Here is a 168,429-nt window from a genome sequence, read left to right as displayed (position 1 = left end):
CTTCAAAAACGGGCAAAAGAAACAACTAGAAACAAGAACGGACGTTTCAGCCGAAAGAAACGGTTTGGAAAATCTATAGCTAGGAAAGCGCCCTCTATGCTTATAACCATTTTAGAACAAAAGCTATCTATCTTCGGCATAGAACTGAAAAAGATCAACACCTCGAAGGTAAAAGCTAGTCAGTATCATCACGAGACGGACACCTTTCAAAAGAAATCCTTGTCTGAAAGATGGAATCTTATAAGAAATGAACGTGTCCAACGTGATTTGTACTCTGCTTATCTCATAAAAAATGTAACGGAATCTCTTGATAGCATTAATAGGTATTTATGTATGGATGAATATGATCATTTTAAGAAACTACATGACATAGAAATTATACGAATAAAATCAAGTAATCAAAACAAAATAAGTAGTTTTGGAATTTAAAGGAGTGTTGGGTTAGAAACGAGCCCATGCAGTCGATAAGCACCGCTGAGGTGTTTGGCTGTAGAAGTCTTGAGCAAACGCTTTGTAGTGTCTGTATGTTGTACCCTATTGTATATTAAAGCAGGGGAGAGTATAGAAGAAACAAGCTAGTCGCTCAAGAACCCCATTGCTTTAGCTATGGGAGTTTCAGCAATCATATTAATAGGAATTGGTTCAGTTGTTTCATTTCTCAAAATAGAAGGAAATATAGGATCTTTTCTAAGTTTCTTAGGTCAACCGGTCATTGCATTAATGGCTGGTGTTATTGCAGCTCTTACATTATTGCCAAAATTCAATGAAGAAACTTTAACAAAATGGGTGGCAGAAGCCTTGTTAGATGCAGCTCCTATTCTTCTTATTACTGGTGCTGGCGGTGCTTTTGGTACGGTGATCAAAAACACAGGCATTGCTGAAATGATTCAAGGATGGAATCTTGCCGATACATTTAGCGGTGCTTTATTCTTACTTATTCCTTTCATTATTGCAGCAGATTTAAAATCAGCACAAGGTTCGTCTACTGCAGCTCTTGTTATTACATCTTCTCTAATTGCTCCATTACTGCCAACAATGGGAATAGAAGGTGCTGTCCCTCTAGCTTTAGTAGTCATGGCAGTTGGTGCAGGTGCAATGACAGTCAGTCATGTGAATGATAGTTTCTTCTGGGTTGTGACCGAGTTTAGTGGTTTGAAAGTGAAAGACACATATAAAGCACAAACAATGGCTACATTGTTACAAGGTCTTGTAACGATAATTGTGACAATGATTCTGTGGGTAATCTTAGTTTAATAGATTAATAATAGACAGGGAGCTAAAGAAAAGTTCTCTGTCTTTTTTGTGTAAAGAATTATCGATAAACAAAAGGAGAATATTCATTAAGGTATCAGTGAATGCTTCACTAAGAAATCCGTTGCCAAAGTATGAGACTTTAGAGATCTTAGTCGTTCTATTGCGTGTTTTTTCTTTTTCTGTTGGAAATGATATATATGTCTAATTTAGAAAAAAATGATCGCTGTTGGGAAGGGTTTTTATGCTCCCAATCCTAATTTTAAGGAGTGTGACTAATGCAGTCATTCTTATCTGAGGAACGGTATTCACCTACGTATAATTGGTTAGTGCAATCCAAAAGCCCATATTTAAAACAACATGAAAAGAATCCAGTAAATTGGTTAGAATGGTCACCTGAAGCGTTTGAAAAAGCGAAGAGAGAGGAGAAGCCCGTTTTTGTTAGTATTGGCTATAGCACATGTCATTGGTGCCACGTCATGGGACGTGAATCCTTCGAAGATGAAGAAACAGCCAAGCTGCTAAATGAACGATTTATTTCAATTAAGGTAGACCGGGAAGAACGTCCAGATATCGATTCAATTTATATGAATGTTTGCGAGATGATGAATGGTCATGGCGGCTGGCCATTAAGTGTGTTTTTGACACCGGATCAGAAGCCTTTTTATGCCGGAACGTATTTTCCGAAAGAAAGCCGCTATGGAACTCCTGGATTAAAAGAAGTGATCATACAGCTCTATGATCAATTTACAAATAGTCGTGATCGAATTGAAACAATTGCTGAGGATGCAAAGAATGCTTTGAATCAAGCTGAAAGAGCTAGAGGAAAGGATCTTCCTTCAGTGAATTCGTTGAATAAAGCATATCAGCAGCTTGCAAATGGGTTCAACTCCATATACGGTGGGTTTAATGATGCACCGAAATTTCCAATTCCGCACAATTTAATGTTTTTATTGAAATACTATCATTGGAAAAAAAACAAACATGCCTTACATATGGTTGAGAAAACGCTAAATGGTCTGGCTAGTGGCGGAATTTATGATCATGTTGGTTTTGGATTTGCGCGCTATTCTACAGATGATATTTGGTTAGTTCCGCATTTTGAGAAAATGCTCTATGACAATGCTCTCCTTCTTTATGTTTACTCTGAAGCCCATCAAGTCACGAAAAATCAAAGATATAAGCAAATAGTTGAACAAATTGTCTCTTTTATAGATAGGGAAATGACAAATGAAGAAGGTGCATTTTTCTCAGCTATTGACGCAGACAGTGAGGGTGTTGAAGGAAAATACTATGTTTGGTCAAAAGAAGAAATCATGGACATTTTAGGCTTGGAGGATGGTTCACTTTATTGCAAGGTTTATAATATAACAGAAAACGGAAATTTTGAAGGTAAAAGCATTCCAAATTTAATCCATACAAATTTTGATAAGGTTTTTACTTCATTCAATCTTAGTCAAGAAGAGGGTTTGGTGAAATTAGAGGAATCCAGAGTAAAACTTTTGGAAAAGAGAGGCTGTCGAATCTATCCTCACCTAGATAATAAAATATTAACCTCTTGGAATGCTTTAATGATTGCAGGTCTTGCAAAAGCTGGCCAAGCATTACAGAACAATACCTTTATTAAAAAGGCAGAAAAAGCGATTCAATTTATTGAGCAGAAATTAATACAAGATGGGCAGTTACTAGCTCGGTTTCGGGAAGGCGAGGCTAAGTATCAGGCATATCTTGATGATTGGGCATTTTTACTATGGGCTTATATTGAGTTATTTGAAGCAACTTTTTCCTATACTTATTTAGAAAAAGCCAACATGACAGCGGAAAAAATGATGAAGTTATTTTGGGATGATGAAGCTGGGGGATTTTTCTTTACAAATATTAAAAGTGAGCAGCTTATTGTAAGGGAAAAGCAAATATATGACGGAGCTATTCCCTCAGGTAATAGTGTTGCGTCTTTACAAATGCTGCGGCTCGGGCATTTAACAGGTGAAGTAAAATGGATGGATATTGCGGATTCCATGTTGAAGCTTTATAAACAAGAAGTGGAGTCATACGGTGCAGGACATACATATTTATTGCAAAGCCTGCTTGTGAAAGAAATGTCGGTAAAAGAAGTTGTCATTTTAGGAAATAAGCAGGAGAAATTGATAAAAAAGCTTCATGCTAAATTCGTACCACATATCACGATACTAGCTGCATCCGATCAAAATGATGTCGAAAAGCTACGTTCTCGAGGCTATAAACAAATAAATGATGATTTAACTGTCTATGTTTGTGAAAACTTTACATGTCAAAATCCTGTATTCACTGTGGAAGAAGCACTTAAGTCAATTGAAATTAAATAAAAGATGTAAATAGGGACGCCTCTACGCCGAAAATCGACTTATGAGACTGTCCCTCTTTTCATGCAATTTAGCTTTTATGCCATTCAAAATTTATTTTAAAAAATCCGCTTAAGAAAGCGGATAAGATTAAAAGAATCTTGGATTGATTGGATATAAATCGCGAAGAACAACATATAGTATTAAAGTGATTAAAATAACACTATATGTTGTTGAGTTTGATTCTTGCATGTTTTAATACTAAGTGCAAATAGTTTTATTAGAATAATAGAAAATTAATTTTGAATAAAAACATTTTAATAATATAGAAAGTGAAAAAAAGAATCCATTAAAAAGCTTAGAATGAATTGAAAATGATGTATAGATTAGTTACTCTTAAAGTGAGGGTAGATTTATAGCGAAATAAAAAAAGATTTGTAGATTTATAGAGAAATATGACAACTTTTTTAACATCTAATTCGTCTAATTAATGAAAGCTCGAAAATCAAAAAATGCCTTATTCACTCTTTAATCCTCTTAATGAAAAAGGCAGGATAGCCCCAAAAATAAACTGCGATGCTTATCTAAACTTCTAAAATCAAGTTCAAATTTATTTTTTTACAATCAAGTATGATCAAGAAATGGTAAGGTGAACCCTAGTGAGAAGAAAACGGAAAAGAAAAAAAATCAAAACAAAACTAATTAAAACAAGTGTAAAATTAATGCTTTCTATGATGGTGTGTACTTCTTTAGTTTTAGTAAATTTTGAGTCTTGCAAGAAGAATGAAACATTAGCAGTTACTAGTTTGACACAGCCTATCCAAATTATGTATTCATTAATGACTGACAAGAATTTTCAACAAAATGATGAAATGAATGGTCTTATACATAACTATTTTCGTAGCATATATAAATATAAAACTCAAATAAAAGTTGAAAATGATAAAAAAATAAACGAGGGTAAAGAAACGAATAAAGAATCTCAAAATCAAGTAGTTAATAAGGAACCAAAAGATAAAACAGCTGGAGTTAGTATTATTAATAAGCCTGAGTCTTCAAATCAGGGAAATAAACAGCAGCAATCAATTAAGCAGCAAAATGAATCGAAAAAAGTTTACCTCACCTTTGATGATGGCCCTTCGGCATATACAAATAATATTCTAGAAACGCTTAGTTCTTATGGAATGAAAGCAACCTTTTTCATGCTTGAACCTAATATGAGAACCTATCCCGATGAAGTACAGAATATCATCAACAATGGACATATTCCTGCATTACACGGTGTTACACATGATGCTTCGAAAATTTATAGATCGGAAAAAACAGTAGTCGATGAGATGACAGAGGCACAATCAACATTGATGAATCTCACTGGCGAAGTTACACATCTAATTAGAACACCATATGGTTCTGCACCGTATATGAAGCCTTCCTATAAACAGGCTGTTGAAACAGCAGGGTTTCAATTATGGGATTGGACAGTAGATAGTGAGGATTGGAAATATAAAAATGGAGAATATGTTTCCAGAGTTATTTATCAAATAGAGAATTACCAATATCATGATAAGCCAATTATTATTTTATTGCATGATAGAAAAACAACAGCTGAACATCTGCCAACATTATTAGAATATCTAAAGTCTAAAGGATATGAAGCTGAGATTTTAAATGAACAGATGACTGCCATTAATTTTTAATCGATAGGACTCTAAGCTTCCGTTTAATAACGGAACCGGAGTTCTTTTTTTATGTCATAAAAGTTAGATGCAACCGATAAGCTTTAATGAGAAAAGGATATAGGGAGGAGATTTTTTGCCTGCTAGCTTTGAAAACGCTGCAAAAATGGAGCATAGATTTTGGCTGCAAGTGTTAGGAGATCATGCACGATTTATTTATGATTCACTCTCCCCAAAAGAAAAAGAATTAATAGATGAAGCGACCTATTTTATTCAGATGTTTGACTCTCTTCTAAACAGAGTTGAAGTGGAAAACCTAGTAGAGCTTAGTATTAAGGCAGATGAAGAAGCAAAGAAAATTAGGGATTTTAAGCTAAAAATACTTGAACGTCATCTTGTTGGAAAAATTAAGATTCATCTTGGTCCTACATTTATGAATCATATGGTTAATGAGGTGGAGGAATATTTACTCGTTTTAAAATATTTAAGGAAAGGTGTGACACCACCTGTATTTCATGAGCTCCATCATCATTTGATTTGGTTATTGGATGCGGCTGGACATGCAAGTGCAATTTCAAATAATATGGATCAAATTGAAATGAAAATTAAAAATAAGAGCGATAAATTTACAAAGGATTTTGAATCATTTTATATAAAAGCTGTTGAAATGGCAGGATTCCTTCGTTCGAATATTAAATCTTTCCCTGCTTTGGAAAGATTCAACAAAGATATTTCGATTGAAATGAAGCTTTTTATGAATTTTTTAGATGAAATTGAGGAATTAGAGCTTAGTAAAGAGGCATTAGGAACATTTGCAGCATTAATGGCTGATCATATGTTTAGAGAGGAATGCTATTATTTAACGAAGCTCGCCGAATCAACTAACTTAGAAAAACCCGATTGTGATCCAACAAAACAGAGGATAATGGAATAATTGTATTTCCACCTGAATAGTTGTTTTTTTCATTGGTTATGTTCATCTTCCCTGTGGATTCCTGTTGCTGGCACTTGCTTTTTTCTCCAATTAACAACAAATCAGCATGATCAGCACTGAACTTGAACACAGCCTTTTCATTAATGTAATAAAGAATTTTCAAATATTTATAATGCAAAAGCAATGGTCTAACAAGACAATATATAGGCTGGAAGGATCATTTTACCTAAAATGGAACGCACGTTCTTTCTTGTGGACAACGATATGGTATAATGAAGAAGCAATAGGGAGTTTTCGGTAAGGGTGGTCGGCTAACCCCGTTGAAAGGGGGTGATGCCTTTGACAGTATTCGAAACAATCATGATCATGATTTCATTTTCGAGCTTAATTATTGCTGTCTTGTCTTTTAACCACAAAAAATAGACCTCCCTTGACCTGTAATTGTGGAGAGGTCTAGTCTTTGTACTGGCCGATCCCCTAAAGGAACGACTATTGCAAGTGGCCGTGGGTGCGCCAACACCTACGGTCATTTTTTTTAGCTAATTATGAAAATTAATGTTTATAACGTATGAAAGTAGATGTGAAATTTTGATTAAGTCTCTTGTAAAACAAAGGCATACACCAAAAGAACTTGGCGATTGCAAAGGTTTTTCTAATAAAAGATTCTTCACCATTAGGATACCATATATTTGTTGGGAAGTCATCTAGAATTATACTATCACAATCAATCAGGTTTTATAGCCATAAATGTTGCAATGATCGCTATGGCTGTTAGGCCGCTTAGTATATAAAAAAGGGAATTTTCAGCATTCTTCATCAATATTGCTACAGTCGGCGGTCCTGCAGCGACACCGATAAATCTCATCGAACTATATATAGACGTTATGGTTCCTCTTTCTTCCTTTTCTATTCCACAAGTAATTAATGCATCTAAACAAGGTAAAGCAACACCAATACCGATTCCCCCAAAAATAAATAATATTATCATGAACCAGACACCGTCCGAAAAGCTTAGAATAGCAACGGCAGTAGATGTTAGAGCTGAACCTCCAAAAATGATCCATTTCATTAAAACCTTATTTTCTTTAATCACTTTTCCTGTAATAAAGGATGAAAGACACAATGCTCCAAGCGGAATAGCAAGAAGGAACCCTTTTTTTATAATTTTTATATCATACGTCTTTTCGAGTACATCAGATAAATAAAAAAGAACTCCAAAGAGGACAAACATCATAATAGCCCCAATAATAAAGATGGCATATAGCCATTTTCCATTATGGGTGAAGGTGTTTTTTATATTTTGCAAAAACTTCTTAAATGGAATGGGCACCTCTCGTTCTTTAGGTGTTTTGATTAAGAGGGATACAAGCAATATGGAGATTCCACAAAAAACAGGAAACGCAAAAAATGGTAAAAACCAATAAAATCCTGCTAGAAAGGCTCCAAGTATTGGACTTAATACTTTACCGAATGTATTAGAAGTTTCTATCATCCCAAGTGAACTGCTAATTTCGTCATCATTATTAAACATATCACCAATTAAAGGCATAACGATAGGTGCAGCTCCGGCTGCGCCTAAACCTTGTAATGCTCTTCCACAAAGAATAATCCAATAGGCGTCAGCCAATTTCCAAGAAGCCCATCCAGAGATAACGCCACCTATACCGGCAATTATGAGGCTAGGAATAATGATCTTTTTCCTTCCAAAATGATCGGATAAACACCCAGCAACAGGAATAAATATTATGGCAACTAATGAATAAACAGTTAATATCATACTTGTTTGAAATGGTGTGATATTTAAATATTTCTCCATTTCTGGCAAAACGGGAATAAGCATAGAGTTTCCAAGTGTCATGACGAGTGGTATGGAAGCGAGCGAAAGAATCGCCCATTTTTGCTTTTGAACATTATTTCCAGACCTTTTTTTATGTGCATTTTTGCTTCCGAATTTTAATTTCTCAACATGCTCCATTTAATGCTCCCATCCCTTAAATATAATCAAACTTAATAATAATATTTGTATTTAACGTGAAATTAGAACGAACTATTTATGGAAATTTTTTAAAAAGGAATTATTGACTACCTTCTCCTATAAAGGATAATATAGGGAATAATGTTTTTTCGAGGTGAAAGAGATGGAGAGGGGAATTATTACATTAAATATTGGAAGACCGAATTTACATAGATGGAATGGGATGACGGTTAATTCTGCTATTAGAAAAAAACGGGTAGAAGAAGTGATGCTTACAATGGAAGGATTCATTGGTGATGGAGTTGCAAATCGAGAGTTTCATGGCGGACCGGATCGAGCCGTTTGCTTATATCCTTATGAACATTACGAGCAATGGGAAAAAGAATTTAACAAACCATTAGAATCACCAGCATTTGGCGAGAATATTTGTGTAAAAAATATGTTAGAAAAAGATGTTTATATTGGAGATACTTTTTCATTAGGAAAGGCAATTGTACAAGTCACACAAGGTCGTATACCCTGCGCAACGATCTCAAAACATAATGATATGGATCAATTACTAAGAAGAGTTGTCGAGACTGGGTTTACTGGTTATTTCTTTAGAGTTATTGAAGAAGGCAACGTTGATATAAACTCAAGTTTTGAGATAATCGAACGGAAGCAGGAAAAATTTTCAGTCCTTACAGGGAATCAATTAATGTTCCATGATAGAAAAAATCGACAAGCAATTGAAGAGTTCATTCAATTTGAAGAGCTTGCAGAAGTATGGAAAAATAAATTCGCTAAATTGTTAAATAAGTAATTTATTTTTGTTGACTTATTATAAAATTTAGAATACTATAATTATCAATATTATGTTAGGCGTTGATGAAGAGGAGTAGCCTATACGAACTCTTAAGAGAGCTGATGGGTGGTGTAAATCAGTGTGTACGTATAAGTGAATGGACTTCGGAGCCCCAAACCGAAATTTATTGAGGTTTAAAGAAATGGGTAGAATCTTTCACTCGTCTAACCACTAACCTCTAAAATAGTAGGCTTTGGCGAACAGTCTCATCGTTACAAGAGACAGATATTCAAATGATTTTCATTTCGATATCTGTTAAGTGAGCTAATTTATTTAGCTAATGAAGGTGGCACCACGGGTTTCTCGTCCTTTTTTGACGGGAAACCCTTTTTGTTATTCAAAAATTTTAATAGTAAATCGTTGAGTAAGAGTAGTACATTGCTTCAAGTCGTTTTAGAGAGCCGGGAAAGGTGAGAGCCGGTACGATGAGGGCAAATGGAATGGACTTACGAGAGGCTTCTTGAAGGAAAGTAGGGAAGCACGGAATTCCGCCGTTATAAGGATAGGATATCGATTGCTACAATCCGTATCCGAAAAAGGGAGCAGACTCACTGCTCTAAATTTGAGGTGGCACCACGATCAGCGGATTCGTCCTCTATACACACTATTTATGTGTGTATAGAGGACTTTTTTATTTTAAGGAGGGTAAAAACTTGAAAACGAAAGAGCAAATTTTAATAAAAGAACTTGAAGGAGATACACTGACTCCAATCCTAATCTTTCAACGATTAAGTGGTAAGAAAAAATTCCTCCTCGAAAGCTCTTTAAAACATGAACGGTCTGGCAGATTTTCATTTATTGGTGCAGACCCAACTTTTGAGTTGATTGGAGAGGGGAATTCATCTTTCGTTATTTCGGGAGATGAAAAAGAATTGATTCATGAAAAACCATTGGAAGTATTAAAAAAATTATTGCCAGAAGACCATTTACAGGCATTAGATCAATTTCCGTTTTGCGGAGGAGCGGTTGGTTTTATTGGCTACGATGCCATTAGACAATATGAAAAAATCGGTGTGCTGCTAAAAGATGAATTAAAAATACCCGATATGCACCTTATGTTTTTTGAAGAGGCAGTTGTCTATGACCATCTTGAACAAAAGGTTTATTTAGTGGCTTTTCCGCTGAAAAGAAAAAGAATTGAACTCGAAAAGCAATTGGAAAAACGCAGTGCAGAGATTCTTAATGATTTCTCAAAAAGTAATTCTGAGATAGCTGCTGTTTCAGCCTTTCAAGCTTCAATGAGTAAAGAAAATTTTATTAAAAAGGTTAAAAAGGCAAAAGAGCACATCTTGGAGGGCGATATTTTTCAAGTAGTGCTATCTCAAAGGCTTCAAGCCACATTAGAAGGAGACCCATTCGAATTTTACAGAAAGCTAAGAGTCAAAAATCCATCACCATATATGTATTATTTAGATTTTGAAGACTACAAAATTGCTGGTGCATCCCCTGAAAGCCTAATAAAAGTGACTAGCAATAAAGTGGCCATTAACCCGATTGCCGGTACAAGGCAAAGAGGAAAAAGCGAAACGGAAGACAGCAACTTAGAGAAGGAATTACTAGAAGATGAAAAGGAGCTTGCTGAGCACAGAATGCTTCTAGATCTAGGCAGGAATGATATCGGGCGTGTATGTGAGTTTGGATCTATACAAATTGAAAAGGAAATGCAAATTGAAAAATATAAACATGTCATGCACTTAGTTTCTGAGGTAAGCGGCAAATTAAAAAAACCTCTTAGTGCCATCGATGCTTTAATCGCATGTTTACCCGCAGGTACTGTGTCAGGTGCTCCAAAAATTAGAGCAATGGAAATAATTAATGAATTGGAGGATGTGAAAAGAGGGGTTTACTCTGGGGCTATTGGATATTTTTCTGCAAATGGAAATATGGACTTTGCACTAGCGATTCGAACTATGGTAGTGAAGGATCAGAAAGCTTTTATTCAAGCAGGGGCGGGTATTGTGCATGATTCCATCCCAGAAAAAGAGTATGAAGAGACGATTCATAAACTAAAATCTTTTTTGGAGGATCAAGATGATATTACTTATTGATAACTATGATTCCTTTACATTTAATCTCTATCAATATTTAGGCGAGTTAGGTGAGGAAGTGAAAGTTGTTCGAAATGACATGATTTCTTTGGCTGAAATTACGAGCCTAAAGCCTGATGCGATCGTTTTATCGCCTGGACCAGGAAGACCTGAGCATGCTGGTCAATGTCTGGCGATAATTGAATCTTTCCATCAGACAATACCGATATTAGGAATTTGCCTAGGACATCAAGCAATTGGGTACGCATTTGGAGTAAAAATAGAGAAGGCAAGAAGGATTATGCATGGCAAAATCTCAAACATAAAGCATACAGGTTTGCATTTATTTGAATACATGCCTCAGCCTATCGCTGTTATGCGTTATCATTCGCTCGTTATTGCAAAAGGGACCATGCCAGCGAGTTTTAAAGTTCTCGCTAAATCAATGGATGATAACGAAATTATGGCAATTCGACACGAAACTTATCCCGTTTTCGGATTGCAATTCCATCCTGAATCAATTGGAACAGATCTAGGGAAGCGCATGTTAGCAAACTTTTTACACATAGCAAGGAGGGAAAGAAATCATGAAAAACATACTAAAGCGATTAGCAGGTCGTAAATCTTTATCAGAGTTAGAAATGAAGGAAGCAATGGATCATATTTTAGACAATGACGTTACTGATAGTGAAATTGCTGCAATTATGATGAGTCTTGTAATTAAGGGAGAAACCGTAGAGGAAATTGCAGGGATTGCGAAGGCCATGCAAGAGAAGTCCCTTAAATTCAGCAAAAGAATTCCGAATGTTTTGGACAATTGCGGGACAGGGGGGGATGGCTCTAAAAGCTTTAATATCAGTACAACATCTGCGTTTGTTATAGCAGGTGCCGGAATCACAGTGGCTAAACATGGAAACAGAAGCATAACAAGCAGGACGGGGAGTGCAGATGTTTTAGAGTATATCGGAATTAACTTGAATTTGTCGCCAGAAAGAACAGAAGAAATCCTTGAGGATATTGGGATCGCCTTTTTATTTGCTCCAAATGTTCATCCTCGAATCAAAAAAATTATGAAGGTAAGGAATGACTTAAGGATTCCGACAACCTTTAATTTAATCGGACCGCTTATAAATCCAGTCAAGCTGGAATCGCAGGTGCTGGGTATTTATCGCAGAGATATGATAGCGATATTTGCTGAAGTGTTAAAAAAACTGGGCAGAAAACGAGCAATCGTTTTGAATGGAGCTGGATATATGGATGAAGCATCTCTTCAAGGCGATAATCATCTTGCTATTCTTGAAAATGGAACAATCACAGAGAAAATTCTGCATCCTAATGAGGTTGGATTACCTATATACACAAATGATGTTATTAAAGGTGGAGATTCAAAAGATAACGCTGAAATTTTGCTGAAGGTTTTAAAGGGGGAAAAAGGCGCGTTTAGAGACACAGTCCTACTTAATGCAGGAATCGGGATTTTTGCAGGCGGGAAGGCACGAACCATCCAGCAAGGTGTAAAAATTGCTGAAGAGGTTATCGACTCTGGTGCGGCATTGGAAAAACTTGAACTGCTAATAAAATTAAGTCAATCCTCCCATCAAGAGGTGATATAAATGGCGACGATTCTTGACAAAATTTTAGAGCAAAAACGAAAGGAAATTAGATCTTTAGAAAAGGAAAAGTTGGAAGTGCCTGAATTCCCTTTAAGGAAAAAATGTTCTTTCTTGGAGATGCTCCAAACAGGCAAAGAAATAGCGATTATTGCAGAATTCAAAAGGGCGTCTCCGTCAAAAGGAGATATTAACACTGAATTAGATCCAGTTTCCCAAGCCCTCTCCTATATTAAATATGGCGCAAATGCAATTTCTGTATTAACAGATACGCTATTTTTTAAAGGAAGTTTCGCATATCTAAAATCTGTTAGAGAAGCGGTTAATGCCCCAGTTTTGTGTAAAGATTTTATCATTGATGAGGTACAGATTGTAAAGGCGAAATCTGCAGGAGCTAATTTGATCCTATTGATCGCAGCTGCATTAGATGAAGGAAGATTAAATGAGCTTTACACTTTTGCAATTAACAATGGGCTGGAAGTGCTAATGGAGGTTCATAACGAGGATGAGCTCTATAAAGCTTTACAGACTGGTGCAAGAATAATTGGAGTAAATAATCGAGATTTAAAGACATTTACAGTTGATTTGGCTGTGACTGAGAAACTTGGGCCTAAAATCAAAAGGGCTGGTGCCTTTCTTATTAGTGAGAGTGGCATTAGAACTAAGAAGGATGTCCAACGAGTAATAAATGCTGGTGCAAATGGGATTCTCGTTGGTGAGGCATTCATGCAAACGAGTAACTTAGAATCTTTAATAAGTGAAATGAAAAAGTATTGAACAGCATTTCAAAAGAGGTGTAGGAAAGATGAAAGTAAAAATTTGTGGGATTACAGATCTTGAAACGGCATTATTTGCCGTCCAATTTGGAGCGGATGCGATAGGTTTTGTATTTGCTGATAGCAAGAGAAGAATATCTCCCGAAATGGCAAAAAAAATCATCTTACAGCTTCCTAAAAAAGTACTAAAAGTTGGAGTGTTTGTGAATGAGGAAGTGGATGCTATTCAAAAGATTGTGAATGAAACAGGCATTAATGTCATTCAGCTCCATGGAGATGAAACACCTGAATTTTGCACACAGTTTACAAACCCAGTGATAAAAGCATTAAGCATTAAAACGGCCGCTGATTTACAGCAAATTAATCATTTCTCATGTGAATATTTTCTATTGGATAGTCCAAGAGGCAAATTCCATGGAGGCAACGGAATAGCCTTTGATTGGAGTATCCTTAACAATGTTCAATTAGAGGAGAAGAGAATCATACTTGCTGGCGGTTTAACGAGTGAAAATATTGAGAGAGCCATTGAATTAACCGGCCCACACATGGTCGATGTCAGCAGTGGGGTTGAAACAAATGGAAAAAAGGATATGGCAAAAATAAAAGGTTTTATAGAAAGAGTTAAAAGGAAAAAGGAGGAAGTTCTATGACGGCAATAACTTATACATTACCTGATGAGCGTGGGCATTTTGGTGCATATGGAGGCAGGTATGTCCCAGAGACATTAATGCAAGCTGTTCTTGAATTAGAGATGGAATATAAAAAAGCGATGGCAGATCCATCCTTTCAAAGGAGTCTTCAAGGACTCTTGAAAGACTATGTTGGTCGTGAAACCCCATTATATTTTGCCAAAAACCTAACGGAGCATTTGAAGGGGGCAAAAATTTATTTAAAGCGGGAGGATCTCAATCATACTGGTGCACATAAAATTAATAATTCATTAGGGCAAGCTCTATTAGCAGAAAGAATGGGAAAAAGGAAGGTCGTAGCGGAAACTGGAGCCGGACAGCATGGAGTTGCAACTGCCACTGCTTGTGCGCTTCTAGGCTTAGAATGCATGATTTATATGGGAGCTGAGGATATTCGTAGACAGCAGCTGAATGTTTTTCGAATGGAGCTCCTAGGTGCAAAGGTAATAAGTGTAAATTCAGGGAGTGCTACATTAAAAGATGCAGTAAATGAAGCTCTTCGTTACTGGGTAACAAATGTAGAAGATACTCATTATATTCTAGGATCAGTTATGGGCCCACATCCTTTTCCAATGATTGTTCGTGATTTTCAAAGTGTAATCGGATATGAAACAAGAAAGCAATTTATTGAGAAAGAAGGTAAGCTTCCTGAAGCGGTTGTTGCCTGTATTGGAGGCGGGAGTAATGCTATGGGAATGTTTTATCCATTTATTAAGGATGAAACAGTTCGATTATTTGGTGTAGAAGCAGCTGGATTAGGGATTGATACGTATAAGCATGCAGCTTCCATGACAAAGGGGAAACCAGGTATTCTACACGGAGCACTGATGTATTTACTTCAGGATGGGAACGGACAAATTCAAGAAGCACATTCTATTTCTGCTGGACTTGATTATCCTGGCGTAGGACCTGAACATAGTCATTTAAAGGATATTGGCCGAGTACAATATGAATCCATTAAAGATGAAGAAGCATTAGAAGCTTTAAAGCTGCTTTGTCAATTAGAAGGAATTATTCCTGCTTTGGAAAGCTCCCATGCGATTGCATATGCTTTAAAGCTAGCGCCTACAATGAATCGTGATGATGGAGTTGTGATTTGTTTATCTGGCAGAGGAGATAAGGATGTAGAAACAGTGAGAGCAAGATTAGGAGGTAATAAGTAATGACCCGAATTCATAAGGTTATGCAAGAATTGAAAAATAATAATGGGAAGGCGTTTGTTCCATATATTATGGCAGGTGATGGAGGATTACAAACTTTACCTGAGCGCATAACATTTTTAGAAAAAGCAGGTGCAACTGCGATTGAAATCGGCATACCCTTCTCAGATCCCGTTGCAGATGGACCCGTTATTCAGCAAGCTGGATTAAGAGCATTAGAAAATGACACAACATTAAAAGCAGTCATACAGACCATAGGAGAAATTCGCCCCATTGTTCATATTCCTTTAATCATCATGACCTATATGAATCCTATATTGGCTTATGGAATACCAAAATTCATTGAAGATAGCTTTCGAGCTGGAGTAGATGGATTGATTCTGCCCGATTTGCCAGTTGAAGAGGAGGATGTAATTGCTGGCCATGCGGATAAAGCGGGTATTGAGATAATTAGACTTGTTTCTTTAACAAGCCCGCTAGAGAGGATTCACAAAATCGCTAACAGAGGTAATGGATTTTTATATGCAGTTACAGTGAATGGGATTACAGGAGTAAGACAAGGATTTAATGATCAACTCCTTCAGCACTTGAAAAAAGTAAAACACATTAGTAATCTGCCTGTTTTAGCGGGATTTGGTATTTCTTCTTCAACTCATGTTCAGGAAATAATTCAATACTGTGACGGTGTTATTGTTGGCAGCAAAATTATAGAGCTTTTTAACCAAGGAGATTTAGAAGGGATTGTAGAATTAATTAGTGCTGTGAAAACAGTATAAAAGTTTGATAGATGTTTGATAGAAGAAGAATAACGGACTTGCTTTATTGAACTGCATCTCCTGTTTGATGTGGTGAAGTTCATATTAGGCAAGTCCGTTCCAACCATTTTTATTTTACTCTCATATATAGTGGAAGCTCAGTGTGCCCCAATTCCCGTACATATACAAACAAGTTGCCTTTATGATGTATTTCGTGTTCAATTGCTGTTTGCACCATTTGGTGTCCTGTTACATTGATTCCAAATATTTTTGTCATATCGATATCACGATTCAACTCATCCTCTGTCAAGGATTCGAGAAGCTCTTTTGACAATTCTGTGTAATGCTCACCTAATTGGGAAAGATTAAATTCTGGATGCTCTAATTTCTCCATAAAAGGGGATCCATTTCCGACCTTCACCGTTTTAATAAATTTATAAAAAGAAGTATACATATGTGTAACTAGTTTTTCAGTGCTCATTGAAGTTTCAGTTGGTTTATAGGAGTAATTAGACTCTTCGATTTTTTTGACTAATTCATTTGTAACGATACGGTGTGATAAAAAATGCTTTAAAAGCTGACTCATGTAAACGCCTCCTCAAAAAATAAGTTTCTATGATAAATTCCATCACAGATTATATTAATCCTGCAAGGGAAAATATTCAATATTCCAAAATGACTAAATATTTTAATTCCCAAAGATCAATAGGTTTTGTATAATAATGGATATAAAAATGGATTTTGAAGAATGTCAATACGCCTCTAGTCTTATAAAAATTTAAATCTCAAGTGTCTTTATGAATGGAAATTAGTTTGATTAAATGGAAGCAGATGGATATAACACAGGCAAAAAAATCCAATCCGAGAAGTATTTTGCAGGAGGGTTATGTATGGGAGATAGAAAGGTATATCTTCTGCTTACCGATACCGGAACATTGTTTACTAGAATGATAAAATTATATACGAAAGAATGCCTCAATCATGCTTCAATTAGCTTTGATAGCGATTTAACAGAGGTATACAGCTTTGGAAGAAAGCGTCCAAGAAACCCCTTTGTTGGCGGCTTTGTGAAGGAAGATATTCGTTCAGAGCTTTTTAGAAATGCATCTTGCGCGCTTTACGTATTTACAGTTAAGGATAATCAATATAATCAAATGATGAAAACGATAAAAGAAATAGACGATAATCAGCAAATGTATAGATATAACTTAATCGGATTATTTGCTATCGCATTAAATAAACAAATTCCTAGAAAGCATGCATTTTTTTGCTCTCATTTTGTTGCGATGGTTTTAAAGGAAGGAAGGCTCCTTGAAACGAATAAGCATCTATGCATGATAACCCCGCAAGACCTTAAAGAAGCATCCTCTCACAGCCTAATTTACCAAGGAAATTTACACAACTATTTATCATATCGTGAAAAATACCTTGAAGCTCAATAAGGTAAAAAAAAGAACCATCACTGTTTTGATTGAGTGAATGGTTCTTATATTTTTTACAATATAGATAATCTTTTTTAGTCTTCGTTTTTCTTGTCCGCATATCTGCAAAAATAAAGGGGCTTCGGTTTGCTTCAGGATTTCTTTTCCCCTCACGAACAGATTTTTTACGTATTTTTTTAGCTTTGGATTTAGCCAAAGGTATCACTCCTTATTATCGATTTCCTTATCATCATATATCTGGTGAATATAATCGTCAATCTCTATTCATTAAGCGGGAGGGATGACATTCGTTAATAATAAAATGAAAAAGATCAAACCGATAATTAGGAATAGGATGGATGCGAAGACAACATAATTAGGTTGTAATTTAAATTCTTTTCTTTCCGTTTTCAAACCAGTTCTTGCACTTGTCTCACTATCAATAAATTTTGTTATTGTTCCACCGCTGCTGGAAAACCAAATCGTGACTGCAGAAAATGCGACCCCAGCGAAAAACATGATCTCAATAAAGCGGATAGAAAGCAGTGAGGCGAGTAGAAATGTTAACCCGCTTTCGATGATTAATGTAAAAAGGACAATGATCATATTCTTTTTCATAATAAATCCCCCTTTTACTTGTATACGAATCTCTTTCGAATAGGTTTCGGAAAATTTGGTATTTTAATGCTAAAGCACCGTTTTGTAGTGCTATTTCTGCTTTTGGCTATGTTAAACTTCCCTATTGATTTCCGCTGCAAGCACTAATAAATGAAAGAACAGCTAGATTCAAGAGAATCATACATGAAAGCCCAACAAATATACGCAAATATGCAGAAATTGATGAGGCGGCTGTTACCATTCGAAATAGACGATGTCATTCGCGTGATGATTGAAGATAAGGGCAAAGGGTTTGAACTTAATGATGTTGAACGAGGGGTCGGACTTTTTAGTATCGAAGAAAGAGTACGTGCAGCTGGAGGAATCCTTTCCATTCAATCTATAAAAGGGAGAGGAGCAAAAATCATCCTCGAAATTCCATAATAAATACAAATGATTTCAAAAAGCTGCAATAAAATTTGCAGCTTTTTGATTTATTATAGCATTCCAATAAAAACTCCTCCCACTGCTCCTGTTAGAACAATGATCCAAGGTGGCAGCTTCCAGTGAACGAGCATACTGAACAATAAAGAAGCAAATGCAAAATCAACTGGTTCGAAAATTGAACTTGTCCAAATTGGGTGGTAAAAGGCAGCAATTAATATCCCGACTACAGCTGCATTAACCCCCATCAAAGCTCCATTAATCTTTGGATTTTTTCGAAGAATATTCCAAAAAGGTAATGTACCAATTATTAATAAAAAAGCAGGTAAAAAAATAGCAAAAGTTGCTAGTAATCCTCCTTGCCAGCCATTTATGACTGCCCCAATATAAGCTGCAAAGGTAAAGAGAGGTCCTGGCACTGCCTGTGCAGCACCATAGCCAGCTAGGAAGGCTTCCTCACTTATCAAGCCTGATGGAACAAATTCACGTTCAAGCAATGGTAGGACAACATGACCTCCTCCAAATACTAGAGAGCCAGAGCGATAGAAACTGTCAAACATGGCGAGCCAATCAAAGGACAAGCTTCGACTTAAGATTGGCAAAGCAAAAAGCAAGGCGAAGAATAGGATTAAGTTTCCTGCAGCAAAACGCTTTGAAATAGGAAAATGAATTTGATTCTCTTCTTGATCTTTACTATCTTTATAAAGAATAAACCCAATGATTCCAGACAATAAAATGATGCCCACTTGTATAAAAGCCGTTTGCCATAATAAAGCTGCAATAATCGCAAAAAGAGCGATAGCTTTCCTTTTTAAATCTGGTGCGAGCTTTTGTGCCATTCCTAAAATAGCATGTGCAACCACTGCTACAGCAACGATCTTCAATCCATGGATCCAACCTGCATTTGTTATATCCATGCCATCTAAAAGCTGAGCAAATAAAATCAATGCGATGACAGAAGGCATCGTAAAGCCTAGAAAAGCCAATACTCCCCCTATAAAACCACCACGTATGACTCCAATGCCAATCCCGACTTGACTGCTAGCTGGACCAGGCAGAAATTGGCATAAAGCAACTAAATCAGCATAACTTTTTTCATCCAGCCAATTTCGTTTTCGTACATACTCATTGTGAAAATAGCCAAGATGGGCAACGGGTCCTCCAAATGAAGTAAGGCCAAGCCTCATTGAAACAAACAATATTTCTAACAATGATGAAAATTTATTCGTTCGATGCCTATGAATCATTTATCTTCTCCTTTTTTATTTCCCTTTGAATATACTAAGAATAACAAAGATTCTTAGTAATATACGTTAATAAATCTTAAAAATTTCTTTACATTGTAAATTGTATAAATGGTTGCAAATCTTTCCTTTTGGTCTTATAGTAATTAGGCATTTCGTAGAATTCGATTTCAATATTAACTATAATTTTTATAAAGTGGAGTTTGTGATCAATATATGGATTATATAGGAGGGACAAATATGGAAAATAAACTTCCTCAAACAATTGAAGTGATCGATTTATGCCTGCTTGCAGGAAAAATCATGCTTCAATGTGGTGCAGAGACATATCGGGTTGAAGATACTATGACTAGGATTGCTTCTTCATTAGGCATTCCTTCATCACATAGCTATGTAACACCAACAGGAATCATTTTTTCAATTGATGGAACAGAGCCTGCTAAGCTAATTAGAATTTATGAACGTACAACCGATTTATACAAGGTTACAGTAGTTAATGGCATATCGAGGAAAATTAGCAGTGGAGCATTAACTTCTGATGAAGCTTTTAAGAAATTAATGGATATCGAAAAAGCTAACTTCACCTTCCCGTTATACCAACAAATTCTCGCTGCAGCCATTTCTAGCGGCTGCTTCCTAATGATGTTTTTAGGACAATGGAAAGACTTTATTCCTGCTATCATTACAGGTGGAGTGGGATTTATATGCTTCGTATATATTCATAATTTGGTAAAGATCAAATTTTTCGCTGAATTTATGGCATCTGTCGTCATAGGTTTAAGTGCCTATCTATTAGTGTATTTAGGGATAGGGGTTCAACTGGATAAAATTATTATCGGATCAGTCATGCCACTTGTGCCTGGACTTTTAATCACAAACGCGGTAAGAGATCTGATGGCTGGACATTTAGTAGCTGGATTATCAAAAGGGGCGGAGGCATTTTTGACAGCCTGTGCGATTGGGACAGGAATAGCTATTGTTTTTGCTTTCTATTAAAAACTGCATGTTCGTAATTGAATAATGGAGGCTATCGTAAAATGATTGTACATTTAATAACTAGCTTTGTCGCCACAGCCGCTTTTGCCATCCTTTTCAATGCACCTAAAAAAACACTATTTCAATGTGGATTTGTCGGCATGGCAGGGTGGTTTGTCTATATAAGTCTTGTGGAATATGATTATGATGCTGTCTTGGCATCATTTATCGCCGCTTTTTTTATTGCAATAATCAGTCAAATCTTTGCCAAAATGTATAAAACACCTATAATTATTTTCAGTATATCGGGAATTATTCCACTAGTACCGGGTGGGACCGCGTATGATGCTATGCGTCATTTTGTTGAAAATGATTATAATACGGCTATACAGCTTGCTGCAAAGGCATTCATGATATCTGGTGCGATTGCAGTAGGACTTGTTATTTCTGAAGTGTTAAACCAACTCATACTAAAAATAAGACTTAAATAGAATAGAAGAACTTTTCCTAAAGGCTTTGTTAACCAAGAAAAGCAAATCCTTCTTGGTTTTTAAAATTGAAATATTTTTTTATTGAATATTGTTATTTAAGAAGAAATATTTATAATCAATATTGATTGAGTTTACAACTCATCTCTGATGTTTATTAGAAAAGGGGGATGACATTGAAATTACGTGTTTCTGCAGTGCAGTATCATCTGCATACAATTCATTCTTTTGAGGATTTTGCCAAGCAGTGTGAACATTATATTAAAACTGCACAAGAATTTGGTTCAGAATTCGTTTTGTTTCCTGAATTTTTTACGACTCAGCTTTTATCTATAGGAAGTCATCAAGGAAAAAATCTTATCATTAATGAACTTCCTGGTTTTACTGAACAATATCGAAATTTATTTTCTCAATTAGCGAAAGAAACAAATATGCATATTATAGGCGGCACACATGTGATAAATAATAATGGCCGCTTGAATAATGTTGCGCATCTTTTTTATCCAGATGGAAGAATCGCTGAACAGGCGAAATTGCATATGACACCAACAGAGGTTGAAGAATGGAATATGTCACCTGGAGAAGGGCTAGAGGTTTTCGATACTGACAAAGGTCGAATTGCCATTCTCACCTGTTATGATATAGAATTTCCGGAAATCGTTCGGATGGCCAAGGCTAAGGGAGCAGATGTCATTTTCTGTCCATCGTGTACAGATGACCGCCATGGATTTCATCGTGTTCGTTATACTAGCCATGCGCGTGCCATCGAAAATCAAGTGTATGTTGTTGTCACAGGTACAGTTGGCTCCTTGCCGACTGTGGACTTCATGCGAGGCAACTTTGGTCAGGCAGCTGTTATTACGCCAAATGATGTTCCATTCCCACCAAAAGGAATTATGGTGGAAGGGGAGATTAATGATGATATGATCATTACGGCTGACCTTGATTTAAGTCTTTTATACGAAGTTCGGGAAAAAGGATCCGTCACAACTTGGAGAGATCGCCGTGTTGACTTATATTCAGATTGGTCAAATCAGAATACTGAAGAGGTATAACAATGGCTTATAAAAGCGAGTTTTATGCCTATGATCAGGAGAAGCCAATCCCTATTGTCATTCGCAATTATTTGCAATCTGATTTTGATGAGCTGATTCAAATTCAGACTGAATGCTTTCCTCCGCCTTTTCCAGCTGAATTATGGTGGAATAAGAATCAGCTGAAGAATTATGTTACATTATTTCCAGAAGGGGCACTTTGTGTTGAGGTAGAAGGTCAATTAGCAGGCTCCATTACAGGAGTTTGTGTTGATTTTGATCCAGCACTTCCTTCACATAAGTGGGAAGAGATGACGGATAGCGGTTATATTAGAAATCATAATTCACAAGGTAATACTCTGTATATCGTTGATATTAGTGTAAGGCCGAAGTTTCGTAAGCTTGGTCTTGGTCACTATCTGATGCAAGCGATGTATCAGGTTGTCGTTCAGCTTGGACTAGAAAGATTGCTTGGTGGAGGAAGAATGCCAGGGTATGCACAAAAATCAGATAAAATGGCCCCAGTTCAATATGTTGAGTCCGTTATCAAGGGAGTAAGTAAGGACCCTGTTATTACTTTTCTACTTAAATGTGGCAGAACGCCGTTATCCATCATTGAAGACTATATAGACGATGAGGAATCTCATAATTATGCTGTATTGATGGAATGGAAAAATCCATTTAAATAGAGGAAGAGGAGCGAAGAAGCATATGGATTATAGGAGAATAACAAGTATAGAAGATCCATTATTCGTGAAAATGCATGATTTGATGAAAGAAGTTTTTCCTCCGGAAGAAGTTCTAGAATTTGAACTATGGAAGGAGCCATTAGAAGATCCAGGAATTCGCGTTTTTGTTGCTATTCATGATGATGAGGTTGTTGGAGCAACTGAATATAGATATTATCCGGATTGGAATATTGCTATGACAGATTTTACAATCATTGGACGTTCAGGATTGAGCATTGGCCGTTTTTTAGCACAAAATCGTCAAAAGGATTTAGAGGAATTGGCCATTGCTAATGGAAATCAGCTTTTTGGCATGTTCGCCGAAATTTATGATCCATATCAGTTAGACGATCACGAGTTTGGCGGAGTTAAGCCAATGAATCCTTTTGTTCGCCGTGAAGTTCTATCACATCTTGGCTATAAGCGCATTGAATTATCGTATTTACACCCATCTTGGAAAAATGATGGAGAGGGTGTAAAAGGACTTGATTTATGCTTTATGCCAACAGAAGAGAATGTATTAGAAATCCCAGCATCTTTAGTAGCGGAGTTTTTAACTGCCTATTATTCAGTGCTATCTAACAAGCCTCAGGAATGGGTTCAAATGATTGAAGAAATTAATAGTAAAGAAAATATCAGCTTGTTGCCATTATAAAATGGTTCACCCCCGTTAAAATACGGGGGTGAACCAACGTTGCTTTAATTATTTTGCACATATCTTCATCAGATTTTTTATTTAACAAAACAAATAAATTTATCTTTTCATTCCCGTTATTTTTAAAGGCAAACACCTCATAACTGTCCTCACGGATCATCCTTTGATTGATTTTATCACCCAATATTACTCCATCTGATAATTAATTCATTAAAAAATACTGTCTCAATTTTATTTGTTGCCCTGTTTTCTACTTAAATTACCAATAATTATAATCATAATCCTAAGTAAAAAAGAAATAATAGCTATTGTAAGTTATTTTTCAAAAGGAAAGAGGGAAGAGTAATGACAGTAAGTACAGAAATCCAACAGACGATTGCCGGGTTGAAAAATGCACAGGCCAGCTTTGAAACATTTGCATTGGCTACTGATAATCAACAGGCAAAGCAATTATATAACAATGCTGCACAGCAAACGCAATCGATTATTGACAGTGTAGAACCACGTTTGCAGCAAATCCAACAAGAGGAACCACAATACAAACAATAGCTTTAATTTGGTTGGCTTTTAGCCAACCTTTTCAACATTTTTAGATTGGAGTAAAAATCATGACTGTTATTTCTAATGTAAAACAAAGCTTATCTACGATCAAAGGAATTGAATCTCAACTTTCAATTTTGGCGTTAAATTCACAAGATCCTGAGGCACAAAAAACCTTTCATGAAATAATGAATATGATGAATGATATTAAAAAAGATCTTCAAGTTCGCGTGAATGAAATGATGTTAGAAGAACCGCAATATAAGGGATCTTAAGAATAAGAGGTGATAAAATGTCCGATTGGAGCCAGATTATTGTCCGTTCGTTTATATTCCTTTTTGTTTTATTTATAATGACTAAAATATTAGGAAAGAAGCAAATTTCTCAAATTTCCTTTTTTGAATATGTTTCTGGAATCACAATTGGCAGTATTGCAGGCGAAGTAATTATGGGGCTAGATGGAAATATCGGGCATGGTATTCTGGCGATTGGTATTTTTGGTTTAGTCACTCTTTCCGTTGGTTTCATTTCATTAAAAAGCAATTCATTTCGTGATTTTGTTGAAGGAAAAGGGACAATTTTTATAAAAGACGGAAAAATTATGGAAGACAATTTAAAAAAGGAAAAATACTCTACTGATGAGCTTACGACATTGCTTAGGCAGAAAGATGTTTTTAATTTAGCTGATGTCGAATTTGCTGTTTTAGAACCTACTGGTGATATAAGTATTTTGTTAAAAAAGGAGAATAGACCAATAACGCCTAAAGATCTAAACGTTAAGGTCGCGAATGATAAAGTTCCGCAAACCGTTATTCGTGACGGACAGATTGTATACGATTCTCTTGCATCCGCTGGGAAATCGCTTAAATGGCTGACAGATGAAATAGATAAGCTAGAGGTTACAATGGATAATGTGTTTTATGGGCAAGTGGATTCATATGGAGATTTAACGGTTGATCTTTACGATGATAAAATGAAGCAGCCAACACCTCAAACAAGGCCGCTTTTAATGGCAATGCTCAAAAAATGCCAAGCAGATATGGAAATCTTTGAATTAGAAACTGAATCTGAAAGTGCAAAGAATATGTATAAAAAGAATGCAAAAAAGCTTAATGATGCAATCAATACTTTGAGTCCATATTTAAGTAATTAATAACTACATAAATCAAAAACGAAAAGGTGAGAGGTCCTAACCGTAAAAAAATGATAAAAACCCCAGCCATTACTGGCTAGGGGTTCACAGAAGGAGATTTTAATATAACGAATTTTGGTCATCAACCATCCATTGCCATAGTTGGTCATTGGTTACTTGTAACAGTGTGAATAGTAATTGGCTATTGGTTTGCCAATTGCCATTTTGATAGTACTTACAATGTGCTCCTTGGTTCTCCTTCTATGCCTTGAAGGGGAGTCTCACCACTTCAAGGTTTAGAAATATTTCTCACTGTCGAAATCTAATTCGACACTATAATTTTTTGCATTAATTAAATTAGACAAGCGGTTTGCTAATAATAAAATGTTAAAAGGCAATCGCTAATACACTTTTACTTCTAAAAGTAAAAGTTCCCTTGACAAATTATAACAGTAAAAATATAATGTAAATATGACAGTCAGTACTGACAACCAATTGGGAAGGGTGAGGGAGTATAAGTATTAATAATAATTTAAGCAACGATGATAAACTGTTGCTAGCAGCGATTGATCTAATGGCAGAGAAAGGCTACAATGGTGTGTCTACCCAAGAAATCGCTAACACAGCAGGTTTGAGTGAAAAAACGCTGTTTCGCCGATTTGGAAGCAAACAAAACCTTCTTGAAAAGGCATTTGATCGTTTTCATTATGCAGAAGAGTTTACAAAACTTTTTAACGAGAAAATCGTATGGGATTTGCAAACGGATTTACTTCTTATTAGTCGAACATACCATGATATTATGAATCGTAACAGGAAAATGATTATGATCAGCATTAAAGAGGAAGGTAATTTACCCGGGTTTAGAGAAAGAACGCAAAAACACCCTCGACAGTTAATGGATATTCTGATCAATTATTTTAAAGCTATGTACGAAAAAGGAAAGCTGATTCGAACAGACCCTAAGGTACAGGCATTATCATTCATGATGATGAATTACGGAGCCTTTATGAACAATTTGGATTCCCATGATAACTTTCTTAACGTGTCTTTAGACACATTTATAATAGAGAGTGTGCAAACATTTACTAGGGCTTTAGCTCCCTAGTATTTTAAAAAGGGAGGGTTCAGTCAGTACCGACACCCACTAATAAATTTCATTGAATACACAAATGAAATGGTAACTTTGCTTTTTCATTTAATACAATACAGGAGGAATAAATAATGGAAAAATTAAACATTGGCATTATTTTAGGGAGTACACGTCAGGGACGTGTAAGTCCACAAGTTGGAAAATGGGTGAAAGAAATTGCTGATAAACGAGGAGATGCAAATTATGAAATTGTGGATATAGCAGAATTTAAATTACCATTTTTTGGTGAAGGTACTGGTAAAGAGTTTGGATTAATTGCTTGGTCTGAAAAAATTTCAAGTTTAGATGGATTCGTGTTTATTGTACAAGAATATAATCATAGTATTACAGGTTCGTTAAAAAATGCACTTGATTCCGTTCGAGATGAATGGAACAACAAGGCAGCGGGTATCGTAAGTTATGGTTCAACTGGTGGGGCTCGTGCAGCTGAACATTTGCGTGGAATCTTAGGCGAATTACTAGTTGCAGACGTTCGCGTACATCCAACATTATCAATATTTACAGATTTTAAAAATTTTACAACATTTAAGCCGGCTGATTTACACCTTATTAATGTCAATGCTATGTTAGATCAAACAATTGCATGGAGTGGTGCATTAAAAAATTTACGATAGATTTGATTGATTTGTTTCTTAAACTTCCCAGGGTTTTTAATGAAATTTGGTCAGTCAGTGCTGACACCCCGTCCAAACGGTACCATCCGTTTGGTCTTAGCTTTCCTTCTAAAAAAGCACTGTACGGCTCCCATATTGGAATCATGGTTCAAGGGGTGGAGTTTAATGGAAAAAAATATTCAGATGCACGCAGGCAAGAAATTAATCCGTGTACTAATGTTCACACTTGTCATTTCATCGATGAGTGTATTGATGTTTAACTTTGTACTGCCAGAGATCAGTAAAGAGTTTGAGCTTACCACCTCACAAGTAAGCTGGGTTACTTCATCGTATTCCTTGATTTATGGGATAGGGACGGTTATTTATGGGAAACTCGCTGATCGTTTCCAGCTTAAAAATTTGCTAACTATTGGATTACTATTTTTTGCTTTTGGTTCATTAATTGGTCTCGCTTCCAACACATTCTGGATGGTTCTTGTTGCAAGGTGCTTGCAGTCAGTAGGTGCTGCTGCTATTCCAGCAACGGCTATGCTTATCCCATTACGTTATTTTCCTCCTGAGCAGAGAGGTTCTGCCATGGGTACGGTGTTTGTAGGATTGGCTATAGGGAGTGCCCTAGGTCCAGTCATTTCAGCATTAATTGTAAGTGTTGCAAATTGGCGCTGGTTATTTTGTATCCCTCTCTTTAGCTTACTCACGTTACCTTTTTACCGTCAATATTTACAGAATGAAGAGGGTCAGCGGTCAGGACAATTTGATTGGATAGGAGGTATTTTACTAGCTACTACAATAACCTTTCTACTTCTGGGGATTACAAATGAATCGTGGTTGTTTTCTATTTTCGGATTGCTTGCCCTAGTACTTTTCCTAATACGAATTCGTTCCGTTTCTGAACCGTTTGTTCAACCGGAACTCTTTAAGAATAATAACTATACCTTAGGTCTATTAATCGCTTTTCTTATAAGTGGAATTGGTTTTTCCCTTCAGTTTTTAAGTCCCTTGCTTTTGGCTCAAGTACAACAGTTGCAGCCTGGCTGGGTAGGTTTTGCAATGGTTCCTGCTGCAGTAGCTTCAGCAGTTCTTGGAAGAATGGGTGGTAAGCTAGCAGACTTTAGAGGAAATTCGTATTTATTTTTTGTTGCATCTGGATTGCTATTGGCATGTTTTATTTTGCTATCAACCTTTACTGGAGTATCCCCTGTACTTATTGCTATCTTTTTGATCTTCGGTAATGTAGGGCAAACCTTTATAATGATAGCTTTGTCAAATTCAGTTTCCATAACTTTAAAAAAGGAACAGCAAGGAGTTGGGATGGGACTATTCTCTATGGTGAATTTCATAGCAGGAGGGGTTGCTTCAGGTGTTTATGGTAAGTTGGTTGATCTTGGCTCTAATGTGCTTTGGAATCCATTAAATGTTACTCCTAATGGTTCCATTTATAGCAATATATATTTAGTTCTTATTGCTTTGCTTATAGGTATTCTGCTGTTTTCCTATTTTCAGCTTGCGAGATCAAAAGAAAAAAGCAAAATAAAAATATGACGTTTTCAGAAGGAGTTGTTTATGAAAACATGGGAAGAATACTTTAATAATAATCAAGAAATTACTATTAAGAGCCTAGTAAATAAACCAATTTATACAACAGCAATAGAGGTTAGCATTTAAAGGATAATCATGTCCGTCGATATTTAAATAAGTTAACATTAAACTGCCAATTATTTTATGCTTAAACTGGCTGTTTTTCTTTTTAAATTATCTTAACTTACAAAATATGCTTTTTTTGCTTAGGGCCCCTTTCTAAAAAAATGTATGAAATTAGCGTTTTTGTTCCGAATCCAACATAATAAATTAAAAAAGTCGATTCCTTATCGTACAGAGGAAACGGCTTTTTTAGGTTGAAATCGACTTAGCGTATAATATCTGCGTTTTATAGTGAAGTTTATACATGCCTTATCAATTTTTGCTGTGTAAATATTATTCACTTTTGAGAGAGATCATGATTAACTTGTCTGAAAAATTCCGATTATGTATTTTTATTGTGAAATTGGAAGTGGATGGAACTAATTGAAATGCTTTTGTAATATAACTAAAATAGTCCTGTTAAATTAGGATGTTATAATTCTCGTTGAAGGAAACTAGATAAAGTGTTTCTATATACATAATCATAACTTAAGACAGAAAAGTTTATTCGAGATAAATATGCCAAAGATCATCTAGATCTATTCACATTCGGAAGGTAGGAAATGGAATGAAAAAGAAACTTGTAATCTTAAACACAACATTAATAATGGGTCTTAGTAGTGCATTTGTAATTCCGTCAGTTGATGCAGCATCTTTACATAATCAAAATGCAGAATTACAGAATCAAAGATCAGATGTTCAAACTAATCTTTCAAAAGCAGATCAAGAATTGTCAGCTGTGCTTGAAGAATTAGTTACATTACAAGCACAAAAAGATCGAGTAAATCAAGCTATTGCTGATAATAACAATTTGATAGCAAAAACAGAAAAAGATATCGTTAGCACAAAAGCAGAAGTTGAACAATTAAAAGCAGAGTTGGCCGAAATTCAAGAGAGAATTGATAAACGTAATGAAATTTTGAAAGAACGTGCTATTTCTTACCAACAGAATGGAAATAGTTCAATTGGGTATGTAGAAGTACTCCTTGGGTCAACTAGCTTCAGTGATTTCATTGAGAGAGCTGGGGCCGTAACAAAAATTGCTGAAGCTGACCGAGACATTTTAGCTCAGCATGATGCTGATAAAAAAACATTAGAAGAAAAGAAGACAACTATTGAAAAGAAGCTTTCAGATTTAGAAAATATGAAAACTGAATTAGTTGGCATGAGTTCTCTAATGGAAGAGCAAAAGCAAAAAAATAATGAGCTAGAAAATGAGCTTAAACAAAAAGAAAAAGAGGTAACAGATTTAAAGGCAAATCTAAAAATTCAAGATAGTGAACTAGCATCTAAACAAAATGAAATCCAAAAAGGAATGGAAGCTAGTAAAAATATTCCAGTAAGTCAGGATTCATCAACTCCTTCTGTTTCTAATTCATCAGCAGGAAACAAGGATTCAAATAATAATAATAATAATAATAATAATAATAATAATAATAATAATAAACCAATTAAAGAAAACAATAAACCAATTAAAGAAAACAATAAACCAATTAAAGAAAACAATAAACCTGCAACAGGAAACGTTAATACAGTTATTTCAGCAGGTTACAAATACATTGGTAATTCAGTATATGTTTTTGGCGGAGGAAGGACTCAAAGTGACATTGATAATGGCAGATTTGACTGCTCAGGCTTCGTTTCATGGGCTTATTCCCAAGCTGGAGTTACTTTACCAGCGTATACAGAGTCATTAAAAAATGCTGGACGACAAGTTCCTTCGAGTGATATGCAACCAGGCGATCTTGTATTCTTTGACACGTATAAAAAGGATGGACATGTTGGAATATACATTGGCGGTGGAAAATTCATCGGCTCTCAAAGCTCAACTGGTGTAGCGATCGCTAATATGAGTAGTGGATATTGGAAAGATAAATTTAATGGACGTGTAGTAAGGATCTTCTAAATAAATTAGAAACTTATCGTATGAAGTTTAAATATACTCACTGCTAGGAAGAACACATATGAAAATCATGGTGTTTTCCTGAAGGACGTTGAGAACGCTAAGTTATTCTATTATACAGCTGGCCACAAAAATTCTGTGGTCAGTTTTTTTATTTATAATTTTATCTAATAATTTTGATTTTTTCATAAATTCTAAATATTAATTGAAGTTTCATTGTTGGAGTGGTTTAATAATTAATAATAGAAGGGATTAGGATTGCGAAATATTAAAAACGATGTTTCTTAATAAGAAACATCAAGGGGAGCTGGTTATGAATACTTTAGAACTATTAAATGATTTAACTTCGTATTTAGCAGAAAGGAATTTACGTGTAGAAAATGGTTCAAACCATTCGTTAGGAAATAGTGGCATTGTGAATGTATATCCTAAAACAGAAGAAGGCATCTCATTAGTGTTAAAGTATGCAACTGATCATAAATTAACCATTTCAATTATGGGGAGAGGCACAAAAAGAGGATTCGGAGGTTTAAATGAAACAAGTGATATATTACTGTCCTTAGAAGATTATAAAGGAGTGGTAGAGCATACGGTTGGTGACATGACGCTAACCGTTAAAGCAGGGACGACTTTTCAGGAGATTCAAGATTATTTGGATGATACAAATCAAAGGATTGCCCTTGACCCGTTTAATCCATTTGAAGCAACAATTGGGGGGATTCTCGGTGCAAATGATAGCGGTCCAAAAAGATTTAAATATGGTTCAAGCAGAGATTCAGTCATTGGCCTACGTATTTTGTATCCTGATGGCTCAGTCATTCGTACTGGAGGAAAGGTAGTAAAAAATGTTGCTGGCTATGATATGAACAAGCTCTTCATCGGTTCCATGGGCACACTCGGTGTGATATCTGAAGTGACGTTTAAGCTTCGTCCACTTGCCAAGTATGAATCTCTTGTTCTCCTATCTTTTCCAGAAGGAAACATGGATAACATCAAATTATGTGCAAAAAAGGTTCTAGATTCTGTACTCGAGCCGGTTTGCATGGAATTGCTAAGTCCTTCATTATCAGATAGGCTCTTCCATCGAAATGATTATATATTAGCCGTTAGTTTTGAGGATGTGGAAAGCTCAGTTCATTATCAAATAAAGCTCTTAAAGGATATTATGCCAGCAAATACAGTGTGTAATATTCTTTCAAAGGAGGATGCTCAAGTCTTTTGGGAAAAGTTCTATCAGATTACTCCAGCTAGCACAAGTTCTGGGAATAATGCTGAAACGATTGCGGCATTAAAAATTGGTGTCGTGAATTTTGATGTTTTGAAGGTCATAAAGAAGGCTGACTTACTTCAAGATGTAAATAATATTAAAATTGAAGCACATGGCGGTTTAGGTCACGGCCTATGTCAGTTGATTATTACAGGAGCAAAAGAAGATATCCTATCCGCAATTGAAAAAATTAGAAAAATTGTGCTGGGATTAGAAGGCTATGTGATTGTGAAACATTTGCCATTTACCATACGCAAGGACATAAATGTATGGGGAGAAAAACCGCCCCATTTTTTCTTGCTGGAAGGTATTAAATCAAAGATAGATCCTAATAGAATTTTGAACCCGAGCCGTTTTGTAGGAGGGATATAAGGTTGAGTGTTACAGGAACAGAATTTAGCGAAAGCCGGCCTTGTCAAACCAGACTGGGAAATTATTTATGGAAAGAGCTGCCTGATGAGAATAAATGGGCTGATTGTGTTCACTGTGGCATGTGTTTGGAATCATGTCCAACATATGAACAAACTGGTCAAGAGCAGCATTCTCCACGAGGGCGAGTTTACTTAATTAAAGCAGTAGCTGAGGGTAAGCTTGAAGTAAATGAACAATTCATGGATCCTGTATTTGCTTGCTTAGATTGTCGTGCTTGTACGACAGCTTGTCCTGCAGACGTTGATGTTGGCGGACTGATTGAAGAGGCGAGGGGACAAATCCGTCAGGCCATCCCGCTTAAAGGATGGCAGGGAAGTCTAAGCAAATTTTTCTTGCATTGGCTATTTCCACATCCTTCGCGTTTACAATCTCTAGGCGGATTGTTGGAATTTTACCAAAAGAGCGGATTGCAGAAGGTAGTAAGGAAAACTAAGCTTATTCATGTTATGCCCGAGCACCTGGTTGAAATGGAAGGAATTATGCCAGAAGTAAAAACATCTATGCGCAAAAAGTATAAAGATCAACAGGTGATCAAGGCGCGAGGAGAAACCAAGCGGGAAGTCGCCATGTTAACAGGCTGTATTATGGATGTCATGTTCAGTGATATTAATGAATCGACTATAAATGTGTTAACAAGGAATGGAAATGATGTAAGGATACCAGAGGGGCAAACATGCTGTGGGGCTTTACATGTGCATGCAGGGGATCGTGAAATGGGTAGAAAGCTTGCAAAGCAAAATATTCAAGCATTTGAAAACTTTGAAACGGTAATTGTTAATGCTGCTGGCTGTGGTTGTATGATGAAGGAATACGCACAATTATTTCGTAATGAACAAGAGTGGCTTGAAAGAGCAGAGATATTTTCCAACAAGGTTGTTGATATATCAAAACATCTCCATGAAACAGGTTATGAGAAACCAAAAGCTGAACTAAAAACAAGAATTACCTACCATGATGCCTGTCATCTTTCACACGGTCAAGGAGTGCGTATAGAGCCCCGTGAAATATTACTTGATATTCCTGGCGTGGAAATGGTTCACATGCCGAATGCAGATCGCTGCTGTGGAAGTGCGGGAATATATAATATAACGAATCCAGAAATGGCTCAAGCCGTTCTTCAAAGTAAAATGGAGAATGTGCCAGAGGATGTTGATATGATTTCAATGGGGAATCCAGGATGTATGCTACAAATGGCAATAGGCGTACAAAAATATGGAAGAAATCAAAGGATTGTTCATACTGTCCAGCTTCTTGATTGGGCCTATCAAAAAGAGTCGGAAGTCAGGGAGGGTTAAGTAAATTGAAAGTGAAGATAAAATCAAATGACGGACACATACAAAAATTAGCAGAAATAGTTGGCGGTACACGTTCCATTCTTTATAACAAAGAAGACTTAATCGCTTATGATTGCGATGGCTTTACGCTTCATAATCATTTACCCAAAGCTGTGGTCTTTCCAAATGATACAAATGAAGTCGCGCAGATCGTTAAATATTGTTCCGAAAATAAACTGCCATTTCTTGCACGCGGTGCAGGAACAGGTTTGAGCGGTGGGGCAATCCCGATAAATGGTGAAGTGATTATTAGCCTTGTACGCATGAAGCGTTTAATAAGCGTTGACTTTGAAAACAGAAGAGCGGTAGTAGAACCTGGTTTTGTGAATTTAAAATTGACAAATGCTATTTCTGATAAAGGCTATTATTATGCACCAGATCCTTCAAGCCAGTATTGCTGTACAATAGGTGGAAATGTTGCCGAAAATGCTGGTGGTGCACACTGTTTAAAATATGGTGTTACGACCAACCATATTCTCGGTCTTGAGGTCGTTTTGCCAAATGGTGACATCATTGAAATTGGGAAAAATGGGATACTAGATGAGCCAGGCTATGACCTCCTTGGTTTATTAACAGGATCAGAGGGTACGTTAGGAATCGTAACAAAGATAACAGTCCGAATATTAAAGAATCCTGAAGGAAAACAAACAGTTCTTGCGTATTTTGATAAAGTTGAGGAAGGAAGCAGGGCTGTTTCTGAAATTATTTCTTCTGGTATTGTACCTGCAGCCCTAGAAATGATGGATAAGGTTGCGATTGAAGGAGTGGAAGCGGCAGCCTTTCCGGTTGGACATCCAAAAGATATTGAAGCCGTTTTGCTTATTGAGGTAGATGGAATTGCTGCTGGTATTGATGAACAAATCAATCAAATACTTGAAGTATGCAGGAAGTGCCATGTACGCAAAGTTCGTGCTGCAAAGGATGAACATGAAAGAGAACAATGGTGGGCTAATCGAAAAACGGGCTTTGGAGCAATGGGTGCGATATCACCTGATTATTTAGTTCAAGACGGTGTCATACCTAGGAGTACGCTCCCAGAAGTATTGGAAAGAATTAAGCAAATCAGTGAGGAATCAGGGTTAAGAATTGCAAATATTTTTCATGCTGGAGATGGCAATCTCCACCCGCTAGTCCTTTTTGATGCCAGGAAGCAAGGTGAAATTGAAAAGGCACTTGAAGCAGGAAGTGCGTGTTTAAAGGTATGTGCAGATGTAGGTGGAACGATTACAGGTGAACATGGAGTTGGCATAGAGAAAAGGGAAGAAATGCGTTTCGTATTCAATGATGAAGAAATTATCGCACAGACAAATATACGTGAAGTCTTCAATCCTCATAATCTATTAAATGCAGGGAAGCTATTTCCGACACCAGGAAGATGCGTTGAAATAAAGAAAGAAATAAAGGATGCATTATTGAAGTCATAATTGTTTTATTAATTTTTTGAATATTATTGAAATATAAGATTGATTATGTTACCCTTTTTTTAACGATAGAATGAAACAGTGTTTTGTAATACCAAACAAAGAGATAAAGAAGATATAAGAAATATTTCAAAGGAGGCTACAAAATGTCGGCATATAAACAAGTAGGGAATTTGAAAGTATCTAGTGAGCTTTATGAGTTTATTAATCATGAGGTTCTTCCAGGAAGTGAAGTAAGCCAAGAGAAGTTTTGGAATGGTTTTGAGGAAATTATTCATGATTTATCACCGAAAAATAAAGAATTACTTGCTGTAAGGGATGAGCTCCAAAGAAAAATTAATACATGGCATCTAGAGAATAAAAATTTTGATCATGCGAGCTATAAAGCATTTTTGATGGAAATCGGCTATCTTGAAAATGAAGTCGAGGATTTTAGCATATTAACTGAAAATGTAGATGATGAAATTGCGATTCAGGCTGGTCCACAGCTCGTTGTGCCTGTTAATAATGCTCGTTATGCTCTAAATGCTGCGAATGCTCGCTGGGGTAGCCTCTATGACGCTTTATATGGAACGGATGTAATCAGTGAAGAAGATGGTGCCCATAGGAAAGGAGCCTATAATCCTGTTCGTGGTGACAAGGTCATTGCCTTTGCAAGAACTTTTCTAGATGAAGCAATGCCATTAATGAAAGGGTCGCATAAAGATGCAAAAATGTACCGAATTAAAGACGGAAAATTATCTGTTACTCTCGACAATGACTATGAGATTGGATTGGTTGATGAAGATAAATTAGCAGGATACCAGGGAGAACAAGATCATCCATATGCCATTTTGTTAAAAAACAATGGACTTCATTTTGAAATTCAAATTGATCGTACACATCCAATTGGGCAAACAGATGAAGCGGGAGTGAAGGATATTCTTGTTGAGGCAGCGCTGACAACGATCATGGATTGTGAAGACTCAGTTGCTGCCGTCGATGCAGAAGATAAAGTTTTTGTTTATCGTAATTGGCTAGGCTTAATGAAAGGGGATTTAACAGCCTCATTCAATAAAGGAAATAAAACGATTACTCGAACGCTCGATGCCGACCGAAGCTATTTATCGCCTAAAGGTGAGCCTTTTACTCTTTCAGGGAGATCGTTAATGTTTGTCAGAAATGTTGGACATTTAATGTCAAACAATGCGATTCTAGATAAGAATGGAGAAGAAATCCAAGAAGGAATATTGGATACAGTTGTTACTAGTTTAATTGCAAAGCATTCTTTACTTGGAAATACAGCCTTTCGGAATTCAACAAAAGGGTCCATTTATATCGTCAAACCAAAAATGCATGGATCAAAGGAAGTTGCATTTGCTAACGGATTATTTAATCGTGTGGAAGATTTAATTGAATTAAAGAGAAATACAATAAAAATTGGCGTAATGGATGAAGAACGCCGTACCTCTTTGAATTTAAAGGGATGCATTCGTGAGGTAAAGGAGCGGATTGCCTTTATAAATACAGGTTTCCTAGATCGCACAGGAGATGAAATCCACACATCAATGGAAGCAGGATCTATGATTCGCAAGAACGATATGAAGGCAACTGCGTGGCTTTCTGCATATGAAAGATCAAATGTCAATAACGGTTTAGCGACTGGATTTCAAGGTCGAGCACAAATTGGAAAAGGAATGTGGGCAATGCCTGACATGATGGCAGAAATGGTAAAGCAAAAAATTGGCCACCTTCAGGCTGGTGCAAATACAGCATGGGTTCCATCACCTACTGCAGCAACACTTCATGCTCTTCATTATCATAAGGTTGAAGTGAAAAATGTCCAATTTCAACTGCTTGAAGGCATAAAAGATTTAAGAGATGAGATTTTAGAAGTACCAGTAGCTGTTCAGCCAGAATGGAAGCAAGAGGAAATCCAGCAGGAGCTTGATAATAATGCGCAAGGTATTCTTGGCTACGTTGTTCGTTGGGTAGATCAAGGAATAGGCTGTTCAAAAGTTCCAGACATCAATAATATAGGTCTAATGGAGGACCGTGCTACATTAAGAATTTCAAGTCAGCATGTAGCAAACTGGCTGCATCATGGAATTTGTACGAAGGAACAAGTAGAAGAGACATTGAAGCGAATGGCAAAAGTAGTTGATGAGCAAAATGCTAACGATCCTGCTTACCATCCAATGGCCAAAGACTTCAATAACTCTGTTGCTTTTCAAGCTGCATGTGACCTCATTTTTAAAGGCTATAATCAGCCAAATGGCTATACGGAGCCAATATTGCACCGCAGACGATTAGAAGCAAAAGCGAAGTTTGCTGTTAAACAATAATCGTTTTAAAGATACAATATTCAACAATTTATGTGTAATATCGCAAGAAGATTGCTTCATGAATGAAAATATTAGTCAGATTTCACCTTGGGAGAGAAAAATGTGGATAGAGAGAATATGGTCAAATCTGTAGGCAGGGCTCTCGATATTATTATGCTAGTAAGCATGAAAAAGGGAGGACTTGGTGTTACAGAGATCGCTAATCAAATTGATATTAATAAAAGCTCTGTTTATCGAATACTTTCAACACTTGTCCAATATGGATATGTTGAGCAGGATAAAGAAACGGGGCGCTATAAGCTCGGATATAAATTTCTAGAAGTAAGCTCAAGACTGCTGGAATTTATTGATTTAAGGGAAGAAGCAAAGCCGTTTTTGAAAGAGCTTGAAAATGAAACGAATGAAGTCATTCATCTGGTCGTATATGACCAAGGAGAAGTCGTCTATATAGAAAAATTAGATGGCAGTGAAACGCTCAGAATGCATTCTAAGGTAGGAAAGAGAGCCCCAATGCATTGCACATCCGTTGGTAAAGCAATCCTTGCACATCTACCTACAATTGTAGTGACAGAAATTCTTGAACGGAAGGGATTGCCTGTTCATACCGACAAAACGATTACAGATAAAGAAATGTTTATTCAAGAGTTAAATCATGTACGAAAAAATGGCTATGCTTTGGATTTAGAAGAAAATGAGTATGGTATAACATGCATTGCTGTTCCAATATTTGATCATTTAGGAAAGGTGGTCGCAGCTGTCAGTATTTCGGGACCGACGATAAGAATGACGGCCGATCGATTAGAAAAGCTGCATCCAAGAATGATTAACATTGGACGCGATATTTCGGCAAGGCTCGGGCATGTAATAATATAGGGTTAATTTAATATGCTTGATTTACCTCATAAAATGTATAGGTAAATTAGGCATTTTTTTTGATCAAAATGATCCTTTGTAATATTATAAATTTTCAGAATATTATTGATATTCAAACAAATGATTGTATAATAGTACGTAGGCGAAACATTGTGGAAAACGTTGTTTCTTCATAAGCAACAATAGGAATTTTAAGTCTGTCATTATGAAACTGAAAGGGGAAAATGTGTCATGAGTACGGGGATGCTTTCTTTATTATCGCTTTTGCCGATCATAGCAGTTGGAATTTTTCTAGTTGGATTACGATGGCCAGCGAGTAAAGCGATGCCGATTTCTTATTTAATAGCGGTCGGATTAGCTATATTTGTATGGAAGGTACCAGGGGCAAATGTCGCCGCTGCATCGATTAATGGTTTAGTCGTAGCATTTACACTTTTATACATAATTTTCGGTGCAATTCTTCTATTAAATACATTACAGGAAAGCGGCGGTTTGAGTGCTATTCGTCAAGGTTTTACCGATATTTCCAAAGATCGTAGAATCCAAGTGATTATTGTTGCGTGGTTGTTTGGTTCCTTTATTGAAGGTGCATCAGGTTTTGGTACACCAGCAGCAGTGGCAGTTCCGCTTTTGGTAGGACTAGGCTTTCCAGCGATGGCAGCAGTGGTAGCTGGAATGGTTATTCAAAGTACACCGGTTTCATTTGGGGCAGTTGGAACACCCATTTTGGTAGGTGTAGGCACTGGTTTATCAGCAGATGAAACCATTGCAGAGAATGTGGCAGCTCTACTTCCGGTGATAGGAAGCAAGGTGGCATTATTGCATATGATTGCGGGTACACTTGTACCTCTATTTGTAGTCGCCTTAATGACAAGATTTTTTGGGAAAAATAAATCATTTACGGAAGGAATTAAAGTTTGGAAATTTGCCTTATTCGCTTCTTTTGCTATGACAGTACCGTATTTGATTGTGGCAAATACACTTGGACCTGAATTTCCATCTATGATAGGAGGATTAGTTGGTCTTGCAATTGTTGTTTTTGCTGCAAAAAAAGGCTTTCTTATGCCCCCGAAAGAGGAAGCTTGGGATTTTGATGAGAAATCAAAATGGGATCCTGAATGGACTGGTAAGCTAGAAATAAATATTATTCCACATAAAAATGGAAGCATGAGTATGATTCGGGCATGGTTGCCATATATTTTAGTGGGTATATTTTTAGTACTAACTAGATTAAAAACCTTGCCTATAATGGCTTGGTTAAAATCAGTCGTGTTAAAAATTGAGAATATTTTTGGCTCAGGGATAACGGCTAGCTTTGAAATCTTATATTCTCCTGGTACGATCTTTATTCTTGTATCGGCTCTTGCATTTTTTATACACGGCATGGGAGGAAGCGCTTACAAAAGAGCATGGTCACAATCGGCAAAAACAACAGTGGCTGCGTCAACAGCTTTAATTTTTACTGTTCCAATGGTTCAAGTCTTCCTTAATTCTGGGGGTGGGGCTGCAGGGTATGAAAGAATGCCGATTGAATTAGCGAATGGAATTGCAGCTCTCGTAGGGGAATTCTGGCCTATTTTCTCTACCTTCATCGGAGGACTTGGTGCTTTCATCGCTGGCAGTAATACAGTTAGTAATATGATGTTCGCTCTATTCCAATACGATGTCGGTTCACAAATTGGAGTTGATGCAACTTGGATTGTTGCTCTTCAGGCAGTGGGCGGTGCAGCAGGGAATATGATTTGTGTTCATAATGTTGTCGCAGCATCTGCTGTTGTAGGCCTTTATGGCAAAGAAGGAGTTGTTATACGAAAAACATTATTCCCATTTACTTACTATGCCTTATTAGCAGGTTCTGTCGGGTATTCAATTGTTTGGTATTCTCAAAAAGGTATCCTCAATATTGGCTCATTCATTGCAGTTGCCATCGCAGTTTCCGCAGTTTATATTATCGCTACGAATAATAGACGAGGTGAATTTACTTCTCAGTCAAAAATCCTCAAAAGATATAAAAGGTTAAAATCATTTAATCAGTATTAGAAAAACTGTGTGGTCGTCAAGTCCTTTTGGCGAATGCTCAGTTTTTCTTTTGCGGTTTCCTTAGAAACATTTGGGCAGTTATTTCTCATAATATTCTTACTCTGCGTATTAACTGCCAATAATATATATAGTATAATAAGGATATATTTAGAAAATTCAAATGTGTAACCGTTTCCTTTGCATCTTTTTGGAAACCAAGATTGTAATAAGCTCTCTAATTTCTGTTTAGAAATGATTGGACGATATAAATAGGAGGCTAGAAAATGGAAGAGAATGCAAAGGTTAAAACAGTTTGTGGATATTGCGGAACAGGCTGTGGACTTATTCTAGAGGTTGACCAAAATAAAATTGTAAAGATTCGCGGCGACAAAGATGCTCCAGTTAATAAAGGTCAGACTTGTGTAAAAGGATCTTTTGCCTATGAATATGTCCATGCGAATAGCCGATTAACATCACCACTAATCCGTAAAGCTGGTAAGCTTGTGGAAACAACCTGGAATGAGGCATATCAATTTATTGTTGAAAAGCTTAAAGACATTAAGTCTCAGTTTGGTCCTGACGCCATTACTATGTTTGCCACCGCTAGAAGTACGAATGAAGTTAATTATGTGACTCAGAAATTTATGAGAACGGTCATTGGGAGTAATAATATCGATGGCTGTAATCGAACCTGACATGCTCCGAGTGTTGCCGGTCTGGCAACTGTGTTTGGAAGTGGATTTCCTACAAATACTTTAGAAGATTTTGATAAGGCTGAAGTGCTGTTATTAATGGGCTCTAATACAACCGAAGCCCACCCAATTATAGCAAACCGCATGAAAAAAGCTGTAAAATCTGGATTGAAAATTATTGTAATAGACCCTAGAAAGATTGATATGGTAAAGAGCTCTCATCGACATTTACAAATAAATGTCGGCTCGGATATTGCTTTAATGAATGCCATGATCCATGTCATTATTGAAGAGGAATTATATAAACCTAGTTTTATTAATAAATTCACTGTAGATTTTGATACATTAAAAGAGCAAGTGAAAATGTATACTCCAGAATTTGCTGCGAAAATTACTGGGGTAGCTGCTCAAGATATAATTGACACAGCCCGGGAATATGCAAAAGCAGATAAAGCAATGATTGCTTATACTTTAGGTATTACAGAACACCATTGTGGTGTAAACAATGTATTCGATATTGCTAATCTGGCACTTTTAACTGGACATATTGGAAAAGAAGGAAGCGGAATCATGCCATTACGCGGTCAAAATAATGTACAAGGTGCTGGCGATATGGGATGCTTGCCAAATCAGCTTCCTGGTGCAGTTAGCCTGACGAATGACGAATACCGTGGCCGTTTTGAAAAGGCATGGAATGTAAAAATTAATCCTGAATCTGGTGATACGCAAACGAGAGCATTTGAAAATATGGAAAACGGTTCTGTGAAAGCACTTTATTGTATTGGTGAAAATCCGCTTGTCGCTGATGTCCATATGCATCATACAAGGCAATTACTCGAGAAATTAGATCTTTTAATTGTTCAGGATATTTTTCTAACAGAAACTGCTAAACTAGCAGATGTTGTGCTGCCTGCAAGATCCTGGGGTGAGGTTGAAGGGACTTATACAAATACGGACCGGCGAATTCAGCGAGTTCGTAAGGCAGTAGAAGCACATCCAAATACAAAAGATGATTGGGAAATTCTTTGCGACATTTCAACGAGGCTTGGTTACAATATGCACTATAATAGCAGTGAAGAAATTTGGGATGAACTACGTTCGTTAGCTTGGGAAATGTATGGAGGGATGCCTTATTCAAGACTAGAGAAAGAATATAGTCTACATTATCCTTGCCCAGACGAATCCCATCCGGGAACCTTTATACTTCATCAGCGATATCATGATGAAGATGAAACAAGCACTAGACAATCACCATTTGTACCTGTAATGTACACCGAGCCAATCGAGCTCCCGGATGAAGAGTATCCATTCACACTTACAACCGGAAGACGCTATGAATCTTATAATACACATACACAAACAAAGTTCTATGCAAGTGGTGTGAAGATAAAACAGACAGAGGAAACGGCTGATATACATCCTGAGGATGCGACTCGATTAGGTATTGAATCAGGTGATTTAGTTGAAGTAAGTTCGAGAAGGGGTGCTGTAACAGTTAAAGCGAAAGTGACTGATCAGGTTGCTCCTGGCCTTGTATTTATGAGCTTCCATTTTAGTGAGGTTCCAACAAATGTGTTAACCATTAATGAATTCGATCCAATTTCCGGTACTGCAGAATTTAAAGCATGCGCGGTTAAAATAAGAGCACTTCAATAGCAATATAGAAAAAGGAAAAGCGGCTGCCGCTTTTCCTTTTTTCAATATATCCGCCACTTAAAATTATTTTACATACCCTATTCCCATTTCTAAATTTATGTAATATAATCAAACTGTATTAACTGTACTATGAGTCGTAGTACACTGTATACAGATTGGAGGGTTGGTATGTTTGAACTGGATATCAGAAGTCGAAAACCGATATATGAGCAATTGGTTGAACGGCTTAAAGAGCTGATAATAACAGAGGTATTAAAGTCAGATGAACAGCTACCTTCAGTAAGAACGCTGGCCCAACAGCTGACAATTAATCCCAATACGATTCAAAAGGCTTATCGGGAGCTGGAGATACAAGGATATATTTATTCCATTAAAGGAAAAGGAAGTTTTGTCAGCCCTGCCAGTCCTAAGCCAGATACTGAAAAACTATTAAAGGTGAAAAATGAACTAATTAAGCTGCTTTCAGAAGCTATGTACTTAGGAATGACAGTAGATGAATTATTTAAAATCATCAAAGATCTTGAAGCTTCAGTTGGAGGTGGGATGGAAAATGATCAAAATTAGTAATGTTCGGAAGTCATTTGATGAGCTAGAAGCGGTTGAAAATGTAAGCATTAACGTAAATAAAGGTTCTATATATGGACTGCTTGGTTCGAATGGTGCAGGAAAAACAACACTTTTAAAGCTAATAACTGGAATTTACGTTCAAGACGAAGGATTAATTACCATCGAGGACCAACAAGTGTATGAGAATCCAGAAATAAAGAATAAGTTATTTTTTATTCAGGATATACCTTTTTTCCTGCCTCAATATACTGTTAAGCAAATGGCGCAGTTCTATGAAAATATTTATCCGAACTGGGATCAAAAGCGGTATGAAGAGTTGGTGAGGGTATTTGAAATGAATGTTCAAAAGAAAATACATAAATTTTCGAAGGGTATACAAAGACAGGCTGCTTTTATTCTAGGGTTATCAACTAAACCTGATGTGCTAATCCTTGATGAACCGATGGATGGGCTTGATCCAGTAATGCGAAAAAAAGTAAAAAGCCTGTTAATTGAGGATGTAGCTGACCGTGAAATGACAGTTTTAATATCTTCCCATAATTTAAGAGAAGTTGAGGACATATGTGATTTCGTCTGTATTATGCATAAAGGCCGAACGATCATTGAAAAAGAACTGGACGATCTTAAATCAGATACACATAAAATTCAACTTGCATTTAATGGTCCTATCCCTCAAGGAATCTTTGAAAATATTAAAGTTCTGCATAAGGAAAAAAGGGGAAGTATCCTTCTATTCATTTTGAATGGAAAAGAAGAAGAAATTATTGCTGATGTAAAAAAATATAATCCTGTCATATTCGATATCCTTCCTCTTACATTAGATGAAATTTTTATTTATGAAATGGGGGATGTTGGCTATGCAGTCCAAAATATCCTTGGGTAATAGAGAAATTTGGAAGACACTAACAAGAAGTGTCGGCTGGGTCTCTATCATATTTTTTCTTGGTCAATTTATTGCAGTCCCTTTAGAAATATTAATGACATCTTCCTCAGAAGAACATAGGAAATATGTGTATGAAGAAAGTTTATTCCAATTTAATTCTGAAATACAGGTAGCATTAAATATTGCCATTCCTGTTCTGTTAGCAGTATTTTTATTTCGATTTTTACAAGTAAGATCATATAGCGATTTTATGCACAGTCTTCCTATAAAAAGAGAGAGTATTTTTCATCAGTATACGTTAGCGGGTTGTGTTTTTTTAATCCTGCCTAATATTATCAATGCGATCATCATATTTGCCCTATATTTACCTTTGAATTTAGCAGATTTTTTTACGATATCTGAAATTTTTAAATGGTTTGGCATTACGATTATGTTCAATTTGCTTATATATATGGCAGGGGTATTTATAGCGATGATCACGGGGCTTTCTGCTGTTCAAGGTGCTTTAACGTATATTATTCTTTTGCTTCCGATTGGTCTCTTAGTTTTATTAGGATTTAATTTGCCATTTTATCTTTACGGATTTCCTGATCAATATTTCTTGGCAAACAAGATTGAATCGATTTCACCACTTGTCGCACTTACTTATTTAGATCATAGCCCTTTAGGGACAGTTGAAATCATCATTTATATTATACTTATTTTTACTTTCTATGGAATTTCCTTATGGGTGTATAAAAGAAGAAAGCAAGAGGCCGTTTCACAAGCGCTTATTTTTCCACTTCTAAAGCCTGTTTTTAAATATGGAGCAACCTTTTGTACGATGCTGCTAGGTGGCATGTACTTTGGAAAAATGGAAGGAGGCACCTTTTGGCTAATTGCAGGCTATTTATTCGGAGCTATTCTTGGTTATTTTGTCGCGGAAATGGTGCTGCAAAAATCTTGGAGAATCGTAATTCATATAAAAGGGCTCATTAGATACGCTGGTGTAATGGTAATCCTAGTGATTTTATTTCAGTTTGACTTTACACAATATGAAAAAAATGTCCCTTATACGAGTGAAATTGAAAGTGTTCACCTTAGTGATAATTACTATTTTTTTAGCGACAAGAAATCGCCTTATTCTCTTAAGGAACCGGAAAATATTGATTTAGTTAGAAGACTCCATAAGGAGATAGTTTCGAATAAAACCGATAATAAAATGAATAGAGATAATGCCTTTTTTGCCTATGAATTGAAAAATGGTAAGACGCTTGTAAGAAGTTATCAGATCGATAAAAAGGAATATGCTCATTTTTATAAGCTTATTCATGAATCAGATGAATATAAGAGAACGACGAATGAGATTTTCAATGTTAATGTCGATCAGATCGAAAAAATAACCATTCGCCCAGTTGAACCGATTAGCAAAAAAGCAGTCATTGTTGATCCAGAAGATTTGAAGGAAATGCTCTCTATTCTAAAAGAAGAAATAAATCGTGCTACATATGAAGAAACTCAGGATTTTAATGGTCCTAATTCCATTATTGAAATTATGCAAAGGAATGACAAAAACATATCAATGGAATGGCGAGTTTCATATAAGCAGCTCGAACAATGGCTCAGCGAAAAAGGATTGTTGGAGAATGCTAGAGTAAATGCTTCAGATATTTCAAAAATCTATGTTGCTCGGAAGGATGATCTTGAGCTCAATTTTGCTGGAGGATACTCGTATGAAGAGGTATTCGATGAAATGGAAAGTCATTCAAACACATTGAAAATAACGGATAAAAATAAGATTGAAACGATCTTGCAAAATGCTAACAGCTATATCGATGGATCATATGTGGTCGGGTTTTACTATAAAGAGGAAGGTACGATAGAAATAAAAAGCTTTACCGATAAGAATATACCAGATTTCGTAAAACAATATTTTCAATAAGAAATAGAGAGGGAGGAGGATGGGAGTGGAAAATACTTCAGTTGATATGAAGGAAATTTGTGATCTTTATAATAAGCGCCTTTTCCATGTAGCTTACGGTATTACTAGAGATTATTATTTAGCTCAGGATGTTGTACAGGAGACACTAATTAAGGCTTATCTTAAAATTGACACAATCCAAGAAAAAGAGAAAATCGGTGCCTGGCTTTCTGCAATTGCAACAAGAACAGCGATTGACTTTATCCGAAAGGAAAGGAAAACGAATGAAAATCTTGAAGCTTATACGGATTTAGACAATGCCCAGGTAAGAATGAATCAGAATGTAGAGGAGGAAGTGGAGATAAATCTCCTAAATGAAAAAATCAACGATTGTATCAACTCCCTCTCCACTGATCAAAAAAAGGTTTTCATGCTAAAAATTAGACATGGTTTGAAGGAAAGAGAGATCGCAGAATTGCTAGAATTAAATCAAAATACCGTTAAAACTAAATTATACCGAGTCCGTAAGTATTTGAAGGAAATGCTATTGGAAAAGGACTTGGCATAGAAGGATTAAAAGGGTTCAATCGGAATTATGATATTCCAATTGAACCCTTTGTCAGCTAATAAGCCAGAAAGTTTAAGTTTTAATGATTTTATTATCTTTCACAAGCGATGAAGTCACCATCACGGTCTTTTGTTTGATTTGCATCATACAGTTCTTTTGAAATATGTGGCTTATACTTTGTTTTTCCCCCTTTATTTTTAGCTGAAGCTGTTCTTGCGACTCCTCCTGCATAATCTTTATTCAGCTCTTTACAATTTTGATATTTTTTTGCCATTGTTGAAGATTTTGCATCAACAGTACTTGTATTGGCACTGTAAGAAAAACCAATAGCTAATAAAGCTGAAAGGGAAATTGTACCTATTTTTTTCATAAATATTCTCCCGTTATATTATATTTTTACCAATACATCATACTTTATATAGTCGGAATATTCAATAAGAAATAAACTTTTCGTTTTTTAGCCTTATTCTTTTCAGTTTAAGCAGGAGAATATGTTAAGGGAATTGAAATAATTTGAAACAAGTGAAAAAGGGGGAGGCACTTAAATGATTAAACAGGATTGTCGGGCGATTGTTACAGGTGGTGCTTCAGGACTTGGAGAAGCAACAGTAAGAAATATTGTAAAAAATGGAGGAATAGCCTTAATTTTAGATTTATGTATAGAACGTGCACATAGGCTTCAGGAGGAGTTAGGTGAAAGAGTGTTTTTCATGAAAGCGGATGTAACAAATGAAGCTGAGATAAGGTCTGCTATTCAATATGGAATTGAACAGTTTGAGGAAATCAATACGGTCGTTAATTGTGCAGGTATTGGAATTGCTGCTAAGCTTCTTGGTCGCAAAGGAGTGCATGAGCTAGAAAAGTTTTCAAAGGTGATATCGATCAATTTAATTGGAACCTTCAATGTTATTAGATTAGCTTCAGAAGTCATGGTCAAGAATGTACCGAATGAGAATGGAGAAAGAGGAGTCATTATCAATACAGCCTCCGTAGCTGCCTTTGAAGGACAAATTGGCCAGGCAGCCTATAGTGCATCAAAAGGCGGAGTTGTTAGTATGACTTTACCATTGGCAAGGGAGCTAGCAATGTATGGGATTCGGGTAATGACGATTGCACCAGGTTTATTTCATACACCAATGTTTGATTCCTTGCCAGAAGAAGCAAGAATTTCACTGGGAAAAATGACTCCATTTCCGCAAAGACTTGGGAATCCAGAAGAGTATGCCATCCTAGTAGAAAGCATCATTCAAAATCCAATGCTGAATGGTGAAACGATTCGTCTAGATGGTGCAATTCGAATGCAGCCAAAATAAAAAATATTAAAAATGAAAGTTTTTAATTGTTTAAGCAAATCATTTCTTGCAATCAGATTGTGTCTAAAAAATGAATTCTGAATGTTCTGTATATAATTAATAGATGTTTTAGAAATATTTTTTTAACCAATTTATCTATTGAAAGGGGAAGCCAATGATCGCACCATATTTAAATGAAGAGCATGATATATTTCGCAAATCACTGCGTAAATTTTCTATGTCCTGATATTGATGAGAAATATGGCGGTAGCGTAGTGGATTGGGGATTTTCTGTAGTGATTAATGAAGAGCTTGAGAATTGCAGCGGAGGAAATGCTGAAAATGACAGTGGAATATGTTAAAAGCAGGCAGGCATTTGGAAAAACGATTAGTCAATTTCAAAACAGTCAATTCAAAATAGCCGAAATGGCAACAGATATTGAAATGGGAAGAGCCTTTCTCGATCAATTGATAATGGAGCATACGAAAGGAAGGGATATCGTTACCAAAGTATCGATGGCGAAATGGAAGCTAACGGATCAAGCGAAGCGAATTGTCGCAGAATCCCTTCAGCTTCATGGAGGGTATGGATATATGGAAGAATACGAGATTGCAAGAAGGTATCGCGATATCCCTGTTGCAAGTATTTATGCAGGTACAAATGAAATCATGAAAAGCATTATTGCTAAAAACTTAGGACTATAGAGAGGAGAAAGATCATGCGTGAGGCTGTCATTATTGAAGGGGTACGTACACCGGTAGGACGAAGAAATGGATTATTAAAGGATTATCGGGCAGATGATCTTGCAGCTTATATTTTGAGGGTTATAGTAAATCGGGTGGGTATCGATCCAGTTATTGTAGATGATGTGATTCTCGGTTGTGTATCTCAAATTGGGGAACAGAGTGGAGATATTGCTAGAGTTGCTGCCTTAATAGCAGGATTTCCAATTGAAGTTCCAGGAACGACGATTGACAGGCAATGCGGATCAAGCCAGCAGGCAGTCCATTTTGCCGCTCAAGCAATCCTTTCAGGAGATATGGATGTCGTCATTGCTGGTGGTGTGGAAAATATGTCACGGGTACCAATCGGATCAAGTTATCAAGGGGTTCCATTTAGTGAGAAATTAATGAGCCAGCATGAAATTATTCATCAAGGCTTATCCGCAGAAAGAATAGCTGAAAAATACGGCTTTACCCGCAAGGAATTAGATCAATATTCATTTGAAAGCCATGAAAAAGCTTTGAAGGCACAGGCTGAAGGGTATTTTTCAAAGGAAATTGCTCTTATTGAATTTACGTTGCCGGATGGTGAAAAAATTACCGTCTCTGAAGATTCGGGACCGAGAATAGGATCCACAGTAGAAGCTCTTGCGGGATTAAAAACGGTTTTTAAAGAAGACGGAGTGATTCATGCAGGAAATTCTAGTCAAATCAGTGATGGTGCAGCAGCCATATTAATAATGTCCCATGATAAAGCCAAAGAGCTTGGGCTAAAGCCAAGGTTTCGCATAATAGCAAGAACGGTTGTCGGCTCAGATCCAACACTCATGCTCACCGGACCAATTCCAGCAACTGAAAAGGTACTTAAGAAGGCTGGATTATCGATTGAGGATATTGATATCTTCGAAGTGAATGAGGCTTTTGCGCCAGTACCGCTAGCTTGGCTAAAGGAAACAGGAGCTGATCCTGCCAAGCTAAATCCAAATGGAGGAGCAATCGCACTTGGCCATCCCCTTGGTGCCAGTGGTGCAAGGCTGATGGTAACGATGATGCATGAGCTAGAACGGACAGGTGGAAGATATGGGCTTCAAACGATGTGTGAGGGTCACGGGATGGCAAATGCAACCATTATTGAGCGCTTAGATTAATCTATTTAGAATTTCCATAATAAATAATATTGAAGGAGGAAAACTGGATGACAATAACAATCGGAAAAATATTTGACTTAACAGTAGCTAAATTTCCTAACAAGGAAGCTTTATATGATGTGAAAAAGAATTTAAGGTTCACGTTTAAAGAATGGAGTCTTGAAGTGAATAAGCTAGCCAATGCATTTTTGCAAGAAGGTGTTAAAAAAGGAGATATCGTATCCACCTATTTATTCAACACTGAGGAATTAGCAACTGTATTTTTTGCCTGTGCAAAAATGGGAGCCATATTTAATCCGATTAATTTCCGATTGATGTCTGAAGAAGTCGCGTATATTCTTTCAGATGCACAACCAAAAATTGTCATTTATGAAAAAATGCTTGAATCAGGTATTAGTCCAATTACTAAACGTTTTCCGCAAACATCCTTCTGGGCGATAGATGGTGATGTTTCTTCATATGCTGTAAGTTATAAAGAGAAAGTATCTGCTGCTCCAAGTACTGAAATAATGACAGAAATACATGAAAATGATGTCTATGCCATTATGTATACGAGCGGCACAACCGGCAGGCCAAAAGGAGTCGTTCACCGTCACCGCGAAATGGTTGAGCACAGCTTAATTTGTATTAGTGCGACAAAACTAGATAAAAATGATAATGGGCTCGTTATCGCACCGATGTTTCATTGTGCTGAATTACACTGTGCGTTTTTACCGCGTGTACATGTCGGTGCAAAAAGTACAATCCTCCATCATTTTGACCCTAAAGAAGTGCTTCAATTAATTAATGATGAGAAAATTACAAAGTTCTTTGCCGCACCGACAATGTGGAATATGCTTCTGCAAGAAGATCTTGAGGAATATCAGCTAGAAAGCTTAAAGCTAGGACTTTATGGAGCTGCTCCAATGGCGCCAACTCTCGTCAAGGCATGTAGAGAAAAATTAGGAATTCAACTCGTGCAGGCTTATGGTATGACGGAAATGGGTCCAGCTATTTCATTTCTGACTGAAGATGATCAGATTAGGAAAGCTGGATCGGCCGGTCAAGCTTGCCTTAATCATGAAATTAGAATTGTTCGGCCAAGTGAGGATGGTCCTTCAGATCCAAATGATACTGTCCCGATTGGTGAGTCAGGAGAAATAATTGTAAAAGGTCCATGCATGATGGGCGGATATTATAATAGAAAAGAAACTACCGAGAACGCCTTATATAGTGGCTGGTATCATTCTGGAGACATTGGCTACCTTGATGATGAAGGTTATTTATGGGTGAAAGATCGGGTAGATGACATGATTATTAGCGGGGGAGAGAATATTTACCCACGAGAAGTTGAAGATGTTCTATACACACTTAGTGGTGTATTGGATGTAGCAGTCATTGGTCAGCCAGACGATCGCTGGGGCGAGACAGTAACGGCATTCGTGGTGAAAAAAGATCCAAGTCTTTCGGAGAAGGATCTCGACGATTGCTGTAAAAATAGTATGGAGCTGGCTAATTACAAGAGACCGCGAAAATATATTTTTTGCGATGTTCTGCCTAGAAATGCGAGCGGAAAAATTCAGAAGTTCATGCTTAGAAAGCAACTTGAGGAATTATTTTTAAATGAACAACAATAGTATAGGCACCGATTTATTACAGGGTGTAAGAATCATTCATTTTCAATTTATCCGAGTCTTAATAGGTGCTCCATTATAAGACGAACATAAAAATGAAATTTTAACATGACTGCTGTAAGAGTAATCATACAAAAAGGAATCAATTTAATCTAGAAAGTATCGGATATTCCGATGCTTTTTTAATAATTTATGTATTGTTTAATCAAGTAAAGAAAAAAGTGTTATAATCTTTATTGGCTAGTAAGAAAGTTAAAGTTTTTTTAACGTACTAAAGTGAATGAGTGGTTATAATGAAATTATTGATGTAAGATCGCATAAGAAAACTAAGGCATACGCCAAAAAGGACTTGGCATTCGCCAAGTTTTTCTAAGCTAAAATGAAGGTTTAAGTTTATTAACGTACTAAAGTAAAATGTGTGTTCAATTAAAAATCTGCTAAAAAGATCGCATAAGAAAAACTAAGGCATATGCCAAAAAGGACTTGGCATTCGCCAAGTTTTTCTAATAGTAAATTGATATTGGGTGAAAATAACATAATTAGATATGATTAAGAAAATTAATTAGGAGAGAAAAAATGCCAGTGCGAATAAAAAAAGCAATCCCAAACATGCTTACACTTGGAAATTTATATTGTGGTTTTTTATCAATTGGATTTGCGGCAAATGGCCAGTTTAACAATGCAGCTATATTAATTTTAATAGGTATGATGCTGGACAGTATGGACGGTAGACTTGCTAGAATGTTAAATGCTGACAGTCAATTAGGGAAAGAACTGGATTCTTTAGCAGATATCGTTACTTTTGGAGTGGCTCCATCATTTTTAATTTTTTATACATATTTTTATCAATTTGGGATGATAGGATTTTTCATCGCAGGGTTATTCCCATTATTCGGGGCATTCCGTTTGGCAAGGTTTAACATTAGTTCAACTAAATCCTCGATGAACTATTTTGTTGGTGTACCTATAACCGCGGCTGGTGGAATTTTAGCCATTCTTACTTTATTTGGAGATAAAATACCTCAAATAATCACAACAGTTGTTTTTACAGGAATGTGTTTTTTAATGGTAAGCAAAATTAGAATCCCAAGCCTAAAAGAAATTCCTTTACCAAAGTACGGTACAATCGTAACAATCTTTCTCGGCTGTCTGCTTTATATTATTTACGAAACAGGTACACATGGTCAGTTTCCATATTTAATTTATATTGCTGCTCCGCTTTATATTGCTTATTTAGCTTATCGATTTGTAAAAGGCAAGAATAAAAAACATGAATAACCTATTAATTAACAGAAAAAATCATTTTAAACAGTAATTAATAATGAACTGAATCGTAGAGAGTGAGACATTTTTGTCTCGCTCTTATTTTATTTTGATAAAAATTTCTATGATCTATTTCCACAAAATTATTTGTAAAAATAATTTACAGAAAATTAAATTATTGACTAATAAAATAATTCGTATTATTCTAATAAATATGTTATGCATACTGTATACCGTCGACGAAAAGAGGAATATATGACAAAGAAAATTATTAGAAGAGATACTTTATTAGATCAGGTTTATGAATATTTACGAGATCAAATTGTTTCAGGTGGTATTGAACCAGGTCAGAGATTGATAGAAGAGAAAATTGCTGAAGAACTAGGGGTCAGCCGCAGTCCGGTTCGTGAGGCTATTCGGAGGTTAGAGAAGGATGGACTAGTTGTTGAACAGGTTCAAGGTGGAGTCACTGTATATAATCCAACAATGAAAGATTATCAATTCTTATTCGAATGTAGAATCGAGCTTGAGCCACTAGCTGCCATGTATGCTGCCGAAAGAAGGACTGAAAAACATATAGAAGAGATGGAATACATATTAAATATTTCAACAGTTGAGGTAAAAGAAAACAATATGAAAAAAATTCACGAATTAAATCAAAGATTTCACCAAATTATTGTGGAATCGAGCGAAAATCCTTTCTTAATTAAAATGATTACTGAGTTGAGGGGAGTTATAAGTTTTTATAGAAGCTCCATTTTAGAAATTAATCCTATGAGAAAGGAGACGGCCCTTAGGGACCATTACAATATTTTTCTTGCGATTAAAGAACAAAACAAGGAAAAAGCCAAACAAAATATGAGGAAGCATCTTGAAGCAGATTATCAGCTTTACTTAGGATAAACGGGGGTAAATGCAAGTATTCCCTCAGATTTATGCCCAATTATGTAAAACGGAAAAGTAGCAGCTAGGAGGGAGAAGATCAAATTGGCAAAAAAAATGCCTCTTGAAGGTATAAGAGTATTAGAGTTAGGCAATTTAGTTGCCGCGCCTTTTGCAGGTAAAATATTCGCAGAATTTGGCGCAGAAGTTATAAAAGTGGAAGAGCCAAAAAAAGGAGACCCACTCAGAAATTGGAGAATCATGCATGGAGATAATTCAGTTTGGTGGTATGTCCAAGCAAGAAATAAAAAATCAATTACCATTAATTTACGGGATCAACAAGGGCAGGAAATAGTTAAAAAGCTTGCTGGTGAAGTAGATGTTGTTCTAGAAAATTTTCGCCCAGGTACGTTGGAGAAATGGGGGATTGGCTACGAACATTTAAGTGAAATTAACCCAAGTCTGATAATGACAAGAATATCTGGTTATGGCCAAACGGGACCTTATAGCCACAAGCCTGGTTTCGGAAGTGTCGCTGAAGCGTTTGGAGGTTTAAGATTTTTAACTGGTTATCCTGATAGACCACCCGTAAGAGTAGGAATTGCAATAGGAGATTTAGTAGCAGGACTTTATGCTGTTATCGGAACAATTATGGCGGTAAGAGCACGTGACAATGATCCTGAGAAGAAAGGTCAGCTAATTGATGTTGCGCTATATGAGGCTGTCTTTAGTTTACTAGAAGGAATCCTTCCGGAATACGATTTAACAGGATTAATCCGTGAAAGAACTGGCAGTACTTTACCTGGAATAGCACCATCGAATACTTATGAATGCGCTGACGGTAGGTATTTAGTCATTGGGGCTAATGGAGATAGCATTTTTCAGCGTTTAATGAAAACGATGGGGAGAGAAGATTTAGCAAATGATCCTAAGTTAGCAAACAATCAAGGGCGTGCTGACAATGTTGAGTTCATTGACAAAACAATTGAAGAATGGACTAAACAACGTCCTCTTAAAGAAGTTCAAAAATTACTAGATGATGCTTCAGTACCAGTAGGCCCGATTTATAGTATTAAGGATATTGTTAAAGATGAACAATATAAGTCTAGAAAAATGCTGGAACCAATCGAGCTTCCGACTGGCGAAACAGTACTAGCACCTGGCGTAGTGCCTAAATTATCAGAAACTCCTGGTAATCTGAAATGGATCGGCCCTACGCTAGGTGAGCATAACGAAGAAATTTTTAAAGATTTAATTAATATGGATGCTAATGAAATTGCGAAATTAAAGCAGTCGGGGGTTATATAAATGGGGGAGATTTCCATTATCGAAGTTAGTCCTCGCGATGGTTTGCAAAATGATGCGGTATTTATACCAACCGTTAAAAAGATTAAATTGATCTATTTATTAGCTGAAGCTGGTATTAATCATATCGAAGCAAGCTCATTTGTTCATCCTAAGAAGGTTCCTCAAATGGCAGATGCTGAAGAAGTGATTAAATCATGTTCTGTATTAAATGATACTGAAATCACTGCCCTTATTCCGAATGTAAAAGGCTTTGAGCGTGCAACCAAATTCCCAATTAACGAAGTGAATTGGGTAACTGCTGCGACCGAAACATTCAATCAGCGCAATATTGGGATAAGCATTGAAGATAATTTTAAAGAGTTTACTAAATTAAAAGATAAAACGGATCAGACCAAAATAAAAATGTGCTTTTCAATCGCAGTTAGCTTTGGCTGTCCATATGAAGGTAAAGTGAATCCGGATGTAGTCCTAAAATTAGTAGAGCGAGCAGTAGAAGCAGGTGCTGATCGGATTGGTATTGCAGATACGATTGGTATCGCTGATCCAGAGCAAACATATCAATTGCTTTCCCGTGTATTAGAAGTAACTGGGAAGACACCTGTTGCTATTCATCTTCACGATACGAGAGGTCTTGGTCTTACAAACGCATACGCAGCATTCAATGCAGGCGTTAGAATTTTCGAAACGTCAGCTAGTGGTATTGGCGGCTGCCCTTTTGCACCTGGAGCAGCAGGGAATCTCGCTACAGAGGATTTAGTTTATATGTTTAATAGAATGTCGATAGATACGGGTATAAATTTTGAACGTTTATTGGATGCAGCTGACTATGCAGCAAGTTTATCTAGTAATGCCCCGCTTGGAAGAATACGCCAAGTAGTAAGAATAAAATAATATAAGGGTTGGGATTAGGATGAAGAAATTAACAGCAAGTATTTTAGCTTTGTTTCTTGTAATGGGAATCTTAGCAGCTTGTGGAGGACAAGCGTCAAAAGAACCTGCATCATCTTCAGGGGAAAGCGGAGCAGAAAATGGTGAAGATGGATATGAAAAAGCAACAATCAGATTAGCATATAATCTGCCACAGGATCACCATATTGCAGTTGGTATTGAAGAATTCGCAAAGAAAGTGACTGAAAAATCTGGCGGTAATGTAAATGTCCAAGTTTATCCAGCTGGACAGCTTTTAAGTGATAAGGAAATGAACCAATCTATTTTAACAGGCGGAGTTGAAATGGGTGTGAACTCTTCAACTTTATGGGCTTCTACAGTTCCTGCAATGGGAATTTTTGATGTTCCTTATATTTTTCCTAACTATGAAGCAGCCGGTAAAGCACTTTCTGGAGAAATGGGAAACAAGCTTAAAGAAGCAATGGAAGAAAAAGGTGCAAAAGTTTTATTGTTTGCAGACTATGGTTATGCACAGTTTGTTAATAATGTTAGACCGCTAAAAAAGCCAGAGGATTTCGAAGGACTAAAAATTAGAAGTATTGGTGATATCCCTTCAGAATTAATTAAAGCTTACGGTGGATCACCAGTATTTATGGGTGGCGGAGAAGTATACATGGCATTACAGCGTAATACAGTTGATGGTGCTACATCTGGAACAACTGCCATGGTGCAAAGAAAATACGATGAAGTTGTAAAATATTTAACTATTAATAATTATTCATACTTAGAATTTATATTAGCTGTCAATAAAAAATACTGGGATAATCTTCCGGAAAAAACTCAAAAGCTAATAGAGGAAACTGCCTCAGAAACAGAACAATGGATTCGTGAACAGGCAAAAGCAGAAGATGCAAAAACAGCAAAAGAATTAGAAGAAAAAGGCATGGAAGTTTATGTCGTCCCTGAATCAGAGCTTCAAGTATGGAAAGATGCTGCAAAACCTGTTTATGATATTTTCCTAGAACAATCAGGTGATCTCGGAAAAGAACTACTTGATCTTGTGGAAACAGGTAATTGATGAAAAAAATGGATGAAGATTTAAAAACGAACATCAACTGTAGGGGGATTCGCTCCCCTAAGGTTGAAGTTTAAATTCAATATGGTGTGATGTCTTAAGTTGGAGGCAATAATGAGTTTTTTTAAAATGCTTTATAAAAACATAGACAGGCTGATTCATTTAGGAGGATTCATTTCTGGAATTTTTATTGTACTGATCACAGGAATGATCTTTTATGAGGTGCTTTCCCGTGCATTTTTTAATTCTCCAACTGTATTTGCTACAGAATTATCAATTTATTCACTTATTGGGAGCTGTTTTATCGGGAGTGGTTATGCGTTAAGAACATTTTCCCATATTACAGTAGATTTAGTTATAAATATAGTATCAGACAAAGTGAAAACTATTTTGGCGATATTATCAAATTTTCTAGGATTGCTTTTCAGTGTCATTTTCACATGGTACGGAATTCATCATGTCCAGGGTACTTACACATTAGGTGTTACGTCTTCATCTTTGTTAAGGGTTCCTATGTATTTGCCTGAAATGCTGCTTCCAATCGGTGGGATTTTACTTTGTTTCGCTTTTGTATTACAGATAGTAGATTGTTTTAACAAGAAAGGAGAGTCTCAGGCATGAATCTATTTTTTCTTGGTGGAATGGGAACTCTCCTATTAATTGGTTTACCAGTTGCGTTTACTCTTGGACTTTTGGCGATCGGAGGAATGTACTTTTTTAATGGTGGTACATTTGCCTTCATGCAGATTCCTATTATCTCATATAAAGCATTAGATTCCTTTGAACTGACTGCCTTACCATTGTACGTATTGATGAGTCAGGTTTTATTAGTCTGTGGTGTTGGAAAAGACTTATATGAAATGGCTAGCAGATGGTTCAGACATTTACCTGGGGGACTCGCAATTGCTACCATTTTCTGCTGTACAATATTTTCAGCCATCTCTGGCTCGAGTGTCGCAACCGCAGTAACGGTAGGTTCAGTTGCTCTTCCTGAAATGGAGAAGCGCGGTTATACAAAGAAATATGTTCTCGGTCTTCTTGCAGCGGGTGGTACTTTAGGAATTTTAATTCCTCCAAGTGTACCGATGATTCTTTATGGAAATATAACAGGGGAATCTGTAGGAAAGCTTTTTATTGCGGGGATCGTTCCTGGTATATTACTAACATTATTATTTACTATATTTGCTTCATGGCAAACACGACATATCAAAGATAAACCAGCAACTTGGCCTGAAAGATTTGAAGCTTCAAAGAAGGCAATATGGGGTCTGATTTTACCAATTATTATAATCGGCGGTATTTATACTGGAATATTTACTCCGACAGAGGCTGCTGCAGTTGGTGTAGTTATAAGTTTATTAATTGGTGGACTTGCCTACCGAAATTTAACGATTAAAAATATGAAGGAAATATTATTTTCGACTGTACAAACGAATGCTATGATCCTTTTCATAATCGTTGGTGCGATGCTGCTTGGATTTATTTTAACAGTCCTTAGAATTCCACAATCGATTACAGAATTTACTACCTCTTGGGATGTCTCACCATGGATTATCTTTATTTTAATTAACATCGTTTTACTCATATTAGGATGTTTCTTAGAAACGGTATCAATTATTGTAATAACAGTACCAATTCTGTATCCAATTATCACAGCTCTTGGCTTTGATCCAATATGGTTTGCTATTATTTTGGTAATCAATATGGAATTAGCACTTATTACACCTCCAGTCGGATTAAATTTATTCGTACTAAAAGGAGTCGATCGAACAACCTCGATTTCGGAAATTGTAAAAGGTGTTTATCCATATGCGATTATCATGATATTATTTATCATTGTTCTAGCATTTTTCCCGGAAATTGCAACGTATTTGATAGATACAAGTAAAGTGAAATAATGGTAAGTTAATTGATCAAAGGCTGTTTTTATTTGCAAAAGGGATAAAAAAAGAAAGAATGAGGGGATTATGCTTCTCATTCTTTCTTATTTAGTGATTGAGTAAATGACTTGTGTTCAAATTATTTTTCAAACATCTCCTTTAATCTTTCATATGTTTCTGGATACATTACTGTACCAGCTACCTTTTTTAGGTATTCAAATTATCGAGTGGAAAGAGGGTTTAAGATTCCCGCGAAAAGGGTGATTTCGTAATATTCCATTTAGTTATCGTATCTATCGTTCAATGAAGCAGAAAGGGCGCTTCCTTATTCCACCAAAAGCGCCAATTTGTGAAAATATTCCAATTTTATTTTTGGTCACAATTAGAGCCCCTTTCTATAACCAAAAAACACGTATCCACCCAGACATAACTGAATAACGCTCAAAGCTAAAAACGGATTAGTTACTATATATGATTCCTCTAAAATAATGCGCTGAAAAATCAAACTAAAAAAGAAAATTGCTCCCATAATGGCAGATACATTCCACGAACTGTTATGCCTTGTTTTTAAAGTAAACACCGCCGCTATAATATTACCCAGTCCAAATATGACAATTGCGAGAACCCCAGGCATAACCCAACTATCAAAAGGAAGCCTAGATGCCCAACTATCAGGATATTCTTCGGCAAAGATCTCACTACTTGACTTCACCATTTTAGCTCCTATCCAAATTGCACCTGTCGCCAAAAACAAATCATAAATGCCCAGCATCCTTGCTCTTATTGTTTGCTTCATCTTTTTTACCTCCCATAGATTTCTTACAAACCTCCTGCGCTATGCAACAATATGGCCCGATTAAGAAAAGGCGCACTGTCTATCAATAAGTGCCCCCGATAATGGAATAACAGGCGCTACCCTATGTTCTTGGGATAATCCACGTTAAGAGATAAAATATATCCGCAGTAATTGCAATATTCTGCTGAAATGGAGGATTTTCCTCTTTCATTTTCAGGAAACATCTGCACCTATCCGAAAGAAGCTCCGAGTACTCCTTTTTTATAGATATAAAAAAGATGCTGACTGTGCCTAGTGGGGCCTTGTCGGCGGCAAGTTATACTACATAATTCCGTATTCATATTATATTTTTCTGAACTAGGGTCTGCTAACTCTTTAGAATTCAAATAATCATAGGCATTAATACCTTTAAAAACATGGGTACATGTATGATGAGTTTGCATTAATTTTTATAATTTTTAATAATCGCTTGTAATATTTCGCGACAGGTATTATACCCTTGTATAATACCACTATACAATAACACTATAAGTGAAAGGAGGACGACATGAAGTCAGTTCTGGACAGTAACCGTCCCATTTATATACAAATCAAAGAGACAATTGAGGAGGATATTCTCAATGGGCGGCTGTTACCTGATGAACAAATCCCCTCAAACAGCCAGCTTGTCAGCCATTACAACATAAATCCCGTCACAGTACTGAAAGGAATCAATCTTCTTGTAGATGAGGGCATAATTTATAAGAAGCGCGGACTTGGAATGTATGTGAGCCCCGATGCCCCTGAGAAGCTTAAAAAGCGCTTTTCACAGGCATTTTTTCAGGAACAAATAGAGCCTCTGACAGCTCTGGCAAAACCCCTGGGTTTTTCCCTCCAGGAGATTCATGAAATGATCGATAGTGCTTGGAAAGGAGAAAAAAATGATTAATCTTGAAAATGTATCACTTAAATATGGAAATACCGTTGCGCTCAATAATGTAAGTTTAAAACTTCCCGATCAGGCAATCTGCGGGCTGCTTGGCAGGAACGGAGCAGGTAAGACCTCACTTTTGTCTCTGCTCTGCGCCTTTCGCAGGCCAACCTCAGGTACAATAACCATATCTGGCGAAAATCCTTATGAAAGCAGGAATATAATGCCACAAATTGCTCTTATAGATGACGATCAGAGTGAAATAGAAAATGCCTTTCAGGCAAAGGAACTTATTAAAATAACAGCTGCACTCCGTCCAAACTGGGATGCTGCCTATGCAGAAAAACTTATAAAGCTGTTTGAAATACCTGTAAAGAAGAAAATGAGAGACTTAAGTCACGGTATGCGTTCGGCAGTACGTGTAATTATCGGTCTAGCAGGACAGACGCCGATTACCCTATATGACGAGGCATATCTCGGCATGGATGCTGCCATGCGCAAACTGTTTATCAGCGAACTTTTATCAGACTATACGCAGAGGCCAAAGCTTATTTTGTTTTCAACACATTTTGTCAATGAGATGGAGGGGCTTTTCAGCGAAACCATAATTATTAACAAGGGGCAGGTAATAGCCCACGACGACTATGATAACCTGCGCTCAAAAGGAACAGTCGTGACAGGATTTAGCGAAGTTGTAAATAGCTTCACAAATGGTCGTGAAATCCTGTCCCAGCGGGTCTTAGGCCGACAGAAAGAGGTTGTATTGTTCGGGGAGTTGTCAGAAAATGATCGCCTTGCTGCGGAAAAAAAAGGCCTTGAATTCTCTCACCCCTCACTGCAGGATTTATTCATCTATATGACCGAAAGAGGAGGGAAAGAGGAATGACGAAAACAGCTTTGAAACTTCTACTATCAATACAGGCTAAGGGCATATGTTGGTTTATAGGTATCTATGCCTTTATAATGGCAATACTTCTTATAGTATTTTCCTATGTAACAATAGATGATACTTCATGGATACCAATTTCTATTATATATTCCCCTAAAATATACCTTTTGGTAATAGGGATTGTATATCCGTTGGTTGCAACAAAGCTATTTGTGTCAAAGGGCCTGACCAGAAAACAGTTCTTTTGGGCATATACAGGAGCCATAAGCATTATATCATTGTTTCTGCTCATACCGCTTTTAGGTTCAGTAATTTACTATGATAGCATTTCACTACCTTCTGCAATTACACATTATCTGCAAATGCCCCTATTTTTTTTCATAGGCTGGACTTCTGTGGTGGGTTTTCAAATGAGGAAATGGTACATGGCAATACTTGGGGTATTAGGTGCTATAGCGATGTTTCACACTATAACTACAGTACCTAGAATTCTTGCTTTATCAGACATGGCCGTAATAGGGTCGATATTATTGCTATTAGCTGCATTGTTACTAATTCTACCACGGATAATTTCTCAAATTCCTTTGAAAAGCTGAGTGGTCTTATGCCCACCATTTTCAAATGTTCTGGTATCACGATTTCATGTGATATAAGTTTTGCATATACCAACAAAATTAAAAGCTGAAAATTTACATTCATTTTATCTCCACAACTCTACTCAATTTTTTACCACAAAAATATACCCTCGATATGTTCCCATGAAAGCATATCGAGGGCTTATGTCGAGTAGATAGAATTACTTTTACTTTTCACACGCTCCGGAAGTTAGTGTTTTCAAGCCTTTCAGAACTTCACTATTTAGAAATCAAGAATATTTTAAGCATACACAAATCTGTTATAATTCCACACGATAATCCGAATACCCCTTTTTATAGCGCTAAGAACACCCGCCTCAGTAATCGCCCCTTATCACAAGTTTTTGTGTACACTTTCCTTTCTATTTATTAATCGTAAGGTATCTTGCATGAATATTCATTGTTAATGTGTAAATAGTGTAAAAATGACATGATATTGTAATAAACGACAAAATGTGATAAAAAGGTATTAAATTACTAAAAAATACCTTTCTTTTAGAAAGATATTACATTTTTTTAATAGAATTTCCCTAGTTTTTTTGCATAGGCATTCGTTATTAATTATTTTCTTAAGTTACTTAAATTGTATTTTTATTCGATAGTGTTAATAAAAATAACAGCGAGGTAAAGGAGTGAAATGATGGCTGATATGTTTGAAGATAAGCAAGTGCAGCCATGGATAGATTCTTTAAAAGAGTTGATTAGGAATGGTCATAAGAATTACAAAAATCTTTTAGAAATGGAACAGGATATTCTTCAAATAGGACATTTCCTAGAGGATTTCTCCAATTTAAAATATGCACTTGATGTTTCTGCGATTGTTGCTGCTACAGACACAAATGGGAAAATTATTTATGCGAATGATAAATTTTGTGAACTTTCAAAGTTTAGCCGTAAGGAACTGATAGGAAATGATCATCGCATTTTAAATTCAGGTCATCATGATAAACAATTTTTTGGGGAAATGTGGAATCAAATTAGACAGGGTGAAGTATGGGAAGGTGAGGTGAAGAATAAAGCAAAAGATGGTTCGTATTACTGGGTAAAGACAACCATTGTCCCATTAAAGGATCTTACTGGAAATACGATTATGTATATAGCTATTCGTACAGACATCTCTGAGGGAAAGAATGCACAGGAAAAATTAATAACCGCCTTACAAAATGATTACCGCCATGTTGTCACTTCCATGCAAAATCTAATTTTTAAAGTCGTCAAAGATAAGAATGGACAATTCGTTTATACCCTTAATGAGGGAAAATTAGCTTATGAATTAGGCTTGGAAAAGGAAAAAATGCTGAATAAAAGTCCGAAAGACATTTTTTCAGAGGAACTGCAATTAATGTTAGAAAAATATTATTGCGAAGCCTTTTTAGGACGACAGGTCTCGTATAATTATTCCTTTCGAGGTCGACAGCTATTAACCTATCTTTCTCCCATTATTAGTAATGGAAAGGTTGTAGAAGTCATAGGTTGTATGAGTGATATTACTGAACTTCACGAAGCTAAGCAGGAAGTAGAATTTTTAGCCTATCACGATTCATTAACTAGCTTACCAAATCGTCGTAAGCTGAACGAGGATTTAAATCACATTATTGAGGAATTTCTAATTACTAATGATAGATTTGCTTTATTTTACATTGATTTAGATCGCTTTAAGCATATTAATGATTCTTTTGGTCATAGTGTTGGGGATTGTTTAATTACAAAAGTTTCTTCCCTGTTTAAAAAAGCTATATGTGAAAATTCACGTCTATATCGTTTTGCTGGAGATGAATTTATTATCATTTTTCCGCAAATTAAAAATCATGAAGAAGCAATGATGAAAGCAAAGCAAATACTTTTACTTTTAGAACAATCAATAAATTTACCTAACCAACTAGAGATAAATGCTACATGCAGCATTGGGATTAGTCTGTTTCCAGAGCATGGTGAGACAAGTGAAGAGTTAATTAGAAATGCAGATGCCGCTATGTATACGGCCAAAACATATGGTCGAAGTACGTATAAAATCTATGAAGAAGAAATTTGTCAATCACAGGAAAAGGCATTACTCATAGAATACCATTTACGTAAAGCAATCGATCAGCATGAGTTTGAATTATATTTCCAACCTAAGATCGACTTAATTACAAAAGAAATGAATGGTATGGAGGCTTTATTACGCTGGAATAATGAGGAGATTGGAAGTATTCCCCCAGATACGTTTATCCCGATTGCAGAGGAAACGGGGTTAATTCTTAAAATTGATCGATGGGTGTTAGAAAAGGCTTGTGAACAAAATAAGAAATGGAATGATACGCAATTTTCCAAACCTATGAAGGTGTCTGTTAATATTTCACCACTCCATTTTCGTACTCCTAATTTTCAACATGTGGTTCAGCAGGTTTTAGAGCAGACTGGGCTAGACCCGAATCTTCTAGAAATTGAAATTACAGAAAATAGCTTCATAAATCAAACTGAAGAATGTATTGAATGTTTAAATGAACTGAGAAAAATGGGTATTACAGTGGCTATTGATGATTTTGGAAAAGGCTATTCATCTTTAAATTATCTGCGGAAGTTTCCAATCCATGCATTAAAAATTGATCGAACATTTATTCATGAGGTTTCACGAAATATGGATGACATTGCCATAGTGAAAGCGATTACACTTCTTGCCCATGAGTTAAATTTAAAGGTTGTAGCAGAAGGCATCGAAACTAAGGAAGTGATTAACGTATTAGAAGAAATAGGGTGCGATGAAATTCAAGGATTTTATGTAAGCAAACCTCTTCCGAAAAATGAATTCGAAAATTTGATTAAACAAAAAACAAATCAATCTTTCTTAATATAGATATTATTAAGCTCGTAGACAATAGATCAATCGATAATGGAATTGTTATAGGGGTTCCACCAACAAAACGCGTTTTGTTGGTTGGATCCCTTATTTAAGTTGATTGATTACATACGGGGTAAAAAAGCAAACTTAAAATCTCTTAAGGATACATGGCTCGATTTGGCAGAAGAGAATCCGTACAGCCAATTCTTGATTACAGTGATGGCCGGTGTGAGCCAGCTAGAACGGGATCTAATCAAGATGCGACAACATGAAGGGATTGAACTTGCAAAAAAGGAAGGCAAGATCAATGGCCATGCTGAAAAAAATATCATAAAAATCACGCAGGAATGAATTATGCAGTACAGCTATATAAAGAGGGAGGTATAACTGTAAATCAAATTTGTGAAATTACAGATTTCCCGAACGAGAAAGCCCACACCGGGCATAGCCCGTCTTTAGACGTGGGATGAAAGTGAGGTCAGATACAGAGTACCGCTAAAAGGTCAAAATCGTTAGCGGTACTTAAAATATCTGAAGATTTATATAGAAACATATGTTCTTTAATCTGTAAATCTGATATACTATGTTAGAAATGGTCTTTAGGTTCCAACTGCGGTGAATAATCAATAAAATCCATTAAACGATTTTCATATAATAATAGGCAAGAGAAGGAAAGGAGGCTGCTTCATGGCTTCTTCTACGTCCAGTTATGTATTAACACTTCCTCTTCAAACTCGACATCATGAGGCCAATATTCTTGAAAAAAGGTTTGAGATTGCTCGAAAAATCTATAACGCATGTTTAGCAGAAGCGGATAAACGATTGCGAGTCATGCAAGAATCTAAGGATTATCAGAAAGCCCGTAAACTTCCTTCATCGACCCCATCAGAACGCAAACTACGATCCACTACATTCCGTCAATTGAACAAACGATTTAAATTAGAGGAATACGCACTCCATACATATGTAAAGTCTATGCAAACTAGATTTAAACATTTAATTGATTCTCATACAGCTCAAAAACTCGCATCTCGTGCACACCATGCAGTTAAAAAGAAACAAATAGGGATGGCGACAAAAGTGTCTTTTAAAGGATTCGGAAAGTTGAATTCTGTAGAGGGAAAAACGAACGCCGCTGGGATTCGTTATAAAGACAGAAAGATTTATTGGCTGGGATTAGAGCTGCCTGTTCGAATAAAACCAAAGGATGACTATGTGTTTCTTGCTCTAGAAAGTAGAGTAAAATATTCACGGATTCTGCGAACCTTTATGAAAGGAACCATTCGATATCAAATTCAACTGATCTTGGAAGGTACACCTCCTCAAAAATATAATCAAGTTGGAATAAAGGGCAAACTTGGAAAAGGCAGAGTTGGCATTGACATTGGTACACAAACAGCCGCGATTGTGTCAGATTCTAAAGCATCTTTAGTTGAACTAGCCCCCAGTGTCATACATATTCAAAAAGAAATCCGACTAATTCAACGGGCCATGGACCGAAGCCGAAGGGCCATGAATCCAGAGAAGTTTAATAAAGACGGAACCATTAATCGCTCCTCAAAGAGATGGGTGCAATCCAAACGATACGGAAAGCTAAAGGCAGCATTTCAAGAAATAAATCGACTTCATTCCGTCTATCGAAAACAGGACCATTGTTGTTTAGCGAATCAAATAATAGAACAAGGTGATGAATTCTTCATTGAAACCATGAATTTTCAAGCCCTTCAAAAACGGGCAAAAGAAACTACTAGAAACAAGAACGGACGTTTCAACCGAAAGAAACGGTTTGGGAAATCTATAGCTAGGAAAGCTCCCTCTATGCTTATAACCATCTTAGAACAAAAGCGATCTATCTTTGGCATAGAACTGAAAAAGATCAACACCTCGAAGGCAAAAGCTAGTCAGTATCATCACGAGACGAACACCTTTCAAAAGAAATCATTGTCTGAAAGATGGAATCTTATAAGAAATGAACGTGTCCAACGTGATTTGTACTCTGCTTATCTCATTAAAAATGTAACGGAATCTCTTGATAGCATTAATAGGTATTTATGTGTAGATGCATATGATCATTTTAAGAAACTACATGACATAGAAATCATACGAATAAAATCAAGTAATCAAAACAAAATAAGTAGTTTTGGAATTTAAAGGAATGTTGGGTTAGAAACGAGCCCATGCAGTCGATAAGCACCGCTGAGGTGTTTGGCTGTAGAAGTCTTGAGCAAACGCTTTGTAGTGTCTGTATGTTGTACCCTATTGTATATTAAGGCAGGGGAGAGTATAGAAGAAACAAGCTAGTCGCTCAAGAACCCCATTGCTTTAGCTATGGGAGTTTCAGATCGAGGGCTTCATTGTACAGAAAGCTGTCGGAAGGGAACAAATAATAGTTCCTTATACCATTAAAGGGCCATTTTCCGGGATAACGAAAAATGTTCAATTTCCCGATTTTATACTGAGAAATTCGATTTTTTATTAATATTTCTTAGTATTGTCCCAAAATTCCTGAAGCGACCTCTTAACATAAAATTAAAAATGCTTATATTAACAATCAAACATATTAGTAAGTGGGTACATATCGTCATAAGGTGTTCAGTAACTCCAGATATTTTTGAACATAGTTTGCGTATGTTTTCCGGATTTTGAATTGCAGGGACCCATTATAGGAATAATGATCATTTCAGTTAACCCTTTTATTTGTCGTTACATATTTTTAAAAGTTAATTAAGTAAAACAAAAACCCGAAATACAGACACTCTTTTTGAGTGTCCATATCCCGAGTAGCAGTTCAATATTGAAAAGGTGCTTTTTTGATTCAATTTATTTTTTTCTTTGTTCTGTTTTCCACCATAATGAATCCTTTGGATTTTCAACAGCTTCTTTATACTCAGACTTTGAAGCAACTGTTGGGTAAGAACCTTTTAGAGATTTTCCTGAGGTGTTACTGAAAAAGAATGATATCACTAGAAATCCGATAATACTAACGATTGTTAAATAGAAACCAGGTGCTAAGTTATTCCCAGTTTGGTGGACTAGCCATGTTGAAAATAATGGGGTAGTCCCACCAAATAATGAAACAGAGACATTAAAGGTAACAGCTAATGTTCTATATCGAATATCTGTGTAGAACATAGTTGGTAACGATCCAGGCATTGTGCCTTCATAAGTTGAAAGAAAAACACCCAGAATTAAAATTCCTAAAGAAATAAATATTATCGTATTCAAGTTTATTAAATAGAAAGCAAGGACAGATAATAGGGTTAATCCCCCTAAACCAATTAAGAAAACAGTCTTGTTTCCAATTTTATCACTGAGCTTACCAAACATGAAAGCAAGTGGCACCATAATAACCATCATAATAGTAATTAATACGGTTCCTATCGTACTAGATAATCCAATTATCTGATTTAAATAAGAAGGCATGTATGATAATAGCATATAGTTTGTAATATTAAAAAATGCGACAGCTACAAAGCATACAAGAACATCCCTTTTGTGATTTCTTAAAATAGTTAGGAAGCCTTCCTCTTGGACTTCGTCATCAGAAAGTTCATTTTCAAAAATCGGTGATTCATCTAAGCTGCCTCTTAAGTAAAACCCAATAAGCCCTAATGGTAAACCGAGTAGAAACGGTATTCTCCAACCCCACGAGGCCATCTGCTGATCAGATAAAGTGATAAAGAGTATGCTGGCAAGTAGTGAAGCTAATATATAACCAGTGAGCGTACCAATTTCTAAACCACTTCCAAGCATATTACGTTTATTGTCTGGAGAAGATTCTGCAATGTAGACCATTGCACCAGCGTATTCGCCACCAGTCGAAAAACCCTGAATAATTCTTGCTATTAATAGGAGTATAGGTGCCCATATACCTATTTGATTATATGTAGGTAATAAACCGATAAGTAATGTGGAAATAGCCATTAAAATAATCGTAGTTGTTAAAACGATTTTTCTACCTAATTTATCTCCGATTTTACCAAATATAATACCGCCTAATGGGCGCATTAAAAAGGCAATCGCAAATGTGGCAAATGTGAAAACTAATTTTATCTCATCATTCTTAACAGCACTAAAAAAGTTTTGACTAATAATAACAGCTAAATATGAATATAATCCAAAATCAAACCATTCCATAGCGTTTCCTACTGCTGTAGCAAACACGCTTTTCTTTGTTTGTTTCATATTTACAACGTTGATTTTTTTCTTGTTAAATTTCATATATCATGTCAGCCCCTTAACATGATATATTATTATCTAAAAATGAAAATAAATTCTAAAAACTATATTGTATTATCTGAAACTTTACAACATTTTTCACCTTACCAATGGGTGGCTTTACATAATAACTGAGAAACTATTTTTGTAGCCTTTTCATGATTTTCAATATTCCGCATTCAACAAAAAAGCGCGATTATGGAAGATGATGGCTAACGGGATTCCAAAATGCCTTCATTATTGTTTTGGATTCTGGCTTTTTTTGTCTTCACTTCAAGTATACAATTAGTAAATTTAATACTATTTCACTATAATTATTATGTTCAATCCCTAAATTCATTTTCGTTTTACCTTATCTGTATAATGAATTCATTAATATGGAATCATAAGAAAGAAGTGTGATATTCGGTTCGATAATAGAAAAATGAATGAGGAAAAAAACATTAATAATGAAACCTTAACTTAAAGGAGTCTTTTTTGTGGAAATTCTTAATCATTTACTAGACACGTATGCTTCATTTTTTGATTGGGAGATGTGGGTAAAGGTTTTATCAGACCCTGTTTCTTGGGGATATATTGGCACACTGGTCATTCTGGAAGGTTTATTATCTGCAGATAATGCTCTTGTTCTTGCAGTAATGGTGAAGCATCTCCCAAAAAAACAGCAAAAAAAAGCTTTAACATATGGCTTGTTTGGAGCATATTTCTTCAGATTCATATTCATAGGATTAGGGACGCTGCTCATAAAATTTTGGTGGATAAAGGTACTGGGAGCTGCTTACTTAGCTTGGATTGTCATTAAGCATTTCTGGATTGGGGAAAATGATGAAGAAACGAACGGCATGAAGAAGGACAGCTGGCTAGTTCGTACATTTGGTATATTTTGGGCAACCGTTATTTCAGTAGAAATAATGGACTTAGCATTCTCTGTAGACAGTATTTTAGCAGCATTTGCTGTATCAGAGGAAGTTTGGATTTTATTAATTGGTGGGATGCTTGGTATTTTGATGATGCGGACGGTTGCAAAGTTTTTTCTCGTTCTCATTGAAAAAGTGCCTGAATTAGAAAATACTGCATTTATTTTAATTGCAATCATCGCTGCAAAAATGTTTGCAAGTGTCTTCGGATACGAACTTGATCCTTTAGTGTTTTTTGGAATACTAATCCTGGCATTCCTGCTGACATTTGTTATTCACTTTATTAATAAAAGAAAAAATGAACAGAATGAAATCCCAGTAACAAATAAAAAATAAGTGGCTATGTAAACTTCCCTGTTGATTTCCGCTGCAGGCACTAAAGCGTAGCGGGCGGTCCGGAAGCCTCCTCGTCGCTATCGCTCCCGCAGGATATTGAATAAGCTTCCTAGAATAATCACCGCACGAAGGAAATGCGTTAGCATTTTCGAGGAGCTCGCGCCTGCGGCGAAAACCAACAACAAAATAGCATTATCAACACAGAGCTCTAACACAGCCAAATAAATAATTAGCTATAGAGAAGGGGTCAATTCTATGAATTGACCCCTAGTTTTTTTTCGGGAACATGCCAAGGATATTTGTTTAATACTGGTTCAGGATAACTGTAGTTTTATAAAAAAGATGGATCATTTAAAATAAGTATTGATAATTTATTATAATGTTTGATTAAAAATCCAGTGTTGACATGCAAGATTTTTTCTTGTTCCACAATCGGGCCGTTTGTGAAGGATTTTAACAAGTTTTTTTAGAGTTATTATCTAAAAAAGGATTTTGAAGTCTTTTGGAGAAAACTTAGATATTAAATATATAAAAGATGGAGGTTGTTGTGATGTTGAAACTGTTTCAATATAACTGGCAAGTTCGTGATGATTGGTTTACATGGTGCGAAGACATATCGGATGAAGAACTATTAAAGAAACGGGTCGGTGGGTTCGAAAGTATCCTACATACCCTGTTTCACATTATAGATGTGGAATATATGTGGATCTTAGGTTTGCGAAGTGAACCAGTGCCTGAGGAGCCATTGTTTGAGGATTATGCTAGTTTACAAAAAGTGAAAAATCTTTCAGCTCAATACGATGAGAAAGTGAAGCCATTTGTGACATCTTGGACAAATGAAATGGAATCTCGGAAACTTTCAGAATCTGATTTCAATGAAGAACCGATTAGCTCTAGAGACGCACCAATCAGGCGCCGAGTCATTGAATGTACACACGGAGAGATCATACGTCATGTCATTGTCCACGAAATTCACCATATTGGCCAGTTATCTATATGGGCACGTGAAATAGGAAAGGAGCCTGTTTCCGCAAATCTGAGAGGACGAGGGCTATTCGACAATTAGACTGCCTTTGCCAATTTCACAAACGGGCGCACTTCTTAAAAAGAAAAAAGTGAAAAAGAGATCAATTTATGATCTCCTTTCCATTTTATTTCTTTTTAATCTCAATAAAGACCATTTTGTTATTGGAAAATGCACTTTTTACGCATGTTTATTAGCTCATATTGTCATTATTTCCTTTTGAAAAACAAATAGTTGTGAACTAACATGAAATCGTTATTAATTACTTACAAAAGGAGAAATAATAGGAACATTGAACATGACGATGTAAAAGTGATTTTCCGAATGAATTATTGGATTCAAAAGGGTTGATGGGAGTAATTACTAATCCAAAAGAGAAAATAATAGGATTTGCTGTACTATCGGATTCTAATAAGAATTTAGAAAATCCTTGTTTGGCTTCAGTTTATTTATTGGGATGGAATCATGGATTAGATAGTTATCAAGTAATAGAGGAATTATATTAATTCGACTTTCCGACAAGAATGGCAACGAGAGCAACAATGTCCGCGCTCGAACTTATGAGTATATTGAAACCACAATCAGGTGATGGATACAGTTGCCTCGATGAATTGTAGTTTTAAATGGGAGTTTGCTACTTACTACAACTTTTCGCAACATGACTTAGAAATAATTTAAAATGGGCAGTCAGTACAAAATATGACTACCCATTTTGAATGTAATTTAGCGTTTAAACATTGTTTTTAATTCGATCATTTAAAATCGAATTATTTATTATCTTTTAAAACTTCATCCCATACTTCATTAATTTTAGTTGTATGAAATCTTCTAAAGATTGTAGAAATCGATATAGTTGATACTTCTTTTAGTTTACGAAAAGATACACGTCCATGTTTATTATAAATTGCTTTTAATTCTCGCTTACTATCATCCTTTGTCGACACTCTGAAAGGTCTGTATCTAAACAGATCTTTTCATATAGAACCTTATTTTCCTGGGTTGAATTTAATTTTCATTGCTTCGGCCATTAATACAGGTAGGTCTGTGTTTTCATGTAATCCGTTAAATAAGTGAGACCCTGGTCCGAATGCATATAAAGGAACGTCTGTACCAGTGTGACCTGTGCTTGTCCAGCCAACGATTGCACGTTCAGAAACGACTTGATTGATAGCCATCGATGGGGTTTTAGCAGTTTTGATTCTCTCAGCTTCAGCATCTGTTAAATCAAGGTTTGTATACTGCTTAACAATTTCCTTTACATTACTGCGGTCAGCGTTCAATTTGCTTTCCATGAAATCACCAGTTGCTGAAACATTACGCAATACTTCAAGATTTGCGTCTCCTTTACCATAACCACCGACTGACATTCCGCCAGTATCATGGTCACCAGCAACAACTACTAATGTGTTGCCATCCTTCTTTGCAAATTCTACTGCTTCCTCAACAGCAAGTTCAAATGCTTCACTATCTTTCATTGCCCATGCAGCATCATTATCATGGCCAGCCCAATCAATTTGGCTACCTTCAACCATTAAAAAGAAACCGTCTTTATCCTTTTTAAGAATATCTAATGCAGATTCTGTCATTTCTGCAAGGCTTGGTTGATTGGTTTCGTCGCGATCCAATTCAGGTGCCATGCCATCTTCAGCGAATAGTCCGATAAGCTTATCCGCTTTTTTTACATTTTTAAGCTCTTCTTGATTTGTAACATATTGATAACCATTTTCTGATGCCTCATTCAATAAGGATTCAGGGAAGTATTGTTTACCTCCTCCAAGAAGAACATCGACACCATTTTCAAGTAATTGTGGTGCAATATCTGCTTCATTTGAACGTGAAGCAACATGAGAAGCAAATACAGCTGGTGTTGCATGTGTAATCGTTGAAGTAGCGACTAAACCTGACGATTTCCCATTTTCTTCTGCAGCTTCAAGAATGGTTTTTAATTCTTTACCATCCGGAGATGTACTAATCATCCCATTATTTGTTTTGACTCCAGTCGCCATCGCAGTACCTGCAGCAGCTGAGTCTGTTATCTCTGTGTTAGCAGAATAGGTACGATGCATCCCAACTAGCATAGAATCTAACACAGTTTCCTCACCTTTATACCATCTGTAGTTCGTTGCATAAGAAGCAGAGTAGCCATCTGGAACCATGAAAATAACATTTTTAGCTTTACCATTATTGCTATTTTGATTATTTGATTTCGCATCTGCCGTTGGAACTGAAAAACTTCCTACAAGGGCTCCAAGCGCGAGTGAAGACACAACAGCAAACGGGATTAGTTTCTTTTTAATAGATTTCTTTTTCATTATAACTCCTCCTAAGGTATTTATAGGATAAGTATAGATTTTGAGTGTAGACATAGTGTTACTTGAAAGTAAATTAAAGGTTAAATGGAGAAAATGGGACAAATATCATTTTACTAACAAGTCCAAAAGAAATTGTATAGGTGTTTAAACATAATCCATCTACATATTTTTCGGAAAATAGGTACTTTTGATATAAAGTTAATTGTAATTTTTGAAATGAAAAATCCGGGTTAGCCCTAAGGATCTGGACAATTCTAAATATTCCATTCATAATCACTAAACAATATTTACTATCATGAAATAATATTTACTATTTTGGAAGTAATAGGATTTCTTTTATTGAAGTTAAGGCTTCTGTAAATCTATTCATTTTGATGGCATGTCTCATACTCGCCTCACATTAACCAGCTTTGACAAGCGAAGCCAGTTACGTGAATCTCTTTCCCAATTTCCAATTCAATACTTCGATTTGAATTGGGGAATTCGGGTTCCTTGTTTATGATATAAGGAGCCCTACCACATGTCCATCAAGCTAAGTTAAAAATAAATGCTTCATGCAGATTTGAAATAAAGTCACGATGTTTTCAAAAAAGTTGCGACGTTTCACCCCTTTGGATATTTATCTAAAGGGGTGTTTTTATAGTAAAAGGAAAGAACATTTGAATTAAAAGGAGCATTAATGAACTGTTAATTGAAAATAGAGTTGTTCCGTTAAAGGGCCATTTTCTTGAACAAAAGTTGTAAAGAAAATTGGCTAAATATAGGTTCAATCTTTAAAGAAAGATCTATAATTCATAAGTCTGATAAAAATAAATAGGTAATTTTTATCTTCCATTCCATTTTTTATACTGTAAACTCTTAGTTAATATAGGGAGGAAAGGAGAAAAATGGATTTATCCCTCAAGGAACTATAAGAAATAGCTGTTACTGTTTATTTTATGCTTTTCAATGTTTTTTGCATTTTCGCCACAGTCTAAGGACCAAAATGCATCATCCCCCAACAAGTTTCGTATAAACGGCTGAGGAACGAAACGAGATTTAGCCATTGGTTTACAACCCAAAATTGGCTGTTCCGTCAAGATTTTACGCGAGGGCTATCAATATCGGTTCACTTTTTACGCAAAAGTATCTAAAGTAAAATAATAGGGAGTGGAAAATTTTGCGAATAAAAAAACTTTGTCTTTCCGTAATATGTTCTCTTTTCGTTTTGATGGTAATGGTACCAGCGACATATGCAGCAGAAAAAGATTATACGATTGAATCGTTCCACTATTTAACTGTGGATGAAAAAGATGTGAATTCGCTGGCCGAAGTAAATATCAATTCCAACGAAGAAATACAAATAACCCTAGTTCTGCCAGAACAGAATCAAGATGGCGATTGGTTGGCGTATGGATTTACGAGCGAGGAAACATTCGAAGCATTTATTGAAAAAGATAAAGAGAGACTTGAAAATAAAGTCGAGGAAAACGAAATCGGTATCATGGCCAGCGGCGCTTGTTGTACTGATTTCTATGAGCATAAAAATAAAGGTGGACAGTATATTTATTGGAGATCTGGGTTTAAAAACTTGCCTTCCAGCTGGAATGACAGAATTTCCTCTTTAAGTACAGCGTCACCTTCTTATAGCTATATGACGATTCTGTGGGAGCATACGTCAACTCAAGGAAAAGGCAAAGGAGTCTCATTTAGACATTCCGATTGGTATGGTACAACTGCTAATATGGCCTCGGATTGGAATGACAGGGCTTCGGCAATCGAAATCAAATAGTTCCTAGAGTTTTAAAAATCGCTATTCTCTCATCGATTTAAAAAGAATGGGAGAATAGTGCTGTTTTTGTAAGTTTCATCGCATCTGTCACCTGTGCACAAGTCTTTAGTAAATCTATATTATTCAAGAAACGGGCGCTTTTCTGAAATAAGGAAAGCGTCTTTCTTCATGAAAAGGGCAAGATTGTGGAACAATTCCGAGTCCTATTTTGGCATTATTTCATTTATGTTAAGGTAATGAAATTGGATAAAAAAGGTTGTGGTTATCTAATTATACCAAGAATCGAAATAATGGTTTATGCAGTGGGGGGATGTTATGAAAAAGGTTCCATTTTATAGTTTCCTAGTGACAAAGACGAGTTTAGCACTTGCTGAAGTAATTTACATTATGGTGATTACCACATTTATATATCAAAAAACGGAATCTGCATTAATAGCCTCAATGTTCCCTTTATTCCAAGCAATAGCAAATTTAGTAGCAGGTTTACTGTCACCATTAATATATATAAAGTTCCCTTTCTCAAAGTTATTTATGAGTCTTCCAGGATTTAGAGCTATATTACTCACATTATTGCTCATAGGTTTTGAAGCAATTATAACTCATATATATGTGTTACTCATACACGTTTTAATCATTTCCTTTGTCGGTGGATTAGAGAAGCCGATTCTATGTTCGCTCATACCTAAAATAGTGTTGAAAGATGACCTTGTGAAGGCGAACGGTTCAATATCTGTCACATCACAATCAGCTCAAATAGCAGGGTATAGTTTTACGGGTTTGTCGGTATTAAAATTTGGACATTACCCTACTTTGTTTTTTAATATAGTATTAGTATGGATAGCTGTATTGTGTATTTTCATTACATCAAAATATATCATTGAGAATGATGAAAAAGTAACTGAAAATCAATCTAGATGGGAATTGATGAAAGAGGGCTGGATTTTCCTTTGGAAAAACAGCACGCTAAGAATGGTTACATTAATGGATGTAATAGAAGGGGTAGCAGGTTCTATTTGGATTGGGGCTATTACATTGGTTTATGTGAAAGAAGCATTGAATCAAGGTGAACAATGGTGGGGTTTTATTAATGCAAGCTATTATATCGGTTCCATTATTGGTGGTTTGCTTACCTTACTCTTAGCAAAACTCATTCAGAAACACTTAATAGTTAGTATGGCAGTCGGTTCGTTATTATTTAGTCTTTTCACCTTAATCTACGGGCTTACAAGTATCCCTATCCTTGCACTCTTGCTTTGTGTTGCAATGGGACCTGCATACCAAATTAGAGATGTCGCCCAACAAACTGCATTCCAAATAAATATTGAATCACAACATTTGCCGAAGGTGTATGCTTCACAAGGAATACTATTATCACTTGTCACGGGATTCTCTATTTTTCTGATGGGCTTTATTTCAGACATGATAGGAGTGCGTGCAGTCTATATTTTAGGTTCAATCCTTATCTTTATTTCTGCGGTCTTATCTTTGTCCTTAATTCAGGTTGGGAAAAGAAAATCCTTTGATGGGGATTTAAATTTATAATATTTCAAATTTTTCGTGTATCAATTGATTCAGAAACCGAGTTCCTCTGTTTAACCTTGTTCCACAACCGGGCGCAATTCTCGAATAAGGATAAGCGCCTGTTTTATCTAATAAGGATTTAGAATCTTTTAATGAAGAAAAAGTACGATTAACTAATGAGATTTTAGAATTAAAGAAACTTATATCTGAATTTAACTTAGAAATAGCTGAGGATAAAACCAAAATTATTCCCTTTGGGCGGTTTGCGGAGCAAAATGCAAATCAACAGGGAAGAAGTAAACCAGCAACTTTTGATTTCCTTGGTTTTACACACTATTGTGGGAAAAGTAAACAAGGGAAATTTCGAGTAAAACGGAAATCAAGCAGGAAGAAAGTACAAGGTAAACTAAAAGAAACGAAAGAATGGCTGAAGAGTAATAGAAGTAAAGATATTCATATGATTATGGATAGATTTAAACGCTCACTAATAGGTTATTACAACTATTAATGCATCACTGATAATACCCAAAATGTTTACAACTTCAAAGACAAAATCGAAAAGTTATTGTTTAAATGGCTCAATAGAAGAAGCCAAAGGAAATCCTTTACATGGGATAAATTCAGTCTATTTCTTAATAAATACCCACTTCGATCACCAAGAATTAAAGTGAATATTTATGATTTAAGAAAAGAGATTAGCTACATTCTGTAAATGATAACTAGGAGGAGCTGTGTGCGTTGGAGCAGCCGTCAAGGCTGAGAATCTAATGGAGTGAAAGTCTCCTGTTGTCAATTGACCGATTCAGACAACTAGCATATCCGATGCGTGAGGAGGTAACAAATCACGTTCTGCTCGGACGTAAAAGCCGTAGCTGCCTATATTACTCAGAGAATATAAGGTAGGAACAGTCAGTATGGCAAGCAAACCTAGAGGCCAGAAGGATTTAACGAATACTGCAGTCTCGAAATGGCTCCCCCTTCAGAAACTGTTGAAGGGAATGTTGCGATTCGCCGACCCATTGACGCATTGGGAAAGGCCGAAGCCCTATAGGAAGAAACGGTTATATGCACTATAGGGGAAGCCGGGATATGGGCTCTAGCATCTAGGGAAAGATTTTCAGAGATAACGACGGGAAGGTCCTACTTCCAGCTGGACGACAACAACCAGCAAAGACCCGTCATATAAGGTATCACCGAAAATGACAGGAGGATTTAGGACTGACGAATGAGGTCGTAGTAGCTAAGAGGAAAAGGTAATGCTTTTCTAAATATGTAGAAACATATTTCAACAATGGTAACACCAAAGTTGAGCAAAGGACCTCTGGGCACTTGGATGCCATGGGATTGTAAAATAGGACACAGAGCCTTAATAATAACAGTTATTATCCCGAGCATGGCTAATTATGTAGTAAACCTTGTTATTGATTGGGGAATATGCGTGTCGGCATTTAATCCTAGGATAATAAGGGAAGGCCCATTTATTAAATATTCAAGGTCAGAACCGGATTCGGGAAATCCGACCGTCCGGGATCGCAGGGGGGTTTCAGGAAACGTGGCTTTAATTAGTGCGCGCGCCTGAATTCTATCCAGACAATAGCGCAAGCACGGTTCTGTGAGGGGGGTGGAGTCCAATTTACCGCAAGGTAGAAAGGCTCCCTTCTACTCGACTAGTGAAAAAAGAAAAAATTGAATTTATTTTTGAAATCGTATTATATTTATTCCATTAAAGGGCGCGAATGTTGAACAACATAGGTGGAAAATGATCAAACTTTTTTATAAAAATCAAACTTAAATCTGCTGAAGAAGAATCCATTTTGTTCAATCTTTTTTTTAATGGATTCTTCTTATTTACCATAAAAAACAGGTTTGTAAGGTGTTTTTGATCAAACTTTATTACAAAGCAACGATAACGATAAGTTTATCGTAAATGTAATCTCACAGTAAAGAATTAGAAATTAATTAAATATCAATACTGTTTTTAACAAAGTGTTAATTAATAGTATTTTATTTAACCTTTATTTTTTCAACCTGAACCTTTCCCGAGAAAAAGGTTGCTCCGCCGCCCATATCGGATAGGCGATCTGGTGTAAGAGCGTTAACATGCTGCTTTTTTCTTTTCGCGTCAGCCCATAATCCTTGTGAAACGACAACTCCTTGCAGAACGAGTTCACCCACTTTTACTGTTAGCTCACATTCTCCTCGATCATTCCAAACACGAACTAGTTCTCCATCCTCAATCCTTAATGACATGGCATCATTTTGGTTCATATGAAGCCGTGGCTCTTTTTCTAGTGAAACATGTTTCTCATTATTCGAGAATGTTGAATTTAAGAAATTATGAGTAGGTGCTGGAATAAATATAAACGGAAAATCCCCATCTTCAACGATTGGAATATAGGTTGGAAGGGGAGGATAGCCATCCTCTTTCATTCTTTCCGAATATAATTCAATTTTTCCGCTTGGTGTTGGAAGAGTACCTGGAAATAACGGCTTTATCTTCGCTTTTATATAATGATTCTCAGCTAAATGATCATAATTAATTCCTTCTAAATACGGGTTGCTCGGATTATCAAGCGCTTTTGCAATCATTTCTGCCTCTGTTTCTTGAAAGGCAGGTTCATGGAAGCCCATTTCATCAGCGAGCAATCGGAAAACTTCTACATTCGATTTAGAATCACCAACAGCTTCAATAACTGGCTGTTGCAGCTGCAAATAATGATGCCAGTAAGAGGTATAGAAGTCAGTCATTTCAAAGGAAGATTTCGCTGGTAAAATAATATCGGCATACTTTGCCGTTTCGGTCAAAAATAGATCATGTACCACAAGAAATAAGTCTTCTCTCATTAGTCCTTTTCTGACTAAATTTCCCTCTGGTGCGACAACTGCAGGGTTGCTGTTATACACATACATCGATTTTACAGGAGGGTCTATCTCAAGTAATGCTTTCCCAAGCAAGTTCATATTGATGATACGTGTATTTTTATTTACAAGTAAATCCGGCCGCTGCAATTGTTTTGTATTGTGGGCTAAATAGCCAGAGTTACCTTTGATTGCACCGCCTCCTTTTTCAAGCCATTGTCCAGTTAATGCAGGCAGACAGGAGATGGATCGAATCGTCATTCCTCCATTATCATGATGTTGAAGTCCGTTTCCAATTCGAATGAAGGATGGAGAGATGTTTCCGTACATTCTTGCAAGCTTATAAATATCTGCAACTGCAACACCTGTAATCTCTGAAACTGTTACAGGGTCATATTGAATTACATGTTCACGCAGCTCATCGGCACCAATTGTATATTTTTGTAAAAATGATGCGTCAACTAGATTTTCTGCAAATAATATGTGCATGATCCCAAGCGCTAGAGCTCCATCCGTTCCAGGTAAAATTGGAATGAACCAATCAGCAAGTTTTCCAGTTTGATTTTTATGAACATCAATAACAACAATTGTTGCACCATTTTTTCGTGCTTTCTGTGCTAATGCTACTTGGTGCATATTTGTACTGACGGCATTGATACCCCAAAAAATGATTAATTTTGAATGTATTGTATCTTCTGGATCGATTCCATAGCTGCCACCCATTGTATAAGAATAGCCAGCTGTACCAGCAGCTTGACAAATTGTTCTTTCGAGCTGAGAAGCACCTAATCTATGAAAAAAACGGCGGTCCATACCCTCGGCGCTAAGATTCCCCATGTTTCCATAAAAGCCATAAGGAAGAATGCTTTCTGGCCCGTCTGTATGAATTAGTTCATTCCATCGAGAAGTAATTGTCCCTATTGCTTCCTCCCAGCTGATTCGTTCAAATTTCCCTTTTCCTTTGGCACCGATACGCTTCATTGGGTATTTTAAACGTTTATCATCATATATTCTCGCTGTCATATTCCTAACTTTGTTGCAAATATTTCCTTTTGTGACGGGATGATTCGGATCCCCGTCAACTTTAACAATTTTTCCGTCAACTTTATGGAGGAGAAGTCCACACTGATCTGGGCAGTCAAGCGGACAAACAGAGGGAAAAATCCCATTGTGTTCATTTACAAAAGTGTGCATACGAGAAACTCCTTTTTTGTAAGATTAATTTTTTGCTAAATGTTGATTAAGCATGTATGGAATTCTAATTATTTTGAAGTTTTTTATAGTATAAATAAAAAACGATTAAAAATCATCTCGAAATTTTTAATAGACAACGAAATTTATTTGCTTCAATTCTACTATAAAGTCACATTATTCGATTTTATTCGACAAAAACACTTAGGGAATTATCCTTATTTTGGCATAGATTTTCAGTAAAAGAATTCTTAGTGCATGTAAAATAGATCTTTTTTCAGATCATTTCGAAAAGTATATATTAAATTAGTATACCATTTCATGACTTACTAACTAAATACTTATTAAAATTTCCCTAAAACATACGCTAAATGACTTTTTTCGATAGGCGAAATTTGTCTAATGATTAGGTATGTGATTCTATTAACACAATTTATTTCAAAAAGTACAATAATAAATGAATGCATACAAAAATGGAGGAATGAATGAATGGGCTTAAAAAAGAAAGTTTTATCTGTTTCTTTATCTAGTTTAATGGCGCTGGGAGCTGTCACAACTGTTTCGATTCCTGCAAGTGCTGTTGGAAACGGTCCGAGTGCTGGAAATGGAGCTATCCAAACTTCAATCCTGCATACATATGAGAGTCTTGTAGACTATCTCAAAACGCAAGATGCAAAACAAGCAGCTATGGAGCTTGAAGTAATTGGTCAAACAGTAAAAGGCCGCGATATTTACATGGCCAAGTATATTTCTAATCCTAGCAATCCGACAATTCTATTTTTAACACAGCAGCATGGAAATGAGCAGCTTACAACAGAAGGTGCACTTGAATTTATCAAGCATTTAGGAACAGGAAAAATGAAAGGTGTTCTTGATAATGTAAACGTTCTCATTATTCCAATGCTAAATGCAGACGGCGCAATGGGGGATGTTGATTTCTCTCTTGATGATTACTTAGCTGATGGGGATCGCCATCTTACTCGTTATAATGCTAATTATGTGGATTTAAACCGCGAACATGATAAGCCAACGAGTAAAATGCAGCCTGAAGCAAAGGCATTGCATGAAAATGTTTTACAAAAATATGATATTGATTACATGATTGATCTTCATCATCAAGGAACTTTAAGCGAGACAGAAGGAGAGCTTGTCTCTGGTTCAATTCTGTACCCTACAAGCTCTAATGTTAAGCCGGAAGTATTAGAAGGCTCTAAAAAACTTGGTTCTGTTGTTTATAATGCGATAGAACCAACTGGTTGGGGACATCTTGGGAAATATGATGGAGGATCAGGAAATAATATTGGTCGAAATGGTATCGCTGTTAGTTATGATATTTCAACACTCCTATTTGAAATGCGCGGCATGTCTGATCACTATATCAAATCATATGCTATTGGACAAAAGAGTAACGGTTATTTAATTAAGCAAACGATCACCACTTTAGATGCGACTGTAAGAGCGATTTCTGATGGTTCTATCGATACTGCAGATACAAGCTTCTGGGATACTCTTCCTACACAGAATAATAGACAAAACGAAGAATCCGACGAATAATAGATATAAAAAGTATCCCCGTTTTAATGAGACGGGGATACTTTTTATTTTTAAATAGTTTCATGCCTCTCCGTTTTTATTCATTTAATGACGTTTCATCCTCGTTAATTCATCTCAACTACTTTTTTCCATGTATTTTTAGAAAGGTGTAATCGATACAAGTTTTGATCAGTGATTGCCTATGAGATTGCTTTTAAATATTTATACTATGAATCCGTGACAATATCATTTGTCAAATAGGTAATCTTGCAGTCATTTTTTTCTTATTTTTTGCAACTGCAAAATGGGCCTTAGAACAATAAAAATAGGCATTCACTTCAGTAACAATACCCAATCAGTGTTCATATTTTGTTGGGGAGAGGTATAGGTGGCTTCATCTATAAAATATGGCAAATCTGTAATCTCTCATGTTGCTCGACATCTTTATAAAAAATTATTATGGAGGCTATGCATATGTATGATTTTCAAAGAGATCTTCAAGGCCTGAATCTTGGAGATTTCCAAGCGTATGATGCAGTTCCTTGGGATCAAAGTCAGTACTATGTTGATTCTGAGAGAAGGTGCTTTGGAGGATTTGGAAGGTGCTTTGGTGGATTTGGAAGATGCTTTGGAGGATTTGGAAGATGCTTTGGCTTAGGTTTAGGCTTAGGCTTAGGTTTTGGAAGTTGCTTTGGTTTTGGAAGTTGCTTTGGTTTTGGAAGCTGTTTTGGCTTAGGTTTTGGAAGTTGCTTTGGATGTGGAGGTTGCTTTGGCTTTGGAGGTTGCTTTGGTTTCCGCTGCGGCAGCTGTTTTGGTTGCGGTGGTCGTTGTGGTCGTTGTGGTCGTTGTTTCCGCTCTGACGGTTGATTGTTTTAGTTTTCTAAGAAAAAGCTGTACCCCTGCAAGGAATTTTGCAGGGGGCTTTTTAAGCTAATAAGATCGCATACAAAAAACTAAGGCATTCACCAAAAAGACTTGGCGAATGCCAAGTTTTTCTAATAAGTATAGACATATGAGACAAATTTCCTTACATAGGATAAGAGTGAGAATTATGATACAGAATTGAGCACAGCTCACGAGTAAGGAGGAGCGGAATGACAAAGATAACCCCTACTATGCGTCTGAAAGTGAAAAGGGACACGTTTTTTTTTCCAGATTCAAACAATGGCGTATATTTTCGGAACAACTTATGTTCGTTTCGTATGGAAGGCAGTACGATCGATCAGTGGGTTGAAAAGCTGATGCCTATGTTCAATGGGGAATACACGATAGGGGATTTAACCGATGGACTGCCGAATCAATACCAGAATAGGGTCTATGAAATTGCAGAAGCTCTTTATAGAAACGGGTTTGTTCAAGATTTTAGTAATGATCGTTCGCATCAATTGTCGGATCAAATACTTAAGAAGTATGCCTCTCAAATTGAATTTTTGAATAATTTTGGTGATTCGGGTGCGTACCGTTTTCAAACTTATCGTCAGACTAAAGTATTGGCAGTTGGTTCTGGGCCTTTTCTAGTTTCGTTGGTTTCTTCATTAATCGAATCAGGGTTGCCTAAGTTTCATTTCCTCATCAAGGATTCTAATCAAACCAGTAGACGACGTATGATGGAAATCGTTTCACATGCACGACTTACAGATTCCGATGTTGCTGTAGAGGAGGTCATCCTACAGAATGACGGGATGGATTCATGGCGTGAAATTGTGCAGGGTTATGATTCAATTATGTATGTGTCCCAGGATGATGATATCGAAGAACTAAGGGCTCTCCAAGCGATTTGTAGGGAAGAGGGTAAGATGTTTATACCAGCAATTCGCTTGCAGCAGGTGGGTCTTGCAGGTCCTTTAGTGAATCCAGAATCAAAGGGATGTTGGGAGTCTGCCTGGCGTCGAATACACCAATCAGTGCTTTCCAAAGACGAGGAGTTCTCCGCTTTTTCATCTACAGCAGGAGCAATGCTGGCCAATGTGATTGTGTTTGAATTATTTAAAGAGATTACAAGAGAAGAGAAATCGGAACAGGAATATCAATTCTTCCTGCTTAGTCTGGATACATTGGAAGGAAACTGGCATTCGTTCATTCCTCATCCTTTGGTGGATGGAAGTGTGTCTGCGGAGTGGGTTCAAGATTTGGATTTGCAAATTGAAGAGAGCAAGCGTAAAAGTGAGGAAAATGTATTACTCCTTTTCTTCAGCCTTTTGACATCTTCTGAATCAGGTATCTTTCATATTTGGGAAGAAGGGGATTTAAATCAGTTACCGTTGGCACAGTGTCGTGTTCAAGCAGTCGATTTGTTATCTGAAGGGCCGGCTGAGCTGTTGCCAGAGATTATTCGTTCAGGCTTGACTTCTGAAGAGGCACGGAGGGAGTCAGGGCTAGCCGGATTAGAAGCGTATGTATCGCGTATCGCCAATCTGCTCGATGCGACTCATTCTCCACAACAGGAAGTAAATGGTAGTATTAGCGAAGAAAAGGTATATATAGGTTTTGGAGCGGGTGAAACGATTGCGGAATGTGTAGCACGTGGATTGCAAAGGTGTTTAGAAGAGGAATTGAACGAACAATTATTTGATCAGAAATATTCAGTCTCTCGGGTGCTTTTGAGTGAGATAGAAGATGAGCGATGTCGTTATTATTTACAAGCATTGACGACATTGCAAGGAGAACCAGTAATAGGCCTTGGGGAGGAAGTGTCCGGCTTCCCTGTTATATGGGTTGGCACGAATGATAGCTGGTATAGAAATACGGGTTTGAATATCTCTTTGGCGTTAAGAAATTCACTGCAGCAAGCACTAACGGATGCCCAAAATAAAGTGAATTCGAACACGATGCAACAAGTGGAAGCTTCGTCCGTTTTTCTTGAAGAAAAGGCACAACACAACATCATAATTCCTGCATGTGAAGACATTGCGCAACCAGAGGTCTTAAAATACGCTTTGCAGACATTGGAACAGAATCACAAGCGTCTCTCCGTCTTTGAACTGGCGTTGGAACCTTTTATGCAAGAGGGCCTAGCAAGAGTGTATGGTGTATTGTTGCGAAAGGAGGAATCCTGTTGAGTGCTGTCGTGGCAGTTATCGGAGAAGGAGTGTTGGCGGACCAAGTGACACAAGCATTGTCCACTCAATACAAGATAGTTTGTCATACTGATTTCGAGGCAGGAGTACCGGATGATGCTATTTTAGTTCTTGTATTGCATGATGCTTGGCATCCCTCCATTCATCAAAAGGCAGAAGAGGTGCTGCAACATACCAGTATCCCTTGGCTTAGAGGATTCGTTTCATTTGGCGAAGGAGTCGTCGGTCCATTGGTTCGCCCAAGGAAGCCTGGATGCTCATCGTGTGCTAACATGCGACGACTCATGGCAGGAAGAGACCGTAAAGAGATGTGGGAGATAGAGCAGATTCTAGCGGAAAGTGAAGATAGTTCGCCTGATCCTTGGGCATCGCGAATAGGACTTTTGCAGATCGCCCATTTGCTTGAATCTGAGGTGCAGAGGATATTACAAGGTGAGCAGGCGCGATCGGAAGGTCAGGTATTTATTATCAAATTAAATACATTGAATAGTTCATGGCATTTCTTTCTGCCCGACCAACTATGCCCTGTTTGTGGTCAGATACCCGACGATTCAGCGGCCGCGGCCCGAATCTCGTTGCAGCCTAGTCCAAAAATCAATGCTGATAGCTTCCGCTGCCGTTCAATCGATGATCTGAAAAAGGTTCTAATCAAAGACTATCTGGATCATCGAACAGGCTTTTTAAATGGTAAAATGATTGACCTTAAGACTCCATTTGCAGACGTAGGTGTCAATCTGCCACTGTTAACTGGGGATGAGGGAGTAGGAGGCCGAACGCATTCATATGCCATTAGTGAGTTGACGGCCATTATGGAGGGGTTGGAAAGATATTGTGGTCTGTCACCACGTGGAAAACGAACAATGATCTATGACAGTTACAGCAATCTGAAGGACCATGCCCTTAATCCGTTAGATGTAGGTGTGCACGCAAATGAACAATATGCTCGTCCTAATTTTCCTTTCGAGAAGTTTAATCCAGAAAAGAACATTAATTGGGTTTGGGGTTATTCATTTTTACAAGAGCGGCCAATTTTAGTACCAGAGTTACTTGCATATTACAGCTTGGGCTGCGGTCAAGGCTTTGTCTATGAAACTTCTAACGGATGTGCTTTAGGAGGTAGCTTGGAGGAGGCCATTTTCTACGGGATCTTAGAAGTAGTGGAACGTGATTCATTCCTTCTGACTTGGTATGCGCAGTTGCCACTCCCGCGTCTTGATCCTTATTCTGCAAAAGACCAAGAATTGCAGTTGATGATAGATCGTGTACGCGTGGTAGCTGGCTATGATATTTATTTATATAATGCAACGATGGAGAATGGAATTCCAAGTATTATGGCGATAGCAAAAAACAGGAAAGATAAGGGAGTCAATATCATCTGTGCAGCTGGAGCTCATTTGGACCCAATACGAGCTGCGAAAAGTGCGGTGCACGAGCTTTCAGCCATGATGCTGAACCTTGATAATCATTTTGAAGCGAATCAAGAGGAGTATTTACGAATGTTGCAGGATCCGTTCCTGGTACAGAAGATGGATCATCATGGTATGCTGTATGGATTGCCGCAAGCTGAGGAGCGACTGCAGTTTTTGCTGGATGATCATCGCCCAGTGCGACAGTTTGATGAGGAATTCAATTGGATATCAAAGCATTCAGATTTGACGGATGATTTGAAGGACGTTTTACAGGTGTTTCGCCGATTAAACCTCGATGTGATTGTGGTGGAGCAGACGACATCAGAAACGATACGAAACGGACTACATTGCGTGAAAGTGTTAATTCCGGGGATGCTGCCGATGACTTTTGGACATCACCTTACCCGATTAACAGGACTGGAGAGGGTGCTGCGGATACCAATGGAACTTGGGTATACGGAACAACCTTTAACTCCTGAACAACTCAATCCACATCCGCATCCGTTTCCATAAGCATGATTAGGAGGAACGAGGATGAGTCTAGATGCATTTTTGCACAATCTACATTTTGATATTGACAAACTAAGCCCGCCGGATTGGGAAGTGGATTGGGGTGATGCCCCTTACCCTTATAAGATTTATCGTGATCTGCCAGTAATTCCGTTATCTCTAGAAGTACCGCTTTCGCTTGAAGGATTGGAAACACCATCGACACCTGATCTTTATAGGTTCGGTCATTTTCTATGGTATGTATTCGGCCTAACCCAATTTAGCCAGTCAGTTTATACGTTAGAGGATAGCATTGAGCTTGTGCAGTCTTATAGACGGTTTGTTCCTTCTGGCGGGGCATTGTATCCAAATGAAATATATGTATATTTGAAGCTGAAGGATTTGCCTGAAGGGGTATATCATTACGATGTGGCACATCATGGTTTAGTGCTTCTGCGAGAAGGAAATTTCGATTCATTTATAACCAGGGCTCTTGGAAATAGCTGTGATGTGTCGTCTTGTTTTGGTACGGTGTTTGTATCAACAATGTTTTGGAAAAATTATTTTAAATACAATAATTTTTCCTATCGTCTGCAAGGGCTTGATGCTGGTGTAGTGATTGGACAATTACTGGAAGTATCGAAACGATATGGCTTCGAATCGGGTGTGTACTTCCAATATCTTGATCGGGCAATTAACCATCTTCTTGGTCTTTCCGAAGAGCAGGAAAGCGTGTATGCAGTTATCCCGCTGTCTGTGGAACTTACAAACTGGTCACCTAACATAGGTGACAGGGAGGGAATTATCACTGACGCAGAATTGAGCAATGAGTTGACAGTCATTCAGTATAATCATAAAGAGCGGTCACAGAAGGTTGAAGAGTGTTTGATGTTAGTTAAGATGAACGAAGCGTCTATGCTAGAATCAACACAATCGTTTCAAAATATTCATGTCAATAGGAATTTGAATTGTGACGGTCATGTAGTAGAGTTGCCTCGTGTGAAGAGGTTGTCGTATGATTTGGCATCATTTTGTAAAGAGAGATTTTCACCGGACATGGATTTCGTGTTGGGCAAGGTAAGTGCATCTCAATTGGCCACTCTTTTACAAGAGGCGACGGCTTCTTTTTCGTATCGAAATGATTTAGATGAAGCTTATTTTAGAAAAGAGCCCCGTGTCTCACTATATTGCTGTTTGTATAATGTTGAAGGAATTGCAAACGGAGCTTATTATTATGATCCCTTCGATCATTCCTTGCGAGAGATAAATCTTGGAGACCAGCGATTTCAGCTGCAAAGCGGGATGACTGGCCCTAATGTAAATTTGATTCAAGTTCCAATCTCTATACATGTGGTTGGAGAAAAAGATTACAATAAATCGACTCTTGGATACAGAGGATATCGCATACAGCAAATAGAAGCAGGTATGCTTGTGCAGCGATTACTAATAGCGGCGTCATCCATTGGAATGGGGGGACACCCACTCCTCGGATTTGATGCGAAAATATGTGATGAGATTTATAAGATCGATTCCCAAGAAAAAACCAGCCTCATCCAAATCCCGATTGGCCCTTATCGAGATCGACCATGGTTAAGGGGAACGCTGCTTAGTTAATAAAGTTAACAGCGAAAAAATATTTTAAGATAGACCAATTGATAAGAGAGGAAATTACTTTGTCTCTTTTAATTGGTCTTTTTATTTGTTTAACTTAAAGTAGTGAGCAACTGTGTTTTAGAAAAGTATATAACTATTTGAGATAATTAAAATCATTTATAATTAATATTGTAAAGATAAACAATATAAGTCATTTTCAATACTTTTCATTTATTTAACGAAATTTTCAACTCGATTTATTTTAAAAAATGAAAGTATTCAGTTTAACGCTAAAATGAGGACAAGATGGAGGTATGTATGCAAAAAAATAAAAAAATTAGAGATAGGGGTATCTCAATTGGGGCACTTAAAACAGGCAGGAATAACTGTATTACCGATGTAGCAGGGGTAAAAGTTGGTCATGTTACACTTGCTCATCCATTAGAGGGAGATGAATATTCTTGTACAGGAGTAACAGCGATTCTTCCTCATGGTGGAAACTTGTTTAGAGAAAAAGTGGTTGCAGCTAGTTATGTATTGAACGGATTTGGAAAAACAACGGGATTAGTACAGGTAAATGAATTAGGTGTGATCGAGTCTCCTATTATGCTTACAAATACTTTTGGTGTTCCAGCCGTTACTCAAGGGACGTTAGAGTATATGCTTGATATCACTCCAGAGATCGGAGAAACAACAGGGACAATTAATATTGTAGTTGGGGAATGTAATGATAGCCATTTGAATTCAATTCGGCATTTTCCTGTAAAGCCAAATCATGCGAAGGAAGCGATTTCTAAAGCCTCCACAAACGTATCTTCAGAAGGGGCTGTTGGAGCAGGTAAAGGAATGGTCTGCTTCGGATATAAAGGCGGAATTGGAAGCTCCTCACGAATGATTATTGATGAAATTGAAGGTAAGGAATACACAGTAGGATGTATGGTATTAAGTAATTTTGGATCAAAAGAAGAGTTTCCATCCAATCGGTTTTCAGGACTTGAAACTCATGAAACTGCAATATCCAAAACGACAGATGGCTCGATTATCATTGTTCTTGCCACAGATGTGCCTCTCAGTGATAGGCAGCTGCTAAGAGTCGCCAAGCGCTGTGGAATTGGATTAGGCAGATCAGGCAGCCATTTTAACCATGGCAGCGGAGATATCGTTATCGCATTTTCGACAGCTCAAAAGGTTTTTCATCATAATGAACAAGTTTTTGAAGCCACTCAGCATATAAGAGATGATCATTCAATGATGAATCAACTATTTGCCGCTGCAGCTGAATCAACAGAAGAGGCTATTTTTAATTCACTTTCCCAAGCAGTAACAACACGAGGGAGAAAAGGGAACATTGTCGAGTCATTGTTTCCTGAGTGAAAGTTGCCATTCTTTTAATTAATCTGTAAGACGAGCAGGATGTCCTATTTTCTAGAATCCCTAGATTATGTTATAATTTTTCTGCTTTGATAAAAGAAAATGAATAATTGTACATATGTTATGATCGAAAGTAGGAGCGCAACATGAGACTGATAAACATAGACGAATACGATCCGAATCTTATGCAGCTTGCTCGTCCTGTTTTTGATAGGCAAAGAAGAGTATTGCTTGCTGCTGGGAGAACGATTCACCCGGTATATTTGGAAAGGCTTGAATCAATAGGTGTACGCTATTTATTAGTTGAAGATGCTCTATCTGAAGGGATTTCCATGGATGAAATTGTTGATGCAACGACTTGGATAGCGGCTATTGAAATTATTCAAAAAGCATTTCAGGATGTTGCGCAATTTGGCAAGCTGCCCATACTAACTTTACAAAAGCTTGTTTCGAATCTAGTGGAAGAGGTTACAAAGCGGAAAGCAATCGTTTTAATCCCGACAACCTCACTTGCCGAGGATTTACGAGAATATGCTCATGTGGTAAATGTTGCACTCTTATCCTTGCATCTTGCGAACAAAAAGCAGATTCCTCCTAATCAATTAAGGGATGTTGGTCTTGGAGCATTGCTTCATGATATAGGGAATGCTATCAAGGTTAGTGAAGAGGGGCATCCATTAATGGGATTTAACTTCTTACGGAAAATCAGAGAAATAAGCTTACTATCTTCTCATATGGCATATCAACATCATGAAAAGGTAGATGGAACTGGTTTTCCACGCGGCATAACAGAAGATCAAATTCATGAATATGCCCAAATTTGTTCCATTGCTAATATGTATGATAATCTCTTATCCAGTCAAGAGATGCCACCGCATGAAGTGATGGAATGTATTATGACGAAAGCAGGCACAAATTTTAGTATGGATTTTGTTCAACTATTTGTGGAAGTGGTTCCTTCTTATATACCAGGCACAAGGGTGATGATGAATAATGGAAGAGAAGCGATCATCACAAAGATAATAGGAAGTATGCAGAGACCATACATTCGTTTTATCGAATCTGGGGAAGAAGTATCGTTAGTATCCAACCCTACTTTATTAATAAAGGAAGTTCTTCAAAAAAAGATACGAGAAGATTCTAGGATTTGAGTGCCAGTTCTCAAGATGCTAACAATTTAACTCAATCAATTATGGATAAATTGGCTGCCTTTCATGTTAGGCAGCCAATTTAATTATATGGTTTATGAAGAATTCTCTTAAGTCACAGGTCAATTTCCTTTATCATCCTTTTTTTTGAAAATGAATTGACGATGGTATAAAAGAACTATATGATTAAAATATAAATTATAGGATAATTCAGAAAAACTTAATACTGTATAGTAGAAAAGGCAAATTCATTGAAAAATGAAGACGCAAAGCTATAGGGGCTAAAGTTGATTGACAATGCCAGCCAGTTACCGAAATCACTAACCATGTAATGGATTAATCGGTACAGATTAATCTTTTTTTGTTTAAGGAATTAATGAATATATTTCATTTCCGTTGAACAGGCTAATTTAGCCTGTTGAAAATCTATTTTTGGAAGTGTTTAAAATGGCAAATATGAAAGGTATTCGCTATATAGTAAGAATCATTGACCAGTTACTAAAAAAAATCGGTACAGAAAAGGATATCCTTTCTAATGAAAATTATTTGGAGATTGAAAGGAATATTGAATATCCAGAGGATAGAGAGGTCATAGATTCATTACTTTTGGAACTTCAGGTTATAAATGATCAAATAGAAAACATGAGATGGCTGAATCAGCATTATAAAATTCTTCATGAATTTGCCCAGGTTTGCAGCAAGACGCTGAATGAGGAGATCCTGCTTAAAAAGGCTTACGATATGGTCTCTCAAGTAATGTCTACTGATTCCTTTTATATGGCATTATATAATGAAGAAAAGCAGAAAATTCATTTTTTGATTATGGTAGAAAATGGTCAGATCTATCCGAATAGAATTGTAGACATGGGTGATAATTATACTTCGAAGGTTATTGAAACAAGAGAAATAATTCATTTAAAAAAAGAAGCGCAAGCCTATGAATCGAAAGCAAAATTTGGAGTAAAGGAAACAAGGTCTTGTATTTTTGTACCTGTAATTATCGATGATCATGTAAGAGGGGTTATATCAGCCCAAAGCTTCTCGGATTTTGCCTATCGTAAAGAACATGAGGAGCTTTTGCAAATAATTGGATCTCAAGTAATCAATTCAATTGGAACAGCTAGGCTATATGAAAAGATTTTTTTAATGTCAAGGACAGATGAATTAACAGGATTGAAAAATCACCGTGCTTTTCACGAAGATTTAGCTAAGCTTATGAATGAAAAAGTTCAAGAAAAAATGACTCTCATGATGATTGATTCTGATCATTTGAAGCGGATTAATGACAACTTTGGGCATGATACAGGTGATTTGTATTTAAAAATATTAGCAAATGGGATTAAAAGTGTTTGTCATGATCAAATTGTTGGCTATCGATATGCAGGAGATGAATTTATGCTGATTATCCAATCTCCATCGGATGTAGAGTCAATCTATGAAAAACTCTTCGAATTTTATAGAAAAAACCCAATCAAAGTATCTAATAATGAAATTCCTATTTCAGTCAGTGTTGGCGTAGCAATGTATCCAGAACATGGCAGGACTGTTGATGAATTGAAGAAGTCAGTTGATCAAGTGTTATACAAAGCAAAGCAACAAGGTGGAAATCAAATCGTGATTGTGAATAAATAGTTTAGGTCAAGCGGGAAGACAGAAGTCTTTTCGCTTGGCTAATTGGAAAGTAAAGGTTTATTAGTGTACTAAAGTGAAAATGAAGTTTCGAAAATATATCTATTAAAAACATTGAAAAAAAACTAAGGCATTCACCAAAAGGCTTGGCGAGCACCAAGTTTTTTTAAGCTGACACTTTAGTTTGTTCATTTTCAAAACATATAGAAGTTTACAGATAAGGAAGATTAGTTAAGCTCCTCCCAATCGGAAAAATGGCCGCTTCCGTTACAGCCAGGACAATCAAATGAATTTCCATAAAAGGCAAATTCATTAACAGGATATGACATGAAGCCCCTGCCATAGCATTCCGGACATTTATCTGCTTCTTTCATTTGAGAGACATGGTTTTCATATCTTGCTGCTCTCCAATCGTTAAAAGCTTTTACTAGCCCCATATTTTTCACCTCCAAATTTTTTTCTTATTTTTTGTAAAAATGAAGATTTTTATTCATTGGATAGATTAATCACATAAGTTTTCAAGACAAAACTTGATTACTTTAACACAACTTCTATGCTAAAAATATTTAGTTGTGAGACAAGAAAAAAGAAATCTCTTATGAGTAGTAGTATAATGTAGGGTGAATCAGGATAATTTTAGATTAATAAGGGTTAAATATTCCTGACGGAGTGAAGTGAAGGGAGATTTCGATTAATGAAAATATTAGGTATTTCAGGGACAATTTTGGGAGCAAAGACAGCGATTTTAGTAGAGGCTGTTCTGAAAGAAATCAAAGAGAAACACCCTGAAATTGAAACTGAGCTGCTTGACTTAAGAAATATACAAATGGAATTCTGTGATGGCAGGAAACCGGAATTATATAATGATGATACAAAGAATATGATTAAAGCCGTATCTGATGCAGACTTTTATCTAGTGGGATTCCCAATATTCAATGGATCATTCCCAGCGCCGTTGAAAAATTTATTTGATATCGTTCCACCTTCCGTTTTTCGCCATAAAGTAATGGGGTTCGTAGCAAATGGAGGGACTTATCAGCATTATTTAGTCGTCGAAAATCAAATGAAGCCGATTGCAGGTTATTTCAGGTCCTTTGTAGCGCCAAGCTATGTGTATGTTAATGGAAGCCACTTTAATGAGGCGAATGAGATCGTTGATGAAGATGTATTAAAACGCATTGAGGATTTAGCGGATGAATTAGTTTATATGCAAAACGGTTTAGGCCGCAATAAGTAGTTTTTATTATCAAGTTAATCCTTTTTCAAGGCAGTCTAGTTTATCACTAAGCTGCCTGATTTTTTGGTTAACAGAAAAGGTGAATATTAATGAATTTAAAGGAAATCACACTCCGTCATTTAAAAATGCGAATGAAATCTCCATTTTCAACAAGCTTTGGAACTATTCAAGATAAAGAGTTTATTTTACTAGAAGCAAAGGATGAAAGCGGAAATATCGGATGGGGTGAATCTGTTGCTTTCTATTCACCTTGGTATACGGAAGAAACTCTAAAAACAAATTGGCATATGCTTGAGGATTTCCTCATTCCGGCAATATTAAATAAAGAAATTCAACATCCTGATGAGGTTTCTGACATTTTTTCATCTATTCGCAAAAATAATATGGCGAAGTCAACGATTGAGGGAGCCATTTGGGACTTATATTCTCAAGAAAAAGGAATTTCCCTTGCAAAAGCACTTGGGGGAGAGAAAAACAAAATTGAAGTAGGCATCAGCATTGGCATTCAGAATACAGTTGATGATTTATTGAATTTAATTGATGAGTATGTCGCTGAAGGCTATAAGCGGATGAAGGTAAAGATCAAGCCAGGCTGGGATATAGAGGTTTTGAGAGAAATAAGAAAACACTTCCCGAATGTGCCGCTAATGGCAGATGCCAACTCAGCTTACCGACTTAAAGATATTGATCATTTAAGAAAACTGGATGAGTTTGAATTAATGATGATTGAGCAGCCATTAGCCTCTGATGATTTCATTGATCACGCAAAGCTTCAAAAAGAAATCAGCACTCCTGTTTGTTTAGATGAGAGTATTCATTCATATGTGGATACTCGAATGGCTATTGAAATGGGAAGCTGTAAAATTATTAATATTAAAATCGGACGTATCGGCGGATTAACCGAATCCAAAAGAATCCATGACCTTTGTCAAAAGCACAATATTCCTGTCTGGTGCGGGGGAATGCTTGAAGCTGGCATTGGAAGGACACATAATATCGCACTCACATCATTAAGTAATTTTGTTTTACCCGGAGATACGGCAGGCTCTTCACGTTATTGGGAACGGGATATTATTGACCCAGAAGTTATTGTAGAGGATGGTTATATCAACGTTCCAGATGTACCTGGTATTGGGTATGAACCGAATACAGAAACGATTAAAACATTTACTGTTTTCGAAAAAACTTTTTCTTAAAGGAGTATAAAAGGAGAACTGAAAAATCAAACAAAACAGCCCTTCTCAATTGAGAAGGGCTGTTTTGTTGTAAGAACAATTAATCCTCTAAACGAGTTATTCATTACCACTGTACCACCATTTTAACACCTATGAATCAAGGTTTTCAACCATATTTTGTAAAGTTTTTATTGGGAAGTTTTTCGATTTAGATATTTAGAAGTAATATCAGAATACTAACAACTCTATTTTTCTTGCTTATTTACCTTTTCTTCATTTTATTAATTGAATTATTTCCACCCAGGAGGCTGGAAATAGCAGTGCAGAGAACAGCCAGCAAGCTAGGAATTATAGTGGAGCGGGAGCGGATAAAAATCCACAAAACCCTAAATCTGCAAAATCGCTAGCAGGGAACAACGGGCAAGGTGGGAATACTAGTGGATCCGGTGGAGGTATAAATCCGCAAAACCCCAAATCACCACTATCACATCCAGGGAACAGCCTGAATATGGGGCAGTCGAAGCCGGCCGCAAAAACCGAAGCACTGCAACCAAAAAAACAAGAAATTGAGCCGACACCATCACAGTTAACTAGCAGAAGAAGTGGACCAGTCATTGAGGAGCAGACAGGTCAGATAGGTGAACCAACTGTTACACAGTCTTCAGGCAGGATAAGTGAATCAACAGGTACTGAGTCAACAGGTACTGAGTCAACAGACAGGATGAATAAATCAGTTTCTGCACGGCCGGAAGAGCAAAAAAAGGAATCCGTGGCTGAACATTCAACAGACTGGGGGCAGACACCGGATGAACCAAAGTCGACAGGTTCTGGTAAGCCAACTGGGATTAGGGGCTTCTTGAAAAAAGCTATAACATCACTGAAACAGGCAGTGAACCCAAATATTCATGATGACAACATATCTGCAATTTTGGAGGAAATAGAAAGAGAGTCAAAAAGAGAGTCAAATAAATTAAAAAATTCTATGCAAAAACTGAACAAACAACAGGAAGTTGCTTTGCAGGATAAGATAATGCAGATCAATAAAGTAAAAAAACCATTAAACAAGCACCGTTTAGATTCTGATTCTAAAGTCCATGAACATACCTCCATTTCAAAAAAAGACATGAGAGGTGAAATTACAAAGCAACAAACATTGAGAAAATCGACAATAGAGACTGAACATGCATTAGGAAAAGACAGTGTCACAGCAACAAATCAGCATGCTAAACCGGATGAGAGAAGAATTGAAAATGCCAGCGCAACAAATATAAAAGGATTATTAAAGAAAGACCTTGCTAGCCCCGACTCAAAAAATAATAAGAAATTTACTGAATTATATAGAAGATTAAGTAAAATGGAAGAAGGACTAAATAAACACGAAACACATCAAAGGAAACATGAAACACCTAAGAATGAAAATCATCATGGATCAGGACGCTCAATTATTTCTAATCAAAAGCCTAATAATAGTCAAACGCCTCGGAAGAAACAGCAAGGACACTCGAATGGCACTGGTGGAACTAGCTCTAAGGGCTCCTATACACTCAAACCAGGGAAGAGAATCACTGTCTCCTACAAAGGTAACTCAGGGAGAAGTGGAGGCAGCAGTTCCGGAAGAAAACATCGATAGACACACATCAGATAGGAAGAGAGTTTCACAGTCCCGCTTTTCCAACTTTTGTGTATTTGTTCAAGGAGACACTACAGCTTATTCATTAGCAGTGGTCAAAAGAAAATCAAAACGCTCACCGACGACAGTAATTGGGATATGATTTTGAACCAAACATCATAATTGGTGACTCTGTCCCAAAACCCTGAAGTTTATCGCTTTTGTTTACCCTAAAACTGCTTGGGTTGCACTTTTACATTGTTCTATCCTGTTTTATGGTAAAAGGCAATTATAGTTTTGCCATATTGTATTTTTTTCATACCTATTATTTTTTGCCTAGCGAAGATTGTCGAATATTACTTACACAATATTTTACGAAGACCCCGACTGTCGAAATTTTATATTTTTATTAAAGAGTCCCATACGTAGGGCGCCTTTATAATATACATTTATTCCATCAATGATTTAAGGTGTAATTACATCTGTTTCAATCAAACGTGGATGAATCATTTTCGCTTTTTCATATGTTTCAGCTGTGTTAACAGAGTATACATGTAATTTTAGGCCTGCTTTTCTAATTTCCTTAGCTGTTTCTTCATCTACATTTTTAATCGATGTTGTATAAATGGCATTTTCATATTGCTTTAACTTTTCGATATCGCTCTCTAGATTTGTTAATGCATTTCCAAGGAATGTTACAGTTGCTTCTGGGTACCATTCGTTAAATTGATCTCTAATGTCATCATTACTTAAAACAAAAAATGAATGATTTAATACTTTAGCTTCTTCAGCTTCTTCCATAAGACCGTCTACGAATTCTTTGTCATCCCAATCACCTTTTGAGCCATCAAAATTGATACCAAGATTGTATTTATGTGCTTCGTCTAATACATCTTCCAATGTTGGTACTTTATATTCTGTTACATTTCCTGCTTTGTCTTCTATCTCAAAACTTTGAATTTCTTCTAATGTCAAATCTTTAACATTTCCAGTGCCAGTAGTGGTACGATCGATAGTTTTATCGTGCATTAAGATATAGTGACCGTCCCTCGTTTTTTGGACATCAATTTCAACAAAGCCATATCCTAATAGTCCAGCCTGAGTTATCGCCTCTAATGTGTTTTCAGGCGCTGCTACTTGAGCACCACGGTGAGCACTTAACTCCGTTTTACTGCTATTTAACCAGTTATCATTCGGTGCTGCACTTGCAGCATTTCCAAATAGAGATGTTGCTAATACAATTGGTGCAGCTAATGATAAGATTTTTTTCTTCTTCATTTTTACACTTCCCATTCTTTAAAAATTATGTACATCTTTACACTACACATATGGTGTAAATAGGAGATTAATTTTTATTATTTGTCTGTAAAATGATTAGTTTCTTTTTCTGTCAATTATTTCTCCTCCTTTAATTATTTAACTAAAATTATAAGAAACAATTATTAAGAATTGATTCGAATGTTATTAATATTTAGTTAATATGTCGAATTAAGTATATTTGTAGCAATAATATTGGAATTAAAAGAAAAGAGTAACAATAAGACTAAGTTGCTAATATGAAAAAGTCTTTATAGGAATATCAAAAGAGGACACATATGATCACTTATAATTGATGATTGACCTGGGAGGCTAGGATATCTTCTTGGTGCAGGTGTAAATGCTAAACTATATGTGGAGATGCAGCTGACAAATGCCAGATGACACCACCACATGTAAAGCGTGAACATTGGGGATTCGATGACCCAGCCGGTAAAGAGTGGTCCGAGTTCCAACGTGTTCGCGACGAAATTGGTGAACGGATTAAGCAATTTCGTGAAACAGGGAAATAAGAAACACCTTACATAAATAAATAACGGGTACAGGCAGGGTAAATAACAAAAATATAAATGGCTGGTTCATTGGTTATGTGGAGACCAAGGATAACGCTTATTTCTTCGCAACTAATTGCAGACATCGCAACACTCTTTCTTTTAAAATGAATGGACCGAAAATATCGTATTTCAAAATAATGTTTAATGTAAGTTTTTGGTTTTGGTTCGTCATAAATAATTGGGTAATCTTTTAACCATTTCTGGGGGATATGCCAAATGTGATAAGATGACAAATGTTGCTAAAAGTGATGGATCTGGCAGCATTTTTTTCTCTCATATCATTCAATACCGAAGTTTTGTAGAAAGCTATAGACTATCATTTAAATATTATCTGCCTATTAATCCGTTTTAAAGAGGGAACTGAAAAAGACTAATACACAATAAAAAGAAGCTGATTATCTACTATATGTAGAAAATCAGCTTTTTTTATTTTCTGTATATTGACATGTTCTGTGAATTTTTAATCCTCTATACGAGACTTTTATATTTCTATCGTCTGGCACGGCATTGGAACAGGAACATTGAAATTTTAATCCTCTAAACAAGGTTTTTTTCTAAGAAGATAGAGTCAAAACAGTCCCCTTTACGTTGCAAAAGTGTTAATCCTCTAAACGAGTTTTTTCAATTCTACCTAACTCAACCAAGGGTTTCAAGAGCCAAATTACACAACTTATTTTATATTAGTAGAAACATTATGTAAACTATGGCTTGTTGGAACATCATTTCTTTATACTGATATACACAACACCAGCTGAAATAAAGCTTAATCGATTAAAATATTTCACGAAAATGACATGCTATTATAGCTTTTGGACATCTTTTATGGGCGTGCATTTCTTGGTCTGAGGAAAAAAACAATCAAGCAACTAAAATTTCGAAAGAAAAGCTTTATTAGCCTCTCCGTTACATTAAACATTAGTTAGCGGAAACCTTTAGAATCGAACGGGGCTTCTATCTTGGTTAATTGGAATATCCTTCCTGTTAAGGTTAGGTTATATTACCTAGGAAAACAATTAAAATATTATTTAGACACCTCCATTAGACATTTATATTTTTCATAAACATAAGACTAATGATCTGTTTTTTTGTTTTAAATAGAATTCTCGTTTACTTCCTGTATAATAATAAAATGTATGTTAATAGATTTAGTAAAGGGGGCATAGAATGATGGAATGGGCGTTAGCCATTTTGTTCATTGCAGCAGTTTCACTGCTCATTTTGTCGTTTTATAAAACAGGGCAATCATCAACGAGATTAGAGCAACAGTTAGATCAGCTTACCTTTTCTTTTAAAGATGATATAGATCAGCTACAACAGCAAATTAGGAACTTCGAGCTAGATGCTGAAATTGCAGCCCGAGAAGCAGGTATTCAAGCTGATAGCAAAGAGCAAAGGCTCTTATTGCGAGAGATGCTTGATATGCATAGACGCGGATACTCATTTGAAAGTATTTCTACTAAAAACCAGCTGACTAAAGAAGAAGTTGAGCACATACTGGCTCCATACATAAAAACGAAGGATGAAAGGAGCAAAGTTGCCAATGAAAGCTAATTGGATGCGCAGCTTTGCCGCAGGACTCATTGTTTCAGCAAGTGTATGTGGTGCTGTCTATTTCGCTGGCCCTAATAAAGCAGCGAGCACTCAAAAAATAGTTGAAAAACCTACAGTTGACGAGATGAAAAACATGCTAACTTCGGAAGGCTATGTTATCCACACGGATGAAGAGTGGAATGAACAGCTTGCAGCTGCGAAAAAAGAAAAAAATGATGTGAAAGAAAAACCAAATGAGAATAAAGATGAAAATACAAACGAAAAAATAGTATACCGGACAATGCTGACAGTGACATCAGGAATGACTAGCATAGATGTCGGGAGAGCTCTTGAACAGGCACACATCATTAAAAGTGCTAAAGAATTTTTTAATGAAGTTGAAAAGAGAGGATTGTCCAATGATCTGCGTCCAGGTACTTTTGAAGTAGAAAGCGGAAAGTCGATGGACGAAATAATTGCTATCATCTTCAAAAAATAATGTCATGCAATAAAGGTATGAATATTAGCCGAAAAGCCACGAGCTTTTTATGCCTGATCTCCACTACGCTTAATCATCGGAGATCAGGCATTATTTATTATCGTTTTATGGCGCTTTCATATTATGATGTTTTCTTTTCATTTTCATTAATTGGAATAAGTGATCCTTTTCTAATCCAATATTGAAAGGTGTCTGAAGGAAAAACTCCCCTGCAATCCGGATTATTCATTTGGATGACAACACTGCAATCTGTAACATCTAAAACCTTTAATGATTCTGAATTGCTTATGTTGGGCATAAAACAGCTTTTCATTTCAAACTCCATGTTGATGTAGGACTTAATCATAAAAACCCCCAATTATGTAGACTGTTTACTTATAGTATCACCGTTTTTTTGTTTGCTAACCAATTATTGGTTAACATGGCAGAAACGTATCCAACTTTTTTTGATTCATAAAGATGATCTTTCGTAATAAATAATGCTTGAATCAAAGTATATACATATTAATAGAAACAGGTGAAATTCATTGAACGGCACATCACATACAGTCATCGGAGCAGCAACAGGCTTAGTAACAGCAAACCTGTTACAAACAAATCCAACCGAAACAATGATTCTAGTAGGCTTAGGTGCTATATCAGGTTTGATTCCTGATCTGGACATCAATGGAAAGCTAAGTAACAAAGTTACGGTATCCCACAAGTTAATACGATCCGTCGTTCAGTTTATTGCAGTACTAATGATCTTGTATAGCTATTTTACTAGAGTTGGAATGGATAAATGGTTTGGAATTGGACTTGGTATTGGTATTATCATTATTTCTACATTTTTAACACAAAGGAGAATGCTAACAATTACAGGGATTGGGGTGGTTGTTGGAGGCTTGTCATTTCATGAAAGTTGGATATGGCTGCTAGGAATTTATATAATCATAGCTTCCTTTGTCTCACATAGAAGTTATACCCATTCCATAATTGGAATTCTCTTTTTCGGATACATAGCTTTTCAGTTCGAAAAATCAGTTCAGCTTGATGGGGTATCTATGACTTGTCTTCTGGGGTATGCCAGTCACTTGATTGCAGACATGAAGCTCCTTCCATTTAACAAGAGAGGGGTAAAATTGTTTTTGCCGTTTTCGAAAAAGGAGTTATAAGAGATATCGATATTTTTAATAATGGTCGAATATGGCGGGAATATGAAAAAAAATACCTGTTCCACGATGATTCGGTGGGCAGGTATTTTTTTGATAAAACTTCACTGATTATGTTGACATATTAAGTTGCATATTTATAACAAACCCAATGAACCTTGTTGGGAGTGGAGAAATGGTTCATTTAACCGATTAGTGGTAACGAATAAGTGATAAACGTGCCCTTCCCTTTTTGAAGTAATGCTGAGGGTTATTTAACCCACTTTCCGCACTTATTTCCGATAAGCCGATTTAATAACCATATGGTAATCTCTCTAATATTTTTTCGATTGGAATCGCAAATCCGGATTGATCTGTCGTTGATTTTGCGTAGACAACCCCAATGACATCCCCGTTTACACTGATAACAGGACTTCCACTGTTTCCTTTGTAAATTGGAGCACTCAGCTTTAGAACACCGTTTTTCTCTGAGCCAGCTAATATCTTTCCTTCGTTCGCAATTTGATTGTGAAAAAGTGGATTTCCTATCACATAAATTTGGTCGTTAACTTGCCATAGATTAGGTTTGCTTAAAGAAAGAGACGGCAAATTTTCCCCCTCAATCTGTAAGAAGGCAAGATCTAATTCAGATTCAGAGTGAATAATATTCGCATTAAATATTTCCCCGTTTGGAAATACAACCGTTATTGGATACATGTCGTCAACAACATGATGATTTGTTATGATTAATCCGCTTTCAGAGATGTTAAACCCAGTTCCTTTTGAATATGTATCTTGTATCGTAACAACCGCCTCTTTATATTTTTGAATGTCATCTTGTTTTGAAAGCTCAGCTGACTTTTGTAAAAAATGGATAGAGGAAATATTGAAGATTTGTGGCCATATTTGAATCATACTGATAACCAAAGAAAAGGCTAGAACGATAATAACCACTTTTTTCACGAAGGAATTTCGTTTTTTCTGCTGTTCTTTTAATAACTCATCTTCTTCATTTGGTAAAAAATCTTCCAAAGCTGGTTCATCGAAATGACCTTCATTTTCCTTTTTTTCATGAGGATCCATATGAGATATCCCCCTATATATGTATTTTCCTTAGTCTTTCTAATAGCTAAGACAGTAGGTGAGTGATATAACCTACTATACTATTGGTGCGTTAAGATTACCATGGGAAGAGGAGAGTATTTGATACAGGAAAGGGGGGTTTTCGGAAAATTCAGCATTTGAAAAATGTGTAGCATTGTATTTGCTAAGGGGGAATGGGCATTGAAAAAGGAGCATTCTTTTAATTAGCTGACTTGGTCGGGATTGGCGCACGGTGAAAGTGAGCAACAAAAAGCAGCACATTTTATTGAAGCAATAAAAAAATTAAATGAAAGCATGGAAATTCCAAAGAAAGTGAGTGGTATAAAAGATAAAGATATTCCTTTAATGATTGAACGAGCATTGAAGGAAGCGAATCCGCTTTTTCCTGTACCTAAGATATTGGGGAGAGAGGATATGAAGAAATTATATGAGGTTATTAAAGAGTAGAGGGATCATAAAAGCCGTAAAGTCTAAGTGATATTAAGACTTTACGGCTTTTTATTACGTATATATTTTCTGATTCAATCATAGGTTGTCATAAAACACAAAAAACAGCCGCTGTAAGCCTATTAAATTTAAAAGTTTTGACAATACGAAATTTCTAAGGGGGGAAAAATAATGAAAAAGCATATGAGCACCATTGCAATACTATTTGCAGTCATCTTTTTGTTAGCAGCCTGTGGGTCTCAGCAAAGCGGGAATCAGTCGAAGGGTGACAATGCTGGTTCAAATTACGAATTAATAAGACCTGGAACCTTAACACTTGTTTCCACAGGGGGATATAAACCATTTAACTATATGGAAAATGGAGAAATGGTAGGATATGACATTGCGGTTGGAAAAGAAATTGCGAAGATCTTAGGATTGGAGCTAAAGCTGGAAAAAGCTGAATTTCAGGGTCACATCATAGGTATCCAAGAAGGGCGATATGATATTGCTATTGCGAGTCATACAATTACTCAAGAACGAAAAAAACAAGTTAACTTCTCTCAGCCATACTATTATTCAGGACCAATGATTTTTTCTAGACCAGATACTGGTATTAAAAGTGCTGAGGATTTGAAGGGTAAAAAAGTTGCGTTTGATAGAAGCACTGTTTATAGAGAATACGCTAAAATGTATACAGATAAATTTGACTTCTATGATGATGATTTAAGAGCATTACAGGCTGTTGCTGATGGACATGGAGATGCAGGAATTACGGATGAAATCATGGGGAAGACGTCTATTGAAAATGGACTAAAGCTAATAGCCGGCGACAGATTAGATACAACAGAGCAAGCTATCGTAATAAAAAAGGGAAATGATAAATTATTGGAAGCGATCAATGATGCTTTAGCTCAATTAAAATCAAGCGGGAAATTAAAAGAGCTTTCATTAGAATGGCTTGGAATAGATATTACCCAACCTGAGTAGTGCTGCCATTTAATAACTTGAGGAGTGAAAAGTTTGAGCTCGTTACTGCATTTCTTTGATGTATTAATAGGAACATTTGACCTGTTTATAAAAGCACTGGTATTGACTCTAGAAATTTCTATACTTGCATTTGTCATTGGTCTTGCATTTGGTTTATTTTTTGCCTTTTTAAAAGTTACAAAGATAAAACCATTAGTAATGATAGTTGACTTTTATGTATGGATTGTACGGGGCACCCCACTCGTTGTGCAGATATTTATATTGTTTTATGGATTAACTAGCCTTATTCTCATACCAAATTTTTTGGCAGTCACATTGGCTCTTGCATTTCATTTAGGTGCATACTTGACAGAAATTATTCGTGGAGCAATTGAGTCAATAGATAAAGGACAAATGGAAGCTGGAAAATCCCTGGGCATGGGACATTGGTTAACAATGAGAAGAATTATTTTGCCTCAGGCGTTTAGACGGGCTATTCCGTCATTTGGCAACCAGTTTATCATTGGTTTGAAAGATTCTTCTTTGGCTTCATTTATAGGGATGCAGGAATTATTTGGTGTTGCTAAACTTGAAGGCTCCGTTCATTTTGACTTCATGACTTATTTATTGGTTGTAGGTGTTTACTACCTATTAATTGTCTATATATTTACTAAATTGGTTAATAGGATTGAATGGAGATTGGCTGTAAGTGATTAGGAGGCTACCATGGACAATAAGAAAGAAATCATAAAAGTTGTAAAACTTAATAAATCATTTGGGAATTTACATGTGTTAAAAGATATTGATATGACGGTTAAAGAGAGTGAAGTAGTAGTTTTAATAGGTGCAAGCGGATCAGGAAAAAGTACTCTTTTAAGATGTATGAATTTTTTGGAAATAAAAGATGAAGGTGATATTATCTTTGATGGCAACAAAATTGATCCGAAAACACATAACTTGAATAAAGTGAGGGAACGGGTTGGTATGGTTTTTCAACATTTTAACCTTTTCCCACATAAAACCGTTCTAGAAAATGTGATAGAAGCTCCTGTTAAGGTTAAAAAGATACAGAAAAGTCAAGCGGTTGAAGAAGCAATGGAATTGCTAAATAAGGTAGGTTTAGTTGATAAGCGTGATGAATACCCTTCTAAGCTTTCTGGGGGGCAGAAACAAAGGGTTGCAATTGCACGTTCTTTGGCTATGAAGCCAGATGTAATGTTATTTGATGAGCCAACATCAGCTCTTGATCCTGAACTTGTTGGTGAGGTGCTTATAACAATGAAGCAGTTAGCAAGTGAAGGAATGACAATGGTTGTTGTTACGCATGAGATGGGCTTTGCACGGGAAGTTGGAGATGAACTGATTTATATGCATGATGGAAAAATTGTTGAAAGAGGCAATCCGAAAGACATTTTTAGCAATCCAAAGATGGATCGGACAAGAGAGTTTTTAAGCAAAGTTTTATAAAATTAAACATTCCTCTTATCCTTAAAAGTATGGGGGATTTTTTTCGACATTTTTTAATCATCGATGTAAAAAAGAAGATTTCTAGATTCGGAGGAAACAGATGAAGATATATATTGTAGCAGATGGAGAGGGAATATCCGGGGTTGTTAATTCGGAGGAGATGCATCATTCAGGGAAGTATTTTGACCAATTTAGAAAACTAATGACGATGGATGTTAATGCCGCAATTGAAGGAGCATTTGAAGCGGGAGCAACAGAGGTGGTTGTAAATGACGCTCATTGGTCAATGCTAAATATTCTTTATGAGGAACTAGATCCAAGGGCGGAATTAATTAGAGGCTCTAATAAAAATTTATGTATGATGGAGCAGGTAGAGGGATTTGATGCCGCACTTTTTATCGGTCTTCATGCAAAAGTCGGTCATTCTCACGGTGTAGCAAATGAAACAATGGTTGGCCCAGAAATGTATGAAACGAGATTGAATGGAGTTTCAGTAGGAGAGCTAGAGCTTAACGCAGCCATTGCTGGCCATTTTGGAGTTCCTGTAATTATGGTTTCCGGTGATGACTGTCTTGCTAGTGAGGCTAAGCATTGCTTAGGAGATATTGAGACAGCCATTGTAAAAAAATCAATAGATCGTTGGGCAGCAAGATGTTTGCCTATGGTCAAAGCACATGAAGAAATTCGCACTAAGTCATTTAATGCTGTAAAAAGAATCAACGATTTTAAACCATATCAAGTGATGGGGCCGGTTGAAATGGAAATTGAATGGACTTCAACTGCAGAATGTAAAAAGGCAAGCCTTGTTCCAGGATCGTATTTAAAGTCTCCAAGAATAATTGCTTATAAGGGGAGAACGTTCTTGGAAGCCTGGAAAGGAATCTTTGCTTGCTTACATATAGGAAGCACGGCGTTTGATAATATTTATGGATAATCATAATAACTTATGGTGAATAGTGTCCATGTCCTGAAAGGGAACAATGATGATTTTATTAAATGATCGTATCCTTCAACGAGAGAATGTGAAAATTGATTTTGAAGATCGAGGATATCAATTTGGCGATGGAATATATGAAGTAATTCGCGTGTACAATGGAAAATGCTTCGAATTTGATTCGCATATGGATCGTTTAATGCAAAGCGCTCAAAAGATTAAACTATATAGATAAAAATATCAATTTCGACGAAAAACCCCGAATAGGTCCACTTTTTCTAAAAGTGTCCACTACTATTCGGGGTTCAGTTCAATCAAATTGATTCCGCTTTTTAATTTTCCATGCTTACTTCAATAATCACCTAAAGAATTGAGCTTGACATGATTACTTTGATTTTAAAATGTAGTTAAATTAGTCGGTGTGTGCGATGGCGCTGATTTCAATCAGTTGCTCTGGGAATGCCAAGTAAGTCACGCCAATAAGGCTACCGGCCGGTCGATGTTGTCCTAGGTATTCCTTGAACAGCCGGAGGACTGGTTCGGAATGTTCTTGCGCATTTGTTAAATAGATCTCCATATAAGCGAGGTTGGACTTCGTGACACCAAATCCCTCCAGTACGTGATCTAGATTTTCAAGGGTCTGTCTGGTCTGTGCTTCGATATCGCCCTCGCTAATGAACGCACCCTCCATATCGTGGGAAAATTGCCCTGAAATGTAGATAGTGCCGTTGACGCTGTAACCTTGGGTAATACCGTGATCCCAAAGACCGTGATCGTAGGTTTTAACATTAGTCATTTTTTTCTCTCCTTTACTTCAATGTAATGTCAGTATAAAATGAACGCAAACAAAAAAATAGTACGCACTTTTTTGATAGGTACTATCTGAAAGGATAGTGTAAATATGAGTATGGCTGACTATAAAGAAAAGGGTAATGTTCAAGAGACACCTTTTGGTTATACAATATCAGTGATTGGGGGTAAATGGAAAATGCTTATTATTTACCTCCTCGCAGAAAACCAACCAGTTCGATTTAATGATTTGAAAAGAAAAATAGGAGCTATTACTTTTAAAACATTGAGTTCACAACTTAAAGAATTGGAAGCAGATGGGATTGTTAGACGGAAAGAGTATCCTCAAATTCCGCCTAAAGTTGAATACAGTCTCACACATAAAGCAGAAACTCTATTACCTGTTTTGGAACAGTTATGTGAGTGGGGAGAAAAAAACAGCAATAATTAAGTTCCTTTTGTATAGCTGTTGAAATTAATAGCATCATCCGTTCCAAAAACGCGGAAGTTTTTTTACGAGAGCAATTAGAAAACAGTGGTTTTAATTCTTTGTTCATGACACGGACAGAATTTGGAGTCAAAGGCTAATTTCTTAACTTCTTTTAAATTTGCCCCCTCTTTAATCTTATACTCCACATGAAAAGAGCCGTAAAGTCTAAGTGATATTAAGACTTTACGGCTCTTTAATACGAATATATTTTCTAATGCAATCATAGGTTTTCATAAAACACAAAAAAGAGCCTTGCATTTCCAGCCATTGCATGCTAGAATGAAAAACGCTGTAGCCTTTTTTGTATTAAAATATTGTTGATAAATAATTATCCTATATTAACATTAACACAAAAAAAATCCACTGTCAAGCAGAGGCTAAAAAATCATTTAGGAGTGATTTCATGAGTAAAGAACAAAAGGAAAAACAAATTGAGCAGAAGAGGGTCGATTTTATTGCCGAAGAAATTCAACAAAAAATAGACAGCTTAACTCAACATGTTAAAAAAGTCAGTTCCGATGCTCTTGAAATACGAAGAACTTTTTGGGATGACGTGACGGTTAATATGGATGAACCGGATGATATCGATGAAACTTTTTTTAGTATTAAGCAGCAGGCAGAACTGCTTTTAGAACGGGAAAGAAGCGAAAAGCAACTGGACCGTCAAATTAAAACATTATTCAGATTGAAGAGCTCTCCTTATTTCGGCCGTGTGGATTTTGAGGAAGAGGGAGAGCCGACTGAGGAATCCATTTACATTGGAATTACCTCTTTTATGGATAAGGAAAATGAAAATTTTCAAATCTATGACTGGAGGGCACCGATATCAAGTCTTTATTATGATTACTCGCCAGGGATAGCAAAATACGAAACACCTGAAGGAATGATTGAAGGGGAGATGAAGCTAAAACGCCAATTTATTATTCGTAATAGCGAAATTGTTGGCATGTTTGATACGGGTGTCACGATTGGCGATCAAATTCTTCAAGAAGTATTAGGAAATAATGCGAATACACAAATGAAAAGCATTGTCGCAACCATTCAAAAAGAACAAAATCGAATCATTCGAGATGAAAAAAGCAAGCTATTGATTGTCCAAGGGGTTGCCGGAAGTGGAAAAACATCAGCCGCCTTACAGCGGGTAGCCTATTTGTTATACCGATATCGAGGGATATTATCATCTCAAAATATCATGCTTTTTTCTCCAAATCCTTTATTTAATAGTTATGTTGCCACTGTTCTGCCTGAATTAGGAGAGGAGAACATGCAGCAAACAACTTATTTTGAGTATTTAAATCACCGTGTGGGAGGGGTCCTGAAGCTGGAAGACTCATTTCAGCAATTAGAATATCTCCTTAATGAGGATGAATCAGAAGAATATGATAAAAGGGTTCAAAATATCCGTCTAAAATCTAGTCTCCAATTTAAAGAAATAATCGATCGCTATATTCAGTACTTAAGTACGGAAGGGATGCAATTTAAGGATATAAAGTTAAGGAAAAAACTGCTTATTTCAAAAGAGCAAATTCGAGAAAAATTTTATTCCTTTTCGCATAATATATCCCTTCCTAACCGGATCCAGCTTTTACAGGAGTGGTTATTAATAGAATTGAAAAAAAGAAAAAAAGCAGAAAAAAAGAAGGATTGGGTAAGGGAAGAAATCCAGTTTTTAGATAAAGAGGATTACGTGAATGTTTTTAAAAAGCTTCAAAGTGAAAATCAATCTAATAATTACACATTTGATGATTTTGAACAAGAAGAAAAGCTGCTTTCTGAAATTTTGGTAAGCCGATATTTTAATCCGATCATCAAACAAGTAAAAAGTAAAAAGTTTATCCATTTTATTGGGATCTATAAACAGCTATTTAATCGTGACATACTCGACAAGGCAGAATTAGGAGCATCAAAAAGCTGGGAAGACATATGCGCATTTACTTTAAGCAGGTTGGATTCTATGGAAATAAGCTACGAAGATGCGACTCCATTTGTGTATCTAAAGGATCGGATTGAAGAGAAAAAAGCTCACACATCCATTCGCCACGTTTTTGTAGACGAAGCGCAAGATTACACACCCTTTCAATTTGCCTATATCCAGCAATTATTTCCAAATAGTAAAATGACACTGCTTGGGGATATCAATCAAGGCATCTATACCCATTCACAGGAAGAAGATGTTATGGCCGCTGTTGATTTAGATGATAGTGAAAAGGAAACGATCGTCTTAACAAGAAGCTACCGGTCCACTCGGCCAATTGTAGAATTTACAAAATCATTATTAAAGAATAGTCAACAGATCGAACCATTTAACCGAGATGGAAATAGACCTACTTTAACCATAGTAAAAAAAGAAAGATTAATTCCTTCCGTCATAGAAAAGGTAAAAGACCTAAAAAGAAGCGGGCATCAAACAATTGCAATTATTTGCAAGACATCGAAGGAAAGTGCGGAAGTGTATTCCGCTATTAAGGCAGATTTATCTGTCCGCTTGATGGAGAAAGGAACGGTTTCATTTGAAAAAGGTGTGCTTGTGATCCCTTCTTATTTAGCTAAGGGCATCGAATTCGATGCAGTCATCATTTACGATGCATCAGAAAGAAGCTACGGCAAAGAGAGTGAGCGCAGGCTATTTTATACAGCTTGTACACGGGCCATGCATGAGCTTCATATCTATTCAGCTGGAAAAATCAGTCCGTTACTTAAGAATAGCAGTGATTATTTGCACGTAAGGTCCTCGTAAAGAGGGCTTTTTTTTCAATAAAAAAAGTATGACAATAAATTGTGCAAAAGATGATATTTTTTTACAAGAAATATCATAATTCGATACTATTTGTTCGGAAATTTTAGTACAGTTTAACTAATGAATAAATTGAATAATATAGGCAGAAAGTTTCTTAAATTAAAAAAGTATACATAAAACTGGAGAAGAAAGAAAAATGCGTTTAATTAAATTGGATGGATGTAAAACTGGAACTAGAATAGGGAAAGCGATTCACCGCGAGAATGGAAAAGTTCTTCTATCCAAGGGGACTTATCTAACAGATAGTTTGATAGATAAATTAAAGAAATTTAATGTCTATACCATTTATGTTGAGGATGAAATGTCTGAAGGCATCGAAATAGTCGATGCCATTCCCGAGGAATTACGGGTGGAAGCAGCCAATATTATTACATCAGGATTAGATGATATTGCAGGGCTGAATTCACATAATACAAGATTAGAAAAAATGGTGAAGTCTGGCAGAGCTGTTCGCAGTATGCAAAAGGTTTTTAAAGATCTAATAAGCTGTTTAAATGAAAACCGAACGGCACTCATTTTATTAGCGACGACAAAGGTCCATGAAAATCATGTGTACACTCATAGTCTGAACGTAACGATATATGCTTGTCAGTTGGCAATTGAAAACGGATTGCCCCTAAAGAATATTGAAGAGATCGGCTTAGGTGCTATGCTGCATGATATAGGGAAAATATATATCCCAAATGAAATATTAAATAAGCCAGGAAAATTAACAGAAGAAGAATACGAGCAAATCAAATCACATTGTGAATTAGGATTCAACCATCTCAAAAAGATTCATGAGATTCCACTCACAGTATCACATTGTGCACTGCAGCATCATGAAAGAATCAATGGAACAGGATATCCAAGAGGGTTAAAGAGTAATGAAATTCATAAATACGCAAAGATCATAACTGTTGCAGATGTATTTGATGATGTTACAAGCCATCGTGAATACCGCAAACCCGTGCTGCCGCATCAGGGGATTGAAATCCTATATAGCGGTAACGGAACACAATTTGATTGCAAGCAGATTCACTTGTTTAAAAACTGTATTGCCATCTATCCTCCCGGGCTGACAGTTAAATTAAATGATGGAAGAACAGGAATCGTTTCGAAATATAATTTTAATGCCGTCGGCCGACCGGAAATTAGGATATTAACGGATGAAGAAAATCAGGAAGTAAGTCCTTATGAAATCGATTTAGCTGCGAATGAGCATTTAACGGTTGAGATTGTAGAGGCGGATGCATTGTTGTAATTTTAAAAATTAGCATAGTTAGACAATGGATCAAGCCCTTGCTTTTTGAGTAGGGGCTTTGGAACTATATAGTAACCTATATCTTTTATGGAACAAGAATAAATTGTCAAACTAAATGGAAATTATTTAAAACTTTTTAAAACTCTTGTTAGTACTGGTATTTTTATGTAACTTTCCCATTCGAAAATTGCTATAATAGTCATGATTTAAAATCTATTTGCGGCGGTTTTGAAAGGAGTATTTTGTGTTAGAATCCTTACTTATTAATTTCTTTTTCCTTCTTGTTCCGGTGTTAATTTTTCTCATATTTTTTGAATACCGTACTTTTACATATAACAAATTCATCATTTTCATTTTTGCAGCAATTACAATGGTCCTTTGTATGGTGTTTCCGATCCAATTAGAAATTGGCTCTATTGTGGATTTGCGTTATATTCCTTTCCTTATTTTTGCCCTTTATGCAGGTTACAGATATACATTTCTGCTCTATATAGTCTTAAATATAACCCGATTTTTTATCGGAAACGAAGGGTTCTTGCAATCCCTTGCTTTTTCAACGATTATTTTGATTGTCGTTCCATTATGCCATCAATGGTTTATTAAACAGCCTCCAAAAAGACGAATCTTGTGCGCAATCATTGTCGCGATGTCAACGATGATCTTCTATTATTTTACACTTATTGTCTATATACCGGAGTTGGATAGGGAATTCTGGACATTGGTTGTCCATACTTTACTTACACACGCTTTGGTAATGGCCGTTATTATGATTTTAATTGAAAAAATAATTGCCAATCGTATGGCCCGAGATCTACTTTTTCAGTCGGAAAGAATAGAGGTGATCAGTCATATGGCAGCTAGTGTTGCACATGAAATTAGAAATCCGCTTACGGTTACGAATGGATTTCTACAGCTACTTGGCCAATCACAGGAGATAACGAAAGAGGAAAAACAGTATATCGAATATTCATTAATTGAATTAAAACGGGCTGAGGGCATTGTAAGTGAATTTTTAGCTTTTTCCAGGCCCCAATCCGAAAACATGGTATATTCCGATCTCCAAGCTGAAACTGAATATGTAAAGAATATTATGACACCCTTTGCAAATATGCATGATGTTCAAATTCAAACAAGGGTTCTGAACACCTTAAAGCTGAGGTATGATAAAAATCAAATTCAACAATGTCTCATAAATTTATTTAAGAACGCCATTGAATCCATGAGAGACACAGGCGGAACTCTAACCATCGATGTGAGTGAGGAAAAGAGGGCCGTCGTCGTAAAAATTACCGACACGGGAATCGGCATGACAAAAGAAGAAATTACGCAATTAGGAAGACCATATTACTCTACGAAAAATGAAGGAACAGGTCTCGGTATGCTGATGGTTTATAGCACGATTAGCAAATTAAATGGAAAAATTAAAGTGGAAAGCGAGAAAGGGAAAGGAACCACTTTTAGTTTTACGATTCCGACATCCTGAATACAGTTTAAAAGGACAGCATATTCTTCATGAGATGAATGGCTGTCCTTTTTATATCGTTTCAAGCTTGACACAGAACGGTTTCTGCTTGCTTACTTAAATAAGAGTAGCAATTGGGAGAGAAATCGATGTTGTCTCCAGCTTTGAAATGGGATAGGATCCTATTTTTATAAAACTTTTGCCTGAAGCAAAACAAATTCTAAAATTACAGATAAAGACTGAATACTTTATTGTTAAAACGCCTGTTAATCTTCGATAGAGTAGGCTGGCTTTCTTATGTGTAACCTAGCATGGCATTTAGGACATACATGTCTTAAATCAACTATTGACTCAACTTTATATTCTTCACCAATAGTATATAATTCTTTAAGATGGTGAGTATTTTTAGTTATCGTATTCAGTTTATCTAATCGAACATTTTTATCAGTTGTAAACCGAAAATATTACCAACATCATCATTCCATGGTTTTAACCTAACATCGTTTGTTTTGATGTTTTATTTTTCCTTAACAAGCTATTTTTATTTAGCAATGTTGGTAAACACGTACCGATAATGATGATTACGATCCCTGCGATTTGCAAAGGTGTAACCGTTTCGTCTAATAAGATAACGGATACCATCACCGCGATAGGCAATTCAATTGCACTCAATATCGATGACATCCCTAATCCAACTTTAGGAACGGCCATCGTGAATAAGAATACAGGTATAATCATGCCGAATAACCCTAATGCCAATCCATACATCCAAAGTCCTTCGTTAAACAACGTACCGTTCCAAATAATTTCCGGAGACTGAAAAGCCGCCGTAATCATAAAAGCAGAAAAAGAAACCCATACTAAACGGTTAGAGGCTGTCATACTTGCAGTGGCCTTTCCGTTCACAAATAAAAAGAAGGAATAACTAATAGCAGCAGCTAAGCCCCATAGCCATCCCTGAAAAGGGATTTGGGATAAATCAACATCAATCAAACCTGCTGCTGGTATCGTTCCAGCTACCAATACGAGTAAGGATATGGCTTCAATTCTGCTTGGAAATTGCCGTTTAGAGATACAAGAAATCAGCATGCCAATCCATGTGAATTGAAACAGCAGGACAACCGCCAAAGAAGCAGGCAAAAAGTTCAAAGAATGACCATATAAAATATTGGTTAACCCCGTTAAAATCCCTGCAAAAATAAGAATTTTTACACCCTTAAAGCTAAATTTTGATCTATTTGTAACTAAGAAAATACATACGGCGATACAAAAACCGATAAAAAACTGACTGGTAACTGCCTCAGACACTGAAAAACCACTGCGCATGGCCAATTTTATGATGGTGGAAACAACACCAAAACTGCTAGCTGCAATAATTACTAGCAGGGGATAGAGATACATCTTCATCATACTACTTCCTTCCTAAAATTCCTGATGACTTAAATTTTGATTATGATTTTAGGAGTGTTAAAAAAATCATAAACTCTAATATAAAATATTTATCGCCTTTTTTGCAACCTTTTTTTGTCATAATGGCCTAAATGAATGCTTATACAAATCTAGTTTACAAAATCTGCTAATGAGAAGTGGATAACTTCCTAGAGTGATATTCCACGATTGAGCAGGTTCAAGAAGGAATGTCATTTACACGAATGGAGGGCATAAATGGATTACTTTAAAAACGATTAAATTAGCAGGCAAGTATGGCGGCAGTCTTCTGCCAATCTGCAGTAAATACTGGGATAGTTTACGCAGAGTATCTCCTCTTTTCCCATGTGAAGACATAATATATCAGCCTGCATTTGAGGACTGTTTTGTTGAAGGATACAATGAAAATTGAGTTCGCATTTTTTAGAGGCTTTTTGTATTGCTATGGATTTTCATATAGTGGCAATTATTTTGTCATTGCTGATGACAGTGGTATTTTATTATGGGAAAGAGATTAACATCAAACAAGTAATAACAAACTCTTATGTCTGCCTTAACTTATGTCTGTAATTTGCCGATCAGACAAATGGAACGGAAGATTCGGGATTTTGATGGTCCTTAAGGTAATTCTGAAAAGGAAGGTCCTAAACAGTGTGGAACGAGGAACTAAAAATCCTATTCAACTACTAGGCAGCGTTAATCCAAGAAGGATTAACGCTGCCTAGTAGTTGAAGTTATTGAACTAACGGTGCAGGTAGTGAAAGAAGGATTAGTTAAACATTTTGTTGTAATTATTATTAAATAAAAATAAGGAGGTAATATTAATGGTATTGCAAAGAGTTAGCTTGATTACTGTTGGTGCGTTCAATTTGCCAATTTTACGTTCGTTTTATAAAAGTTTAGGATGGGAAGAAACAGAGATAAGTTCCGATAATTACGCTGCCTTTAAAACGGCGGGTGTTATTCTTTCAATCTTTCCTATTGAGGAATTGGCAAAGGATGCAGGAGTTGAAATTAAACAAAGTGTAGATACCTTTCGTGGTGTGGCTTTAGCCATCAACGTAGATAAACCTGAAGAAGTTGACACAACAATCCATGCTATTAGAAAAGTAGGTGGAAATATTTTAAGAGAACCAAGTGATGCATTTTGGGGAGGAAGAACAGCTTATTTTTCGGATCCTGAAAACAACCTTTGGGAGGTTGCTTGGAACCCAGACTCTGTATTTGATGAACGAGGAGCTATGATTTCATTTTGATAGGGAAGTTGAATGTTTCCTTATAAAGTATACCTAAACCAGTGTTTGTGAGTAATTCTACTTAAATTATTGGGGGGCAAGAGTCAAACCAGCAGTTGCGATTAAAACCCATTCATAGGGGAGTGTAGAATTATACTTGAACTTGTTAAAGAAATATACTCACCAAGTAAGGAGTATAAAGCTGAAATTAATAAACGTTTGAGAGACGGGCTATTGGAAATTGATGTTTATTTTTGGGATAGTGAATGGGAAACTTGGCTACAAAGGTCTAATGACTTTTCACTTACTGACAACCTGAACAGTGCAATGGCAGTTGCTAAGGAAAAATTAAAGGTTTATTCAGGCGAGATAATGGAATAGAATGGGAATTGTGAACCAATTCACTTAAACTACCATGAAAATAAGTTTCTTTAAGATTAGAAAAATGACATTACTTAAGAAGCCCCTGCTCAATCGGTAAAAAAAGAGAAGAGCGTTAATTAATAAGTCTATGGATTAGGGTTGACTGGATTAAGGTCATTATCAGTATTAACACTTCCTCACCATTTTCATTCTCTGTGGTGCAGCACTGATTTTGTGCTGCATGGATGGCTAACGGGTGCTTTAGCACAATAAATAAGGTGTTATTTTTGTAGTTATTTCTCATTTTCCACTATTCAACAATCGGGCCAGTATAATTGAACAACGTCCTTATAAATATCCCTGCCGATCATCCAATGATTAAAACACTACAATCGGCTTATCAATCGATTACAGGGGATGAACCCACACTTTTAACATCGGGCGGGGGAACAACATATGCAGCGTTAATGAAAAATGCAGTGGCTTACGGTGCGCTTTTCCATGGTAAGGTAGATAGCTCTCACCAAATTGATGAATTTATAGAAATCGATGATTTAATCAAAGCGACAGCCATCTATGCCAAAGCATTATATGAATTAAGCCACTTATAAAATCAAAGGCCAGGTATGTCGTTTAGCCAACAGGCCAACCAGAAAAATAAAATGTACCCTATAGAGTAGACACTTAAAAAGGTCTGCCCTATAGGGTACTTTATTTGTCGTGATGAAGGAATAAAAGCTGGATGAGACGAATAAGTCATAGTGATCATGGTTTTGTTGTATTCTCAAAATAAATGATTGGAGGATTTCATTGAGAACATTTTTTCGTTACATGGACGACAGTAGCAAATGAAGATGATTTTGATGCGTATGAATGGCTTTTTTGAAATCGTTTGAGGATTATTGTTATCGTCACCCGGACGATTCGGATTACCCTTCTATAACCTTTTTAGGAACGATTAATTTATACTATAATCAGATTTTTTCATGACTTTTAACTTTGAAAGATTACACTAAACAGTGAGGAGATTGATTTTATGCAAGTTGTAGCCAAAATGTTTTTAGAACAACTCGACATGCATTGCTATGAGAATGAGTGGTTTGCATCCATGGATCAGGCGCTTCATGGAGTCATCGCAGCTGAGGCAGCTTGGACAAGTTCGGGAACCAGCAATTCGATTTGGCAGATTGTCAACCACTTGATATTTTGCAATGAAGACGTAATCCATCGAATTAAGGGCACAGAGAATCCGCATAAGGCAGAAGACAATGAAGAAACCTTTGGAAATCCGGGGGATCCAGAAGACGAAATTGGGTGGGCCCAGACAGTGCAGCGCCTTAATGAAGTCATGAATAAATTAAAAACGGTCATTGCGGACCTTGACGATGAAAAGGTAAAAGCTCCGTATGCAGCTAACAGGTACTCTGTTGAGCGTTTACTCAGCAATATCATGATGCACGATACGTATCATCTCGGCCAAATTGTTCTGTTGCGAAAGTTGCAATCCTCTTGGGGTGGCGTTGATTGGTCCTAAAGCACCATAATTCAGCGACCTTCCTCGCCCAGCCGTAGAAGCAGTATTGACGGTGTGAAGCCCTTTTCATTCTCTATGGTGAAGCGGGTGATGTTCCTGCTTTATGGATGGCTAAACGGGTGTGTTAGTCAAATAAATTAGAACGTATTAGCAGAGCGATCTTTCGCATATTTCATTGTTCAACAGTCGGGCGCTTTTCTAAAATAAGAAGGCGTCTTTTTGCATGTACAACACATTTAGGGATTGAGTTTAATGAGGTGTAAAAAAAGATTGTGAAGTCCTGTACTTAAAGTAAAGGGGGCATTACTCGAACAACGGTAATGATCTTTTCTTTTTCAAGTAAAGAAGCAGGATAGTTCAAGAAATCTAAGCGTAATTTTCCTTTGACTTTTATTAACAGAGAATTTATAATAAATTGTAATTTATACTTTAAGGAGGATTATTAAAAAATGACACATTTTATGAGACTTCGATTCCCAACTTTGAACCAGTAATTTAATACGTTCAAAGGCTCTGTTTGTGTATGCAGAGTAAACGGGATTAGTCTGTCCTTTTTTAATAATCTTCTACATTCATATTTGTGAAATAATCTTCCACCATATGCCAGCAATTAGGTTCCCCATTAAACCAACTTTTTAACTGGGTCCTTATTGCCTGTTTATGTGTGGAAAATATGTAATGTAAAGAAAGGCGGCTTGTTCTGCCTTTCTTTATTTTTGTCTAATTAAACCTTTCGTTGTTTACTCCAAAGGCAGGTTTATTTGCTGAAAGCTTTTAATAGCCACTAATGGAATAAGGATGGGTCTCTTTCCCTTTACTCTAAGGTCACAGGCAGATGCTTGTGATTTTTTTATTTGAAAGGAAGAGGAAATCGTGACAAATAAAGAAGAAAGTGCTGAATTAGTAAGCAAATATGTTCATGTATTTAGTTGTCCGCTTTGTAATAGCCAAATGAAGGTTGCTAATTTAAAAAGCCTTGTCTGCATAAATAATCATACATTTGATTTTGCAAAGCAAGGGTATATAAACATGATGACTCGTTCTACAAATAGCCATTACGACAAAGAATTATTCAAAGCAAGACAAAAAATCATTATAGAAGGTGACTTATATGCTTTGCCGCATGAGAAGATTTCAGAAGTTATTAATGAAAAGATAAATGCTTCTAATGGTGAAGTCATGATTCTTGATGCCGGTTGTGGAGAAGGTTCACATTTACAAAGGATTTTAGATGAATATAAGAATGAAATGGTGACAGGAGTTGGTATAGATATTTCAAGGGAAGGCATAAGAATGGCAGCGAGCAATTACAAAAAAACCATCTGGCTTGTCGGAGATTTAGCAAACTTACCATTAGTGGAACAATCGTGTCATGTTATTTTAAATATCCTTTCTCCTGCCAATTATATGGAATTCAAAAGAGTCTTAGTTCCAGAAGGTCTCATTGTTAAGGTTGTTCCACGTTCTAATTATCTAAAAGAATTACGAGAAGCACTATTCGATGATACAGATAAAAGGTCTTATAAAAACGATGAAACAGTGTCGCTTTTTAAACGGCATTTCCATCTGGTAGAAATTTTTAACCTCAGCTATACCAAGGAATTAACCCAAACAGAGTTAACGAAATTAGCTCAAATGTCTCCACTTGTTTGGAACTCGAAAAAGGAGCATATTGATCAATTTACAAATCAAGGTCTATCTGAGATTACAGTTGATTTAGATATTTTAGTCGGAATAAATGTGAAAGGGGACGTAGAGTAATGGAAAATGTATGTGTTGAAATGGAAAATATTGAACTTTCGTTTTTAGATAGAGTGGTATTAAACATCCCCCGACTCGCCGTGCATCAGTTTGACCGGATTGGTATTGTAGGAAAAAATGGTGCTGGTAAGAGTACCCTGTTGAAACTTATGGGTGGTCAAATTCAGCCAGATGAAGGTCATGTGAGACGGTTCAAAGATTTTGCCTATTTTGATCAAATCACAACACCTAAGAAAACCGAGGTAGATTACGAGCTAAAAGGAAAACTGTCCATTCCAGAAACGGAAATAGAAAACTTTAGCGGTGGTGAACGGACTAGATTGAAGCTCGCTCAAATTTTTTCAAACTATCGTGAAGGTCTATTGATTGATGAGCCGACTACTCACCTAGATCAAGAAGGTATTCAATTTTTTATTGAGGAATTGACGTACTATTATGGTGCTCTTGTGCTTGTGAGTCACGACCGGTACGTATTGGATAAACTTGTGACGAAAATTTGGGAAGTGGAAGATGGAATTGTAACTGAATATACAGGGAATTATTCGGAATACATTGGACAAAAGGAGCTTCAGAAAAGACAGCAACAGGAACAACATGACAGATACTTGAAAGAAAAATCACGTCTTATTAATGCTGCAGAGGAAAAAATGAAGAAGGCAGAAAAAATTACACAGGCGAATGGACGTATTTCTAAAAAGGAAACTAAAGCAAAGGCGAATAAAATGTTTATGACGAAATCTAAGGATGCAAGTCAAAAGGCAGTACAACGAGCTGCAAAAGCGATAGAGCAGAGAGTGGAGCAACTTGAATCGGTGGAAGCCCCAAAAGAGGAGCAAATCATTCGTTTTCACCATTCAAATGCTCTTCAATTACACAATAAATTTCCAATTATGGCGGATCGTTTAACAATAAAATGTGGGAATAAGGTACTTCTCGAAGAAGCGAGCTTCCAGTTTCCATTGGGTAAGACAATCGCAATTATTGGAAAGAACGGTTCAGGAAAAACAACTTTGCTTCGCCATATCTTACAAAGGGGTAAAGGAATCACTATTTCTCCAAAAGCTGTCATTGGCGTTTATGAACAAATGGATTATATGTTTACAAAAGATGAAACGGTACTGGACTTTATGAAAGATAGATGTGATTACGATGATAGAAAAATCCGTTCGGTTCTGCACTCCATGAGCATTACAGGAAATGATTTAAAAAAGAATGTCCGTAGTTTAAGCGGCGGAGAGGCTATTCGTCTAGTACTGTGTCAGCTTTTCTTAGGAAAATACAATATTCTCATTTTGGATGAACCCACAAACTTTTTGGATGTTTTTTGTATTGAAGCATTGGAGAGATTTATTAAGGCATACGAAGGTACAATAATTCTTGTATCACATGACCATATGTTTAATGAGAGCGTCGCAGATTGTATATTTTCCATTGAGCAACAAAAATTAATAGTCAGAAAAAGTTAAAAGAATTTTTAAGGACCCTTTTCCATCTAGGGTCCTTTATGCTATATATTGTGAAGTAATTCACTTAAAGTAACGGGGGCGATTGTTCAATAAGGGTAGTCGTTTTTTTACTAAAGGCAGGTTTGTTTAACAAGGGATATGGAGGTCATGGTAAAATAATGGAACGAAGGAGGGATAAGATGCCGTTTATTAAACCATTTCTTGCTCTTGCGGTATTTTTGTCACTATTATTCGTAATCGGTTGCAGTAACAACGCAGAAGATAATCAAATTAACTTCGGTTTGATAGCAAGTGAAAAATCTTTGCCTATGGATTTTGATGAGGTGGCGTTTAAAAGGGACACAAAACCTTCTTTTCAGTATTTAGTAAAAAAAGTCGTTAATCAATCTGAATTTGAAGAAACATGGAACATATATGGATTTGAAAATAAGACACCAAATGTAGACTTTGACGAGAAGGATGTTATTTTCATTGAAGTTCAGGAGTCTGGAAGTTGCCCCTATAAGATTAAAAATATTGAACTAAACTTAGACGACAAAGCTATCACAGTGCCTTTATCGCAACCAGATGGTACTTGTAATTCTGATGCAACACCAAGAACATTTGTTATTGAGGTTTATAAAGAAGTTTCAAGAGACTTGAAGAGTGTGGTAATTGTTCAAAGTGGTGCAGAAACAACCATTCCAATTGATGGAAACTAATCTTAAAATTTTGACTAACGGGGTGCTATTTTTCCAGAAGGAGAATAGCTCTTTCTTATTGAAGTAAATAGGCAGGTTAGTATAACAAGCAAAAGTGATACAATAATAAAATAGGTCTTGTTTTTATGGAGGTAAAAGATGGATTACATTTCACCGAAAGAAGCGTCGTTAAAGGTGAAACGGTGGCCTAAAGATACCATAGCTGCGGGTCGTCGTCATACCGTTGGTCTTAAATCTGACGGAACGGTGACGGCTGTGGGTGATAATAAATATGGCCAATGTGATGTAAGCGGCTGGCGCGATATTGTGGCGGTTGCGGCGGGGAATGTTCATATGGCGACGAACACGGGTAATGCTCATACTATCGGTCTTAAATCTGACGGTACTGTGGCGGCTGTGGGTTGGAATAAGCATAACCAATGCGATGTAAACGACTGGCGCGATATTGTAGCGGTTGCGGCGAGTTGGCGTCGTACTATTGGGCTTAAATCGGATGGTTCGGTGATTGCTGTGGGCCGAAATAATGAAGGTGAATGCAATGTAAGCGGCTGGCATGATATTGTGGCAGTTGCTGCGGGGGACTGGCATACCATCGGTCTTAAATTGGACGGCACGGTGGTTGCTGTGGGTGATAATGAATATGGCCAATGCGATGTAAACGGCTGGTGCGGCATCCAACTGAACGGCAATTAGTTTTCGGGTAAAAAGGATACAGTTTCTGTAACTAATAAATCAAAAAAAGGATTAAAAATAAAAGATAAAAATTCCTTCTTCAGCTAACGGGTGCAATCCTTGAATAAAAAGGGATTGCTCTTTTGCTTATTGAAGTAAAGAAGCAGGGTAGTTGAATAAGAAAAAACTTTCCTTTTATGTCGAAGTAGAATCAAAAAGCGACACAAAGGAAGGAAAGTAAAATAAGCATGATGAAGAATATTGAACCAGTTATTTCTTTTTCCTAAAAAAGAGAACATAAACAACTATAACCATTGCCAGAAGTGAAATCCACATTGAATCCATATTATCAACTCCAAAATATATTTACACATTCATTACGTTTTATATCAGTGAAAAGTTTTATTATTTTAACAAATGGTAAAGTGGATTTTGTTACGTAATACGATTTAAATTATGAAGTAGAAACACTTTCAATGTTGAACTAACGCAGAAGGTTAGATGTTCTTCACTATAAGTAGCAGTGGTTACAAGATACTGACATATTATTGATTTAAAATAAGAAATCCATTAGAAAATATAAAATATATTATAGGGAGGGTTGCAAATGATTGAGAGAAAGATACATTCATCAAAAGGAACGATCTATTACTGGACGAATGAAATAGTTCCCCCACAAGGGTTTGCTATTGTTTTTTGTCATGGATTAACAGCAGACCACACCCTTTTCGATAAACAAGTTGAACATCTATCTGCTGAATATAAGTTGATAACTTGGGATTTTCCTTTGCATGGAAAATCAAGACCGTATGAAGATTTCTCTTTCGCAAATGTAAATGAAGAGATGTTAACTATACTCGAACAGGAGAATATAGAAAGAATAGTTTTAGTGGGGCAGTCAGCAGGAGGTTATATTGCTCAGTCCTTTATTCATGAATATGGGGACAAGGTAATAGGGTTTATAGGAATAGGCACAACACCTTATGGTAAAAGTTATTATAAAAAATCAGAACTGTTTTGGATAAAACATTATTCTACAATTGCCAGACTGTACCCATTTAGTTATTACTGTAAAGCAGGTGCAAAAGCTATTACAGTAACTGATGAAGCAAGGACAAGTATGTACAAATCATTAGTTAGTTTGGGTAAAAAAGACATGTTGAAGGCGGCTAGTGCAGTTTATGGTGAATTTTTGAAGATAGATGATGAAGTTCAATTTAATTGTCCAGTTTTGATTACTTATGGAGAATATGACAATACAGGTTATGTTAAAAAATACTGTAATAGCTGGGCTGAAAAGACGGGGTATCCATTGAAAATTATTTCAAGTGCCTCTCATAACGCAAACTATGATAACTCTGAGGAGTTTAATGGACTACTTGTTTCTTTTATTCAATCAATTATATAAATGATCATATGTTTCATATTATATGGCACTTCATAAACAGAAAACAAGAAATTGTAAAGGAATGTACTTAAAGTAACAGGGGCGATAATCTAAGAAGGGTTGTCGCTATTTTTGTTGAAGTTATTTAACTATCGTGCTGGGCTGTTAAAGTAAAAGGTGGGGTTTTAGTGCGGACATACTTATATTTAATTGTAATATCACTGTTTATTGTTGGTTGTTCAAATCAAAAAAACTTGTCTAATATTTTTTCCGATAATGATGTAAGTATGGAGATTAGTGTTCAGTACGAATCCAATGAAAATATTACATTAAACATTTATAACAAAGGGTCTTCAACTATCTCTTATGGGAGTCCTTATACAATTGAAGAATATCGTGACGGTGAATGGATTGAATTACCTTTTATTAAGGACTGGGCATTTACATCAAATAGTGTGTTATTGCCACCTAATGAAAATCATGATTCAATAATTTTTTTTAAGTATTGGCTATGTTAAATTCTAATGTTGATTTGTGACCATAAGAAAACCGCCTTTGTGAAAAGGCGGTTAATTGAGCTATCGTCTCCCGTTAGCGTAATCACCTTAAGTGACAAGGTCATTTTACCGTCTGGTAAACAAGACCTATGGCTCCAGAATCAAAGGTTTTGTTTTCGATTAGCTTAAGATTGATCTTCTCCTTGAGACCTTGGAATAACGGCAATCCCTTACCGATCAGGACGGGAGAAACCGTAATTTTATACTCATCAATTAAATCAAGCTGCATAAGTTGGTGTGCGAACCTAGGACTGCCGAGGATGACCATATCCTTGCCTGGCTGCTGTTTGAGGTTATTGATCTCTTCCTCGACATCTTCTTTCACGAGTCTGGAATTATTCCATTCGACTTTCTCCAGCGTCGTGGAAAAAACGATTTTGGCTGTCTTTTCGATCCACTCGGCATGATTCCGTTCATGCTGCGAAGCTGATGGGTTCGAAGGCACAGATGGCCAGTAACTGTGCATCATCTGATAAGTCCCACGTCCCCAAATGACAGTGTCGGCACTACTCAGAATTTCTTTCGCGTGTTTCTCCAAATCAGCATCGTAGGAAACCCAGCCAATGTCCATTTCACCATTCGGCCCTTCTACAAAACCGTCAAGCGATGCGTGCAGAAATAGAACGAGTTTTCTCATTTTTAGTTCTCCTTTGTTCATGAGGGATATCTACAGTATACATTAACTACATTTTAGCAGAATTCAACTTGGGTTGTTTCTTATGGACTGCTAATCCCAAACCTGCCCGTTAGCTTAACAAGAATAAGCAGAAAGCCGAAGCTTTGTGTTCGTGTCGGTGACAGTAAACAGGCACGATTTGACCAACATATTTTTCTTATTCGATGAGGTATTCTCATATTCCTGTTGTCTATATAACGGAACCAAGCGAAATAATGTTGCAAATATTTGGTTGCAACACCATTGAAGCGGTCCATCCATTTCTTCAAGCGGCTGTGATAGCTGTTTACGTTTTGGATATGGTACACGCCTTTGACACGTTGTTTTCCGTCGGACTTGAATCGGTAATGAGCCAAGCCCTTTGCATTCGCATAGGAGCTGAATGCCCGCCAGGAATCCGTGCAAAGCACGTTTGAATCCGATAGATGACCGCCAATCGCATCATCTAATTTCGTTGTCCGAATGCGACCACGCCCAAGAACGCCAGAGTACGTCATTTTCTGACGGTCACGGGCAACGAGGACACATACTTGGTCCTTGCTTATGCCACGATATTTGGATTTTCCGCCTCGTTTACGTGGTTTGCGTTCGGTGATGTTCCGCTTGCCCTTTTCCGAGTACAGAAAGTAGGTCTCGTCCATTTCAACGATACCTTGGAATGATTCGGTTGGAATCTGTTTCAGGGCAGCAAGTATCTTAAGTCGCCAGTAAATCTGGTTTAAAAATAAAGGCTACCCAATTTTAAGGATTACACTTAAAGTAACGGGGGCTTTAGCACAATACCTAAAGAATTATTTTTGCAACTTTTCATGTTTCAATATTTAGCAATCGGGCCATTTAATGAAATAAGGCTTATTGAGCTAAACGGCAGTTAAGTTATAGAAGGATTTTTATAATTAAAACAGAATAAATATATAAAATTACCTTACAAAATTTATAAGTAAGTTATTTATCATTTAGTTATCAATTGATCAATACGAAACAATAGTGGAAAAAAGGAGGAAATTTAGAATGACGCATTCTGCATTAAAAATGTACGACTACCACGTATGGGCAAATGGAGTTATAATTGATCGTTTAAAAGAACTTCCGCAAGACATTTATCATAAGGAAATTCAAACTGGTTTTTCTTCGGTATCAAAGGTGTTGTCTCACATTTATGCCTCAGATTACACATGGTTTGACATTATTTCAGGTAGAAGCATGAATGAAGCAATGGTGTATGAAGATCAATTAAGAGAACAGGCAGAAACAAAAAGTATTGAAGAAATGAAAAAGATTTTTTTAGACTTATCTGAACGTTACAAAGAACTTCTGAACAGCCAAGAAGATATTGAAAAGGTAATAGAGGTTGATAACCCCTATGCTGGGTTACTTGAAACTTCTGTTTCTGAATTGGTGCTACATGTTGTCACTCATGGATCTTATCATCGTGGCAATATAGCTACCATGTTGCGGCAAATGGGACACACTTCCGTGATGCAAGATTATGGACTTTACCTATTCATGCCTCAAACTCCATGATTACTCGGCTTGGGGTCTTGTATATTTTTGTAAAAAAAATCTTCAATTAAAAGAGTGCTAGTGTAATATGGGCAACAACCAGCAAAACGCTAAGCAAAATTCGACAGGTAAATTACTAGAATTTCATACGCTAAGGATATAAATCTGTTCATTAACTTAATTCAAACAGATATTTCTGTACACTGATTCTGGTATGGGTTATTGGACATTTTAAAGAGTATTAAAGCTTAAGAAATTCAAGATTTATACTGTGTTCAGCAAGTCCTGGTTTTTTGAACAATCCCTTAGCGTATGCTTTGAGCTTTTAGTTGTTTGGATCCCTATAATCAATGGGGAAGACCAATTTATTAGTTAGGAAAAGAAAGGAGGACATTTATATGACAAAGAACGACAAGGTACAGGCTGTAAGGCCTGGTCCCGAGCACAAACTCCTGGATATATTTGTCGGTAAGTGGAAAACAGAAGGACAGATAAAGGCGACCTCGTCAAGCCCTGCCGCTAGGCTAACGGCAGTGGATACATACGAGTGGCTGCCTGGTGGTTTTTTCCTTATTCACTACGTGGATGCGCGCATGGGCGATATGGAGGTCAAGACTACCGAGATCATTGGCTATGATGCCTCGAGCCAAACGTATTTTACAAGTTCTTTCGACAATCAAGGTAACACTGGGACTTACCAGGCAAATTTACGAGAGGGTGCCTGGACGATCAATGGAAAAACAGAGCGTTTCACGGGCGAGTTTAGTGATGGTGGCAACATCTTAAAGGGTAAATGGGAGATGTCAAGTGACGGCTCGAATTGGGAACCTTGGATGGATATCAAGTTGACGAAGGAACTGTAGGCAGTATGACTTGACACCTCCGGAATAAGATTGATCAGATAAGGAAACGGGGATTTGATTCCTATCGGGAAATTGGCGTATAGTATAGTTAGAACTTGACATATAATAAAAATGACTGCCAGTTCGGGAACACGGATAGTCATCCAATTAGATCAGCTTCTAGTAAGCGGTCACTTAGCCAGTAACCACCCTATTCAGCTTTGGACGGCTAAGAGGGTGGTTACTTTTTTTATGAAAATTTTATAATACTTCACAAAAAAAGTTCGTTTTGATCAAAAGTGATAAAAGGTTACTTACCTATGCTAACTAACCTTTTGATAAGGGAAATAGAAAAAATGACATTTTGATTTGAAATATCTATACTATATATATATGCTTCTTCAGAAGCTTATGGCCTGACGCCTCTTCACTTTGCGCGTAAGCCAGAGTCGTTATGCCGTCCAATGTTCACACAAGAGCAAATCGACAATCATCTTAAGGTACTTACAAAACAACAATTACCTGATGGAGGGTGGCCCATTAGTTGGGAAGCCCCAGGTCCTGCTTCCGAGCTGGAATGGCGTGGTCGAATAACCTTAGAAGCCATATGCAGATTATCCGATTATGGGGTAATTTAGTTATTCAAATTCCCCATAAATCATTAATTAATGGACCACGCGAAACAACTATGCTTGAATAAAGGTCTCAGACTGGTGAGGCGTTAAACCATTAACGGATAACGTTACTGCAATTGGTACATTTATCACTCATAAAAAGAACTCTCCAGAAGCGGAGGGTTCTTACATTTTTATCCATGTGTTTGCGGGTGGTGTCAGCTACGCTGGTATTACCCCAAATAGGGCGCTTTCCTGTAATAAGGATTACGTCTATTTTGCTTTAAATGGTGCTTTAATTGAATAAGACAAATAAAAAGTCGATTCCTTTATTCAAGAAAAGGGCGCTTTAGTTGCATAACGATCTTCAACAATAAGGCGTTTCTCCGTAGTAATCAAACACACTTTGTCACATCTAAAAATAAATCATTCATATTCCGCCGTAAGCAATCACTAGCTACATTTTAGATTTAAAAAAACGAAAATGCTGTTGATGAAATCCTACAAAAATAATGAGGGTATACCACCCATAATTATGGACAAAGAACTAAATGTAATCGATGGATTTCATAGATTAGGTGCATTATTCGAGTTGCAATTTGAAACTGTACAAGCCTTTATTGAAATTTAATACTGCACACTTCGAACAAAGTATCTACTGTAATAAAGTTAATCTTGGAATATACTATTATCAATAGGTTAACAATGTTAATCTATGTTAAATTCCGATATTTTTAGAATGAACAGTATGAAACTATTATAGGAGTGTCCTAAAATGAAAAAGAAAATGAACTATCTAATCTTACTTTTAACGACCATCTTTATGGTTGGTTGTACCAACGTAGAAGATGCATCCATTACAGATGGAGAAACAGATCCACAAGAAGTAACCACAGTTAATACAAATAAAAATAGTGGAAAAGAAGAAACTATCACTACGGTTGTTGATGAACCAGTAGTAGAGGAAACACCAACCCAACCAAATAATGAACTGTTCTCAGGATACAAACTTATTGAAGTTGATGGTGGTGATTTGTCTGGATATCGTGAACCTAACGTCGTCGTTGACATTGGTTATGGGGACCGTGAATATTGGGCATTTACTAATGAATTTGGGCAACTAGTACGTGTCATTGCTGACGAAATCATTCTACAAGATGACCGTAACGAACCTGTATTATCGTCTGGCAGATACTACTCTGATGAGGCAAAGGTTCCTGGTGTCGAAAGTGACGTTTTAGATGAAGGACATATCATTGCTGATTCTCTCGGAGGGGTATCGAATGCTTATAATATTACCCCACAAGATAGTACGCTCAACCGACATGGTGATCAAGCTTATATGGAAGACGTGATCCGTAGCGCAGGTGGAGCCACTAATTTTGAAGCAATTATCACATATCCGAATACGGAAACGCAGATTCCTTCAAGTTATCAGTATACCTATACTTTAATGGGGAACGAGATCGTTGATACATTTGACAATGTGAACTCTGATGAAGTAAACGCATCACTCGGTTTAACAGGCAGGGAGCCTTCCGATTCAACTAGTTCAAACACAAACGGTGATATTTCTAGTGTTGATACAAACGGTAATGGACAGGTGACGATTAAAGAAGCAAAAGCAGCAGGTTTCAGTATGCCAATAACGAGTGATCATTGGTTATACCCCTATATGCACGATGCTGATAAGGACGGTATGGTAGGTGAGTAAGCCCTAGAACTTTGAATAACAAATAAAAGCTGAATTTAAAGTATTACCTGTAATTTATAGAACCTATCTGATGATAGGTTTTTTTAATAAATTCTCATTGCCATGTCACAAATCCCCATCCTATTTCGTCACTATGTGTGAAAGATAAAACAGGTTGAAAATGAAAAGGAGGCATATTTTATGGCAAATATTCATTCATCTTCCAAGGTTGGCTTTGGTAGAAAGGTAGCATACACGCTTGCTCAATCGAAATTGATGGGTAAATTGATGGGGAAATACCCCAAATTAATTGATCGAATCACTATGAAAAGTATGAAATTGGGCAGAGAAAGGAGTGGTGATGTTCCCTGGACTCCATTAAAAAAGCCGATTGAGGAAAGTCGGGTGGCTCTCATTACCACGGGAGGCATCATCCTGAAAAGCCAACCCCCATTTGACTTAAACGATTCCAAGGGTGATTGCTCCTATCGTGTGATTCCCTCAGATACCCCCTCAAGTGAAACGGTGATCAGTCATTTATTTTATGATCATAGCGATGTAAAGGTTGATTTGGAAATCATGTTCCCTTTAGCCACTCTTCACCGCTTGCAACGGGAAGGTAAAGTAGGGAGTATCGCTCCGCGTCACTTCAGTTTTCAGGGAGGAATTCATGATCCCTCTCCGTTGGTTGAAAAAACAGGACCGGAAGTTGCGCGCAGTCTTGTGAATGACCAGGTGGATGTGGCCATTCTGACTCCTGCATGAAGCCACTGTCATCGGTCCGTGGGACTGATCGCACGAGAATTGGAAAAGCAGGGAATAGCGACAATCACAGTAACCCTGTTACCCGAAACGACAAATGCTTTGGGAGTACCCCGATCGATTTATTTCCCCAACAAACTGGGGAGTCCGATCGGTCGTGCCAACAGAAAGGAGGAACAGTACTCCGCTTTGTTACAATGTTTGGGTGCATTGGACAAAGCAAAAAAAGGGGAGATGATCACCGGGACGAGATGAAACGATCTCGTCCCAACGGATAGAGTAGCCCTATTGGATCAAAATTTGTGCTAAAATTTAGAAAAGAGTGTAATCACAAACAAAAGGGTGTGCTTTGAATGCCGGACGGATCTGAATCTAAACATCTTCCACCTGATGATGATATGACCGAAGTTTACTCATCTTATAAATCGGCTCTTTTTTCGCTTGCTTATCGCATGTTGGGAAGTGTGACCGATGCAGAAGACATCGTGCAAGAAGCTTTTTTGAAATTGAATCAAGTTTCTTTGCATTCGATTCATCATGTGAAAAGTTATTTATGGAAGGTCACAACAAACCTTAGCATTGACTTCCTGCGTTCTGCCCGAAAGAGGAGAGAAGTGTATGTCGGCTCCTGGTTACCGGAACCGATCATTAACGGAAAAGGGACGGATCCTGCAGACCAGGTGATTGCCAATGAGGAGTTATCCATCGCTTTTTTACATCTACTTGAAAACTTAAATCCGGTGGAAAGAGTGGTGTTCCTTCTGCGGGAAGTTTACTCTTATTCTTACGATGAGATTGCGCAATTAATCGGTAAATCTCCCGATAACAGCCGAAAAATCCAAAGCAGATCGAAACAAAAAGTCGGCGATTTATCCCCGAAAGAGGGGGGAGATAGGGGTAAAAAAGAAGAAACTGTGCGTGACTTTATAGAGGCAGTTCAAAGCAACAACATCGAAAAACTTTTGTCCATTTTATCAGATGACTTCACTATTTATTCAGACGGAGGAGGTAAAGCGAAAGCAAACTTGCGTCCTATCTTTGGAATCGAAAGAGCCGTCGCCTTTTTAATGGGTGTCTACCGTAAAATCCCATCCAATTTGATTTTCATGGAAGCGGATGTAAACGGACAACCGGGAATGATTATGAAGGCGGACAATCAAATTTTTTATGTATTGGCATTTCAATTCGATGACGATAAACTTTCTGCTTTATACAACATAGTTAATCCAGATAAACTGAAGCATTTGAAAAAGCTGAAATGACAGTGGGAGTGAATGTTCATAGGATTTGCCCGTTATCTTCGGTAATCAATTGATCCGTCATTGATTTTTGTCTCAAAATAGAACAAATGAGTTCAACGTAATTACACAGTGTTTTATAATAGAGGGGATTGCGCGATGTTTAAAGGGCAAAACCACTTAAAAAGAGGTGCAATTTAAAATGGTACCTGTAGTTAGGACACTTGAAAAAGAGTGTTTTATCTACAGGTACCATATTACTTTTTGAGTCTCACTCTTTTTAGCGAATTATCACAGTCACCATTATCATAAAGTATATACTCGTTACGAATAAGCAACTAAAAAGAAAAGATAAAACAATCGATGCTTTTTTGAAAAATGATAATACAATTAACCCCATAAATAGGATAGAAAGAAAAAAGAACCATACTGTATTTAAGTTTACAGAAAAGCCAATTGTAGTACCAGAATCGATTATGCCATCGTGAAATAGACTGAATAAAGGTGATACCGCATCACTCGTTAAATAATTGCCATGAGGTGGTGATTGTTGCGAAAAAGCTGCTGTAATTATAAAGATTGTAAATAAAATAAAGCCTTCTACACGAATCCAAGGGATCGGATTGAATGTAGCATCTTTTGAAATTTTATATTTTACAATGAAACCATTCACTAATGCATAAAAAACAAGCGGCAGTAGGAATAAATGTTTTATTAATAACCCTTGTCCATATGAAATCAGCCACGAACCAATATACCCGTCAACCATTATATCCATTAAGAACAGACCACTAAGAATTGTAGCAACTAAACAGCCAATAGCGACCTGTGAAAACCAGCTTAAAAATTCAAGCCAATTTTTATGATTGAGCGAACACCAGCCAATCATAAGTAAAACCCCAACCCAAATACTGACAGCTGCTAAATGAATAAAGTCGCTAAAAATTCCTATTATTGGATCAACAGCGCTCGCATGGCTTGACCAAGCGACTGTTAATATTAATCCAAATGTTAGAAATGCTCCTAAAATAGAGAAAATGTTCTTTTCATTAGATTTCGCCAAGGCAATTAGTAGTATTAACACACTAGAACCGAGAAGGGTAAAATCCCATGCAGTCCCAACTGTATAGGTTGTTAAAACAATTTTTAACGATTCAAATAAACCTAAGCGTGGAGCAATATATAACGTAATTTCTAGTACAGGAATAAATGCGAAAACAGGTAGCATAATGGCACTAATAAGTAATAAGCGCTTTGGAATTCTAATATCAGGACGATATTTGCTTGGGACAAGTAGAAGGATAAAACTTCCTACTAAGACCGAAAAGCATAAATATAAAAGCGTCTGACTAATAATTACTAATATATCCATTTATTATTTCTTTCTTTTAGTAAGTAAGAAGAAACCACCTGCTACAATGATAACTAAAAGAACAATAAGAATAGCTGACATAGAAGATGATTCTTTCTCTACTTCATCCGCTGAAGCTACTTTTTCTTGATCTTCTGTCGATTTCTCAACTGATTTAGTTGTTTCTGACGGTTCCTTTGTTACTTCTTCCGCAGATTCAGGAACTGGCGCATTTACAGTAAATGAGAATTCACCTTCTAATGGGTGACCGTCTGCACTAATAATACTCCAATTTACTTGATATTCGTCATTTGGAAGTGGCTCAGCAACAGTACCTGTTAATGTACCATCACCAATAATAATATCTTGTAGTTTAATTGCTTCTCCTTCTGTCGTTTTTACATCTATAAAGCTACCTTGTTCAATTTTACCATCAAATTCAAGAACTATTTCTTTTAATGGTTCTGTTACAACCTCACCATCTACTGGATTTGATCCCTCTATATGCGAGTGAGCAAACGCACTAGTAGAAATAGACATAGCTAGTAAAACTGCTGCTGCTGCGGTAAAAATACGTTTCAAAATAAATCCTCCTAGTCTTCAATCTATAATTTAGTATAAATATTACTATTTATCTTCATCAATTAGTATATTACAAAAATGTGAATTTTGTATGAAGTAACTTTTGTTAAATAAAGGTCATTTAACAATCACCCAACTACTATATCAATTTGTATAATAAATGTTCCCGGAATTAGCGTTGGTGGAGTAAGAGACTTAAATACATTCAGAAGAACTTAACGATCATAATAAAACTGCAAAATTAACTAAGTGGTGATTTAATTAATTCTCGTACCATAGGTTCTCCTGGAAGGGAGAAATTAAAACAAGATGTTAACGGTATCTACATTGAAGAAGGAAATCTCCAATTATTAACGAATAAGCAAAAGTGGTGAGATAAATAGGAAAAAAAATTAATTTTATTTTTGGACAGTAAAACGGAAAAATGTATAAGTAACAGGCTTCGGAGCGCGGGTTGTGTTTTCGTAGATGATGAGACCCAGTTACTTTTTTCAGAGGCACGAACTCCAGAGGGCCTCAAGAAAATGGTGGAAATGCGGGCCGACGGTTTACCTCTGGAATATGTTGTTGGATAAGCAGAGTTCTGTGGTTTGCGGATAGAAGTGAGTATGGTGTTTGTGAAAGATTGCACTTAAACTAACGGAGCAATTTAGATGAATAAGGGGTGTGAGCTATGCTGAGGAGATTAACTGGAATATTGACGAAGAAATTTTTTAAAGACGTAGATATAAACAGGACGCTAGACGTAGTTATAAATAGAACTCCGGAACCGTTATTATGAAACACTTCTCATGTATCATCAAAGGTAAGAAAATCAAAGGAGTGTGAATTATGCTTTTGCTTGTCGTGCCGTTTTTAGGAGTTTTATGGTTTTTAAATTTTACTACTTTTTTGAAGAACTTAAAGAATGGAAAAAGCACTCATAACCAAAATGTTTTAGGAGCAGTCTTAACATTTATTTTTATCTTTGCTCTAATGTATTGCTATGCTGGAACCCACTAAATAAGAAAAAAAGAATGTGAACAATTGCACTTAAACTAAAGGGTGCATTAGTAAAAAAGAAGCTTGTTGTTTCACTCCCCTAATTTAGTATCAATTCACAATCAAAATCACATAGGAAAACGCTGTTGATTTAACTTCAACAGCGTTTTCTATTTTTAAGCTTGTTAAAATATGTAATTTAAAACACGATAAGTCATATATATATTATGAATGGACAAGTATGGGGGGATAGTTTTGAATAAGATTGTGATTCTGTCTATCGTATTGCTTGTAATTGTTATTATAATTATCTGTATTTACTTAATTTCAAGACACAAACAACAGGCTATACAAGTATTTACGTTTGAGAGTTTTATAAATGCTCATCATCTGAATGATGATGAAAGTCAGAAAAAAGGCATAATTGATTCTATAAATGATTTTTTCGACGATGGCGATAATGATGGAGACAGCGACGGTTTTGACGACGGAGATAGCGGTGGTGGAGGGGATGATGGTGGAAATTAGTTATCCCCTCACAATAGTCAAAGCGATTTCATTATCTGAAATAAATTATCTTTCATAATGTTAGTCTTTTCCGATGATATAGATGTAGAAATAGCAAATAAAACAATATAAATCTATAAAAGTCTTTGGGGTATTCAAAGCTAAGACAGAACTTATAAAGAAATTTCAAATATAGGGCCTTCTTGTACTAAAGGGTGCGTTAGTCTACAAGAAAGGTACATATGATCTTCCACAAAAGGGCGCAATCCTGGAACAAGGATGAGCGCTCGTTTTCCTTTTTAGGGTGAGATTGTAGCACATGTCCTTTAAAGAAAATTAGATCTATATGTTAAATTTTAAGGAAGATTGTGAAAATATGAACTTATGAACTTAAAGTAACGATGGCAGATAAGTAAAAGAAGGGGTATCTTACATTTAAAATAATCTGAATATTACGAAACCAAATGGTGTGTTTTTCGTCCGATATATGAGGAGGTTATTATGAAAAAAATTATATTATGTTTGTTTTTAATAGGAATGCTAGTAGGTTGTTCAGAAAAAACAGAAACAGTAAAAAAAGAGAATTGGGAAGTAAGTCCAACTTTTAATATTCCTGTTACATTTGGAGATGGAACAAAAGGAGAATATGTTTTGGTTGGAGAGGAAGGAAGAATTGGATTTTTAATTGGCTCTGGTAAAGAGGGAGAAGCAGAAGCTCAACCAATTATTGCAGGAAAAGGTAATAAATATATGTGGCATTTTTGGGGAGAAAAAGAAGAATTCAATGGAAAGTTAAAAGTTGTTGGCATTAACGAAAAAGGAGAAGAACACAAAGTCCTTATTAGAAATGCGGGAACGTCTAATAGTGAAAAAGTTTGGGAGTATCCAGAAGGTGGAATGAGTCCTAATAATGGAGCTGATACGCACGTTCCATCAAATATGGAATTTCCGACAGAAGGATTATGGAAGCTAAACGTTTATTTTGGTGATAAATTATTTGGTGAAATTATTGTAAATGTTGAAGAAAGCTAATTTCTTATTCAACAATTGGGTGCTTATATGTAGTATGATTTTCCACCGTATTCAACGTAAGTAAAGATATGAAAAATGCCAAATTTGTTTCTTTGTAGAAGCATTATATATAGTAAGTAAATATAGTTTTTAACGTTAACAACCATAGGACTTTACGTGGAGAGGTGGATATGATAGGCTTGGATGCCTGATGAAACAACGGCTTCAGACTTCATGACAAATCATACCCACAGAGGCTCCACTTCAAGTTCTTAAACACTTATCTATGGTTACATGGAAACAATGATAATGGGTGCACCATATCATTGTTTTGGAACGAATACTATATATAAGTGCCCGTTAGTTGAAAAACATTAATTGATTTTACAGCTAGAGGCTACATCTTAGCTATTCCATTAAGGGAGAAATTCTGCAGCAAGAATTATGCTCTTTTTTTATGTAAAAAACCCAGATTGTGAGGGAAACAGTAAAGTAAGAATATTGATTGATGAAGATATGTAAAGTGTTTTACTTAAACGCAGAATAGTTGAGGAACAAATTGTTGAAATTGTTGAGATAAATTAAATACACAAACGTCTTGTATAGAGGGGGGGATGTGATTGAAAAAGGTTATAAGAGTTGAGATTTTGGTAATCATTATTTTCTTTGTAATTGTTTTTATTTTTAAAAATGACTTTTCAAATATCGCTAAGGTGGAATACCAAAAATATAATCATACTAATGGCAGTTTTGGCGAAGTAATAATAATTGATGACAATGATAGAATCAAGCAAATAACCAAGATATTAAACAAGGGAAAACACCAAAAGATTGCATATAAGAAGGATTATCACGAAAACTATAAATTAATTTTAATGTATGAAGATGGAACTACTGAAGTCATTAGGATTTGGAAAAATTTCGGTCGTAATTTTGACTTGTTTGAAAGTGATAAAAGGGATGGTGTATATAAAATTAAGAACAAGAATTCAAGGGAAGAATTAAGTGAGATTTTAAACTAACGGGGGCAAGAGTTAAAGATCAGCTGTCATTTTCGGCAGCTTTTCTTATTGAAGTAACGTGCAGTTTAGTTGAAGAGATAAATTTTAAAGTAACATAGTTTGAGTTGTGGTAAAATATGTTATTAGTACAAGCACGAAACTATTAGGAGGTTTTTATATGAAAGGGAAATTAGTTTTAACCATTGGTTTTGCAGGAGCTTTAGCATTATCAATCGGTTTTGCGAAAGACTTGCAAAGTACAAAGGTATTTGCACAAACTGAACAATCAAAAGTAAAAGATGAACAAACAGCCACTAATAATGGAGATCAATACAGAGTTATATCAGTAGAAGAGCAAAATCGTAGAGAAGGTAATGTAGCTAAAGGAAAAGATGTTACCACAACTATATCAGTAGAAGAGCAAAATATGGTGGAAAATAGTTCAGCTCAACAAGGGTTTGTTCCACAAGAAAATGGGACAGGTTTCTTTTTTACTAAAGTAAAATGAAAAGAAATTTATTAATTGCAACTTTTCACTAACGGGTGCTTGAGTTGAAATCCAGCTGCCAAACTAGGCAGCTTTTTCTTGTTAAACTAACGGAGCAGGTTAGTGGAATAAAAAGTGAATTAATCCATTATTATGTGTATTATGTTAACTGCATAAATCAGTTGTACAGAGGTAATAAAGTTGTTTAATTTGCAATTATTTTGCGGTAATAAAATTAAATATCAAATAAAGGAAATATCTTCTTGACAGTCGAATTTTAGTATAGAACCATAATTAACTATTCCGATGAGGAGGATTCTTGTGCGTCCAAGACCATTATCTATTGAAAATCCAGAGCATGCTAGGTATGTTAGTCTTGTGCCAGATGGAGATATTGAAGAAATACTTAGTAAGCAACGAACCAAGACCATTACCCTCTTGAGCAGCATATCAGAGGAGTCAGCAAGGAAGGCGTACGCACCAGGGAAATGGACTTTAAAAGAAGTGATTGGGCATATGACCGACTCTGAACGTGTGATGTCGTATCGAATGCTTGCCATTGCACGAAATGAAAGTGCGCCACTCCCAGCAATGGATCAGGATCAATACGTTTCTGCAGCAAACTTCAACAAATTATCCTGGGAGCAGCTACTAGCTGGTTTAGACACGGTACGCTCCAACACGATAAGTCTTATTTCAACCATTGATGATGTAGCATGGGATCGTAATGGAACTGTAATGAACAGCCCAGTTTCGGTAGGTACCCTTGCATATGGCATTGTCGGGCACGAGTTACACCATATGAAAGTGATTAGTGATAAATACTTATAAGTCTTTTTCTATTAATTAAAAAACCTAATTTCTCATTTAATGCTGAGAAATTAGTTTTTTTAATATTGAAACTTCCTTAAGGTTGTAAATATGCATTTTCCTGACGCTACTGTACAGAGATAATAAAGTTGTTTAATTTACAATAAAGTCATTAAAAAATAATAATGTTGTTTAAAAATCCTTATGTCACTAACGGGCAGTATAGTTTAAGAAGAATTAGAACTTTCAAGGAGGAGTAATCCTTTTTCGTATGGAATTAATAGGTACAAAAGCTATTTTACTATTTACTTAAAAAGGGAGACATTATTTCTATGATAATTGAAACAGATATATCTCTAGAAGGAAATACAATTTCTCTTATTCCTCTCGAGATGAAGTATAAGGAACTATTATTTGAAGCTTTAAAAAGTCCTGACGTATGGAAATATACCTGGCGAGAAGTTAACACAGTGGAGGATTTAGAACAAATAATAATGATAGCTGTTAACAATAAAAAGGACGGTAAACAAATATCTTTTATTGTTAAGGATAAACTGACAGGGCAAGTAATAGGTACAACTCGTATTGGCGATATTGATAAAGTAAATCGTAATGTGGAAATAGGTTGGACCTGGCTTTCTCCAGAAGTTTGGAAAACAAAGGTAAACACAGAATGTAAATCTTTATTACTTAAGTATTGTTTTGAAGAATTAAAAGTAATTCGCGTTCAATTTTCAGTTAGTGGACAAAACTTACGTTCTCAAAAAGCAGTTGAACGAATAGGGGCAACAAAAGAGGGAACTTTTCGTAAACATAGGGTAAAGGCAGACGGTACCATTCACGACAATATATTTTACAGTATTATCGATAGTGAATGGGAGTCAGTAAAAGAAAGATTAATATATTTATTAGAGAAAAAATACTGATTGTCTTACCTCTTCTTTATTAAATAATTCTATTGGGAAGATGCTTAATTGTGTTTAACTATCAACAGATTGTGAAGGGTTGTACTTAAACTAACGTGTGCTTCAGTACAATAAATAAGGTGTATTTTTGCAACTTTTCTCGTTTTCCACTATTCAACAATCGGGCCATTTAATTGAATAAGAATATTAAAACAATATGGTCAGTGTAAAGTTTGTGAGTGATTTTATTTCAACTAACGATAGCGGGTTTAAGAAGGAAAATAAACAGGATTAGTTGAATAAGTAATACTGGACTCAGTTTTGTTTTATTCTCAAAATAAATCATTTAACTTATTTTCTAAATAGGGGAGGGCTTTCATTGAAAACATTTTTTCGATATAACTGGATGGTCAGAGAAGAATGGTATCGGTGGTGCGAAGAGTTAAGTGAAGAGGAGCTTTTACAAACCAGAACCGGCGGAGTAGGCAGTATACTACATACACTCTTCCATATTGTTGATGTAGAATGGAGCTGGGTACGTCTTTTACAAGGTAAAACTGACTTTGAAGGGAGTTTTGATGATTATAAAAGCCTGAAACAGGTTCGAAAATTGGATTCTGAATTTCGTTCGGAAGTAGAGAATTTTGTGAACAACTGGGATGATCGTATGGAAAATCAACTATTTTACGATACACTACCAGATGGAAGAATTGTAACTGACACTTGGGGTGAGGTAATACGACATGTTATTGCACACGAAATTCACCATATAGGACAATTATCAATCTGGGCAAGGGAAGTAGGGAAAAAGCCTGTGTCTGCAAACTTTATTGGCCGGGGTCTTATCTCTCATTCGAATAAATAATTCAAAAAGTAATTAATATAGTTTTTTTGATAGATGGATATTCCATTAAAGGGCGCAATTCTTGAAGAGGAATTGTGCCTTTTTCAGTAATCGGTCCATATAATTGAACAACGTCCTTATAAATATCCCTGCCGATCATCCAATGATTAAAACACTACAAACGGCTTATCAATCGATTACAGGGGATGAACCCACACTTTTAACATCGGGCGGGGGAACATATACAGCGTTAATGAAAAATGCAGTGGCTTACGGTGCGCTTTTCCCTGGTAAGGTAGATAGCTCTCACCACAAAAAATCTCCTCCTTTTCGTATTGGAGGAATTTTTGCCTTGATTGTAGAAATGAAAACGGAAGGTATTGAACTATCGGAGCAGGATTATCTAACAAGGTTATTAAATTTTTATGGGAAATTCTTATGGAAGCCTTTTGATACAAGGGAGGAGAATTATGAAGAAATCAATTAAACTGCTTATTTTCGGGATTTTAGGGGTACTTTTAATATTTATGGTTATAGGAATAGTTTCTTTCTATTCTGCATCCAAGACCGAGAATCAAATGCTAATTGAGATGGTAGCTTTCAATAGTTTAACTGATGAAGAAAGTGCTTTAATACCAGTAAGTCCAAAGGATTCAATTGTAAAACAAGTATCTGTTAATGATGATATAAAAGCATCAATTGATATAAATTATGACAAAGACCAAGTTTATTCTGTTACTTTTAATAACACTGAGACAGATACTACTGGAAACCTTGTAGTTTTTGTTGGTTTGGATAAAAAAACAGTTCTTGGGAAAGGGTTTGCCAGTAAATAAAAAAGGGTTCTTCTTGCGTTAACGGGTACTTATCTTCAAGAAGGAGAAGTGCCCTTTTTTATAGAAATTATTGCACTAACCGGGCAGTTTTGTGGAAGAAGAACTTTTATTAGGAGGTGGATTTTTGTTCAATTATTCTCGTAAAAAGTGGGTAGTTTTGTTAATTATTTTATTCTTAATAGCAGGTTTTTTATTTTATTTATATTTTGAGGCAGGAAAATCTTATAAAAGTAGTTCAATGATTTTTGAAATTGATAAGAAAGAACATCATATTGAACCAGGAAAATATATGAAGATGTGGGTTATAGGCTCTAATGCGAATGATAACAGTCCAAATAAAGAGCGATATAAGGTAATGATTGAGGACTCAAGAATATATAATTTGTTAGAGGAAGGTAATGAATACTTTGTAAATATTCAAGGTATTAAAAAGAGGAATCAATCAGAATATATATATACTTTTGGTCAATTGGGTTTGGTTGATGGAACACAATTGGCTGGAGAAGGAAAAATTGATTAATTAATGGGTTCGATGCTTGAAAAGGTATCGCCTATTTTAGAAATGCTAATTTTCTATATTCAGCAATCGGGCGCGATTGTGGAGTATCATTGATAGGAAATGATCAAATTTATTTATAAAAGAATGAGTCAATTAAAAATATTAAGAGCGTGCTTTGATCAATCTTTTTTACAAAACACGCTTTTTTCTATGATCGTTTATTAAGGTTTTAAGTATCGATTTGATTAAACATTAACAGCCATACTAGATGTAACATAACACCTAATCCGGCTATCTTATTATTTCAATTTATTAGAAATTTATATTCTACAATTATATTTCAACCTCTGTTTCAGACAAATTTAATGCTTTTCCGCCCACCTTTACCTCAATAATTTCTTTCCCTTGAGTGGTTAACGCTATAACTATTTCCGAAGGTTTTTTCATAGAGTAACCTTGCTCAACAGATATATTAATAACATGTTCAGGTTTGATTTTACCATATTTATATAGATAACATGAAAGGGCACCATTGGATGTACCAGTTGCAGATTCTTCTGGAATTCCATATAAAGGTGCCAAATTTCTACAGTGAGCATTTGAACCCTTTAGTGATTCAAGGGTAAAAATATGATAACCAATGGTATTATATTTACTGCTGATATTTGTTACTTTTTCAAAATCTGGCTTTATAGAATTTAAGATATCTAAGTTTCTAATCGGTACAAGTATATCCCTAAGGCCAGTAGATACAATTTGCACTGGTAGATCCCCCAACATTTCATCTATAGTAATATTTAAGGAATCTGCAATTTCCTCCTTGTCTATTATTTCATAATAGCTTGGAGCATTTTGATCCATCATAATTGATAGGTCTTCCATTACTTCTACATTTAAAATTCCAGCCTTTGTTTCTTGAGAATATTTTCCTGGTTTAATATATCCTTGGCTTGAAAGTGTATAGAACGCTGCTATCGTTGCATGGCCACAAAGATCAACCTCTTCATTAGGTGTAAAGAATCTAACCTTGAAGTCAGCAAGGTCTGACTTCATGACAAAAGCAGTCTCACTAAAACCGATGATACCTGCTATTTTTTTCATGTCCTCATCTGATAGATAATCAGCGCTAAGTACCACTCCGGCAGGGTTCCCTCCCTCAATGGATTTTGCAAATGAATTTAATGTATAAACTTTTAACTTCATAATATGATCCCTCCAAATTGTATATCGATTTTATATTTGCACGATTGTCCCAACATTCATTTCTTCTGCTTTTGATACAATATATTTTGAAACTGCAAGATCCTGCAATGCTATGCCAGTACTATCAAAAATCGTAATTTCTTCATCACTTGTACGTCCTTTCGCATTTCCAAGTATGAATTGTCCGATTTCAGTCAAATTGTTTTTGCCTAATATACCAGCCCTTATAGCACTTTGTGTTTCTCCGACTGTCGATGCTTGTGTAATATCATCTACATATACAGAAGCTACCTCAAAGATCTTTTCATCTATTTCCTGTTTTCCAGTCATGTCTGCCCCCACACAGCTGAAATGTATGCCTGGCTTAATCCACTCCTTAAAAATCAGTGGTTTTCGCGAAGGCGTTATCGTAATTACTGCATCGGTTTCTTCCAAAGCTTTGACTGGATTTTCTACAGCTACAAACTGAACTGACTCAATTCTTTGTTTCCAGCTCTTATTATAAGTATCGTTGATATCATTTATGATCTTATCTAGTTCCGTCTTTATTGAATATTGGAATTTTGATGCATTTTCATATTTTACGGGGTCATATATATATACCTTGTTGATTGTCTGAACTTGAGATAGAGTGGCTGCTATTTGAAAAATCGCCTGAACTCCTGTACCTACAATCATTAGTGTTTTTGAATCTTGTTTTGACAGGTGTTTCACGCCTATTGAACCTGCTGCTCCAGTACGCATTCCTGTCAAATAACTTGCGTTGATCATTGCCTTAGGAAACCCATTCTTCAAATCAAATAACATAGTCAGCCCAGTTATAGCTGGAAGCCCTTGATTTTTATTATCACCAAACCATGAAACGAGTTTTAATCCAAACACATCTTCTTCATTAAGCATCCCTGATTTAATATCCATTTCTGCCCTACCCTTAAAAATCACCTCAGATACCATGGAGAATAGTCTCGCCTGATTGTTGGCTTTAAGCGCATAGGCTTTTTCTACACATGCTACTGTATTCTTGATATCAAGAATGTTCTTAACATCATTATCACTTAGAATTCTTATTGGTACCATAGTTATCATTCTCCTTTAAAATTTTAATATCTGTTAATGTAATTGTATTTGAACAACAACAAAAAGTCTCCAACCATTCTTGGTTGTTATTTAACCAACCAAATTATATAGTAAAAGTACTATGATTTTGGAGGAATTTTATGTTGGATATAAACTGGAGACCTGATAGAAATAATCCTTATCGATTGAATATACAGATTGTTAACTTCATAAAAGATAAAATAGCAACTGGAGAATGGCCAGTTGGTTTCAAATTGCCAAGTCAGCGGACACTTTCTGAAATTTTCTGTGTAAACAGAAGTACCGTAGTATCTGCCCTTGAAGAGCTGGCAGCTGAAGGCCTTATTAGCGGTAATGCTGGTGGAGGTACAAAAGTAATAAACAATACATGGACATTAATGTCCATTAATCATTCACATAATTGGCTTCCCTATATATCTTCGGGATTACATCAAACAAATCAAAATATAATGCAGCAGATCAATCAGGTTGAATTCCAACCTGATATCATCCGAATGGGGTCCTGCGAACCTTCCCCTGAATTAATACCTAACAAAATGATTCAGGGCGTACTAAAAAAACTGTCTAAGTCTATGGCATCGCTGGGTTATGAAGAACCAAAGGGAAATATCCATCTAAGAAGAGAGGTATGCACATACCTTAAAACAATAGGAATAGGAGCTGATCCATCCTCAGTTTTGATTACCTCTGGTGTTTTGCAGGCACTGCAGCTTATTTCCCTTGGCCTTTTGCACACGAACTCAGTAGTATATGTTGAAAAGCCATCCTACCTATACTCTCTTAGAACCTTTCAATCGTTCGGAATGCAGCTTTCGGGAATTAAGCTGGATGAAGAAGGTATAGAAATAAAAGAATTGGTTGATCGACATAGGCAGAGAAAAGGAGCAATGCTTTTTACAATACCTACTTTTCAAAATCCTACCGGGAGTGTCATGTCACTTGAAAGAAGAAAAACGCTTGTTGATGCGTGTGATAGGGAACGTTTGCCTATTATCGAGGATGATGTATATAGGGAGCTTTGGTTTGATGAACAACCTCCACAGCCAATAAAGGCATTTGATAACAATGGACTTGTATTATATATTGGTGGAATATCGAAGAATTTAAGTCCTGGTCTCAGGATTGGATGGATTGTTGGATCAGAAAAAGTCATTGAAAGATTGGCAGATATAAAAATGCAAACTGATTATGGAACCAGCTCACTCTCCCAGAATGTAACCACAGAACTATTCTCTAGTGGTCTTTATTATCAGCATAACGATATAATGAGGAAAAATGTTAAGATCCGAAGAGATGTTGCTCTTGAAGCATTAAAGAAATATTTTACCAGCATCGGTACATGGAATATCCCTAGGGGCGGATATTTCATCTGGCTTAAGTTAAATGAAGGTATATCCATGTACCAGCTTTTTACTAAAGCCTTAAGTCGGAAAATACTTGTTCACCCTGGAGATTTGTATGAGTTTCACTCTGATCAATATTTAAGAATTTCTTATTCTTATGCATCCTTAAATGAAATTGACTATGGAATTAAAACTCTTTCAGAATTGGTAGCAGAACAAATTTTTTAAGTTTCATATAGAGATTTAAATATGGCAGATAATTATTGCATCCACATCGATTACGCCATACATTTGCAACAGAATTATTGGCAAAAGGGGCTGATTTATCGTTTATAGGCGATGAATTGGGTCATAGCGATGTGAGTACTACTCAAATCTATGCTAGACTCCCCAAGAGGGAGATAATAACGCTTTACCGAAAATATATGGGGTAAGAGGGTGAGTTTACTTGATCACTTCAGAAATATGTTTGCAACAATTTAAAGATGAATATAGTTTTCGATTGACAGAAAAAACGATATATCACTATATACTAGCAGTGGAGCAATTTAGTTTTTTGTGACAAACCTTTTTCTGAAATCAATTCAAAAGATATTAGGGGATGGATGTCATCCTTAGAATTACGAAAATATAAAGCTGTTACTGTGCAAGCAAAATTAGCAGGTATCAAGCTTTTTTTTAAGTATTGCATAGAGGAAGGTTTTCTTACTAAAGATCCAGTGAAAAATATCCCTTTTCCAGAAGTGGAAGATAAACAACCTAGATATCTTCAAAGGGATGAACTGTTTCAATTGCGTCAATTAGTAAAAGGAAAGGTAGAGGGAAGAGCGGTTATTGAGGTGCTTTATGCCACGGGAGTGCGTCTTATGGAGTTCGTTGAAATAAAAAAAGAGGATATTAATTGGTCGGAGCGGATAATTACGATACCAAAAGGGAAACGTAAAAAAGAGCGTATTGTGTAATTTACACGAGAGTGTGCGGAACATCTGAAAGCCTATTTAGACGTACGGGAGGATACACTTCCGTTTGTTTTTGTAAATACTAAAAGAACTGGTTCGATGTGTCCTCGTACCATCCAATTAATATTTGAAACCTATGCAAAAAAGCTAGGTATTCACTTTTCACCACATACGTTACGTCATACATTTGCTGCCCATTTAGCCATGAAGGGCATGCCATTGGAATGTATCCAAGCTCTATTAGGACATAACGGTCCGCATCAAACACAGTTGTATGCTCGTTTATATCATCAAGCAAGAAAAGAGATATATGATCAATGGATGTAAGCGGATAGTTAGAATAGCAACAATTCGTATAATACAAATTAACGTTAAGAAGGATTAACGCTTATTTTATGAATTAACGGTTATTTATGTGGGAATTCTTCAACAATAGTCAGTTTAGTGAAAGAATCGACTGTAGCTCTTATTAAACAATCGGGCCATTATCTACAGTAAATAAAGAAGTAGTATTTAACGTTTTTAAAGTTAAGTATTACTTCTTTTTTGTATCTTAAAATAATAATTATATACAGTAGAGAATTATAGTATTTATAGTTTTCAAAGAAAGGCTTTTATAAATACATCATTATTTAGTCTGGAGGTGATGTTTTATGAAAGTTCAAGAAGTTCTAATTGATGGCAAAAGGCGTTATGTGCTTATTGATGAAAATAATAAACCAGTAGTACCCGTAATCAAATACCTTAAATATCTTGATAACACCGGGAGAGCTGAGAACACATTAAGATCATACTGTCGTCATTTGAAATTATACTTTCAGTATTTAAAAGAAAAAGAAAGAGGATATGAAGAAGTTGATCTGGATTTATTGGCGGAATTTATATCTTGGTTAAGGAATCCATATCAATCTATTAAGGTTATTCAGCTTAAACAAACCAAAGCAAAGAGATCAGAGCGAACTGTAAATACAATATTAACTTGTGTTCAAGGATTCTATGATTACTTGATGAGAATTGAGGATTATGAAAAAGATCTATTTGAAAAAACAAAGAAACAAATGACTGGAAATTACCGGTCATTCAAACCGTTTTTACATCATATTTCAAAAGGAAAACCCTTTGATAAAAACATCTTAAAAATGAAAGAGCCCCGAAGGGACGTCTTAACACTCACAAGAGATCAAGTGCAACTGGTCCATGATGCGTGCAGCAATATTCGGGATATTTTATTGATTCGAGTATTGTATGAAGGTGGTCTTAGAATCGGAGAAGCCCTATCTTTGTGGATTGAGGACTTTGATATTAGCTCCACTAATATTAGGGTACGTAAATCAAAATCCGTCAGTGGTGAAGGGAGAAAAGTTTATGTATCTGCCGATACAATGAATATCTTTCAAGATTATCTTATTGAACTTCACGACGCAGATACAAATTTCGTTTTTATAAATTTATCTGGACCTAATAGGGGTGAACCCTTAAAATATAGGGCTGCTTTTGATGTGATTGAACGGATAAGTAAGAAGACTAAGGTTGATGTCACCCCCCATATGTTAAGGCACACTTATGCCACCGAGTTGCATGAACAAGGAATGGATGTCTCCATAATTCAAAAGTTGTTGGGTCATTCGAACGTTCAAACAACTATACAGACGTATATTCATCCAACTGATGAAACTATACGAAAAGAATGGCAGAAAGCACATGACAGAATGAAAGGTGACAACAAAAATGATTTTAAATAAGGCTACTGAACAACAAGCGAGAATTCTAAAATATGAGCAGATTTTACAAGAGTTAATTGGATATTGGAAAAATAATCAATGGGATGCATTAAATTGCCCTCTTTACAAAAAAGAAACAAAATTAAAAAGCCAAACAATTAAATTTAGGGAAGTATTAAATCCAAGAGTTAGAAATGAATTTAAATATTATTTCTACAGACGATTGATTAATTTAGAAATAAATATGGCAACTGTATGGAGTAGTTCCGGTGCATTTAATAGCTTACAAGATTTTATTAACAGGTTTTATTCTGGTATTAGTTCTATTCACGACATCCCTTACGGGAAATTTTCAATACACTATAAAACTTACCTATTTGAACATGGAAAAAAAGATTTAACAGTTAAAGGATACCTCCAGTTATATAACCGAATTTATTCGTTTTTCCTTGACTGGTATGATGAACGAAAGGAAACAGAGAAAGATATTTGGGATGTTCGAAAACTGGGTATTGATTACAATAATAGTAATCATGGTTACACTCTAAATTTCACTTCTATACCAATCTCTTTTCGAAATTTGGTAAAAAGATATATCGAAAAACGTGTTCTATTACAAGAAAGCTTAAGCTGGGGGTCAGCCATACAAACAATATCAAAGCTGCAAGAATTCTTTAAATATATTTTCAAAAAATATCCAAATTGGCAAGACCTAACTCTGTTAAGTAGAAGCGATATAGAGAGTTTTATATATTACTTACGAACTTCTCCTATGGGCGGCGGTAGCGTTCATAAAGGTCAAGCCCCTTCTGAGAATCATATACATCGCTCATTATCTGTACTAGAAACGTTTATTGTATATATTCAAAGATATGAATGGGATGAAGCTCCTAAAAAGCCTGCAGGAATCTTAATTGTACCTGAAGATAAACCTAGACTACCCCCAAAGGCATCTAACCAAATTAAATACATATCTGATTTTGTTTGGGATCAAATCATGAATCATATGGGAAAACTGCCGCAAGAGATTGTTCCTATTGTAATACTGTTAGAGGCATCAGGTTTTAGAATTTCTGATGTGTGTACTTTGAAAGTAGATTGCTTGATTCAAAGAGAAGATGGTTGGTGGATTGTCGGTGATCAACGTAAAGTAAAGGGTAAAAATCATCGAGTTCCAATTTCGGAAGAAATAGCTAAGGTAGTGCTTTCTCAACAAAAATTAACAAAGGAAAAATCGACTTTAGAAACAAATCCATTAAATTATTTATTTCCAACTTATCACGGGACAAGAAAAGGTCAGCCCATTTCGAGGGACAATGTAGTAAACAATTTAAACCTACTAGCTATAGAGAATAATATTTTTGATGAAAAAGGTAATATCTATCGGTGTAAAGCACATGCATTTAGACATCGTTATGGAGTAAACCTTATAAATAATGGAATGAACATTTTGCATGTACAAAAATTAATGGCTCATGTGAGCCCTGAAATGACATTGGTGTATGCCAAGATTCATGATAAAACTCTTCGAAAAGAATGGGAAAAAGCCACAAGCAATGGAGCTATAAGATTAAATCAAGGTGGCAAAATTATCGCCACTAGTATAGAAAAACAAGCAGAGAAAAATGGATTAGAGTTGGAGTGGTTACGTCATAATTTGGATTCTATTAGATTAGATCACGGTTTTTGTATTAAAAGCCCCAAAAATAATTGTGACTTTTTAGAACAAACTTTAGAACCGCCATGTATAAAAAATAACTGCCGCAGTTTTCATGTAGATCAAAGTTTTTTAGATTTCTATAATGATCAGATTTCAAAGATAGAATCTGATATACATATATATCAAAAATCAGGAAGAAATCGCTCAATAGAAATTATTCAACCGAAATTGAAACGGTACAAAGAAATTAGGGATGGAATCATTCATAACGGTGGAATTTATGGAATTAACAAATCAAGAAGAGAATCGAAAAATTAAAGATGAAAGATGTGAGATACATTGGCTAATAAGAATCCAAATACAGGACCATTATTAAGAAGTATAGAAGATAAAAAGCAAAAGACTTTTCAAAAGGTAGAGACCGCCATTAAAGAGATGATAAAGCAACATAAAAAGATTAACTTTAATTCAATAGCAGAAGAATCTGGTGTATCAAAGTCATTTCTTTATAAGTACAGTGAAATAAGATCTCGAATTGAAACATTAAGGAGTCAGGAAGAAGGCTTAGTAACAACGAAACAGGCCAAACGAGAAATGTCAGAGAAATCAAAGGATGTCATTATTGCATCACTCCGTAAAAGAAATAAGAATCTTGAAGAAGAAAATAGGAAATTGAAAGAGCAACTTAAAGTGGAATGGGCAGCAATTTATAAAGAAATTGAGTAAAATTATGAACTATCTTTAAAAACATGTATTCAATGAATGAGGTTCGATAGAACCTCATTTTTATTAACCATACTGTAGATAAGTCCCCGATTGTTTAATAAGAACTCATGGTTATAAGATTTTAGTTATAAATATTGTGAAGTATTTCCCTTAAACTCTCGGAGCATGGTAGCTTTATAAGAAAAAAGTGCTTTCCAAATAAGAAAACACTTATATATAGATTATCATTTATTCAGTTTTATTACTGCCATGATTGAGGATTCACTTGCTTTTTCATTATTACTTGCTTCTCCGTGCCCTGGTCCAAATAGATTCAAGACTACAACACCTATAAGAATTAATGTAATTCCTGCAACACTGGCAACATTAATTTTCTCTTTCCAAATTAGTACAGAAATAATGGTGGTAGCAACAATACCTAGTCCAGACCAAAGGGCATAGGCGGTATTAAGTGGAATAGTCTTCATTGCTATTGATAAAAAGAAAAATGAGCCTATAAAAGCAATTATTACACCAACGGTAGGATAGAGTTTCGAAAATCCTTCAGATGCTTTGAGCAGAGATGTTCCAATAAGTTCTCCTATTATAGCTAGTGCTAAATATAAGTACGACATATTATTCTTCCTCCTTAATCATATGATTTAATTCATTAATAACACCATTTTTAAGGTTTTCGTCTAGCGGTGCCAAATCAAATATTTCTGAGAACCACAGTCCATCTATTGCTAAACGGACTATTGTAACTTTGATAGGGTCTATGCCATCGTTCATCAGTTTACCAAGCAAGATGTCATATTCTTTTTTGTACTCTTCCAGTAAACTTGGATTAGTAAACATTGCAGCAATAAGGGCGGAAGATAGGCGTTTATCATGGTTTAAATCAGAAAATGTAGCTTGGATATAAGCACTAGTCCAATTACTAACTTCACTTTTAGTATTATTTTTCACTAAAGATTCAATGCTATTAAAGTAACTGTAGGTCCAGTCTTGTACCATCCCTATAATTAACGCTTCCTTACTTGAATAGTGATAAAGTAAGCCACCTTTGCTGAGACCGGCTTTTTTTGCAACAGCTTCTAATGTAAGTTTTGCAACACCTTCTTCTTTAACAATATCAGCAGCAGCAGTTAATATAATTTTCTTTTTATCTTCAGAATTTGAAACCGACATCCAAAATCCTCCTTGATTACTTGTTACATTTACTGTACCGTCTGGACGGTATAGTTGTCAATGAATGAAATTATTTTATTTTTTGTAAGGATTATTAAGTGGGAGTTTGTGAAGGAATACACTTAAACTATAGGGGGCGTTAGTTAAATAAGAATTAAGTGATATTATGAGTGAGGTCAGATTTTAGTTATTCCATTAAAGGGCGCAATTCTGCAGCAAGAATTACGCTCTTTTTTTATGTTAGGGCAAGTTAATTGAATAACACTTTAAAGAAAATTAGATATGTATGATAGAGCTTAAAAAAGATTGTGAAGTTTTGTACTTAAAGTAACAAGGCAGAAGAGTTGAAGAAGAAATGATTGAGTATTTCATTAAATATTGAAATAATGACATTAACCGAAGGGAGTGTAAAATTTGGAAAATTCATTAATAATGAAGACAGATTCATCCATTACTTTGAACTTTTTGATTTACATACAAAATAATTTTCTAAATCAACGTCGAAATGATGAGGATTTGAGGTTTCCTTATTTTTCAACAAGAATAGCGTTTAAAGAAGACTTTGAATTAAAGTATGAAGAACTGTGGAATGAGATTTCACAATAAATATTTGATGATAATAAAAACCATGAAAGAACATTTTATGAAGAAAAGGATTTATTTTATCAAAGGTTGTTTGTAATTGATACAGATAGTTTAAAGAATTTTAATGAGATTTATAAAATATTCAAAGTGTGGTGGAATAGCTTTGCAGGTCGTTTTTCAATAGAAAGGTCTATTGATGATATGGGGCATACATTATATGCTGATTTGGCAAAATCGCTAGTTCAAAGAGGGATAAAACCAAAAAAGGACTTGAATATTAGTTTAATTTATGATGAATGTTTACTAGCTGATGCTCAAGTCTCTTCATATTTCGCTATTCTACCTATTAGAGATTTTTTTATTAAATACAAAGAGTTAGTTCCAAAATTAGAGGTATGTATTTATTAAGCTAACGGGTGCGTTAGTTGCATAACATGATCGACTATTTAGTCGGTCTTTTTTATTGTGCTGGCAATATAGGTCAATAAGAAGGACTAATATAACTGAAAATAGAATTATGAAAAAGTACGATAAAGGGGGAGATTTCATTAAATCCATTTATCATATGGTTCCAAAAAATATGAGTGGAGAAACACTTATGTCCGTAAATAAAATAAAGCTTTTGGATTTAGAACTATATATTTAAGTTACTGAAATGTAAATTTTAATAAATAGTATAGGAGCAGAAACCAATGAATCCATTATTATTAGAAATCCCAACTAAAATCGATACTAAGAGATTGTACTTAAGAATTCCGATGGCTGGCGATGGTGAAACAGTTAATGCTGCAATAAGAGCTTCAATTAATGAATTTAAACTTTGGTTACCATTATTTCAAAGTATGCCTGAAATTACTAAAACAGAAATCAAGGTGCGAATGGAAGTTTTGGCGAAGTAATAATAATTGATGACAATGATAGAATCAAGCAAATAACCAAGATATTAAACAAGGGAAAACACCAAAAGATTGCATATAAGAAGGATTATCACGAAAACTATAAATTAATTTTAATGTATGAAGATGGAACTACTGAAGTCATTAGGATTTGGAAAAAATTGGTCGTAATTTCGACTTGTTTGAAAGTGATAAAAGGGATGGTGTATATAAAATTAAGAACAAGAATTCAAGGGAAGAATTAAGTGAGATTTTAAACTACCATGAAAATAAATTTCTTCAAGAAAAGAAAAATGACAACACTTAAAAAGACCCTGCTCGATCGTTAAAAAAAGAGGAGAGAGTACATTAATGAGTCTATGGATTACGGTGGACTGGATTAAGGTCAATATCAGTATGACTCCTCTTAACCATTTTCATTCTCTGTGGTGCAGCATTATTTTGTGCTGCATGGATGGCTAACGGGGGCAAGAGTTAAAGATCAGCTGTCATTTTCGGCAGCTTTTCTTATTGAAGTAACGAGCAGGATAGTTGATGAAGGAATTACAAAAAAGGATGGAGAATGAGTAAATATCAGGTCGTTTAACAGGAGGTTTCTATTGAAAAATCAAGTTAGGAAGAAATTGATTGGTTGGACAATAGCCATAGCCACGCCCTTGGTCGGTGGAGTTATTTATTATTTCATTTTGTTATTTCTATATCTACCATCAGAGAATTTATATAACTTCCCAGTCCCTCGGAATGCTGAATTAATCAAGGGAAATGATGTAACGAAAAGTTATGATTGGTCAACAGCATCAGAGGAAAATGGTATACCTTTTGGATATGAATTGGTCATTAAAATCAATGGATGGAAAAAGGGAGAAAGACAAGGTGCTTCGGTTTTATACACAAAAGGAAATAAGAAAATAGATTTAATTTGTACAAGGAAGCATTTAGACATCCTTAAAGCGAATTAATAAATGAAATATCTTTTTTAACTAACAAGTGCGATCCTTTAATAAAAAGGGATTGCTCTTTTGCTTATTGAAGTAAAGGGCAGTATAGTTTAAGAAGAATTAGAACTTTCAAGGAGGAGTAATCCTTTTTCGTATGGAATTAATAGGTACAAAAGCTATTTTACTATTTACTTAAAAAGGGAGACATTATTTCTATGATAATTGAAACAGATATATCTCTAGAAGGAAATACAATTTCTCTTATTCCTCTCGAGATGAAGTATAAGGAACTATTATTTGAAGCTTTAAAAAGTCCTGACGTATGGAAATATACCTGGCGAGAAGTTAACACAGTGGAGGATTTAGAACAAATAATAATGATAGCTGTTAACAATAAAAAGGACGGTAAACAAATATCTTTTATTGTTAAGGATAAACTGACAGGGCAAGTAATAGGTACAACTCGTATTGGCGATATTGATAAAGTAAATCGTAATGTGGAAATAGGTTGGACCTGGCTTTCTCCAGAAGTTTGGAAAACAAAGGTAAACACAGAATGTAAATCTTTATTACTTAAGTATTGTTTTGAAGAATTAAAAGTAATTCGCGTTCAATTTTCAGTTAGTGGACAAAACTTACGTTCTCAAAAAGCAGTTGAACGAATAGGGGCAACAAAAGAGGGAACTTTTCGTAAACATAGGGTAAAGGCAGACGGTACCATTCACGACAATATATTTTACAGTATTATCGATAGTGAATGGGAGTCAGTAAAAGAAAGGTTGATATATTTATTAGAGAAAAAATACTGATTGTCTTACCTCTTTTTTATTAAATAATTCTATTGGGAAGATGCTTAATTGTGTTTAACTATCAACAGATTGTGAAGGGGTGTACTTAAACTAACGTGTGCTTTAGTACAATAAATAAGGTGTATTTTTGCAACTTTTCTCATTTTCCACTATTCAACAATCGGGCCATTTTGTTTAACAAGACATATTGCATTAGTGGGGAAAATTCACAACTAAGGGGGCGCTTTATATAGGGGTGTGACTGATAAACTAAAGTAGACAGTTTCTGCTAGATAAGAATGAACACTTATTTTCCAGTGGGGGTGTTGGGTTTTCATTTGGGGATGGCCTATGGACGATCCTCCAATGGAAAATGGTCCCTTCTCTCCCGATTATTAAAAATAGTTCTCTGACACTGTATGATAAATGATAGAATCTTGAAATTTACATCAGTGTGGAGGAGTAAAAGGTGGATAAGTGGCAAATGTATATGGAAATTCATCAGTTGTTAAAGAGAGGCTTTAGTAAGGCTAAAATTGCAAAGAAATTAGGTGTTTCTAGAACGACGGTTTATCGTTATTTAGAAAGGTCTCCTGGGGAAATGAGTGAGTGGGTTGTTCAACAACAAAGCAGGAAGAAAAAGCTAGATACTCACAAGGGAAAGATACTCTCATGGTTGTATAATTATCCTGATATGACGGCTGCACAAGTTTTTGATTGGTTACAAGAAAAACGGCAAGTAACAGATATTGCCGAGAGCACAGTCAGAGCATATGTAAGGGAATTGCGTAAAGAATATAATATTTCTAAAGAAGCTAGCCCCCGAGAATATGAGGCAGTTCCTGACCCACCAATGGGAGAGCAAATACAAGTAGATTTTGGACAAACCGTCCAGCGTACAGAGAGTGGCAAGGAAGTAAAACTTCGTTTTATAGCATTTGTCCTTTCTCATTCAAGGTACAAGTACAAAGAGTGGCTTGATAGACCTTTCACTACTACTGACGTTATACGAGCTCACGAAAATGCGTTTCAATACTTTGGAGGTATTCCTAGTGAACTAGTATACGACCAAGATGCACTCATCGTTGTTAGTGAAAATGGAGGGGATTTAATTCTTACCAGAGAGTTTCAAGCATACAGAGAAGAACGTAAATTAACGATTTGGGTATGTAGAAAAGCAGATCCAGAAAGTAAAGGCAAAATAGAAAATGTAGTTGGTTATGTAAAAGATAACTTTGCCAAACACCGTATCTATCGTGGTATCGATAAGTGGAACGAAGAAGGAATGGCATGGCTTAAGCGTACAGGGAACTATAAGATTCATAATACAACAAAAAAGAGACCAGTCGATGTGTTTCTCCTCGAAAAGCAACACTTACGACCCATCTCTGAATCTACCAATAGATTCCCTATCGATAGTAAAAACCAATTCGACTCTAGTATAACAAGAACCGTTCGAAAGGACAATACGATTCGGTATAACTCTAATCGCTATTCCGTACCTCTCGGAACATTTGGAAAGTACCCACAAGTAGCAATTTCTGAGACAGACGACGGTTATTTAGTAATCTGCGATCCTGAAACTGGGGAATTAGTGGCCAAGCATAGTGTTTCTCAAGAAAAAGGTAAACTGATTCAAGACAGGCAACATACTCGAGATCGAACAAAAGGAATAGACGTATATATTCAAACAGTCGCAGAACAATTTGATAATCTCGATATCGCACTTTCCTTTCTAGAGTCAGTAAAAAATGCATACCCACGTTACATTAGGGATCAGCTTCAACTCATATCTAGAGAGATAAAGAAGTACGAAAATACCTTATTAAATGAAGCACTTAAAGAATGTGTGAATCAGAAACTATTTTGTGCAACAGATTTTATCGATATGGTTCGGTACCTAGACCGTCAACGACAAGTGAACAGTACAGCACCTACTGATAATGATGAAACAATAAAAACACTCCATGGCTTTCATGAATCGAAAATGTTAACGAAGCCGGGAACACGAGGAATGGATGGATATGTTTCAGTATTGGCTGGTGAAATACGGTGAGCCAGCTATACCAGGTACAACAGTTATTAAAAACATTGCGTTTAACGGAAACATCCAATGAAATATCTAAACTAATCAAAGCAGCAGAAACAAACGAAGATTCTTATACTACTTTTCTTTTAGAAATATTAACGTATGAGCAAAAACGTCGGGAAGAAAAACAAATAGAAAAACGCCTTAAATGGGCTACGTTTCCGTATCATAAAACACTGAATGACTTTAATCTAGGTGAACAGGAATCATTAAGTAAAAAGCAACTTAATCAACTTAAAGAGTTAACTTGGATTGAACAATTATTTAATATCATATTACTTGGACCGCCAGGTGCGGGGAAAACCCACCTGGCAATTGGGTTAGGTATAGAGGCAATAAAACAAGGTTTTAAAGTTGTATTTACTTCAATGGGAGAGTTGATACACACATTAAAAACAGAAGAAATTACTCGTAAATCACAGACAAGGATGAAAAGGATTCGAAGTTCAGACTTAGTTGTGATAGATGATCTGATGTTTATGGCGATGGATCAGCGCGAAGCGAATCTGTTTTTCCATCTTATTAACGACTTATATAACAACGCTTCGATCATTCTTACTTCAAATAAGTCACCTAGTGATTGGGGAGAGTTAATGGGTGATGCAAGTATTACCACTGCCATTTTGGATAGAATCATTCATCGAGCAGAAGTTATTCACTTAAATAATGATAGCTACCGAATGAAGCACCGAACTTCCATTTTTGGAAGTGAAAGTGTTCAAAATTAATTAGCAAAATGTGTTCAATTTTACTTGACGGTCACAAGGGGTCTTTTTTCAAAAAGAAAAAGGGAAAATTACAAAGCCAATGATAATTGTTAGAGTTGTAATCGCAATATTGACGGCAATAATATTTGTTTTTAGCATTATCAATGGTTTTGATTTCGCCTTAATAAAATGGGTCTTCATACTGGTAGGGGTCGGTTCCGTATTTGACGGTATTTCTAAATATCTCCATAAGGATTCCAGCAAAGCATATCTTACTGAGTTCGGATTTGCTCTATTTTGGTTTGCCTTAGCATTTACATTTAGTATTTCGTGAATTGAAAGTGTTGTGCCAGAATAGGGCGCTTTTCTGAAATAAGGAAAGCGCCTTTCATCATGAAAAGGGCCACTTTATTGAATAAGCCTTCTAAATAAAAATGGAAAATTAGTTAATAAATATCAGTATAGATTTGTAAAAAATGTACTTAAGTTAACGAGGCAGGGTTGTTCAAGAAAGAATTCTAATAATTGGTATAGAACCAACGTATAAACATATATTTTCAGGAGGATTTAATAAAATAGATATATAAAGTGGAGACCCAAGAGATAACCTAAAAATCATTCTTGAGGATTATAAAATAACTCCTTACACAAATAAAGAAGATCAAATAACGTTAAAAGATCACCTACAAAGCATGTCTCGAAAGGAAAATTGTTTAGATAACGTAATCATGGAGAATTTCTTTGGCTTATTAATCCTTATATTTATTACTATATCTTATATGGTAATGCTAGTGTGGTATTTGTGAAAGATTGTACTTAAACTATAGGGGGATTTAGTTGATGGTAAAGATGAAATAAGGACATATAAAATATTGATTGAAAATTGTCCTCATGGGGCGTTCATGAGGACAGAAAATAAAGGAATTTGCAAAACCTGTCTGCATATGCGATTTCTGCAATTAATTTAACTATAAATCTCTTAATCAAGTACACTATTTTAGTCTTATGGAACAACTCGTAAAAAGCCCTGCTTTTCTGTAACCCAAACAGGGGTTTTGGACTATAAATTATTGTTTCAGTCCATTACTATTCTCCTGTTTATGAATGTTTGACAGAATAATACAAAAATTACAAACATTCAGTGATATTATTGATTTTGGTGGAAATTGCCGAAATTTCGATAATATGAGGGGGAAAAAATTTGAGGAAAAAAGTTTTGTCGATCAGTTTATGTTCTGTTCTATCTCTTACATTCCTAGCGGGAGTAGATTCCTGGACAGTAAAAGCAACAAACGAGCAAAATCTACCCACTACATTAGAAGCAACAGCCAAGGGAAAGGTTCTCGAGTGGAAAGGGATGCCACTAAATGGACTGATCCCGGAAACCGCATCAGACGCAACCAGAATTGAACTAGAAAATGGAATGACAAAACCAATCTATTCTACTGACGAGGCGATAATTGAAGACTTATTCGTTGAGACAGAGATAGACAGCGACAGTGATGGGAAACGTGACCGCGTCTCTATTAAAGTGTACCGTCCAAAAACGGAACCAGGTGTTAAAGTACCAGTCATTTATGAGATGAGTCCGTATCGCTCCGGAATTCTAAATGTTCCTGTCTTTAATGTCGATGTAGATTTAAATCCTGTTAAACATCCTGGTAACGGGAATGGACGAGGAGGAAAACCATTCGCGCTTGTGGAAGGACAAGCTGCCAATCTTGGTTCCTTAGGGAATTACTATGTCCCTCGTGGTTATGGTGTTATTCTTGCGGAGAGTATTGGGACAGGCAAATCGGATGGGTGTCCAACAACGGGCGATGAACGAGAAATTCTTGGTACAAAATCCGTTATTGATTGGTTAAACGGGCGGGCGAAAGCTTATACAGGAGATGGGAGAGAGGTATCAGCTGATTGGTCCACTGGTAACGTTGGGATGACAGGTACTTCCTACAATGGGACCTTACCAAATGCAGTTGCTGCAACAGGTGTGGATGGACTAAAAACTATTATCCCAGTTGCAGCAATTAGCAGCTGGTATGACTATTATCGTGCAAACGGAGCAGTTATAGCTCCTGGAGGCTACCAAGGTGAAGATACAGACAATATGGCTGAAGCAGTCCTAACTCGTAAAAATCCACAAGTATGTAAAGATGTCATTGCAGAGTTAAAAGCTGCACAAGACAGAGAAACAGGGGACTACAGTGAATTCTGGGCACACCGTGATTATGTGAAGGATGTCAAGAATTTAAAGGCTAGTGTTCTCGTTGTTCACGGGCTGAATGATTGGAATGTTAAGACAAAACAATTTGCACAGTGGTGGGAAGCATTAGGAGAAAATAATGTCCCTCGTAGATTGTGGCTCCATCAGGGTGCCCATTCAAGTCCATCAGGCAATAACTGGCCGCAATTACAAAATAGATGGTTTGACTATTATCTGTATGGGATTGAAAATGGGGTTATGAATGAGCCAGCTGTTGATATTCAGCGTGAGGACAGAACTTGGAGTAAGGAAACAAGCTGGCCTGCACCTGGCACAGTTTCGACAAGACTTCATTTAACAGGCACGGGAAATGATTTAGGGGCGTTACATCTAAATCCTGTTCCGAACCAGCCGCATAACACGCAAACAATCATTGATGATCCAATGAAAAAGGCAAATACTCTCATTGCCAATCCAGAGTTAAATTCTTCAAACCGGTTGGCTTATGTGACTCCGGAATTAACTGATTTGGTCCGGTTGAGCGGGACGCCTAAAGTCAGCATCCGTGCAAGTATTGACCGTCCCGTTGCCAATTTAACAGCATTGCTCGTTGATTACAGTAGTGCAAGTCCAGTAATTGTATCGCGTGGCTGGGTGGATCCACAAAATCTCCATGCCGCAGATCGTTCCGAATCACTAGTTCCTGGCAGAGATTACACTTTTGAATGGGAAATGCAGCCTAAAGATTATGTATTTAAGGCCGGGCATCGGATCGGGATTGTTCTTATCGCTAGCGATTACGATTACACCATTCGTCCTAAAGCCGGTACAAAAATTAATGTAATTCCAACTCGCAGTGAAATTACATTGCCAATTGTTGGCGGGCGTAACGCGTTTAATCAATAGGATCAAAAAAAGGAGGATTAGGCTTCATGACTAATCCTTCTTTTTTTGAGAGATAAAGTATAGATTTCGACTTTTAAATATGTCCAGCTCTAACGCCTTTTGTTGATTGGTATTACCTCCTCAATGGAGCATAAATAACTTGATAAAGATACAGTTGGTATTAGTAATTATTTGAAATAAAATCTAATATAAGTTCATTTTTCATAGTAGATATCTTCAATAAAGTTGAGTAATGATCTTCCATAAAAGGGCCAGAGTATGAAATAAGCCATATTGAGCTAGAGGAAGAGAGTTCATCAATGTTATTGTTATGAAAAGAATTAAGATAAGTGTCCAAATTAGGTCGATAATGATTAATGGAGGTAGCTATGAAATACGAAATCATATTTTTCGATATTGATGATACATTATTTGACTTCAGTATGTCGGAAAGAGAAGCACTACATAAAGCTTTTGTAGAGTTCGGATTGCCTACGGGCTTGGCGGAATATGAAGCCAACTACAAAGAGATTAGCAAGGTATTATGGAGAGATTTGGAACAGGGGCTTACTACTTTATCAGAACTGGGAGTAGAGAGATTTAGGAGATTGTTCCTTACGCATGAGCTTGAAATCAACGCAGATACCTTCAACAGTATTTATCTTGGATATTTGGGAAAGGAAACACATCTTGTACAGGGAGCCGTAGAATTATGTGACAATCTTGCCGGCTGTCGGCTGGCCATTATAACAAACGGATTCACGGATGTGCAGACATCAAGAATCGGGAGCTCTCCTCTTTGTAATACTTTTGAGCATATTATTATTTCTGAAGAGGCTGGATTTCAGAAGCCCGGAAAGGGTATTTTCGATTATGCGTTTTTCAAGCTACAGATTACAGATAAAACCAAAGTGTTGATCGTGGGTGATTCTTTGACCTCTGATGTTCAGGGAGGAATAAATTACGGGATTGATACCTGCTGGTTCAATCCGCATCTTAAGGAAAACAATACAGGAATTAAGCCAACGTATGAAATCCGTGAGTTGACGGATCTCATAAAGATTATAGGGAAGATGGATAGTTGAGAGATTTTAAGCGAACCGTTCAAGAGGTTGCATAGTTGCTTCAGTATTTCTACTTCCTTGTTGAACGAACTGTTTGATAAGCACAAGCTCCCTTCAACAGCCTAAATAATATTAATTCTCTTCTATAATCGGGCGCTTTTGAAAAGCAACTAAAGCCTAATTTCTCTATTACATCACTGAGAAATTAGGCTTTTTATATTTAGGACGGGCTTATTAGTATCAATAAAAATAACCTATTGATGAATGAAGTATTGGGAGAGATATATACTAAAATGAATGGAGGTGAAAAGATGGAGCAAAAACCTAATCATTATGATGGAAGTGTTCAGCTTGACTATGATGTAAACAATGAGTCAAATTCAAATGAATCATTTCAAATAACGGATGAAATGCGACCGAACATTGGTGGTAACCCTTATTTTTTTGATGTTTTATAAATAACGAAAAAATTTTTTATAGGGATTTGTATGAACTGAAAAATTCTTAATTTTCTTTCATTCTTTATAGACAAAAAATTTTTTGTTTAGAAAGATTATACATAATATAGGCTTAAAAATTTATTAAGTTAAAACTATACTGTAAAAAATAAAAGCAGAAGGTGAAACAACATGGCAAAAGTATTATACATCACAGCTCATCCACATGATGATACTCAATCATACAGTATGGCAGTAGGAAAAGCCTTTATTGACACTTACAAAGAAGTAAATCCAAATGATGAAATTGTGAATATTGACCTTTATAAAGAAAATATCCCACACATTGATGTCGATGTATTTAGTGGTTGGGGTAAGTTACAATCGGGTAAGGGATTCGAAGAGCTTTCATCAGATGAGAAAACAAAAGTAGGGAGATTATCAGAATTGTGCGAACAATTTATCTCTGCTGATAAATATGTTTTTGTTACACCTTTTTGGAACTTTTCATTCCCACCAATATTAAAAGCATATATTGATGCAGTATCTGTGGCTGGAAAAACCTTTAAATACACTGAAAAAGGTCCAGTTGGTCTATTAACTGATAAAAAAGCATTACATATACAGGCCAGAGGAGGAATATATTCAGAAGGACCAGCGGCAGCTATGGAAATGGGGCACCGTTACTTAAATGTTATTATGCAATTCTTTGGAGTACCTTCTTTTGAAGGCATATTTGTAGAAGGTCATGCGGCAATGCCTGATAAAGCACAAGAAATTAAAGAAAATGCAATTGCAAGAGCTAAGGATTTAGCCCATTCTTTTTAGAATTACTAATGGAGCCAACAAATGTTGGTTCTTTTTTATTTTCTATTGAAGTTACTGAAGCGTTTCTACAACAAATAGGGATGTTTTTTCTAATTGAACATATATATGCTTCACGTTACCTCAATAAGACTTTATTTTATTACATGAACAATATACAAGATAAGCTTATATATGTTTGGGACGCTTATTGTGGTTGGTGTTACGGGTTCTCGAAGAGCCTTCAAGGTTTTAATGAGAATCACCCAGAATTACCCCTAACTGTTTTATCTGGTGGTCTATTTGTAGGTCATAAAAAGCTACCAATAGCTTCTTTCTCACACATTCCAGAAGCAAATAAAAGAATCAGCCAGCTAACTGGTGTGGAGTTTGGCACCCCTTTCCAAACGTTGTTGGAAGAAGGTGCTTTTGTCATGGACTCCGAGGCGGCGGCTAAAGGTTTTTCTGCATTGCGTTTCTTCGCACCAGAACGTGCCTATTATTTAGCCTCGTCCATGCAGCAAGCGTTTTATTACGAAGGTAAGAGCCTTAATGACCCAGCAACTTACCGAAAAATTGCTATTGCTCATAATCTTGACCCGGAGGCAGTTCTAGCACGGTTCGAGGACGTGGCTTCCACCAAAGATGCCCACGAAGATTTTATGAAGGTTCAGCAGCTTGGTGTCCAAAGCTACCCTACATTGTTTTTGCAAAAAGGTGACGAATTTATCGGGCTTGGTGGAGGTGTTATGACCGCCGAGAAGATAGAGGCTCGTCTGGAAAGTATCATTTCATAACTTGAGTTCTTTAGCATTTGCAAAAAAAATACGTGAAATAAATGGGTGAATTTAATGATTGCTGATATTCGAATTCACCCTTGATTTCGAGAGTGACGATTTCTAACAACTTTTTGGGCGTCCAGCTACACCAATTATTGAGGGATTAACTCAAAACGTTAAAGGTATCTCTCAAACAGCATAATTGAACTTAACTTAAGCCGACCTTCTTCTAGAAAGGTCGGTTTTTTAATATTAGAATTATGCAATGCCAATTAAAATCAATAAAGAAGTATCTGTATATTTGTAGGTTTGAAATAAAGTCGTACCGTTTGTAAAAAAGTTAAACCGTTTTGAAAAAAGTTGCACTGTTTTACCCCTTTGGATGTAATTCTGAAGGGATTTCTTATGGTAAAATTAATATAGGGTTATACTACAAACGGGCCAGATTGTTGAGTAACTCATTTTCGAAATAAATGGATATTTTAGAAGAGATTGTGAAGAAATGTACTTAAACTAAAGGGCAGGTTACTTTAAGAAGGAATTTATATTATGTTTGTTGAAATAGTCATACTAAATAGAGTTTTATAATATTCCTAAAGTATATTTTAATGGTTAATTTATTTTCTTTTCGGAGGGGATTTATTGCAAACACTTTTTAGATATAACTGGATGGTAAGAGAAGACTGGTATCGTTGGTGTGAAGATTTAAGCGAAGAAGAGCTATTACAATACCGAACGGGTGGAATGGGAAGTATATTACATACACTTTTCCATATTGTTGATGTCGAGTGGAGCTGGATACGTCTTTTACAGGGTAAGACTGACTTTCAGGAGAGTTTCGATAATTATAAAAGCTTGAACAAGGTTCGAAAATTGGACGAAGATTTTCATTTAGAAGTGGAGAACTTTGTGAACAACTGGGATGCTAGTATGGAGAATCAATTATTCTACGATACGATGCCAGATGGAAGAATTGTAACAGATACTTGGGGTGAAGTTATGCGACATACCATTGCTCACGAAATTCACCATATAGGACAATTATCAATTTGGGCAAGAGAATTAGGAAGAAAGCCTGTTTCTGCAAACCTTATCGGACGGGGTCTTTCCTCGCATTCGAAAAAATAATTCAAATAGATATTAATTTATTCAGTTTCTGTTCATTAATGGATGCGATGCTCTAAAGAGGCATCGTTTTTTCCATTGTCTACTGACGGGACCGTTTTGTTGAGCAAAAAATGTTTGTGAAGTATTGTACTTAAACAAACGGGTGCTTTAGTTCAATAAGAATTAAGCGATTTTAGGATTGAGACCATATTTTAGTTATTCCATTAAAGGGCGCTTTTCTGAAATAAGGAAGCGTCTTTCTTCATGAAAAGGGCCATTTAATTTAATAAGAATGAAACCATTTATGAGGTACTTCGTATCTATAAGTAAAGAAATAGGCCTTTGTAAACGAAGAGAGTTAACTGAGAACACAGGTAAAAAAATTATTATTTCATGGTTGTTAAAGGTACATAGGGGGGACTACAAAATGTTAAATAAAAAGTATGGATCTAAAGAAAATGTTAAGGCAGAGATTTTAATGTCTGGTCAATCTCTTTCATTTAAACTTGACGAAAGTGAAACAATAATATTGATTGAGAAATTAGAGGAAGCATTATACGACTTTAAAAAATTGGATTCTATAAAGTTATTTCATCCTGACGGTAGATTAAGGTCAGTTATTAACCCGTTACAAATATCAAGAATTTGGTTTTCTTAATTAAACCTCTTATTAAACAATCGGGCGCAATTCTTGAAGAGGAATTGTTCCTTTTTCAGTAATAGGGCCTGATTGTGGAGTAAATACTACCGATTTGAAAAATATTATCCAGTAAAAAACTTCAAGGCAGTCTTATGTTTGGGATGTCTTGAAGTTTTTTTATTGGATATTCCTATTATCATATGAAAGTCATCATTTTCTTTTAGAATGTTTATTGACAATCACTACGTTTATGTAGTATGTTTTATTCACTACAAGATTGTAGTGAATAATAGTGTGGACGCACACTGAGATTTAGAGGTGTACACTTTGGAAAACTTTCAAAAACTTTCAGAAACAGAGATGGAGTTGATGCAGGCTATTTGGGAAATGGATCGCCCTGTTAAATCCAGTGAGTTGCTGAACTTATTCGCTCTAAAAAAAGGGAAAGATTGGAAGGGTCAAACAATAGCGACCTTTTTATCAAGATTAGTTGATAAAGGATTGCTATTAGTAAACAGAGAAGGACGGTCAAACATTTACATACCTTGTCTTTCCCCGGAAGAGTACAAAAGATTGGAAGCACAGAGCTTACTCGATGTGATGTACCAAGGGTCTATTAAAAATTTCTTATCTGCCCTTTACGATGGAAAAAAAGTTTCGGAAAAAGAAATCAATGAACTAAAACAATGGTTCTCCAAAAAGTAGGTGCAATTAATGAATGAATTGATAGAAGTATTTGTCGTGTTATCAGTTGCAGGGACTGGCGTTGTGGCTTGCACACTTTTATTGAGCCCGATTTCGCGAATCTTTTTTTCAGCAAAGTGGCAATATCTGAATAGAAAATTAGCCTTGATTCTCTATCTTGTGCCTATATTTCTTATCATACAAAAATTATCATTTTTATCCTCGTTTTCAAAAGGAAAGACAAAAATACAGTTCGAAAATTTCGGTGAAGCACCCCCTAATCAATCCCTCCCTTTTGACCTTGCAATGGGAGTATTAATTGTTTGGGGTTTAGGGATTACTGTATTTGGCGCTTGGTATTTATATTGTTATGTCAAATTTGCCAAGGAAATAAAAAAGAATATCTTACCAGTATCAGTAAGTAGTGAAGCCTATCAATTGCTACATTTGAAGTTACGGAAAATGAAAATAAAATGTAGTGTGAAGCTTGCATACAACAATCGTATTACAAGCCCTGTATTGGTTGGATTGATAAAGCCAACCATTCTTTTACCAACTAAGAAAATGTCAACGATTGAATTAGATATGGCAATACGTCATGAGTTAATTCATTTAAAAAGGAAAGATTTATGGACGAAAATGTTGGTTTTAGTAGCGAGTGTTCTTCATTGGTTTAATCCATTCATCCATATTCTTCGTAAGGAGATTCATGTATGGAGTGAATTGTCCTGTGATGAGGAAGTAGTTTCTGACATGTCTCATATTGAACGAAAACGTTATGGTGAAACAATTTTGAATATGATTGAGCAAAAAGCAAACACTTCTACATCATTTGGTGTTTTTTTATCCGAAAGTAAAAAAGATATTGAAAGGAGGTTGACAATGATGTTGAATGTTAAAAAAGTAAAGAAACATACAATGATGCTAACGGTTTTAATGATGATGACTATCGGAGGGATTGGGATAACTGCATCTGCTATGGCTGAAGAATATATTCCTACAGTGGTTGATGAGACCAAAGAGGTAAGTTTTGAAAGTAAAGCTAAAGAAGAAGCATCGGGAGGTTCATACGAACTAAATTCAGTAAAACGATCAGATGAAACAAGGTTTCGTCCCGAGGAGTGGAAAAGAATTCTATCTCAAATTGAAAAAGGTGTAATTTCTTGGGAAGATGAAAATGGAAAAGTTATTCCTAAGGCTGAGAATAAAGAAGCCAAATATGATCCCAATGATCAATCGAAGGAAGAAGGAAGATAAAAAGAAAAAAATCGAACAATCTTCCACAATAGGATGCTTTTGTTTAAGATTGAAATTAGTTATTTCTGGTTATAAAAAAGGAATGTCTCCAAAATTGAGACATTCCATTAGATTATTTAGAGTACAACTTACTTTCAAAGGGAGCAACTTACTTTCAATAGAGAATAACTTACTTTCAATAGAGTACAACTTAATTTCAATAAAACTTGATCAATGGATGTAAGTGGTTAGCAGAAAAGGAGAAGTTCGTATAATACAAATTAACGCTTTAATAAACTTGGTTATAAAAAATGTCTAAACCATTGGTATATATGGGATTGGACATTTTTTATTGTATCATATTTAACATTAAGAAGGATTAACGCTTATTTTCGTTGAAATTATTGTACAACAGGGCAGTTGAAATACAATTGAATAAAAGGCAGTAACTTTTGTTTTGAATTTTCATAGCAATGCTCGATGAGAGATTCCAAGAGAAGGGGATTACAGATTTCCCGAACGAGAAAGCCCACACCGGGCATAGCCCGTCTTTAGACGTGGGATGAAAGTGAGGTCAGATACGGAGTACCGCTAAAAGGTCAAAATCGTTAGCGGTACTTCAAGTATCTGAAAATTCGTACAGAAACAT

General features: G+C 36.2%; 149 protein-coding genes, 11 pseudogenes, 1 riboswitch and 2 other annotated features. Of the genes and pseudogenes, 136 read left to right on the top strand and 24 right to left on the bottom strand.

Going from position 1 to position 168,429, the window contains the following annotated elements; translation table 11 throughout:
- The 6 genes and pseudogenes from KHA94_RS23220 to KHA94_RS26755 form a co-directional block, all read left to right on the top strand.
- Nucleotides 1-429 (top strand): annotated as a pseudogene (locus tag KHA94_RS23220) (RNA-guided endonuclease TnpB family protein); the annotation flags it as partial.
- Nucleotides 430-612: 183 nt separating this feature from the next.
- Nucleotides 613-1,254: pseudogene (locus KHA94_RS23215) on the top strand (GntP family permease); the annotation flags it as partial.
- Between the two features lie 275 nt (nt 1,255-1,529).
- A complete protein-coding gene (locus tag KHA94_RS23210; protein ID WP_213104467.1) occupies nt 1,530-3,596 on the top strand; it encodes a thioredoxin domain-containing protein in 2,067 nt (688 codons plus the stop codon).
- A gap of 635 nt (nt 3,597-4,231) precedes the next feature.
- Nucleotides 4,232-5,269: a polysaccharide deacetylase family protein gene (locus KHA94_RS23205; RefSeq protein WP_213104466.1), complete on the top strand. Its 1,038-nt coding sequence runs from the start codon at nt 4,232-4,234 to the stop codon at nt 5,267-5,269.
- Nucleotides 5,270-5,414: 145 nt separating this feature from the next.
- Complete coding sequence (locus KHA94_RS23200; RefSeq protein WP_213104476.1) at nt 5,415-6,182, top strand: DUF2935 domain-containing protein; 768 nt, start codon at nt 5,415-5,417, stop codon at nt 6,180-6,182.
- A gap of 333 nt (nt 6,183-6,515) precedes the next feature.
- The gene (locus KHA94_RS26755) at nt 6,516-6,605 is read left to right on the top strand and encodes a putative holin-like toxin (RefSeq protein ID WP_410489293.1); all 90 of its coding nucleotides are present in this window, start codon (nt 6,516-6,518) and stop codon (nt 6,603-6,605) included.
- 301 nt (nt 6,606-6,906) lie between these two features.
- Here the strand turns inward: KHA94_RS26755 and KHA94_RS23195 are convergent, their stop codons facing one another.
- Entirely contained in the window at nt 6,907-8,157 is a 1,251-nt protein-coding gene (locus KHA94_RS23195) for a bacillibactin exporter BcbE (protein WP_213104465.1), read from the bottom strand.
- Nucleotides 8,158-8,320: 163 nt separating this feature from the next.
- Between KHA94_RS23195 and KHA94_RS23190 the strand changes: the two genes are divergently transcribed.
- The 8 genes from KHA94_RS23190 (at nt 8,321) to trpA (ending at nt 16,039) form a co-directional block, all read left to right on the top strand.
- Nucleotides 8,321-8,959: an MOSC domain-containing protein gene (locus KHA94_RS23190; RefSeq protein WP_213104464.1), complete on the top strand. Its 639-nt coding sequence runs from the start codon at nt 8,321-8,323 to the stop codon at nt 8,957-8,959.
- A gap of 53 nt (nt 8,960-9,012) precedes the next feature.
- Nucleotides 9,013-9,315: a binding site (T-box leader), on the top strand.
- Nucleotides 9,316-9,352: 37 nt separating this feature from the next.
- Nucleotides 9,353-9,600: a binding site (T-box leader), on the top strand.
- A gap of 54 nt (nt 9,601-9,654) precedes the next feature.
- Nucleotides 9,655-11,049: an anthranilate synthase component I gene (gene trpE / locus KHA94_RS23185; RefSeq protein ID WP_213104463.1), complete on the top strand. Its 1,395-nt coding sequence runs from the start codon at nt 9,655-9,657 to the stop codon at nt 11,047-11,049.
- The gene (locus KHA94_RS23180; RefSeq protein WP_213104462.1) at nt 11,033-11,650 is read left to right on the top strand and encodes an anthranilate synthase component II; all 618 of its coding nucleotides are present in this window, start codon (nt 11,033-11,035) and stop codon (nt 11,648-11,650) included. Before trpE ends, KHA94_RS23180 begins: the two co-directional genes overlap by 17 nt.
- Entirely contained in the window at nt 11,616-12,641 is a 1,026-nt protein-coding gene (gene trpD, locus KHA94_RS23175; protein ID WP_213104461.1) for an anthranilate phosphoribosyltransferase, read from the top strand. Before KHA94_RS23180 ends, trpD begins: the two co-directional genes overlap by 35 nt.
- On the top strand, nt 12,642-13,415 hold the full coding sequence (gene trpC, locus KHA94_RS23170) for an indole-3-glycerol phosphate synthase TrpC (RefSeq protein WP_213104460.1): 774 nt from the start codon (nt 12,642-12,644) through the stop codon (nt 13,413-13,415).
- A gap of 28 nt (nt 13,416-13,443) precedes the next feature.
- Nucleotides 13,444-14,064 carry a phosphoribosylanthranilate isomerase gene (locus KHA94_RS23165; protein WP_213104459.1) on the top strand — a complete coding sequence of 207 codons (621 nt, stop codon included), beginning with the start codon at nt 13,444-13,446 and terminating at the stop codon, nt 14,062-14,064.
- Nucleotides 14,065-14,069: 5 nt separating this feature from the next.
- Nucleotides 14,070-15,266, top strand: a complete 1,197-nt coding sequence (gene trpB / locus KHA94_RS23160; protein ID WP_213104475.1) for a tryptophan synthase subunit beta — start codon at nt 14,070-14,072, stop codon at nt 15,264-15,266.
- The gene (gene trpA, locus KHA94_RS23155) at nt 15,266-16,039 is read left to right on the top strand and encodes a tryptophan synthase subunit alpha (RefSeq protein WP_213104458.1); all 774 of its coding nucleotides are present in this window, start codon (nt 15,266-15,268) and stop codon (nt 16,037-16,039) included. Before trpB ends, trpA begins: the two co-directional genes overlap by 1 nt.
- A 109-nt stretch (nt 16,040-16,148) precedes the next feature.
- On the opposite strand, the gene KHA94_RS23150 is transcribed toward trpA, so the two are convergent.
- Nucleotides 16,149-16,604, bottom strand: coding sequence for a DinB family protein (locus tag KHA94_RS23150; RefSeq protein ID WP_213104457.1), 456 nt, complete (start codon nt 16,602-16,604; stop codon nt 16,149-16,151).
- 304 nt (nt 16,605-16,908) lie between these two features.
- Here KHA94_RS23150 and KHA94_RS23145 point away from each other — a divergent pair, with 304 nt between their 5' ends.
- Nucleotides 16,909-17,460 (top strand): hypothetical protein, encoded by a 552-nt coding sequence (locus tag KHA94_RS23145; RefSeq protein ID WP_213104456.1) that lies wholly within the window; start codon nt 16,909-16,911, stop codon nt 17,458-17,460.
- A 267-nt stretch (nt 17,461-17,727) separates the two neighbouring features.
- On the opposite strand, the gene KHA94_RS23140 is transcribed toward KHA94_RS23145, so the two are convergent.
- A complete protein-coding gene (locus KHA94_RS23140) occupies nt 17,728-18,057 on the bottom strand; it encodes a hypothetical protein (protein ID WP_213104455.1) in 330 nt (109 codons plus the stop codon).
- Nucleotides 18,058-18,240: 183 nt separating this feature from the next.
- On the opposite strand from KHA94_RS23140, the gene KHA94_RS23135 reads away from it, so the two are divergent.
- The gene (locus tag KHA94_RS23135; protein ID WP_213104454.1) at nt 18,241-18,480 is read left to right on the top strand and encodes a sensor histidine kinase; all 240 of its coding nucleotides are present in this window, start codon (nt 18,241-18,243) and stop codon (nt 18,478-18,480) included.
- A 53-nt stretch (nt 18,481-18,533) separates the two neighbouring features.
- Here the strand turns inward: KHA94_RS23135 and chrA are convergent, their stop codons facing one another.
- Complete coding sequence (gene chrA / locus KHA94_RS23130) at nt 18,534-19,727, bottom strand: chromate efflux transporter (RefSeq protein WP_213104453.1); 1,194 nt, start codon at nt 19,725-19,727, stop codon at nt 18,534-18,536.
- A 237-nt stretch (nt 19,728-19,964) separates the two neighbouring features.
- Here chrA and KHA94_RS23125 point away from each other — a divergent pair, with 237 nt between their 5' ends.
- From KHA94_RS23125 to KHA94_RS23105, 5 genes are all read left to right on the top strand, one after another.
- A complete protein-coding gene (locus KHA94_RS23125) occupies nt 19,965-20,720 on the top strand; it encodes a threonine/serine exporter family protein (protein ID WP_213104452.1) in 756 nt (251 codons plus the stop codon).
- Nucleotides 20,721-20,761: 41 nt separating this feature from the next.
- Entirely contained in the window at nt 20,762-21,190 is a 429-nt protein-coding gene (locus tag KHA94_RS23120; RefSeq protein WP_213104451.1) for a threonine/serine exporter family protein, read from the top strand.
- 173 nt (nt 21,191-21,363) lie between these two features.
- Nucleotides 21,364-22,242, top strand: a complete 879-nt coding sequence (locus KHA94_RS23115; RefSeq protein ID WP_213104450.1) for a carbon-nitrogen hydrolase family protein — start codon at nt 21,364-21,366, stop codon at nt 22,240-22,242.
- Between the two features lie 2 nt (nt 22,243-22,244).
- Nucleotides 22,245-22,910 carry a GNAT family N-acetyltransferase gene (locus tag KHA94_RS23110; protein WP_213104449.1) on the top strand — a complete coding sequence of 222 codons (666 nt, stop codon included), beginning with the start codon at nt 22,245-22,247 and terminating at the stop codon, nt 22,908-22,910.
- Between the two features lie 22 nt (nt 22,911-22,932).
- Nucleotides 22,933-23,604: a GNAT family protein gene (locus KHA94_RS23105; RefSeq protein WP_213104448.1), complete on the top strand. Its 672-nt coding sequence runs from the start codon at nt 22,933-22,935 to the stop codon at nt 23,602-23,604.
- Here the strand turns inward: KHA94_RS23105 and KHA94_RS23100 are convergent.
- Nucleotides 23,585-23,788: a hypothetical protein gene (locus KHA94_RS23100; protein ID WP_213104447.1), complete on the bottom strand. Its 204-nt coding sequence runs from the start codon at nt 23,786-23,788 to the stop codon at nt 23,585-23,587. The two genes, KHA94_RS23105 and KHA94_RS23100, sit on opposite strands and share 20 nt — an antisense overlap.
- Nucleotides 23,789-23,949: 161 nt before the next feature.
- Here KHA94_RS23100 and KHA94_RS23095 point away from each other — a divergent pair, with 161 nt between their 5' ends.
- The 18 genes from KHA94_RS23095 to KHA94_RS23005 all read left to right on the top strand — a co-directional run bounded on the left by KHA94_RS23095 (nt 23,950) and on the right by KHA94_RS23005 (nt 46,559).
- Nucleotides 23,950-24,153 (top strand): DUF1657 domain-containing protein, encoded by a 204-nt coding sequence (locus tag KHA94_RS23095; RefSeq protein WP_213104446.1) that lies wholly within the window; start codon nt 23,950-23,952, stop codon nt 24,151-24,153.
- 59 nt (nt 24,154-24,212) lie between these two features.
- Complete coding sequence (locus KHA94_RS23090) at nt 24,213-24,419, top strand: DUF1657 domain-containing protein (RefSeq protein ID WP_213104445.1); 207 nt, start codon at nt 24,213-24,215, stop codon at nt 24,417-24,419.
- Nucleotides 24,420-24,436: 17 nt separating this feature from the next.
- Nucleotides 24,437-25,297, top strand: a complete 861-nt coding sequence (locus KHA94_RS23085; protein ID WP_213104444.1) for a DUF421 domain-containing protein — start codon at nt 24,437-24,439, stop codon at nt 25,295-25,297.
- A gap of 532 nt (nt 25,298-25,829) precedes the next feature.
- Complete coding sequence (locus KHA94_RS23080; RefSeq protein WP_275950930.1) at nt 25,830-26,381, top strand: TetR/AcrR family transcriptional regulator; 552 nt, start codon at nt 25,830-25,832, stop codon at nt 26,379-26,381.
- Between the two features lie 116 nt (nt 26,382-26,497).
- Entirely contained in the window at nt 26,498-27,040 is a 543-nt protein-coding gene (locus KHA94_RS23075) for an NADPH-dependent FMN reductase (RefSeq protein WP_213104443.1), read from the top strand.
- Between the two features lie 165 nt (nt 27,041-27,205).
- A complete protein-coding gene (locus KHA94_RS23070; protein WP_213104442.1) occupies nt 27,206-28,582 on the top strand; it encodes an MFS transporter in 1,377 nt (458 codons plus the stop codon).
- Nucleotides 28,583-29,288: 706 nt separating this feature from the next.
- Entirely contained in the window at nt 29,289-30,626 is a 1,338-nt protein-coding gene (locus KHA94_RS23065) for a C40 family peptidase (protein WP_213104441.1), read from the top strand.
- Between the two features lie 310 nt (nt 30,627-30,936).
- Nucleotides 30,937-32,262: an FAD-binding oxidoreductase gene (locus KHA94_RS23060; protein WP_213104440.1), complete on the top strand. Its 1,326-nt coding sequence runs from the start codon at nt 30,937-30,939 to the stop codon at nt 32,260-32,262.
- Nucleotides 32,263-32,264: 2 nt separating this feature from the next.
- Nucleotides 32,265-33,617, top strand: a complete 1,353-nt coding sequence (locus KHA94_RS23055; RefSeq protein ID WP_213104439.1) for a (Fe-S)-binding protein — start codon at nt 32,265-32,267, stop codon at nt 33,615-33,617.
- Between the two features lie 11 nt (nt 33,618-33,628).
- Nucleotides 33,629-35,080: an FAD-binding oxidoreductase gene (locus tag KHA94_RS23050; RefSeq protein ID WP_420828189.1), complete on the top strand. Its 1,452-nt coding sequence runs from the start codon at nt 33,629-33,631 to the stop codon at nt 35,078-35,080.
- Nucleotides 35,081-35,223: 143 nt separating this feature from the next.
- Nucleotides 35,224-37,401 carry a malate synthase G gene (locus KHA94_RS23045; RefSeq protein WP_213104437.1) on the top strand — a complete coding sequence of 726 codons (2,178 nt, stop codon included), beginning with the start codon at nt 35,224-35,226 and terminating at the stop codon, nt 37,399-37,401.
- 102 nt (nt 37,402-37,503) lie between these two features.
- Nucleotides 37,504-38,274: an IclR family transcriptional regulator gene (locus tag KHA94_RS23040; RefSeq protein ID WP_213104436.1), complete on the top strand. Its 771-nt coding sequence runs from the start codon at nt 37,504-37,506 to the stop codon at nt 38,272-38,274.
- A 231-nt stretch (nt 38,275-38,505) separates the two neighbouring features.
- A complete protein-coding gene (locus KHA94_RS23035) occupies nt 38,506-40,314 on the top strand; it encodes an L-lactate permease (protein WP_213104435.1) in 1,809 nt (602 codons plus the stop codon).
- A gap of 263 nt (nt 40,315-40,577) precedes the next feature.
- Nucleotides 40,578-42,641 (top strand): formate dehydrogenase subunit alpha, encoded by a 2,064-nt coding sequence (gene fdhF, locus KHA94_RS23025; RefSeq protein ID WP_249365700.1) that lies wholly within the window; start codon nt 40,578-40,580, stop codon nt 42,639-42,641.
- Between the two features lie 168 nt (nt 42,642-42,809).
- Nucleotides 42,810-43,205, top strand: a complete 396-nt coding sequence (locus KHA94_RS23020) for a GntR family transcriptional regulator (protein ID WP_213104432.1) — start codon at nt 42,810-42,812, stop codon at nt 43,203-43,205.
- Nucleotides 43,192-44,091, top strand: coding sequence for an ABC transporter ATP-binding protein (locus KHA94_RS23015; RefSeq protein ID WP_213104431.1), 900 nt, complete (start codon nt 43,192-43,194; stop codon nt 44,089-44,091). The genes KHA94_RS23020 and KHA94_RS23015 overlap by 14 nt, the downstream gene beginning before the upstream one ends.
- Entirely contained in the window at nt 44,066-46,012 is a 1,947-nt protein-coding gene (locus KHA94_RS23010) for a DUF6449 domain-containing protein (protein WP_249365699.1), read from the top strand. Before KHA94_RS23015 ends, KHA94_RS23010 begins: the two co-directional genes overlap by 26 nt.
- A gap of 25 nt (nt 46,013-46,037) precedes the next feature.
- Nucleotides 46,038-46,559 (top strand): RNA polymerase sigma factor, encoded by a 522-nt coding sequence (locus KHA94_RS23005; protein WP_338030864.1) that lies wholly within the window; start codon nt 46,038-46,040, stop codon nt 46,557-46,559.
- 91 nt (nt 46,560-46,650) lie between these two features.
- Here the strand turns inward: KHA94_RS23005 and KHA94_RS23000 are convergent, their stop codons facing one another.
- Nucleotides 46,651-46,929 (bottom strand): excalibur calcium-binding domain-containing protein, encoded by a 279-nt coding sequence (locus KHA94_RS23000; RefSeq protein WP_213104428.1) that lies wholly within the window; start codon nt 46,927-46,929, stop codon nt 46,651-46,653.
- Between the two features lie 175 nt (nt 46,930-47,104).
- Between KHA94_RS23000 and KHA94_RS22995 the strand changes: the two genes are divergently transcribed.
- The 11 genes and pseudogenes from KHA94_RS22995 (at nt 47,105) to KHA94_RS22945 (ending at nt 58,649) form a co-directional block, all read left to right on the top strand.
- The gene (locus KHA94_RS22995; RefSeq protein ID WP_213104427.1) at nt 47,105-47,872 is read left to right on the top strand and encodes a 3-hydroxyacyl-CoA dehydrogenase; all 768 of its coding nucleotides are present in this window, start codon (nt 47,105-47,107) and stop codon (nt 47,870-47,872) included.
- Nucleotides 47,873-48,166: 294 nt separating this feature from the next.
- A pseudogene (locus KHA94_RS22990) lies at nt 48,167-48,556 on the top strand (acyl-CoA dehydrogenase family protein); the annotation flags it as partial.
- Between the two features lie 14 nt (nt 48,557-48,570).
- Entirely contained in the window at nt 48,571-49,722 is a 1,152-nt protein-coding gene (locus tag KHA94_RS22985; RefSeq protein ID WP_213104426.1) for a thiolase family protein, read from the top strand.
- Nucleotides 49,723-49,769: 47 nt separating this feature from the next.
- The gene (locus tag KHA94_RS22980) at nt 49,770-51,338 is read left to right on the top strand and encodes a fatty acid--CoA ligase (RefSeq protein ID WP_213104425.1); all 1,569 of its coding nucleotides are present in this window, start codon (nt 49,770-49,772) and stop codon (nt 51,336-51,338) included.
- Nucleotides 51,339-51,917: 579 nt separating this feature from the next.
- Nucleotides 51,918-52,613 carry a CDP-diacylglycerol--serine O-phosphatidyltransferase gene (gene pssA, locus KHA94_RS22975; protein WP_213104473.1) on the top strand — a complete coding sequence of 232 codons (696 nt, stop codon included), beginning with the start codon at nt 51,918-51,920 and terminating at the stop codon, nt 52,611-52,613.
- A 240-nt stretch (nt 52,614-52,853) separates the two neighbouring features.
- A complete protein-coding gene (locus tag KHA94_RS22970) occupies nt 52,854-53,501 on the top strand; it encodes a GntR family transcriptional regulator (RefSeq protein ID WP_213104424.1) in 648 nt (215 codons plus the stop codon).
- An 84-nt stretch (nt 53,502-53,585) separates the two neighbouring features.
- A complete protein-coding gene (locus KHA94_RS22965; protein ID WP_213104423.1) occupies nt 53,586-54,788 on the top strand; it encodes a CaiB/BaiF CoA transferase family protein in 1,203 nt (400 codons plus the stop codon).
- Nucleotides 54,789-55,679, top strand: a complete 891-nt coding sequence (locus KHA94_RS22960; RefSeq protein WP_213104422.1) for a hydroxymethylglutaryl-CoA lyase — start codon at nt 54,789-54,791, stop codon at nt 55,677-55,679.
- A gap of 19 nt (nt 55,680-55,698) precedes the next feature.
- Nucleotides 55,699-56,754: a TRAP transporter substrate-binding protein gene (locus KHA94_RS22955; protein ID WP_213104421.1), complete on the top strand. Its 1,056-nt coding sequence runs from the start codon at nt 55,699-55,701 to the stop codon at nt 56,752-56,754.
- A gap of 111 nt (nt 56,755-56,865) precedes the next feature.
- Nucleotides 56,866-57,372 (top strand): TRAP transporter small permease, encoded by a 507-nt coding sequence (locus KHA94_RS22950; protein WP_213104420.1) that lies wholly within the window; start codon nt 56,866-56,868, stop codon nt 57,370-57,372.
- On the top strand, nt 57,369-58,649 hold the full coding sequence (locus KHA94_RS22945) for a TRAP transporter large permease (protein WP_213104419.1): 1,281 nt from the start codon (nt 57,369-57,371) through the stop codon (nt 58,647-58,649). Before KHA94_RS22950 ends, KHA94_RS22945 begins: the two co-directional genes overlap by 4 nt.
- A gap of 364 nt (nt 58,650-59,013) precedes the next feature.
- Here KHA94_RS22945 and KHA94_RS22940 read toward each other — a convergent pair whose 3' ends face one another.
- On the bottom strand, nt 59,014-59,427 hold the full coding sequence (locus tag KHA94_RS22940; protein ID WP_213104418.1) for a hypothetical protein: 414 nt from the start codon (nt 59,425-59,427) through the stop codon (nt 59,014-59,016).
- A 547-nt stretch (nt 59,428-59,974) separates the two neighbouring features.
- Between KHA94_RS22940 and KHA94_RS22935 the strand changes: the two genes are divergently transcribed.
- The 6 genes and pseudogenes from KHA94_RS22935 (at nt 59,975) to KHA94_RS22910 (ending at nt 66,833) form a co-directional block, all read left to right on the top strand.
- Complete coding sequence (locus tag KHA94_RS22935) at nt 59,975-60,355, top strand: GntR family transcriptional regulator (RefSeq protein ID WP_213104417.1); 381 nt, start codon at nt 59,975-59,977, stop codon at nt 60,353-60,355.
- Nucleotides 60,348-61,223 carry an ATP-binding cassette domain-containing protein gene (locus KHA94_RS22930; protein ID WP_213104416.1) on the top strand — a complete coding sequence of 292 codons (876 nt, stop codon included), beginning with the start codon at nt 60,348-60,350 and terminating at the stop codon, nt 61,221-61,223. The genes KHA94_RS22935 and KHA94_RS22930 overlap by 8 nt, the downstream gene beginning before the upstream one ends.
- Nucleotides 61,220-61,822 (top strand): hypothetical protein, encoded by a 603-nt coding sequence (locus tag KHA94_RS22925; protein ID WP_213104415.1) that lies wholly within the window; start codon nt 61,220-61,222, stop codon nt 61,820-61,822. The genes KHA94_RS22930 and KHA94_RS22925 overlap by 4 nt, the downstream gene beginning before the upstream one ends.
- Nucleotides 61,823-62,501: 679 nt before the next feature.
- Nucleotides 62,502-64,697, top strand: coding sequence for a sensor domain-containing protein (locus KHA94_RS22920; protein ID WP_213104414.1), 2,196 nt, complete (start codon nt 62,502-62,504; stop codon nt 64,695-64,697).
- A 90-nt stretch (nt 64,698-64,787) separates the two neighbouring features.
- Nucleotides 64,788-65,152 (top strand): annotated as a pseudogene (locus KHA94_RS22915) (recombinase family protein); the annotation flags it as partial.
- A gap of 217 nt (nt 65,153-65,369) precedes the next feature.
- Nucleotides 65,370-66,833, top strand: coding sequence for a transposase (locus KHA94_RS22910; RefSeq protein WP_213100301.1), 1,464 nt, complete (start codon nt 65,370-65,372; stop codon nt 66,831-66,833).
- A 669-nt stretch (nt 66,834-67,502) separates the two neighbouring features.
- Here the strand turns inward: KHA94_RS22910 and KHA94_RS22905 are convergent.
- Entirely contained in the window at nt 67,503-68,903 is a 1,401-nt protein-coding gene (locus KHA94_RS22905) for an MFS transporter (RefSeq protein ID WP_213104413.1), read from the bottom strand.
- Nucleotides 68,904-69,433: 530 nt separating this feature from the next.
- Here KHA94_RS22905 and KHA94_RS22900 point away from each other — a divergent pair.
- A complete protein-coding gene (locus tag KHA94_RS22900; protein ID WP_249365705.1) occupies nt 69,434-70,153 on the top strand; it encodes a TerC family protein in 720 nt (239 codons plus the stop codon).
- A gap of 550 nt (nt 70,154-70,703) precedes the next feature.
- A complete protein-coding gene (locus tag KHA94_RS22895) occupies nt 70,704-71,219 on the top strand; it encodes a DinB family protein (RefSeq protein WP_213104411.1) in 516 nt (171 codons plus the stop codon).
- A gap of 944 nt (nt 71,220-72,163) precedes the next feature.
- On the opposite strand, the gene KHA94_RS22890 is transcribed toward KHA94_RS22895, so the two are convergent.
- Nucleotides 72,164-73,489: an alkaline phosphatase gene (locus KHA94_RS22890; RefSeq protein WP_213104410.1), complete on the bottom strand. Its 1,326-nt coding sequence runs from the start codon at nt 73,487-73,489 to the stop codon at nt 72,164-72,166.
- A 1,210-nt stretch (nt 73,490-74,699) separates the two neighbouring features.
- On the opposite strand from KHA94_RS22890, the gene KHA94_RS22885 reads away from it, so the two are divergent.
- Both KHA94_RS22885 and KHA94_RS22880 read left to right on the top strand, forming a co-directional pair.
- Entirely contained in the window at nt 74,700-75,260 is a 561-nt protein-coding gene (locus KHA94_RS22885) for a hypothetical protein (protein WP_420828187.1), read from the top strand.
- A gap of 315 nt (nt 75,261-75,575) precedes the next feature.
- Nucleotides 75,576-76,802 (top strand): MFS transporter, encoded by a 1,227-nt coding sequence (locus tag KHA94_RS22880; RefSeq protein WP_213104409.1) that lies wholly within the window; start codon nt 75,576-75,578, stop codon nt 76,800-76,802.
- A 1,983-nt stretch (nt 76,803-78,785) separates the two neighbouring features.
- On the opposite strand, the gene KHA94_RS22875 is transcribed toward KHA94_RS22880, so the two are convergent.
- A complete protein-coding gene (locus tag KHA94_RS22875; protein WP_213104408.1) occupies nt 78,786-80,834 on the bottom strand; it encodes a molybdopterin oxidoreductase family protein in 2,049 nt (682 codons plus the stop codon).
- Nucleotides 80,835-81,320: 486 nt separating this feature from the next.
- Here KHA94_RS22875 and KHA94_RS22870 point away from each other — a divergent pair, with 486 nt between their 5' ends.
- From KHA94_RS22870 to KHA94_RS22835, 9 genes are all read left to right on the top strand, one after another.
- Complete coding sequence (locus KHA94_RS22870; RefSeq protein ID WP_213104407.1) at nt 81,321-82,385, top strand: M14 family zinc carboxypeptidase; 1,065 nt, start codon at nt 81,321-81,323, stop codon at nt 82,383-82,385.
- Between the two features lie 508 nt (nt 82,386-82,893).
- Nucleotides 82,894-83,022, top strand: a complete 129-nt coding sequence (locus KHA94_RS26380) for a hypothetical protein (protein ID WP_275950929.1) — start codon at nt 82,894-82,896, stop codon at nt 83,020-83,022.
- A 111-nt stretch (nt 83,023-83,133) separates the two neighbouring features.
- Complete coding sequence (locus KHA94_RS22865; protein ID WP_213104406.1) at nt 83,134-83,298, top strand: hypothetical protein; 165 nt, start codon at nt 83,134-83,136, stop codon at nt 83,296-83,298.
- Between the two features lie 160 nt (nt 83,299-83,458).
- Entirely contained in the window at nt 83,459-85,423 is a 1,965-nt protein-coding gene (locus tag KHA94_RS22860; protein WP_213104405.1) for a putative thiazole-containing bacteriocin maturation protein, read from the top strand.
- On the top strand, nt 85,420-87,363 hold the full coding sequence (locus tag KHA94_RS22855; protein ID WP_213104404.1) for a TOMM precursor leader peptide-binding protein: 1,944 nt from the start codon (nt 85,420-85,422) through the stop codon (nt 87,361-87,363). Before KHA94_RS22860 ends, KHA94_RS22855 begins: the two co-directional genes overlap by 4 nt.
- Before the next feature lie 21 nt (nt 87,364-87,384).
- Nucleotides 87,385-88,953: a SagB/ThcOx family dehydrogenase gene (locus tag KHA94_RS22850; protein ID WP_213104403.1), complete on the top strand. Its 1,569-nt coding sequence runs from the start codon at nt 87,385-87,387 to the stop codon at nt 88,951-88,953.
- Nucleotides 88,954-89,250: 297 nt separating this feature from the next.
- Entirely contained in the window at nt 89,251-90,306 is a 1,056-nt protein-coding gene (locus KHA94_RS22845; protein ID WP_213104402.1) for a DmpA family aminopeptidase, read from the top strand.
- A gap of 143 nt (nt 90,307-90,449) precedes the next feature.
- Nucleotides 90,450-91,454 carry an HD-GYP domain-containing protein gene (locus tag KHA94_RS22840; protein ID WP_213104401.1) on the top strand — a complete coding sequence of 335 codons (1,005 nt, stop codon included), beginning with the start codon at nt 90,450-90,452 and terminating at the stop codon, nt 91,452-91,454.
- Nucleotides 91,455-91,682: 228 nt separating this feature from the next.
- A riboswitch (cyclic di-GMP riboswitch) is annotated at nt 91,683-91,767 on the top strand.
- Nucleotides 91,768-91,898: 131 nt separating this feature from the next.
- Nucleotides 91,899-93,083: a sensor domain-containing diguanylate cyclase gene (locus KHA94_RS22835; protein ID WP_213104400.1), complete on the top strand. Its 1,185-nt coding sequence runs from the start codon at nt 91,899-91,901 to the stop codon at nt 93,081-93,083.
- 224 nt (nt 93,084-93,307) lie between these two features.
- On the opposite strand, the gene KHA94_RS22830 is transcribed toward KHA94_RS22835, so the two are convergent.
- On the bottom strand, nt 93,308-93,517 hold the full coding sequence (locus tag KHA94_RS22830) for a methionine aminopeptidase (RefSeq protein WP_213104399.1): 210 nt from the start codon (nt 93,515-93,517) through the stop codon (nt 93,308-93,310).
- A 257-nt stretch (nt 93,518-93,774) separates the two neighbouring features.
- Between KHA94_RS22830 and KHA94_RS22825 the strand changes: the two genes are divergently transcribed.
- From KHA94_RS22825 to KHA94_RS22815, 3 genes are all read left to right on the top strand, one after another.
- The gene (locus tag KHA94_RS22825; RefSeq protein ID WP_213104398.1) at nt 93,775-94,317 is read left to right on the top strand and encodes an NADPH-dependent FMN reductase; all 543 of its coding nucleotides are present in this window, start codon (nt 93,775-93,777) and stop codon (nt 94,315-94,317) included.
- 89 nt (nt 94,318-94,406) lie between these two features.
- Complete coding sequence (gene menC, locus KHA94_RS22820) at nt 94,407-95,513, top strand: o-succinylbenzoate synthase (RefSeq protein WP_213104397.1); 1,107 nt, start codon at nt 94,407-94,409, stop codon at nt 95,511-95,513.
- A 487-nt stretch (nt 95,514-96,000) separates the two neighbouring features.
- The gene (locus KHA94_RS22815) at nt 96,001-97,122 is read left to right on the top strand and encodes an AAA family ATPase (protein WP_213104396.1); all 1,122 of its coding nucleotides are present in this window, start codon (nt 96,001-96,003) and stop codon (nt 97,120-97,122) included.
- Between the two features lie 444 nt (nt 97,123-97,566).
- Here the strand turns inward: KHA94_RS22815 and KHA94_RS22810 are convergent, their stop codons facing one another.
- Nucleotides 97,567-98,379 carry a glycerophosphodiester phosphodiesterase gene (locus KHA94_RS22810; RefSeq protein WP_213104395.1) on the bottom strand — a complete coding sequence of 271 codons (813 nt, stop codon included), beginning with the start codon at nt 98,377-98,379 and terminating at the stop codon, nt 97,567-97,569.
- A gap of 386 nt (nt 98,380-98,765) precedes the next feature.
- On the opposite strand from KHA94_RS22810, the pseudogene KHA94_RS22805 reads away from it, so the two are divergent.
- The 4 genes and pseudogenes from KHA94_RS22805 to KHA94_RS22795 form a co-directional block, all read left to right on the top strand.
- Nucleotides 98,766-98,930 (top strand): annotated as a pseudogene (locus KHA94_RS22805) (low molecular weight phosphatase family protein); the annotation flags it as partial.
- Between the two features lie 23 nt (nt 98,931-98,953).
- Nucleotides 98,954-99,166, top strand: a pseudogene (locus KHA94_RS26750) (hypothetical protein); the annotation flags it as partial.
- Between the two features lie 970 nt (nt 99,167-100,136).
- Nucleotides 100,137-100,523 (top strand): hypothetical protein, encoded by a 387-nt coding sequence (locus KHA94_RS22800; protein ID WP_249365697.1) that lies wholly within the window; start codon nt 100,137-100,139, stop codon nt 100,521-100,523.
- Nucleotides 100,513-101,001 (top strand): hypothetical protein, encoded by a 489-nt coding sequence (locus tag KHA94_RS22795; RefSeq protein ID WP_213104394.1) that lies wholly within the window; start codon nt 100,513-100,515, stop codon nt 100,999-101,001. The genes KHA94_RS22800 and KHA94_RS22795 overlap by 11 nt, the downstream gene beginning before the upstream one ends.
- 121 nt (nt 101,002-101,122) lie before the next feature.
- Here the strand turns inward: KHA94_RS22795 and KHA94_RS22790 are convergent, their stop codons facing one another.
- Entirely contained in the window at nt 101,123-101,347 is a 225-nt protein-coding gene (locus KHA94_RS22790) for a hypothetical protein (RefSeq protein WP_213104393.1), read from the bottom strand.
- A 181-nt stretch (nt 101,348-101,528) separates the two neighbouring features.
- On the opposite strand from KHA94_RS22790, the gene KHA94_RS22785 reads away from it, so the two are divergent.
- Complete coding sequence (locus tag KHA94_RS22785) at nt 101,529-102,155, top strand: metal-dependent hydrolase (RefSeq protein WP_213104392.1); 627 nt, start codon at nt 101,529-101,531, stop codon at nt 102,153-102,155.
- A 288-nt stretch (nt 102,156-102,443) separates the two neighbouring features.
- Here KHA94_RS22785 and KHA94_RS22780 read toward each other — a convergent pair whose 3' ends face one another.
- On the bottom strand, nt 102,444-103,214 hold the full coding sequence (locus KHA94_RS22780) for a S1C family serine protease (RefSeq protein ID WP_213104391.1): 771 nt from the start codon (nt 103,212-103,214) through the stop codon (nt 102,444-102,446).
- A gap of 243 nt (nt 103,215-103,457) precedes the next feature.
- Here KHA94_RS22780 and KHA94_RS22775 point away from each other — a divergent pair, with 243 nt between their 5' ends.
- The 6 genes from KHA94_RS22775 to KHA94_RS22750 all read left to right on the top strand — a co-directional run bounded on the left by KHA94_RS22775 (nt 103,458) and on the right by KHA94_RS22750 (nt 107,266).
- Nucleotides 103,458-103,682, top strand: a complete 225-nt coding sequence (locus tag KHA94_RS22775; RefSeq protein WP_213104390.1) for a hypothetical protein — start codon at nt 103,458-103,460, stop codon at nt 103,680-103,682.
- 171 nt (nt 103,683-103,853) lie between these two features.
- Entirely contained in the window at nt 103,854-104,651 is a 798-nt protein-coding gene (locus tag KHA94_RS22770) for a transporter substrate-binding domain-containing protein (protein WP_213104389.1), read from the top strand.
- Between the two features lie 33 nt (nt 104,652-104,684).
- Entirely contained in the window at nt 104,685-105,347 is a 663-nt protein-coding gene (locus tag KHA94_RS22765; protein ID WP_213104388.1) for an amino acid ABC transporter permease, read from the top strand.
- A 9-nt stretch (nt 105,348-105,356) separates the two neighbouring features.
- Nucleotides 105,357-106,097 carry an amino acid ABC transporter ATP-binding protein gene (locus tag KHA94_RS22760; RefSeq protein ID WP_249365696.1) on the top strand — a complete coding sequence of 247 codons (741 nt, stop codon included), beginning with the start codon at nt 105,357-105,359 and terminating at the stop codon, nt 106,095-106,097.
- A gap of 100 nt (nt 106,098-106,197) precedes the next feature.
- Nucleotides 106,198-107,031: a M55 family metallopeptidase gene (locus KHA94_RS22755; protein ID WP_213104387.1), complete on the top strand. Its 834-nt coding sequence runs from the start codon at nt 106,198-106,200 to the stop codon at nt 107,029-107,031.
- A 46-nt stretch (nt 107,032-107,077) separates the two neighbouring features.
- Entirely contained in the window at nt 107,078-107,266 is a 189-nt protein-coding gene (locus tag KHA94_RS22750) for an aminotransferase class IV (RefSeq protein WP_213104386.1), read from the top strand.
- Between the two features lie 177 nt (nt 107,267-107,443).
- On the opposite strand, the gene KHA94_RS22745 is transcribed toward KHA94_RS22750, so the two are convergent.
- On the bottom strand, nt 107,444-107,827 hold the full coding sequence (locus tag KHA94_RS22745) for a RidA family protein (protein ID WP_213104385.1): 384 nt from the start codon (nt 107,825-107,827) through the stop codon (nt 107,444-107,446).
- A gap of 105 nt (nt 107,828-107,932) precedes the next feature.
- On the opposite strand from KHA94_RS22745, the gene KHA94_RS22740 reads away from it, so the two are divergent.
- The 4 genes from KHA94_RS22740 (at nt 107,933) to KHA94_RS26575 (ending at nt 113,833) form a co-directional block, all read left to right on the top strand.
- The gene (locus tag KHA94_RS22740; protein WP_158318005.1) at nt 107,933-108,271 is read left to right on the top strand and encodes a winged helix-turn-helix transcriptional regulator; all 339 of its coding nucleotides are present in this window, start codon (nt 107,933-107,935) and stop codon (nt 108,269-108,271) included.
- 442 nt (nt 108,272-108,713) lie between these two features.
- On the top strand, nt 108,714-111,047 hold the full coding sequence (helD, locus tag KHA94_RS22735) for an RNA polymerase recycling motor HelD (RefSeq protein ID WP_213104384.1): 2,334 nt from the start codon (nt 108,714-108,716) through the stop codon (nt 111,045-111,047).
- A gap of 196 nt (nt 111,048-111,243) precedes the next feature.
- Nucleotides 111,244-112,350, top strand: a complete 1,107-nt coding sequence (locus tag KHA94_RS22730) for an HD-GYP domain-containing protein (RefSeq protein ID WP_213104383.1) — start codon at nt 111,244-111,246, stop codon at nt 112,348-112,350.
- A gap of 244 nt (nt 112,351-112,594) precedes the next feature.
- Nucleotides 112,595-113,833, top strand: coding sequence for an ATP-binding protein (locus KHA94_RS26575; protein ID WP_213104382.1), 1,239 nt, complete (start codon nt 112,595-112,597; stop codon nt 113,831-113,833).
- Between the two features lie 468 nt (nt 113,834-114,301).
- On the opposite strand, the gene KHA94_RS22720 is transcribed toward KHA94_RS26575, so the two are convergent.
- Nucleotides 114,302-115,213 carry an EamA family transporter gene (locus KHA94_RS22720; RefSeq protein WP_213104470.1) on the bottom strand — a complete coding sequence of 304 codons (912 nt, stop codon included), beginning with the start codon at nt 115,211-115,213 and terminating at the stop codon, nt 114,302-114,304.
- An 851-nt stretch (nt 115,214-116,064) separates the two neighbouring features.
- Between KHA94_RS22720 and KHA94_RS22715 the strand changes: the two genes are divergently transcribed.
- The 11 genes and pseudogenes from KHA94_RS22715 (at nt 116,065) to KHA94_RS22665 (ending at nt 124,877) form a co-directional block, all read left to right on the top strand.
- Nucleotides 116,065-116,496, top strand: coding sequence for a VOC family protein (locus KHA94_RS22715; RefSeq protein WP_213104381.1), 432 nt, complete (start codon nt 116,065-116,067; stop codon nt 116,494-116,496).
- Nucleotides 116,497-116,709: 213 nt separating this feature from the next.
- A complete protein-coding gene (locus KHA94_RS26105) occupies nt 116,710-116,856 on the top strand; it encodes a hypothetical protein (protein ID WP_249365695.1) in 147 nt (48 codons plus the stop codon).
- Between the two features lie 338 nt (nt 116,857-117,194).
- Nucleotides 117,195-117,449 (top strand): annotated as a pseudogene (locus tag KHA94_RS22705) (M20/M25/M40 family metallo-hydrolase); the annotation flags it as partial.
- 425 nt (nt 117,450-117,874) lie between these two features.
- Entirely contained in the window at nt 117,875-118,372 is a 498-nt protein-coding gene (locus tag KHA94_RS22700; protein ID WP_213104380.1) for a DinB family protein, read from the top strand.
- A 449-nt stretch (nt 118,373-118,821) separates the two neighbouring features.
- On the top strand, nt 118,822-118,866 hold the full coding sequence (locus tag KHA94_RS26745) for an erythromycin resistance leader peptide (RefSeq protein WP_115648277.1): 45 nt from the start codon (nt 118,822-118,824) through the stop codon (nt 118,864-118,866).
- A 379-nt stretch (nt 118,867-119,245) separates the two neighbouring features.
- Complete coding sequence (locus KHA94_RS22690) at nt 119,246-120,133, top strand: putative RNA methyltransferase (RefSeq protein ID WP_213104379.1); 888 nt, start codon at nt 119,246-119,248, stop codon at nt 120,131-120,133.
- Entirely contained in the window at nt 120,133-121,599 is a 1,467-nt protein-coding gene (locus KHA94_RS22685) for an Msr family ABC-F type ribosomal protection protein (RefSeq protein ID WP_213104378.1), read from the top strand. The genes KHA94_RS22690 and KHA94_RS22685 overlap by 1 nt, the downstream gene beginning before the upstream one ends.
- Before the next feature lie 179 nt (nt 121,600-121,778).
- On the top strand, nt 121,779-122,300 hold the full coding sequence (locus tag KHA94_RS22680; protein ID WP_213104377.1) for a hypothetical protein: 522 nt from the start codon (nt 121,779-121,781) through the stop codon (nt 122,298-122,300).
- Between the two features lie 138 nt (nt 122,301-122,438).
- Nucleotides 122,439-122,966 (top strand): annotated as a pseudogene (locus tag KHA94_RS22675) (RCC1 domain-containing protein); the annotation flags it as partial.
- Between the two features lie 613 nt (nt 122,967-123,579).
- Nucleotides 123,580-124,380, top strand: coding sequence for an alpha/beta fold hydrolase (locus tag KHA94_RS22670; protein ID WP_213104375.1), 801 nt, complete (start codon nt 123,580-123,582; stop codon nt 124,378-124,380).
- A 167-nt stretch (nt 124,381-124,547) separates the two neighbouring features.
- Entirely contained in the window at nt 124,548-124,877 is a 330-nt protein-coding gene (locus KHA94_RS22665) for an immunoglobulin-like domain-containing protein (RefSeq protein ID WP_213104374.1), read from the top strand.
- 100 nt (nt 124,878-124,977) lie between these two features.
- On the opposite strand, the gene KHA94_RS22660 is transcribed toward KHA94_RS22665, so the two are convergent.
- The gene (locus tag KHA94_RS22660) at nt 124,978-125,553 is read right to left on the bottom strand and encodes a dihydrofolate reductase family protein (protein ID WP_213104373.1); all 576 of its coding nucleotides are present in this window, start codon (nt 125,551-125,553) and stop codon (nt 124,978-124,980) included.
- 114 nt (nt 125,554-125,667) lie between these two features.
- Nucleotides 125,668-126,302: pseudogene (locus tag KHA94_RS22655) on the bottom strand (IS1595 family transposase); the annotation flags it as partial.
- Between the two features lie 301 nt (nt 126,303-126,603).
- On the opposite strand from KHA94_RS22655, the gene KHA94_RS22650 reads away from it, so the two are divergent.
- The 5 genes from KHA94_RS22650 (at nt 126,604) to KHA94_RS22630 (ending at nt 132,268) form a co-directional block, all read left to right on the top strand.
- Complete coding sequence (locus KHA94_RS22650) at nt 126,604-127,116, top strand: DinB family protein (protein WP_213104372.1); 513 nt, start codon at nt 126,604-126,606, stop codon at nt 127,114-127,116.
- A 377-nt stretch (nt 127,117-127,493) separates the two neighbouring features.
- Nucleotides 127,494-127,958 carry a DUF1579 family protein gene (locus KHA94_RS22645; RefSeq protein WP_213104371.1) on the top strand — a complete coding sequence of 155 codons (465 nt, stop codon included), beginning with the start codon at nt 127,494-127,496 and terminating at the stop codon, nt 127,956-127,958.
- 1,368 nt (nt 127,959-129,326) lie between these two features.
- Nucleotides 129,327-130,265, top strand: coding sequence for a DNA/RNA non-specific endonuclease (locus KHA94_RS22640; RefSeq protein ID WP_213104370.1), 939 nt, complete (start codon nt 129,327-129,329; stop codon nt 130,263-130,265).
- A 180-nt stretch (nt 130,266-130,445) separates the two neighbouring features.
- The gene (locus KHA94_RS22635) at nt 130,446-131,009 is read left to right on the top strand and encodes a glycine/sarcosine/betaine reductase selenoprotein B family protein (protein ID WP_213104369.1); all 564 of its coding nucleotides are present in this window, start codon (nt 130,446-130,448) and stop codon (nt 131,007-131,009) included.
- Nucleotides 131,010-131,359: 350 nt separating this feature from the next.
- A complete protein-coding gene (locus tag KHA94_RS22630; RefSeq protein WP_213104368.1) occupies nt 131,360-132,268 on the top strand; it encodes an RNA polymerase sigma-70 factor in 909 nt (302 codons plus the stop codon).
- Nucleotides 132,269-132,524: 256 nt separating this feature from the next.
- On the opposite strand, the gene KHA94_RS22625 is transcribed toward KHA94_RS22630, so the two are convergent.
- Together KHA94_RS22625 and KHA94_RS22620 are read right to left on the bottom strand one after the other, a co-directional pair.
- Nucleotides 132,525-133,616: a copper resistance D family protein gene (locus KHA94_RS22625; protein ID WP_213104367.1), complete on the bottom strand. Its 1,092-nt coding sequence runs from the start codon at nt 133,614-133,616 to the stop codon at nt 132,525-132,527.
- A 3-nt stretch (nt 133,617-133,619) separates the two neighbouring features.
- Nucleotides 133,620-134,177 (bottom strand): copper resistance CopC family protein, encoded by a 558-nt coding sequence (locus tag KHA94_RS22620; protein ID WP_213104366.1) that lies wholly within the window; start codon nt 134,175-134,177, stop codon nt 133,620-133,622.
- A 404-nt stretch (nt 134,178-134,581) separates the two neighbouring features.
- On the opposite strand from KHA94_RS22620, the pseudogene KHA94_RS26100 reads away from it, so the two are divergent.
- The 11 genes and pseudogenes from KHA94_RS26100 to KHA94_RS22570 form a co-directional block, all read left to right on the top strand.
- Nucleotides 134,582-134,749: pseudogene (locus KHA94_RS26100) on the top strand (putative protein N(5)-glutamine methyltransferase); the annotation flags it as partial.
- Between the two features lie 664 nt (nt 134,750-135,413).
- Nucleotides 135,414-135,686, top strand: coding sequence for a hypothetical protein (locus KHA94_RS22615; protein WP_249365694.1), 273 nt, complete (start codon nt 135,414-135,416; stop codon nt 135,684-135,686).
- A 480-nt stretch (nt 135,687-136,166) separates the two neighbouring features.
- Complete coding sequence (locus tag KHA94_RS22610; protein ID WP_213104364.1) at nt 136,167-136,697, top strand: DUF4871 domain-containing protein; 531 nt, start codon at nt 136,167-136,169, stop codon at nt 136,695-136,697.
- Nucleotides 136,698-137,296: 599 nt separating this feature from the next.
- Entirely contained in the window at nt 137,297-137,698 is a 402-nt protein-coding gene (locus tag KHA94_RS22605; protein WP_213104363.1) for a hypothetical protein, read from the top strand.
- Between the two features lie 157 nt (nt 137,699-137,855).
- The gene (locus tag KHA94_RS22600) at nt 137,856-138,185 is read left to right on the top strand and encodes a hypothetical protein (protein WP_213100156.1); all 330 of its coding nucleotides are present in this window, start codon (nt 137,856-137,858) and stop codon (nt 138,183-138,185) included.
- Nucleotides 138,186-138,485: 300 nt separating this feature from the next.
- On the top strand, nt 138,486-138,995 hold the full coding sequence (locus KHA94_RS22595) for a DinB family protein (protein ID WP_213100155.1): 510 nt from the start codon (nt 138,486-138,488) through the stop codon (nt 138,993-138,995).
- 311 nt (nt 138,996-139,306) lie between these two features.
- Complete coding sequence (locus KHA94_RS22590; RefSeq protein WP_213104350.1) at nt 139,307-139,900, top strand: GNAT family N-acetyltransferase; 594 nt, start codon at nt 139,307-139,309, stop codon at nt 139,898-139,900.
- A gap of 358 nt (nt 139,901-140,258) precedes the next feature.
- Nucleotides 140,259-140,744 (top strand): DinB family protein, encoded by a 486-nt coding sequence (locus KHA94_RS22585; RefSeq protein WP_213104362.1) that lies wholly within the window; start codon nt 140,259-140,261, stop codon nt 140,742-140,744.
- Nucleotides 140,745-140,847: 103 nt separating this feature from the next.
- The gene (locus KHA94_RS26095; protein WP_249365693.1) at nt 140,848-141,210 is read left to right on the top strand and encodes a hypothetical protein; all 363 of its coding nucleotides are present in this window, start codon (nt 140,848-140,850) and stop codon (nt 141,208-141,210) included.
- A complete protein-coding gene (locus KHA94_RS22575) occupies nt 141,194-141,559 on the top strand; it encodes a hypothetical protein (protein ID WP_213104361.1) in 366 nt (121 codons plus the stop codon). Before KHA94_RS26095 ends, KHA94_RS22575 begins: the two co-directional genes overlap by 17 nt.
- 91 nt (nt 141,560-141,650) lie before the next feature.
- Nucleotides 141,651-142,079 carry a hypothetical protein gene (locus KHA94_RS22570; protein WP_213104360.1) on the top strand — a complete coding sequence of 143 codons (429 nt, stop codon included), beginning with the start codon at nt 141,651-141,653 and terminating at the stop codon, nt 142,077-142,079.
- A gap of 312 nt (nt 142,080-142,391) precedes the next feature.
- Here KHA94_RS22570 and KHA94_RS22565 read toward each other — a convergent pair whose 3' ends face one another.
- Both KHA94_RS22565 and KHA94_RS22560 read right to left on the bottom strand, forming a co-directional pair.
- Complete coding sequence (locus KHA94_RS22565) at nt 142,392-143,261, bottom strand: PhzF family phenazine biosynthesis protein (protein WP_053595025.1); 870 nt, start codon at nt 143,259-143,261, stop codon at nt 142,392-142,394.
- A gap of 30 nt (nt 143,262-143,291) precedes the next feature.
- Complete coding sequence (locus KHA94_RS22560) at nt 143,292-144,338, bottom strand: ornithine cyclodeaminase family protein (protein ID WP_213104359.1); 1,047 nt, start codon at nt 144,336-144,338, stop codon at nt 143,292-143,294.
- A 140-nt stretch (nt 144,339-144,478) separates the two neighbouring features.
- Between KHA94_RS22560 and KHA94_RS22555 the strand changes: the two genes are divergently transcribed.
- The 6 genes and pseudogenes from KHA94_RS22555 to KHA94_RS22530 all read left to right on the top strand — a co-directional run bounded on the left by KHA94_RS22555 (nt 144,479) and on the right by KHA94_RS22530 (nt 150,768).
- Complete coding sequence (locus KHA94_RS22555; RefSeq protein WP_213104358.1) at nt 144,479-145,930, top strand: aminotransferase-like domain-containing protein; 1,452 nt, start codon at nt 144,479-144,481, stop codon at nt 145,928-145,930.
- Between the two features lie 35 nt (nt 145,931-145,965).
- A complete protein-coding gene (locus tag KHA94_RS22550; RefSeq protein ID WP_275950927.1) occupies nt 145,966-146,136 on the top strand; it encodes a tyrosine-type recombinase/integrase in 171 nt (56 codons plus the stop codon).
- A gap of 171 nt (nt 146,137-146,307) precedes the next feature.
- Nucleotides 146,308-146,988, top strand: a pseudogene (locus tag KHA94_RS22545) (tyrosine-type recombinase/integrase).
- Nucleotides 146,989-147,314: 326 nt separating this feature from the next.
- The gene (locus KHA94_RS22540; protein WP_213104357.1) at nt 147,315-148,403 is read left to right on the top strand and encodes a tyrosine-type recombinase/integrase; all 1,089 of its coding nucleotides are present in this window, start codon (nt 147,315-147,317) and stop codon (nt 148,401-148,403) included.
- A complete protein-coding gene (locus KHA94_RS22535) occupies nt 148,390-150,360 on the top strand; it encodes a tyrosine-type recombinase/integrase (RefSeq protein WP_213104356.1) in 1,971 nt (656 codons plus the stop codon). Before KHA94_RS22540 ends, KHA94_RS22535 begins: the two co-directional genes overlap by 14 nt.
- A gap of 21 nt (nt 150,361-150,381) precedes the next feature.
- Entirely contained in the window at nt 150,382-150,768 is a 387-nt protein-coding gene (locus KHA94_RS22530) for a DUF6262 family protein (protein WP_213104355.1), read from the top strand.
- Nucleotides 150,769-150,992: 224 nt separating this feature from the next.
- On the opposite strand, the gene emrC is transcribed toward KHA94_RS22530, so the two are convergent.
- Complete coding sequence (emrC, locus tag KHA94_RS22525; protein WP_213104354.1) at nt 150,993-151,382, bottom strand: multidrug efflux transporter outer membrane subunit EmrC; 390 nt, start codon at nt 151,380-151,382, stop codon at nt 150,993-150,995.
- 1 nt (nt 151,383) lies between these two features.
- A complete protein-coding gene (locus tag KHA94_RS22520; protein WP_213104353.1) occupies nt 151,384-151,938 on the bottom strand; it encodes a TetR/AcrR family transcriptional regulator in 555 nt (184 codons plus the stop codon).
- Between the two features lie 672 nt (nt 151,939-152,610).
- Between KHA94_RS22520 and KHA94_RS26090 the strand changes: the two genes are divergently transcribed.
- The 16 genes from KHA94_RS26090 (at nt 152,611) to KHA94_RS22445 (ending at nt 167,801) form a co-directional block, all read left to right on the top strand.
- Nucleotides 152,611-152,931 (top strand): hypothetical protein, encoded by a 321-nt coding sequence (locus tag KHA94_RS26090; protein WP_249365692.1) that lies wholly within the window; start codon nt 152,611-152,613, stop codon nt 152,929-152,931.
- 284 nt (nt 152,932-153,215) lie between these two features.
- Nucleotides 153,216-153,422 carry a hypothetical protein gene (locus KHA94_RS22510; RefSeq protein ID WP_213104352.1) on the top strand — a complete coding sequence of 69 codons (207 nt, stop codon included), beginning with the start codon at nt 153,216-153,218 and terminating at the stop codon, nt 153,420-153,422.
- Between the two features lie 440 nt (nt 153,423-153,862).
- Nucleotides 153,863-153,985: a hypothetical protein gene (locus KHA94_RS26365; protein ID WP_275950926.1), complete on the top strand. Its 123-nt coding sequence runs from the start codon at nt 153,863-153,865 to the stop codon at nt 153,983-153,985.
- Between the two features lie 33 nt (nt 153,986-154,018).
- Entirely contained in the window at nt 154,019-154,378 is a 360-nt protein-coding gene (locus KHA94_RS22505; RefSeq protein ID WP_213104351.1) for a hypothetical protein, read from the top strand.
- Between the two features lie 194 nt (nt 154,379-154,572).
- Entirely contained in the window at nt 154,573-155,166 is a 594-nt protein-coding gene (locus KHA94_RS22500; protein WP_213104350.1) for a GNAT family N-acetyltransferase, read from the top strand.
- Nucleotides 155,167-155,614: 448 nt separating this feature from the next.
- Nucleotides 155,615-157,201 carry an IS21 family transposase gene (gene istA / locus KHA94_RS22495; protein ID WP_213101846.1) on the top strand — a complete coding sequence of 529 codons (1,587 nt, stop codon included), beginning with the start codon at nt 155,615-155,617 and terminating at the stop codon, nt 157,199-157,201.
- A complete protein-coding gene (gene istB, locus KHA94_RS22490) occupies nt 157,198-157,962 on the top strand; it encodes an IS21-like element helper ATPase IstB (protein WP_213101845.1) in 765 nt (254 codons plus the stop codon). The genes istA and istB overlap by 4 nt, the downstream gene beginning before the upstream one ends.
- A gap of 1,180 nt (nt 157,963-159,142) precedes the next feature.
- Entirely contained in the window at nt 159,143-161,050 is a 1,908-nt protein-coding gene (locus KHA94_RS22485; RefSeq protein ID WP_057773146.1) for a Xaa-Pro dipeptidyl-peptidase, read from the top strand.
- A gap of 368 nt (nt 161,051-161,418) precedes the next feature.
- Nucleotides 161,419-162,114 carry a YjjG family noncanonical pyrimidine nucleotidase gene (locus KHA94_RS22480; protein WP_213104349.1) on the top strand — a complete coding sequence of 232 codons (696 nt, stop codon included), beginning with the start codon at nt 161,419-161,421 and terminating at the stop codon, nt 162,112-162,114.
- A 290-nt stretch (nt 162,115-162,404) separates the two neighbouring features.
- A complete protein-coding gene (locus tag KHA94_RS22475) occupies nt 162,405-162,551 on the top strand; it encodes a hypothetical protein (RefSeq protein ID WP_213104348.1) in 147 nt (48 codons plus the stop codon).
- A 171-nt stretch (nt 162,552-162,722) separates the two neighbouring features.
- Nucleotides 162,723-163,358 (top strand): FMN-dependent NADH-azoreductase, encoded by a 636-nt coding sequence (locus KHA94_RS22470; protein WP_213104347.1) that lies wholly within the window; start codon nt 162,723-162,725, stop codon nt 163,356-163,358.
- A 143-nt stretch (nt 163,359-163,501) separates the two neighbouring features.
- Nucleotides 163,502-164,131 (top strand): DsbA family protein, encoded by a 630-nt coding sequence (locus KHA94_RS22465; RefSeq protein WP_213104468.1) that lies wholly within the window; start codon nt 163,502-163,504, stop codon nt 164,129-164,131.
- A 624-nt stretch (nt 164,132-164,755) separates the two neighbouring features.
- Nucleotides 164,756-165,241 (top strand): DinB family protein, encoded by a 486-nt coding sequence (locus tag KHA94_RS22460; RefSeq protein ID WP_213104346.1) that lies wholly within the window; start codon nt 164,756-164,758, stop codon nt 165,239-165,241.
- Between the two features lie 406 nt (nt 165,242-165,647).
- Complete coding sequence (locus KHA94_RS22455; protein WP_213104345.1) at nt 165,648-165,878, top strand: hypothetical protein; 231 nt, start codon at nt 165,648-165,650, stop codon at nt 165,876-165,878.
- 309 nt (nt 165,879-166,187) lie between these two features.
- Nucleotides 166,188-166,565 (top strand): BlaI/MecI/CopY family transcriptional regulator, encoded by a 378-nt coding sequence (locus KHA94_RS22450; RefSeq protein WP_213104344.1) that lies wholly within the window; start codon nt 166,188-166,190, stop codon nt 166,563-166,565.
- A gap of 9 nt (nt 166,566-166,574) precedes the next feature.
- Nucleotides 166,575-167,801: a M56 family metallopeptidase gene (locus tag KHA94_RS22445; protein ID WP_213104343.1), complete on the top strand. Its 1,227-nt coding sequence runs from the start codon at nt 166,575-166,577 to the stop codon at nt 167,799-167,801.
- Nucleotides 167,802-168,429: the final 628 nt, after the last annotated feature.

The organism is Cytobacillus citreus (genome assembly GCF_018343665.1).
Taxonomy (GTDB): domain Bacteria; phylum Bacillota; class Bacilli; order Bacillales; family Cytobacillaceae; genus Cytobacillus; species Cytobacillus citreus.
Note: the sequence above shows the minus strand (reverse complement) of the source record. Positions and strands in the feature narration are given on the sequence as shown.

Excerpts from the sequence above, each read along its gene's own strand:
- KHA94_RS26380 (WP_275950929.1), top strand. The coding sequence starts at position 82,894 with ATGATGCAGTTCCTTGGGATCAAAGTCAGTACTATGTTGATTCTGAGA.
- KHA94_RS23150 (WP_213104457.1), bottom strand. The coding sequence starts at position 16,604 with ATGAGTCAGCTTTTAAAGCATTTTTTATCACACCGTATCGTTACAAAT.
- KHA94_RS22890 (WP_213104410.1), bottom strand. The coding sequence starts at position 73,489 with ATGAAAAAGAAATCTATTAAAAAGAAACTAATCCCGTTTGCTGTTGTG.
- KHA94_RS22500 (WP_213104350.1), top strand. The coding sequence starts at position 154,573 with ATGATAATTGAAACAGATATATCTCTAGAAGGAAATACAATTTCTCTT.
- KHA94_RS22740 (WP_158318005.1), top strand. The coding sequence starts at position 107,933 with ATGAGTATGGCTGACTATAAAGAAAAGGGTAATGTTCAAGAGACACCT.
- KHA94_RS22730 (WP_213104383.1), top strand. The coding sequence starts at position 111,244 with ATGCGTTTAATTAAATTGGATGGATGTAAAACTGGAACTAGAATAGGG.
- KHA94_RS23045 (WP_213104437.1), top strand. The coding sequence starts at position 35,224 with ATGTCGGCATATAAACAAGTAGGGAATTTGAAAGTATCTAGTGAGCTT.
- KHA94_RS22745 (WP_213104385.1), bottom strand. The coding sequence starts at position 107,827 with ATGACTAATGTTAAAACCTACGATCACGGTCTTTGGGATCACGGTATT.
- KHA94_RS22455 (WP_213104345.1), top strand. The coding sequence starts at position 165,648 with ATGTTAAATAAAAAGTATGGATCTAAAGAAAATGTTAAGGCAGAGATT.
- KHA94_RS22540 (WP_213104357.1), top strand. The coding sequence starts at position 147,315 with ATGAAAGTTCAAGAAGTTCTAATTGATGGCAAAAGGCGTTATGTGCTT.
- KHA94_RS22830 (WP_213104399.1), bottom strand. The coding sequence starts at position 93,517 with ATGGGGCTAGTAAAAGCTTTTAACGATTGGAGAGCAGCAAGATATGAA.
- KHA94_RS22880 (WP_213104409.1), top strand. The coding sequence starts at position 75,576 with ATGAAAAAGGTTCCATTTTATAGTTTCCTAGTGACAAAGACGAGTTTA.
- KHA94_RS22750 (WP_213104386.1), top strand. The coding sequence starts at position 107,078 with ATGATGATTTTATTAAATGATCGTATCCTTCAACGAGAGAATGTGAAA.
- KHA94_RS22625 (WP_213104367.1), bottom strand. The coding sequence starts at position 133,616 with ATGGATATATTAGTAATTATTAGTCAGACGCTTTTATATTTATGCTTT.
- KHA94_RS22840 (WP_213104401.1), top strand. The coding sequence starts at position 90,450 with ATGAGACTGATAAACATAGACGAATACGATCCGAATCTTATGCAGCTT.
- KHA94_RS23095 (WP_213104446.1), top strand. The coding sequence starts at position 23,950 with ATGACAGTAAGTACAGAAATCCAACAGACGATTGCCGGGTTGAAAAAT.
- KHA94_RS23060 (WP_213104440.1), top strand. The coding sequence starts at position 30,937 with ATGAATACTTTAGAACTATTAAATGATTTAACTTCGTATTTAGCAGAA.
- KHA94_RS22565 (WP_053595025.1), bottom strand. The coding sequence starts at position 143,261 with ATGAAGTTAAAAGTTTATACATTAAATTCATTTGCAAAATCCATTGAG.
- KHA94_RS22870 (WP_213104407.1), top strand. The coding sequence starts at position 81,321 with ATGGGCTTAAAAAAGAAAGTTTTATCTGTTTCTTTATCTAGTTTAATG.
- KHA94_RS22685 (WP_213104378.1), top strand. The coding sequence starts at position 120,133 with ATGGAAAATGTATGTGTTGAAATGGAAAATATTGAACTTTCGTTTTTA.
- KHA94_RS22850 (WP_213104403.1), top strand. The coding sequence starts at position 87,385 with ATGAGTCTAGATGCATTTTTGCACAATCTACATTTTGATATTGACAAA.
- KHA94_RS22930 (WP_213104416.1), top strand. The coding sequence starts at position 60,348 with ATGATTAATCTTGAAAATGTATCACTTAAATATGGAAATACCGTTGCG.
- KHA94_RS22875 (WP_213104408.1), bottom strand. The coding sequence starts at position 80,834 with ATGCACACTTTTGTAAATGAACACAATGGGATTTTTCCCTCTGTTTGT.
- KHA94_RS22910 (WP_213100301.1), top strand. The coding sequence starts at position 65,370 with ATGGCTTCTTCTACGTCCAGTTATGTATTAACACTTCCTCTTCAAACT.
- KHA94_RS22970 (WP_213104424.1), top strand. The coding sequence starts at position 52,854 with ATGACAAAGAAAATTATTAGAAGAGATACTTTATTAGATCAGGTTTAT.
- KHA94_RS22845 (WP_213104402.1), top strand. The coding sequence starts at position 89,251 with ATGCAAAAAAATAAAAAAATTAGAGATAGGGGTATCTCAATTGGGGCA.
- KHA94_RS22560 (WP_213104359.1), bottom strand. The coding sequence starts at position 144,338 with ATGGTACCAATAAGAATTCTAAGTGATAATGATGTTAAGAACATTCTT.
- KHA94_RS22660 (WP_213104373.1), bottom strand. The coding sequence starts at position 125,553 with ATGAGAAAACTCGTTCTATTTCTGCACGCATCGCTTGACGGTTTTGTA.
- KHA94_RS22950 (WP_213104420.1), top strand. The coding sequence starts at position 56,866 with ATGAGTTTTTTTAAAATGCTTTATAAAAACATAGACAGGCTGATTCAT.
- KHA94_RS22810 (WP_213104395.1), bottom strand. The coding sequence starts at position 98,379 with ATGAAGAAGAAAAAAATCTTATCATTAGCTGCACCAATTGTATTAGCA.
- KHA94_RS23200 (WP_213104476.1), top strand. The coding sequence starts at position 5,415 with ATGGAGCATAGATTTTGGCTGCAAGTGTTAGGAGATCATGCACGATTT.
- KHA94_RS23195 (WP_213104465.1), bottom strand. The coding sequence starts at position 8,157 with ATGGAGCATGTTGAGAAATTAAAATTCGGAAGCAAAAATGCACATAAA.
- KHA94_RS22995 (WP_213104427.1), top strand. The coding sequence starts at position 47,105 with ATGATTAAACAGGATTGTCGGGCGATTGTTACAGGTGGTGCTTCAGGA.
- KHA94_RS22920 (WP_213104414.1), top strand. The coding sequence starts at position 62,502 with ATGGCTGATATGTTTGAAGATAAGCAAGTGCAGCCATGGATAGATTCT.
- KHA94_RS22800 (WP_249365697.1), top strand. The coding sequence starts at position 100,137 with ATGATGGAATGGGCGTTAGCCATTTTGTTCATTGCAGCAGTTTCACTG.
- trpC (WP_213104460.1), top strand. The coding sequence starts at position 12,642 with ATGGCGACGATTCTTGACAAAATTTTAGAGCAAAAACGAAAGGAAATT.
- KHA94_RS23075 (WP_213104443.1), top strand. The coding sequence starts at position 26,498 with ATGGAAAAATTAAACATTGGCATTATTTTAGGGAGTACACGTCAGGGA.
- trpD (WP_213104461.1), top strand. The coding sequence starts at position 11,616 with ATGAAAAACATACTAAAGCGATTAGCAGGTCGTAAATCTTTATCAGAG.
- KHA94_RS22935 (WP_213104417.1), top strand. The coding sequence starts at position 59,975 with ATGAAGTCAGTTCTGGACAGTAACCGTCCCATTTATATACAAATCAAA.
- KHA94_RS22700 (WP_213104380.1), top strand. The coding sequence starts at position 117,875 with ATGCAAGTTGTAGCCAAAATGTTTTTAGAACAACTCGACATGCATTGC.
- KHA94_RS22680 (WP_213104377.1), top strand. The coding sequence starts at position 121,779 with ATGCCGTTTATTAAACCATTTCTTGCTCTTGCGGTATTTTTGTCACTA.
- KHA94_RS22575 (WP_213104361.1), top strand. The coding sequence starts at position 141,194 with ATGAAGAAATCAATTAAACTGCTTATTTTCGGGATTTTAGGGGTACTT.
- KHA94_RS22925 (WP_213104415.1), top strand. The coding sequence starts at position 61,220 with ATGACGAAAACAGCTTTGAAACTTCTACTATCAATACAGGCTAAGGGC.
- KHA94_RS22630 (WP_213104368.1), top strand. The coding sequence starts at position 131,360 with ATGCCGGACGGATCTGAATCTAAACATCTTCCACCTGATGATGATATG.
- KHA94_RS22445 (WP_213104343.1), top strand. The coding sequence starts at position 166,575 with ATGAATGAATTGATAGAAGTATTTGTCGTGTTATCAGTTGCAGGGACT.
- KHA94_RS22715 (WP_213104381.1), top strand. The coding sequence starts at position 116,065 with ATGGTATTGCAAAGAGTTAGCTTGATTACTGTTGGTGCGTTCAATTTG.
- KHA94_RS23035 (WP_213104435.1), top strand. The coding sequence starts at position 38,506 with ATGAGTACGGGGATGCTTTCTTTATTATCGCTTTTGCCGATCATAGCA.
- KHA94_RS22510 (WP_213104352.1), top strand. The coding sequence starts at position 153,216 with ATGAATCCATTATTATTAGAAATCCCAACTAAAATCGATACTAAGAGA.
- KHA94_RS26755 (WP_410489293.1), top strand. The coding sequence starts at position 6,516 with ATGCCTTTGACAGTATTCGAAACAATCATGATCATGATTTCATTTTCG.
- helD (WP_213104384.1), top strand. The coding sequence starts at position 108,714 with ATGAGTAAAGAACAAAAGGAAAAACAAATTGAGCAGAAGAGGGTCGAT.
- KHA94_RS23135 (WP_213104454.1), top strand. The coding sequence starts at position 18,241 with ATGAAAGCCCAACAAATATACGCAAATATGCAGAAATTGATGAGGCGG.
- KHA94_RS22645 (WP_213104371.1), top strand. The coding sequence starts at position 127,494 with ATGACAAAGAACGACAAGGTACAGGCTGTAAGGCCTGGTCCCGAGCAC.
- KHA94_RS22940 (WP_213104418.1), bottom strand. The coding sequence starts at position 59,427 with ATGAAGCAAACAATAAGAGCAAGGATGCTGGGCATTTATGATTTGTTT.
- KHA94_RS23015 (WP_213104431.1), top strand. The coding sequence starts at position 43,192 with ATGATCAAAATTAGTAATGTTCGGAAGTCATTTGATGAGCTAGAAGCG.
- KHA94_RS22770 (WP_213104389.1), top strand. The coding sequence starts at position 103,854 with ATGAAAAAGCATATGAGCACCATTGCAATACTATTTGCAGTCATCTTT.
- KHA94_RS23210 (WP_213104467.1), top strand. The coding sequence starts at position 1,530 with ATGCAGTCATTCTTATCTGAGGAACGGTATTCACCTACGTATAATTGG.
- KHA94_RS22760 (WP_249365696.1), top strand. The coding sequence starts at position 105,357 with ATGGACAATAAGAAAGAAATCATAAAAGTTGTAAAACTTAATAAATCA.
- KHA94_RS23010 (WP_249365699.1), top strand. The coding sequence starts at position 44,066 with ATGCAGTCCAAAATATCCTTGGGTAATAGAGAAATTTGGAAGACACTA.
- KHA94_RS23140 (WP_213104455.1), bottom strand. The coding sequence starts at position 18,057 with ATGAAAAAGAATATGATCATTGTCCTTTTTACATTAATCATCGAAAGC.
- KHA94_RS22905 (WP_213104413.1), bottom strand. The coding sequence starts at position 68,903 with ATGAAATTTAACAAGAAAAAAATCAACGTTGTAAATATGAAACAAACA.
- KHA94_RS22465 (WP_213104468.1), top strand. The coding sequence starts at position 163,502 with ATGAACAATATACAAGATAAGCTTATATATGTTTGGGACGCTTATTGT.
- KHA94_RS23125 (WP_213104452.1), top strand. The coding sequence starts at position 19,965 with ATGGAAAATAAACTTCCTCAAACAATTGAAGTGATCGATTTATGCCTG.
- KHA94_RS22600 (WP_213100156.1), top strand. The coding sequence starts at position 137,856 with ATGAAAGGGAAATTAGTTTTAACCATTGGTTTTGCAGGAGCTTTAGCA.
- KHA94_RS22895 (WP_213104411.1), top strand. The coding sequence starts at position 70,704 with ATGTTGAAACTGTTTCAATATAACTGGCAAGTTCGTGATGATTGGTTT.
- KHA94_RS23000 (WP_213104428.1), bottom strand. The coding sequence starts at position 46,929 with ATGAAAAAAATAGGTACAATTTCCCTTTCAGCTTTATTAGCTATTGGT.
- KHA94_RS22835 (WP_213104400.1), top strand. The coding sequence starts at position 91,899 with ATGGCAAATATGAAAGGTATTCGCTATATAGTAAGAATCATTGACCAG.
- KHA94_RS22670 (WP_213104375.1), top strand. The coding sequence starts at position 123,580 with ATGATTGAGAGAAAGATACATTCATCAAAAGGAACGATCTATTACTGG.
- KHA94_RS22755 (WP_213104387.1), top strand. The coding sequence starts at position 106,198 with ATGAAGATATATATTGTAGCAGATGGAGAGGGAATATCCGGGGTTGTT.
- KHA94_RS22885 (WP_420828187.1), top strand. The coding sequence starts at position 74,700 with ATGGTAATGGTACCAGCGACATATGCAGCAGAAAAAGATTATACGATT.
- KHA94_RS22610 (WP_213104364.1), top strand. The coding sequence starts at position 136,167 with ATGAAAAAAATTATATTATGTTTGTTTTTAATAGGAATGCTAGTAGGT.
- KHA94_RS22480 (WP_213104349.1), top strand. The coding sequence starts at position 161,419 with ATGAAATACGAAATCATATTTTTCGATATTGATGATACATTATTTGAC.
- KHA94_RS22985 (WP_213104426.1), top strand. The coding sequence starts at position 48,571 with ATGCGTGAGGCTGTCATTATTGAAGGGGTACGTACACCGGTAGGACGA.
- KHA94_RS23070 (WP_213104442.1), top strand. The coding sequence starts at position 27,206 with ATGGAAAAAAATATTCAGATGCACGCAGGCAAGAAATTAATCCGTGTA.
- KHA94_RS22590 (WP_213104350.1), top strand. The coding sequence starts at position 139,307 with ATGATAATTGAAACAGATATATCTCTAGAAGGAAATACAATTTCTCTT.
- KHA94_RS23105 (WP_213104448.1), top strand. The coding sequence starts at position 22,933 with ATGGATTATAGGAGAATAACAAGTATAGAAGATCCATTATTCGTGAAA.
- KHA94_RS23020 (WP_213104432.1), top strand. The coding sequence starts at position 42,810 with ATGTTTGAACTGGATATCAGAAGTCGAAAACCGATATATGAGCAATTG.
- KHA94_RS22790 (WP_213104393.1), bottom strand. The coding sequence starts at position 101,347 with ATGATTAAGTCCTACATCAACATGGAGTTTGAAATGAAAAGCTGTTTT.
- KHA94_RS22860 (WP_213104405.1), top strand. The coding sequence starts at position 83,459 with ATGACAAAGATAACCCCTACTATGCGTCTGAAAGTGAAAAGGGACACG.
- KHA94_RS22980 (WP_213104425.1), top strand. The coding sequence starts at position 49,770 with ATGACAATAACAATCGGAAAAATATTTGACTTAACAGTAGCTAAATTT.
- KHA94_RS22795 (WP_213104394.1), top strand. The coding sequence starts at position 100,513 with ATGAAAGCTAATTGGATGCGCAGCTTTGCCGCAGGACTCATTGTTTCA.
- KHA94_RS22535 (WP_213104356.1), top strand. The coding sequence starts at position 148,390 with ATGATTTTAAATAAGGCTACTGAACAACAAGCGAGAATTCTAAAATAT.
- chrA (WP_213104453.1), bottom strand. The coding sequence starts at position 19,727 with ATGATTCATAGGCATCGAACGAATAAATTTTCATCATTGTTAGAAATA.
- KHA94_RS23085 (WP_213104444.1), top strand. The coding sequence starts at position 24,437 with ATGTCCGATTGGAGCCAGATTATTGTCCGTTCGTTTATATTCCTTTTT.
- KHA94_RS22900 (WP_249365705.1), top strand. The coding sequence starts at position 69,434 with ATGTGGGTAAAGGTTTTATCAGACCCTGTTTCTTGGGGATATATTGGC.
- KHA94_RS23190 (WP_213104464.1), top strand. The coding sequence starts at position 8,321 with ATGGAGAGGGGAATTATTACATTAAATATTGGAAGACCGAATTTACAT.
- KHA94_RS22720 (WP_213104470.1), bottom strand. The coding sequence starts at position 115,213 with ATGTATCTCTATCCCCTGCTAGTAATTATTGCAGCTAGCAGTTTTGGT.
- KHA94_RS22640 (WP_213104370.1), top strand. The coding sequence starts at position 129,327 with ATGAAAAAGAAAATGAACTATCTAATCTTACTTTTAACGACCATCTTT.
- KHA94_RS22815 (WP_213104396.1), top strand. The coding sequence starts at position 96,001 with ATGGGGCAGTCGAAGCCGGCCGCAAAAACCGAAGCACTGCAACCAAAA.
- KHA94_RS22475 (WP_213104348.1), top strand. The coding sequence starts at position 162,405 with ATGGAGCAAAAACCTAATCATTATGATGGAAGTGTTCAGCTTGACTAT.
- menC (WP_213104397.1), top strand. The coding sequence starts at position 94,407 with ATGAATTTAAAGGAAATCACACTCCGTCATTTAAAAATGCGAATGAAA.
- KHA94_RS22635 (WP_213104369.1), top strand. The coding sequence starts at position 130,446 with ATGGCAAATATTCATTCATCTTCCAAGGTTGGCTTTGGTAGAAAGGTA.
- KHA94_RS23120 (WP_213104451.1), top strand. The coding sequence starts at position 20,762 with ATGATTGTACATTTAATAACTAGCTTTGTCGCCACAGCCGCTTTTGCC.
- KHA94_RS22520 (WP_213104353.1), bottom strand. The coding sequence starts at position 151,938 with ATGTCGGTTTCAAATTCTGAAGATAAAAAGAAAATTATATTAACTGCT.
- KHA94_RS22470 (WP_213104347.1), top strand. The coding sequence starts at position 162,723 with ATGGCAAAAGTATTATACATCACAGCTCATCCACATGATGATACTCAA.
- KHA94_RS22960 (WP_213104422.1), top strand. The coding sequence starts at position 54,789 with ATGGGGGAGATTTCCATTATCGAAGTTAGTCCTCGCGATGGTTTGCAA.
- KHA94_RS23165 (WP_213104459.1), top strand. The coding sequence starts at position 13,444 with ATGAAAGTAAAAATTTGTGGGATTACAGATCTTGAAACGGCATTATTT.
- KHA94_RS22650 (WP_213104372.1), top strand. The coding sequence starts at position 126,604 with ATGACGCATTCTGCATTAAAAATGTACGACTACCACGTATGGGCAAAT.
- KHA94_RS23065 (WP_213104441.1), top strand. The coding sequence starts at position 29,289 with ATGAAAAAGAAACTTGTAATCTTAAACACAACATTAATAATGGGTCTT.
- KHA94_RS22825 (WP_213104398.1), top strand. The coding sequence starts at position 93,775 with ATGAAAATATTAGGTATTTCAGGGACAATTTTGGGAGCAAAGACAGCG.
- KHA94_RS22955 (WP_213104421.1), top strand. The coding sequence starts at position 55,699 with ATGAAGAAATTAACAGCAAGTATTTTAGCTTTGTTTCTTGTAATGGGA.
- KHA94_RS22780 (WP_213104391.1), bottom strand. The coding sequence starts at position 103,214 with ATGGATCCTCATGAAAAAAAGGAAAATGAAGGTCATTTCGATGAACCA.
- trpA (WP_213104458.1), top strand. The coding sequence starts at position 15,266 with ATGACCCGAATTCATAAGGTTATGCAAGAATTGAAAAATAATAATGGG.
- KHA94_RS23145 (WP_213104456.1), top strand. The coding sequence starts at position 16,909 with ATGGGAGATAGAAAGGTATATCTTCTGCTTACCGATACCGGAACATTG.
- KHA94_RS23180 (WP_213104462.1), top strand. The coding sequence starts at position 11,033 with ATGATATTACTTATTGATAACTATGATTCCTTTACATTTAATCTCTAT.
- KHA94_RS23110 (WP_213104449.1), top strand. The coding sequence starts at position 22,245 with ATGGCTTATAAAAGCGAGTTTTATGCCTATGATCAGGAGAAGCCAATC.
- KHA94_RS22555 (WP_213104358.1), top strand. The coding sequence starts at position 144,479 with ATGTTGGATATAAACTGGAGACCTGATAGAAATAATCCTTATCGATTG.
- KHA94_RS23090 (WP_213104445.1), top strand. The coding sequence starts at position 24,213 with ATGACTGTTATTTCTAATGTAAAACAAAGCTTATCTACGATCAAAGGA.
- emrC (WP_213104354.1), bottom strand. The coding sequence starts at position 151,382 with ATGTCGTACTTATATTTAGCACTAGCTATAATAGGAGAACTTATTGGA.
- KHA94_RS22945 (WP_213104419.1), top strand. The coding sequence starts at position 57,369 with ATGAATCTATTTTTTCTTGGTGGAATGGGAACTCTCCTATTAATTGGT.